This is a genomic window from Mucilaginibacter agri (genome assembly GCF_009928685.1).
GTDB classification, from domain to species: domain Bacteria; phylum Bacteroidota; class Bacteroidia; order Sphingobacteriales; family Sphingobacteriaceae; genus Mucilaginibacter; species Mucilaginibacter agri.
On the sequence record NZ_WWEO01000042.1, the window covers coordinates 115,344 to 346,029 of the forward strand.

A 230,686-nucleotide genomic window follows, 5' to 3' on the forward strand; every position below is an offset into this window, starting at 1 on the left:
CCCGTGGTATTACCAACCCAAACACCCACAACATATTTAGGGGTAATACCTATTGCCCAACCATCACGAAAGCCGAAACTGGTGCCGGTTTTCCAGGCAATGCGTTGTGTAGAACCAAACTGTTGCCACAGCATTTCCTCGCCTGGCCGCATCACTTCTTCCATAGCTTCCAGCGTGTAAAAAATAGACCCGGCATCCAATAGGCCTGTTTTCTGTAATTTAGGTTTTTCTGGCGAGCTAAGCGCATATACCGGCGAATGGTAATCTGCTGGGCTGTACAGGCCATTGTATTTTTTGTAGTGGTTAAGTATCCTTGCCATGTCTGCATAAGCGCCGGTAAGTTCCCAAAGCGAGTTTTCGCCGCCACCGAGGATGAGCGATAACCCGTAAAAATCAGCCGGCTGTTTTAGTGTAGTGATGCCTACTTTCTTCAGGAAATCGTAAAAACGTTCGTACTTATATTTCTGCAAAAGCTTTACCGCAGGCACGTTTAAGGAACGCGCAAGAGCCTTTGACGCAGGTACAGCGCCATCATACCCCAGATCAAAATTTTCGGGATGGTACCCTGCAATTTGCGTAGGTATGTCGGGGATTAATGTATGTGGAAGAATTAATCCATCGTGCAACATCGCCGCATATAATAATGGCTTTAAAGTACTCCCCGGACTACGCGGTGCGCCAATCACATCCACGCTGCTTTCCATCAACGGGTCGTTGGTATGGTAGATGTTACCGGCGTAGGCTAATGCTGCGCCGGTTTCTACATCGAGTACTATGGCAGCAATATTGTTGGTGTGATTAGCCTTTAGTACGGTGTGATGACGTTCAATAATGTCGCTTACCTGTTGTTGCAATGATGCTTTAATGGTGCTGGTAATGCGGGTATGACCGGCTGGATTATCCCGATGCTCTGCAACGAATCTGGCAAGTAAATGGGGGGTATATTCGGGTAGGGGAACGGGCTTATTGGGCATGGGCTCTAACTTGGCAAGCATAACCGTATTCTGATCAATAATGCCATTGGCACCAAGCTTGTCCAAAAGCAGGTTACGCTTTTTAAGCAAAGTCACACGGTTTTTGCCGGGATGAACCAATGAAGGCGAGTTAGGCAGAACCGCCATGGCCGCCATTTCGCCCCATGAGAGTTGATCTGGGCTTCGGCCAAAATACCGCCACGAGGCAGCATCGAGGCCGACCACGTTGCTGCCAAAGGGAGCATTACTTGCGTACAACGCCAATACCTCGCTTTTGCTGTGGGTTAGCTCCAGCCGTAAAGCCATTATCATTTCGAGTAGCTTATTCCAGTAGGTGCGTTTATGATGAGTAGCCAGGCGGATCACCTGCATAGTAATCGTACTACCACCGCTACTTACGCGCCCGGACTTTATATTTTGACGGATGGCGCGGCTAAACGCCAATAGATCCACACCCGGATGATGCTCAAAACGTTTATCCTCAAATGCGATAATACACTGTTTAAATTTCTCCGGAACCTTCGCGTCATACGGAAACCGCCATTGCCCGTCTTTAGCGATGGATGCGCCCAATAAGACACCGTCGCTATCGTCTATCACATAAGATGTTGGACTGTTGAAGAGCGGCGAGGGCAGGCAAAACCAAAACAAGAGCAGCAATACCGATATTATTAATAGTATTGCTGCCCTTGATTTAGTAATTTTTGGCTTTTTAATCATTTACAAATTCTGTCCCGCTGCCTACTTCACCACTTCTACCCATCTGCCTTTTTCTACTGCGTTGATAGAGGCATTATACATTGCCTCGCAATAAGTGGCCGGTAAATAGTAACGCCCCGTATAAGCCGCCGTAAGCATTACGTAATACGTATGTTCTTCGCGCTCGTCGAGTTTAAAATAGGTATAAACCCGGTCATCGCGAATGTCCTGGTAATCTGATAAAGATGATTTAAACACTTCATCGTTATTCAGCATGCGAGTGTTTAAAATTTCCCATCCAGAAGGGAAAATCTGCGACAGCGCCATATTATCGTACCGGCCCTTGTGCCCAGGATTCTTAATAGTGACTTTCGCGACAAAATCTGTACCCTGTTTCAGCGATGAAACATCAACAGTCTCGCCTTTAAGTGTGATATAACTTACGTTCATTTGCAGTACATCGCTGTTGTTTTCGGTCACTTGTTCTTGCCCCGGCGCTGGTTGCCCTCGCTGAATTAGTCGCAGATAAAGACGGTTATTGCCATTATTTTTCACCAGTGCCTGGCCGCCGGTAGGGGTAAGCGGCCCCTGCCATATAAATGCGGGCGAGGTAATGGTGCCTTTGGCGTTGCCATTTTGATAGCTAAACATCAGTTTATTGCCCGATTTATTTTGACCGCAATATTGCGCAACCGCTAGTAAACCATACGCAGTAGTTTGTGTGCTATACCAGCTATCCTGCGACAAGTGCGCTGCCACGCTTTGCAATACGTTATTAGCCCGCTGATGATCTCCCAAAAGGGTAAGCGTTTCCAGAATCATGGCTTCGTCGCGCAGGTCCGAGCCATAAGTGCCGTAAAGTTGGTTGTATGGTTGAATGGTTGTACTTAAACCTTTGATCATCTGCAAACCAATCTCTGGCTGCCCGGAAAGCTTGTAAGCCGCCGCGAGCCGCCATTTACTTTGTACGCTCAGGTATTTAGACTCCTTCAGTCTGTTCATAGCGCCAAGCTCAGGCGTGTGTGCCATAGCAAGCAGATATAAGCGATAGGCTTGAGTGAGATCGCCGTAAGGATCTTTATGCGGATCATAAACCCAATTTATAGCCCGTTGCTTTTGATAGCGTTTCCAGTTATCTAAAAAGCCTACAGGCAGGCTGTAACCTTTGGCCTGCACGGCCAGCATAAAGTGCCCGGCATAGTTGGTGCCCCAGTCGTCGGGTTCGCCAACACCCGGCCAGTAGCTAAGGCCCCCGCCCGGAAGCTGGAATCCGCCGAGCCTGTTGACAGTGGATTTAATATTGCGCTGAACCTCTGCCTGCTGTTGTTGTGAAAGTTGCACCAATTGATCTAAATACAACTGCGGGAAGCCCGATGAGGTAGTTTGCTCTACACAACCGTAAGGGTAGTGGATAAGGTACTCTAGCCTTTTAGCCAGGTTTAAGGCTGGTATAGCAGAAATTTCCAATGTGGCCTTGTTGGTACCAATCATACCGGCGGGAGTGTAGCTTGTGTTCCAGCTTTCGCCCGGGTTGAGCGTTTTTTCCAGTACGCGCGTCATCGGCGGGTTAGGGTTACGGATATTTAGTTCTACATCCTGAACCGCTGTTTCGCTGCCGCTTTTGGCTGTGATGCGCACCTTGCCAATGCCAACCATGCTCTTCACATCCAAATCGAAGGTTACTAACTGATCGCCGGGTTTAGCAAAGCTTACTATGCGCTGATTACCTGCATCGCTGTTAAACGCGTTAGACTGGATAGATACATTAACCGTTTTAATATTATTCTCCATTGCGAAAACGGTAACCGGCAACTGGAACTTTTCTGATGGACCTAGCACCCGTGGTAAGGTTGCCAATATCATTAATGGCTTTTTAACGGCTACAGCCTTCTCTGCAAAGCCATAGCCACCATCGTGCCCCGCTATCACCATCGCCCTTACAGAACCGATGTATTGCGGCAAGGTAAAATGCTGTGTCTGCCTTTCGCCTTTGCCTAAACGGAACGGCCCTAAAAATTTCACCACTGGTTTAAACCGGTTTACAGACACGTTCTTGTTGTTACCCAAAGATTGGTCGCCACCTATGCTGAGTATTCTTTCCAGATCACCGCCGTAGGCGCCAATTACATAGTCGAACAGATCCCAGGTCTTAACGCCGAGCGCCTCACGGGCATAAAATGCTTCATGCGGGTCGGGTGTTTTATAATTGGTGAGATCGAGTATGCCTTCATCAACAATGGCAATGCTATAAGTCATTTCCTTACCCGATGCTTCCGATACCGTAATGGCTGATGCTGTCTCCGGTCTGATCTTATCCGGCATACTGATCACCGGCTTTAATACCGTCGCCGGATTATCAACTTTAAGTGGTATAGCACCATACATGCGTATCGGTAAATCGTTTAAGGTTTGAGCATGCCGTTGCAGCAGGGTAACATTTACAAAAATGTTGGGTGCCATGGTTTCGTCAACCTTAAAGCGATATTGGGTTTGGCCTTTGCGGGTATCAATCCAGGCAGATTTCACCACCTTACTGCCGTTCTCGAAACTAATCAACGCACGGCCATCATTGGCGGTAGGGATAGTGAGTACGGCTTCTTCGCCAACTTTATAAGCTTTTTTATCTGATGTGAAAGATAGCATGGCTGCCTCAGTCGGATTGTCCTGCTGCAAGCGCTCTGCCCAGTTTGGCCAGTCTATATAAACAATTTTGCCGGTAGAGTGCCCGCTCTGGCGGTCTTTAACTTTAATAAGATAGCGACCCCAATCTGCTTGGTTAACCCGTAAGTCCCATTTGGCTTTGCCATTTTCTACCACTACGGTTTGGGTTTGCACCAGTTTGTTATATTGGTTTTGGGTAAAGTTGCTCATCTCGTCGCCGGTTTGATCCCACCACCAACGCCACTGTATTTTATAAAGTTCTACATCCACATACCTAACGCCGCGAAAAGGGTTGCCATTAACATCAACATCGGCAATATCTATGCTGTGCGTATTATCGGTAGTTAACATTCCGCTAAGTGAGCTGCCCTCGGGCACTTTGATGCCCACATAACCGTTGTAAACATTATAAGGCATCGAAACCTGTTGAATGCTGAAATTACCTCCTGGTTCAAAAACCTTAACCAGGAAATTTGCTTTCAGCTGACCGGGTGCCTGCTTTTCAATATCCACGTCGGCATTAACAGACGCGGTGCCTTCGGCGTTAAGCTTGCCATCAAAAATGGTTTGAGTTTGGGTTCCAAACGGTAGGGTGGGATCATCAAATACGTAGCCATTGTAATTTTTGAACCTGGTATTTTGTGGCGATAAAAAGGCATCGACCTTGGCTTTAAGGTTCTGAGCGATACCACCGAACAGCCATTTTGCTGTAAGTACACCGTTGCTGCTGGCGCCTTTAATCAATTCGTCCTTATCGCCGAATGAGAGGTTAAGCTTTAAGCGGTTAGGCATAATTGTTTCCACTTTTAAGCTTTTTTCAAATACAGCACCACCTACCTTTACCTTGGCCATCCAATTGCCGGTTGGCGATGAAGTGGTGGTTGCCGTATGGAAACTATAGAACCCATCTACCGAATTTGTTTTGGTAATACGTTTGTATAGCTGGCCTTGCGGATTATAAAACTCAAACTCTACTGGGTGATCTGGTGGCAGGGTCCTTAATTTATCTTCCAGAATGAAGGATACAAATATCGAATCACCCGGTCGCCACACGCCGCGCTCGCCGTAAATGAAGCCCTTTAATCCATTCTGAATTTGCTCGCCGCCCACATCAAAACGCGATAAAGGCAATGCGCTACCATCATCCAGTTTTAAATAACCACGCTCTTTGCCACTTTTAGCAACCAGTAGATATGGTTTGCGTTTAAGCATAAATTTAGCGAATCCGTCGCCGTCCGACGATCCTTTATAAATTACTTGCTTTTGAAAATCAAGTAATTCCAGATCAACATTGGCCATTGGTTGGGCAGTAAGAATATTGGTCACCGCTACCAGCATGCTATTATCATTCCCCCGTTTGGTAATAAGCCCTATGTTTGAAGCGATAACGTTGCGGGTTGCCCAGCGGTCTTTACTGTAATAAGAAGCAGTACAGGGATCGTCTTTTTCGTCCCAGCGATAACCTTCGGGGTAATAACTATCGTATCGTTGCCAAAACTGGTCATCGTCGTCGTGCACGCCACTGTCATAGCCGCCGTATCCTTCATCTCCATCTTCGTCTGTATTGTTATCGGCTTCTTTAGCGGTAGTTTTTTGAACCTTACAGTTATATAACGAATACGACTTACGGAAGCCAATCACCACCCGGTAAATCGCCCCCGGTTCGGTGCGCATTAGGTGGTCTATGTCCAGCATAAAGCGGTTCTTCTTGTTTAGGTTAAGACTCTTGTCTTCGTCCAACCTGATGGTTGTTTCCACCACCGGACGTCCAACCTGCCTTAGCTGTTCCGAACCGTCGAACCCATTATTCTGGAAGTATTGCGGTACGTTGTTCTCGTAAATTTTAATGATGCTTACATCAACGGCATTAAGGTTAACAGCTTCGAAAGGCATCATCAGCTTGCCCGAATCTGGTAAAATAACGCCTTTGCCGGGTATGGTTACTTCGGGTAAACGATTCTCGAAAAACAGGTTAGCGGTAAAGCTTTCGGTGAGTTTTTTGTGAGTAATATCTTCTATTCCTTCGCTTGCCGTGGCGGTATAATTTCCGTTTAGGCGGTCTGGTGCGTAGAGTTTTACCATACTGCCATCAATGGTATAGGCCAGGTCGGTTACATTACTCAGGCTTAGAAGTCCATTTAATTCCTGGCCGATTCTGATTGGATTAGAGAATTGGTAAAGCACATACTGATCTTGTTCCTGAATGGCCTTAATTGCCAGTAATTTAAATACGCCTACCGCCGGAATCTCAAAATCAGAGCGCCCTTTTTTGTCAATATCCAGCGCGCTGCCATCCCAGTTGATGGCGAGGCTGGCAGAACCCCCGTTTGGCCTCGGTACATTATTTACAGTAAACTCGTGAGTTTTAGTTGCAGGATGATGTACCCAGGTAATTTTAACGTTGGAAGTGTAACTAGAGCTAAGCAGTTTTTCAATCTTCGCGGGTTCTTCATTGTCGGCAGTTTGTACAACACCGGTCAGTTTCATCTTATCGAGCGATGTGGAAGTTGCTGTTTGTAACCCATCAAAATCAACAGTGAAATCGGGTTTGATCGTCTTAAAACCAAACACAAAATGCTCGTAATCATCGGGTACCTTAGTTACTTTCCCTAGGTTAAAATCTACCTCATAGTTCTTGTCCGGATCCAGTTTCTGTTCGGGTCGAAATTCCACCGTTTGGGCGTCTACCCAATAAGCTTTTCCTTTTACCGATGGCGAGAAATCGAAGGTGCCATCCTTTAAGGGTTCGTTTTGCGCATGAATGGTTTGCACCTCATTAGCCAACTTTATGCGGATGCTGCTTTCTTTAGAAATTACCCCCGCGGTATAAGATTGGATATACTTGCTAAAGGCACGGTCGACCTCAGTTTTGTGGCGATGTCTGAAAATTACAAATAAAGAAAAGGCTAAAATAAATACGGCTGCGCCTGCCCCAATCAAGCTGTTGCGACGAGTAAACCGGATGTTCTCGAGTGGCATATTTTAATAAGGTTGATAATCAAATATACCTGAATAACAATAAAATCAAATAATGGCTTTATATTCTTAAACTATTGCGTTAACCTTTTCTGGGAGGGTAGTGGAAGTGATTTTCGAACTTGTATGTGACAGCAGAATCAACCTGCCTAACGGACTGGTGCAATGGTTGAGCTTTGCTGACTTATTCGTTCCGAAAACATACTTAAAAGTATGCAGAAGTGGAACATTTTTTGAGTTCGAAATAAAGATATTTTTTTGTAATTATTTGATTTTTAGTTTACTGTAGCTTTAATAAGGTTGTGATACAGACTTATTAGTCCGCAAAGTGGAACACAGTGGTGCAGTTGGAACGCACCACTTAACTGTAGCTCTGTGAATTGATTTTTAATAGCCTCATCATAAATTTTAGCTAAACTGTGATCTTCCTAAATTTTAGTTTGGTTTAGATAACCAAACTAAAAATAGCTAATTTGCGATGCCAATTATTTTAGTAATTGGCGCATGCCAAGTGTATTTAAGCGGGGCAGGGAGAAAACATTAGTAACGGTAAATGACGAACGAAAATACACCTCAGGAGCTTATTTTAGACTTTATTAAATACACTAATCAGCCTATCTTTTTGACCGGGAAGGCGGGTACCGGTAAAACTACACTGCTCCGTAAAATTAAGAATGAGGTTACTAAAAATCTGGCCATTGTTGCGCCGACTGCGGTAGCCGCATTAAACGCAGGCGGGGTTACCATGCATTCCTTTTTTCAGATTCCGTTTGGCCCATTGCCGCCTGTACCTGCCAGCGAGGATGCCGGTAACACCAATTATGCCCCCGATAAAATAAAACTGCTGAAATGCCTCGAACTACTGATCATAGACGAGATCAGTATGGTGCGTGCCGATATCCTAGACTACGTTAACCGAGTGCTGCAAAATATAAACGGTTCTACTCAACCATTTGGCGGGGTGCAGGTTTTAATGATTGGTGATCTTTACCAACTGCCCCCGGTGGCTAACCAGGATTGGTCGCTTTTGAGTGCTTATTATGCAAGCCCGTATTTTTTTGAGAGTCAGGTATTCAAGGCGTCACCACTAGTTACGTTTGAGTTAACTAAGGTGTACCGCCAGTCAGATCCTGTGTTTATCGATATTTTGAATGGCATCCGTAACGCTGCGCTGGATGCAGATTTGCTTGATATCCTGAACCAACGTTACCAAAATGCATCGGATACGATAGATAGGGAAGACCATATTACCCTGACAACCCATAATCAATTAGTAGGAGAGATCAATCGTCAGCGATTGGAACAGTTGGACGGTGAGCTGCATCGCTTTAAAGCGATTGTTAGTGGCGATTTCCCTAAGGACGCTTACCCTGCGGATGAAGAACTCCAATTGAAAGTGGGGGCGCATGTGATGTTTACTAAGAACGATTCATCGGGCAAAAAACAGTATTACAATGGGCGTACGGCCAGTGTGGAGAGCATAAGTGGCGAAGCAATTACATTAAAGTTTTCGGACGATGGCTCGGAGTTTCTTGCAATACCCGAAGTATGGCAAAATATTAAATACGGGTTGGATCAAACCGATCAAAAAATAACGGAGAACAACTCCGGTTCGTTTTCGCAATATCCATTGAAACTGGCCTGGGCCATTACCATTCATAAAAGCCAGGGCCTAACTTTTGATAAGGCAATTGTAGATGTGAGTGCCGCATTTGCACATGGACAGGCCTATGTGGCCCTTAGCCGTTGCCGTAGCTTGGAGGGATTGATACTGAATGCCCCTGTGCAACAAAACAATATTATTACGGACCCTGCTGTGGTGCGTTTTATGAATGGTGCAGTTATTAGGCCACCGGATCAACAGCTTTTACAGCAATCTATCCATCTGTATGAACGTGGACTGGTTACCAACCTGATGGATTTCAAAGCCATTACCGCAAGCTGGAAACAACTAGGTCAGCTATTGAAACTGCTGCCATTGGGGCCAATTATAGACCTCTATAATCAAGCCGATCCTGTTTTGACGACTGACGTAGCCAAAGTTGCCGATCGCTTTGTACGGCAGGAAGTAAACGCTTTATCGGATGACGAAGGTGTAAGCAACCAGCCGATTTTTTTAGAAAGGCTAAAAAAGGCCGCGGGGTATTTTATCCCGAAGATAGCTGAAGTAACGGCTGCCATGCACAATATGGTATCAGCGCCCTGGGACAATATTCCCGATCAACATAGGTTTACAGGCCTGTTGGATAACTGTTTAAGCCTCTTGTTAACTAAACATGCTTTGTTTTTGGTAGCAAAAAGCAACTTCAATATAGATGCCCTGCTAACCGCTCGCCGTAAAACAGATGCAGCTTATAAGCCTATTCAAAAGAGTAAAGTGCCTGACGAGAAGCCGTTGACGCACCCGCGCTTGTACGACGATCTGTTGCTTTGGCGTAAAATGGTTGCCGCAGACAGAAAGATGCTGGAGCACGCTGTTTTACCAGAAAAAACCTTGAAATTGATTGCCGAAAAACTGCCCCGCTCTACTGATGAGGTTGCAGCGATCAAGGGGATTGGTAAAGGTAAGGCCTTAGATATTGGCGATAAGCTGGTAAGGCTAATCAATAACTACCTGGGAGCGCAATCGTTGTTTTAACCTTGAATTATATACGCACAAAAAAGCGGGAAGATCAATCTGATTTTCCCGCTTTTTTATATAGATCGTTTTAACTTATACGTTAAAACGGAAGTGCATAATGTCGCCATCCTGCACAATGTAAGTCTTGCCTTCTACGCCCATTTTACCAGCTTCTTTGCAAGCAGCTTCAGAACCGTATTTCACAAAATCGTCGTATTTGATTACCTCAGCGCGGATAAAGCCCTTCTCGAAGTCGGTATGAATAACACCTGCCGCTTGCGGTGCTGTGAAACCCTGGGTAATAGTCCATGCGCGAACTTCCTGTACACCTGCAGTAAAATAAGTGCTCAGGTTAAGTAATTGGTATGCTGCCTTAATCAGTTTGTTTACGCCTGATTCTTCCAGTCCTAGATCCTCTAAGAACATCTCGCGTTCTTCGTAAGTTTCCAGTTGAGCAATTTCAGATTCAATCTGGGCAGAAATGATCAGTACGCGGGCGTTTTCATCTTTAACAGCCTCTCTAACCTTCTCTACGTAAGCGTTACCGGTGTTAACAGATTTCTCCTCCACGTTGCAAACGTACATTACTGGTTTAGCGGTAAGTAACCAAAGGTCTTCAATTACATCCTGATCTTCAACAGCAACTGGGGCAGTACGGGCAGATTTACCTGCCAGTAAATGGTTTTTGTAAACGTTTAAGATTTCCTGAGCTCTTTTAGCGTCTTTGTCGCCAACTTTTGCAGATTTATCAACTTTTTGCAGTTTCTTCTCAACCGAATCCAAATCTTTCAATTGTAACTCGGTATCAATAATTTCTTTATCGCGGATAGGATCTACCGAGCCGTCTACGTGTATTACGTTATCATCATCAAAGCAACGCAAAACGTGAATTATTGCATTTGTAGCGCGGATATTACCTAAAAACTGGTTACCCAAACCTTCCCCTTTACTGGCACCTTTAACAAGGCCGGCAATGTCAACAATTTCGATAACGTTAGGCACTATCCGTTGCGGATTTACCAGCTCCGCCAGCTTGGTAATACGCTCATCGGGTACGGTAATTACGCCCACGTTTGGTTCAATGGTACAAAACGGAAAGTTTGCCGCTTGTGCCTTTGCATTTGATAAACAGTTAAAAAGTGTCGACTTACCCACGTTTGGCAAACCTACTATACCACATTGTAAACCCATTTTATTTCTTAGTTGATTGAGTTGTTTATGTTTATTGGGTTAAGTAGTTGAAAATTTAGACAGGCTTGAGTCAGAACTTAATCAACTCAATGAACCTAATCAACTCAATCAACCACCCCACAAAAATCCCGCAAAGATAACATAAAATTCATCGGGATAATTTGAAAAAATAAACGACTTTTGCCAGCGTTAGCAGTTTATTAAATATACCAATGTAAAAGGAGGCACCGATATGGAAGAAATGGTTGAGCAAGTAGAGGCATTGCTGGAACAAGGCGATCAAAACCAGTTGCAGGATTATTTGAACAACCTTAATATATCGGATGTCGAACAATTGATTGATGACCTACCAGAGCATGCTGCCATGTTTCTGGAAACGCTTTCTTTAAACCGCGCTGTTAACGTATTCAGAATCCTGGATTTCCCGACTCAGGAGCGCATTATCAAAAAACTTTCTGGGAAAAAGATTGCAGAGCTGATTAATGAGTTGCCGCCCGATGACCGCACCGCGTTATTTAGCGAACTGCATGGCGATGCCGTGAAAAGCCTGATACTGCACCTGCCGCCCGACGATCGTAAAGAAGCTCTATCCTTATTGGGTTACAAAGAAGATAGCGTTGGCCGTTTGATGACGCCAGACTACATTGCCGTTAAAAAAAGCTGGGATGTACAACGAGTGCTAAGCCACATTCGCCGGTTTGGTAAGAACTCCGAAACCATTGATGTGATCTACGTAGTTGATGACAAGGGTGTCCTGCTAGACGATATCCGTATCCGTGAAATATTGTTAGTAGCGCCCGAAACCAAGATCATTGATTTGATGGATAGCCGCTTAATTGCACTCAATGTAAATGAGCCGCAACAGGAAGCTATTAATACCTTTAGGATGAATAATCGTGTGGCTCTGCCAGTTACCGACGACGATAATATCTTGTTGGGTATAGTTACTGTTGATGATATCCTTTGGATCGCCAACGAAGAATATACTGAAGATATACAAAAAATAGGGGGAACCGAAGCCCTTGACGAACCTTATCTTGATATTCCTCTGCTTCGACTGGTTAAAAAGCGTGTAGGCTGGCTTATCATCTTATTTTTAAGTGAGATGCTAACCGCGACTGCTATGGGGTTCTTTGAAGGCGCTATAGAAAAGGCGGTGGTGCTGGCTCTATTTATCCCGTTAATCATATCGAGCGGTGGTAACAGCGGTTCGCAGGCTTCTACGTTGATTATCCAGGCCATGGCCTTGGGTGAGGTCACAGTGGCCGACTGGTGGCGGGTTATGCGTCGCGAGCTTTTATCGGGCTTTTTATTGGGGGCAACGTTGGGTACCATTGGCTTTTTCCGCATTTATGTATGGACGATGTTTAGTAACGTTTATGGGCCACATTGGATACTTGTAGGCCTTACAGTAGGAATAGCACTAATAGGTATCGTGCTTTGGGGATCACTGGCAGGTTCTATGCTGCCATTATTACTGAAGAAACTAGGCTTAGATCCTGCAACCTCATCCGCACCATTTGTGGCCACGTTAGTAGATGTTACCGGACTGATTATTTACTTCTCGATTGCCGTGTTAATTATGCGAATTTGAGGCAATTCCTTTAATCAAATAAGATATAATAAAAAAGCCCTGCTCGCTACCGAGCAGGGCTTTTTTATTGTAGTGATTGTTTTATATCTCGAAAGAAAAATCTTCGTCGGCTGTTTTGGCAACTTCTACGCCCTCGCCAAATTCGTAACGTTTTTCAACAACTTCCTGGTGGGATTTGATATAGTCAACAGTGCATTTAAGGCCTTCAGCAAATTTTTCAAAATCTTCTTTGTATAAAAAGATCTTGTGTTTTACAAAAACACCATCTTCTAGGCGTTTTTTACTTTCTGTTACCGTAATGTAGTAGTCGTTAGATCGTGTTGCCTTAACATCAAAAAAATAGGTCCGTTTACCGGCCCTTATCTTTTTTGAGAAAACCTCTTCCCGCTCTCTGTTGTCAAAATCTCCCATGTTTAAAAGTGTGTCTTAGTTTGATTGGCATAAATATAAATAAATTTTCAAACTGCAAGTAATATTTGAAATATAGTTTAACTTTTTTAAAACAATTTCAAAAAATCGTTTTCGGGTAACACAGGGCCTGAAAAAAGCAAGACTGGGCTAAAATTTTTGCCTATAAAAAATGCTGAATTATAAAATATTATTATTGCTTATAGTGATATTTAAAATTGTGTAAGCAAATCAGTTAAAGATTAATAGGAGATATAAATCCGGATATTATCCAACCCTGATAGTATCTGGTTGTTTATTTACGATATAGTCAAACACATCCGGGCGTGCGTAGTGGCCTATAACATCGAAATCAAGTTTGCTTTTTGCCAATACCGAAAAATCAAGTTCGGCGGTGAGTAGCCCCTCTTCATTCCAAAGCGGGCCAGCTAAAACCTCGCCCGTTGGCGAAATAATTACGCTACCCCCGGCGCTCATAATTTCCGGCTCATCGGTTAATTCTGATTGATACTGCTCGGGATAGTCAGATTTTCTTACAAATTGATTGCAGGCAAGTACAAAACAGCGACCCTCTAAAGCAATATGCTGCATGGTTGATTGCCATGATGGCCGGGCATCTGCAGTGGGAGCGAGGTAGATTTGTACGCCTTTGGTGTACATGCTCATGCGCGCCAGTGGCATGTAGTTCTCCCAGCAGATGAGTCCGCCAATAATGCCCAGATCGGTATCCAGTGTAGTTAGCGTTGTGCCGTCGCTTTCGCCCCAAATGTAGCGTTCTAAGCCTGTGGGTTTTAGTTTTCGGTGCCTACCCAGCAGGGTGCCGTCTTTATCAAAATAAAGTAGGCTGCAGTGCAACGTGCCGCCAATGGTTTCCTTTTCGGTAACACCCAAGGCCACCATTATCCCGGCTTTTTTAATGGCTTCGCTAATAGTTTTGATATGGGGCGAAGTGGTTTCGATGCTGTTATTCCAGTAATCCAGCCACATCTCGCGGCCGCGGTCGGTGCGCTTGCCAATTACCGCCTCAAAACTTAAACCACGTGGGTAGCATGGAATAAATGATTCGGGAAAAAGTAAAAGTTCGCAACCTTGCTGTGCGGCTTTATCTATCCAGTTGCAGACAATTTCAACAGTCCCGGCCATGTCGAACAGGGCGGGGGTTGCCTGTGCTACGCCAACTTTCACTTTTCTTAAATCCATAATTGTAGTTAGTGGATATTATGCGTTTTCTTGTTCATCCAGCAATTGCTTTTCATAAAGATCGAAGTACGCGCCCTTTTGTTGCATCAGGAAATCATGGTTGCCGCGTTCAATAATCTCCCCCTGATCTAGCACCAAAATCTGATCAGCATTTTTAATCGTCGATATACGGTGGGCAATGATAATGCTCGTTTTACCGTTCATAATCTGCCCCATATTGTTCAGAATTTCTTCCTCTGTACGTGTATCAACAGCCGAAAGGCAATCGTCAAAAATCAAGATTTGCGGCTGTTTAAATATGGCCCTTGCGATTGATACACGCTGCTTTTGTCCGCCGGATAAAGTAATACCTCGCTCGCCGATCATGGTGTCGAAGCCTTCTTCAAATTCAATGATATTGCCATATACAGCTGCGTCTTTAGCGGCCTGCTCAACCCGTGGCTGATCCATTACATCGGCACTAAAAGCAATATTTCGGCCAATAGTGTCCGAAAACAAGAATACCTCCTGGGGTACAAAACCAATTTGCGAACGATAGTTTTCCAGATCGATCTGATCCACGGCTTTGTTATCTATTAAAATGCTGCCGTTGTCCACGTCATACATTCGCATAATAAGGTTTGCAATAGTTGATTTTCCAGAGCCGGTACGGCCAATAATCGCTACCATTTCGCCTGGTTTAGCCCTGAACGAAACAGATTTTAATGCCTGTATACCGGTTTCTGGATAGGTGAAAGATACATTGTCAAACACAACCTGTCCGCTTACGAGGTGAGCTGGACCGGTCGAAATAATTTCCGATTTCTCATGCAAAAACTCATTGATCCGTTTTTGTGAGGCTGCAGCGCGCTGTATTAACGAAGTAACCCAGCCCAATGCAATAACCGGGAAGGTAAGCTGGTTAAGATATACAATGAACTCGGCAATGTTGCCCGGGGTAACTGTTCCCTTCATTACCTCAACGCCACCAACGTACATGATAATAATATTGCTTACACCAATAAGCAGCAGCATAAGCGGATAAAACATGGCCTGTACTTTAACCAGCGCCATAGAATGCGTCTTATAACTATTGCTTTCGGCAGTAAAGCTGTCACGTATAAAATCTTCGCGCACGTATGATTTGATAACCCTGATGCCCGAAAATGTAACCTGGACAAAGCTGGAAAGTGCAGACAGTCGTTCCTGTATCTTTTCGCTTCGGAAATTGATGATGCTGTTTACATAATAGATAATAAGCACCAATATTGGTAGCGGAAACACAGAAAATAAGGTTAGGCGTACATTAACGGTAAGCATCATACTCACTGTTAATACAAACACGGCAACGGTATTGGCAGTGTACATAATACCCGGGCCTAAGTACATCCGCACGCGGCTTACATCCTCGGTAGCGCGGTTCATCAGGTCGCCGGTGCTGTGACGGCGATAGAAGGCTAATGAAAGTTCCTGATAGTGCTGGTAGATCTTGTTTTTAAGGTCGTATTCAATATGCCGCGACATCAAGATTAATGTTTGCCGCATAAAGAATAGGAACATACCCCTAAGCAATGCAAGCACCAATACCAATACACCGAACAGCAGCAGGCTTGAACCAAATATGTCGTAAATAAGATTTTGTTTGTTAAAACCTGAATAAAGGCGATAGATGGCAATGTTTTCGGTAACAAGATCAAACGCCACGCGGATAACCTGCGCAGGCAGCACACCAAAAATATTGGATATAATTACGAATAAAATACCCGGACCAAAGTACCAGCGATATTTATAAAAGTATTTATTGAGGTAGGCAAGATCTTTCATTATAAATAGTCCGTATGTCTGGTAGACGGAAAGTCCCTAAACCGAACTTGCCGAAAGCTCAAAAGTACGCTATGCTGTTTGCAATTCAAAAGAAGAAGCGGTGAGGTTAAGTCCGAAAGTGTGTAAGATTGGATTGGAATGATTTTTTTAAGATAGCGCTTACTTATTTCAGGACTAATTAACTTTTGTCACAATGGAAAAAAACCGCTATTTTTGTACGCAAACTCATTCACCACCGAACGCAATGTTATCGACGGATACTTCTCCTAATACAATTTTTGACCTTCTAAGCGCGTTCGGTCATCAAAAGGTAGTTTTCTGTAATGACACCGATACCGGTTTAAAGGCAATTATCGCTATACACAATACTACGCTAGGGCCTGCGCTCGGTGGTACACGTATGTGGGCTTACAAAACAGAAACGGATGCTTTGAAAGATGTTTTGCGCCTGTCTAAAGCCATGACTTATAAAGCTGCCATGTCGGGTTTAAACCTGGGTGGTGGTAGTGCGGTTATCATTGGCGATCCGCGTAAGGATAAGTCAGAGGCGCTGATGCGCAGGTTCGGACGCTTTATAAAAAACTTAAACGGCGAATTTATTACAGCCGAAGATATGGGCACCAATCCAAAGGATATGGAATATATCCGCATGGAAACAGAACATGTGACGGGTGTGCCCGAAAGCATGGGCGGTAGCGGCGACCCAACGCCTATAGCAGCCAGAGGGGTGTTTATGGGTATTAAGGCTTCGGTAAGGGAGTTGCATGGAAGCGATAGCCTGGCAGGTAAATCTGTAATAGTGCAGGGGATAGGCAGCGTAGGCGAAAACCTGGTTAAACTGCTTCGCGAAGAGAATGCCAAGGTTTATGTAAGTGACATTAACGAAGAACGGGTAATACAGATAGCAAAAAAATATGGTGCCCAGCCGGTAGCTAATCACACCATTTTTGATTTGAGCGCTGATATTTACGCGCCATGCGCTTTAGGTGGCACGGTTAATACTAGTACTATAGGTAAACTTAAATGTGCGATTATTGCGGGTTCGGCAAATAATCAGCTCGAAGACGAAACCATTCATGGCAATATGTTGTTGGAAAAAGGGATTTTATACGCCCCCGACTACGTGATAAACGCCGGAGGATTGATCAATTGCTACTCGGAACTGGCTGGTTTCAGCAAAAAACGTAGCCTGCAGTTAACTGAGAATATTTACGACGCTACCCGCAACATACTAAAACTATCTAAAGCTGAGAACATAAGCACTATAGAAGCTGCTAACAAAATGGCCGAAAAGCGCATCACAGACATCAGAAGAATTAAATCATCATATTAATATAACACGGGCTTTGCCCAAAATCGTTCTTATTCAATGCTAAACAGAAGGCACCTTAGGGTAAAAGTATTACAAGCTTTATATGCTTATTACCAAACAGACAAAAAAGACCTAAAATTACACGAAAAAGGTTTGCTGCAGAGCATAGACAAGGTTTATGAAATGTACGTATGGATGCTATCGCTGATAGCTGAAGTGGCAAACCATGCCGTAACAGACGCCGAGGAGCGTGCCAACAAGTACCTGCCTACTGCCGACGATCTAAAACCCAACCTTAAGATCACAGAAAACCGCTTCTTAACATCACTACAGCAAAATGGCGATTATATCGCAGCCGTTAAGAGGTATAAAGTATCATGGAGTTTTGATCCGGAACTTTCAAAAGCGCTGTTCACTATCCTTAAAAACTCACCAGAGTATGCCGAATACCTGGAGTTTAAAGACGATACCATCCAAACGGATAAAGACATCATCAAATTTATTTTCAAAAAAGTAATCCTTAAATCGTCTCTTGCCGAGCAGGTTTTTGAGGATAAATTTATTGTATGGCCGGTTGATAAAGATGTATTGCAAGCGCTGATCGCCAAAACATTCAAAAACTTCTCATTCGATCAACCATCTAAAAACAAGCTGGCCGAAATTACCGGCAACTGGGAAGACGACCGCGATTTTATTGTTGAACTGTTTGAGCAAACAATTAGACATAACGACGAATACCAGGAACTTATAGGCGCCAAAACCCAAAATTGGGAGCCCGAGCGTATTGCCATGATGGATACTTTGTTAATGAAAATGGCCATTGCCGAATTTATTAACTTTACCTCGGTGCCGGTTAAAGTAACTATTAACGAATATCTGGAGATAGCCAAGGAATTTAGTACACCTAAAAGCAATTCGTTTATAAACGGTATATTGGACAAAATTTTATTTGAATTAAAAGCCGAAAACAGAATCCGTAAAACCGGCAGAGGATTAATTGAATAAGTACATGAAGAAAGTTTTTTTAGGCATTATTGCAGTCGGAATGTTGACTGCTTGTGACCCCGCTAAATCAACAACTAACACCGGTGATAGCACCGCAACGGCAAGTGTACCCGCAGGGCAGCTTCCGGTAATGAAGTTTGAGCGCGAAACGCACGACTTTGGCAAAATTAAAGCAGGTGACCTGGTGCACTATGATTTTAAGTTTACCAATACCGGTAAATCGCCATTAATTATCACCAACGCAACAGCCACCTGTGGCTGTACTAAACCCGAATTTCCTAAGGCACCAGTTGCCCCGGGAGCAAGTGGTGTAATCAAAGTGACTTTTAATAGCGCTGGCAAAATGGGCTTGCAAGACAAGCAAATAACGCTTACAGCTAATACAAACCCTGCCGAAACAAGGGTACACCTGATTGGTGATGTTACCAATCCAACAAGTAATTAATAAACAAAAATGATAGCAACAATTCTATTACAAGCTGCAGGCGGTTTTGGTAATTTAGGGTCATTGATCCCTATGGTACTGATCATCGTAGTATTTTACTTCTTTATGATCCGTCCGCAGATGAAAAAGCAAAAAGATCAAAAGAAATATGTTGACGAGCTGAAAAAAGGCGACAAAGTAGTTACCACAGCTGGTATACATGGTAAAATTGCAGAAATCGGCGAAACAACTTTTTCAGTAGAAGTTGATAATGGCGTTAAAATCAAATTCGATAAATCTTCTATATCATTAGATGCATCGAAAGCGTTAAATACTCCACCGGCTGTAAAGGCATAAAAGCAAGCTTTTTTATATAAAATGCCGTTCAGTTGTATTAATTGAGCGGCATTTTAATTTAAATAATACATCATCCAATGGCAATTGTAAAACTATCAACATCAGAGCGCAGGCGTGTTTCGGCATTTATTACCTGCCTGGTGTTAGCTACTTTAGCCTGGATGCTTACCACGCTTACCAATAACTATAATTACAAGGTTAAACGTTTGCTGGTTTACAATAACATGCCGCAAAAACGTGCTTTCAGAGCACTCCAATCAGACACCGTTGATGTGATGGTGCAGGGCACTGGATGGGATATGTTTTTTTCCAAATTTAAACCAGTTGATAAGCGCGTTAACATTGATCTGCATTCGTTAGAAAGCAAGAATTTTATTGCCCTTAACAGCCAGTTGGACCAAATTAACCGGCGTAAAGATCCCGATCAAAAGATCATTAGTTTTGATCCTGATACTCTATATTTTGACTTTACTAACCGCAGTACCAAACGTGTGCCTGTAAAGCTGATATTGGATGTTAATTATCAGCAACAGTTCGCGCTGTCTGACAATGTGATTATTAAACCTTCTTATGTTACTCTTAGCGGCCCCAGCAATGTCATCGATAAGATCAAGGTTTGGAATACCGACTCGTTGAAATTAAAAGGTATTAATGAAACTGTAAATACCAAAGTAAATCTTCAACCGGTGCATGAGGCCAATCTTAGTATTTATCCCAAAGCGGTACAGGTGCAAATTCCGGTTGACGAGTTTACCGAAAAGACATTGGATATACCCGTAAAGCTTATTGGTAATGTGCATTATTACGACGTAAAGATCTTTCCGGCGAAGGTCAAAGTTACTTTTACAACGTCGCTTACCAAGTATCCGGAGCTAGACGAAGATTTCTTTGAAGCGACTGCTGATCTCGCGCTTTGGAGTGATAGGAATTATACTGTATTACCTGTAAAGCTGGCACGCATACCGCCGTTTTGTAAAATAGTGAAGATAGAACCTCAGAACATAGATTTTATTGTTAAAAAGTAATGTTGAAGATAGGCCTCACCGGTAATATTGGCAGCGGTAAAACCACCGTGAGCAAGGTGTTTGAGATACTTGGTGTGCCGGTGTTTTCTGCCGATACGGCCGCGAAATCAGTAATGACCAATGACGCCCCGCTAATTGCGGGTATTAAAGAAACGTTTGGTAACGAAGCCTATTTTGAAGATGGCTCGCTTAACCGTAAATACATTGCGGGTAAGGTTTTTAATGATCCTGCCGAGTTGGCTAAGCTTAATGCATTGGTACATCCAGCCACATTCAGAGCTTTTGATAGCTGGGTAAAGGCATATGCAGATGTTCCGTATGTGATTAAGGAAGCTGCAATATTGTTTGAGAGCGGTTCTTACAAACTCTGCGATTACAGCCTGATTGTTACTGCCCCATTTGAGATAAGGATGCAGCGCGTAACAGAACGTGATCATATTACCATGGACGAAGCCAAAAGCCGCGATGCCCGTCAGATGTCAGAAGAAGAAAAGCTTAAACTGGCCGACTTCAGCATTAAAAATGACGATTCTGAATTAGTTATACCACAAGTGCTGGCGCTGCATCAACAATTTTTAGCGCTAGCCAATACCAAATGATACTCGACGATTTTATTTACCTTAACGATAAGGGTATTTATTGCCCTTACGGCGATTTCTATATAGACCCACAACACCCAGTGGCTGTGGCTGTAATATCACATGCCCATGCTGACCATGCCGTTAGCGGCAATGCCGAGGTGTATTGTACTGAACCCACAATGGCATTTATGCAATTGCGGTATGGTAAAAGTGCGGCCAAGGCATTTAACATAACTGGTTGGCATCAATCGTTTATGATAAAGGGGGTGAAGCTCACGTTCATGTCAGCAGGCCACATGCTGGGCTCGGCTATGATATTGATGGAGTACGATGGCACAAGTTACTTATACACGGGCGACTTTAAACTCCAGACGGACCCCACCTGCGAGCCTATAGAATGGCATAAATCCGATGTGTTGATAACCGAGAGTACCTTTGCTAATCCCGCCGTAACACACCCTGATCCAGTGGCCGAGATTAAAAAGCTGAACGATATTAAGATGAATATCATGCTGGGTGCCTATGGTTTGGGTAAAAGCCAGCGCCTGATAGCGATGATCAACGAATATACGCCGCAGAAGAAGATATTAGTACACCATAAGATAATGCCGCTCAATACAATTTATGAGCAAAGCGGGTATAAGTTAGGCCCTTATCAAATTTATGGTAGAAAATTAATGAAAAATCAGGAAGAGTTTGTTTACATTGTGCCGCCGTTTACCTTTAACAGTTATATCCGCGCAGATGGTGTGAAAAGGCTATTTGCTTCGGGGTGGAAAAATTTACAGGTAAACCTTCAGGATACATTATACATATCAGACCATGCTGACTGGAATGATATTTTAGAAGCCGTAAAACAGACTGATCCCCAACAGATCTGGACCTTACACGGCGATGGGAAGCATCTGAAAAATTACTTCGGGAATGCTATTTTTGTAAAAATTTTAAACTGATGTTACAACCCAATATTGATTATTATATCAACGAGGATGGTAATTTTGTATTCACCCGTGAGTATCATTTAAAAAGGGGATATTGTTGTAAAAATAAATGCCTGCACTGCCCTTGGGATTATGGACGAGAGAAGCCCGCCAAGCAGGAAAAAAATAAATAAACATATTGGGCAGTTTTTTTATTTTAGAGTAGAGTATGCAAATAGATGAAGAGATACAAGGTAAGTTTGAAGACGATTACCACCGTGCAGTCGTAAATCTTAATTATACCTATGGATGGCTTAATAATCTTTTACGCTATCATTTCGAGCAATACAATTTAACCAGCCAGCAATTTAACATTCTGCGCATCCTACGTGGTCAGCACCCTAAGCCGGCTACCATCAATTTGTTGAAGGAACGGATGATTGATAAGATGTCTGACGCATCGCGTATTGTAGATCGTTTGGTTCAAAAAGGTTTGGTTTCGCGCTGCACTAATAATAAAGATCGTCGCGCGGTAGATATCCTGATCAATGAAGAAGGCCTGGCCATCCTTTGCAAAATGGACAAAGAGGTTAAAACCAGCGATATGATCCAGGAAAACCTTACTGAAGATGAAGCCCGTACGTTAAGCGGCTTGCTTGATAAAATGAGGGGTTAACTATAACTCTGTCAGAAAGCCACCTAAAGCTATTCCTACGCCCAATAATACTGCTATTAGTTTGCGCCTGTTAAACTTATGATCGGGCCCTGCTTCAAATAGTATGGTGGTTGATATGTGCAAAAAGATACCGATAACCACACCCATAATTCGGTTGAAGTAATGCTGCAGGTTACCAATATTGCCATTGCTTAGCGCCTCGCTAAAAAAGAAGCCCGCTGGGGCCATTATAGCAAACAGTACAATAAAGAATATGGTGGAGTTTTTGCTTTGCTTATTGCTAAGCAAAACGGTACCTAACGCAAAGGCTGCTGGGATATGATGTAAGGCAATACCGAACACCAACTGGTTTTGCTGGCCTTGAGCCAGAGGCATGCCCTCTAAAAATGCGTGTAAGCAAAGGCTAACCATAATGCCGACCGGAAAGGCGGCTTCTTCATGCACATGCATGTGGCCGTGCTCAATCCCGTCAGAAAACTGCTCTAAAACAATCTGGAACAAAAATCCTCCCAGTATAAACACGCCCACGAGGTTATCATTACCATGATAGGCATCGGGAATGAGATGCAAAACGGTTATCGCAAACAAATAGGCCCCACTGAACGAGAGGATTAATCTCAACTGTTTGTGGTTATCGCCTTTAAAAAAGAAAACAGACATGCCCCCTAAAAAGGCAGCAAAGAACAATAAAAGCGATTTCCAGATCATGTTGTGTAAAATGCGGGTTGAAGCTTTTTGTGTAGTAATGCAAATCCAATACCTATCAACGAACCATAGATTGCTCCGGCGGTAACATCAATAGGATAGTGCACACCTACGTAAACCTGGGCAAAGCTAACAAGCCCCGCCCATAAAATAGCCCAAAACCAAATCCATCGCCATTTTTTACAATACACCAATATTAGAAAGAGTGCCATTGCAAAATGATCTGTTGCGTGAGTAGATGGAAAACTATAGCCTGTACCACAACCAACCGGGTTTATATCCGTTGGTTTAACGGCTGGATCGTTACAGGGGCGAACCCGTTTTACCACATTTTTAATCAGTGTGGCGCTGGTAAAATCAGCAACGCCAACAGTGGCAACGAGTAACAAAATGATAATTATACCTTGCTTTTTATATTTCCAGATGCTGAAACCTAAAATGAAGGCATACAGGGGGATCCAGAATTTAGGATTGCGCAACCAGGGCATTATCCAGTCGAAAAACGGATTACTCAGATCGTGATTTACAAAATGGAACAAAAACCGGTCGAGCTGTAACAAATGTTCGGGCATTGGATTTTAACAGGTTCGCAAATATAGCCATTATCGCCGGGGTGTAAAACAGTTGTTAACCTTACTTACTATCGCCCAATTGTTGTATTTTTGCCGTCAAATAAAAAAAGCGTTTTGACACTAATAAAATCGATTTCAGGAATACGCGGAACAATAGGCGGAAAGGTGGGAGAGGGCTTAACCCCTTTAGATATAGTAAAATTTACATCAGCGTTCGGATCGTGGGCTGTTAAACAGTCGGGTTTAGAAAAGATTGTTGTAGGCCGTGATGCCCGTATTTCGGGTAGCATGGTAAATAACTTGGTTATAGGTACGCTGCAAGGCTTAGGTATCGATGTTATCGACCTTGGCTTGAGCACCACACCAACCGTTGAAGTGGCGGTTCCGGGAGAACAGGCGGCCGGTGGTATTATTATCACGGCGAGTCACAACCCTAAACAATGGAATGCGTTAAAGTTATTAAACGCCGATGGTGAGTTTATTAGCGATGCCGACGGTAAAGAAGTGCTCGATATTGCAGAGAACAGTGATTTCGACTACGCAGATGTAAACGATCTGGGTACGGTTACTGTTGACGACACTTACCTGCAAAAGCATATCGACGCTGTATTGGCCTTGCCTTTGGTTGATAAGGTCGCAATTGCCAAAGCCGATTTTAAAATTGTTATTGATTGCGTTAACTCAACAGGAGGTATTTTTATACCGGCTTTGTTAAAAGCGTTGGGTGTAAAAACAGTGCACGAACTTTACTGCGAACCCGATGGTAAGTTTCCGCATAACCCGGAGCCATTACCCGAAAACCTGAGAACTTTATCGCAAGAGGTGATAAGCAAAAAGGCGGACTTAGGTATTGCTGTTGACCCTGATGTTGACCGTCTTTGCTTTGTATCTGAAGATGGTAACATGTTTGGCGAAGAGTATACCCTGGTTACTGTAGCTGATTATGTATTGAAGCATACTGTTGGCAATACCGTCTCAAATCTTTCGTCAACCCGTGCGCTGCGCGACGTTACCGAGAAAGCTGGTGGTGTATACGAAGCCGCTGCTGTAGGTGAGGTTAACGTAGTTAATAAAATGAAAGAAACCAATGCTGTAATTGGTGGCGAAGGCAATGGTGGGGTTATTTATCCGGAGTTGCACTACGGTCGAGATGCTTTGGTTGGTATAGCTTTATTCTTAACCCACTTGGCTAAGTTTGGCAAATCGGTGTCAGTTTTGCGCGGTACTTACCCAAGCTACTTCATCTCTAAAAACAAAATCACCTTAACACCAGAAATGGATATTGATGCCCTGTTGTTAAAAGTAGAAGAAAAATACAAAAAGCAGCCACATAGCACTATCGATGGGCTAAAAATTGAATTCGACAAAGAGTGGGTGCACTTAAGACGCTCCAACACCGAGCCCATTATCCGCATCTATTCTGAAGCAAGTTCAGAACAGGTAGCAAATAGCCTGGCTAACAAGATAATTGACGATATTAAAGAAATATTGCAAATCCGATAGGGTTCATAGTTCATAGCCGATAGTTCATAGTAGAACTCTTCGGCCATGAACTATGATCTATCAACTATGAACCATGAAGATTAACAAATCACTAAATTAAAATGCGCGTTTATTTAGACAATGCCGCTACTACTCCGATGGATCCGGAGGTGCTAAAAGAAATGTACAAAGTAATGGAAAGCCACTTTGGTAATCCTTCGTCGATACATGCACATGGCCGAGAGGCGCGCTCATTGTTAGAAAAAGCACGTCGTACTGTGGCTACATTGCTGCATACGTCGCCTGCTGAGATTTTCTTTACCTCTGGTGGCACCGAGGCCGATAATATGGCTATCCGTTGCGGAATTATGGATTATGGGCTAAAACACGCTATTACCAGCAAATTAGAGCACCATGCCGTGTTGCATACTTTAGAAGCAATGGAGAAGGCCGGATTAATTAAATTAAGCTTTGTTGATGTTGATCAGAGAGGTGAAGTTGATTACGCGCACCTCGAAAAATTATTGCAGGAGAACGAGCGCAGCCTGGTATCTATCATGCATGCCAATAACGAATTGGGTACGCTTAACGATATTGAACGTATAGGGGAGCTTTGCGAGCAGTATAATGCAATTTATCATTGCGATACTGTGCAGACTGCCGGACATTATCCACATGATCTGAGCAAGCTTAAAGTGCATTTTATGGTATGCTCTGCCCATAAGCTGCATGGCCCCAAAGGCGTAGGCTTTTTATATATCAGCCATAAGGTTAAAATCAACCCAATGATTTACGGTGGTGCGCAGGAGCGTAATATGCGTGGTGGTACCGAAAATATTTATGGCATTGCAGGATTAGCCAAAGCTTTGGATATGGCTTACGCAGATATGGCCGAACACCAGAACCACATACAAGGCCTTAAAACCTATATGATGGAAAGTTTGAAACAACAAGTACCAGGTATTCACTTTAATGGCGAAACAAACCCGGAAAAGAGTCTTTATACGGTACTGAATGTATCATTCCCAGAAATGGAAATGGCCGACATGTTGTTATTTAACCTTGATATTGCGGGCATTTCTGCCTCTGGTGGTAGTGCATGCAGTTCGGGTACCAACATTGGCTCACATGTGCTTAATGCTATTGGAGCTAACCCAGACAGGCCTGCAGTGCGTTTCTCTTTCTCTAAGAACACAACAAAAGAGGAGATCGATTATACTGTAAACAAAATACGCGAAATCTGCCTGGTGAACGCCTAAAGGATAGTTAAGTTATACCGCTATTATTAAAGCACAATTCTGCAAAGGGTTGTGCTTTTTTGTTGTTTTTCAAAAAACAATCCCGCAGCCCGAGAGGTTTATTATAAAAACCAAAACAACGAAGATTATGGCAGCTTTTAATGACACATTCCTTAATGAAAGGGATAATCAGTATAGAACTGACGAGATAAATTATGGACGTTTTCAAAGCGTAGCTACGCCTGATCCTGACGACGACGACGATCTGATTGATGATGACGACGATCTGGATGATGTAGATTTGGATGAGGATGATACCGAGTTTGATGATGAGGACCTGGATGATGTAGATTTGGATGAGGACGATGATCTGATCGAGGACTCCGGTGATAAAGACCAAATTGCCGCAGTAACGAACAGCGATGAGGATGACGTTGATTCACCGGAGCCCGACTTTCATCCGAACGAAACACCTGATGAGGAAGAGGCAAGTAAAGAGGATGCTTTGTATCCTGCCGAAGAGCCGACCCGCCCGGATCATGCCGAAAGCGATGCATCATACAGCGAGCAAAATGACGTAACGCCACCAGCACCGCATGAGTTTCCGTCTGTTGGTCATGCTAAAACCGACTTCGAAAGCCGTTCGCATGGCCGTACAACAGGACGCATGACTGGTCACGAGCCAGGCACAGAAGGTATATAAGTTCTTAGCCAAAGTCGTGAGATTTAGGCCTAAAGTAAAAAGGCTGTTATCGATTGATAACAGCCTTTTTGTGTTTTATTTCTCACCGCGTCATTGCGAGGTACGAAGCAATCCCCGATATGTAGAGCGGTTCTTCAAGCTTGGGATTGCTTTGTTCCTTGCGATGATGAAATGATGATACCTAATTTTTCATCATTTTCAGAAACGAAGCTAATTTCTCCTTCATTTCTCTGCGATCTACAATAAAATCTAGGAAACCATGTTCCTGCACAAACTCTGCAGTCTGGAAACCTTTAGGTAAGTCTTTTTTGATGGTTTCTTTAATAACCCTTGGGCCCGCAAAACCAATCAGAGAGCCAGGCTCGGCAATGTTAATATCACCCAACATTGCGTAAGATGCGGTTACACCGCCAGTTGTTGGGTCGGTTAGTAAAGAGATATAAGGTACACGTGCCTGAGACAGTAAAGCCAGCTTAGCCGATGTTTTAGCCATTTGCATCAGAGAGAAAGCAGCTTCCATCATACGCGCACCACCCGATTTTGAGATCATCAGAAAAGGCACTTTGTTTTGGATGCTGTAATCTATCGAGCGGGCTATCTTTTCGCCCACCACAGAACCCATAGAACCACCGATGAAGTTAAAATCCATACAGGCAATCATAATATCTTCACCACCGATTTTGCCATGCGCAGCGCGGATAGCATCTTTTAAACCGGTTTTTGCTTGGGTGTCTCTTAATCGGTCTGTGTACTTTTTAGTATCAACAAAGTGAAGTGGGTCGCCAGAACGCAGGTCGGCAAACAGCTCGGTAAACTCATTATTATCAAACAAAACAGAAAAATATTCGGCCGAACCAATACGTAAATGATAGCCGCAATAGTGGCATACATATTGATTTTCAACCTGTTCTGTATAGTGTAATGGTTTTTTGCAGTTCGGGCACTTATTCCAGATACCATCCGGAGCTTCCTTTTTTTCTTCGGTAGTAGTTATTATTCCTTTTGATTCACGTTTAAACCACGCCATTGATATTCCTTGTTTAGTAGTAAGTGCAAAGAAACAAAAAAATTAACTCACTTAATTGTTTGATATACTGTTGAATTTTAAAAATACTATAGCAAAAAGGTATACTTTATGCAACATAGTGTAGTTTGTACAGGATAATATCAAGATACATAATCGCTTAATCAATAAATTTTATAACTTCGGCGTCAAATAAAATTGTAATGGACTTAAAGAATTATAAAGGAGTACTGCACGGCGACCAGGTGCAGGAACTGTTCGAAGCAGCTAAAAAGCACCAGTTTGCATTGCCTGCTGTTAACGTAATCAGTACCAATTCTATTAACGCGGTTTTGGAAACGGCAAAAGCTGTTAACTCACCGGTTATCATTCAATTGTCAAATGGCGGCGCGCAGTTTTACGCCGGTAAATCATTAGATAATTCAAAACTGGAGGCTTGTATTTTAGGTGCCGTTTCTGCTGCAAAGCACGTGCATTTATTAGCAGAGCATTATGGTGTTGCCGTAATCTTACACACAGACCACGCTGCCATGAAGTTTTTACCATGGATAGATGGTTTGTTAACTTACGGAGAGAAACACTTTGCCGAAACCGGTAAACCATTGTTCTCATCACACATGTTAGATCTTTCTGAAGAACCTATCGAAGAGAATATAGAAATTTCATCTAAATTCTTCGAACGCATGTCTAAAATGGGCATGACAATCGAGATTGAACTAGGTGTAACCGGTGGTGAAGAAGACGGTGTTGATAACAGCGATGTTGATAGCTCTCGTTTATATACTCAGCCAGAAGAAGTTGCTTATGCTTATGAGCACTTATCAAAAGTAAGCCCTCGTTTTACTATTGCAGCTGCATTTGGTAACGTACATGGTGTTTACAAACCAGGCAACGTTAAGTTACAACCTGTAATTTTACATAACTCACAAGAGTTTTTGAAAAAGAAACACGGCTTGGCTGCTGATAAACCAATCAACTTCGTATTCCACGGTGGTTCTGGTTCATCTCAGGAAGAGATCCGCGAGGCTATTTCATACGGTGCTATCAAAATGAACATTGATACCGATATGCAATGGGCGTTCTGGGAAGGTATTAAAGATTATTACAAAGCTAAAGAAGGATACTTACAAAGCCAGATCGGTAGCCCTGATGGCGATGATTCTCCAAACAAAAAATACTATGATCCACGTGTTTGGTTACGTAAAGGCGAAGAAACTTTCGTAAAGCGTTTAACACAGGCATTTGCAGATCTTAACTGCTTAGACGTTAACAGTAAGCTGTAATTTTAAAGCGAATAATTATTAAAACGCCAGTGCATTTGCATTGGCGTTTTTTTTTATGCGTATTTTAGAACTCATATTCATCATAAGTGTTTAACCCCTATGTCTAAGAAACACAAAATTAAGAGAGTTACCCTTATAGAGCGTTTTGCAAACGCTGCTACGGTAGCCACCGGTAGCTCGGCCGCATTTATAATTGCTACCCTTGTAATCATCGTTTGGGCAGTAACCGGCCCGATATTTAAATACTCAGATACCTGGCAATTGGTGATCAATACAGGTACTACTATTATTACCTTTTTAATGGTATTCTTGATCCAAAAGGCGCAGAACAAGGATTCGAAAGCAGTGCACTTAAAATTGAACGAACTGATCGCTTCGCACGAGGGTGCCAGTAACCGCATGGTTAATATCGAAGATCTGAGTGAAGAAGAAATAGAACAAATTCACAAATACTACGTGCGCCTTTCTGATTTGGCTAAAAAAGAAGACGATTTAGGCTGTACGCATACCATAGACGCTGCCGAATTTAACCAGCGCAATAAAACAGCAAGAAGACATAAGAATTCAGGAACTAAGAATGACACCAGTAGTAACAGCCCAAAAAGTAATTGATCCGGCCGATTTAGAGAAAGCCTACGCCATAAGAAACGAAGTATTTGTAATAGGGCAAATGGTGCCATTGGAATTGGAGATGGAAAACAATGAAGTTTCCAATCATTTTTTGGCGACCGTTGATGGCGAACCTGCAGGAGCAGCCCGTTGGCGTAAAACAGAAAACGGTTACAAGCTGGAGCGTTTTGCCGTGCTTGATAGATATCGCGGCCTGGGTGTTGCACAGGCTATGGTAAAGGCTGTGTTGAACGATCTGCCCGAAGACGATGCAATAGTATACCTCAACTCACAAATTCTCGCTGTGGGCTTATATGAGAAATTTAACTTCGAGAAATCCGGACCGGAGTTTGAAGAGGCTGGAATAAAGCATTATAAGATGGTGCTTAGGAGATAGTTTTGAATGAGTGAATGATAGAATGAGCGAATCTTTGATGATAATTTTATTCTTTCATTCAAAACTCACTCATTCTCTGATTAAACCTTACCCGTCACTTTTCGGCATATTATCGAACTCGTGGGGTAGGGCCTCGCGTTCAAATCTGCGTAAAATTAAGCGCGTACCACCGTTGTAATTGATATAGTTCATTATCCAGTTCACAAATACCACAACTTTGTTCCTGAAGCCTAATAGCGATACCAGGTGAACAAACATCCAGATCAGCCAGGCGAAGAACCCCTGAAATTTGATCTTGCCCAAATCGGCTACTGCTTTATTGCGGCCAATGGTTGCTAATGATCCTTTGTCGTTGTATTTAAATGGTTCAGTAGGTTTGCCATTGATTATGCTGGCAATATTTTTACCTACGTTCTGGCCCATTTGTATAGCCACTTGGGCTACACCCGGATGCCCTTTAGGGGTTTCGTCGGTTATCATCGCAGCAACGTCGCCAATCGCAAATACGTTGGTTAGGCCATTAATCTGACAAATGTTATTAGTGCGGATGCGATTACCGCGTTCAATGGTGTCTTTAGAAATTCCCTCGGGCACAACCCCCATTACACCTGCCGACCAGATTACGTTTTTAGTGCGTATTTCGCGCCCGTCAGCGAATTTTATGATCTTGCCATCATAACTCTCCACCTTAACGTTTAACTCCACCTTAACGCCCATTTTTACCAGAAAATCTTTGGCTTTAGCTGAGGACTCCTCGGAAAAGGGGCCTAAAACTTTCGGTAGAAAGTCAACAAGGTAAACCTGCATCTGATCTTTGGTTAGTTCGGGATAATCTTTGGTGAGTACGTGGTTACGTAATTCGGCCAAAGCGCCTGCAAGTTCAACACCGGTAGGGCCGGCACCTACTAGTACGAAGTTTAGATACTCTTCGCGCTCTTCGTGAGTTTTAGCTAACACCGCTTCCTCCAGGTTCTGCAATATCAGGTAGCGCAGATTAAGCGCTTCCGGTATGCTTTTCATTGGCATAGCATAATGTTCTATGTCTTTATTGCCGAAGAAATTGGTGGTAGAGCCGGTTGCTACAACCAAATAGTCGTATGCCATTTCACCAATAGTGGTATCAATCGTATTTTTATCGGTATTTATGGAGGTAACTTCTGCAATACGGAAGGTGAAGTTTTTCTGATCGTCGAAGTTTTTGCGGATAGAGAACGCAATAGATTCAGACTCGAGGCTACCTGTTGCTACCTGATAAAGCAGTGGTTGAAAAACATGATAATTATGCTTATCAAGCATCAGTACCTCTACCGGCTCGTTGGCAAGCTTACGGGCAACCTCTATGCCGCCAAAGCCACCACCGATAATTACTACTTTTGGAAATTTTGATTGCTCTGTTGTAGCCATAACTTAATGTAAAGTTTTATAAAGTGATATAACAAAAAAGGCTCCAAATGTTCTTTGGAGCCTTTTTATTTACGTTGAAATTATTCTTATTTCAGGTGTTTTTTTCCAAAGTCCACGATAACTGGAGTAGCTACGCAAATCGACGAGTAAGTACCGAAGCACACACCGATCAATAATGCGAACGAGAAACCGCGGATAACGTCGCCACCGAATATAAACAATACAACCAACACAAATACTACCGTTAAAGCGGTGATAATGGTACGGCTTAATGTACTGTTGATAGCGCGGTTGATAACCACCTCTTGATCTTCGTTTTTGCCTTTATTTTGGTCTAAGAACTCGCGGATACGGTCAAATACAACCACCGTGTCGTTAATAGAGTAACCAATTACTGTCAGTATGGCAGCGATGAAGTTTTGATCGATATCTAACGAGAACGGTAAATAACCATAGAATAACGAGAAGAACGATAGTACCAGCAAGGCATCGTGAGCTGTTGCGATCATCGCACCTAAGCTGAACTGCCATCTGCGGAAACGGATCAGGATGTAAACCGAGATCACCAGGATAGCGAAGATAACGGTCCAGATAGCTGAAGTTTTGATACTGTTTGCTATGGTTGGACCAACCTTTTGCTGACTTACAATCTGGAAGCTAGGGTTAACCTTGGTTAACGAACTACGTAAGGTAGCCTCTACTTTACCGTCACCTGTAGTGGTGTTATCGTCAATCATGTAGTCGGTAGTAATACCAACCTGATTTTTGTTATCTACATAAGTTTTAAGGATAGTTTTACCTTCACCAAAAGTAGCAGTTAAGGCACTACGTACATTTTCTACATCAGTTTCTTTGTCAAAACGTACTACATAGGTACGGCCACCGCGGAAATCAACACCGTAGCTAAAACCACGTGTAAACATAGAGATAATACCCGCAAGGATGAAAATACCAGAGAAAGCGTAGAAACGGAAACGGTTTTTAACAAACGCGTAGTTAGCGCCTTTAAAGGTATGATTGCTCCATGGGTTTGAGAATTTGATATCCCAGCCTTTACCTAACATCCATTCGAAGATCAAACGAGAGATCAGTAATGAACAGAATAATGAAGTAACGATACCAATCATTAACGTAGTAGCAAAACCTTGTACAGGGCCGGTACCGAAAATGAATAGGATTAAACCAGTAATAAACGTACTGATGTTAGAGTCTAAGATTGAAGATAAAGCGTGTTTAAAACCATCTTCGATAGATAAACGTAACGATTTACCTAAAGCCATCTCTTCACGCACACGTTCGTAAATTAATACGTTCGCATCCACCGAGATACCTAATATCAACACGATACCCGCAACACCCGGAAGGGTTAATACAGCACCAATGTTGGTTAACACACCCATCAGGAAGAATACGTTGATGAATACCGCTACCACCGCAACAGTACCTGCACGGTTGTAGTAAGCAATCATAAACACCAATACCACGATTAAGCCGATCAGACATGACATCAAACCGTCGTGGATTGCTTCAACACCTAAAGAGGCACCTACTACGTCTTCTGCAACGATACGTGCAGGAGCAGGTAAACGGCCAGCTTTTAATATGTTGGCTAAATCTTTTGTTTCTTCTTGAGTAAAGTTACCAGAGATAGATGACCGGCCACCTGCAATCTCACCGTTTACACGTGGAGCAGATACTACGTTATCATCTAAAACGATGGCGATAGATCGGTTATCGTTAGGGTCTGTAGCGTTTCCGGCAGCAGCAGCGGTGATTTCTCTCCATTTGCTTGCGCCTTCAGAGCTCATATCCATAGTAACCTCAAAACCACCTTGCGATTGGTTTACATCTGCGTTTGCATCTGTAATAACCTCGCCTGTTAAAACCGGGCCATTGTTAGCACCAGAAAGTTTGATAGCATATAATTCAAATACCTTTGATTTTTCGATAGGCTTAACGCTCCATAAAAATTTAAGGTTCTGAGGAATGATTGATTTTACCTCCGGTAAACGCAGGAAACCGTCAATTTTAGCAGTGTCAAGTTGTGAGGCACGGCCAACAACAGGGCCTGGGCCATATTGAGCTTGTCCGTTAGGACCTTGGTAAATAGAAGGAGCTAAAACCGCAAATAATGGGTTTTGTGCAGCAGCCTGTGTTTTACCTAATGCGCTGGTATCTTTAGCAGTACTTTTCTGAACCTTGCTTAATAAAGAACCTTTGGTAGTATCTTTCTTAGCAGCAAGAGTAGTTGAATCTGTTGCTTTTGCAGTGTCTTTAGCCGGAGATTTGATTTTAGCGGCTAACAAACTGTTAATGTTGTTCAGCAATGGTGCTACTTCAGCATTTTCAGCAGTTTCGTAGAACTCCAGTTTTGCAGAACCTTGTAATAGCTTACGCACGCGGTCTTTTTCAGTTACACCTGGCAATTCAACCAAAATACGGTTGGTACCTTCCTGCAATTGAATGTTTGGTGCAGTTACACCAAATTTATCGATACGCGTAGTAAGGATGTTATAAGTTTGGGTAACGGCAGTGTTGGCTTGATCTTTCAGGTATTTTTCAACATCGCTATTGCTTGAGTTGAATTTAATGTGTTCCTGATTTTCTTTAGTAGCGAAAATTGGGGCCAGTTTACCATCGGGTGCAATCTTATTATACTCGTTAATGAAGAGTGTAATGTAGTTTTCAGGATTGGTGTGAGAGTCAATCTCTGCTTTAGATAGCGCCTGGTTAAAGGCAGGATCCGTGTTGTTGTCTGATAATTGCTTGATCAGATCGCCTAACGATACTTGCAGGGTAACGTTCATACCACCTTTAAGGTCGAGACCCAAAGCTAGTTCACGCTCTTTGCAATATTGGAAGGTGTGTTTTAGCAACGGGTAAACCGGTTGCGATGACATCGAATCTAAATACGCCTTTTCTTTTTCTGTGTTTCCTTTAGCATACTCTTTGGCGTCGCTTTCCACCTTGCGGGTAACCCACGTAAATGACAGCTGGTACAAGCATACAATTGCCAGCAATATGGCGAAAAACTTAATAACCCCTTTACCTTGCATTGTGTATTAAATATGTATAATTAATTAGTTTATAAGCATTTTAAACAAGACGGCAAATCTAATAATATTTTTTTACCGTAAAATTTTAATTGAAACAAAAAAACAGCTACCGTGTTATCGGCGCTCGAGGGTAATAAATGAGAAGGGGAGATTGTTTTTTTCATCCGGCTCAAAGTCCTCCTGTTCGGTTATTTTCCACTCTTTTTCATCAATAACCGGGAAAAAGCTATCGGCCTCAAAATCTTTTTTTACTATAGTTAAATAGATGCGATTAGTTAAATGCATAGCCTGACGATAAATTTCGGCGCCGCCAACGATGAACACTTCTTCTTCATCGGCACATAAAGCCAACGCGTTTTCGATAGAGCTCACCACTTCGCAACCCTCAATCGTGATACTTTGTCTGGTGATAATAATGTTGCGACGCTTAGGTAGCGGTTTACCCACAGACTCATACGTTTTGCGCCCCATAATCACGGTGTGTCCGGTAGTAATATCCTTAAAGTGTTTAAGGTCTTTAGGGAGATTCCATAGCAACTTATTGTCTTTGCCTATGGCGTGGTTTTGCGAAATCGCAACCACTATAGTAATGTATTGACTCATTAATTAAATCCTTAACGTCATTGCGAGGTATGAAGCAATCCCCGAACTTTACAAAACTGCTCTGCTAGTTAGAATTGCTTCGTATCTTGCAATGACGGTTGGCTAAGATAATACAATTAAATTAGCTTATACTGCTACCGCCCCCTTAATATGCGGCCACGGATCGTAATTCTCTAATTCAAAATCCTCGAACTTAAAGCTGAAGATGTCTTTAACCTCCGGATTGATCTTCATGGTTGGCAGCGGGCGTGGTTCGCGGCTTAGTTGTAGTTTAACCTGTTCGAGGTGGTTGTTGTAGATATGTGCATCGCCGAAGGTGTGGATAAAGTCGCCTAGCTGTAGGTCGCATACCTGGGCTATCATCATGGTAAGTAAGGCGTAAGAGGCGATATTAAAAGGTACACCCAAAAATATATCGGCGCTACGTTGATAAAGCTGGCACGATAGCTTTCCATCTAATACATAAAACTGAAACAGGCTATGGCATGGCGGCAGCGCCATTTGATTAACATCAGCCACGTTCCAGGCCGAAACAATAAGGCGGCGTGAATCCGGATTCTTTTTGATCATTTCGATCAGTTGGCTGATCTGATCTATGTGTCCGCCATCTGGTGTAGGCCACGAACGCCACTGGTATCCATAAACCGGACCAAGGTTGCCCTCGGCATCAGCCCACTCGTCCCAAATGCGCACGCCGTTATCTTTAAGGTATTTGATATTGGTGTCGCCGCTCAAAAACCAGATCAGTTCATGAATGATGGATTTGAGGTGGAGTTTCTTGGTGGTCACCAACGGAAAACCATCCTGCAGATTAAATCGCATCTGATAGCCAAACACGCTAATCGTCCCTGTTCCTGTCCTGTCGTGTTTTTGCGTGCCGTTATCCAGCACATGCTGCATCAGATCGAGATATTGCTTCATTTTTATTAGTTGATTAAGCGGGTAATTGATTGAGTTGATTCAGTTTATTAGTAGCAGATTAAAACTTAATCAACTCACTCAACTAATCAACTATTCAACAATCCCCCAAACGCAAAGAAAAATAATCTAAATTTGACATCCTACAGTTGTGCATAATATAGCACAACTGTTAATAAGTTTATGATCGTTTTTCCTAACGCCAAAATTAATATCGGGTTAAATATTGTTACCAAACGGCCAGATGGCTACCACAATTTGGAGACTATTTTTTACCCTGTAAAAATTAAAGACGCTTTAGAGGCTATTACAGCCCCTCAGTTAAGTTTTTCTTCTTCCGGGATAACTATACCGGGCGACAAGGAAAACAATCTCTGTATCAAAGCTTATGAGCTCGTTAATTCAGACTTCGAGCTTCCGCCGCTGAAAATTCATCTTCATAAGCACATTCCGATAGGGGCCGGCCTTGGCGGAGGTTCGGCCGATGCTGCTTTTTTTATCAAGCTGATCAATCATCAGTTTGATCTCAAACTTTCTGTTGAAGACATGCAGAACTACGCACGCAAGCTTGGTGCCGACTGTGCATTCTTCATTGAGAATGACCCGGTTTACGCTTTCGACAAAGGTGATCAGTTTGAACTATTGGAATTAGACCTGAGTAAATATGTAATTGTTTTGGTGATGCCTCCGGTGCATGTGTCTACTGCCGATGCTTACAGTGGAGTAAAAGCAGAGCCATCTGCCGAGTCGCTAAAAGAGTTGATCAAACTACCGGTCGCCCAATGGAGAGACAGAATTAAAAATGATTTCGAAAAAACGGTGATCCCGAAATATCCTTTGATAGGTGAGGTAAAGCAAGCGCTTTATGACGCAGGTGCTTTGTACGCAAGTATGAGTGGGAGCGGTGCTTCGGTGTTCGGGATATTTGAAACACTGCCCCCGCTTGAACATCTCGAAGCAAAGAGCAGTGTTTTCTATAATGTTTAGACTCCAGCGTCGTCCGTTACTCCTTTGCCGAAGGCCTCTGCCCAGTCGGCGCCGGTGCGGCCTTTTGCTATGGTAACCAGTAAGCGATTGTGAATAATATTGGCAAAGGGCATAGGAGTTTTACTTTGCTGCGAAAGTTTCAACACCAGGCTGGCATCTTTATATCCCAACTCGGTTGTAAAACCGACGGGTTCATATTTTTTCTCCGCGATAGCTTTTCCGTAGCTTTTAAATATCGGGGCATTAAATAAGGTGTTGCCAAAAAACTCGGCCACGATGCCGCGGTCTACTCCAAACTTCTCGGCCATAGTGTAGGCTTCGGCCATCATCTCCATTGATGCCTGGATCATGAAGTTACCGCTTATTTTAACCACGTTTGCCGAGCCAACTTTTTCGCCAAAGTCAATTACCTCCCTGCTTGTGCATTCGAGTATTGGCTTTGCTGCTTCTTTAACTTCCGCTTCTCCGGAGATGCATGTCCAAAGCATTTTTGCCGCCGCGGCATCAGGTCTGCCAAAAACCGGTGAAGCCAGGTAGCTGTTGCCCGCTTGCTTGTGTAGGTCGGCAAGTTCCTCGGCTGTGTCTGGAGCAATGGTGCTCATGGAAATATGAATGGCATTCAGGGGTAGTGTTTTTAAAATACCCTCATCGCCGACAACGGTTTGTCTCAACACGGCATCATTGGCCAAAACAGTTATAATAAAATTTACACTTTTGGCGGCTTCGGCCGGAGAACCGCATTTGGTTATCGATGTCTGATCGAGCTCGTCGATTTTTGAAAGTGTACGGTTGTAAACCTGAAGATGGTAACCAGCGGCTATCAGGTTTTTGGCAATAGGGGTACCTAGGTTACCGAGGCCGATAAATCCAATAGTAGTTTTCATAGTGTAGTGAATTGGGTAATGTAGCTATTAGCTGATGTAATCTCTGTCTTCGTCGCTCAGGGTGCCGGAAGGTGGGCGTATGTCCGAACCTTCGTCGTGTTCGTGGTCGTAATCAGAAAACCGTTTTACCTTGCGCGGTCTGCCAACCCATATTCCCAACAGGAATGAAACTATTGAAAAGCCGGCCAGTAAAACCACTTTGGGCAAAAACACATCTGTAAACAGAATTGTGAATTTTACGGGCTCGGTATTCTGCATAATAATAACGGTTAGCAGAACTGTAATAACGATGCCTATTATGGTAGATATTCTCATGGTATATTTTTACTTCTGATACTAAAGATGCACTTTTTTAACAACCTGTAAAAGCTGCTTTTGTTGCCAGGGTACGGGTTTAAAATTGCAACATAGGAAAGGGGAAAAGCGTATACAAAAGCAAAAGATTTACCGCTTTATTTCATTTAAGTTAAATATAGGTCGCTTAAGATTGCACAAAAATATTTGATCTGCGCAACTTTTTTACAACGTTAAACACTTTTAATATTTGCTTAAAGTGTTTGTTCATTACACCAACTCTTCGCTCCATTCCAAGAAACTCAAAAAATAAATTTACTTTAATTAAGTGTATTTAAAATATTGATATATAAGTATATATAATGTATTTTTTATTTAATAACAAACAAATGCTAAAAATATTAGATTTTGTTATTTGAGATAAGTTATTTTATTTAAAGTAATGGTTTTTTTAAATTAACTATATAATTGATTGTTAATTGTTTATAATAAAATTATCTATTTGAATTTATGAATATTTTGGTGTTTTAAAGTGCTGTTTCATAGATTCTGAGAGTAGTTTTTGAGAAATTTATTACGAACGTACTTATACACTAAGCCTTATTGGGGAAATTGGGTTTATTGACGCGAGATCGAACAATTCGATTGGGGACTACAAACGATGAGTTACAGGTTAAGCTGTAGATTAACGTGCAGTTAAATAAGAGAACGCCGGATTTGACGGGGAAATTATCGGGAACGATACTTGCTGATCTGCTTTTGGGCGAAGGGGAAAAGAAAAACGGTTGAGAGAATAATCATCGCGCCTACCCAAAAACCGGCCGTCATAAGTTTCATTTCACCAAAGAACAGGAATGACATAATGATGCCATACACCGGTTCGAGGTTGGTAATGAGGGCCACCTTGAAAGCCGAAAACTCGCGCATTACAGATACCCCGGCAACGTATGCAAGTGATGTGCACACCGTACCTAAGATGATTAAGTATCCAATATCTGACATGCTCGGAATGCCCAGAGTGGCGAAGCCTCCGGTTACTAAGAGAAACAAATTGATCCAAAAGAAGGCGCCGACTAATTCGTAAAAAGCAATAATAGGAGCTTCTAATTTCTTTACAAACTTAGAGTTGATGATGGAAAAGAGGCTCGCCGCCACCGCACTACATAAGCCCATGATGATACCCTTAGTGTAGCGCGACTCGAATTTAAAGATCAAAATGATGCCAATGATGATTAATATCCCGGCAGTAATCTCAAGTTTAGAGGTTTTCTTTTTGTTGAATATGGGCTCAAAAACAGCCGTAAATAAAGTGATGGAGGAGAGGCAAACGAGCGATACCGATATGGTAGAAGCCTTGATAGAACCGAAGAATAAGATCCAATGTCCTCCTACTAACGCGCCCGTACACAATAGCTTGACAAGTGTTTTTATATCTATCCTAAAGGCAGTTTTATTGAATTTGAAATATAGAAAAAGCGTGCAGAAGGCGATAAGAACGCGGTACCAGACCAGGTTAATTGCAGTGATTTCGATGAGTTTTCCGAGGATGCCGGTGAACCCCCATATGAAAACTGTAAAATGCAAAATAAGCAGGTTTTTGTTTAAACCCGCGCCTTGTTGATCTGGTAATGGCATTGTTATTTTGGTGCTTTACGCAACAGGTAGTACCCCAGGGCACCAAAAGTTACGTTAGGAATAAATACAGCAATTAACGGCGGCATACCCCCTTTGGTTGAAAATACGGTTGCAAAACGGTCGACAATAATATAGGCAAAACATAAGAATATGCCTATACCTAATGGTAACCCAATGCCCCCGCGAACCTTGCGTGAGGAGATAGAAACGCCTATTAATGTTAATACGTATGATGAAAGCGGGTACACAAAACGACGATATTTCTCAAACAACATGTCTGTTAAAGCGCCTGTGCCTCGGGTTTGCTCGCGAGCTATGTTCTTGTTAAGTTCATTCATAGACATCGCCCTGTAAACATTGTCGTGTATCTCGAAGTCGCTGGGGCGCATATCAAGCACTGTGTCTTTTCTTGGTGCATTAAGTAGCTTTTCGTGTATGCCATTAACAAAACGCACCGAGTAATCTTGTAAAGACCATACGTGTTTAACCGAATCAAATACAATACGGTTGGCAACCAGTTTTTCTTTCAGATCATCACCCTTAAACTTCTCTAAAACAAAGTTATAGCCGGTATGTACCGTGTTGTCGTACGATTGCAGATATACATAAGTTCCCTTATCCAGTTGCATGTGCAGGTCGCTTTTGGTGGGGTCAACCTCGTTAAAATAAACGTTTTCGAAGGTTACATCCAACTTATTAGTGTAAGGTATCAGGTATATATTTGCGAAGAAGAATACAATGAATATCAACGAGGCCGACACGAAATACGGTCTCAGGAAACGGTTAAAACTGGCCTTACCACTTAGTATCGGTACAATTTCTGTTTGATTGGCCATCTTAGCCGTGAAGAAAATTACCGCTAAAAAGTTAATAAGTGGCAGCAAGAGGTTAGTGTAGAAGGGCAGGTAGCCGGCGTAGTACTGAAATATGATAGCATGAAGCGGTGCATTGTGCTTTAAAAAGTTATCAAGGTGCTCAGAAACGTCAAAAACGACTATAATTACCATAAAAAGCACAATGGTAAATGTAAAAGTACCCAGGTATTTTTTAATAATATACCAGTCGATAACCTTCAAATAGCGATCCAATAAACCCTTCATGCAATATTATAATCTTTGTGCTAAACGCTTAACCATCATGTTTTTCCAGTCGTAAAACTCGCCCGAGATAATCTTTTCGCGAGCTTCGCTAACCAGCCATAAATAAAAATGCAAGTTATGTAAAGTGGCTATCTGTGCACCCAATATTTCTTTAGATGTTAATAAATGCCTTAAATAACCTTTACTATACTCCCTATCCGACCATAAATCGCTATCAGCTTCAATTGGCGAAAAATCGTTCTTCCATTTCTCGTTACGCATGTTCAGGATACCGTCTTTAGTAAATAACATGCCGTTTCTGGCATTGCGGGTGGGCATTACACAGTCAAACATGTCAACACCCAGGGCAATATTTTCCAGTATATTAACCGGTGTGCCCACGCCCATTAAATAACGTGGTTTTTCTGTCGGTAATATATTGCAAACCAATTCGGTCATGGCATACATTTCCTCGGCTGGTTCGCCTACAGATAGGCCGCCTATGGCATTGCCCTCGCGTTCGAAAGAAGCAATTACTTCTGCTGATTTTACGCGAAGATCCTTATAAACAGAGCCTTGTACAATAGGGAAAAAGGTTTGGCTGTAGCCGTATTTTGGTTCGGTAGTGTCAAAACGGTCGCAGCAGCGTTTAAGCCAGCGGTGCGTCATGTCGATAGATCGGCGCGCATAATTGTACTCGCAAGGGTAGGGAGTGCATTCATCAAAGGCCATAATAATATCGCCGCCAATGGTACGCTGTATATCTATCGCATTTTCGGGGGTAAACAAATGTTTAGAGCCATCGATATGGGAGCGGAAAGTAACGCCCTCCTCCTTAATCTTGCGTACTTCTGTAAGAGAATAGACTTGATAACCGCCGCTATCCGTTAATATTGGCCTATCCCAGCCAATAAATTTATGCAATCCGCCTGCCTTTTCGAGCGTGTTTAAACCTGGGCGGAGATATAAATGATAGGTATTGCCCAGTATGATCTGTGCTTTGATATCATTTTTTAATTCGTGCTGATGTACTGCTTTTACCGTGCCCGCAGTGCCCACAGGCATAAATATGGGCGTTTTTATGGTTCCGTGATCGGTTGTTATTTCGCCTGCACGGGCTTTTGATAACGGATCTTGAGCTTGTAAATTAAATTTCATTGTAAGAATGCAAAAATAACATTTTCAGTCTTTTAATCCCGAATCATTATTTTCATAGTTAAGATTTTAATTCACAGTTTTTTTAACATTTTTGCCGCATATTATTTTCTGAGATTGGATATACAAATACAAGCGGCTTTATTGGGGGTATTAGGCATCTGTTTTATTGTTCAGATGGCCTATCTTTTAGGCTGGCAAAACAAGCTAAATAGCTATAAATCTGCGGAAGAGCTACCACAGACCGCTATCCCGGTTTCTGTAATTATAAGCGCACGCAACGAGTTTGAAAATTTGGGCAAATATCTACCCGGTATTCTTGAACAAAAGCACCCCGAATTTGAGGTTGTTGTTATAAACGATTGTTCGCAAGACGGTACGGCGGATTTGCTGGAAGAATTTGAAACTAAATATCCTCATCTTAAAATTGTTAACGTTACCGAGAGTCGTAAATTTAAAACCGGCAAAAAATTCGCGTTAACAATGGGCATTAAGGCCGCAAAGTATCCCAATTTATTGTTTACTGATGCAGATTGCGAGCCTTTGTCAGAAAATTGGGTCAGCAGAATGGCTGCTCATTTCGAAAATACCGAGACTGAAATAATACTTGGATACTCGCCGTATTATAAAAAAAGGGGTCTTTTAAACTCGCTTATCAGATTCGAAACTATTAAAACGGCTATAAATTACTTGTCTTCAGCCCTAAAAGGCGATCCGTACATGGGAGTTGGCCGTAATATGGCTTATCGTAAGGAATTGTTTTTCAGTGCCAAAGGATTTGCGTCACATATGCACATCTTGTCGGGCGATGATGACCTGTTTGTTAATCAGAATGCTACAAAATATAATACCGTAGTAGAGGCAAGTCCCGAATCTTTTGTTTTTAGCGAACCTAAAACCAGCTTTGGAAGCTGGTTTCGCCAAAAAAAGCGCCATATGGGCGCTGGTAAGCTTTATAAGGGGAAACACAAACGCCGGTTAAGCCTTGATGCTATTACTGGCTTCCTATTCTACGCCCTGTTTTTTGCCTGTTTGGCATTTAAACCAGCGCTGTTCATTGCGTTCATTTTATTTGTTTTGCGTTGGGTGGCACAGATATTGGTTTATAGAAAACAATTTACTACTTTACGAGGTAAAGACTTTGTTTGGTACATGCCAATAGCCGACGCCTTATACTACTTGTACGTCAATGTTTTTGGCCTGGTTGGATCACTAATTAAAACTAACCAATGGAAGTAAATAATCATTTCACCGAGAATGCCAAGAACGATTTCCAGCTTGTGCTTAAAGCACGGGAGGGAGACCAGAAAGCCTATGCGAGTTTAATGCAGCGGTATAAAGATTCTATTTACTTTATGGCGCTTAAAATGGTTAATAATAAGGAAGATGCGATGGATCTCACCGTTGAAACCTTTGCCAAAGCATTTGACAAACTCGATAAATATCAACCCGATTTTGCTTTCAGTACCTGGCTGTTTAGAGTTGCCACCAATAATTGTATCGATTTTATCCGCAAAAAGAAACTGAATACCATGTCTTTACATGGTATGGTTGATGATGATGGAGACGAACGGCCAATGCAAATCGCAGCGGATGAACTGAACCCGGAAGAATTTTCGATCAAAAAACAACAAACTCAGGAACTTAAAGCGCTGGTAGACAGTTTGCCACCCCGATATCGCAACCTTATAACCCTGCGCTATTTTGACGAGCTGAGCTATGAAGAGATCTCTACACAGCTGAGTTTGCCCCTTGGTACGGTTAAAGCTCAACTTTTTAGGGCTAAATATCTGCTGGGTAATATCATAAACCGCCGAAACAAAAATGACCTCTGATCTGATTCTGCAATATTTTCCTGATCTGACACCGGCTCAACTGCAGCAATTTGCCCAATTACAAGGCCTGTACGAGCATTGGAATAGCCAAATTAACGTAATATCGCGTAAAGATATCGATCAGCTTTATGAGCGGCACGTACTGCATTCTTTAGGTATAGCTAAGGTAATGAGCTTTTTGCCTGGTGAAAGTGTGCTTGATGTTGGGACAGGAGGAGGCTTTCCTGGAATTCCGCTGGCCATCTTGTTTCCCGAAACACAGTTCTACCTGGTTGATTCTATTGGTAAAAAGATAAAGGTTGTTCAGGAGGTAGCCAAGGCCTTGGGGCTTACTAATCTGCGCGCTGCGCATTTGCGCGCGGAGCAGGTAGACGAGAGGTTTGACTTTGTGATTTCACGTGCTGTAACCCGTTTAAAGGAGTTTTATCCGTGGGTTAAGGATAAATTTAACAAGCAATCCAAAAATACTTTGGCTAATGGTATCTTATACCTTAAAGGGGGAGACTTGGTAGAAGAGATAGCGGAGTCGCGTTTACCGGTTAAGCGCTATGACCTGAAGAACTATTTTAAAAGTGAATTTTTTGATACCAAACAAGTAATCTACGTTAAAGTATAACCATCTTTATAGATAAATAGAATGAGAAAGCCTGACCAGTCACTGGTCGGGCTTTCTCATTTTTGTATGGTTTGTATCCTTGCGATAACCCGCAGTATGGGCGGGAATTATTTTTTTATTCAATTCTCAGGCGCTTAAATTTATTTCATAAAAATCTATTTTAAAATTGCTTATAAGCTTTATCTAATCTTATAGTTTAAATAGATAATGCGATTTTTAAAATTGCCTCGCTATTAATCTTTGTTATTTCTTCCCTCGTTCCGAAAGCAGGATCAGTTCTGCCAGATCGGTTATGTTCAGTTGCTTTTCTTTGGCAAGGTAGGAGATGAGCTCCTTTACCGAATCATTAAAGAAAGTCTTCAATAACTTATCAAAAGCCAGTTTCTTGTATTCATCAGCACCTATAAGGGGATGGTATACATGCGATGTTCCATAGGCCTTATGGCCAACAAATCCTTTCCCTTCTAATACCCTTACCACCGTGGAAACGGTTGTATAGGCCGGTTTTGGCTCCGGCATCTTCGCTAAAACGTCTTTAACGATGCCTTCTTTTAATTGCCACAGGATTTGCATTACCTGCTCTTCTGCTTTGGTTAACTCCTTCATTTTGCTCAAAAATAGCAACTATATCCATAGTTTAATGTAACTATAAGGATAGTTTTGTTACTATTTTTATAGTTTAGAATGAGTGTTTTGCTACTATTTCTATAGTTTGAGAACTATTAATGTAGTTTGTTGGTGCTTATATAATTGAAATACAGTTATTTAATCAAAATATTGCCTTTTAAACACCGAATCAGTACTTTGGGAATACTATGTCCCTTATCCACCAACTCGCCCTAACGTTTATTAAAAACATTGGCCCTGTACTGGCAAAATCTATGGTTGCCTACGCAGGAAATGAAGAAAATGTCTTCCTTATACACCCCTCTAAGCTTGGAAAAGTGCCTGGAATAGCTGCTAAAACCATTCAGCAAATAGACTTTAAATCGGCCCTTGAGCGGGCTCAGCAGGAGGCTGAATATGTTACTAAGCATAATATAGATGTGATCTTTTATACCGATCCACGGTATCCTAAGCGCCTAAAGGCATGTAACGACGCGCCTGTGCTATTATACGCACGCGGGGATATGGATCTTAATACACAACGCGTTATAAGCGTGGTGGGCACGCGTAAAGCTACTGCATATGGTAAAGACCTTTGCAGGGAGCTTGTTGAGGAGCTGCACAGCTATGGGGCTTTGGTGGTTAGTGGTTTGGCTTATGGTATCGACATTGCGGCCCATAAAGAGTGCCTTAAATTAAATGCACCTACTGTAGGCGTGCTTGGACATGGGCTCGATAGGTTATATCCTGCTGCACATCGCTCTATTGCCGACAAAATGATGCTCAATGGAGGGCTTTTAAGTGAGTATCCTTCTGGTACACTACCGGACAGGGAGAACTTTCCAGCGCGGAACAGGATTGTGGCAGGCATGGCTGATGCTACCATTGTTGTAGAGGCCGGTATTAAGGGCGGAGCGCTAATTACAGCTGAAATAGCTAATTCCTATAACCGCGATGTATTTGCATTCCCTGGGCGCGTTAATGATGAGTTTTCGGAAGGGTGTAATTACCTTATCAGGCATCATAAAGCAGGGCTGCTAACTAACGCTGCTGATTTGGCCTTTACATTAGGCTGGGAGAAGGGAGAGCAAGCTATTAAGAAACCCAACCAGCTAATGATGGCAATGGATCTAACGGCAGATGAGCGGCAAATTATGGAAGTGTTAGGGCAAAGCCCATCTATCGCTATAGACGAGCTTACCCTTAAAATAGGCATGCCGATCAGCTTGCTAAGCATGAACCTGCTAAACCTCGAAATGCAGGGCTTTATACGCTCCCTGCCGGGTAAGGCATATTGTATCAGCTAAGATCAATTTGGCTCGTTAAACCAGCTAATTTTGCCTGTATCGGCTGATATGGCATTCCAAATATCTGTATCGAATATAAGGAGCGCCGCAGCGCAGGTATCAAGGTTGCAATAATCTCCGGTGAGGTAAGTAATTATGTAGCTTAGACCCGGATTATGGCCCGAAAGGGCCACAAAATCATACTGGTTTGGAAATTGGTTGATCATCTTCAGTAAGGCGCTTTCTGAGGCTTCATATACTTCATCAATAAAACCCAATTCAGGTAAATCAAGATGTTTTGCAACGATCTCCGCAGTGGTTTTGGCCCGCAAAGCCGGGCTGGTAAACATTTTTTGTGGTATCAATCCCTCGGTTTCCAGCTTTTTGGCGAGTTGCTCGGCATCTTTAATGCCTGATTTTTTTAGCGGGCGATCAAAATCTTCGTAATCACTATCGTGAGAGGCCTTGGCGTGCCTGATTATTAGTAACTTTTTCATAGGCAAATAATTACTATTCAAATAAGTACCCTAAACTAACGGTTAATAAACGATTTTTGATGCTCGATGTTCCGGTATCAAGTGATGGTTGCGATGCGATATTTTTAAGCCCCAAAGCATACCGGATATCGAATAACAAATGATTGTTAAGCTCTAAACCGGTTGTGAAGTTAAGGCCTGCATCGTAGCGTTGCACGTCTTTATCTTTTCCAAACTCGAGTTTTTCTGATGATACGCTGTTAGGGGTTTCAAACTTATACTTGCCGCTTAACGCATAGGCAGCGTAAGGCCCTCCGCCTAAATAGATCATACCCAAACCCGGAAAATTGAACTTTTTGATGAGGTTAACGGGAAGATCAAGGTAGGTAATCTTAGGGGTAGTGGTAATGCCATCTTCGATAATTTCGGCCCCACGGTTATTGATGCCTAATGTTGTTTGGATATCAAACTGATGTGGCAGGCTGTATCTTACTATGCCGGCAAAGTTTAAAGTAATTATTGAATTAACAGATATAATATCTTTATTATTAATACCTTGATCTGCAATTCCTCCACCTGCTTTTACCCCCCAACTAAATTTCTGGCCGTAACAGTTAATAGTTAAAATGCTGAACAGACAGACTAGAATGTATTTCATGTTATATCTTAAAATCATTGATTGGCAAAATTTATTAAGGGTTGTTCTGGCATTTCGTTCATGCATTTAAAGTGGCCCAGCGGGCACTGCGACAAGCCGAATTTAGAGCATGGTCTGCAAGGTAATTCTATGCCCGCCACCAGCGCATCTTTAACCTGGTAGGGTTGTACACCCAATAGTTCCGGTACGGTACCTCCCCAAACGGAGGCTATAGGCCTGTCGAACGCCTCGGCGATGTGGGTTAAACCTGTATCGAAACCAATAATGTTGACAGCGTTGGCTACTAAAAAAACAGATTCATCCAGCGATGTAATACCACAGGCATTGTAAGCTTTATCTCCCAAGGCAGCAGCTACGATATCGCCATTGGCTTTTACATCGTTACCACCTAAAAGTAAAACAGGTTTTTGTATCTGTCTACAAATGTTGATGATCTTTTCATTAGGCATCCTTTTGGTAAAATGTGTAGCGCCGATAACAAAAGCAACATAGCCCGATTGGTGGCTTAGAGGCACCAGATCAGCTAACTGATGTTGCTTTTTGATATAATAGTCAATCGGCCGGCCATCATTGCTTATACCCAAAAACTTAACCGTTTTCAAATAACGATCCACCAGGTGAATCGGCTCAATCAACTTTAAATTGAATTTGAGGCTAAGCCATTTTCGAATGCGCTGCTTATCGTAAGTGGAAGATTTAATGCCGGTGCGCAACTTAATTAACGAAGTACGCAGGTTGCTATGCAGATCGATAATGTAATCGTATTTCTCTTGTCTAATTTCTTGAATGGTATCACTCAGCTTCTCTTTTAAAAGGAGTAACTTATCCAGATGCGGGTTGGCATCGTAAATGTATTTGAAGGCAGGCTTGGTTAAAAAGTGGATCTCAGAATCTGGCAATTGCTGCTTAAGGCAACGTACCACCGGAGTGGTATAAATAATGTCGCCCATTGAGCTAAACCGGATCACCAGTATCTTCATATGCTATCGCCTCAGGAAGTTTGGGTCCTGATTTTGTTGATTATTGAGGTAGATGAATACCCTTCGACAAAATTAATAGTTTTTACTTCACCGCCATTGGCCATTACTTCTTTAGCCCCAACAATATTTTCGATGGTGTAGTCGCCGCCCTTTACGAGTATATCTGGCATAATGGCGTTGATAAGATTGGCTGGGGTATCTTCCCCGAAAATAACAATGGCGTCAATAAAAAAGAAAGCGCTTAGCAGCAAAGCCCGGCTATCCTGATGGTTAACTGGTCGGCTTTCACCCTTTAATCTTTTAACCGAAGCATCGGAGTTAAGACCTATGATGAGCTTATCGCCCAGTTCGGCAGCCTGTGCCAGGTAGGTGATGTGTCCTGTATGTATCAAATCGAAAACCCCATTGGTAAACACGAGCTTTTGTCCATCCGCTTTCCATTGGGCTACTTTTTGAAGTAGAGCCGGAAGTGTGCATACCTTATTAACCAATGTAGTTTCTATACTGCTCACGTTAAATTAATAGTTTAATTAAATTGTATATTTATTTGAATACTAGTATTTTGACGTTTTATTTTTGCATATCAGCAATGATTTCTTCTACAGATGCTGTTGCGTTGCCTACATGTTTTATCACAATTGCTGCGGCGTGGTTGGCCACTTCACTGGCTTCCTCAATTTCTAAACCTTGTGCAATAAAGTAGGCAATGGTTGCCAGCACCGTATCACCGGCTCCGGTTACATCAAATACTTCAGTAGCTTTTACCGGGAGTAACTGATAGGCTAGTTCGCTTAAAATTACCATCCCTTCTTCGGATAAAGTAACGATCAAATAGTCGACGGCGGTTTCATCAAAAATGATCTTCGCTGCTTTTTGCAGATCTTCCAGGTTATGAATCTTTTCGGACTTTGCTGCTTCGGCCAATTCCTTACGGTTGGGTTTGATAATAAATGAACCCTTGTATTTAGAGTAATCCAATCCCTTCGGATCAACAATTACCTTTTTGCCATCGGCTTTAGCAGCAGTAATTAAACTTTGCGTTAGCGATGGGGTGAACAATCCTTTGTTGTAATCGGAAAACAAGACGATGTCGGCTTGCGCTATACTGTCTTTTAACGTTTCAGAAATCTGCTCTTCTAAATCAGCATTAACCGGATTGGTAACTTCTCTATCAATACGTACCAGTTGGTGATTGCCGGCTAATACCCTCGTTTTAACGGTGGTGGGGCGGGTGTTATCTGTAATTATCGCATGAGTATCGATCCCATCCCCCTGTAATATTGATAATAATTGTTCGCCATGCGTGTCATTACCAATAAGACCGCCAATAGTAACTTTAGCACCTAGTGCCAAAAGGTTTTTAGCAACATTAGCTGCACCGCCAAGGGTAACAGATTCGCGTTTCACGTTTACAATTGGTACCGGCGCCTCGGGCGAAAGCCGGGTAGCCTCGCCCCAGATATACTGGTCGATCATCAGATCACCAATTACCAATATGTTGGGCTGCTGCTGCTTTTGCCTTATGGTGTTAACTTTATCTAATAACATTGATATTTATTGAATACCGCTTAAACTATGCTTTCGGCTTTTTATTATTAAAAATTTCTGTTATTTGCTGTAGGTTCATAGCATTTAAACATTGTTCAGCGCTTAAACCGCCTTTGCGGGCCACCAATACACCATATTTCATGTCGTGGAACCCTTCATTTCGGTGTGCATCGGGGTTAATGGATAGCATCACACCTTTATTAAGTGCATACGATTGCCAGCGCCAATCGAGATCTAACCTAAGTGGATTGGAGTTGATCTCGATAACTACATTATTTGCCGCACAAGCGTCAATTACTTTTTTATAATCAATGTCGTACCCTTTACGGGTAAGCAATAGTCTGCCGGTGGGGTGCCCTAATATCGTAGTGTACGGATTTTCGATGGCTTTGATTAGGCGCTCGGTTGCCTTTTGTTCATCCATCTTAAGGTTGGAGTGAACTGAGGCAACAATAAAATCGAATGTTTTCAGGATCTCATCCTCATAATCCAAAGACCCATCATACAATATATCAGCTTCGATGCCTTTGAATATATGGAAGCCGTCTAACTTTTTATTGAGCTGATCTATTTCTTCGTGTTGCTGTAATACGCGTTCTATACTTAACCCCTTAGCGTAGAAAGCGCTTTTGCTATGATCACTGATACCCAAATACTCCAGTTTGAGTTGATCGCGACAATACAAGGCCATTTCCCCTAGCGTATTTACACCGTCGCTCCAGGTACTGTGATTATGGAGAGAACCTTTTAAGTCGCCTAAAGTGATGAGTTGTGGTTGTACAGGTCGATTTAAAATATCTTTTCCTTCGCGTAGCTCAGGATGAATCCACGGCAGTCCAGCTTTTTCGTAAATGATTTCCTCGCTTTCGGGTTGAAGTATATCATCAACAATCCGGGCCAGTACGGCTTCAACATGTTCTTCGGTACCCGTTTGTACAAAAAGCTCTTTAAAGTATTTGTGTTTCGGAACGCAGATAAGTTCTACTAATAGGCCATTCTCCAACTCCCCATTCAGTCGGCAGTCGTCAACAACCAGATTCTTTAATAGATCTGAACCCTTGAGTGCATCAATGCCTATTTCTGCATCGCGCGTGCCAATAACAATTGAGAGTTCGTTAATGATATCGTTGCGACGGCGGTACTGTCCCGAAAACTCGATCAGCGCACCCGGCATAAAAGCTTTGATCTGGTCCATCAGTTCTTCGGCCTCTGCCTCAACCTGCGCGTAAAGGAAGCTGCCATTGCTGGCCATGCGGAACTCTAATACCTTCCGAATTTCTTCCTGTGTTTTTAAACCGAAGCCTTTGGCTTCAATTAAACGGTTTTCGTTACAGGCGTATAGCAATTCACCAATATTTTCAATACCTAAGTCGTGCCATATTATGCCGATCTTTTTAGGGCCGATGCCTTTGATGCCCAGCATTTCTACAATGCCTTCTGGTGTTGCGGCCAATAGGTCGGTTAAGTCGGTTATGCTTCCATTTTCAAGTAGTTCTGCAATCTTAGCTGCCGTGCTTTTGCCCAGGCCATCTATCTTTTCCATTTCGGCTAAAGATTTACCAGCTATAGGAAAGGGCAGTTTATCAACTTTAAAAGCCGCATTGGCAATAGACTTAATCTTAAACGGATTTTCGTCATGCAATTCCATTAGTTGCGAAAGCAACCTAAGTGTACGCGCTATCGGTTTATTTTCCATATTGGTTTGCCGTAAAAATACAAAAGCCACCCAAATGAGTGGCTATAGTTAATAATTAATTATCGGCTGTTATTGTTTACGTTAACAGCCGATAATGTAAAATTGTTACTTTATGGTGATTACATAAGGCATACGGGCCTGCGGTGTACGCATCATATTTTGCAAACCCTTCACTTGCTCGTAGTACTTAAAGTTTTCGCCAAGCTCAGATTGTATCGCTCTTGTTTTCATTTCGGCACTAAAACCAGCGCCAAATTTATTGAAGATACTTTTTTGTTCGGGGTAGGTGACAACTTTATAGTCTGTTATTTTAGCTTTTCTGGCCGCAGACTCAATGGCGTCATTAATGTTCCCCAAACGGTCAACCAAACCTAACTTTAACGCTTGCGAACCTGTCCACACGCGGCCTTGACCAATACTGTCTATATAAGACTGCGTTTTATGACGCCCTTCGGCTACGGCTTTAGTAAAATCGTCATAACCGTGATTGATCTGCGTTTGCAGTATGGCGCGTTCTTCTGGCGTAAGCGGGCGGCTGATATCGCCAAGATCAGCAAACTTGCCGGTCTTTACGCCGTCGAAGGTTACACCTAATTTATCGTTGAAGAATTTTTGCATATTAGGCAGAATAGCGAAAATACCTATCGAACCCGTAACAGTGTTTGGCTCGGCGATAATTGAGTCGGCTGCGCAAGCAATATAATAGCCACCAGAAGCAGCATAATCGCCCATCGATACGATAACCGGCTTCACCTTGCGGGTAAGCACAATTTCGCGCCATATCACTGCCGATGCCAGTGAACTACCGCCCGGTGAGTTTACACGCAGTACTACAGCTTTAACTTTATTGTCTAAACGTACTTTACGGATAGCTGCAGATACTTTGTCAGAACCGATGCTGTTATCATCACCATCACCACCGTTGATTTCGCCCGAAGCGTATATCATCGCAATACGTCTGTCTGATGATCCTTCATCGTCTTTTTTGTCGCTGGCAGCTTTGGTATAGTCGTCAATACTGATGCTATTCAGATCTTTATTATGTTTAACACCGGTACGGTCTTTCAAATCGTCCAATACTTCATCTTTATATTTAAGGCCGTCAACCAGTTTGTATTTTAAAGCGTCTTCCGGATACTGGATTTTAAGATTGCTGGCAATACTTTTTAATGAATCAACATTTAAATGGCGGCTATTGCTTATACCTTGCAAAAAGTAATCATACAGCGAGCCCATATAAGAGGTAACCTGCTCGCGATTGGCATCGCTCATTTTGGTGAGCACAAAAGGCTCAACCGCGCTTTTGTAAGTGCCTACTTTAATAACCTGCACTTCTACCCCCAGTTTATCAAGCGTCCCTTTCAGAAAAGTAATTTGCGAACTAAAGCCGCTGAAATCGAAAATGCCCTTTGGGTTGATATAGACTTTATCGGCAACAGATGCCAGGTAATAAAAACTTTGTGTATAGATCTCAGCATAGGCTACAATAAATTTGCCCGATTTCTTGAAATCGATCAGCGCTTTGCGAATCTCTTCTGTAGTAGCCTGGCCCGAAAGCATGTAGCTTTGACTTAGATAAATACCTTTAATGTTATCGTCTGTCTTGGCCTTTTTAATATTGGCCAGAATATCATTTAAGCCGATGGTTTTATCGGTATCAAAACCTAAAAAGCTTAAACCGGCAAGCGGGTTATTAGGGGTGCGCTCTGTAATAGGGTGATCGATAGCAATACTTAGCACAGAGTTTGACTCCACTGTTTCGCTTTTATCACCGCTGGCCGAGGCCACAATACCTATCAGAACGAAGATCAGAATAATTGTTGCAAAAATTAGTCCGACGATGGTGGCTAATACAAATTTGAAAAATTGTTTCATTAAGTGGTATAAATCTTTTTATCTATGCAAACTTAGCAAATAAGCTATGTTAATGTTTAGAACCCGTTATATAATATTTGTTACAACATGATTAAGGTTTTTTTGTTATTGGGAAGTAACCTGGGCGATAGGCAACTTTTTCTGAAACAGGCCATTAACGGCATAAAAAATATTGCTGATGTGGTAAAAGTATCGTCGATATATGAAACCGAAGCGTGGGGAAAGGAGGGAGAGCCTGATTATTTAAATCAGGTAGTGATAGTAAAAACGGATATGTTGCCAAGGGCGATGCTAAAAAAAATACTCGACCTCGAACTTTCTTTGGGTAGGCAGCGGAATGAGAAGTGGGGATCGCGTACCATCGATATCGATATTTTGTTTTACGGCGAAATGGAGATCAATGACGACCCTGACCTAACTGTGCCTCATCCGAGATTGCATGAAAGAAGATTTACTTTAGAACCTTTAGCAGAATTGGCCCCTGATTTTGTGCACCCTTTATTAAAAAAGACTATCTTACAATTGAAAAGTGAGCTTACCGATAGCTTGATTGTGAAAAAGTTATAACTTTGAATATAATACTAATAATACCTCTTATGGCTGATAACCAAGACCTTGATCTGACCTTTTTATACGAGATAGCCGACGGCAGTAATGAGTTTATCGTGGAGTCGATAGATATGTTTATGCAACAATCACCTGAATTACTGCACCTTATAGATACTGCTATTACTGCAAACGATTGGCCGGCCGCCGCTGCTTCTGCTCATAAATTAAAACCTAATCTGGGTTTCTTCGGCATGCTGGAGAGCCAGACTGCTATGCAAGAAATAGAGCACCTGGCAAAAACCGGTGCACCCGATGTGCACCTGATTACCACTAAGTTTAACGAAGTAAGAAGCGTAATTACAGGTAACCTGCGTAAACTTCAACAAATAAAAACAGAGGCCGCAGCGCAGCTTTAAACAGCTTTTATTTCAAAAGTGTAACTTTCCATAATAAGGTTAGCTAACAGGCTTTTGCAGGCTTGTTCAACCTTAGCATGGGCTACCTCTGCACTTTCTGCATGGATCTCTAAAGAGATATGTTTACCGATACGGATATTATCGATTTCGGCCAAACCCAGGTTTTTCATACTTCCTGAAACTGCTTTTCCTTGTGGATCAAGAATTTCTTTTTTTGGCATTACGTCTATTTCGGCCTGGAATTTTGTCATTTGGCTATTCTTCTGAATTGGATTACTGATAGGGCGATATACATAAGTATAACGACCGGAACTGCGGCAAATTTAAAAAATAGAATCAAAATAGCCGAGAATAATAGCAGTAAATACCTGAATATATTTGTGTTGAAATCGCGGTTCTTAAACTTAAGCGACATAAGCGGCATTTCTGCTACCAGTAAAGCACACATTATCAATACAAAGCACGATAAAAAGTATGGATTGAGGATATAGTCTGTAAAGAATGAATTATGCTCACGCAGTATTAAAGGGAATGATGCAATGAGTATTGCATTGGCTGGAGTGGGTAAACCTATAAAGTTTTCTGCCTGACGGGTATCAATATTGAATTTAGCTAACCTTAACGCCGAAAATACCGGCAGTAAGAAAGCAATAAAATTAAGTATACTGCTAACGTGGTCTATCTGCGGAGCCTGTAAGAAAAGCTCATACAGTATTACAGAAGGCAAAACACCAAAGCTAACCATATCGGCCAACGAATCCAGATCTTTGCCTATGCCCGAAAATGATTGTAGTACACGGGAGGCTAGTCCGTCGAAAAAGTCAAATATAGCGGCCAAAAATATACAATAGGAGGCAACCACCAGGTTGTCCTGAAACGCAAATACTATGCCTACGCACCCACAAAACAAATTAGCGCAGGTAATTGCGTTAGGTAAGTGCTTTTTTACTCGTCTCTTCATCCGATTGTAAATATAGCAACCTATTATTAAGGTTTTATGAACTTAAGTGTTTTAATCTTAGTTCATAAAACCTTAATTTTTTTACGAATTCATTGAAATAAGGAATTCTTCGTTGGTTTTGGTGCCACGGATCTGCGCTTGTAAGAACTCCATAGATTCTTGAGAGTTCATGTCCGCCAGGTGGTTACGTAATATCCAGATGCGTTGAAGGGTCTCGCGATCCAATAATAAATCGTCGCGACGGGTGCTCGATGCGGTAAGATCAATAGCAGGGAATATACGTTTGTTAGATAATTTACGGTCTAACTGAAGCTCCATGTTACCGGTTCCTTTAAATTCTTCAAAGATAACCTCATCCATTTTAGAGCCGGTTTCTGTAAGCGCCGTAGCGATAATGGTTAACGAACCGCCATCCTCAATGTTACGGGCCGCTCCAAAAAAGCGTTTAGGCTTGTGTAACGCATTGGCATCAACACCACCCGATAATATTTTACCAGATGCAGGGGCTACTGTATTGTAGGCACGTGCCAAACGGGTAATTGAATCCAATAGGATAACCACATCGTGTCCGCACTCTACCATACGTTTTGCTTTCTCCAACACAATGTTGGCAATTTTTACGTGGCGTTCTGCAGGTTCGTCAAATGTTGATGAGATAACCTCAGCACGTACACTGCGCGCCATATCAGTCACCTCCTCTGGGCGCTCGTCTATTAGCAGGATGATTAGGTATACCTCGGGGTGGTTTTTAGCAATTGCATTGGCCACATCCTTTAATAACATGGTTTTACCTGTTTTAGGTTGAGCCACAATTAAACCACGCTGTCCTTTACCGATAGGTGAGAACAGGTCCATAATACGGGTTGATTGATTTCCCGGGTCAGTAAACAGGTTTAATCTTTCTTGCGGGAAAAGCGGCGTTAAGTGATCGAAAGGAACACGGTCGCGCACTTCAGCAGGTATACGGCCGTTAATGGCTTCTACACGTACTAATGGAAAATATTTTTCGCCTTCTTTTGGAGGACGGATGCTTCCGCGAACGGTATCACCTGTTTTTAAGCCAAACAATTTAATCTGCGACTGTGAAACGTAAATATCATCCGGAGATGTTAAATAGTTATAATCTGACGAACGTAAAAAGCCATAACCATCTGGCATGATCTCCAATACACCTTCGTTTACGATAACATTATCAAAATCAAGATTTATTGCAGGTTCCTGCTGTTTTGACTGATTGTTGTTGCCACCGTTTCCGTTACCGGTATTGCCATTGTTGGCAAAACGTTGTTGTTTTTCGAAACGTGGCTGGCGTACTTCGGGTGCAACAGGTGCATCAGTTTTAGGCGTAAATTCACGTTCGATGGTATCTTCTGTAGCTTTAGGCGCAGCTGTTGTTACAACAGTTCTTTGTCTTTTAGGGGCTTCAGGCGCAGGTTCGCCATCAAACAAGGTTGATTCTACCGCTGTGTTGTCCTGATTTTCTTTTTTTGTTTTAACACTGCGTGCTCTTTTGCTGCGCGGTTTATCGTCATCGCCTTCTGCATCGGCAGAGGTTACGTCTGTATCTTTAGTAATTTCTGCATAATTATCAGATAGCGCACTCTGCTGGGCGCGTGCTTGCTCTATGAGCGCATTTTGCTCGCTTATGCGGACAATAAGCTGAGGCTTACGTAGTTCGTCAGCTTCGGCAATGCCCATACTTTTAGCTATCTGGCGTAACTCAGACACGAGTTTGTCATTCAATTCAATTGTATCCGACATGGGAGGAATTATAGTTCAAAAAGGAATTTTAAATTAAGAAGTTCGCCTGCAATCTGCCTAGCAAAAACCAAGTGTTCGTATTATTGTAAATCTGTATAAACTGGGATATTGATCGTTTCTCAGATACAAGAAAACTTTGTCAGGAAAACAATGCAATTGTACTATTAATATTATTTATTTCAAAATTTTTGAAAAATATATACATTCAGACAACACTTCCGGTTATTTTTAGTTTTTTTGATCTCTGAAAAAACATAAATTCTTCTCTGCATGCTGTCCAGATCGCAACTTATAGAACAGATTAAACGAAAAAAAACGTTTTTATGTATCGGCCTCGATCCTGATGTTGAAAAAATTCCAGCTTTTCTACGTGATCACGCTGACCCGGTGTTAGAATTTAATAAACGCATCATCGACGCAACAAAGGATCTATGTGTGGCCTATAAGCCAAATTCGGCGTTTTACGAGAGCAGAGGCATAAAAGGGTTGCAAAGTTTAATAAGCACTTATAATTATTTGCCTAAGGATTGTTTAAGCATTATCGATGCCAAAAGAGGTGATATAGGTAATACATCAGATCAGTATGCGCAGGCATTTTTTAATGAAGAAGCATCTGGAATGGGGTTCGATGCTATTACCGTTACGCCTTATATGGGTAACGACAGCGTAACGCCCTACCTTAAATACGAGGGTAAATGGGTAATTATTTTAGCGCTTACCTCGTCGGCAGGCAGTAAGGATTTTCAATATTTGCCAACAGAAGGCGGTCATTTATACGAAGCGGTGATCCAAAAAGCCAATACCTGGGCCAGTGCCGACCGTTTAATGTACGTTGTAGGTGCCACCAAAAGGGAAGAATTTACCAATATCCGCAAATTTGCGCCTGATAACTTTTTGCTGGTACCCGGCGTAGGCGCACAGGGTGGCAGCCTGGAAGACGTATGTAAATATGGGATGACCAAAGATTGTGGCCTGTTAGTTAACTCATCGCGCGGTATCATTTACGCCTCTAATGGTGAAGATTTTGCAGAAGCTGCCCGTGCCGAAGCTTTGAAGCTGCAACAACAAATGCAGGCAGAGCTTGAGAAAGCGGAAGTTATTTAGTTGCAGGTTTTAAGTAGCAATCCTTTACATACGCCATTGCGAGGAACGAATAGTTCACGCCGGCTCAATAAACAACTGCTTGTAATGCGGATATTTCGCTTGAATATTCGTTCGCATTTCGTCTATTGCAGTCGTAATATCTTGACTTTTAACGTCTTGTTTGAAATTTACTTTAATGGCGATAATTACCTCTTCGGGTGCGAGGTATGACGCCATTTGCTTAACCACCCTATTCACCATAGCGTGGCTTTCTGTAATTTTAATTACGTCCTGTAGTTCGCTCGCATCGGGTGTTTCGCCCATTAATAAGCTGCGGCTTTCGCGAACCAGTATTATGGCCACAGCGGTAAGCAACAAGCCGATCAATATAGAGGAAATGCCATCAAAATAAGGGTTCTGCAGTAGCTGACCCAGAAAAATGCCGATAAAAGCAATGAGTATACCAATTACGTCGGCAGCATCTTCAAACAACACAACGAAGGTGGTGGGATCTTTGCTTTCTTTTACGGCCTGCCAAAATGGAGTACTGCCTCGTTGGCGATTAAATTCTTTCATGGCTGTAATAAAAGAGAGCCCATCAAAAGTAAAAGCGATGGATAGTACGATGTAGTTCCAGATAGGATTTTTCACCTGCTCAGGATTCATAAGGTGTTCGATACCCTCGTAGATAGAAAAGCCGCCGCCCATGGCAAAAAACAGTAACGACACCACAAACGACCAGAAATAAAGCTCCCTCCCGTATCCGAAAGGTCGTTTTTCATCCGCTGGCTTCTGGCTGCGGCTAATACCCAAGAGTAATAGAACTTCGTTGCTGGTGTCAACGAGAGAGTGAATACCTTCGGAAACCATAGCCGAGCTGCCGGTAAATACCGCGGCAGCCAGTTTTGTAATGGCAATACCAAGGTTAGCTGCTAAGGCAGTATAAATAGGTGTTTTAGATGCGGACATTATAAATGATTGAATCTGCTTAGGCGTAAGGGGATAGCTAAGCTTGTGATATTAGTGTTTAAGCAAATATAATAGTTGGTAGCTAATAGTTGACGGTTCGTAGAAATACAGAATGCTAATAACTAACTCAATCCTTCACCTATTCACAACTATCATAGGCCTGCATAGTAGTCGTAGCCATTTTCGGCCCAGTAATCTGGCGGGCGTTGGTTGCTAAAATAAAGTGTACCTATTCGTTTTAGATTTTTAATGCCATATTTTACCGGTATGATCAAGCGAAGAGGGTAGCCGTGATCTTGCGATAGCGGTTTGCCATTCATCTCGTAGCAAAGTAGGGTTTGAGGGTGCATGGCGCTGGCCATGTCTATACCGACATAGTACTTATTATCAGGGGTGTGCAAGCCAACGTATTCCATTGCAGCCTGTTTATCCAACTGATAATGCATCATAAAATCGCTGAATTTTACCCCGCCCCAATGCATAATCTGGTCCCAGCCTTCTACGCATTTAAAATCTATTACGTGTTCGGTTTTAGGGAGTGATTTTAAATCGTCCAGTGTGACTTTAAGAATATTCCCTGGCGACGTAATTACCTCTATCCAGTTGTTGGCATCAGTTCCCTTTAAACCAATATCGCCATTAACCCTTGGCACTTTGGCCGCCACCGAAAGAGGGTAAGTTTTAGCCATGTGGCCTGCAGGTAATGTTTTGTTAAACACCTGTTCGTTGGCGTTCAGTACATTTCGCAAGGCCTTGCGTGCACCACCTGTAATACCTTTAGGTTCAATGGGATCATTATAAAGTGCTTTCCATCCAAAAAAGGCGGCTACGCCAGATACCCCAAATGTCAGAAACGATAGAAAGGTGCGGCGGTTAATGGTTTTGTTATCAGCCAGTTCGCCCTCGGTAAAGCGTTTAGTATCGATTTTATTTGGCTTTGGCATCGGCTTCGGGAATTTGTGGCATTACAGGTGCAGAAGATTTAGGTCTGCTAATGGGTATGTTATCGTTTTTTATCTCAAAGCCGGTTATCATGGCTCTGAAATTATTCCACCCGGCCAGGATTACTTGCACAATGTGCAATAGGAAAAACAAACAATAACCTATGGTTAAGGTGAAATGGATGAGCCGTGCTGTACGATAACCTCCACATAAAAATACCAACCAGTTAAACTGGGTCGGCTTGTAAATAGATAGTCCGGTAATTAAAGAACCTAAGCCCATAATGATAATCCCGGTATAGACTATTCGTTGGGCTGCATTATATTTCAATTGTTCCGGCACTGTTTTACGGATATGCAGATCGTGCAGCACAACAAGCCATGCCTCTTTCCAGGAGCTTTTTTGTGGCAGTAGATACCGCCACTCACCGGAAAAAATAGTGTATAGCACATATAGCAAGCCATTTAACGCAAACAACCACATAAAAACAAAGTGGAATGCCATTCCCTCCGAAAGGCGGTGCACAACATTTAGTTTATGATAAAACCATTGAGGAAAAAACTTAAAAGCCGTGACGCCAAAGAGTTTTATTGCATAGGGGTCATAAGCCCAGTAAATGAGCAGCCCGCTCCAGATCATCACCGCGAGCAACGGAAAATTAATCCAATGAAACCAGCGGATTGCTAAAGGGTGCTTGTTGACAATGCGTTTCATTAATTTGGACCTTGAACGTTCGACGTTATACCCTTGATATACGTAAAGCTAGGTAAAAGGAGATTAGGTTTGGTATTTAGTTTAAGAGCTTTGACTTTTGTGTGGTAAATAATAAAAGGTGCTGTACATTTTGCCCAGCACCTTTATTTTCGAAGGAACGTTTGATATATTACGTCCCACGTTAGGCGTACATTACACTACCAGTTTTCCTTCAACAGAATCGTCGAGTGTTTTACCCAGAATAGCGCCAAGGGCCTGTTTGGCGAAAGCTACCATTGCGCCATGTTTATTGTCCCAATAATATCCTTCTGAAGGTTCCACTTTTACCACGCTAATGCGTGGATCATCTTCACCTTCGGTAAACCAGGTTTTTAAGATCGGCTTCCAAAGCTCTTTGATCTTAGTTTTATCCCGGCTTATTTCGGCAGTGCCATAAATATTTAAAAAGCCATCATACTTCGACCCTTGGAATAAAAGATGTACAAACGGATCGTGACCGATTTCCTCATTTTTGTGACTATCGTCCGCGCTCAAAAACCAGAAATTACCTTCATCGTCTATTTCCTGAATAGACATTGGCCGAACCGAAAGCGGTATGCCGGTTTTTATATTGGTGATGAAAAAGCACGATTCTGCGTTTTCCGCTAGTTCTTTTATTTTTCTATTAGCCTCCGTACCCTGCAGGTCTTTCAAGTTGTCCTCGGGCTGATTTTGATTAATGCTGTCCATAATATTTGTTTATACAGGTAAATGATATATATCAAAATAACCCCGCATAAACTATATTGTGTGGAAATAAAATTAATTTATTTGAAATAAACAGAATGGTTGTGGAAATTACAGCGCCATAGCATTAGCGCCAAACATTACTTTTTTATGCGGGTAGCGTTCGGCGTAACTGATTACCAGGTTGCGCATATAATCATTCCCAGGATAGGGCGTAAGGGTGTTTTTGAGCTGCTGAATATTATCGGTGTCGAAGTAGTGTGAAACATAGCCCATGCCATAAAAACGACCTTCTTCAATTAAAATACAGCTATGTTCTTCGTCGTTACGGCCTACATCGCGGATGGCGAAAGTTGGCAGTGCGTGCTTAAGTTGATTTATCGCTGCTTGTACTTTAGCATTATATTCGTCCGCAGGCTCATGACCCTCGCAGGCACAATTTAAACCATTGTTGCCGGTACAGACCTGATCGTTCTTCTGAATAAAACACAGCTTTGGGCAAAGATCAAATTGTTCTATTAATTCCAACAACAGGTTACGACCTTCAACCATCGATCCACAGGTATGTACCGGCGTGCTGTATTTGCGGCGTTTGTCAACAGCAAGGCGAATATACCCCCGCTGATCTTCATAAGAATATAAACCGAAAGCAAAATCGAGGTTCTTCTGCGACCGGTTGTAAGCAGGCCACAAGCGTTTAATTTCGATCGTTTCCTGAATGAAGGCCATCAGTTCGTTACCACATTCCTGAAAGGTAATGCGATGGATGTTGCGCATAAACTCCTGACGTTGGTAGCCCGAATTATTGCCCGTAAAGTGGCTACAAACACGCTTTTTGATGTTTACGGCTTTTCCTACGTAAATCACCTTGCCTTTGTGATCGTGAAAATAGTATACGCCTGCTGTATAAGGCAGGCTATCGATATCGCTTTTAGGCAGGTTGGCGGGCAATACTTGCTCTTTTGATTTTTGCTTAAGCGCTTGTGCAATGTGTTTATTGGTATCGCTTTGCAACAGCAACTCAAATAGGGTAGCAGTCGCCTGAGCGTCGCCGGCAGCACGGTGGCGTGCTTCGTTAGGGATACTTAAATGCGAGCAAAGTTTACCAAGGCTGTATGAAATTAACCCAGGAATAATTTTGCGGCTTAACCTTACCGTACAAAGCTTATTACATTGTAAATCGTATCCGGCCGTAGCCAGATGATATTTGAGGAATGAATAATCGAAATTAACGTTATGGGCAACAAAGATCTTGTTATGCAGCAGTTCGAAAATCTCATGGGCCACCGTTTTAAAATACGGAGCATTTTCCACCATTTCGTTATTAATGCCGGTTAAAGCCTGTATGTAGATCGGTATTTCGCGACCGGGGTTAACAAGCGTTTGGTAACGTTTAACTATCTCATTACCATCGTGTATGCAAATAGCTACCTCGGTAATACCATTTCCGCTGGCGTGTCCACCTGTAGTTTCTATATCGACTATTGCATACATATTCCCCGTACTCACTATGTACAAATGTAAGAAGTTTGCTAATAATATTAGTTAAGATAATTTGTTAATTTGATAATTTGTTGATTCTTTAATGCAGGTCGTCTACGATGAAAAATAAATGCCGAAGGCAACCTATTGGCAATAGTGGCAGTAATACCAATAAATAAGAATACAAAAACCACTATTACAAATGAAAAATCTATCGAGACTGATAAAAGTAACGTTTGCGGCCGCTGCTTTATTTTTGACGACGCAAAGCAAGGCGCAAACTACACCGGCAAACCATTTCACATTTAGTTTAGGTGCCGCGGTGGGCGTACCTACCGGGAATGCTCACAACTATTCGACATTTAATTTGGGCGGCACAGGCCGTTTACAATATGGTATTACCAATAATTTTGCGGTTTTATTTGAAACCGGTGGCGACCACTTCTTTAGCAAAAAAATTCCCGGAACGGACGTACGTTACAGCAGCTACGGCGTGATACCACTTAAAGGTGGTGTTAAAGGCTTCGTTGCTCCGCATATCTATCTGGCTGCCGAAGCGGGGGCTGGCTTTGAGGTTTTGGAACATGGCTTATTTCGCGACGGTCAAACTAAACTTATCCTGGCGCCATCTGCAGGCTGGGCTAATAACCACTGGGATGTTGGCGTACGGTACGATAGTTTTACCGGCGATAAAAATAACTACGGTACTGTGGGCTTAAGGGTAGCCTACGGGTTTCAATTGTAAAATAGAGTAGTGCCTATTTTAGTTGAGCAGGATGTTCCGATTTGGAGCATCCTGCTTTTTTTGATTTTATAATTTTTGTTTGTCATCTCGAACGATAGTGAGAGATCTTATCCAGTTAGTTTCTTAGCGTACAAGATTTCTCCTACGTCGAAATGGCAAATTGTTAATTGAGTCCGATACTTATCCCTTCAACGCTTCAATCTCTTTCAATGTCTTTGGCAAATATTTACCTAGCAAATGGCTGCCTGTATCGGTAATTAAAAAGTTATCCTCAATACGGATGCCGCCAAAATCGCGATAGGTGTTTAGCACATCATAGTTTATAAATTCAGTAAATTTCTTTTCAGCTTGCCAGCGATCTATCAATTCCGGGATGATATAGATGCCTGGTTCAACCGTCAATACAAATCCACTTTGAAGTTCGCGGCCCAGGCGAAGCGATTTTAGCCCGAATATTTCTGTTTCTTTTTTCAGTGCATCGGTATAACCAACATATTGTTCCCCCAAATCTTCCATATCATGCGTGTCCATACCCAGCATGTGGCCTAAACCGCATTGAAAGAACATGGCATGCGCGCCCGCAGCAACTATTTCTGCCGGGTCGCCTTTCATTAGGTTCACCTGCACTAAGCCTTCTGCCAGTTTTTGGCAGGCAGAAAGGTGAATATCTTTATATCTAACGCCGGGTTTAAGCATACTGATGGCATGATCCATCGCTGTTAACACTACCTCATAAAGTTCTTTTTGTCGGCTGGTGAAACTACGGCCAACGGGGAAAGTGCGGGTAAGGTCGCCTCCATAGTGCATGTTGTTTTCGGCACCGATGTCGCTGAGCACCATACGGCCCTCCTGTAAGGTGTTTCCGTAATAGTGGGTATGCAGCGTTTGTCCGTGAGTGGTTATAATGGCAGGATAGCCCAAACGCCCGTTGGCGGCCTGCGCAACCTCAAGCGCCTTGGCAACCAAATGATATTCTTTAATACTAGGGGCGGTATTTTTAATTACTGCGAGTTGCATATCAACACTGATAGAAACAGCTTTCTCCATTTCTTCAATCTCAAGTGCCGATTTGATTACGCGTTGTGCAATTACAGCCTTAATTAATTTTAGTGATACGTGCTCAGCTACATCATTTAAGCTAATGTTCAACCAGGATGCCAACTTAACTTTATTCTCCGGGCGATAGGGAGGCAAAATATGTACACGCCTGCCCGATGCTTGTGCTTTATGCACATAATGTATAATCTGGTCGGTAGGACTGGTTTTGGCAACGCCAACCATTGCCGCCATTTCGCTTACCGATGGAAGCGTGCCCGTCCAAACAATATCGTCTATCGTTAGCTCGTTACCGAAAATTACTTCCTCGCCGGTTTCGGTATCGATAATAGCTGCAATAGAAGGGGTGTCTAAACCAAAGTAATATAAAAAGCTACTGTCTTGCCTAAAGGGGTAGCAATTGTCTTTATAGCTCATGCTGCTATCCTCGTTGCCCAGCAACAGGATAATTCCGTCTGCACCGATGGTATTCTTTAATATATTTCTACGGTTGGTGTAAACCTGTTTATCAAATAAGTTAAGCTCCATGCTGCAAATATATGGGATGGGAGGGCGTAAAGAATGACAGATTTGTATCATTTGTTGAAGGCCCGCTAGTTTAAGCGCCCGGGCTGCCGTTGTTCTTAAGCGTGGACGCTTATTCCAAAAGCAAAGATCAAGCGTGGACACCTGATTTGGCGATACATAAAAAAAGCCTCCCGAAGTCATCAGGAGGCTTTTAGTATTAGAAGAATTTAATCAACTATTCAACACAGTCAACTTATTTCTTTTTAGTTTGATTTGCTTGCTGTTGCTGACGCATCATTTCTTCCATGCGCGCACCAAACCCGCTTTTCTTTTTCTTCGCGTCCTCTGGTTTCTTCTTATTTTCCTGTATCTGGCTGTGAATTTTCTTATCATCAACCATCTGACGGATCAGGTATTGTTGTAAGAAGGTCATCATGTTGGCAAGGAAATAATAGTAGTTCAAACCTGCTGGGTAGCTGTTCAGTACACCGAAGAAAATAAGCGGCGAAATATAGCCGATGTATTTCATCTGACCTGTAGCACCCGATACCTGGTTGTTAAAGTAGGTATAGATCAGGGTAGAAATAGTCATCAGCAAACACATGGCACTGATGTGAGTCCAACCTAATAAAGGCAACGCAGGGAAAGTAAGGATGGTATCGTAAGTTGATAAATCGTGCATCCACAGGAAGCTTTGGCCACGAAGCTCAAATAAGCTTGGGAAAAAGCGGAAGAAAGCAATTACGATAGGCATTTGCAGCAGTAAAGGCAAACAACCACCAAGCGGGTTAACACCGGCTTTGCGGTACAGCTTCAAATATTCCTGTTGTAGCAGGGTTGGGTTATCTTCGCCAACTTTAGCTTTAATCTCGTCCATCTCCGGCTTCAGCACACGCATTTTAGCCATTGAAAGGTATGATTTGTAGGTAAGCGGAGAAAGTACTAGCTTAAGCAACAGGGTAAGCACCAGGATAATGATACCGTAGTTCCAGTTAAATTGTTGCAGGAAATTAAATACCGGCAATACCGCAAAACGGTTAATGTATTTCAATGGACCCCAACCTAAGTCAATTTGTTTTTCCAGATCGTCGCCTTGCGCTTTCAATGTAGAGAAGCGGTTAGGGCCGAAATAGAATTGTAGGGGGTAAGTACCTGTTGCATCAGCGTTAATGCTTACATCGGTACGCATTTGCTTAATATCAGTACCGTTTACATCGGTAGTAGTAGCAAAATTAGTTTTAGCAAAACCTGCTTTTGAGAACAACACGCTTGAAAAGAAGTGTTGTTTAAAAGAGATCCAGTCAACTTTTTTCGCATCGGCTGCAATTTCTTTGGTTTCGTCTTTAGCAGGGCTCAGGTAATCAACATCACCATCTGTGTTATGATAGTAAACGGTAGAATACTGGCGCTCGGTTTTAATATCCTTTTCCAGTTTGTGTAAACTGGCCGACCAGCTCAGATTCAATGTATTACCATTATTGATAACTGCTTCTAAACCTACTGGCTTAACCGTTAAGTTTACTTTATACTCCGGGCCCATGGTGTATACATAATCAATGTACTGGGTTGGGCTGTAGCTTAAACGCATGGTTAAGGCACCATTTGCTGCTTGCGGAGTAGTAGGGGTGAAGTGCAACTCATCAGTATTGATAGGTTTGCCGCCTGCTGTAAATTTAAAACCGAAGTGGCTTTGAGCACCGTCAAATAAGATCAACGGTTTTTTGTCGAACGTTTGATAGTTCTTCAGTTCAACCGAGTAGATGCGACCACCAATGGTGCTCACTTTTAACTTAACTTCTTTATTTTCTAAAGTAATTAATTGCTCGGTACCTACAGTTGCAGCACCAAATGGCAGTTTTAATAGGGCAGAATCAACTACACCGGCTTTTGCAGCAGCGGCTGCAGAAGTATCGGCCTTGGTAGCTTTGGCATCAACTAATCCTGCGCGTTTAAGCGAATCCAGGTGCTGCTTTTGCTGCTCTTTCTTTACTTCGTCTGCTGATGGCTTTAGCAAAAAGAATGAGCCAACCATGATCAGCATGATCAGGAATAATCCCGTGAACGTGTTTTTATCCATTATCTATCTATAGTACAGTTATTTCTTGCGGGCAAAAGCCAGCGAAGCGGCGACAAAGTTAACAAAAAGTGGGTGAGGATTTGCTACTGTTGATTTTAATTCTGGGTGAAACTGTGCGCCTACAAAATATGGATGATTTTTAAGCTCAATTATCTCTACCAGATTGTTTTCAGGGTTAATACCAGATGGAATCATACCGGCCTCTTCGTAGCTTTTCAGATATTCGTTATTAAACTCATAACGATGGCGGTGACGCTCGCTGATACGTGTTTTTCCGTATATAGCTGCGGCTTTTGTACCTTTTTTAAGATCGCAATCCTGCGCTCCTAAACGCATAGTACCACCTTTAGCGGTGATGTTTTTCTGATCTTCCATCATACCAATAACCGGGAACTGAGTGTTCGGGTTCATCTCAGTACTGTTGGCTTCTTTTAAGCCTAATACATGGCGGCCGAATTCAACTACCGCACACTGCATACCTAAACAGATACCAAAGAATGGAATGTTGTTTTCACGTACATAACGGATGGCCTCAATCTTACCTTCGAAGCCGCGCTCGCCAAAGCCTGGTGCAACCAATACGCCGTGCAAACCTTTCAGTCGGTCTACCGCATTGCTGACAGTTAATTGTTCAGAGTGGATATATTCCACTTTAACCTTGCACTCGTTTTTGGCACCCGCGTGGATAAAGGCTTCTGTAATTGATTTATAAGCGTCCGGAAGTTCTACATATTTACCTACCAGGCCAATACGTACTTCAGCAGTAGGATTTTTTAAACGGCCCAAAAAGTCTTTCCAGCTTTCCAGATCCGGTTCGTTTTTGTTAGATAGCTTTAATTTGCTCAGTACGGTTTTGTCTAATTGCTCACGCAGCATCAACAAAGGCACATCGTAAATGGTTGAAGCGTCGATAGATTCGATAACCGCATTTACGTTTACGTTACAGAACAAAGCAATCTTTTTGCGTAGGTCTTGCGTTAAATGGTGCTCGGTGCGGCAAACCAGAATATCCGGTTGGATACCGTACTCTAAAAGCATTTTAACAGAATGCTGGGTCGGTTTGGTTTTTAATTCACCTGCAGCTGCCAGAAAAGGCACAAGGGTAAGGTGGATCACCAATGAATCGTGCGAACCTAGCTCCCAACGGAATTGGCGTACGGCTTCCACAAATGGCAAAGACTCGATATCGCCTACAGTACCACCAATCTCTGTAATAACAATATCATACTGGCCGCTTTCGCCGAGAATCTTGAAATTACGTTTGATCTCATCTGTAATGTGCGGAACAACCTGTACTGTTTTACCTAAAAATGCACCTTCGCGCTCGCGGTTGATTACATTTTGGTAGATACGACCTGTTGTAATGTTGTTTGCCTGAGAGGTGGGAGTGTTTAGGAAACGCTCATAGTGGCCTAAGTCAAGGTCGGTTTCGGCACCATCTTCGGTTACATAACATTCACCATGCTCGTACGGATTTAACGTACCCGGGTCGATGTTAATGTAAGGATCAAATTTTTGGATGGTTACGCGATACCCGCGCGACTGAAGGAGTTTGGCTAAAGAAGCGGATATAATACCCTTCCCTAACGACGAAGTAACGCCGCCCGTAACAAATATATATTTAGTCATGATTTCTTGTGTACGGGATACAAAAGTAAGAAAATTTACGGGGTTTGGGATACTTGTTGAGAAAATGACATAATGTGCATAGAAATTTATTGCAGCGATTTAAAAATTTGAAAATTTGGAGATTTGAGGTTGAGCAGGTTACGATTGTTTGCCCGGTGCTGTAAAAAAGAAGCAAAAGAATACGGCTTTAAGAGCGAGGTTGGTGAAGAAGATGCTTCACTATCATTTAGGATGGCGAGATAGGAGATGGCTAGTTCAATATCTGGTTATTCGAACTATATGACGCGATTTTTTTATACAACTCGTTGGGATTAAATGGCTTACTTATATAATCGTTCATCCCGACTGTAAACGCACGGTCTTTAATATCGAGCATAGCCGATGCTGTGAGCGCAATTATAGGAAGTTTCTGATATTTGGCATCGGGCAGGTTCCGGATGGCCTCTGTGGTTTGATAGCCGTCCATTTCGGGCATCTGCAAATCCATTAACACCATGTCATAATTGTTGGTTTGCACTAACAATAAGGCAATCTCCCCATTTTCTGCAATATCACAGTCTACCTGCCACTGTTTCATAAATTGCTTGGCAAGTATCACGTTAATTTGATTGTCTTCGGCAATTAAGATACGTGTGCCCCGCAAGCTTTTAGCTTTATAATTGTCGTCGTTATCAGATAGGCTGCTCTTTAATTTTAATGTGCTGTTTTTAAAGCTCAAACTAAAGCTAAATACCGAGCCTTTGCCAGGTTCACTTTTTAAATGAATATCGCTATCTAATAATAGCAATAAACGGCGGGTAATCGTTAAACCAAGGCCTGTACCGCCATATTTGCGTGTGGTATCTGAACTGGCCTGGGTAAAACTGTTAAATATATCAGTCTGTTTATCTTTAGCAATACCGATGCCTGTATCTGCCACTTCAAAATCAATCATCACATTATCTTTATCTGCGCGGGTCAACGTTGCCGATATCGTTACTCTACCTGTTTCGGTAAACTTAATGGCGTTGCTTATCAGGTTGGTTAATATCTGCCCTAAACGAACGGGATCACCAATTACGGCATCAGGCAAATCCTCGTCGGCCATTAGTTTAAGCTGGATATTTTTTTCGTTGGCTTTTTGAAGCAGGGAGAGCCGTATGTTCGAAATAAGGTCTTTCAGATTAAAGTCCACGTTTTCAAATTCCAGTTTCCCGGCCTCTATTTTGCTAAAATCGAGTATGTCGTTAATAAGCACTAACAGGTTTTCGGCAGAGAACTTCAACAGGTTCAAAAACTCCATTTGCGATGGCTTTGGATCTTGCTGAAGTAGCAGGTGGGTAAAACCTATTACTGCATTCATCGGAGTACGAATCTCATGGCTCATTACCGATAAGAATTGCGACTTTGCCATTGCCGCTTTCTCCGCAACATCCTTAGCATGGATCAACTCTAACTCCAGTTCTTTAGCATTCATGATCTTCTCTTGCAAAAAGGAGATAATATTGATCATGTCGTCACCGGTTTCCGAAAAATTTAGTGTGCTTTCGGGATCGAGGGCCTTAATGGCTTCTTTTAATTGCTGGATAGATTTGAGCTTTAGCTCATTCTGCTCGTGTAAGTCTGCTGTAACTTGTTGATACTCCTGCTCGCTGATATTAAACGCATGATCGGCGAGTTTTTTGGATTTATCGAAGTTATTGTACGAATTATTGATGGTGGTTAAAAATGCTTTTATTACCTCATCGTTCTGGTAATCAACCGGAAGCTGTTTTGATATTTGTTTATTTAGGAGGTAATGATAATCCATCTGTGCATTAATACGAAATTGAAACTCAATTAGTTCTCAGATAACGTCGTAATCGTCATCGTTTGGTTATGGAGTTCGCATTTAGAACTGCTGTTATAAGGCGATAATTCACCGTACGAATAAAAGCCCGTTATTTTAATGTGATCTCCAAGCGCTTCTTTGGCAATTAGAATTTCTTCGTCGGTACGTTCCTGTAATACGAGTTTGCGACCCACACAGCTCACCAAAATGGCTAATTGGGCGCTTTCAGTATCCGCATCGCCTGCAGCTTTTGCCGATGCGTCTATCAGTTTATCAAAATTAGCCTTCATTAATCTAACCTTACTTCCTTCGGGTAAATTGCCGGCAAAGGTCATAGATTTATTTTGTTCGTCGATATTTAAAATGGTACGCACTAGATTATCTGCCGAACCTGCGATGCGCAACGATATAGGGAATAGTAAGGCAGAGCCGGGAAGCTCTTTTACATAGTCGCCAAGATATTGTTTGTAAAGGTCGAGTGCATTTTTACCATCGATTTCATAAAGCACGTTTTTATCAGACTTTGTAATGGTGCGTTCGGGACCAAACTCATCCCAGCCACCTGATGACCCGTGTCCAATCTGCAACTCATCACCATAAAAAGCCGTCAGGATGATGTTATCCTCTGATGCTGGCTCGTTTAGGCCAGTATAGGTACGGCTAAAGCGATCGGCATCGCCCGCCAGGCCGCCTGTAACCCGAACGCCTTCCGGGAGCTGGCTATTTATTCCCGCAATCAGGTCGCTGCCATTAATGTGCATGCCATCTGAAATCACAAAAACAAAACGTAAACCTTTGGTATCTAATTTATTGACTAAAAAACTGCCAGCTGCATAGCTGCTCTCATGCTCCTTAACGGTGGTGACAACACTGCTTAACCGAGATTTTTCCAATTGAATAGCGCTTACCGCCACGCTATCATCAAAAACACTATCGTTAATAATTTCGCCCGCGGTGGATGCTAAAATGATATTGGCAGCAGGATAAGTGCTTTTCAGATGCGTAAATATCTCGGGTTTTTGCACATATTCTGCCGAGCCAAAAGCAAGTACCAATTGACATTGCTTTGAATCAAAATCGGGTGACAAGTAATCGAGCCATGTGCCGTTTAAATAGTGATGCTGCTGTATCTTCATGAAAACAAACGGATTGAAATTTAGTGGCTATTGGTTAATGTAATTTAATTATATCATACGAAACTTAGTTGTACAATGTTTAATTATTATACACTCGCAGGTTGTATAATACCCTAACATAATGCCACATAAATAAGTTTTTCGATTAATTTAAATACTGTTCATCTTATTCATTACTTGGACGAATGAATATTGATGGACAATGAAAGACGAATGCAGATTTTGTCCTTTATTGGAACAAGGAAAATATTTAACGTGGAAGTTTCAGCAGATCCTCCGGTGTATCAACGGCGTAGGTTTCCAGCTCGGTTTCGGCGGTTTTGATACGGTATCCATTTTCTATCCAACGCAGTTGCTCCAGACTTTCGGCTTTTTCTAATGATGAGATAGGCAATTTGGTGATCTGCTGTAAAATATCGGCACGATAACCATATACGCCTATATGCTTAAAATAGGTGAAGTGTTGCAGCCAATCTGCTGCTTGTTGCCCGCGGATATGCGGCAGGGGTGAGCGAGAAAAGTAAATTGCCTCAGCAAAACGATTAATGATCACTTTGGGTGAGTTGAAGTTATTTAACTCTTCTTCGGTTAAAATTTTCTTAATCAGGGTAGCGAGTTGAGTCTGAGGATCGGTAAAGCAAGCGGCTACCTTAGTTAGCTGTTCAGGGTCTATAAATGGTTCATCGCCCTGGATATTAATTATGACGTCGAATTCTGGATGGGTTAGGGCAACCTCGGCACAGCGGTCGGTACCGCTTTGATGCTCAGATGAAGTCATCACCGCTTTGCCGCCAAAGGCATGTACATGCTCAAAAATGCGGTCATCATCTGTAGCAACAATTACCTCGCTGATGGATGCACACTTCTTAGCCTGCTCATACACCCGCTGTATCATGCTTTTACCACCAATATCAACCAATGGCTTGCCTGGAAACCGAGTAGAAGCGTAACGTGCAGGAATAATGCCGAGGATTTGCATGTGAGGGATTGTTGTCGGTTGTCGGTTGTCGGTTGTCGGTCTGGTTGGAGCTTACTGACAACTCACAACTGACAACTGATAACTAAAACAACCCGTGTATTTCGCGTTCTATTTTGTCTATGATGCTGGCCAGGTCTTCGGTTTTGTTGGCGAAGTCGAGGTTGTCTTTGTCGATAATAAGCAGTTTGCCTAATTTATAACCATCTATCCATTTCTGGTACTTCTCGTTCAGTTTAGAAAGGTAATCCAAACGGATACCGATTTCATACTCGCGGCCACGGCGCTGAATATTGTTTACAAGTGTTGGCACAGATGCTTTAAGGTAGATCAGCAAATCTGGTGGTTTAATAAATGAAGTGATATTCTCAAAAATGTTGTTGTAATTCTCAAAATCACGACCGGCCATTAAACCCATATCGTGCAAATTTTCTGCAAAAATAAAGGCGTCTTCGTAAATAGTACGATCCTGTATAACATCCTTGCCACCGCTCTGTATGTCTACAATCTGACGGAAGCGGCTATTCAAGAAATAGATCTGTAGGTTAAAACTCCAGCGCTTCATGTCGCCGTAAAAATCTTCGAGGTAGGGGTTATTATCAACGGCTTCGTAAAGCGGTTCCCAACCATAATTTTTGGCCAGCAATTCGGTTAATGTGGTTTTTCCGGCTCCTATGTTTCCAACAACGGCAATGTGCATGTTTGTTTTAGTTAATAGTTCATGGTTGATAGTTCATAGCCATTTTTCAACCGCGCATATCAACTTCAGCTAATATACACCATGAACTATGATCTATCAACTATGAACTTCTTTTAAAAATTCCTGAACCCAATTAGTTCTCTTACCTCTTTAATGGTGCGTTGTGCGCTTTCGCGGGCTTTGTCGGCGCCATGTTGGGCTACTTTACGCAGGTAATCGCTATTGGCGGCAATGTCGTTTATTTTTTCGCGTATAGGGGTGGTTGCAATAACCATGTCTTCAGCCAGTTGCTTTTTCAGGTCGCCGTAACGGATCTGCATTTTATTGTACAGGTCGTTAAAATGATCGTGCGTGTCTGGCGTAGATACTACCTTCATCAGGTCGAACAGGTTTTGAATTTCCTGCGGCTTTTCCTGGTTCTCGCTAGTGGGGCCGCTATCAGTAACTGCGCGCATCACCTTTTTGCGGATAACTTCAGGTGAATCTGATAAGTAGACCGCGTTGGCTTCACCTTCGGATTTACCCATTTTCCCTTTACCATCAAGTCCTGGTATTTTAATCAAACTCTCGCCAAAGCTAAAAGCATAGGGCTCTGGAAAGTATTCGTTATTATATAAGCGGTTGAAGCGATTGCCAAATGTGCGCGCCATTTCCAGGTGTTGCTCCTGGTCTTTACCCACTGGCACTTTGATGGCTTTGTGAATTAAGATATCTGCCGCCATTAATACCGGGTAAGTAAGCAGGCCGGCGTTAACATTATCTGGGTTGGCGCGTACTTTATCTTTAAAAGATGTAGCACGTTCCAATTCGCCCAAATAGGCATTCATATTTAAATACAAGTATAGTTCAGATACCTCGGGTACGTCGCTTTGGATGTATATAGTAGATTGCTCTGGGTCAATCCCTGCCGCCAGATATTCAACTAAAACGTGCTTTACATTACCATGCAGGTCGCCTGGAGTAGGGTGCGTGGTTAATGAGTGCAGGTCGGCAATAAAAAAATAACAATTGTATTCGTGCTGCATTTTTACGAAGTTTTGGATAGCTCCGTAATAATTGCCCAGGTGTAATTTCCCGGTTGAACGAATACCGCTAACAACAGTTTCCATAGGGTGCGAAAGTAAGGAATTTTTCTATTTTTGGTGGTCATGAAATTGATATTGAAGAAAGCCCATACCTACTTTTACATCTGCTGCGTTGCGTTAATATTTTGGATTCTCTGGCCTTTCTTATACTTCTGTTCGCGTAAGCCCTCGCGCTACCGGGGAATGAATTTCTTTCGGAAAATATGGGGTTTTAGTTCATCATTTTTGTCGGGCTTTTTTTATCGCATTAAATATGAGCAACCTATAGACTGGAGTAAAACCTATATTATTTGCCCCAATCATACATCTAACCTGGATATTACAAGCGCCAGCCTGCTAACCAAAAGCAATTATTGCTTTATGGGGAAAGAGGAGCTGCTCGATAGCTTTGTAACCCGAATGTTTTTTAAAACTATTGATATACCTGTAAATCGCGAAAGCAAAATGTCGTCGTTCCGTGCGTTTAAGAGTGCCGCCGAACGTTTACAGCAAGGAACCAGCATTATTATTTTTGCCGAAGGAAAGATCCCAGACGTATATCCTCCATTTTTGCACGAGTTTAAAAACGGCCCTTTCAGACTGGCCATAGAGTTTAAAATCCCGATAATTCCCGTAACTTCGTTAAACACGTGGCGAAAGCTTTGGGACGACGGCTTGCGTTATGGCAGCCGCCCGGGTATTTGCGATGTGTATGTACATAAGCCGATAGAAACGGCGCATTTGACGCTGGATGACGCTGATAAGCTAAGAGATGAAGTGTTTGGGTTGATGCAGCAAAAATTTGAAAAGCATGAAAATTACTGAAGATACAGTTGATAAAATAGCCCACCTGGCCCGTTTAGAAGTAAATGCCAATGAGAAGGAACAGTTGATGGCCGATATGAGCCGGATACTTTCTTTTATGGAGAAACTGAACGAGATTGATACCTCTAACGTAGAGCCACTGGTGTATATGACTGAAGAGGTAAATACCTTTCGCGAAGATGTGGTTAAGGAGGTTATTACACACGAAGAAGCCCTGCAAAATGCACCTGAGCACGACGAGAATTACTTTTTAATACCGAAGGTTATAGAAACACGCGAGCATGCCGATGCTAAGACAGATAAAAATGCAGGCCGGGTGTAACATTTGGTAGATACCCGCAGTCAAAACCCGAAAAAACAACACCATATATGGAGCCACTAATTACAATTGATGATATCGGACGTAAATATGTAATCGGAGCGGAGGTAATTCACGCGCTGAAATCGGTATCATTAACAATTAATAAGGGCGAATTTGTGGCGTTAATGGGTCCGTCGGGCTCTGGTAAATCAACCCTCATGAATATTTTGGGGTGTTTGGATACACCAACCAAGGGCAAGTATGTGCTTAACAACATCGATGTAAGCCACATGACGGATAACGATCTGGCCGAAGTGCGGAACAAAGAGATCGGCTTCGTTTTTCAGACCTTTAACTTGTTACCACGTAATAGCGCGTTAGATAACGTGGCTTTGCCGCTGGTATACTCGGGGGTTAATAAAGAGAACCGCGAAAAACGCGCTAAGGCTGCGTTAGAAAACGTAGGTCTTGGCCATCGTATAGATCACAAACCCAACGAACTTTCAGGCGGCCAGCGCCAGCGTGTAGCCGTGGCGCGTGCCCTCATAAACAATCCTTCTATTATTCTGGCCGATGAACCTACAGGTAACCTGGATACCAAAACTTCGGTGGAAATTATGGGGCTGTTGGAAGATATCCATGCTAAAGGAAATACCATTATCCTCGTAACCCACGAGGAGGATATAGCCCTGCATGCCCACCGCATTGTACGTATGCGCGACGGCTTAATTGAAAAGGATTACGCCAACGAGAATATTGCGAAGGTTGAGAGAGAAGTGGTTTAAGATTTAGAAGCAAGAATCGAGAGTCAAGAATCAAGACCTTTCTATAAATCATTATATAAATTCCCAAGTCTCATAAGCACTTATTTCAGGACTAATCTTCCTCTATTTATAGGGATTTTTATATATTTTTGCAATCAACTACGTTAGTTATAGTATTGATTATAGGGAATTTATTGGTTCTTATGAATTTAAACCGGTTGAGGGATTTTTTGCTGTTGCTGCTACTATCTGTGTTGTTTGTTTCTTGTGCAAAAGTTGACGGTACAGACACCCCGACAACAACAGATGCTCAACTTATCGTTTCTTTCTCGAGCGCAGGGATACCATTGTCGAGCACCGACTCCATGATCACTTATTTTACCAGCAGTAAAGATACCATCCGCAGAAAGGCAGTAAGGGGAGGAAGTTTCTATAGCGTTTCATATACCGGTTTGCCAAGCGGTAGCTATCAGGCGCTATGTAAGGTTTATACCAATGCCGATACTACCAACACCCAATATATGTATCGCTATTCTACAAATATTACTACCACAGCAGGTACTACTTTAACAGGTCCAACCAACAAGGCCTATGATCAATGGGCGGCCAGTTTTTATTTTTATAACTCCACCTATAATCTTACTGCTGCCATTGCCAAAACACCAGGTGATCCTTACTATGAGATTAACGCATTAACCACACTGCCCTATAAATACATTTATTTAAGTCGCAACGTGTACGCAACTTCATCAGACAGTGTGCAGTATGTAGTGAAATACGGTAACTCTATTATCAAAACAGCGGGCTACAAAGGCTTTCATTCTAATCAAACCGATTTCGCCAGTTTTGCCAAAGCTTCTGTAACCAGCTATAATGCGGGTGATTGTTCCTTCGAGCTTTACAATGAGGTATCTGATCAGTACAAGGTGCTTTACAGCAAAGTATTCAAATTTTAATAACGGTAAGGCTGCATAGTAGCGCAAGAGCATACGCAGTTTGGATCAGACACTCCTAATTTTTTCAGGAAATATTGATAAAAACCAATGCGGTCATTCATGTTGTACATGTTTTCGCCGTGATTGCACTCTACTTCGCCATTTACAATATTAATGATCATACCGAAGCCTGGTTTACGGCCTTTTGCGGTATCGTTAGCATTTGGCTGCCATTTGCCGGCCATCACATCATGTGCCGATGGTTTCTTGGTTTGAGGAGTCATCCAGAAATAAATAGCTGTTTTGAAGGCTACTACCGGATCTGTTTCAACCAATGCCGGATTGTTCAATAACACTTTACGATCGCCGAAAATGCAATCAGAGGCGTAGCCGTAGTTACCATTATAGCTAATCTGCATCGGCCCGCGGCCATAATAAAGTTGTCCCTTTACAGGGGGATATTCGTCGCTATCGCCATTGTAGGGTAGGGTGGTATTGTTTTCGTGTATCAGCATTAAGCCATCATTGTAAGCCCCATTTTCGCCATGACGGGTTTCGTGAGCAATTTGAGCAAAAAATGCAGCCAGTTCCCTTTTATTACTAGCAACATCCTTTTCGGCGCAAAAGCCACTGTAGTCGATAGTATAAGTGCTGTCGGGTTTTACTTTGGCCCAGGCCTCGTTCCAATCAGGGTCCTGACGAACGATAGCAGTTTTGCCTGTTGACTTGTCTGTGCGTACCAGTTGATAAACAGACACCGCACGGCGTGTTACTTTAACTTTAATATTAGCCAGATCGTTAGCCGCTTTTATGAAAGCGGCATAAGTGTAAAACTTATCGCGCTGTGGAAAAAGATCATTAAACTGTTTTTCGTTAATCAACGTAGAAATAGACGGTCGTGCGGGGGGCTCGACTGCTTTTTCAGCAGGGGCTTTTTTTTCTGTGTAGCCACAGCTTACTGTTCCAATAAGCAATGCACCGAATAACAGGGAATTAAATTTTATGGTTAAAGCGGACAATTTCATAAGTAAGTGCTATTTTAATAGGATTATAATCCCTGCGTTTAGTTTAAAAATGTAAACATTTAAATAATTATTCACATCTGCTAAAAAACAGCGCAAAATTATTTAATTGCATTAACTATGAAGATATATACCAAAACCGGCGACAAAGGTTTGACCTCGTTAATAGGAGGTACCCGCGTGCCGAAGCACCATATCCGCATAGAGAGCTACGGAACTGTTGACGAACTCAATTCGTATATAGGTTTAATACGCGACCAGGAGATTAGCCAGTACGATAAAGGTCTGTTGAAAGAAATACAAGACAGGTTGTTTACTATTGGTGCCTCACTGGCTGCCGACCCGGAGCGGTCTAAAATGGTGATACCTGACCTTAATGATTCTGATATTGAGCTGTTGGAGCAGGAGATGGACAAAATGAATGAAATTTTGCCTGGGCTTAAACATTTTATACTGCCTGGTGGTAGTAATGCCATATCGTTTTGCCACGTAGCCCGTTGCGTTTGCAGGCGGGCAGAGCGGTTAAGTGTGCAGCTGGCTGCAGAAAGCACGGTTGACGAAAGGGTAATTATATATCTTAATCGTTTAAGCGACTACTTGTTTACACTGGCCCGAAAAATAGGCTATGAGCAACAGGTGCCTGAAAATCAATGGATACCACGGGCGTGAAAATTGTTGTAAAAAAAATTTGATAATCAAATTGAAATTATTATACTTTTGCGAAAAGTAAAAAATAGAACAAATAACTAAAACAGACAACTAAAATATAGCATATATGTATTGGACACTCGAACTCGCATCGCATTTAGAAGATGCACCATGGCCTGCAACTAAAGACGAATTAATTGACTATGCTATCCGTTCAGGAGCACCTGTGGAAGTTATTGAAAACTTACAGGCACTGGAAGACGATGGCGAGCCGTATGAAAATATTGAAGAAATTTGGCCGGATTATCCAACCAAAGATGATTTCTTTTTTAATGAAGACGAATATTAAATAAGTCTGAAGAAAAAACCTTGCAATAGCAAGGTTTTTTTATTTTGTGCCAACCTTTTTATTCGGTTTTGGTTATTGATACATAACATTTATCTATCAAACTAAAACTTTAACCCAATGAGAGGCTTACTTTACATCATCGCCGTTATCCTGATTATAGGATGGGCATTAGGCGTATTCGTTTATTCTGCAGGCAGCTTAATACACGTGCTGCTTGTAATTGCAATTATAGCATTATTGCTAGGCGTTATCCGCCGAGCATGATCCAACAATTTTAAGGAAAGTGATTAATAGTTTAAAGCTGCTTAGTACTAAGCGGCTTTTTTTGTATCACTTCGGCAATGGCAATATCCTCTGGGAAGGTGATCTTGATATTTGAGTGGCTACCCTCAATAAGGTTTATTTTTACTCCCGAACGCTCAACCACGCTTGCGTCATCAGTAAAGGTATTGTCGAAAGGTTGTTCGTAAGCGCGTTTAAGCAACGAAAATTGAAAAGTTTGCGGGGTTTGCACCAGGTAAATCTCGTCGCGGTGCAAATGTTGTGATATACAGTCTCTAAGCTGGCGAATAGAGTCGCGGCTTTTAACAGCTACTATGGCATTGCCGTGGGCCAGTGCATGGCTATAAGCGTCGTCGATGGTCGCCGTTGCGGTAAGTGGGCGTACTGCATCCTGAACGGCAACAAGGGCGTCAGTGTCTTCTATCATATCCAATCCATTTTTTACCGAATGAAAGCGCGTTTCACCTCCGTTAACTAAAGTATGCGGGGTAGTGAAATGATGCTCGGTACAAAGCTCAGCCCAGTACTCATGAAAGCTGGCATGTAGTACAACAATTATTTGGGGCTTATAACTGCTGTTATGAAAGGCTTCAATTGTATGCATCATTACAGGCTTACCGTTGAGTAACAAAAATTGCTTCGGTACGTTGCTTTGCATGCGCGTGCCCGTTCCTCCGGCTACTATTATGGCGTATGTATTTTGGATTGTCTGTTGTGAGTTGTCTGTTGTTGGCATTGGACGCTAATTTATCGAATCTATTTTGTTTGGTAACCAAAAAACGCCACTGCTGTAAGCAATGGCGTTTTGATGATGTAAGGATTCGCAAATCTCACATCTAATATCTCAAATCTGTGATTAGATGATTAGCATGGCATCGCCATAGCTATAGAAACGGTATTTCTCTTTAACCGCAATTTCATATGCATTCATTACGTTTTCGTAGCCGCCAAACGCCGAAACCATCATTAACAGCGTTGATTCTGGTGTGTGGAAGTTGGTGATCATCGAGTTAGCAATGCTGAATTCGTAAGGAGGGAAGATAAACTTGCTGGTCCAGTCGTTAGCAGCCTTCAGTGTTTTATTTGCCGATACTGCAGATTCGATAGTACGCATAGAAGTAGTACCAACAGCGCAAACACGGTGTTTATTTTCAATAGCCCGGTTTACAATGTTAGCTTGTTTTTCTTCAATAATAAATTGCTCCGAATCCATTTTATGCTTGGTTAAGTCTTCAACCTCAACCTGGCGGAAGGTGCCTAAACCAACGTGTAATGTAACTTCAGCAAATTCAACACCTTTTAATTCAAGACGTTTCATTAGCTCGCGGCTAAAGTGTAAGCCAGCAGTAGGGGCAGCAACCGCACCTTCGTTTTTAGCGAAAATGGTTTGATAGCGTTCTTTATCTTCTGCAGTTGCTTTACGTTTAATATATTTTGGAAGTGGTGTTTCGCCCAGGATCTCGATGTTACGACGGAATTCTTCGTCGGTACCATCGAACAGGAAACGGATAGTACGGCCGCGTGAAGTAGTGTTATCTACAACCTCGGCAACCAACAGGTCGTCATCACCAAAATAAAGTTTATTGCCCACGCGGATCTTACGAGCCGGATCAACCAACACATCCCATAATCTAAGCTCTTTGTTAAGCTCGCGTAGTAAAAACACTTCTATCGTAGCACCAGTTTTTTCCTTGTTACCATACATACGGGCAGGGAAAACCTTGGTATTGTTAAGGATCATTACGTCTTTATTGTCGAAGTAATCCAAAACGTCTTTAAATATTTTATGTTCAATTTTACCAGAATCGCGGTGTAAAACCATTAAGCGAGCCTCGTCGCGGGTTTGCGCCGGGTTGTGTGCAATTAATGATTCGGGTAAGTTGAATTTAAACTGGGATAATTTCATTTTATACGGGTATAAATTAAGCGCGCAAATTTACAAAAAAAATAGTAATATTAAAGGTCTAAAAATGGCATTGGTTTTCAAAGCTTTAGCAGCCCCGATATTATATTTTTAAAACACTGTAACCAAACAACAGCGATGCCGTCTAAATGTTGCAAAGTATGATATTTTTAAAACTATTTCGGGAAAGCTTTTTATTTGCCTTCGATGCGCTAAGGCAAAACAAGCTGCGTACCCTGCTATCATTGCTGGGTGTAACAATTGGTATTTTTACCATCATAGCCGTGTTTTCGGCGGTTGATACCCTGCGCAATAACCTGCAGGAGAGCGTTAACAAGCTCGGTAGTAATAGTATATACATACAAAAATGGCCCTGGATAGGCGGCGAAGATTTCCCATGGTGGAAATATATACAGCGCCCCGTACCAAATCTGCGCGATTTTGCCGAATTGCAGCGCCGTAGCCAAACCGCTTACGGTATATCATATGAAATAAGCGTTGATGGCCGTACTGTTAAATACGGTAGTAACACCATACAAGGTGTGAGTATCTGGGCGGCTTCGCAAGACCATGATAAAACCTGGAACTTTGATTTCTCAAGCGGTCGTTATTTTACCGATATGGAATCGAAAACAGGAGCGCCGGTTGCTGTTATAGGTGCCGATGTTGCCGATAATTTATTCCCCAATGGTGATGCTTTAGGCAAGCGTATTAAAATTATGGGCCGTTACGTAAACATCATTGGCGTGTACACCAAAGAGGGCGATGACATTCTGGGTATTTCTGACGATAAGGTGATCCAGATTCCTTTAAATTTTGCCCGCAACTTAATTGATGTGCAGAATGATAAGTACGGCCCGCAGATTGTTGTAAAGGGTAAAGAGGGCCTTACCGACGTGGAAGTAGAAAGTGAATTGCGCGGTTTAATGCGCTCTATCCACAGGCTTGGCCCACAAAAAGAAGACGATTTTTCGCTGAATAAAACCACCATCTTATCAAATCAATTGGATACGCTTTTCAACGTGGTAAACATTGCTGGTTTAATTATCGGTAGTTTCTCCATACTTGTTGGTGGTTTTGGTATTGCCAACATCATGTTCGTATCTGTTAAGGAGCGTACACCAATTATCGGGATCCAAAAATCATTGGGTGCTAAAAATTACTTTATATTACTTCAGTTTCTAATAGAAGCCATAGTGCTATGCTTGCTTGGAGGCGTGATAGGGCTGGGGTTTGTGTATCTCGGTACCCTCGCGGTGAAAGCCGTGGCAGGAATGAAAATTGTGCTGGATATGAAAAATATCATTGTTGGCCTAAGCACTTCTGTTATCATCGGAATTATTTCGGGGATAGTACCAGCATATTTTGCTTCGAGATTAGATCCAGTGGAAGCAATAAGGTCCAATTGATTTGTCACTTAGCTAATTCGATAATTTGCTAGTGCCTAAATCAATAAATTGTCGAATTGACAAATTATCTAATTCTATTTTCTTTGACAAATCAACAAATTGCCGAATTGGCAAATTGATTTTCTTCTTTTTGACGAAAAAATGTTCTTAAATACATAAACAATTTACAATCGCGCCTTACCTTAGCGGCTTGAAATACGCAGATTTAATTACATTTGCGGTAGACACAATTATACTTCTATATTTCTATGTCAGAAAACGCACAGCTTAAAATTGGTGATCAGGTTATTGATCTGCCTGTTATAGAGGGTACCGAGCACGAAAAGGGAATTGATATTTCGAAGCTTAGAGATCAAACCGGTTACGTTACCTTAGATATTGGTTATAAAAATACTGGCGCTACTAAAAGTGCCATCACTTTCTTAGACGGTGAACTTGGGATACTTAAATATCGCGGTTACCCGATTGAACAACTAGCCGAAAAATCGACTTTTATTGAAGTAGCTTATCTACTGATCTATGGCGAACTGCCAACCAAAGAACAGCTAACTGACTTTGAATATCAAATAAGCCGCCACACCTTGGTACACGAGGATATGAAGAAGTTTTTTGATGGTTTTCCGTCAAAATCACACCCTATGGGGCAGCTTTCTTCATTAATCGGCGCTTTAGCTGCATTTAACCCAGAATCGCTTAAACAAGGGCTAACCACTGAAGAAGTGAACCTGGAGATTATTAAGCTGATCGCAAAGATGAGTACCCTGGTTTCATGGATTCACAAGAAATCATTAGGGCATCCGGTAACTTATCCGCAAAATAAGCACGACTACGTAACCAACTTTATGCACATGACCTTTGGTGAAATTACCCAGGAGTATGTGGTAGATCCGGTTGTTGTTGATGCTATGAATAAGTTGCTGATCCTGCATGCTGATCACGAGCAAAACTGTTCTACATCAACCGTGCGTATCGTAGGTTCGTCTGACGCGAATTTATATGCTTCTATCTCTGCCGGTATTTCGGCTCTGTGGGGACCACTTCACGGTGGTGCTAACCAGGCTGTTATCGAGATGCTGGAGAAAATTAAAGCTGATGGCGGCGATACCGATAAATGGATTGCCAAAGCGAAAGATAAAAATGATCCGTTCCGTTTGATGGGATTTGGCCACCGTGTGTACAAAAACTTCGACCCACGTGCCAAGATCATTAAAAAGGCTTGCGACGATATCCTCGAAAAATTAGGTGTTAACGACGAAGTATTGGAAATTGCCAAGAAACTGGAAGAGGTGGCATTGAAAGATCCATACTTTGTTGAGCGTAAACTTTACCCTAACGTAGATTTTTACTCAGGTATCATCTACCGCGCTTTAGGTTTCCCTACCGAAATGTTTACCGTATTGTTCGCTTTAGGCCGTCTACCCGGTTGGATTGCACAGTGGAAAGAGATGAAGACCAACAAAGAGCCAATTGGCCGTCCTCGTCAAATTTACGTAGGCGTAAGCGATAGAGATTACAAAGACATCAGCAGCAGATAATTGCTGGAATGGTATAAACAAAAAGCCCGCTTTTATAGCGGGCTTTTTTTGTGACTTATCCCGTCATCGTTCGAAATAAACTCGGCTGCTTAAAGGCGGAATTTAATTCCACAAAAAAACCGCCCCTCTCACTGGGGCGGTTTTAAATCAATCAACAATTCTAATCAATATGTTATTGCTTAGTCAGGGTATAAGTTAAAGAGGCTTCGCTAAATGTAACCAGGTAGGTGCCATTTGCAGGTACCGGAATGTTGCCAGCCGACGTACTTGCTACACCATTAGAACCACCATAGCTGGTATCCCATGCATGGTTCAGTCTGAATTTAATTGAGCCTGAGCTTTTTAACGTAGCGGTCGCGCTCCAGGTTTGCGTTCCGTTGTTATATTTCATATCGATGTCGTTTCCGGCATCCCAACCCAACGCGCCATCACCGATGATGCTGATCTGGTAAGGTTTCATGGCTATAGTATTGGCATTTTCATCCAGTACAATCTGATAATTACCGCTGCCTGGTGCAGTTAGGTTACCGCCGCTTAAACTTACTTTACCTGCGCCTGCGTCGCCGTAGGCAGCGTTCCAGTTTTTACCTGTGGTAATCTTAAAGCCAGGATCTGATCCAACAAAGTTGATAATGCCGGTAAATATACCGTTACTAACAGGCGAAATAAGACTGTCTGCAACAGCTGGGTTCCAACCTTGATAAGCACCCGGTACATACACAAAAGATACTAATGCATAAGGAGTGACTGTCATGGTCACTACATTAGAATAGATAGCAATTGTTGGTGAAATAGCATATTTTACACGGGTTTGTACACTTGCTGCTGTGCCTGGCGTGGCGCCTAAGCTCAATAGTAATGCATTAAAATCTATGTTAGTATAAGCCAGGCTTCCGTTGGCAATTGCTACCTCTTTTGGTGCGGCAAATTTATCAGCAGCTAAATCTATCTGTAGTGTATTGGTAATAGCAGCGCTGTAACCAAAATTGGCTTTGGTGGCTGTAAACGTTACAGCTGTAGCAGATGCGTTTGCTTTGCTTAATGTTATGGTGGTTGCAGAAGCCGCTAAAGTGCCGGGAGTTCCGCTGGTGGCTACAACTTTTTCACCTTCTTTTTTGCACGAAGAAAGCATTAGCAATGCTGCCCCAGCCATTAAAAGTGATCTTGTAAACAATTTTTTCATATCGTTTTCTCTAATTGGTTTATGGCATAACCGGGCAAGGCTGGTTTAAACCTTACCCGGCATGATTTTAATATCCTGTGTTTTGTTTCAGATTAGGGTTATTGATCAAATCTGTTGATGGGATAGGCATAACATTTCTGTATGATTCTACGCCTTTACCAGCCATCACGCCGCCTTTCCAGGCCCATACGTAACTTGCATCGGTAAACTTGCCAAAACGGATTAAATCGGTTCTTCTGTGCATCTCAAACAATAACTCACGGCCACGCTCATCTAAAATGGTTTGCAGTGTTAACTGACCTGCATTGATGTTACCGGCCGTGCTGCCATCATAAGCACGTGTACGTACCAGGTTAAAATAGTTAAGCGCGGTTGCAGCGTCACCACCTGTACCGCCGCGCAATACTGCTTCAGCATACATTAAGTATACATCAGCCAGGCGGAACATCGGTAAATCGGTGTCAGGGAAGTTTCCTGTGTTATCAGAACCAGCCTTACCTGCCGAGGTTACGTTTTTGAATTTCGCAATGGCATAGCCATCTGTAAATGCATACTCGTCCTTAATTTCCAGATTTTGACCATCTGTGTAGAAAACGGCACGTTTGTCTGTATTACCAGTTATATCAGTAAACAAGCTTACATATTGCTTGGTGGTGCGTACACCTGCCCAGCCTCCGTTGATACCAAAATCAACCGGGTTCATAGTACCGCCAACTGCGGCGTGTACCAGGTAAGTCATACCTCCGTAACCGGTAGTATGTAAACCGTCAAATGTAATTGGGAAGATGATCTCCTTAGAGTTGTTGTTATCAGCCAAAAACAGGTTACGATAGTGTGGTTCTAGCGTGTAACCGGCAGCAATTACTTTATTACAGTACGTAATAGCGTCAGTGTTACGTTGAGTGCCAGTATATACTTGCGCGTTTAGGTATAATTTAGCCAATAACATATACACAGCAGCTTTATCAGCACGACCATATTCGTTAGCGCGGGCGTCAACCATATCGCCGTCGATAGCTTTTAACTCGCCCTCGATGTATGCAAAAATCTCAGCACGCGATTTTTGAGCAGGGAAAAATGTACCTACTACATCATTTTCGGTAACAAATGGTACGCTACCAAAAAGGTCGATAGCATGCCAGTAGCTCAACGCTCTTAAAAAGCGGGCCTCTGCACGGAAATGTTTAGCCTGAGTAAGGTTATCACCAGTAATGCCATTGCTGCTTAACTGACCATCGGTAGTTTGACGGATGAACTCGTTACAAGCTGCAATTTGATAATAAATACGATCGTACATCGCCTTGATGAACTCGTTTTGGCTGTTCCAAACCATATCGTGCAGATCGTGTACAGTACCGTCATTCCATGCTATGATAGATTCATCGGTAGTTAACTCCTGCATGTTATAATACTCACGGATGTAGTTAGAAAAACCCTCATCTATACCTGCAATATCCGGGTTACCTGCCGGGCCTTGCTGGCCGCTGATAGCGAAGCCAGCGTACAAACGGGCTAATACCGGTTTGTAATTAGCAAAGTCTTTATAAACGCTCGCGGTAGTCTGATCGTAATTAGGGGTAAGGTCCTTCTTACAAGATGATACCGTTACTGCCATACCAATAATTGCAATGGCTGCCAGTTTTTTGAAATATGTTGTTGTCATATAATTCTCTTTAAATAAGATTAAAAGCCCAGGTTAACACCTAATGAGAACACTCTTGGACGAGGGTAGAAGTTGTTATCTATACCACCCTGAACCTCAGGATCCAGACCTTTATACTTGGTTATCACAAACACGTTAGATACGTTACCGGTAACTCTTAGCGTAGCGGTTTTGGCTACTTTACCAAAATTGTAGCTCAGGTTGGCATTGTCCATACGCACGAAAGAAGCGTTTTGTACATAGTAATCTGAGAATAGCTGATAGTTGTTAAACTTGGTATCCAATACGCTTGAAGAAAGATTGCCCAGGTAGCCAGAGAATTTAAACCCTGCGTAGGCACCAGTGCTTGCCGCTACGTTATTGTAAACATAATTGCCAATGTTTGCACGTAAGCTGGTAGACGCAGTCCATTTTTTATAGGTTACGCTGGTATTGAAGCCCATAAAAACTTTAGGGTTTGGCTGTTGGTAAAGGTATTTGTCATCAGCTGTGCTGCCGCTTTGGTTGCGGTCAACATATACACCCTCAAGCGGGGTGCCGGTTGCACCGTAAACTTGTTGATATACGTAAAATGCGTAAGGAGTAGCACCCGCTTTTAACAGCTGGATAGTGTTACCCACGCCACCACCGATAGTACCTACCGGTACAATTTGATTTGGATCGCCGGTTAAAGAGATGTTGGTTACTTTAATTTTGTTGAATGATACGTTGTAACCGATATCCCAACGGAAATCTTTAGTGTTTACTGCATTGATGTTTACGTTAAAGTCAACACCTTTAGTGTTTAGGTCGCCAACGTTTGCGTACAAGTGGTTGGTTAAGTTGGTGCCATCAGGTATTGGTGTATCTACTAACAGATCTTTTGTTTTTCTGTAGTAATACTCTAAACTACCGCTGATGCGGCCATTTAAGAAACCGTAATCAATAGCCACGTTGCTGGTGCTGGTAGTTTCCCATTTCAAATCCTGGTTATAAGCTTCAGCACGCAGGGTGTTGATGTAGGTATTACCAAATTGGTAAGCTGCAGCACCATTGCTTGGGCTATAGCGTGCCAGGTAAGGGAAGTAGTAAGAGTTGTTGGTAGTGTTGTTGCTGGCAATATCTTGCTGACCGGTTACACCATAACCTACACGTAATTTTAAGTCAGATAAGAAATCAGCACCTTTCAAGAAATCTTCTTCTTTTAATCTCCACGCTAAAGCTACAGAAGGGAAGTAACCATTGCGGTGCAGATCAGAGAAACGTGAAGAACGGTCGTCTCTGATGGTTGCGGTTAACAAGTACCTGTCGTTAAATGAATAGTTTAAACGGCCAAAGAAACCATCTACATAATATTGCGGTTTAGTTGGGTTTGATGGCAAGCCAACAGTTGTAACACCATCAGCTGCATAACCTTGCTGTGCACGGGTGTAAAAAGAATAATACTGGTATGAGTAACCCGCAGTGAAATCTACATGGCTTTTAATATCTTTAAAGTCATGCGCATATTTCGCGTAGTAATCTGTTACGTAGTTGGTATTCTCTTGAAAGTAGTGGCTTAGCGTACCTTTTTGAGTATAAAAAGCAGCTGCTGTAGCAGGTACATAGGTTTGACCTGCTCCATCAGAAACGTCAAAACCTACGTTTGCATTTAACTGTACGTCTTTAAAGAAAGGCAAAGTATAGTTAAATGATGCATTACCAATGCCTCTTTTACCGGTACCTGTATCCTGGCGTTGCTCTAATAAACCAAGTGGGTTACGTGGCGCTAAAGTATTAGGATTGCCTGATGCATCTAACCATTCGTAGTAGCCACCGTATTTGCTGTTGCCGGAATAAACCGGTTGAGTAGGGTCGAAGGAGATAGCCGCGCCGATAGCGCCAGAACCTTGCGCAAATACGCTGTTAGTATAAGTACCTTTTAAGTTAACATCAACTTTTAAGCTGTTGCGCAAAAAGCCGTGGTTAAGATTTAAGGCAGCTGTAGTACGTTTAAAGTTGTCGGTTTTTAAGATACCATCCTGATCGAGGTAACCTACAGATAAGCGGTATGGCAAACCTTTAATGCCGCCGCTAAAGCTAATATTGTTATCAGTACCGAAAGCGGTTTGATAAATCTGATCTTGCCAGTTGGTGTTTGATTTACCTAATAAGGCAACTTGCGATGCACCACCGTTTGCTGTTACTAAATCGCGGAACTGATCTGCACTAAGTACGTCGACTTCCTTGGTTTTAACCGACAGCGAGTTTAACGAGCTGAAGTTAGCAGTGAAGGGCGCATTAGCACCACCTTTTTTGGTTGTGATAATTAACACGCCGTTTGATGCACGTGAACCGTAGATAGCGGTTGCGGAGGCATCTTTCAGGATGTTGAACGATTCGATGTCGTTAGGGTTGATCAGGCTTAAGGCATTAGCAACACCGTTGATAGAGGTGTTGCTAATAGGCACACCATCTATAACGATCAACGGATCGTTACTTGCATTTAAAGACGCACCACCGCGGATACGGATAGTACTACCAGAACCAGGTGAACCACTGTTTGAAGTGATCTGCACACCTGATACTTTACCCTGGATCAATTGCTCTGGCGTAGTAATAGGCCCCTGGTTAAAATCTTTAGAGGTAACCGCAACTACCGAACCAGTAAGATCTTTTTTGCGTTGGGTACCATAACCGATAACCACCACCTCACTTAATGATTTGTTACTTGGTAACATGTTTACCGGTAACGTTACCGGACCATTTACCGAAATAGATTTTACAACGTCGTCATAACCAACAAAGCGAGCCCTAACGGTATAGGTGCCCGGTTTTATGCCGGTAATTTTATAGTTACCATTGGCATCAGCAGCACCGCCGAGGGTTGTGCCGTCAATTGTTAGTGTTGCACCGGGTAGGGGCTGATTGTGCTCATCAACAATCTTACCGCTGATGCTTCCGGATTGCGCAAATGCCATGATGGAAAGCATCAGGAACGCAAAAAGAAGCACATACTTTTTTGAGTAGGTTTTTCCCATTTAATTTAGTTTTTCTGTTAATAAATTTAAGGCTATGGAAGGCCTAAATTGGTTTACTTTGTTTATGCTAAAACAGCATGCGACTAATTTACAGTTACAAGTAATATTTGCAAATTTTATATAAAAGATAATTTCGGATACTTTTTGTGTTGTTAATTTAACTTTTAGGAAACATTGAGCGAAGCGGAAGTTTTTGTGTTTGGGCTGGAATTTCCTGCTTAATTTGTAATAAATAAGGATTATAAAAAATTAAGGTGTCAAAATTACACATTCGTTAATTTAACAATTATGTAAACGTTACCGGGAACGTTCCCGGTAAAATAAATGTTCTTAATACAGTTAATCATGATAAAAAAAACTTTTTTCTGCGCGTTTTTGCTTTTTGGGCAAATTTTTTTGAGCAATGCACAGCCAAAAATCACCTTTAAAGTGCATGTAAATACTGCGCCAAAACAGGCTGCCGAAGAGCTTTATCTGGCAGGTAATTTCAACGATTGGAAACCCTCGGAAAACGTCTGGAAACTCGAGAAGAACGAGGGAGGCAATTACAGCCTCATAACTAGCATTAAGCCCGGTATTTACAGCTATAAAATTACCCATGGTAGTTGGGAAAAAGTAGAATGTGCCGCAGGCGGCAAGCAGATGGAGAATCGCTCACTAAATATACACGGTGATACCACCATTAATTTAACCGTTGAAGACTGGCAGGATAACTTTGCTGCTCCAGTGAAACAACATACTGCTACCTCGCAAGTACATCTTATAACCGAACATTTTGAAATGCCACAACTTGGTAGGCAAAGACGGATATGGGTATACCTGCCCAAAGATTATGCAACCAGCAAACGCCGCTACCCGGTAATTTATATGCATGATGGCCAAAATTTGTTCGATGAGTTTACTGCAAGTTATGGCGAATGGGGCATAGACGAACTGATGGAAAAGGTGCCTGGGAAAGATCAGTGTATTATAATTGGTGTAGATCATGGTGGAGAGTATCGCATGAGTGAATATAACCCTTATGATTTTAGAGACGATAAGGGAAGAGGAAGTGATTATGTAGATTTTCTGGCTAAAACGCTGAAGCCGTGTATTGATAAACATTATCGCACCCTAACCGATGCCAAACATACCGCAATAGCAGGCAGTTCGATGGGCGGGTTAATCTCTATGTATGCCGAAACAAAATATCCGGAAGTATTTGGTCAGGCAGGGATATTTTCGCCAGCCTTTTGGACAGCGTCACCGCAGATCTATGATTTTGTACAAAAGCAGAAATTCACTAATAAAGAGCGTTTCTACTTTGTATGCGGCGATGCCGAAAGCGACAGCATGGTATCCGATATGGAAAAAATGGCTGAAATGGTTCGTGCTAAAGGTGTGAGCGGAATTAATACTCCTGTTGTGGTTATAAAAGGAGCGCAACACAACGAAAAGCAATGGAATGGCGATTTCCCTGCGTTTTATAATTGGCTACTCGCAGGTTTCAGATAGAACCTGTAAATTACGATATTTGCCATCCGCCGAATGACGATACACGAAATTTTAAAGCAATACTGGAACCATCAACACTTTCGCCCGCTACAGGAGGAAATCATAACTGCTGTACTGGATGGTAAGGATGCCTTAGCCTTATTACCTACGGGCGGTGGTAAGTCGGTTTGTTTCCAGGTTCCGGCGATGGCCATGTCGGGTATTTGCCTGGTAATTTCGCCTTTGATTGCTTTGATGAAAGATCAGGTAGAAAATTTGCAGGCCAAAGGTATCAATGCTACGTCTATCGTTTCGGGTATGAGCAGGCGCGAAATCGATCTTGCTTTAGATAACTGCATTTATGGCGATGTGAAATTTCTTTACCTCTCGCCCGAGCGCTTACTGTCTGAACTGGTGCAGGAGCGTATCAAATATATGAAGGTGAACCTCATTGCAGTTGACGAGGCGCACTGTATCTCGCAATGGGGGTATGATTTCCGCCCCCCTTACTTACATATTGCAGAGTTGCGCAACCTTCATCCACAGGTACCAATACTGGCGCTTACCGCAACGGCAACAGCCGATGTTAAAGCTGATATTCTGGAGAAGTTGCAATTGAAAAATCCGGAAGTATTCCAGAAAAGCTTTGAACGGAAAAATATCAGCTACCTGGTAGAGTATGAAGAGAACAAGCTTCGGCGGATGTTACAGGTAGCACGGGGGGCAAAAGGTAGCGGCATTGTATATGTGCGCAGCCGCAAGGATACATTTGAGCTGGCCAAATTCTTTAACGAGAACGGATTGCGGGCTGAGTATTATCACGCCGGTTTGCCGGCCGACCTGCGATCAACCAAGCAGGAAAACTGGAAAAAGAATGTTACCAATATTATGGTAGCAACAAATGCCTTCGGCATGGGGATCGATAAATCGGATGTTCGGTTTGTGATTCACCGCGATTTGCCCGAGAGTCTGGAAGCTTACTATCAGGAAGCCGGCCGCGCGGGAAGGGATGAGCAGCGAGCCTACGCCGTACTGCTATACCATAGTGCCGACCGTGTAAAACAGGAGAAAAAATTTGAAGCCGGCTACCCTTCACTTGAGGAGATTAAACAGGCTTACCATTATCTGGCTAATTACTTTCAACTGGCTTACGGAGCAGGTGAGGGGCTGAGCTTTGATTTCGACCTTAAAGATTTTTGTAGCCGCTTTAAACTCGATCCGATAAAAACCCTTAACGCCCTTAAGTTTTTAGAGCAAGATGAATACTTGTCTATTAACGAAAGCGTCTTTCTGCCATCGCGTTTTCGATTTGAGGTTGGTAATGAAGAACTTTATAATTTCCAGATCCAAAACCAGGCATGGGATCCTTTCATTAAAGTGTTGCTACGATCGTATGGCGGGGCGTTTGATCATTACATTAATATACGCGAGTTTGATCTGGCCCGTCGCACTAATACCACGGTGCAGATGATCGTAGACAACCTGAAACAACTACAAGATTTCGGTGTACTCAATTATTTGCCTCAAACAGATAAACCGCAGATAACTTATTTAAAACCGCGGCAAAACGGTGCTAACATGCTTATCAGTATTAATTATATTAATGAGCGTAAAGAATTGAATCGCCGCAAAATGGAGGCGGTGTTTAACTACACGGAAGTAGAACATTGCCGCAGCCAGCAATTGCTTAATTACTTTGATGAGCACGATGCCCCCAAATGCGGCCTTTGCGATGTTTGTTTAAAAGAAAAGCGCCAGAATAACCAGCAAGATACATCGGAAAGGCTGACCAATGAGATCTTTCAGGTACTCAGTTCGGCGCCTTTAACCCTCGATCAGCTGATCTCATCCCTCAACGGAAATCATCAAAACGAAAAATTAGCAGCAATAAGGTTGCTTTTAGACGCTGGCAAGCTAAAAACCAACGGCGAAGTGTACTATTTATAGCGTTTTTCGCCGATAAAAACTTGGCGTTCGCCGAGTAAAACTACCTGTTTACATATTATACCCGGTATTGGCTATTGGGTCCTGTAACGTTTCTGAAATGGGGGCGTCTTATTATCGTAAATAGCACAGAAGCTATTACAATCAACAGATCATCAAAACATTACAGAATATGAAAACTCAAATTTTAACCATTGCAACATTGTTATCATTAGCATTAGCAAGCAGCACAGCAACCTTCGCAGCAAACAAAAATATCAGCAAAGTAAGCACCACCTTAACAGATGTAAAACACATCAACAAAATTGAGGTTCGTGGCAACGTAGAATTATATGTATCAAACGGTACAACAGATAATGTTAAAGTTTATGATAAATACTACAGCGAAAATGCTTTGGTTCAAAATCAAAACGGCGTGTTACGCATCTCATCATACAAAACCGAAAAACTGGTAGTTTGGGTAACCGCGGCAGAATTACAAAGCATCAGCGCTTACGATAATGCAACCGTTAAATCTTTCGGCGAATTATCTGGTATCAACTTAGATGTTAACCTTTATAACCACGCAGTTGCCAACTTAAAACTGGATGCTTATACTGCTAACATCACCGTAAACGACCAGGCTGCAGCCGATCTTACAGGTACTGTTACCAACTGTAACTTAAAACACAACCAATCTGCAAGTGTAAACAGCACCAACTTTGTAGCAGATAACCTAATACGTACTGTAAGCTTTGAAGGCTTTAACAAAGTAGAGCAGGTAGCCGGTTTGTAATACTACACCTTTTAAAGGTTCTATATAATATATGCCCAGCCATCAAAAAATGATGGCTTTTTTTATTTTTGGTGTAACTTACACTTTCAATCACTGGTCTAAACTCTTATAAAAACAATCAATCATGAAAAAGATAACAATCGTCCTTTCCGTTGCTGTATTAGCCTTATTATGCGTGTTTTCATCATGCCAATTCGGGTGCATTAAAGGTTCGGGCAACGCAAATACCGAAACCCGCAACCTGGGTAACTTTAAGCGTATAGAAATACAAGGCGGCTTTAAAGTGCATCTTAAACAGGATAGTTCTATGGATGTTAAAGTAACAGCAGACGACAATCTTATGAAATATATTCGCACCAGCATCAGTAACGGTACGCTGCACATTTACTCTAAAAAGAGCCTTTGCTCAAAAACTGATATGGCTATCAACATTGGCGTAGGTCAGTTGCAACTGATCAGGGCCGAAGGCGCAATAGAACTAACCGGCGAAGGCAAGCTGAACGTGCAGAACATTAAATTTGACTTGAGTGGTGCCAACCGTATTACACTTGATCTGGACGCAGCCAACATTAAAACCGACGCAAGCGGCGCTAACGAATTGCATTTAAGCGGTCAGGCTGCATCTCACACAATTGACATGAGTGGTAGCGGTAAAGTTTTTGCCTTTGATATGCCTACCGGCGATTATAGTATTGAAACTGCAGGTGCAAGCCACTGCGAAATCAACGTATTGAAAACCCTGAAAATTAATACAACTGGAGCTTCAGACGTTCAGTACAAGGGCAGCCCTTCAACTATACAGAACCAAAAATCTGGTGCTTCGAAGGTGACTAAGGTTGATTAATTTCGGATTTCGAATTTTCAACTTCGGATTTAGATAATAGAAACGGTGGATTTGACGATCCGCCGTTTTTTGTTTTGATTTGTTTTATCGTATCGCAATTTATTATCTGAATGAACTTTAATATTGACAGCCAAACACTATATCCCTTTTTAATCGGAGTCTCTTTTATTGTATTTGTTTTGATTCGAAGGATTAACGATGGTAAAGTTTTCAGAAATGCAATAGAAACAGATGGTGTAGTTATACACGAGGAATTAGAAGTTAGTAATACCGGTGATCGCTTGTATTCTGCAATCATTAAGTTTCAATTGAAAGATGGTGAATGGATTACTGCAAAGGATCGTAATAGCCACTATCCTAAAAAGTACTTAGACAATAACAATGTTAAGATTGAATATTCAGTCGATGACCATAGTCAAATTAGAGTTAAAGGAAGTGACAGGCAAATTAACTTAGTTTTTTTGGCTATCGGCGCAATCTTGACGGCGTATAGCTTTTATTTATACATTGCAGCCAGATAGTTTTTTTGATTATTGGTTTACCTTCATTGCGTCATTACTTCGAACCTCGTAATGACATTTTTTTTAACCTGAATTTTAAAAATATTCCTTATTTTTGCGCCTCGAAAAACTGACTGCGTTTGGCAGTCAATTATAAATTAAAAAACATAACTCCTTTAATAAGATGAACATCTCACAGGAAAAAACAGGTAAGCTTAATGCGGTTATCTCCATTAACCTTAATCCTGAAGATTACCAGCCACGTGTTGATAAAGCGATAAAAGAACAGGCAAAAAAGGCTAAAATTCCGGGATTTCGTCCGGGTATGGTGCCTGCTTCACACGTAAAAAGAATGTATGGTAAAAGCATTTTGCTTGATGAGATCAACAACCTGTTATCAGATACATTAAACAATTACCTTACCGAAGAGAAGCTGGAAGTATTAGGCCAGCCTTTACCTAAGGTTGATGATAAAGTTGAATACAACTGGGATTTTAACGACAAATTTGAGTTTAACTACGAAGTTGGTTTGGCTCCAGAATTTGATGTTAATTTTTCTAAAGAAGATAAATTAGACCAATACGTAATTAAGGTAGATGACGAAACGTTAGCGTCTCGTATCAAAAACCTGCGTCGCAGCTACGGAAAGATGACAAATCCTGACGTATCGGCAGATGGTGACGTGCTTTATGGCGAATTAGCGCAGCTTTCTCCAGATGGTTCTGTTTTTGAAGATGGTATTAAACTGAATGCTTCTGTTCGTATCGAGCAGATCCAGGACGACAAGATCAAAGCATCTTTTATCGGTGTTAAGAAAGAAGATGTTCTTGAGTTTGATATCCAGAAAGCATTTAACAATGATGCTGCAAAAATTGCTGGTTTATTAAAAATCGACGAAGAAGCGGCTGCTGATCTTAAATCAAACTTCCGTTTAACTGTTAAGAACGTTAACCGTTTAGACGAAAGCGACCTTGATCAGGCGTTCTTTGATAAAATATTTGGTGAAGGTACTGATGTAACCACCGAAGAGCAGTTCAAAGCTAAAATTACCGAAGAGCTGGAAAGCATGATGGTTCAGGATGCAGATCGCAAACTGCAGAATGATCTTTACAACTACAGCTTAGAGAAAATTAAATTCGAATTGCCTGACGAGTTTTTGAAACGTTGGTTAAAAGCAACAAATGAAAAACTGAGCGACGAAGAACTTGCGGGTGGTTACGATGATTTTGCTAAAAACTTAAAATGGACTTTGATCACCAATAAAGTTGTTACCAACAACGATTTGAAGATCGAGTACAAAGAGGTTTTTGAACAAGCAAAACGTCAGTTAGATGCTCAGTTCCGGATGTATAGCCCTCAGCCTTTGGCAGAAGAGCAATTAGCACAATATACTGTACAATTTTTACAGGATAAAGAGAACGCTAATCGCATGTTCGAAGAAGCAAAAGCAATTAAAGTGTTAGATTATCTGAAAGATATCATCACTTTAAACAAAAAAGAAATCACATTTAAAGAGTTTTCTGAGCTAGCTGCATAAGCGAACTTCTTAAAATACGACTAACACCATAAAAGCAACCGGATTCATCCGGTTGCTTTTATTTTTTATAAAAAACTTAGTTTTAAGCGCTGCGTTTAATGTTCGATTTAGCCTGCGTGGCACAAATACAAACAAGCGCTTAACAATTATGTAAAAAAAGGCAGGCGGTTATTAAACTGTCGGCCTAAAAAGTATATTTACCACTATTAACAGTAATTACTTAATCACAGATTTATGAATAATATTAATAAAGACGAGTTCAGAAAATATGCCGTTAAACACCACCGTATTAACAGCCTGTTTGTAGATAAATTTATATCGAGCGTTGAGCACAAAATGATGCCTACCGCTATTCACCGCCCGGTTGACATGACGCCTTACATTATCGAAGAGCGCCAGTTGAACGTAGCACAAATGGACGTTTTCTCTCGTTTAATGATGGATCGTATCATCTTTTTAGGTGATGCCATTTACGAAAACATTGCCAACATTATCCAGGCGCAATTACTGTTTTTACAGAGTGCAGATGCAAAACGCGATATTCAGATCTACATTAACTCACCAGGTGGCTCGGTTTATGCAGGCTTAGGTATTTATGACACTATGCAGTTTGTATCAAACGATGTGGCTACTATTTGTACCGGTATGGCTGCTTCTATGGCTGCTGTATTGTTATGTGCTGGTGCCGATGGCAAACGTGCCGCTTTACCACACTCACGCGTAATGATTCACCAACCGCTGGGTGGTGCGCAAGGTCAGGCTTCGGATATCGAGATCACTGCCCGCGAGATCCAGAAGTTAAAAGTTGAGTTGTACGAGATCATCTCTAAACATAGTGGTGCACCTTACCAGAAAGTTTGGGATGCATCAGACCGCGACCATTGGATGATTGCTGAAGAAGCAAAAGAATTCGGTATGGTCGACGAGATTCTGCGCGGCGCAACCAAAGAATAAAAAATTAAAAAAATGATAACATTAAGCTGCTTTCGCAGTTTAATGTTATTGTATAATAGTGAAGTTGCTATTGTGCGGTGGATTAATTATTTTTGATATAAAACCAATTTCAGATGAATAAGAACAGCAAGGAAATCAGGTGTTCATTTTGTGGCGCCGGTAAACAGGATTCCCTGATGCTGATAGCGGGGCTTGATGCACACATTTGTGATAAATGCGTAAACCAGGCCAACGAGATTTTGGCTGAAGAGCTTAAGGTACGCAAAGTAAAAGCATCTCCGGCTGCACCTACTATGCTTAAACCGGCCGAGATCAAATCGCACCTGGATGAGTATGTAATAGGGCAGGACGATGCCAAAAAGATATTGTCTGTAGCGGTCTATAACCACTACAAACGTCTTAACCAACGCATTGAAAAAGATGAAGTAGAGATTGAAAAATCAAACATCATTATGGTTGGTGAAACAGGTACAGGTAAAACCTTATTGGCTAAAACCATTGCTAAAGTACTTAACGTGCCGTTTTGTATTTGCGATGCTACCGTACTTACTGAGGCTGGTTATGTAGGCGAAGACGTAGAGAGTATCCTTACCCGTTTACTACAGGCTGCAGATTACGACGTTACAGCTGCCGAAAAAGGCATCGTATATATTGATGAGGTTGATAAAATTGCTCGCAAGAGCGATAATGCCTCTATTACCCGCGATGTATCTGGCGAGGGCGTACAACAGGCGCTGTTGAAGATACTAGAGGGTACCATGGTAAACGTACCACCTCAGGGTGGTCGTAAACACCCTGATCAGAAAATGATTACGGTAAACACCAGCAATATCCTGTTTATTTGCGGCGGTGCCTTTGACGGCATTGAGCGTAAGATTGCCAACCGTTTACGAACCCAAACAGTAGGATATAAATTGAAACACGATGATGGTGAGGTTGATTTGAAAAACCTTTACAAATACATCACCCCTCAGGATCTTAAATCTTTTGGTTTAATTCCTGAGCTCATCGGCCGTTTGCCAATTTTAACCTATCTGAACCCGCTTGACCGCGATGCATTGCACAACATTTTAACCGAGCCTAAAAACTCGCTGTTAAAGCAGTACAAAAAGCTGTTCGAATACGAAGGTGTAAAGCTGGAGTTTGAAACAGATGTGCTTGATTTTATTGTTGATAAAGCAATGGAATTTAAGTTAGGTGCGCGTGGTCTTCGCTCTATTTGCGAGGCTATTATGATCGATGCCATGTTCGAGTTCCCATCGCAAAAAGATGTGAAACGACTGAATGTGACCTTGGATTATGCGCACGAGAAGTTTGAGAAATCAGACCTTAAAAAGTTAAAAGTAGCTTAGGCTAACAAAAAGTGAATATATTTTAGTATATTTGCATGCGTTTTAAAAACAACCCTGGTACTCCAACAGTACCGGGGTTTGTTGTATAAAAAGCTTGTGTTTCACACAGGTTAACTTTTCAAACAAAGCCTTCTGGCTTCAAAAATAGAATTATCTTTATTGATAAAATCAGCCTTCTCTACCCGGAGAGGGCATTGTAGGTTAAAAAGTCCTCTCATGGTGAGAGGCAATGTTAAAAGAGGCAATATGAACGAAGAAATCGAAGTAAAAAAGGACCCAGCAATTGTTGAACAAGCTAAACAGGTTAAAGAGGTCCAATCTCCTGTTAAATCTGGACTAAAAACCAAAGAATCTATTGTAGCCAACTGGCTGCCGCGCTATACCGGCCGTACGCTGGATAACTTTGGTCAATACATCATCCTAACAAATTTTTCTAAATACCTGCAGCTGTTTTCCGAATGGAACGACAATGCGCCAATTATGGGTTTAGATAAGCCAATGCAAAGCGTTACCGCCAACGGCATTACCATCATCAACTTTGGTATGGGTAGCTCTGTGGCGGCAACTGTGATGGATTTGTTAACCGCCATTAAGCCTAAAGCAGTTATCTTTTTAGGTAAATGTGGTGGGTTAAAAAAGAAGAATAACGTGGGCGATCTGATACTACCTATCGCAGCCATTAGGGGCGAAGGTACATCAAACGATTACCTGCCTGCAGAAGTACCCGCACTGCCTGCATTCGCACTGCAAAAAGCAATATCAACCACCATGCGCGATTTTGGTAAAGACTACTGGACAGGTACCTGCTATACCACTAACCGCCGCGTTTGGGAACACGATAGAGAATTTAAAAAATACCTGAAAACCCTACGCGCTATGGCGGTGGACATGGAAACTGCTACCATATTTACCACCGGGTTTGCTAATAAGATCCCGACCGGTGCATTACTGTTGGTGTCAGACCAGCCGATGATCCCTGAAGGGGTTAAGACTGCCGAAAGCGATTCGAAGGTTACCGAAAGCTATGTGGAAACGCATTTGAAGATCGGTATCGAGTCTTTAAAGCAACTGATTAATAACGGGCTCACAGTAAAACACCTGAGGTTCTAAAATTAAAGTCTATCATTTTAATATACTTTTATAAGATAAGGCACTGAATATTCAGTGCCTTATTTGCATCTTTGCAGTAATATGTGGTACAATAATATACTCGAAACCATTGGCAACACGCCCATGGTTAAGCTTAATAAAATTACAAAAGATATACCGGCTACTGTTTTAGCTAAAATTGAAACAACCAATCCCGGTAACTCTATTAAGGACCGCATGGCCCTTAAAATGATTGAAGATGCCGAGCGCGATGGCCGCCTTAAACCAGGAGGTACCATTATTGAAGGTACATCTGGCAACACCGGTATGGGCTTGGCAATAGCGGCTGTAATTAAAGGCTACAAGTGTATTTTTACCAGTACTGATAAACAATCAAAAGAAAAATTTGATGCCCTACGGGCTTTCGGCGCCGAGGTTATCGTATGCCCAACCAACGTTGAGCCCGAAGATCCGCGGTCGTACTACTCCGTATCATCACGTTTAGAGCGTGAGGTGCCTAACTCATGGAAGCCTAATCAGTATGACAACCTTTCTAACTCGGCTGCTCATTATGAGCAAACCGGTCCGGAGATATGGGAACAAACAGAAGGTAAAATTACTCACCTGGTAGCAGGTGTAGGTACAGGAGGTACTATATCTGGCACAGCTAAGTATTTAAAAGAGAAGAACCCTAATATTAAAGTTTTGGGCATCGACACCTATGGTTCTGTATTTAAAAAATATAAAGAAACCGGTGAGTTCGATAAGAACGAGATCTACCCATATATTACAGAAGGCATTGGTGAAGACTTTTTACCTCAGAACGTTGATTTCAGCCTGATAGACCATTTTGAAAAAGTAACCGATAAAGATGCAGCCTTAACAACCCGCGAAGTTGCTTTGAAGGAAGGTATTTTTGTAGGTAACTCTACGGGTTCGGCAGTTGCAGGTGTTCTGCAAATGAAGGATATGTTTAAAGAAGGCGATGTGGTAGTGATCATTTTCCCCGATCATGGTACCCGTTACCTGGGCAAAATGTATAACGAAGACTGGCTGCGCGAACGCGGTTTCTTAACCGACGAAAAGCTTACTGCACGCGACATCATCAAGAAAAAAGAAAGCTCAGAAATAGTTACCATCGACTCAGAGAAAACCGTTCTGGAGGCTATAAATACTATTAAAACGTTAAATATCTCTCAAATACCGGTAACGCAACAAGGTATGGTAATAGGTAAAATTACTGAAAGCGATATATTAGATGCCCTGCTCGAAAGCCCGGCGCTGAAATCGGCTCCGATAAAAACCATTACTACTACGCCATTCCCGTTTGTTGATCTGAATACATCGATAGACAAGATTTCCTCAATGATCAACCGCGAGAATATTGCTGTGCTGGTAGAGGATGAGCAAGGTAAAATTGAAATTATTACACAATATGATATTCTGAACGCAATGGCGGGATAGGTACTGAATGTGCAGATGTGCAAATGAGAAGAAAAGGGTGTTAAGCGGAATGCTTAACACCCTTTTCTTTTTGTGTAATTTTTTTCTTTGTCATCCAGAGCACCGGCGAAGGATCTTCTTCATCATTCATTTCGTAAACTTAACATCGCAGAAGATTCTTCGCCGGTGCTCTGAATGACAACCGTGGTAGATCATTTACAAATGGACAAATCACCTCATTAAAATCATGTGCACATCTGCATATCCGCACATCCAATTACCATTTCTTAAATATCACAAACACAGCCAGCACAATCAGCCCGAAACCAACCAAATGGTTCCATCCCAAACGCTCGGTTTTGAAGAATACTGTTGTGAATATCATGAATACGGTAAGCGTAATAGCCTCCTGAATGGTTTTAAGTTGTACTAAGCTGTAAGGGCCGCCGTCGCCTTTAAAGCCTGTTTTGTTGGCTGGTACCTGAAAAAGATATTCAAAGAAGGCCAACCCCCAACTGATGAGGATTACGGCGAATAACCCCAGGTTTTTACCCCACGAGTAGTCTTTAAATTTTAAATGCCCGTACCAGGCAAAAGTCATGAAGGTGTTGGAGATGATAAGAAATATAATAGTTTTTAAGCCACGCATTGTCTTGAACCAAAATTTACAGAATTAAAGAGTTATTAAATGAGCAATTAACAAATCAACAAGTTATCTCATCAACAAATTATTTGCACATCCGCACATCTACTAATCTATTGGCTTAGCTTTTGTTTTAAATCGTTTTCATAAAGAGGCGTAATAGCCGGTTTTAAACCTTTTAAAAGGAAAATTCCTGTGCCATATTCGCGCGCAAGAGGGTTGGTAATCTCGTCCACCAATGTACTGCTCGTGGTAAGCGGAGTGAGGTCGCTCACATCTTTATCGTCACTTACATAGATAATGTTTTTAGGGGCGATGGTAGCGGGTGCCCACAGGGCAAAACTACTGTTAAGGCAAACAACTTGCGGTAATTTATACGCAGGGCCAAAGTGTTGGAAAGCGCCGCCTTCACCATAATTATCTGCCACGATGATGGTATGTGCTTGCTCCTCGGGTGTTAGGCTGTTATAGATTCTGGCTGTTTTAGCAACCATTTCTTCCCAACTTAACATATCGGCATAATCCTGGGTTAAGGGGTGCTGTTTCTTGTCTTCCCAGGTTACGATAAACTTAGAGAATGGCATTTTTTCGGTAACGAACTTAATATAGTCTAACGTTTGAGCTAAGGTAAGAAAGGGTAATACTACCGGGAACAATATCAAGTTGGGCAAACTGAGAAATAAAACTGTTAAGGTGCGTAAAAAGCGCCAGCTGGTTTTTATCCAGCCTTCAATCATATAAGCACCTGCAGCAAATAACATAGGGTAGGCGGGGAAAAGGTAGTAGGCCTTTCCATTCATCTTAAACAAAAACAAAAATACCACCAGATAAGCGATGCCTAAAAACATATAGCGCCGCATTTTGTACGATGCAAATAAGCAAACAAGACCGGTAACCCAGACAAATATGCCCACGCCATGCACCAAAAATTGCTGCACCACAAAATCCATGGGGTTATTATAATTAAGTTGTTGTTTTTGTAGTGTAGACATGTGGGTAAACACCGGCATATGGTGAGTAGCCTGCCAAATTAGGTTAGGCATTACAATAACGAAAGCTATACCCGCGCTTATCAGAAATGGTGTGGTCAAAAGCACCTTGCGCTGTTTACTAAGCAACAACCCAATAACCAGAGCTACTACAAAAAACAACATGGTGTACTTATTAAGTATTCCTAAACCTGCAGCCACGCCAAGCAAATACATATAGTTAGCATTTTGGGTATTGAGATACTTTACCAGCAGGCATACGGTTAGTAGCCACCAGAACTGATCGAATATTACAGGTTGAAAAAGATAGTCGCTGGCTGCAAAGGCAGGCGAAAATATCAATGTTAAACAGGCAATAGTAATAGCCAACCTGCGGCCGCCAAAACCGACAACCAGCTTACCTGTAAACCAAACCATACCCGCTGCAAATAGAGTTGGGAAAATGCGGGCGGCCGCTAAAGAACTGCCGAATATGTGGTTCACAATAGCTGCCAGAAAAGCAATAAACGGCGGTACTTCTTTATATCCCCAGGCTAAATGATCGCCCAGCGCTAAATGCAGCAATTCATCGCGGTGAAACCCAAAGTGCGAAATAGCTAAAAGGTTAAAGAGTATCTTGATCCCTACAAATATTAAAATGAAGTTTCCGTACGTAGGCTTGCGGTTTCTGTATGGCATTTTGGTTGTTTGGTTCTGCTAAAGTTAATTAAGAAATCGGTATTTAGATAATTGTAACTTTACGTTTATAAATTTATGAGTACGCTGCACATTAAAAACATGGTTTGTAAACGCTGTATTATGGCGGTTGACAATCTCTTAAAATCGGAAAGCTACCATGTTACCGACATACTATTGGGCGAAGTTGAAATATTGGAAAGCCCCAATAGCGAGCAATTAGCCGAATTGGATAAACAACTGCACCATTTGGGTTTTGAGCTTATTGACGACCGTACGGGGCGACTAGTAGAGAAGATCAAGAATATGATCGTCCAGTTGGTGCATTACAGTGCCAAACCATTGCAGGTGAACCTATCCGAGTACCTTACCCGCGATCTGCCTTATGAATATAATTACCTCAGTAACCTCTTTTCGGAAGTATCGGGCACCACGATAGAAAAATTCTACATCAGCCAAAAGATCGAAAAGATCAAAGAATTATTGATCTATGATGAACTTAGCTTGAACGAAATAGCTTATCAGATGGGGTATAGCAGTTCAGCTTATCTCTCAAGCCAGTTTAAAAAGGCTACGGGCTTAACGCCGGGTTATTTTAAAGCCATCCGATCAAACAAACGGCGTAATATCGAAGAACTGTAAATGTTGTAAATCAATCCACAAATTCTGTAATAATTGCTCAAGGCCTACGCTGTACATTTGTACAAACAAAATCTAAAATGGAACACACCTATAAAGTAACCGGGATGACCTGCACCGGTTGCCAATATAAAGTACAAACTCTACTCTCAAAAGTTACCGGCGTAAAGCATGTAGATATTGATTTAGCCGCCGGCGAGGCACACGTTGCAATGGACCAGCATGTGGCTACTTCAGCATTACAAGAGGCTTTAAAAGAATACCCAAAATATCAGTTGAGCGAAGCTCATGTGGCCATGCCTACTGCAACTTTTACAAATGAGGACCAACCTAAAAGCTGGTTACAAACTTATAAGCCCATTTTGTTAATCTTTGGCTACATCCTTACCATATCACTAATAGCGGGTTCGACAGTTCTGGGTTTCGATGAGTTACTGGCGATGCGGGTATTTATGGCAGGTTTCTTCCTTACATTCTCTTTCTTTAAGATGCTCGATCTGGATGGCTTTGCCGATAGTTACGCTATGTACGATGTTGTTGCCCGCCGCTTTAAAGGCTGGGGATATATCTATGCACTGCTTGAACTGGTTTTGGGCTTGGCTTTCGCACTAAATATTGAGCCGGTGATAACTAATATTGTAACACTCGTTGTAATGACCATTAGCATCGTTGGCGTACTACAAAGTGTACTTAATAAAAAGACCATCCGTTGTGCTTGTTTAGGTTCGGTATTTAACCTGCCCATGAGCACTGTAACCATTATTGAAGATGGACTAATGATCATAATGAGCGGTATTATGCTGGCCACCATGATGTAATCTGGAAGACAAGATTTAATAAAAAAGCCATCCCAACGTTAGTCGGGATGGCTTTTTTATTAGTCTATTTCGCTTGAAATCAGATGCGGGTAATATCGGCACCTAGTGCTTTTAAGCGGGTATCGATATGCTGGTAACCACGTTCTATTTGTTCGATGTTGTAAATGGTAGACTGGCCTTGTGCCGAAAGAGCGGCGATTAGCAAGGATACCCCGGCACGAATATCCGGTGAAGTCATTGAGATACCGCGAAGCTGAACTTGTTTGTCTAAACCGATAACCGTAGCACGGTGCGGATCGCAAAGGATGATCTGGGCACCCATATCTAAAAGCTTATCCACGAAGAATAAACGGCTCTCAAACATCTTTTGATGAATCAGTACCGAACCTTTAGCTTGAGTGGCAACAACCAACACTATGCTCAGCAGGTCGGGGGTGAAACCAGGCCATGGCGCATCAGCAATGGTCATAATAGAGCCGTCGATAAAGGTTTCAATTTCGTAATGATCTTGAGCAGGGATAAAAATGTCATCGCCGCGGCGCTCGAGCTTAATACCCAAACGTCTGAAAGTATTGGGGATAATGCCTAGCTCGTCGAAATGAACATCTTTAATGGTGATTTCAGAACCGGTCATCGCAGCCAGACCAATAAAAGAACCGATCTCTATCATATCCGGCAGCATGCGGTGCTCTGTACCACCAAGTTCGGTTACGCCTTCTATGGTTAATAAGTTTGAGCCTATGCCGCTTATCTTAGCACCCATACGGTTCAGCATTTTACAAAGCTGTTGCAGATATGGCTCGCATGCGGCATTATAAATAGTGGTAGTACCTTTAGCTAGCACAGCCGCCATTACAACATTAGCTGTACCGGTTACAGATGCTTCATCTAAAAGGATGTAAGTACCTTTTAAATCACTGGCATCAACATTATAAAAGCCGTTATCCGGATTGTAATCAAAACGGGCGCCCAGCTTTTCGAAACCAAGGAAGTGGGTGTCCAAACGGCGACGGCCAATTTTGTCGCCACCTGGTTTAGGAATAGCCGCTTTGCCAAAACGCGCCAGTAACGGACCAACTATCATGATAGATCCGCGCAGGCTGCCGCCTTTGGCTTTGAATTCGTCCGACGAGAAAAAGTCGGTATTGATATCTTTAGCCTCAAATTTGTAAGTATCGGGAGCGAGTTGGGTAACTATAACTCCCATGTCGCCAAGCAGCTCAATAAGCTTCTTAACGTCTACAATATCGGGTATGTTGCTGATGGTAATTGGCTCGCTGGTTAGCAGCACTGCAGAAAGGATCTGCAAAGCCTCATTTTTAGCGCCCTGTGGTATAATTTCTCCCTTAAGGGGTTTACCACCTTGTATAACAAATGCGTTCTTCATGTATCTTCTTTAACTTTAGGCTGCTCATACACTATCTATGCCAAAGCAGGCATAGCGCCCGCAAATACGTATAAATTATGCCGCATAAGCAGGGGGCTAAGTTACGTTAAAGATGCTTAAACTACCAAAAAGCCAATACCTAATTATTAGTATTTCTTGCCGCCGCCCATGTTGCGGTTACGGTTGTTATTTTGGTTATTATTACGCTGATTGTTGTTATTGCGGTTGTTTTGGTTGTTGTTGCGCGGGTTGTTGTTTTGGTTGCTGCGGCCGCGGTTGTTGTTATTATTGGCCGGTGGTGTGCGGTATTCAACGCGATTAAGGTTAACGTTCTCTTCGAGGCTCAGCTCACCGTTAGACATTGATTTCAAGTCGGAAATGATGCTTTCGTCGGCAACAGAATCTTTGTTCCACTGTACGTAGGCCATTTTCATGAAGTTGGCAATAGCTTGCACCATGTGCTGTTGGCGCGCCGGCTCATCAATGCTTTTGGCTTTGTCCATCATCAGTTCGATGGTTTTGCCGTAGTGTTTGTATTTAATCCGTTGGTTAGGGTATCTAAGCGGAGCTGGCTTAGCAGCTAATACTTCAGGCTCGGGCATTGGGTACGGCGAGTCAACATCAATCTTATAGTCGGATATAATGTGCAGGTGATCCCAAAGTTTATGTTTAAAGTCGGCCACATCGCGCAGGTGTGGGTTTAAAAAGCCCATCAGGTCTATTACTACCTGTGCGTAGCGGTTACGTTCTTCTTTAGTTGGCAGGTCGACAATGTATTTTACCATGTTCTGTACGTTACGACCGTATTCAGACAGGATCAATTTTTTTCTGGTCGAGTTGTAGTCAAACTCAGAAACAGGCTTTGTAAGTGTGGCCATTTAAAATATTAAAAGCTTATAATTTGTTGTCGTTTTTAATGCGCTTTATTGCGTTGGGCAACGGGCAATTAAAAATGAAAATGTAAATATTATCTTGTAGTAACGCAAATATAAATTAATTGTGTTAATGTACAAAGTATTATAAACTGTAAAATATAGCTACTTATTGTATTTTCGCCCTTACAGAGATACTTTAACAAAACATTGACATTGGCACAGGATAAAATTTTAATTACAGAGATAGATATATATCGTTTCAGCATCAAAATGGAGCCGTTCACCATTGCAACCGGTACTATGGAATATGCGCAGAATACCTTTATACGTGTGCACACTAACGGTGGCGTTTATGGTGTTGGCGAATGTTCGGCCTTCCCGATGATAGTTGGCGAAACCCAGGATACCTGCTTGATAATGGCACAAGAATTTGCCCGTTTGTGGAAGGGAAAGGATGCATTGGATATCCCCGCCCGTTTACAGCAGTTGCACGATTTTACCGCTGGAAACACGACGATAAAAAGTGCTTTCGATATAGCCTTATATGATATTGCTTCCAAAGCAGCTGGTTTACCGCTGTATAAATACCTTGGTGGCGAACGCCGACCCGTTGAGAGTGATATTACCATCGGCATTTCTACGCCAGAGATAATGGCTGCAAAGGCCACCGTATTTAAAAATAATGGTGCCACAATACTTAAAGTTAAGCTAGGTAAAGACGCGAAGGGCGATGTAGAACGCATCAGACAAATTCGCGAAGCTGTGGGACCGGAAATTAAAATTCGTATTGATGCTAACCAAGGCTGGAGTTTTGAAGATGCCGTATTTGCCCTGCAAGGTATGGCCGGCTATAATATCCAATTTTGCGAGCAGCCAATGCGTACCTGGCATGATGATAAACTGCCTGAACTAATGGACCTTTCGCCGGTGAAGATTATGGCGGATGAAAGTGTTTACAATCATCATGATGCCCGCAAGCAGATCAACAGCGGCTCTTGCGATTATGTGAACATAAAAATGGCAAAATCAGGGGGGATCTTTGAGGCTAAAAAGATCCATGACGAAGCTGCTTCGAAAGATGTTCCATGTATGATGGGTGGTATGCTCGAAAGCCGCATTGCGCTAAGCGCCAAGCTACATTTTGTGTATGCCAGCCCCAACATTAAGTTTTACGACATGGATACCTGCATGCTGGGCCACCTTGAAGACCCGTGCATTGGCGGTGTAAGCTATGATGGCTACCACCTGCATATTTCAGACGCGCCGGGCATTGGTGCCGATGCTGACGACGACTTTTTAGCTAAATGCGAGAAGTTTAGTGTATAGAAGGGAAAGAAATTCCTTTAATCTTCCTGTACATTTCTACTGCATAAATATCTGTCATTCCGGATACAAAGTCTAACACGCTTTGTATCTGGGAGTACAGGTCCTTTTTATCGTTAATAAATTGCGTAGGTATCAAGTTTACCAGTTTCTTGTGATACTTGGTATTGTTGTTAATCAATGCCGGGATAAACTCTTCTAACAGTCCGCCCATAACTTTATAGCCGGCCACCTCAATTTCCACTACCGAATTATAGTTGTAGATCTTTTCTACCGAAACCTTGTTAATAGCATTCCAGGCCGGATTAAGGTTATCGGGTAATACGTCGGTAAGGCCTTTGTTAAAGTCGCCGTTTAGGATTATTTCCTGATTGTTAAAAAAGATGTCAGAACAAGCCGTAACTAGCTTACCAATTGCAATCGCGCGCATAAAACCTACCCGTGCATCATTGTCGCCAAAATCATTCTTTAGTTTATCTGGCAAGGAGGCACTGTCGCAAAGCGGTAATAAAAGACTTTCTACCTGTTCGTACGAAAGTATTTTAAGGCGATGGGCATCTTCCAGATCTATAATGGTGTAACAAATATCGTCAGCCGCTTCTACTAAATAAACCAAAGGATGGCGCTTATAGATCATCGGGCTGGCTTGTGCCTCGGCTAAGCCCAGTTCTACTGCTATTTTCTCAAATGCCTCTTTTTCTGATTGAAAGAAACCATACTTTTTGGTGTAGATATGGCTCTTATCTCCACCCACAATAGCCTCGCAGGGATATTTGACTATGGCAGCTAGGGTAGAATAGGTGAGCGCAAATGCACCATTACCTTTACCGGTGAATGAGTGAGTTAAGATTCGCAAGGCGTTGGCATTACCTTCAAAGTTAATCAGATCGGCCCATTGGTAGTCGTTTAGCTGATCTTTATATTTTACGCCTTCGCCTTCAATAAAATAATTAGAAATGGCGCTTTCGCCCGAGTGACCAAAGGCTGGGTTGCCCATGTCGTGTGCAATACAAGCAGCGGCTACGATATTACCAACTTCGCTGATCAGTGATAGCTCGTCGTCGAGTTTGGGATTTTCTTTTTTGAGTTTATTGTAAAATATGCGGCCTAAAGATCGGCCTACGCTGGCCACTTCCAGGCTGTGTGTTAGGCGGTTATGAACAAACACGCTTCCCGGTAGGGGGAAAACCTGTGTTTTGTTTTGCAAGCGTCGGAAAGGCGAAGAAAAGATCAGCCGGTCGTAATCAACCTGAAATTGTGATCTCGCCTGGTCAGGATCTGAATAATTTTTGTGTTCATTGCCCCATCTTTTTGATGATAGCAGCTTATCCCATTGCATAACGCTCATATGGGCGATAAAGATAGACACAGAATGTGTAAAAACAAGAAAGCCCCCCGATGTTGCGGGAGGCTTTTCTTTTCTATGCGGTTATTTACCGCTTCTTTTTTTTGAACCGCTTGCCAGATTTTTAGCAGCTGCGCTCTTTTCTTCTTTCGATGTGTTCGGGCTCCTCATTTCTCTTGAAGCCTCACTTTTGTCTGACGCTGTTTTTCCTTTAGTAGTTGCCATAACTGTTATAATTTAGTTACTAATGCAACAGCCTGGTTACGTCTTTGTTTTAATAATTTAACCAGAAGTTATTTTATTTACTTAATTCGGCGTAATACTTATGGAATAAAGGCAGTGTTTCGATGCCCTTATAGTAGTTAAAGATATCGTACTTCTCATTAGGCGAGTGCAAAGCATCACTATCTAATCCAAAACCCATCAATACAGTTTTAATACCCAATTCGGCCTCAAACAGGGCCACAATAGGGATACTGCCGCCACCGCGGGTTGGGATAGGCTCTTTACCAAATGATTCGGCAATTGCCTTTTGGGCTGCACGGTAAGCTATGCTGTCGGTAGGAGTTACTACAGGTTCGCCGCCATGGTGCGGAGTAACAGTCACTTTAACAGATTTGGGTGCAATTTTCTCGAAATGTTCTGTAAACTTTTTAGTGATCTCGTCAGAAGTTTGATTTGGCACCAAACGCATCGAGATTTTGGCATTAGCTTTTGAAGGGAGTACTGTTTTAGCACCTTCGCCAATGTATCCACCCCAAATACCGTTTACCTCAAGCGTTGGGCGCGTGCCGGTACGCTCGAAAGTTGAGTAACCTTTTTCGCCCCAAAGTTCTTCCACATCAAGGTCTTTTTTGTATTCAGCCTCATCATAAGGAGCAGAGTTTAATGCTTTCTTCTCATCGTCGGTCAGTACCGAAACATTGTCATAAAAACCAGGGATAGTAATATGGTTGTTTTCGTTGTGCAATGAAGCGATCATTTTAGACAAGATGGTGATCGGGTTAGCAACTGCGCCACCATATACACCGGAGTGCAAATCTCGGTTTGGGCCAACAACTTCTACTTCAAGATATGATAAACCACGTAAACCAGTCTCTAACGACGGGTTTTCCATGCTAATCATCGAGGTGTCAGAAATCAATACCACATCGGCTTTCAGTCTTTCTTTATTGGCTTTTACATAAATGCCAAGGTTATTTGATCCAACTTCTTCCTCACCTTCAATCATAAACTTGATGTTGCAAGGCAGCGTATTGGTTTGCATCATCAGCTCGAAAGCCTTAATGTGCATGTAAAACTGGCCTTTATCGTCGCAAGCGCCACGGGCATAGATTTTACCGTCGCGTACGGTTGGCTCAAATGGAGGGGTTTTCCATAGCTCCAACGGATCTGGCGGTTGTACATCATAGTGGCCATAAACCAAAACTGTAGGTAATGATGCATCTATAATTTTTTCGCCATAAACAATCGGATAACCGGCGGTGGGGCATACCTCTACGTTGTCGGCACCGGCCTGTTTTAATTTCTCTGCAACATAGTCAGCTGTTTGCAGTACCGAATCTTTATACTTTGGGTCTGCACTAACCGATGGGAAACGCAGTAACTCGAAAAGCTCGTCCAAAAAGCGGTCACGGTGCTGATCGATATATTGTTTAATTTGTTCCATTACAAAAAGTTTGCAGCAAATATATTTATGCTGTAGAACATTTTGCGCTTTATTCCGCGCAAAATATATCCCTAATGTAAAATGTTAAACAAATACGTAATTTGTACAAGGCTTAACATTGATTTAATATGTTGCCAGTTAAGATATTATGTATATTGCGCCCCTAATTTAAACAGGTTGTTGAACTCTGGTATTTGGTTTGCCTGATAATTATACCTTATGGTAATGATTATCTGTTTCAAAGCATCATCATAGGTTATTAGAAGATACTGTAAAGTTAAAATAGGCAAATTAAAACAATGAACTTCAGGAAGATCGCATTCTTTCTTTTCTCCCTAATATGTATTTCTGAGGCATCGCATGCCCAGGTTCCAAGTTGCAGCGCAGCGTCTAAATTTTATAGTAAGGATAGTATTGTTGTTACTACGTTTGGTGCCAGCACGGTGCATGGCATCGGTAGTACTTTTCAGGCACCTTTACAGGCGGATTTTGAACATTGTTACACCGGGAAGGTAGTTGATATTACCAATAATGGTATTCCGGGCGAAACTACTACGCAGGGCTTAGCGCGTTTTCCGGGTGCTATCGCCGGGCGCACAGGATTTATGTTAATACTGATGGGGGTTAATGATGCATTTGACCTGGCCAATAAAAAAGCAAGGATTAGTACAACAGAGAAAAATATGCGGTATTATGTTCAGGAATCCTTGAAGAATAATTTGATTCCGATAATTGGTACGCTGCAGTTTATTAATGATAAAAACAACGATTTTAATAAGACGGTTAATTTATATATCAAACAAATTAACGCGCTTTACAAAAAGATTGCTGCCGACAACCATCTCTATGTGGCCGATATTAATAAGGCGCTGGGCAGGGATTTTACACTTTTTAATCCCGATGGATTACATCCCAATCCAGAGGGTAATAATTTGATTGCTTTTGTTTGGTTTGACGCTATCAATAAAGCAATTGAAGATAAGCTGTTATTAATTGGCTTAAACCAAAATTATCCTAACCCTGTAAAAGACAACACTAAAATCGGTTTCAGTTTATCTCAGGCCGGCAGGGTGCAGATCAAACTCTATAATATGAACGGGGCAATCGTGAAAGATGTTTATGACGATTACCAAAGTTCTGGTTATCACGAACTGACAACCTCTATGGCTGATCTTGTACCTGGCATATATATATATATGATGCAGGTAGGGGGGCAACGTATTAGTAAAAAGATGATCGTTACCCGATAGCTTATTTCTTAGTCTGCAGAAGAAAGATCGTTGCGTTGTGCTGCAAAACCTTTACTTGCAAAATCACTCTTTTCAATTTTTGGCAGTTCTGCCTGTTTTGTCATCGAACTTTTGCTGCTTACGGTTAAGCTTGTAAATACTACTGCTGCTACTAATGTGGTGGCTATAATTACTTTTTTCATTGTTTTGATGATTAGCGGGTTTCTGAATTAATTGATCGGAATATTAATCTGTAGTCTTAATTATGGTTTGCCGTCAGCTTGTCCAAGATCGTTTTTGTTGCCATCGCTAGCCAGTGTCTTAGCTGTTGCTGATGCTGGTTTCACGCTATTGTCTTTAGTGCAAGCGGTAAAAGATGCGGTTAAGATTACTGCTGCTGCTATGATTAGTTTTTTCATTGTTTTAATATTAAGGAGCTTCTGAATAAAAGTGTATCTATAAAAGGTTATATCACGGTTTGCCGTCAGCTTGTCCAAGATCGTTTTTGTTACCATCGTCGGCCAGCGTTTTAGCTGTTGCAGAAGTTGGTTTCACGCTATTGTCTTTAGTGCATGCAGTGAAAGATGCGGTTAAGATTACTGCTGCTGCTATGATTAATTTTTTCATGATGTAGTTCTTTAGTGTTTTTGGGGTTGGTTTGTATGTTGAAAGATTATTTACCGTCAGCTTGTCCTAAGTCGTTTTTGTTACCATCGTTGGCTAGCGTCTTAGCAGTTGATGAGGTTGGTTTTACGCTATTGTCTTTAGTACAAGCGGTGAAAGATGCGGTTAAGATTACTGCTGCTGCTATGATTAATTTTTTCATGATCTCGTTTTGTATATATGTTTTGGGGTTGTATTCTTTGTTAATTATTATTTACCGTCAGCCTGGCCCAAGTCGTTTTTGTTGCCATCAGCTTGTCCAAGATCATTTTTGTTACCATCGTCGGCTAATTTTTTTGCTGTTGCTGAAGTAGGTTGTACGCTGTTATCTTTAGTGCATGCAGTGAAAGATGCGGTTAAGATTACTGCTGCTGCTATGATTAATTTTTTCATGATGTTCGTTGTATATGTTTTTGGGGTTGTCCTTTTTGTTTAATTATTATTTACCGTCAGCTTGTCCTAAGTCGTTTTTGTTACCGTCAGCCTGTCCAAGATCATTTTTGTTACCGTCGTCGGCTAATTTTTTTGCTGTTGCTGAAGTAGGTTGTACGCTATTGTCTTTAGTGCATGCAGTGAAAGATGCGGTTAAGATTACTGCTGCTGCTATGATTAATTTTTTCATGATGTTGTTTGTATTTATGTTTTTGGGGTTGTTATTGTTGATATAGATTATTTACCGTCAGCTTGTCCTAAGTCGTTTTTGTTACCATCAGCTTGTCCAAGATCATTTTTGTTGCCATCGTCGGCCAGTTTTTTAGCTGTTGCTGAGGTAGGTTGTACGCTGTTGTCTTTAGTACAGGCGGTGAAAGATGCGGTTAAGATTACTGCTGCTGCTATGATTAGTTTTTTCATGATGTCGTTTGTTAAGAATTTGATGTTAATTTATTGTTAAGAGATTATTTGCCGTCAGCCTGACCTAGGTCGTTTTTGTTACCATCAGCTTGTCCAAGATCATTTTTGTTGCCATCGTCGGCCAGTTTTTTAGCTGTTGCTGAAGTAGGTTGTACGCTATTGTCTTTAGTGCATGCGTTTAAAGACGCAGTTAAAATAATTGCCGCTGCAAATAAAATTTTTCTCATAATTTTTCTGTCAAAAATATTTTGTAACTATTTGATTATTAAATGTTTAACACCACAAATGTAAAGATGTTTTTCAATTTACAAAGAATTTTTTTTTATTTTTTTGGTGTGAAGTTTTTTGTATCATATGAGTACTTTTGTAATTAAATTTTATAACTTTCATCAGCCTTACACGTAATAATGATTTAATGAAAAAAGTTACTGTAATTTTGTTGTTAATATTTATTAGTGTAAACGTTTACGGTAACCTGTTTAGCGATGTTGCGCCTGATACCGCGATTGTTAACAAATTGAACAGTGATGGTTATAAAATACGCCGTTCTGACGCTGAGCAAACCATCGCTTCTGCACAAAAAGCCTTAAAACTTGCCAAAAAAATATCCTACGCTTACGGCATAGCCGAGTCGTACCGTATAATGGGTGTTGGATATGATTATAATAATGAACTTGAAAAGGCGATCGAAAGCTATCTTAATGCGCTCTCGGCTTTTCAAATCGCAAAAAGTACAATTGGCGAAGCTAAAGTATATAATAATATCGGGAACCTTTATCGCGATAATGACTACGATAAAGCCTTAGAATATTTCAGAAAATCGCTTAAGATAGCAACCGATTTAACAGACGAAGATCTGATCGCTTCTATTTACCTCAACATCGGTAACGTTTATACCCGTCAGGGAGATTACTATGAGGCGCTTAAATATTACAATAAGAGCAATGATCTGTTTATTAAGCTAAATAATACGGAATATAGGATAACCTGTATGCAGGATATGGGCGTTGCTTATTTTAACTTAAACCAGTACGATAAGGCCGAACAATTGCTTTTGGCAGCCAATACAGAGGCTAAAAAATATAATAGGCTGCAGCAAATTGCCAGTATTGACCTTACGCTTTCTTCGATATACATAGCGAAAAAAGACTTTCCGCAGGCCGAAAAATTTGTTGATGAGGGTATAGCCTACTCTGAGATGGTTAAAAGCAAGCGTATGCTTAGCGATTTTAAATATACCTCTTATCAACTCGAAGTAAAGCGCAAAAACTTTGAAAAGGCTTTACATTACCTGCAGGAGATATATAAGAAAGACAGTACGGATTTTCAAAACTACGTGTCTGCACGTATAGCGTTGCTACAGGTAAAACACCGCCAGGAGGAAAAAGAAAAGGAAAATGCCCTAACCATACTTAAGCAAAAAAGCGATCGTAACTTCTTTTGGGGTATTACGGTGGTGGCGTTTTTATTGCTGATCGTAATCGTATTACTTATCGGCAATATTCGCCGTAAGGCTGAAAGCAATAAAAGGCTTACGGAGCTTAATGACGAGGTGTCCAAGCAAAAGGATAACCTTGATAGGGTTAATCATCACCTCGAAGAGATTATTGACGAGCGTACCAAAGATCTTCAGATCAAGAATAAAAAGCTTTCAGAATACTCGTCATACCTGTCGCACCAGATACGCGGGCCTATAGCCACCCTCAAAGGGCTTATTAACCTCGAAAAAGAAGGCTTGGTGAACAAAGAGGAGTGCTTTAATATGATGGATAAGTGCGTGTCTGAGATAGATAACAAAATTATGGACATGAGCGATATGCTGCATGATCCGGAACGCACCGGGATGTGATTTTGCTATCTATCCTTAAACTGAGATTATCTGCCGAACGGCAGCGACGAGTGGATCTGCGCCTCAAATAAGCCCAAATAGATACAATACCTGGATATCATGCTCAGTATAAGCAGATGTCGTTGTTTTTGGTAACCCTCGGTCTCAAATGCAAACGTATCTGGTCCGTTGGTTACAAAATATTGTACTTCTCCTTTACGGGGCTTAAAATTGGGTTTTAGCAAATCAAAAACCGTTACCTTAAGCTTGCTGCCAGGATCATGAATTGTGCCTTTTTTTGAAGCTTCCTGATCATCCGATATAGAGATTAAGTAGTTTGACATTGTTGCGGGTAGTTTTATAAAAGGTAGTTTTAATATGCGATAATTACAGTTTAGGTATGCCAAACCCTGTGCCGATTGTGTAGTTTTTTGTGTATCGGATCACATTTTGTGGCAATAAGAAATAATAAGAAACGGTATTTACTTTAGAGAAAGTAAATGTCATTAAGGTTATGGGTTTTGGTAGGGGAGAAACAAAATGTGTACTTAGAAGTGTAAGTTTTTGACAACACCACTAAGTACATTTTTTATTTACGAGGCAAAAGAAGTACGGTTGTGAAGCTCTTCATACAACTCAATTACTTTGCGTTGCAGATGGGCAATTTCCGACTCGCGGTCAACCAGTTTTTTCTGAACCGAATTTAGTTGAATAAGTTGCGGTTCGATAACATCTTCTTCGAGCGTTAACAAGCTTACAACGCTTATTTCATAAATTTTTGAAATTTGCTCTAACCTCGAAAGATTAATGTCGGTTACACCGGTTTCAATTTTTGAAAATGCAGGAATAGAGATGCCCAGTTTGTTGGCAATATCTTCTTGGCTCCACCCGCGTTTGTGCCGTAACGTACGAATGTTTTTCCCTACAGATTTGTTTGATTTAATTTTTGGATCGTTCATGTAGTAGTTCAGTTTAATTTTAGAGAAAAGGGTATTAATTGTTAGCCAATTAATGTGCCACACACTAAATATGTACGATACGCAGCGATAAGCGGTTTTTCGTATGTAGTAAGTGTGTATTTATTTCCCCAAAATAGGAAACTGGTAAACTAAATTCCCCAGTTAAACGATCCTCAGTTTCGCAAATTTTAAAAGCAGCTGTTTTTGACCAATCTCTTTAAAGAAAATGGTTGCCTTAATATCCGGAGCCTTGCCCTCCAGATTAATTACTTTACCATAACCAAAACGCTCGTGCTCTACCTCCATTCCGTTTTGCAGATTCGAGGTATCAGACGGTGCAAAATTTTCCGATGGCACATGTGCTTTCGCCAATATCGATGTTGTTTTTACTGGTGCTGCAGATGCGGGTTTTGGCTTCGAGAAGCTGTCTTCCTTACGATTCCAGGCTTTGCGCTCGTCCTCATAAAAAGGATTGCCTGTAGGTGCTGGTTTAGCCGTGAAGTCGAGTTCGAGGTATTGCGCATCAATCTCATCCAAAAAGCGGCTTGGTTCGCAGTTAATCAACGTGCCGAATTTAAAGCGTGACGTTGCGTAGCTAATGCTTAGTTTGTTTTCTGCACGGGTTACAGCCACATAAAACAGGCGGCGTTCTTCTTCCAGATCGCTGCGCGAGTTTAATGACATTTGCGAAGGGAACAGGTTCTCTTCCAAGCCAACTACGTTTACCTGCTTAAATTCCAAACCCTTGCTAGAGTGTATGGTCATTAACGATACCGTATCGGCGTCTTTGTTTTTATCGTTATCGTCGTTAGTTAATAAAGCCACATCCTGCATAAACACGTCGAGGCCTTTTTCTTCTATGTCCTCACGTTCTGCAAACTCTTTAATACCGTTCAATAACTCCTGGATATTCTCGTAGCGGTTGAGGCCTTCTACAGATTTATCTTCGTAAAGATCTTTTAACAAACCCGAGTGCTGCGCTATATGCAAGGCAGCATCATAAGCTGTCATGTTTTTGGCAATTACCTGGAAACTTTGGATCATGGTGCCGAAATTGCCTACAGAAGCAGATGTGCGGCCATCCATAAATTGCCCTGGGTTAACTACCACTTCAAAAGGTGTAATACCATGCTGATCTGCGGCCAGAATAATCCTGTCTACAGTAGTATCGCCAATTCCGCGTTTAGGATAATTGATCACACGTTTCAGTGCTTCTTCGTCGTTAGGATTAAACGTCAGCCTGAAATATGCGATTAGGTCTTTGATCTCTTTGCGTTGATAGAACGATAGTCCGCCGTAAATTTTATAAGGAATATTCAGCTTACGCAAAGCCTCCTCCATAGAGCGCGACTGGGCGTTAGTGCGGTACAGAATGGCAAAATCATTCCATTTCATGCCTTTGTTAGCACGATCCTGCAGTATGCCTTCGGCCACCATCTTACCTTCTTCATTATCGCTGAAAGCGCGCATCACCTTGATCTTGTCGCCGTGGTCTTTCTCAGAGAAAACATTCTTTTTAAGTTGCTCTTTATTATTGGCAATAATGCTGTTGGCAACTTTTACAATATTTTGGGTAGAGCGGTAGTTTTGCTCTAGTTTAAACACTTTCAGATCAGGGTAGTCTTTCTCGAAGTTGAGGATGTTTTGGATATTGGCACCGCGGAATGCGTAGATACTCTGTGCGTCATCGCCCACAACGCATAAATTCTCGTTAATGGCTGCCAGTTTCTTAACAATCAGGTATTGCGAAAAGTTGGTATCCTGGTACTCATCCACCATCAGGTATTTAAACTTGTTCTGGTATTTGTACAAGGTATCCGGGTGTTCGCGCAGCAGTTCGTTGGTTTTAAACAGCAAGTCGTCAAAGTCCATAGCGCCTGCGCGGAAGCAACGCGCCGCGTAGGTTTCATAGATCTTACCCAGTTGACCGCGGCCGGTAGAAAAGTCGTCCGCCTGGATCTGCTCGTTCGAATTATACTCACGCGGGCCGATCAGGTTATTCTTCGCTGCCGAAATACGGTTATATACAAAGTTGGCATTGTACAGCTTATCGTCCAGGTTCATTTCTTTTAAAATGGCCCTTAGTACGCTTTTGCTGTCGTCAGTATCGTAAATGGTGAAGTTGCTTGGGTAGCCAATCTTTTCGGCCTCTACTCTTAATATTTTGGCAAACACCGAGTGGAAAGTACCCATCCACAAATTTTTGGCCTCGGGGCCAACTACGTGTGTAATACGTTCGCGCATTTCGCGCGCCGCCTTATTGGTAAATGTAAGTACCAGTATGTTAAATGAATCTACACCCTGGCGTATTAAATGTGCCACGCGATAGGTAATAACACGTGTTTTACCAGATCCTGCGCCTGCTATAATCATTACGGGGCCTTTGGTTTGCAATACTGCAGCCCGCTGCTCCGGATTTAGTCCCTCTAAATAATCCAATTCTGCTCCTCTGTTTTGAGGCGTAAAATTAGTGTTTTACTCGGGAAGTAGAGGAAGGTGTTGATTAGTTTATTGGTGTTGAGTTGAGCGGTTGAATCGGAGAGTAGTTTATTGGTTTGTTAATGTAGTTTTTGTAATTATACATCTGTACTTACCTTTACTAAACCATTGTAGTTAATAATGCGACCAAATGGTTTGAAACTAATTTCGACATCGATAAGTACACTGTCACCAACATCCTTTCCGGTTGCATATACTGTGGGTGTAAAAAATGGAGGCATAGCAATCCCCATAATCGTCGCAGCGGCATCGTAAATTATTAGATCGCCAACTGTAGTTACTCGGGCAAGTAAATAGATATTTACAATTTTAAACCTCTCAACAAGCAAGCCCTCGGATAACCATTGTTTTGATACAACCTTTTTATCACCAAGCCTTCTACTCCAAATTTCTGTGTGCGATAAAGGATCTACGATCAGTTCTGCCTCGGCAGAATCTGAGTTATATGGCAGGTCTGCTATGTTGGCAAATATTTTGCCCATAAAGTTATTGCCCCTTGTTACTTTAAATGTTCCTTGAGCTTTCATTCTACCTTTCGACTGGTGAAATTGCTTTAAATTGGGTGATAAGTTATCATATGCTTCTCCGAGAAATTTTTGATATAAAGGCTTAGGATTATCAAAGGTTACTTTACTGTCATATTGTTGAGTTATTGCCTGGTAAATAACCCAACCAAACGGATACAACCAAATAATGTCATTAAAGATGTTTACGATAAAAAAAGAGGGAGTTAGTGTGCCCGAGACGATATAATAGACAGAGCCTATCGGACCAAGTACTTTACCAATAAACCCCACTAGAATTAAAGGCCAGTATTTATTCGGATTTCTTGAAGCAAAGTAATAAGCAATGCCATAAACTCCTACTAGCATGCCAACACATCTTAATATTATTAACAGGAAATCTGTAGACGGATTACCAAACAATATTACCTGTGGGAACAACGAAATTATACTTCCCCAGAAAATGTTATATATGCCGGCAATAAAAAGTATAAATTTTGCCCATTTAAGTTTCGTATTGTGATTCATAATTTAAGTAGGCCTAAATTATGAAAAGATTTGAAGGCAAGTATTGAAGAGTTTAATCTGTTTGAAATTGTATTAAATCGGCATACAAGCCCTTTCTTTACGCAGAAGATTTCTCCTATCGTCGATGACAACACGGATAATTCGAAATTAAACCAAAAGCTCCCTCTCCTCTGGAGAGGGCTGGGGAGAGGTTATTCACTCCTCAAACTCTTCACCGGATTTGTCAACGCAGCCTTAATGCTTTGATAACTAACTGTAAGTAGTGTAATCACAATAGCTCCAAATGCCGTTACCACAAATACCCACCATGATAACGCAGTATGATAAACATAGTGCTGCAACCAGCCGTGCATAAAATAGTATGCAACGGGAGTAGCAATCATCAAAGCGATGAGGATAAGCATTATAAAATCGTTAGACAGCAAACGCCACAGGCTGAAAACCGTAGCGCCAAGTACTTTGCGTACACCGATTTCTTTGGTGCGTTGCTCGGCCATATAGGATGCCATGCCAAACAAACCCAGGCAGCTGATAAAAATAGCCAGTCCTGCAAACCAACTGGCTAGTTTGCCAACGCGCTCTTCGTCCTCAAATTTTTGGGCATACTCATCATCGGCAAAACGGTACGAGAATGGTGCCGTAGGGGAGTATCTGCTGCAAATGTTTTCTACCTTGCCCAAAGCCTCGTGCACACCCAGTTTGGGATTGATCTTGATGTTTATAAAATAGGCGTCGTCTTCCTTTTTGTTAAAGTAAAAAACGGTTTGCTTGGCCGGCTCGTAGGGCGAATCCATTACCATGTCTTTTACCACGCCAATAACGCGGTGGTCTTTATCCCAAAATCGAACGCGCTGGCCAATCGGATTTTTAAGGTTCATAAATCTGGCAGCGGTTTCGTTAATTACAATGCCCGACGAATCTGTTGCAAACTCCGGCGAAAAATCGCGTCCATCGGTAAATTGCCACCCTACGGTTTTACCGAAGCCCTGCGTTACACCTACCACAGCAAAATCATCTACCAGGCCCGGATCTTTACCCTGCCATTGAAAGCCGCTAGTGTTGTTGCTAACGTGGGTAGTTGAACTGGTAGACTCTGCCACTTCTACAGCTGCGCCCGATTGAATAAGGTCAGTACGCACGGCTTCGAAATGGGTGTGCAGGTCTTTTACCGGCATTGGTATGGCAATTAAACCTTCGCGGTTATAGCCAACAGGACGATTTTTGGCAAACTGGATCTGCTTGAAAACAACGATAGTGCCAATGATTAAAATTACCGAAACCGAAAATTGAAGTACTACCAGCACCTGGCGTGGTACTGCTGCTAACCGTCCCCCTTTAAAGGTTCCTTTTAATACCTTCACCGGCCTGAAAGATGAAAGATACAGAGCCGGGTAGCTGCCCGCCACTAATCCCGTAAACAAACTGAAGCCCAAACCCATCAGCCAAAATGTTGGACTACCCCACAAAATCACAATGTTCTTATCCGCCAGTTGATTAAACATCGGGAGGATTAAAGAAACAAGAACAAGCGCAACTCCAAAGGCAATAATGGCTATTAACACCGATTCGCAATAAAACTGACCGATTAGCTGGCTGCGCAACGAACCCACTGCCTTTCGGATACCGACCTCTTTGGCCCGTTTCTCGCTGCGGGCGGTGCTAAGGTTCATAAAATTAATGCAGGCCAGTAGCAATACAAATAAGCCCACAATGCCAAACATCCATACATATTGTATTTTTCCGCCAACTATAACCCCATTCTTAAATTCAGAATATAAGTGCCATTTGCTCATAGGGTGTAAAAAGATCTGAGGCTTATAGCGGGCGTCTTCCTTACTTAAATGGTTGATCTTAATATCGCGGATCTTTCTCGACACCTTGTCGATATCAGCATTATCTCCCAGCTGCACGTACACACGATACGAGTTGTCGCCCCAATCGGTTGAAGCGCCTTTGCGGATTAAATTATTCATATAATAATCCCATGGGCCAATAAAACTTACATCGATATAATGAAGCGTGGTGTTCTGCGGAAAATCTTCATAAACACCGGCTACTTTAAAGGCCGCTTTATCAATCAACACGGTTTTATCCATCGGATCGGCATCGCCAAACAGCGCCTTGGCTGATGCCTGCGAAAGCAGGATAGAGGTAAGGTCTTTTAATCCATCGCGGTTACCCCTAAGCATTTTAAGAGAAAATATTTCGGTTGCGCTCGGTTGCATAAAACCGCCCGATATGGCCAATTTTTTATCCCCTACATTTAAAATATGCGGCCACACCTGCGATATAATGGCGATACTTTTAAAATCGCTGCTGTAATTTTTTTCGAGCTCGTAACCAAACGGTATGGGTAAGGATCTACTGGTATTAACATCGCCATTATAGGTTTGGTTCTGCATAACCTGGGCAACGCGGTTATAATTATCGTGGTATTTATCAAACGAAAGCTCGTCCCACATCCAAAGGCCAATTAACATGGCTACAGCCATACCAACAGCCAGGCCGCCAATGTTTATCAGAGCCGCAAATTTATTCTTACTGAGGCTTCTCCAGGCAATTTTTAAATAGTTCTTAATCATAACGTTCAGTATATCAGTCCGCGAATATGACAATGCTAAAATAGAAGCTGAAAATATTGTGCCGATGTTTTAAGTTATTGATTATTAGTTTATTATAATGTTTGCATGCAGCCAGGTGTATCAAAAGCGAACGTACATGCGTTCGCTTTTGCAAGGAAGTCGTCGACATCTACTTAGCTTATATTAACAACCAAACCTAATCCTCTCTGTTTATCATGTAAAATAAATTCGAAATCGAACATCCAAATCCCGAAATCAATAGCTTTGCCCCATGAACCGTTTAGCCAATTCTGCATCACCATATTTACTGCAACATGCTAATAATCCCGTCGACTGGTATCCCTGGGGTGCCGAAGCCTTGCAGAAGGCCCGCGACGAAAATAAACTGATTATTGTGAGCATTGGCTACTCGGCCTGCCACTGGTGCCATGTAATGGAACATGAAAGTTTTGAGGATGCGCAGGTGGCGGCTGTAATGAACGATAATTTTGTTTGTATTAAGGTAGACCGCGAAGAACGCCCCGATATAGACCAGATCTATATGAGTGCCGTGCAGTTAATGACCGGCCGTGGAGGCTGGCCGCTTAACTGCATTTGCTTGCCAGATCAACGCCCTATTTATGGAGGTACTTATTTTCGTAAGAGTGACTGGGTGAGCCTGTTGCTTAACCTGGCAGAGTTTTTCCGCGAAAAGCCCGCCGAAGCCGAAGAATATGCCGTGAAACTTACCCAAGGTATTCAGCAATACGAGTCGGTTGATTTTATTACCGAGCAAGCGGAATATACCAAGGCCGATCCGGAGGCTATTGTTACCGCCTGGCGCAAGCACTTTGACCCGAAGGAGGGGGGGATGAACTACGCACCGAAATTCCCGATGCCCAATAACTGGCAGTTTTTAATGCGTTACGCCCACCTGATGGAAGACGAAGGTGTTGCCAATGCCGTTAAACTTACGTTGAAGAAAATGGCTTACGGTGGTATCTATGATCATATTGGTGGCGGCTTTGCCCGTTACTCGGTTGATGCCCGCTGGCATGTGCCGCATTTCGAAAAGATGCTTTATGATAATGGCCAGCTCATCAGCCTTTACGCCGAAGCCTATACCTGGAATCCTGACCCTCTTTACAAACAGATAGTTGATGAAACCATCGCCTTTGTTCAGGGCGAACTTACGTCACCAGATAACGGCTATTATTCAGCACTTGACGCTGATAGCGAAGGGGTGGAGGGTAAATTCTATACGTTTACAAAAGCCGAGATAGATGATCTATTGGATGAGGATGCTACGCTATTTTGCATCTACTACAATATAACAGAAGATGGCAACTGGGAGGAAGAAGAAACAAATGTGTTTTTCCGCAAGGATGACGACGCAGAGCTTGCCGGCAAGTTGGGTATGAGTGAAGCCGAGCTGAAAGAGAAAATTGCCACCCTCCGTACCAAAGTATTCGAATCACGCAGCCAACGCATCAGACCGGGACTCGATTATAAAATCATCGCTTCATGGAATGGATTGATGCTGAAAGGGCTTTGCGATGCTTATCGCGCGTTTAATAATCCAGCGTATTTAGATCTGGCTATTAAGAATGCCGGGTTTATTCTGAACAACCTGGTTGATGATAAAGGCAAGTTGATCCGTATCCATCAATCAACTAACCCGATCGCCTTTTTAGATGACTATGCTAACGTGATCGATGCATTGATAGCGTTATACGAGGTAACATTCGACATCAAATGGTTGCAACAAGCCCATGAGTTTACAGGCCTGGCAATTGAGCTTTATTACGACGAGGCGGAAGGCATGTTCTTTTACACGGCCGCGGATAACGAACAACTAATTGCCCGCAAAAGCGAAATTATGGATGGAGTGATACCTGCATCTAACTCAGTAATGGCGCGGGACCTTAAAAAGCTGGGATTATTGTTTGAAGAGGAGCAGTATAACGCCATTGCCGCCCAACTGCTGCGCAACCTGATGCCTTACATGGCCAAGTACGGTTCTGTATATTCTAACTGGGCTATGCTTTTGCTGGAAGAGGTGTTTGGGACTTACGAGGTTGCCATAACGGGTGTTAATGCAGATAAAACCCGCATCGAATTCGAAGAAAATTACATACCTAACAAAATTATGTTGGGAGGTAGCGAGGAAAACCTACCTTTGTTACAAGGCAGAATTGGTGATACCACCCGCATATTTATCTGTAAAGATAAAACCTGTGGTTTACCTGCCGAAGATGTTATGCAGGCACTAAAACAAATTACTGCGTAAAAAGCTTATTCAATAAAATATTTAACTAATGAAAATCGAGCCTCAACACGTCGTATCATTAACGTATAATTTATATGTTGATCAGGATGGCACTGAAAACCTTGTAGAAAAAACAACCGAAGAGCAACCATTAACATTTTTGTTTGGTGCAGGTCAAATGCTGCCACGCTTCGAAGAAAACTTGTCGACCTTATCAACCGGCGACGCGTTCGACTTTCGTTTGCCTGCCGGCGATGCTTACGGCGAATATGACGACGAAGCTGTTGCAAACCTGCCAAAAGAAATGTTTGCAGGCCAGGACATGCCAGAGGTAGGCAGCATTCTGCCGTTGCAAGATAACCAGGGCAACCGTTTCCAGGGACAGGTTGTATCTGTAGTAGAAGATGCAGTTATTGTTGACCTTAACCACCCAATGGCTGGGCAGGAATTGCACTTTACCGGTAACATATTAAATGTACGCCCGGCTACCCCAGAAGAGCTGTCGCACGGACATGCCCACGGACCAGACGGACATCACCATCATTAATAAAAAGAAAGCCCTCGCAAAACGAGGGCTCTTTTTATATCATAATTTGTCTCAATATAAATTCAATTCGCCCCGTACATCTAAAAAGCAACGGATAAATATCTGACAGGCTATCGGCTGCCCGTTAACCGTTGCCGGGATAAAAGTTTTGTCCTCTTCACTTAGCAAATCAATATTAAGCCGCACTTTACGGTCGTAATTATTAACCGGGGCACGAAAGTGTACCACATAATCAGCTAATCGTCCACCCGGGCTAACCAGTAGTTCCATTGTTACAATAACGGCTTCGTTATCAATGCCCTGCATGTCTTTCGGTAGCCTGAAAAGGCCGGCATAATTAAGAAATCCATAGAAGCGGTCGCCGATAATTACGGGCTTGGTAGTATGGTCGGTGTCGGTGAGCAATTTGTCCACAATATACTTGCAATTGGAGGTGCTGTCTTCCGGCGCTTCGTAGGTTAAAGTTTGGGTGGTATAGTTGTAGCGCTGCAGCAAATGATTGGCAGTGTCATAGAAGTTCCAATAGCCGGTTTTTTTGTTGTTGCTGTATCTGCCAATTGCCAGTGCGGTTTTATTGTCTATAAGCGCCTGGTAAAGGCCTTCGCGTATGCTGTTGTCACTTTTTAAAACAGTGATACGTTCTTTTACACCGCTGGGGAGTTTGCTTTTAATAACAACAGTTTCTTGTGCTGAACAGAATAGTGGCAAAGAAAAGGCGAACAGGTAAATAAAAATATGCTTCACAATTACGGGATGTTAGTAGGCCAAAATTAACATACTATACTTCACTAACAATAGCGGGGTTAATTTGCTTAAGGGTTTCTATAAAATCTTCTTTATTTTTTGGAGAGATGATTACGCTATCGTAAGTGTTATAAAATATCTCAATACGATCAAACGATAAGGCAGGCGCACTCAGGATACTATGGTTGGGTTCTATCGACTTAATTTTGGCGATTTCGATGTTCTTATTAATTATAAACCCGCTTCTTACATTTAGTATAGTGTCTGTTATGCGGTAGCGGGTGATAAATATCATCGGTATAATTAAAAATACCGAAACCGTGCCCACCACAATCACACCGGCCCATTGTCCTTCTATTACTGCTCTGCTTATAAAATAAGTGATGAAAGCTATCAGCGGTAGATATACCCAATAGTTAATTTTAGATGGATACGTTTTGGTCATAGTGTAAATATATGTTTTTAGCAATATCCTTTAATTTGAAACCAGCTTTTATCTGTTAAATTTGATTATGCAAGATACTCCGGAATTTAGAACCATTAAGTTTTCGCAAACTACCCTAACCGAACTGATGATACCTTCGTACGCCAATTTTGGCGGCAAAATACACGGGGGAATCTTATTATCACTAATGGACAAAGTTGCTTACGTATGCGCTGCCAAGCATGCGGGTAATTATTGCGTAACGGCATCTATTGATGGTGTTGATTTTCTGGAGCCGGTAGAAGTAGGAGAGATCGTATCCTTAATGGCCTCGGTAAATTACACCGGTAATACCTCGCTTGTGGTAGGCATACGTGTAATTTCGGAAAACGTAAAAACCAACGTAGTTAAGCATACCAACACCAGCTATTTTACCATGGTGGCCAAAGATGAGCATAACCGCCCCGCCCAGGTACCCGGTTTAATTGTCGAGAACCGCGAACAGGTGAGGCGTTTTATAGAAGCCATCCAAAGAAAAAAGTTGAAACAAAACTACAAACATGAGTCTCGCCATATTAAAGTGCCTAACGATCCCGAAAAGCTACTCAATCTGCTCAAAGGCGAGCGCTGCGTACTGGAACGAAAGGCTATTATTAAGCACTAGGTATTGCTGCGTTTTTTACTGCCTGTTATATATTTTTACCAGTTTAAGCAAGTTGGCCACTGTATCATCCTCAACCAATTTGGGCAGCAATCGCCATAGCCAGTTGTTTTCTGCATGGGCCGGGTTGTTCATCCGTGATTTTTCATCCAGGCCCAACACATCCTGCATTGGGATTATAGCTACTTTAGCTGTTGAAGCATAGGCCATTTTAGTTAATATCTTATGGATATTCTTCGATTTCACAGGTTTGTCGGTGTAAGCCTTTAACCGCTCAATAGTTTGTTTATCTATATTGGTATTGTACCAGCCAACGGTGGTATTATTATCATGGGTGCCTGTGTATACCAGGAAGTTTGTATCGTAATTATGGGGAATATATATCGATTGCTCCATGCCCTCACCAAATGCAAATTGCAGCACCTTCATACCCGGCATTTCGAACTCATCGCGCAGTTCGAAAACCGGGGCATCAACATCGCCCAGATCTTCGGCTACAAATGGTAAACTGCCAAGTGCTTGCTGCATTCTTTTAAAGAAATCCGGCCCCGGACCTTGCATCCAACGCCCGTTTCTGGCGGTTTTTTCTCCCGCGGGGACCTCCCAATACGCTGAGAATGCGCGAAAGTGATCAAGCCTTAGCAGATCAAACAGTTCCATGTTTTTACGTAAGCGATTTATCCACCATTGGAAGCCATCTTGTTTAAGCGCCTTCCACCGATAGACAGGCATGCCCCAAAGCTGGCCATCGGCGTTGAAATAATCGGGTGGTACGCCTGCAATACCAGCCATGCCGCCTTGTTTATCCAAAGCAAAAAACTGCTGATTAGCCCAAACATCGGCCGAATCATAACTCACATAAAAAGGCAGATCGCCCAAAAGCTTAATGTTGAGGGTATGGCAATAATCTTTAAGCTGATACCATTGCCTGTAAAATATGAATTGAAGCCATTTAATTTTGTTGATGGCCTGGGTATGCCGCCCGGCAAAGCGGGTTAACGCTGGTGTATGCCTTGTTTTGAATGATTTGTTCCATTGATACCAGGGTTGCCCGTCGTGGTTTTCTCTTAACGCTGCGTATAATGCAAAATCATCTAACCAGTAACTTTGTTTGACGGAGAAGTCTGCAAACTCCTTTTTCAGCACTTTGAAATCGTTGCGATAAAAATTTTCATAGGCCCTTTCAAATAGCTCGTGTTTAAGGTCTTCTACATTTTGGTACTCAACCTTATCCGTTTGGGGTAGATGAAAATTATGCAGTTCATCCTCGTCCAATAAACCATCTTTAGCCAATAAAACCGGACTAATTAACAACACATTACCCGCCATGCTGCTTAGCGAACTATATGGCGAGTAATTCTGATCTGCCCCTATCGGGTTCAGCGGTAGTAGCTGCCAATACTTTTGCCCGCTCTCACTTAGAAAATTAGCGAAGGTTCTCGCGCCCGGTCCCATGTCGCCAATGCCAAATGCCGATGGCAGGGAGGTAATATGCATTAAAATGCCCGCTCCACGATCATTGTCTGCTTGTTCAGCGTGCAGTATCGCAAAAGGCATTTCGCCGAAGATTTCGGCCAGCAATACACCATCCTGCTCAATCTTTCCTTTCAGGTTTAACCATTGATGCTGCCATTTTGCAGGAGCTTCGTCAGGTAATACAATCCGGGTATCACGCCAATCGAGGCCTGTAATGTCTTTCTGTTGCGCTTTGCAAATGCCCGCGGTATATAGGGGAGCCGCAACAATTAGCCACTGATTTTGGTATCTGCGTGCAAATGCCAGCACATTATCTTTATAAACACCTTTTACTTTTAAAGGTAGATATTCGCCCTTGGAAAATAGATCTGCATAGGTCTTCCGCACAGTAAACAGTTTTTGGGTAAGCCAAAGTTTAATGTGCCCACTATACCGATCGGCCCATAACTGGCTAAGCGCTTCTACCACATCTTCAGGAAGTTTTTTATTCAGTAATCTGTTCCGAAGCTGATAATCAACTGGTCGGCGGTTGTCGGGGTCTACCAAACTTAAGTCCCACAATTCACAACCCTGATAAACATCGGGTACACCCGGGCAGGTAAATTTAAGTAGTAGCTGTGCTAGCGAATTGATGATGCCCTGGTCAGCAATATCTTGATGAAATTGTTGAAAGGTTTGCCAGAAATCGCTTTGTTTATCTAATAGCGCGGCTGCGAAATCGATCGTTGCTTTTTCATATTCTTCATTAGGTTGCGCCCAGTTAGAGTTTACCTTGCCTTCGCGCAAAGCCTTGACCAAATATTCGCTCAGGCGATTGCCAAAGTTATCCTCATCAGCACCGGGCATAGGGTAGGCGCCCGCGATTGTTTGATAAATAAAGTATCTATCGTTGGCCGTAGGTATAGCTGTTGCTGCTTCCTGATAAGGTTTTTCCCAGTGTTTAACGGCGTCTATCCATTCTTGGGGCAACGCGGTGAGCACGTTAAGCCTGGCCCGTACATCTTCGCCGCGTTTAGTATCATGGGTAGATGTGGCATTGATAGAAAGCAGCCATTGTTTTTGCCGCTGCTTCATTAATTTATGAAACGTTTTTGCCGGTAAGCCAAACGCATCCGGAGCGTCGCCCACCTCGTTATGGCCGGCAAAGCGATTGTAGGTATACATCAGCGTATCTTCAACCCCCTTAGCCATCAGCGGACCGGAAAATTGCATTAGCCGCTGATAAAATCTTAACACACGCTGATTGTAGCCAGCCCGGTTCTCGTAAGGCTTTTGCAACAACACGTTATCAAGTAATTCGCAGGCTGGTTTCAGCTCCTTATTTTCCTTAACAACTGCGTTTAAAATGGCTTGTATGTTTTCTGCCTCAATTGATTTAAGTGGCAGACGGTTGCCGTAATAGCGATAAACCGGGCAGTGGATTAATAATTGGGCAATAACCTGCCTTAAATTATTTCTACCAACTGCTTTCAGCGTCCGTTCGTCGGTTAATTTTAGTTTGATAAAATAGTTAACCAGGTTAGTTAATTCGCCTTGCATGTTGGCCGAAAGGATATTGGCCTTTTTTACTTCAATTTGTTTATGTACAGGTTGTTGGTCGCCGCTTAGTTCTTCATAAAAGCTGTTGAATTTTTTAAGCGAAGAGCCGTCGGACAAAAGGTTATTTACCTGGGCTAAAAAGTCGTAACCGGTGTTGCCTTGTAAAGGCCACTGCGATGGCATCGTTTCACCCTGTTCCAATATCTTTTCGGCGACAATGTAGGTGTCATCCCCGGCTAACTCGCGCAGGTTATTCAAGTAGCCCTCGGGATCGTAAAGACCATCGATATGATCTATTCTCAAGCCATGAAAAACGCCTTCGTCCACCAGTTGTTTAATCATGCGGTGGTAGTGCTCAAATACATCCGGCTTTTGAATGTTGAGGCACATAAGGCTATTCACTGTAAAAAAGCGTCGGTAGTTAATATTGGAATCTGTTTCCTGCCAGCTGCAAAGGCGATAGTTTTGCTGGGCTGCAAATTGGCCAAGCAAGTCTAAGTTGTTATTGATGGAATCGAGAGAGTCATTCAAATAATCTTTAGCCTCGGCCTGTTTAAGCACATTGTTAAACTTAACCAACCATGCCGACCATTTTAAGGCGAAGCGCTTATCGTCGCGGCTTCTTAAAGTTGCGTTTATCTCCGCTACGAGTGGTTTTAAGTTTGCAGGTAATTCGTCATCATCATTATGTAATATTGCGGTGTAGCTCTGCAGGCTCAAAGGCCAGCTATTGTCGAAGTATTGGAATACCAGTTGTTTGTTTTTATAAGCAATTTTAAGTTCGCCGTTTTCAATTATCTCTGCTAGCGGGTTCCCTAAAAACGGCATCATAATTTGCGCATCAGGAAAGAGTTCGCTGGCTAATCCGGTATCAAAAAAGTTAGCGTAAAGTGATCGTTTGCCTTTCTCCAATACATCCATTAACCACGGGTTATGGGCATGCACCCCCATATGATTAGGAACGATGTCTTGTAGCCAGCCTATTTGTTGATCCTGAAGTTTCTTACTGATGGTTCTCAACTGTTTTTCTGTACCAATTTCGGGATCGATGCGATTGGGGTTAACGCCATCATATCCATGTGCACTACCGGGAGTTGATTCAAAAATAGGCGAAGCATAAATAGTGCTTACACCTAATTTTTGCAAATAGGCTATGATCTTTTCAAAATCAGCGAAAGAGAATTGTTGATGGAATTGGAGTCGATATGTGGCAATAGGATTATACATGATGATGTTAGGCTGTTATATTGAATAAATCAAATTGGAGGATGGGTGGTGTGATGGGGGAGATTCCTGGCGTAGACGACCCACCCCAATGAACTCAGCCATCATCCAATACAATAAATTAGTGCCGATTGTGGCTGCATGCTTACTGTTGAATTTGAATCTGCAATTTCCGGGCTCTTTGCCGGCCCGTTCCAATCGGGGTCGGCGGAATCCAGTTGTTTTACCCATTTTCTGTCGGTTGCGGGTAGTGAAACTTGTTGAATTTCGTTCGAAAAGTTCATCAACGCTACCATGTATTCGCCCTGAAACCAACGTTGTACCGTTAGTACTTGGATAGTTTTATCTGCCGATGCTTTAACCTGGTTTCGATGAAGATTTGACATTACCGAAAGGTATTTACGCAGGCTGATGAGCTTTTTATAATAAGCCAGCATAGTTTTATGCGGCTCTTCATCTATCAATTGCCATTGTAGTTTCGAATGCGTAAAAGTTTCTTCGCTCATCGGGTCGGGTGCTTCACCCTCGGCATGGAAGGCTGCAAATTCAGCTTTGCGGCCTTTGCGTACAGCCTCGGCCAATTCTGGATCGGTATGGCTTACAAAATATTGGAACGGGTTTGATTCTGCCCACTCTTCGCCCATAAAGAGCATCGGTACAAAAGGAGAAACGAATACGGCAGTTGCCATTAGCTTCTGCATTTCGAAACTAAATAGTTGGCTGCTCCGCTCGCCCGGCATACGGTTACCTACTTGGTCGTGGTTTTGTGAGAATACAATAAACTGCTCACCCGGATTATCCGTTTTTACCCCAAAGTTTTTGTGCCGGTGGTCGGAGAATTGGCCGTTATAAACATAGGCGTCATTATAGGCCTTAGCTAAATGTTCAATGCCGTTAAAATCTGCGTAATAACCGCTGATCTCACCGCCTGCAGTAACGCGTAAAGCATGGTGAAACTCATCAATCCATTGGGCATCCATCCCAAATCCACCTTTATCAAGCGGGTTGATAAACCGGGTATCGTTTAGGTCGCACTCTGCAATAAGATTAAAGTGACGACCAGTTTGCCTACTCAGTTGTTCAGTATATTGTTTAATGTCGGCCAACAAATGCTGTGGACTAAAATCTTTAATGGCATGTACTGCATCTAACCGCAAGGCATCGATATGGAAATCCCGGAACCACATCAGAGCGTTTTCTATAAAATACCGGCGCACGGCATCGCACCAGGCATCATCGTAGTTAATGGCATTACCCCAGGGGGTATGATATTTATCGGTAAAATAGGCGCCATACTCGCCGAAGTAATTACCCTCCGGGCCGATGTGATTGTAAACTACATCAAGTACAACAGCGATGCCTTTTTTATGACAGGCGTTAACCAAATGCTGTAAGGCTTTTGCACCTCCATAACTGTTTTGAACCGCAAAAGGATATACACCATCATACCCCCAATTGCGTTCACCTGCGAATTGAGCCACCGGCATAATCTCAATAGCATTAATGCCCAATTGTTTCAGATAGTCGAGCTTGCTTTCTATACCCTCAAAAGTTCCTTCGGGAGTAAATGTACCGGTATGGAGCTCATATATAATGTAGTTGCTCATGGCCGTATTATGCCAATGCTCATCCGTCCAACTAAAAGCACTCAGGTCGATAACTTGTGAGGCCTCGTGCACACCCTTAGGCTGGCTCAACGATGCAGGGTCGGGCAAAAATTTCTCCCTGTCGAGTACAAAGCGATACAGATCGCCCTCTTTAAGCTGATCTGTTTGTAACGACCAGTAGCCATGCGCTTCCGCTTGCATAGGTAAGTCTACACGTCCTTCGCAAATGCGAAGGCTAACCTGCTGGGCTTTAGGTGCCCAAACCAGCGCATCAACACCTTTGTTATTAATGTTAACGCCAATTGTCCTTCTTGCCGTTTCCATGGTTATGTATGAATTAAGGGGTGGTGCAACAGTATTATGGAGCGTCCATCTACCTTAATTGTTTGTTCTGCAGTATACTTGTCGGCGTCTTCTACAAAATCTTTACTGGTGTCTAATGCTACAATCCAGTCTTTTGCATACTCATTTGCAGGAAGCTTGTAATCCAACGGCTGATCGTGAGCATTAAAGATCACGTAGAAATTATCGTCGATAATCTGTTCGCCTTTAGCGTTGCGCCAACGAAGCGCCTTGCCGTTCATAAACACAGCCAGTGATTTAGCAAAGTCGTGATTCCAGTGCTCATCATTCATTTGCTCTCCCGATGGCAAGAACCAGGCTATATCATCCAGCCCGCCTTCTTTAACAGGTGCTCCCCTAAACCATCTGCGGCGACCGAACGCGGGGTGTTTGTGTCGTAAATGAATCAGTTTTTGAGTAAAGGCCAGCAGATCTTTGTCGGCTTTCTCCCAGTTTAACCATGAGATTTCGTTATCCTGGCAGTAAGCATTGTTATTACCCTGCTGGGTTCGGCTTATCTCATCGCCGGCCACCAGCATAGGTACCCCTTGCGATAAGAATAGCGTGGTTAAGAAATTTCGTTTCTGACGCTCGCGTAATTGGTTAATAGCTTCGTCTTCAGTTTCGCCCTCGGCACCACAGTTCCATGATCTGTTGTGGCTTTCGCCATCGTTATTTTCTTCGCCGTTGGCCTCGTTATGCTTGTCGTTATAACTTACCAGATCATTAAGGGTGAAACCGTCGTGTGCAGTAATAAAGTTGATGCTTGCTGTAGGTCGCCGGAATTCGTCGCGGTAAAGATCAGAGCTACCTGTAAAGCGTTCGGCAAACTCAGCCAGCTGGCTATCTGCTCCACGCCAGTAATCGCGGATACAGTCGCGGTATTTGCCATTCCACTCGCCCCAGCCAGCCGGAAACTTACCTACCTGGTAACCGCCTTCGCCAATATCCCAGGGTTCAGCAATAAGCTTAACCTGCGATATAATAGGATCCTGGTGGATAATATCGAAGAATGCGCTTAAGCGGTTAACCTCATGCAGCTCACGAGCCAGCGTAGCAGCCAGATCAAACCTAAACCCATCCACATGCATTTCGGTTATCCAGTAGCGTAGGCTATCCATAATTAAACGCAACACGCCCGGCAGGTTGGCATTAAGGGTGTTGCCCGTGCCGGTGTAATCCATGTAGAAACGTTTGTTATCGTCGACCAGGCGGTAGTAGCTTTCATTATCAACGCCTCTGAAAGAGATGGTCGGCCCCATTTGGTTGCCCTCCGCGGTATGATTGTAAACCACATCCAGTATCACTTCGATACCCGCCTTATGCAGTTCCTTTACCATGTTTTTAAACTCGGTAACCTGCTCGCCTGCAATGCCATTACAGCAATACAAAACTTCGGGGGCAAAGTATCCTATAGTATTATATCCCCAGTAATTTGTAAGTCCTTTTTCTTTCAAATGCCGGTCTGCTAAAAAGTGGTGAACCGGCATCAGCTCCAGGGTGGTTATGCCCAGGTCTTTCAAATATTTTATGGTAGAGGGATGCCCTATAGCAGCATAGCTACCCCGCATGTGTTCGGGTATGTCGGGATTAAGTTTGGTGAAACCGCGTACATGTGCTTCATATATTACGGTATCGGTATAAGGGATTTTTAATTGTTTATCGCCCTCCCAGTCGAAAGCGGGATCAACAACTACACTTTTGGGCAGATAAGGTGCACTGTCTGTTTTGCTGAAACTCAGGTCCTCGTCCGGGCTGCCCAATTCGTATCCAAATAGCGAGTCGTGCCATTCTATTGGTCCGGCAATGGCTTTAGCGTAGGGGTCTATCAGCAATTTATTAGCATTAAAACGCTGACCATTCTCGGGTTCGTAGGGTCCATCTACCCGGAAGCCGTATAACTGCCCGGGTTTAAGATCGGGTATGAAAACATGCCATATCTGGTGTGTGCGTTCAATCATGTCCACCTTGGCATATTCAATTTCGTCATTAGGGGTTTTAAACAGGCAGACTTCCACTTTAGTGGCCTTGTCGGCATATAAGGCAAAATTTACACCATTGCCTTTCCAGGTTGCGCCAAGCGGGAAGGGTTCTCCAGGGTAGTTGGTTATCGTCATATATCCATCAATAAATAATGACTGAAAAAGTTTGAACGAAACCGTAATTGCTGACAAAATAGTACACTAAATTAATAGGAATGAGGTATTTGATTGTATGCCGGAATTTTTAACTTAGGCGCAATCAATTACGAGCATACCTAAATTTCAAATTTTTATGAGCAAATCCCTGCGCTGCCTTGTGGCGGGCTTAATGGTTACTGCTGCATGTCAGCTTTCTGCTTATGCACAGAGCGGCCCCGGAATATTTGACGGACAAACCGATGTAGGCCGGGTTAAACATGCCGGAAGTGCTGTTTACAACGCCGCCCTGCAGCAGTATAATATCAAAGGATCGGGTACCAACATTTGGGCAAACCATGACGAATTTCATTTTGTGTGGAAGAAAATGAAAGGCGATTTCCTGCTTCGCACCAACGCCGCTTTTATTGGCAAAGGGGTAGAGCAGCACCGCAAATGGGGCTGGATGGTGCGAACCAGTCTGGATACTGCTTCGGCACATGTTAACGCGGTTGAACATGGCGATGGCTTAACCTCGCTGCAATACCGCCGCACTACAGGTGCTACCACAGAAGAAATTAAATCTAAAATAACGGGTGCTGATGTAATTCAACTGGAACGCCACGGCAATACCTATACCATGTCTGTAGCGCGCAAGGGCAACACTTTTGTAAGCGAAGAGATAAAAGACGTTGACTTGGGCGACGATGTATACGTAGGCTTATTTGTATGCTCGCACAATCCGGATGTTACAGAAGAAGCAGTTTTTAACAATGTGCGCGTTGTTGTTCCTGCCGATAAGACGATGAACGGTTATCAGAAATATATTGGCAGCGCGATAGAAATATTAGATGTGGCTACGCAAAACAGCCGTATCATTTATCAAACGCCAAAATCTCTGCAGGCACCAAATTGGACTAACGATAACAAATCGTTGATCTACAATAAGGAAGGCCTGTTATATAAATATGATCTGAAAACCAACACGCCTGCTGTGCTTAATACAGGTGCTGTTAATCAGAATAATAATGATCACGTGCTTTCTTTCGATGGCAAAATGCTGGCTATTAGTAGCTCTACAACAGGCAGTAATGGTTCTATTGGTTGGGTAGTGCCTGTAACGGGTGGCGAGCCTCGCCGTATGAACGAAGTTGGCCCAAGCTACATGCATGGCTGGTCGCCGGACGGCAAATATTTGGTGTTTACCGGTCAGCGTAATAATGAGTTTGATATTTACCGCATCCCGTCTAAAGGTGGCGAAGAAGTGCGTATGACCACCGCGCCCGGCCTCGACGACGGTCCGGAATATACGCCTGATGGTAAATACATCTACTTTAACTCTGTGCGTAGCGGGCTGATGCAGATCTGGCGCATGAAGCCCGACGGCTCTGAACAAACACAGATCACTCATGATGATTTTAATAACTGGTTTCCGCATATTTCGCCAGATGGCAAATGGATCGTATTTATTACTTTCCTGAAAGATGAAGTTGCAGCCGGAGATCATCCGTTTTACAAACATGTTTACCTGCGCATGTTGCCAATAGAAGGCGGTAGCGAACCTAAAGTGGTTGCTTATTTATATGGTGGCCAGGGTACTATTAATACGCCATCCTGGGCACCAGATAGTAAGCACCTGGCGTTTGTAAGCAACTCACAGTTATTATTTCCAACTTTTCCAATCGAAAAATAATTACCTAATGAATTCATCACGCAGAACATTTATAAAAACCGGTGCGTTGGCTATTGCCGGCACAGCGTTATTAAAAGATAGCCTGTTTGCTTCGGCAGCAGGGAAAGAATTGGTTGGCTTACAACTATACTCGGTACGCGAAGCCATGAAGGCCGACCCGGCCGGAACGCTTAAACAATTGGCCGATGGTGGCTATCGCTATATAGAACATGCTGGCTATGCCGATGGCAAGTTCTATGGCTATACCCCGGCAGAGTTTAAAAAACTGATGGAAGGCCTTGGTTTAAAAATGCCAAGCGGCCACAGCCGCATGGGGGCCGAAGATTGGGACACCGTTAAGAATGACTTTACTGATACCTGGAAAAAGACAATAGCCGACAGCGCTGAAGTAGGCCAGCATTTTGTGCTAAGCCCCTGGCTGGATGAAAATCTGCGCAGCGACACAGAAGGCCTTAAGCGGCTGATGCAACAGTTTAATAAATGCGGCGAGCTATGCAAAACATACGGTATGAAGTTTGGATACCATAACCACAACTTTGAGTTTACCACTAAGATGGGCGACGGCAACCTTTACGATTTTATTCTACAGAATACCGACCCGGCATTGGTTGCACAACAAATGGATTTTGGAAACATGATAGGCGCAGGTGCTAAACCGATTTACTATTTAAAAAAATATCCCGGAAGATTTGAATTATTGCACGTAAAAGACGAGATTAGGAGCAGCGGAAAGGGCGACCTTGGTGATGGGTACGACAGTTGTTTGCTTGGAGAAGGTATAATGCCTATGCAAGAGATACTTACGCTGGCGCGCAAATCGGGAGGGACCACACATTTCATGATAGAACAGGAATCGTACCAGGGAAAAGACCCGGTTGATTGTGTAAAAAAAGATTTACAAATCATGAAAAAGTGGGGTTACGTTTAAGTCCTTTTAAAATAAATGTAACTTGCACATGTATAACCTAGGTGCATTTTAGCGTTAGCTAAGAAGTTAATTATTAATACCAATTATAACTATTGATTTGATGGACAGGCGTACTGTTATAAAAAATCTGGCTCTTGTTATTGGCGGTGCTGCACTGTTGCCATCTTGTTTGCACGAAACAGGTAAAGCATCTATCGCCCTTAAAAAAATTAATGTAAGTGCCGATCAGGAGAAATTTTTGGCTGATGTTGCCGAAACCATTATCCCTAAAACCACAACCCCGGGGGCTAAAGATCTGAGCCTGCATTTGTTTGTTTTGAAAATGGTTGACGATTGCTTTAGCAAAAACGATCAGGATGCATTTATGTCTGGTTTAGATAAGCTAAAGGCTGATGCCGAAACCCGCTTTGGTAAATCATTTGGCGAAGCAAGCCAGGCGCAGCGCGAAAGCTTGCTGAACGAACTCGAGAAAAAACAGGCCGAAAATCAAAAAGCCCAAGGTAAAAACGCAAAAAAACCGGCTGATGCAGATGACAGGCTTACGTTTTACGGCATTACCAAAGGCGAAACCATTTACGGTTATACCAATTCTAAATATTTTATGACCAAGGAAATCGTATACGAGCTGGTTCCTGGCCGTTACAATCCCGATTATCCTGCTAAAAACTTTAAAGCTACTTTAAAACATGGCTTATCTTAATACTGACAGCGCCAAGCAAAACACCTTTGATGCTATTATCATAGGTTCGGGAATGAGCGGTGGATGGGCTGCCAAAGAATTTACCGAGAAAGGCCTGAACACTCTGATGTTAGAGCGTGGCCGCGATGTAAAGCATCTCAAAGATTACCCCACTACTAATATGTATCCCTGGGAGTTTGAGCATCGGGGCGAAGTACCTTACGATATTCAACAAGCTAACCCGGTTATAAGCCGTTGCTATGCTTACCGTGAGGATGCAATGCACTTTTTTGTGAAAGATACGGAGCATCCTTATGTACAGGATAAACCCTTCGACTGGATTCGCGGATACCAGGTTGGTGGTAAATCACTAATGTGGGCACGCCAAACCCAACGTTGGAGCGAATACGATTTTGAAGGCCCGGCGCGCGATGGTTTCGCCGTAGACTGGCCAATTCGTTACAAAGACCTTGCACCCTGGTATAGTTATGTAGAGAAATTTGCGGGTATATCTGGCAATAAAGATGGTTTAGACAACCTGCCCGATGGCGAGTTTCTACCAGCTTTTCCGTTGAACAGTGTCGAAAGGCATTTCAGCAAAGTGGTGAGTGGTAATTATACCGGCAGAAATGTGATCAGCGCACGGTGCGCCCATTTATCTGTGCCGCAGCCAATCCATACCGAACAGGGTAGAGTGATGTGTCAGAAGAGAATTCTTTGTCAGCGTGGTTGCCCGTTTGGTGGTTATTTCAGTGCCAACTCAACCGTTATTCCCTGGGCGTTAAAAACAGGTAAACTTACGTTGAGACCGCACTCTGTGGTACAAGAGGTAATCTTCGATGATAAAAAAGGCAAAGCTACCGGCGTGCGTATTATGGATACCGAAACAAAACAGGTTATGGAGTACTATGCCAAAGTTATATTTGTTAACGCTGCGGCTATTAATACTAACCTGGTATTGCTTAACTCTAAATCGCAGCGTTTCCCTAACGGATTGGGTAATGATAGCGGCGTTTTGGGTAAATACGTAGCTTTCCATAATTATAGTGCCCGCATCTCGGCCGAGTACGATGGTGACATGGACCTGATGACCGATGGCCGCAACCCGGCGGGAGGTGGCTATATTCCGAGGTTCCGTAACGTTAAAAAGCAAGAAACGAACTTTTTACGTGGTTATGCAGCAGGTTTCAGCGCATCACGTTGGGCCCACAGCGACGAAAGTGGCGTAGGCAAATCTTTAAAAGATAATCTTAGTAACCCTTCGTTAACTAACTGGAAAGTTGGCTCACACATGATGGGCGAGACTATACCTAAAAAATCGAACACGGTTACTTTAGATCCGAATCAAAAGGATGCCTGGGGCGTACCGTTGTTAAAGTTCAATATCTCTTACGATGATAACGATGCTAAAATGAAGCAGGATTATTTTGAACAGATGACAGAGATGTTCACCAAAGCCGGTTTCAAAAACATCCAAACCTATGATAGCAAACAGGCTCCTGGTCTCGACATACACGAAATGGGTGGGGTGCGCATGGGTAACGATCCAAAAACATCTATGTTGAACAAATGGAACCAGATGCATGCCTGTAATAACGTATTTGTTACAGACGGTGCCTGTATGACATCAACATCGACGCAAAACCCTTCGCTAACTTATATGGCACTTACCGCAAGGGCGGTAGACTATGCCGTAAGCGAAATGAAAAAGGGTAATATTACATAGTTTAAATATAAATAGCTTCATTGTGTGAGAAAAACACAATGAAGTATTTATATGAAATAAAAAATTTCATACATTAGGCGGGGCTAACCAAATTGGTGGCCTTAATAACCAAATTATACCTCTCTTTTTATGTCAGCTAACAATACTTATGATGCAATAGTTGTTGGATCGGGAATCTCCGGCGGATGGGCAGCTAAAGAACTTACCGAAAAGGGCTTAAAAACGCTGATGCTTGAGCGCGGACGCAATATTGAGCACATTAAGGATTATGTAAACGCCAACAAGGCACCGTGGGAGTTTGAACACCGCGGCGGGCGTACCCAAAAAATGATCGAAGACCACCCGGTTTTAAAACGCGACTACGTGTTAACCGAGGTTAACGAAGATTATTGGGTTAACGAGAAGGAAAGCCCTTACGTTGAAGAAAAACCTTTCGACTGGTTCCGTGGATACCACGTGGGCGGCCGCTCACTAATGTGGGGCAGGCAATCATACCGCTGGCACGACAGCGATTTTGAAGCCAACTTAAAAGATGGCGTAGCTGTTGACTGGCCAATCCGTTATGCCGACCTGGCACCATGGTATAGCTATGTAGAGAAATTTGCTGGTATCTCTGGTAACCGTGATGGGGTGCCTATCCTTCCAGATGGCGACTTTATGCCGGCTATGGATATGAACATAGTAGAGAAAGATGTATCTGCACGTTTAAAAGCATACTACAAAGGTAACCGCCATATGATCATTGGTCGTACGGCTAACATTACCGTTCCGCACGAAGGTCGTACTAATTGCCAATACCGCAACAAATGCTGGTTAGGTTGTCCGTTCGGCGCATACTTCAGCACGCAATCTGCTACTTTACCTGCCGCTACCAAAACCGGTAACCTTACATTACGTCCGTGGAGCATTGTAACCAAGGTATTGTACGATAAAGACACTAAAAAAGCTAAAGGGGTAGAGGTACTGGATGCCGAAACCAACAAAACTTACGAATACTATGCTAAGGTTATTTTCCTTAACGCATCAACAATAAATACTGCCTGGATTCTGCAAAACTCAGCTACCGACATTTGGCCGGATGGTTTGGGCAGCAGCAGCGGTCAGTTAGGCCACAACCTGATGGACCACCACTTAGGTGTTGGCGCATCTGGTATTGTTGAGGGTTATGAAGATAAATATACTTTCGGGCGCCGTGCAAACGGTATCTATATACCACGTTACCGCAACCTGGATGGCGATAAACGCGATTACATCCGTGGATTTGGTTACCAGGGTGGTGCAGGCCGCGAAAGATGGAGCCGCGATATCCCTGAATTAAACTTAGGTGGCGAATTTAAAGATGCCTTGGGCGAACCAGGCGGCTGGACAATGGGTATCGGTGGCTTCGGCGAAACGTTGCCTTACCACGATAACCGCGTTTACCTGGATAAAACCAAAAAAGATAAATGGGGCTTACCTGTACCGGTTATTAACGCCGTTATTAAAGATAACGAAACCAAAATGCGTATCGATATGGCTAACGATGCCAAAGAGATGCTTGAGGCTGCAGGTGTTAAAAACGTGAACATCTACAATACGGAAGCCGTTCTTGGTAAAGGTATCCACGAAATGGGTACTGCGCGCATGGGCCGCGATCCTAAATCATCTGTACTAAACGGATGGAATCAGGTTTGGGATGCGCAAAACGTATTCGTAACCGACGGTGCTGCCATGACATCGGCTGCTTGCCAAAACCCATCGCTTACTTATATGGCATTAACAGCCCGCGCTGCTAATCATGCTGTTGAAGAATTAAAGAAAGGTAACATTTAATAGCTACTTAAAATTCATCCAACCAATGGACAATAAACCCGAAGAGAAGCAACAAAATACATCCTCTCGTCGCGATTTTCTTAAAACCGGTGCGCTAGCCGCAGCCGGTTTCATGATAGTTCCGCGCTATGTACTGGGTGGTAAAGGATTCACTGCACCAAGCGATCGTTTGGTAATTGCCAGTGTAGGTGTGGGTGGAAAAGGTGAGAGCGATATTGCAAACTTTTACAAAAGCGGAAAAGCCGAGATCGCTTTCCTGTGCGATGTGGACGACCGCCGCGCAGCAAAAACGGTGTCTAATTTCCCTAAAGCGAAATACTATAAAGACTGGCGCGAAATGTACGACAAAGAGCACAAGAACTTTGATGCTGTGTCTGTTTCAACTCCTGATCATAACCATGCCATCATAACTTATCATGCCATGCAGCTGGGTAAGCACGTTTACGTGCAAAAACCGCTAACTCACGATATTTATGAAGCCCGTATGCTTACCGAGGCTGCTAAAAAATATAAGGTAGTTACTCAAATGGGTAACCAGGGTGCATCTAACGATGGTACCCGCCAGCTATCCGAGTGGTACGATGCAGGCGAAATTGGTGATGTACATACCATTTACTGCTGGACAAACCGACCTGTTTGGCCGCAAGGTATCCAATGGCCTACCACTAAATCGGATGTGCCTAAGGAATTAAACTGGGACTTGTGGTTAGGAACTGCACCATACAAAGATTATGTAGATAAACTGGTTCCGTTTAACTGGCGAGGCTGGTGGGATTACGGTACCGGCGCATTAGGCGATATGGGCTGCCACTTAGTTGAGGCGCCATTCCGTGTGCTTGATTTAAAGTATGTTAAAAGTGTGCAGGCCAGCGTTGGTAGCGTATATGTAGACGAATTTAAAAAAGGCGTTTTCCCTGAAAGCTGCCCGCCATCGAGCCATATTACCTTAACTTTCCCTAAAACCGCAAAAACCCAGGGCGATGTAACCATGCACTGGATGGATGGTGGTATACAACCCGAAAGACCAGATGAACTTGGCCCTAACGAAAAATGGGGTGGTGAAGACGGTAACGGAACATTGTTTATCGGCACCAAGGGTAAAATGTTTGCAAGTACTTATTCGCAAGCAGCAACGCTGTTACCAAAATCGCGTACTGCAGAAGCTAAGGCACCACAAAAATGGGCTCGCGTACCCGGACAGGCTGACGGCCACTATGCACAGTGGGTTGAGGCTTCAATCGCTGGTTATGGTAAAAAAGAATTAAGTTCTTCATTTGAAGTTGCCGGTCCGCTTACCGAGGCATTGTTGATGGCAAATCTTGCCGTTCGCGGTCACGATCTGCCAGGCGGTCAGCTCAAGTACGAGTGGGATAATACTGCTATGAAAGTGAGCAACTTTGATGCGGTGAACAAATATGTAAAACGCGAATACCGCCAGGGCTGGAACCTGGGTGCGTAATTAATTAAAAAAACTCAATAACCAAATAACATAGTAACCAAATAAAACTATGAACAGAAGAGAAGCTATTGAAAGAGTGGCATGGATACTGGGAGGAACAGTTATCGGTGCAGAATTCTTTTTGTCGGGTTGTAAACCTTCAGCCGGTAAGGTTGAAGACCTTTTTGATAAAGATCACGTAGCCTTTTTAAACGAGGTTGCAGATACTATTTTACCTAAAACCAACACCCCTGGTGCTAAAGAAGCTAAGGTTGGCGAGTTTATGGGTGTAATGGTACGCGACTGCTATACTGCCGATGACCAGAAAATATTCTTAGATGGTCTGGGTAAAATAGATGAGGCTGCTGACAAAAAATTCAGTGTCAAATTTATGCAGGCAGATGTTAAACAGCGTACCGCTGTGTTGGCTGATCTGGATAAAGAGCAGGCTGCTTACACCAAAACCAAAAAGAAAGAAGATCCAAACCATTTTTACTATATGATTAAGCAGTTAACGCTGTTGGGCTACTTTACTTCCGAGGTAGGTTGTACCCAGGCATTGCGTTATCTGCCTGTACCGGGTAAATTTGACGGTAACTATCCTTACAAAAAAGGCGACAAGGCCTGGGCGTTAGCATAGTAGCCGGATCAATATTTCGTCATTGCGAGGAACGAAGCAATCCCCTATAAACAGAGCCGCTCTGTATAGTTTGGGATTGCTTCGTTCCTCGCAATGACGGGGTTGTAATAATTGCTACCTTGCAAATAAGGTATGCGACCAAACAAATAGGAACTTTAACTTTACGAATGAAACTAAGATTAGGAATGATCGGCGGCGGACAAGGGGCTTTTATAGGCGCCGTACACCGCATTGCCGCACGTATAGATGGTGAATATGAATTGGTTTGCGGCGCTTTCAGCAGCGACCCGTTAAAAGGGAAAGCTAGTGGTGTAGCCTTAGGGTTAGACGAAAGCCGCATCTACGGTTCATATAAAGAACTGATCGAAAAGGAAAAACAACTGCCGGAAGATCAGCGTGTGCAGGTGATCAGCATCGTTACGCCGAATCACGTACACTTCGAGCCATCTAAAATGGCTTTAGAGAATGGTTTCCATGTGGTTTTAGATAAACCGATGACCTTTTCGCTCGATGAAGCCAAACAGCTGAAAACTGTAGTAGAAAGCACAGGCAAACTGTTTTGCCTTACTCATACTTACACCGGCTATCCGATGGTGAAAGAAGCTAAACAGCTGATCAAATCGGGTAAACTCGGTAAGATCCGCAAAGTTTATGTTTCTTACCCTCAAGGCTGGTTAAGTGAATTTTTAGAAGGCGCTGATAACAAACAAGCATCTTGGCGTACAGATCCGGGTAAAAGCGGAATAGCAGGTGCTATGGGCGATATCGGTACCCATGCCTTTAACCTTGCCGAATATGTTACGGGGTTAAGCGTATCGCACATGTGTGCTGATATAAACGTTGTGGTACCAGGCCGCAAACTGGACGACGACGGTGCTGTATTATTGAAGTTTGACGGCGGCGCAAGCGGTGTGTTAATAGCCACCCAAATTGCAGCCGGTGAAGAAAATAACGTACGCATCAGCGTATCAGGCGAAAAAGGCAGCTTAGAATGGCAGCAGGTTGATTGCAACTCGCTTATCGTTCGCTGGCCTGATAAACCTGCCGAAATTTATCGCACGGGCGGCGGCTACACTAGTAGCTACGCTCAGCACAATACCCGCACTCCGGCTGGTCATCCTGAAGGCTACCTCGAAGCATTTGCCAACTTGTACCGAAACTTTGCGCTTACCGTTAAGGCAGGTTTGGAAGGTACAGAAGCACAGCCCGAGTGGCTCGACTATCCGGGCGTTGAAGAAGGCGTACGTGGCATGGCGTTTACAGAAAATGTAATTGCCTCGGGTAAATCAGATCAGAAGTGGACACCCTTTACAATTTAAAATACCAATATACCTATGGTAACCATAAAAGGACCTGCATTATTTATAGCACAATTTATAGGCGACAAAGCGCCTTTTAACGATCTTAAATCAATTGCCGAATGGGCAGGCAGTTTAGGATATAAAGGTTTACAGTTGCCAACCGGCGACGCCCGTTTCATCGATCTGCAAAAAGCTGCTGAAAGCAAAACTTATGCGGATGAGATCAAAGGCATTGTAAACGCAGCCGGTTTAGAAATTACCGAACTATCTACCCACATTCAAGGTCAGTTGGTGGCGGTTAATCCGGTTTATGACGATCTGTTTGATGGTTTTGCACCAGAAGCTTATCGTAAAAATCCGAAGGCACGCCAGGAGTGGGCCGTTCAGCAGGTAAAATACGCTGCTAAAGCTTCGCAAAATTTAGGTTTGGCAGCAAGCGTAACTTTCAGCGGTGCATTTGCATGGCCATTTATGTACCCATGGCCACAACGCCCTGCGGGTATGGTTGATGCGGCTTTTACCGAATTGGCAAAACGCTGGACACCAATCTTGAACTATTACGATGAACAGGGCATAGACCTTTGCTACGAGATACACGCAGGTGAAGACCTGCACGATGGTGTCACGTACGAAATGTTCCTCGAAAAGGTAAACAATCACTCAAGAGCTAACTTATTATATGATCCATCGCACTTTGTGTTGCAATGCCTGGATTACCTGGAATATATCGATATCTATCACGAACGTATTAAAATGATGCACGTTAAAGATGCCGAGTTTAACCCAACGGGTCGCCAGGGTGTGTACGGTGGCTACCAGAACTGGATAGACCGTGCAGGCCGTTTCCGCTCTTTGGGCGACGGACAAGTTGACTTTAAATCTATTTTCAGTAAATTGGCTCAGTACGATTTTCCGGGATGGGCTGTATTGGAGTGGGAGTGCGCTCTAAAACACCCCGAAGATGGCGCCCGCGAAGGAGCACAGTTTATAAAAGACCACATCATACACGTAACTGATCGTGTTTTTGATGATTTTGCTGCATCGGGAATCGATGCTTCGTTAAACAATAAAATATTAGGAATCTAACTCAACAAACTAACAATCAAAAATGAAGAAGACATTTAGCATTTTAACATTAGCTGCATTTTGTACAATAATGGCTGCCTGCGGTGGTGGCTCTCAATCAGATAAAGTTAGCGCCGATTCTACTGTTGCAACTGACCAGGCTGCAGTAGCTCAAAGCTCTAGCGCAGCACAAGATACCGCTGGTAGCACAGGTGCCGAAAAAACTGGAGGAGGCGTAGCCTCATCATCAAAAGGTGCTGAGCTGATCTCTAAATCAGATTGCTTAAGCTGCCACAAAGAGCACGACAAATTGGTTGGCCCTGCTTATGCAGACGTTGCTAAAAAATATACATCGGCTGATATTGATAAACTGGCTGATAAAGTAATTAAAGGTGGTTCTGGCAGTTTTGGCGATGTGCCAATGAGCGCACACCCTTCATTATCTGTTGATGATGCTAAAGAAATGGTTTCGTACATACTTACCATTAAATAAACCAAACTAACCGATTAAACCTATTTTATGAACCTGAATGTTAAACTGAGACTTTCCGTCATGATGTTCCTGGAGTTTTTTATCTGGGGCGCATGGTTCGTGACGTTAGGTACTTATTTGCTTACAAATCTTAAAACCTCTGCTACAGAAGTTGGAGTAGCCTTTTTAACCCAATCTATTGGTGCTATCGTAGCTCCATTTATCATTGGATTAATTGCAGACAAATTCTTTTCGGCACAAAAAATATTAGGTGTATTGCACATTATTGGTGCAATATTGCTTTGGATGGCTTCAAGCGCTCCAAACTTTGCAGCCTTTTATCCTTATGTGTTGATTTACATGATTGTTTATATGCCTACGCTGGCACTGGTTAACTCTATTTCGTTCCGTCAGATGACCAACCCGAGCAAAGAGTTTCCGCCGATTCGTGTACTGGGTACTTTAGGTTGGATTATCGCGGGTTTTACTATCGGCTGGTTAGGCTGGGAGAAAAACGGCACGCTCGATCTAACTTTCAAAACTGCGGCAGTAGCTTCTTTAATTTTAGGTTTGTTCAGCTTTACTTTACCTAAAACTCCTCCGGTTAAAAAGGATAGTGCCACTACTATCAGCGATATTTTAGGTTTGGATGCAATTAAGTTATTAAAGAACCGCTCTTATCTGGTGTTCTTTTTAGCTTCAGTTGCCATCTGTATCCCATTGGCGTTTTATTACAATTTCACAAACCCTTTCTTAAACGAAGTTGGTATGCAAGGCGCTGCCGGTAAACAAGCTTTCGGACAGGTTTCTGAATTGTTGTTTATGGTGCTGATGCCTTTCTTCTTTGTAAGGTTAGGTGTTAAGAAAATGCTGGCGTTTGGTATGGCTGCGTGGGTACTACGTTATGTATTCTTTGCCTACGGTAATATCGACAGTAACTATTGGATGCTGATTGCCGGTATCGTTATGCACGGAATCTGCTACGATTTCTTCTTCGTAACTGGCCAGATTTATACTGATAACCTGGCTGGTGAGCGCTTTAAAAGTGCCGCACAAGGCTTCATCACACTGGCAACTTATGGCGTAGGTATGTTGATTGGTTTCCTGATCTCAGGCCCGATTGTGGATTCTTACAAAACAGGCGACAATGCACACAACTGGTTCCATGTTTGGTTAATTCCTGCAGGTATCGCAGGTGTGGTGTTAGTGTTTTTCCTGCTACTATTCCGCGATAGAACAAATATGGCTACCAATCCGAAGCTTGATCTGGACGAACCCAAAGACATGACATTGGAAGTTTAATTAAACCAATTGTTAATAAACCATTCTATAATTAAAAATACAATGCAACACGACCGCAGATCGGCTATTAAAAATATATTGGCAGGCACCGCAGCTTTGTCGGCTGCCGGGATGTTGGCCCCATTTACCTCAGAAGCCGAAGCTATGGAACACGATGCACCATTAAAAGGAAACATTAACCATTCGGCTTGTTGGTGGGTTTACCAGAGTTTCGGATTGGAGAAACTTTGTGTGGAGTTTAAAAAGATCGGTATAAAAGGTATCGACCTGTTGAACCCAACGCAATGGCCAATTATCCAGAAATATGGTATCGACTCGCCGATGTGTAACGGTGCCGAAATAAGCTTGACCGAAGGTTTCAACGATAAAAAATATCACGAAACGCTGATCAAAAATTATTCGGAAATGATACCGTTGGTAGGCAAGGCCGGCTATAAAAACCTCATCTGCTTTAGCGGCAGTCGCCGCGGTATGAGCGATGAGGAAGGCTGGAACAACTGTGTTACCGGCTTAAAGCAACTGATACCACTAGCAGAGAAACACAAAGTAACGTTGGTAATGGAATTGCTGAATAGCAAAAAAGACCATAAGGATTACCAATGCGACCGTACCTGGTGGGGTGCAGAACTGGCTGAAAAGCTTGGTTCAGACAACTTTAAACTGTTGTACGATATTTACCACATGCAAATAGATGAAGGCGATATCATCACCAACATTAACCAGTATCATAAATACATTGCGCATTATCATACCGGTGGCGTACCGGGCCGTAATGAGATAGATGACACACAGGAGTTATATTATCCGGCTATTATGAAGGCTATTGTGGCTACCGGCTATAAAGGGTATGTAGCACAGGAGTTTACACCGAAGAACCCGGATAAGTTAGCTGCTTTGCGCAAATGCGTTCAGATTTGCGACGTGTAATCTACAACCCAATTGAACTCGAGTATAAACTAAAATTATAAATACCAATGACTACCAGAAGAGCATTTTTAACCCAGGCGGGCTTGTTTACAGCGGGCGCGCTATTGCTACCCAGATTATCATCCGCCAAAATTAATGGCAAAGCAGGCTTACAGCTGTATAGCCTTCGCGAGCAATTGCCAAAAGATCCTAAAGCGGTGATAGCTAAAATAGCTGAAGCGGGTTATAAAGAAGTTGAAACTTATGGTTACAGCAAAGAGCACGGCTTCTTTGGCCTTAGCGCGAAAGAGTTTAGCGATGTTTTAAAAGCTAATGGCTTAACTACACCAAGTGGCCACTACGGCATGGACAGACTATTTGTTGACGGAACGTTTGGCGAACTGGATGAAGCTATCGAAGCGGCACGCATAACCGGTCAGGAATATGTGACCATCCCTTATCTGAACGAAAAATTCAGAAAAACCAAGGCAGATTTGAAAAATGTTGCAGCCAAAATTAATTTAGCTGCTGCACGCGCTAAAAAAGCAGGCATCAAATTAGCTTACCACAACCACAATTTCGAATTTGATAACATAGAAGGTACTTGTTTATACGAAGTGCTGGCCAAAGAAACTACCATTGCCCTAGAAATGGACTTGTACTGGGCCGTTCGCTCTAAACAGGACCCTATAGAATGGTTTGAGAAATATCCTGGCCGTTTTACGATGGTGCACGTAAAGGATATGGACAAAGCCGAGCCTGAGTTAAATACCGAAGTTGGCAAGGGGTCTATCGATTTTAAAAAGATCTTCGCAAAATCAAAAACTGCAGGCATAAAGCACTTTATTGTTGAGCAAGAGAACTTCAAGATCGATCCTTATGTAAGTATCGCAGAAAGTAGTAAATATCTGAAAACCGTATTATTTGCTTAATTAAGCTGTTATGAGAAAAGTAAAATTTATTTTCACCGCATTATTAGCCGGAGGGTTTTATATGGCACAAGCACAGCAAAACGCCAAGCCCGAAGACACCGAAATTTATGAACCCGTGCCACCAAAGGTAACACCGGGTAAAATAGAGTATAAAAGCGCGCCGTCTGACGCCATTATTTTGTTCGATGGTAAAAACCTGGATGCATGGACCTCTGTAGACAATGGCGGCCCAGCGCAATGGACCGTTGGCGGCGGTATCCTTACTGTTAAAAAAGGTACAGGTAACATAGAAACCAAGCAAAAATTTAATAACTACCAGTTACACATCGAGTGGCGCGTACCTGCAAACATTACAGGCACAGGTCAGGCACGTGGTAACAGCGGTGTATTCTTAGCATCAATTGGTAAAGGCGATGCAGGTTACGAATTGCAGGTATTGGATAACTACGAGAATAAGACCTACACTAATGGTATGGCTGGTAGTATCTACAAGCAATTTGTACCATTGGCTAATCCAAGCCTTAAGCCAGGCGAGTGGCAAACCTACGACGTGATCTGGACAGCACCTACTTTTAATGAAGATGGTTCTGTAAAAACCCCTGCACGTGCTACCGTAATATTTAACGGTGTATTGGTTGAAAACAACGTTACACTGTTAGGCCCAACCCAATATATCGGTAAGCCATCATATAGCATTAAGCATGGTGCATCTCCAATTAAATTGCAAGCCCACGGCGACAAAAGCGAGCCAATCAGCTTCCGAAATATTTGGATAAGAGAAGTACGGTAATTAGAATCAAGAGACAAGAATTAAGATTTAGCTAACAAAAAAAGGCCCCGATTTAATCGGGGCCTTTTTTTGTTAGCTCCCTCTCCTCCGGAGAGGGCTGGGGTGAGGCTTCTCGACTCTTTTCGCCAAAAGCAACAATTCTAATACCTTAACCTCAAAATCAGAATTCCTTCATAACTATTTCGTTTATTTGAAGCGTTTTAGTATTCACTCCCCTTTATGAAGTATTGCTTATCCCTAATCTGTGGTTTGTTATTGAGCAGTTTGGCTTACAGCCAGGCCGATACTACACAGAAGTTTGACCCTTCCACACGCAACAGTGCCGTTCAAGAGAAGAAACCCTATGTGATCATGATCTCAATAGATGGTTTCAGATATGATTATGCCGAACGCCACAATGCCGAACATCTAAAAGCGTTGGGCGAAGCTGGCGTTCACGCCACGTCAATGATCCCTTCGTACCCGTCAATTACATTTCCCAATCATTACACGCTGGTAACAGGGTTGTATCCTGCTCATCATGGATTAGTACAGAATTACTTTTACGATCGTAATTTCAAGGCATCCTACTCCTACAAATCAAAAACCGCCACCGAGGGTAAATGGTATGGCGGTATACCACTCTGGGTACTTGCAGAACGTCAGCAAATGCTTTCGGCCAGCTCTTATTGGGTGGGTTCGGAGGCTGATGTTCAAGGGCAGTATCCTACTTATTATTACAAATACAATGAGCAGATTGGTATAAACGATCGAATCCAAACCGTTGTAAATTGGCTTAAACAGCCTGCAGAACGCCGCCCACATTTGATTACCTTTTACTTCCCCGAAGTTGATCATCAGGGGCATAAATATGGTCCAGATGCACCGGAGACAGATAAGGCAGTTCACTTTGTTGACTCTGCCATTTATGAGCTAACCAAAGCGGTTAAGACTACCGGTTTAGATGTGAATTTTGTAGTTGTATCAGATCATGGGATGACAAATGTTAACCGCGAGCATACGCCGGTAACACCTTCAATTGCCTTGGATACCACTAAGTTTATCCGTGCCGATGAAGGTGAGCTGATTCATCTTTATGCCAAGAAACCGGAGTATATCCAACCCGCTTACGATGAAATAAAGGCTCAGGCTAAAGGCTATCAGGTTTATCTGCGTTCGGATATACCTGCTGCATGGCATTACGGAGCCAAAGACGACTGGCACAATCGTATAGGCGATATTTTGCTAGTAGCCAACTGGCCCACAGCTTTTAATAATTATAAAGGAAAATTAAACCCTGGGGCACATGGTTACGACCCAGCTGTTGTTAAAGATATGCACGCCATTTTCTACGCATGGGGGCCAAACTTTAAAAAGAACCTTACGATCCCTGCATTTAAAAACGTAGATATTTATCCAATGATAGTAGCGCTGCTTGGACTTGAAAATAAGGACAAGATAGACGGTACCAACGAATTAGCCGACAAGGTGCTGGCTAACAAGAAATAAAAACTGCTTGTAAAAGAAACGCCCCGACCATACGGTCGGGGCGTTTCTTTTTGGGTCTATAGCGTATCGGCAATTATTTTGCTGTTTTGTTGTAGAGCTCGTTAAAGAGCATTTTGAAGGTGCCGTGGGCTTGTCCACGGAAGGTGATCTCCGGCCCGAAAGCGTATAGCGTACCCTTACCTACAGGTGCGGTGAAGGCGGCCACACCATCTTTCAGGTATTTTTGGCCCCAGGCCCAACCGCTGCGCAGTGGTTTATCTGTGGCGTACCAGGCTAAAGGTTTAACACCTTTGGTGGCAGCATCTGCATCTAACTTAAATACCGGGCTGCTGTCGAAATCAACATCGGCTTCGTTAAACATACCCCAGTTGGCAGGTTGTGTGGTATCTAATGATACGCGCAGCACACTACCTGGGATAAAGAACTTATCACCCGATAACGGTTTTTCATCGCCAGCTGCCCCCGGTTCAACCAAGGCATTTTTAACGGGCAGGCCTAACTGATAAGCCAGGTTGGTGCTGGTGCCGATGGTAACAATGTTACCGCCTGCTTCTAAGAATTCTTTAAGCTGAGGAATAGATTTCTCTGGAGTGATACGTCCAACCATTCCGCGGAATTCTTCTGGCAGGTCTTCCGGTTTAGGCATGCGACCAAAGAATTCGCCGCCACCATTGCCGGCTGTACCGCCGCCGCGACGGCTTGGGGCTGGTATAGCGCCGCCTACAAACACAATTACATCGTATTTAGATTTCAGGTTGCCTCCATCAATTTCCTGCGGATAAACCAGTTTGAATGGGAAATGGTATTGCTCCATCATCCAACGGATCCAACCTGAGGGGATAGAACCGCCGTAAGTATCCCACAAAGCGATACGAGCGGGGGTTATCTTAACCACATCTTTCGGCTTTTTATTGGCTGCAACTACGGTAACACCATATTGCGGCGCTGACTTAGCAAGTACAGAGTTAGCGCCTTTTTCTGAAGATGGTACATAGAAAGTGCCTGCGGTTGCATCGGTTGTGCCTTTAAGGTCGCCTTTAACACGATAAACCTGTATACCTGCATTTAACAGATCGTTAACCACAACAAAGGAGTTGTTCACGTTGCCGCTTAACAAATAGCCATTTTTGGCAACTGCTGGTATTGTTGTAGTAGGCGGATTTTGAATCTGGCCATACGGGATACGTTCAAACGGGCCGCTAAAGCCATCCAGTATGCGATCAAAAGTTACACCCATCTGGAAGGCTAGTGTCCAGCCTGCAATGTCATAAGGGCGGATAGGAGGGCCACCAGGGTATTGGAAATCGTTCGGGTGATCCTGCGGCTCAAACATATCTATTACGTGCGCACGGAACGCCTGATCTGTTTTTACCACATACGAACCTGCAGGGTATTGTTTACCGGCAACAGTGAAAGCAGATGTTGCTTTTTGTACCGAAATGCCCGATTTGACCAGCGCATTAATAAACTTAACCGTAGTAGGGAAATCGGGTTGATTTGAGGTGATGATATAACCACGTGGATCGCGAAGGGTTGGGTTGCGTAATACCGAATCGAAGTATTTTACAGGGATGTTATTACCCCTGCCTTCGTTACCAAAAGAAACTGCCGCGCCACGATTAGCATTGTTGGTTGTTGCAGGTTTATCTTTTTGATACAAGGCAGTAATAGCCTCGGCGCGTTTAGGCGACAATGTCCAATAATCGGCGCTGCCATGCTCTATCGAATTTTTACCCATACGGTAAGAGTTGTAGAGCAGCTCATCGCGGTTGCGCACAGCGTAATCAAGCACCGCAAAGTTAAGCGACACCGAGTAGTCTATAGACTGTTTATAGTGCCAAGGTTGCGGGGTAATTGGGTTTGGTGTATTACTGCTTGGTATTAAACGCTCGGGTACCACCGGGATTTCCGATGGCGTAGGGCTACCGATAATCTCTGTCAATAAACCTACCATGTTGTGGAAGTAAGCGGTTGTGCGTAAACCCCCGTTCCACCAGGTAGAAAAACTGGTGCCGTTACGTTCGGTATAACCTGGTTTGTTTTCGGCATTCAGGCGGCTTACCATCGCGGCACCAACGCCATCAATGCTCGTCATCAACAGCGGGTCAAAAACGTAGTTAAACGGATCGCGGTAAGGTGGGCCTGCCACTACCGAGCCCGCAGGGCCTGTTTGGTGATGGTTATAAATAATTTCGGGCATCCACTCCAGGTATTGCTGGCGGGCAATGTTCTGGCTTTCTTTCATGTTCATGATAAAAAAGTCGCGGTTGTTATCGTGGCCAATGTATTTTTCCCAAAGGCGAGGCACGTTCATGTTGCGTTTTTTAGGATCCTTTTCGCCCATGTACCAGTTAGCAACCAACTCTTGTCCGTCGGGGTTGGCATGCACAAAAAGAATAATGGTTTTATCCAGTATCTCCATCACTTGAGGATCGGTACGGGTAACCATCTCGTAAGCGGTTTCTAATAATTGGTGCGAACCTACGGTTTCGCTGGCGTGCAAACCACCATCAATCCAAACAATAGCTTTGCCCTCGTTTGCCATTTTATGAGCCTGCTCATCGGTCAGGTTCTCGGCACGGGCCAGCTTTTGGGCTATGGTTTTATATTTATCAAGGTGCTTAATATTTTCCGGCGACGAAACGATTAGCATAAACTGATGTCTGCCTTCTTCGGTCAGCCCGATATCAACATATTTAGCTCTGGAGGATGTGGCTAGCTTTTTAATAAAAGCCTCACTTTGAGTGTAATTTGCCAATTGATAATCATCGCCAATGTTGAAACCAAAATGTTCTTTGGGCGAGGGGATGGATTGTGCAGCTGCCATTGAGGCCGACAGCAGAAGGCACGAGACGTAGCCGGTAAATTTGCGCATCATATTAGTTTAGAGTAATTAATGCCCAATTTATGTAATTGAGCCTTAATTGTGTTGTAACTTTTTTGAGGCATATTTTAAGCAGTCCATGAACTTATTATTAATTAAAAGTTATATTTATCAAATAGTATGATTGCTTATTAGGTAGGTCTGCATCCTAATAGTAAGTAATTACGTATAAACAAATATTACCTCTTACATAACCAATTATAATGATTAGCCGCCGCCTTGTTTTTAAAGGTATACGCGTATTAATACCCCTGTTATTAGTAATGCCGTTGTATTGTTATGCGCAGCCGCAAACCCTAAAAGTTGAGCATATCAGCACACAACAAGGTTTATCGCAGGTAAACGTAAGCGCCATTTTGCAAGATAGCAGGGGCTTTATGTGGATAGGCACGCGAGACGGCCTTAACCGCTACGACGGTTACCAGTTTATTATATACCGTAATGACCCTAACGATAAAAATAGCCTGAGTGGTAACTTTGTGCAGGATATTGTTGAGGATAAAAACGGCAATTTGTGGATAGCTACCCAAAGCAGCGGTATTAATATGTATGATAGGAAAACCGACAGGTTTTATCGCTATACGCATAATAACCGCGATCCGCATAGCCTTTCGAGCAACATTGTTAACAAACTGGCTTTGGACAATAAAGGCAATTTATGGGTGGCAACTCAAAAGGGAGGGCTCGACTGCTTTAATATCAAGACAAAAAAGTTCAGCCACTTTATACATACCGAATTTGACGTAAACAGCATTAGCGACAATAACGTTCGCTGTGTGTTTATTGATAGTCAGCATAGATTATGGGCTGGCACCAATGCGGGTTTAAACCTTTTCGACCCCCAAACCTTCAGTTTTAAAAAATACCAACATAAGGATGGCGATCCGAAGAGCCTGTCGAGCAATTTTGTAAATATTATTTTCGAAGATAAAGCACATCAATTTTGGATAGGCACGCGCGATAGGGGCGTTTGCCATTTTGATCCGGAGAAGGGTACGTTTGAATCCTTCGTACATAGCGATAACCCTAACAGTATTTCTGCCAACACCATCATGACCCTTAACGAAGATAATGATGGCAATTTGTGGATAGGGACTGAAAACGGAGGAATCAGTATTTATAATAAATCCGAAAAGCGCTTTTATACCTACCTGCACGATGATATTGACGAAACCAGTTTAAAAGGCAACTCTTTTTACGCTATTTGCCGCGATAAGGTAGGCAATATGTGGCTTGGCGCGTTTAGCGGTGGCATAAACCTATTTAAACGCAGTACGCTTAGTTTTAAACTTTATAAACATACATCGCGACCCAATAGCCTCTCGAACGATTTTGTACTGGATATTGAAGGCGATAAGGCCGGAGACATCTGGATAGGAACCGACGGCGGCGGCGTAAATAAGCTGAACCCGAAAACGGGCGAGATAACGGTTTACAAACACAGTGATAAGGACAAAAACAGCATTTCGGGAAATTACGTGCTGAAGATAGTGCAGGATGCCGATGGCGATATGTGGATAGGTACCTGGGGCGATGGCATAAGTTTAATTGATCATGCCACTAAAAAGATAACAGTATTTAGGCACGAAGAGAATAATGCCAACAGCCTATCGTCAAACAATGTTTACGCCATCTTGCAAACAAGGGATAAAAAGATTTGGATTGGAACTTACGACGGCGGGCTCGACCAGTACGACAAGGAAACCCATACCTTTAAGCACTATTATTTTGATGAAGACAATCCGCAGAGCCTGAGCAGCACCCGGGTTTACTCGCTATTTGAAGATAGCCACGATAATCTTTGGGTAGGTACATACGATGGCGGCGTAGATCTGCTCGATCGAAAAACCAACACTTTTACACGCTTTATGCATGATGAAAAGCATAACAGCATTAGCAATAACACCGTTGCCGATATTTTTGAAGACAGCAAGCATAATTTATGGCTATCCACCTATTCGGGTTTCGATAAGTTTGATTACCCAAACCGTAAGTTTACGGTTATAAACCAAAAAGACGGCTTGCCGAGTGCTGCCGTTTACGCAGCAAGGGAAGATAAACACGGCTATATATGGATGAGTACCAACAATGGTATTGCTAAATACGATCCAGTAAATAAAACATTTGATAATTATACTACAGAGGATGGCTTACAGGGCGATGAATTTAAACCGCATTCGGCGTATTTAGCCCCTGATGGAACAACTTATTTTGGTGGTCTTAACGGGTTTAATGTTTTTAACCCCGATCACATTTTAAAGCCTGCAGGGTTCTCTCCATTGGTTATTACGCACTTTGAGATTTTTAATAAAACAGTACGTATTGCCAGAGGTGTAAATGATCCATCGCCACTTAAAGAAGACATTACTGATACCGAACGGCTGACACTATCTTATAAGCAATCTGTGGTAACATTTCATTTTGCGGCCCTTGACTACAGCTCGCCGCGCCGGAAACAATATGCTTATATTTTGGAGGGATTTGATAAGGTGTGGAATTATGTAGGCGAGCGTAATACTGCTACCTACACCAATATCCCTGCTGGCGACTATACCCTGATAATAAAATACCGTGACAGCAAAGGCAGATGGTCGCCGGAGAGCAAGGGGTTGAAGATCACCATTATTCCGCCTTGGTGGCGTACCTGGTGGTTTGAAATTTTGGCCGGGATGTTGGTAGCTGTTGGCATTTACACGGTTTTCAGAATACGTATTGCCAGTATCAATGCCCAAAAGGAAATGCTCGAAACGCAGGTGCGCGAACGTACCGATAGGCTGGCCCATATGTCGGCCAACGAGCGGAAGTTACGTGAAGAGGCCGAGGCTGCCCGTGAAGAAGCGGAGAAAGCCAACAAAGCTAAAAGCACATTTCTAGCCACCATGAGCCATGAGATTCGCACGCCAATGAATGGGGTGATCGGTATGGCAACGCTGCTATCGTCTACCGAACTAACATCGGAGCAGGATGAATATGTGGAGACTATTAAAACCTGTGGCGACTCGTTGCTGATGGTGATTAATGATATTCTCGATTTCTCTAAAATAGAATCGGGTAACATGGAGATAGAACAGCACGACTTCGACCTGCGCGATTGTATTGAAAACGTGCTCGATGTTTTTGCTACGAAGGCAGCTAAACTCGATCTCGACCTGGTTTATCAGATCGACCACGATGTACCTTCGCAAATAGAGGGCGATAGCCAACGCTTGCGCCAAGTGCTTATAAATTTGATTGGTAACGCCATGAAATTTACCACCAAGGGCGAAGTGTTTTTGGATGTTAAGAAGAGGGGCGATGATAATACTTATTTTGATCTTTGTTTTAGCATTCGTGATACAGGTATAGGCATACCGGCCGATAAGCTCGACAAGCTGTTTAAACCATTCTCGCAGGTAGACTCGAGCACCACTCGTAAATATGGAGGTACGGGGCTTGGTTTGGCTATTAGTACTAAACTGGTGGAGTTGATGGGCGGTACAATAAGCGCGGAGAGCCAAGTAGGTGTGGGTTCTACATTCTCGTTCACCATAAAAACAAAGGCGGGTATTAACGCCCAGCGCACTTATGTAAACCTTAACACTTCGGGGCTGCTTAACAAACAGATATTGGTTGTGGATGATAACCCAACCAACCGCAGCATCCTCGAAACTCAATTAAAACAGTGGCAGCACATACCGTTAATGGCTGCCTCGGGAGAAGAGGGGCTAAAACTATTGGCACTGCACCCAGATGTTGACATGGTGATAACCGACATGAGTATGCCCGGAATGGACGGGGCGCAATTTGCCGATACTGTTAGAGGTACTCATCCTAAGGTGCCAATTATTTTACTAAGCTCGGTAGGGAATGAACAAAGCAGGCAAATGCCCCACCTATTTAATGTAGTGCTAAGCAAACCTACCAAGCATCATGTATTGGAGAAGCAGATCATCGATCAGCTGAAAAGCAACGGAAACGTATTTAAGGAGCAAAAATCAGTAAGGGCACATTTCGGCGAAGATTTGGCGAAGCGTTACCCGATGGATATTTTAATTGCGGAGGATAATGAAGTTAACCAAAAACTTACGCTGCAGGTACTTGCCAAAATGGGTTACCATGCCGATTTGGCAACCAACGGCCATGATGCGGTAAACGCCGTTGAGAATAAGCCGTATCACATTGTGTTTATGGATGTACAGATGCCTCAGATGGATGGGCTGGAGGCTACGCAGTTTATCAGGCAAAACCTTACACATCAGCCTGTTATTATCGCCATGACTGCTAATGCCCTTTCAGAAGATAGGGAAGCCTGCCTAAAAGCAGGTATGGACGATTACCTGAGCAAACCCATGAAGTTAGACGAGATTGTTGCCGTATTGGAGAAATGGGGTAGGAAGTTGGTTAGTTATTAGGTTTTTAGTTATTGATTAGCAAATGTGCACATGTGGTGCATGGTGCAATGTTCCATATGCACCACTGTGTTCCTACTTAAAAGTCATTTTGTGTTTACTTTATTTGTATTGTGTTGATAATTAGTATTTTGTGTTATTTGTTCTACATTGAAAAACAATAGCATGCACCACTTTAATGACTTAAAAGTCTTCTTTTGTATCAAGGCTGCGCTTTGAGGGTTCCACTTAATCATGTTCGGGATCGCCTTTGTTCGCCGCAGTTTGTCATTTTTCCATCTTTTTAACCTGTAGAACTTAATTACTCAAACAACTTAGTTAATTTAATCGCCTCAAGTTATAGTCATAAGTCATTAGTCAACGGTCATTAATCGTTGATCTTTGTTTATTTAAAACAAATTGTCGCCGGTAGATTCACTAATGACTAATGACCAACCATAAAAGTCAATGAACGAAAAACACCAGCTCGAGCGCGGCTTATCGCTCACCCAGGCTACAGCCATTAATATGATCGATATGGTGGGGATAGGGCCGTTTATTACCATCCCGTTTATTGTGGGCGCCATGAAAGGGCCTCAATGTATCATTGCCTGGTTGGTAGGCGCGCTACTAGCATTTATGGATGGATCTATCTGGGCCGAAATGGGGGCAAAATGGCCTGCAGCAGGTGGTAGCTACGTTTTTTTACAGAATCTTTATGGCAAGTGGGGCAAAATGTTTGCCTTTTTATTTATCTGGCAAACCACTATACAGGCACCTTTGGTTATAGCCAGCGGGGCCATTGGCTTTTCGCAATACCTTACTTACCTGGTGCATTTAACCGGTTGGGAACAAAAGCTGGTAAGCGGTGCATTGGTTATTTTGCTGGTGCTACTGTTGTATCGCAATATTAAAACCGTGGGTAAGATCTCTGTAATCCTTTGGATCATTACTGGCGGTACCTTTATCTGGCTTATCGCCTCGGGCTTTAATGCATTTAACAGCCAGCAGGCATTTACGGTTAGCAAAGACGCCTGGGATTTTACTCCTTTATTTTTTGTTGGATTAGGGCAGGCTTCGTTAAAAACGGCTTATTCATTTTTAGGCTATTACAATGTTTGCCATCTTGGTGCAGAGATCAAGGAGCCGGAGGTTAATATCCCTAAAAGTATTTTTATTTCAATAGCAGGTATTGCGGTGTTGTACCTCGGTATGCAAATCATGATCCTTGGTGTTTTGCCTTGGCAGGATGTGGCCAAATCGCAGTTCCCGGTGAGCCTTTATTTCGAGCATATTTACAATAGCGGGGTGGCCCGATTTGCAACTGGCTTAATCCTCATTATAGCCTTATCATCGCTGTTTTCGGTAACGCTAGGCTATTCGCGCGTGCCTTATGCGGCGGCCATTGATGGTAATTTCTTTCCGATCTTCGGAAAAATCCACTCTACCAAAAAGTTTCCGCATGTGTCGTTATTAATATTGGGTGCATTTGCATTTGTGTTCAGCCTGCTTTTTAAAATGAAGGAGATCATTACTGCAATTGTTACCATGCGTATTATAATCCAGTTTTTGGGTCAGGCGTTTGGTGTTATCCTATGGCATTACAATAAACCCAAAGATGTGCGGCCTTATAAAATGTGGCTGTTCCCTGTGCCTGCTATTATTGCCATTATTGTGTGGCTGTTTATTCTGCTCACTAGCCCCCTGGTGTACATTGTTACGGCTGGCGGTATCATCTTAACAGGGCTGATCATTTACTTCTTCTGGCAGCGAAGGGCAGGTAAAATGGAGCCGGTACTTAGCGACGCACCAGAATTAGAATAAATAGATTTATGCCTCATCCGGGGGACCGGTCAGGACATCAACCTTGACGAAACCAATATTAATGTATGGCCGAATTTCCAGATAACAACCAAGCGACAGCCGATTTAAAGACAATAGACAAGATTGCGTTTGTTTATATTAAAGACAGAAAAATTTTGAGCACACGCTCAAACGGAAAATCAGTGTGGTACATACCGGGAGGAAAGCGGGAGCCGGGCGAAAATGATATGGAAACGCTCTCGCGCGAGCTAAAAGAAGAATTAAATATAGAGGTATCATTTCCGGAGGTAAGGTACATAGGTGTTTTTAAAGCTCAGGCCCACGGACATCCCGATGGTACTGTTGTTAAGATGACTTGTTATACCGGGGCTTACACGGGCGAACTGAAGGCCTCGGCGGAGATTGATGAGTTCGACTTTTTTACCCTCGAGGATCAGTATAAAAGCGCAGCGGTAGATCGCCTGATCTTACAGTTTTTACACGAAGCAGGTATGATCGACTAGCCGGTTGAACCATCGGTTTAAGCAATCTTTTTTCGTTATCGGATAAAAATTGGTATTGTACTAATAAGTTACCATAATGCTAAAACATTATGCCCATAAGTGTGCTTTAGCATCATAACGTTTTTAATACTTTCTGATATACACCAATGTTACGCCTCTTTACCCGGACTTTATTTTTTATGCTGATTTGCATAATGGTGGGTATAAAAAAGGCAAACGCTTATGCTATACTTGCCCACGAAGCTATCGTTGATGCCTGCTGGACAAAAGAAATTAAACCCTTATTGCTTAAGCGTTTCCCGATGACAACAGATTCGGCTATGCTGGTAGCACATTCTTATGTTTATGGGGGTGCTATGGTGGCCGATATGGGCTATCTTCCCATGGGTAGTGCTCAATTCAGCGATTTGATGCATTACGTCCGCAGCGGCGACATGATAGAAAACCTAATTAAAGAAGCCCAAAACCTTAACGAGTACGCATTTGCCCTGGGCGCTCTTTCGCACTACCGAGCCGACGAATTTGGGCACTCGCAAGCTACCAACCATACCGTACCACTGGTTTATAAAGATCTGCAAAAGAAATATGGCAACACAGTTACTTATGGTGATGATAATGTTTCGCACAGTAGGGTAGAGTTCTCTTACGATGTATTGCAGATTGCACGGGGAAATTATAACTCACAATCATACCACGATTTTATTGGGTTTAACGTGGCCAAAGGTGCGTTATCAAGGGCCTTTATGAAAACATACGGACTGTCGCTCGATGAATTGTTCGGCAACTTCGAAAGCAGCGTATCTACTTTTAGGTGGGGTGTAAAAAACCTTATGCCTACATTGGTTAAACGCACCTGGAAATCAAAAAAAGATACCATACTGGCGCGCGATCCAGGTATGACGGCCAAGCAGTTTAAGTATAAAATGAAAAAGCGGGAGTATCACCAGGAGTTTGGAAAAGGTGAGGAGAAACCCGGTTTTTGGGCCAACTTTCTGGCATGGATGATTAATGGGCTGCCAAAGATCGGCCCGTTGAAAACGCTTAAATACGTAGATCCTGGCAGGGACGGCGAGCGATACTTTGTACAAAGTTTCGATACCATATTGGTACACTATAAGCAAGATCTTATTTTGGTACAAAACCAAAGTTTATCGTTGGCCAACATTGACTTTGATACCGGCCGGCCAACTGCTATCGGCGAATACGATCTTACCGATCAAACCTATGCCAACCTGCTAATAAGCCTGCAGAAGACCAATTTTAAATATGTTAGCCCAGCGTTAAAGCAGAATTTAATCGCCTTTTATAAAGATCCGAGCAATATCCCTGCATCCAAAAAATACCCTATCAAATGTGATGATCTTGGATTTGCATTGGCTGCTTTAAGAAATGCTTCACCTGTTGATGAAGTTCAATTGAAGGGAAAGTAAATCCCTCCCTAGCGCTCGTCCAAGGGGACAACTTGTATGCCGTGTTTACAACACCCTCCATAAATTCCGAATCAGTCTTCCGATATCCGGAATCAATCCTTACTTTTGCAGCCAAATGAAGAACCGGTTTCTCTGTATCTTACTGCTATTTGGGTTGTTTAGCGCCCAATTTTCGCAGTACTTTGTAGTGGCGGGTTTTGATCTGAACCAGAAGTACATAGCCGAAAAGTTTTGCGTAAACAAAGCGCGGCCATGGATGCACTGTAACGGAAGATGTTATCTGATGAAAAAGCTGAAGCAAAGCGCCGATAAGGAAAAAGCTGCTGAACGCGAAAATCAGAAAAACAGTTTCCAGGTTGCCATCATCACCCAGCCAGATCATTTTTCGTTGAAAGAGCAGGACTGTACAACACTCATTGTACGCGAAGCTCCGTTTGCTCTTCTGAAAAATCAAACCTCCATCTTTCAGCCTCCACGGGCTTAACGTTTCCCACTCTTTTATTAATTCAAATTTGATCGTGTAAGGCATTGCTATGCCCTCGCTAAACCCTTTTTTGTGGTTTGGGCCGATCTGTATTTTACCAACTGGTACTGTATCCATCAATCGGATAGAGCACCTCATCTATTAATAATGAAACGTTATTACCTTATTTTTATATTTTTTATAGGGCTTATAAACACGGCATTTAGTCAACATATTAATGGCACCGTAGTAGACGCCATTACGCACGAAGCCCTGCCCGGCGTAGCCGTTTGCATTAACGATACCTCCGCAAACGTTCGCTTAAACATAGCGGTTACGGATAGTAAAGGCCGCTTTGCATTAAGCGCCAGTCGCCCGCTTAAAGTAAGCATGATAGGTTATGTGACGCAGATCATTAATCCGCATGATAAGATGCAGATTATGCTGCAGCCGTCATCTTTAGATTTGCAGCCTGTTGTGGTAACCGCCAGTCGCGAAAAGCAAGCGCGTCAGGATGCACCGATCGCCATTAGCAAAATTAATTCTGTACAGATACAAGATACCAAAGCCACCGCGCTTTACCAGTTGTTAAACAAAGTGCCGGGTGTATATATGGTTAATTTAGGCAACGAACAACACACCATGGCCATCCGCCAACCGATAACATATAACGCACTGTATCTGTATATGGAAGACGGGCTGCCTATACGTCCAACCGGTATTTTTAACCATAATTCGTTGTACGAGATCAACATGTCGGGAGTGAAAGATATAGAGGTTATCAAAGGGCCGGCATCATCATTATACGGTAGCAACTCTGTAGGCGGAGCTATTAACTTCATAACGCAGGGCCCGCCTTCGGGTTATGCTGGCAATATTTCGATCCAGGGCGATAATTATAATTACCGCCGGATTGATGCCGATGGAGGTTTTACATCGGGTAAGTTTGGCTTTTACGCAGGCGGTTACGTCGCTCACCAGAAAGATAGCTGGCAAGACTATTCAGATTTTGATAAGTACTCAGCCAACATAAAAACCACTTACGATTTCGATAACAATACCAAGTTGACAGCGGCTGCATCTTACAATTACCTTAATACCCAGACGCCGGGAAGCTTGGATAGCGCCCATTTCTATAACCGCAGCTATGGTAGCAACCAGCGTTTTACCTACAGAAAGGTAGAGGCGTTCAGAGCTAATGTTCGCTTAGACCATAGCTGGAGCGAGAAGAGCAATACGTTTGTTACGGCCTTTTTTCGCGATAATTCAACAGCACAGTTACCAAGTTATTACATAGCCGATGTACGTAATAGCAGCGGCCAGTATGTAAGCTCTAACGGACAGGTAAATGATCAAAAATTCCGCAGCTATGGCTTGCTTGCACAGCATCGTACCGACTTTGATTTTCTGCATTCGCGCATTATAGTAGGCGCTTATATGGATGACAGCCCGAGTTCATACTATGCTCAATACCTGAATATTCAGAAAGATCAGGTTAATAACTACTATACGGGCTTTACTAATACAGGTGTTTATATTGACGACTATCGTATTAAGTTATTCAATACAGCTGCTTATGCGCAATACGAAATAAAGCCTTTTGAAGCTTTGCGTATTGTGGCCGGCTTGCGTTACGATAGGGTGCATTATGATTTTGATAATGGCCTGCCGCCATCTAATACCAAATACAAGCAGCAGGAAAGCAACAACTTTAACATTGTTGCGCCAAAGCTGGGCTTTACTTATAATCTGGGTGCCAACAAGGGCTTCTACGGAAACTTTAGCGTAGGTTTTCAACCGCCAGAGACCGGCGACTTATACAGTTCGCGCCAGCTAACGCCTTTGAAACAAGCGACGTTTGATAACTATGAATTAGGGGGATGGTTCTCGGCACTTGACAAAAAAATGTACTTCGAACTAAGCCTGTTCGATTTGGAAGGGCATAACGAGATCATTAGTCAACTTTTGCCCGATAATACTACCCAAAACCAGAACGCAGGTGCAACGCGCCATCGTGGGGTAGAGTATTCGGTAACTTACGCACCGGTGCAGGATCTTACCTTCCGTTTCAGCGGTACTAATGCCCGCCATACCTATGTTAATTATAGCGAAGTGCGTACTAATTACACCACCGGCCAGAGCTATAGCCTGGTGTACGATGGTAACCGCATGAGCAATGCCCCGGCATGGATTGCAAACAGCGAGCTTACTTATAAGCCGCACTACTTACCCGGTTTCAGGATAACCCCGGAGTGGCAGCATATCAATCATTATTTCACTGACCCGGCCAATACCAAAACTTACAGCGGTTATGATATTTATAACCTGCGTTTTGGCTATGAGTGTAAGCAAACGGGTTTGAAGGGATTGGGCATTTGGTTTAACGTATTAAATCTTACCAACAAGCTTTACGCAACAACGGTAACCAGTAACCAATACGGCGATACCTATAATGCTGCGCCACCGCGCACCTATACTTTGGGTATCAGTTACTCATTTTCAAAATATTAAATGATGGAAAGCTCGTTAAAAAATAAACTGCGCCGAAACTTTTATCAACTGCATCGTATTGTGGGGTTGATTGCGCTCGTACCAGTAATCTGCTGGACGTTGAGCGGACTTTCACACCCATTTATGTCTAATTGGTTTCGCCCGTTTATTCCGCAGGAGGTATTTAAACCGCTTTCTCAGGATAAAATGCAGCCGGAATTGACTGTTCAGCAAGTGCTGGATCAGAACCATTTGACACAAATTCGCAATTTTAGTCTGGTTAATTTTAATAACAACACCTGGTACCAGGTGTTGTTAACCGACAGTACATACCAATATTATTCAGCAACAGATGGTAAGTTACTCGCTAAAGGTGATGAGGCTTACGCAGTCTACTTAACCCGCTATTTTACGCAGGATTCTGTTTCGCCTGTAAAACGTATCACACTGCAAACTAAATTCGACAGCGAATATCAGCCCATAAATCACCTGTTGCCGGTATGGAAAGTGCAATTGAACCGCCCCGATGCTATGACCATTTATGTAGAAACAGGGCAAAGCCGTTTAGGAACTTTCAATAACAATACCCGGAAAGTAATGCTCGGCTTGTTCGAAGAGTTTCATACCTGGCAATTTTTGGGCGATGCCGCGGGCGAAAAAGCCCGAATAGTTGTATTGGTTTGTGTAATTGGTTTGCTATTTATTTCGTTACTGACTGGTGTTATCGTTTATGGATTATTTTGGAACCGGTTTAAAGAAATCAGTCAAAAGCGTAAAGCAAAAGGAGGGGAAGATAGGCGCTTTGTGCATCGTTTTCACCGCCAGCTGGGGCTGATTGTGTCTTTTGTTATGCTTACGTTTGTGATAAGCGCAGCCTTTCACCTGTTAGTAAAACTGCATAATATGAAGGCCGAAGGTAAACCCTTTGAGCAGGTAATTAACCGAGATCTGCTCATCCAATCTAATCTTAACTTGCCTGTTGCCGATAGCCTAATCAAAAAAGTCTCAGTTGTTAAATTCAATAACCGGGTTTACTACCAGGTATTGGAGAAGAGCAAGCAAATGGCCTATTTCGATACCCAAAGCGGCGAAGAGCTTAAGAATGGCGATCAACAGTTGGCAACTTATCTGGCTAATTATTATCGAATAACCGACGATAAGGGCGGGAAGTCAGAGAGCGGAGCCCCGGTCTCGAACCTCGGAACTCAGACACCAGATTCCATAACCCTCATTAAGCAATTTAACAACGACTACGGTTTTAACAATAAGCGTTTGCCGGTTGAGCAGGTAAGCTTTAAAAGCGAGAACTGGTATATAGAAACTGCGACGGCCAAGCTATCAACCAAAACTGCCGGGATTGACAGGGCCGAGGGCCTTTCGTTTATCTTCCTGCACAAATACTTCGGCATGACCTGGGCCGGCAAAGATATCCGCGACATTGTTACTATGCTGGCTGCATTAGGAATACTGGTGGCATCGTTATTTGGCTTTGCAGCCTTTATTAAAAATAAATAATTATGAAAAAATTGATAATCATAATGGTGGTGTTTGCTTTCTCGGCATGCTCACAACCAACTAAGAAAGCTACACCCGGTAACCCGAAACAGGCTGCCGTTAAATGTAAATATACCTGCGTAATGGACACCTCGGTTTGTGAAGAAAAACCAGGTGTATGCCCCAAGTGCGGAATGAAATTGGTGGAGAAGGATTGAAAAGAATTAAGAATTAAGAGCTAAGACAGAACTCCGCAGGTTGAAGCGTGGACACTTTAATTCATAAACAGAAAAGCCCCCAATAATTGGGGGCTTTCTTCATTTAAGCAGGGGGATTGTTTATTAATATTGTGTTAGCGTAAGCTTTATAGTATCGGCTTGCATGGCGGTAAAAATTCCTAATCCGTTGTTTACGTTGGTTGGGATGTTAGTGAGGTTCTGCGATGATGATCCCGACTGTGCATTAAGCAGATCAATGTATTCTTTATTTACACCGTATAATATTGCCCGGTAGGTGCCTATGTAATTAAATGAACGGTAATAGATTTGATACTCCGAAGTCTTGTTTACGTTAACGGTAAAGTTTACCAACGGCGTGCCACGTCCGCTTACCTGGAAGGGGGCTGTCTCATCATTTTTAAACACCAAAACATGATATAACGAGTCCGGGTTGTTCCAGCGGAAGGTATCGGCTACAGAATCTACACTATTAGGCGATCCTGTACCCGTTGGCAGGTTAATAAGCGTTTTGGTTGCGGTATAATTAACAGGTTTGGCAGGCAAGACAGTTTGTGCCGAAACCAGAGCGTTTTGATAGGTAAATTGTAGAGTGTACGTTTTGCCGGTAGTTAAAAAGGCGTCGCTGTAGGTATACGTACCTTTTGCGCTCTCGGTAAGTGTAACGGTTTGTGACCCGTCCGACAGTTTCAAACTGAGGCCAGTTATGACAGCCCCATAGGTTGCCGTATCATCGAGCGCTTTTTGCTGGTATACTTTTACACTAATAGGTTGGCCAGGTATTAGATAGCCAACCACAACCGGTTTATTGGGTATCGATATATCTGCGGAGTTTTTCTGGCAGGATGCAAATGCCAGCATACCAAATAGGAGGCAGAAAAACAGGTGTTTTATTTTTATTTCCATCTTAAGCTTAGGGTAATGTTAGGGGTTAGGCCGAGGTAATTTACGTTTGAGGTTACCACCTGATTGTTCTGTATGGTGTACTCTTTGTACCAGGTGTTAATGTGGTTGTAAGCATTAAATAAGCTGAAACCTATACTGCCTATTTTGCGTCCGTCAACCTTCAGCAAGTCGTAAGTGGCGGATAGGTCGAGGCGATGGTAGGCTGGTAAGCGCTCAGCGTTTTTATCACTGATGGTAAGGTAAGTAACCTTGTTGCCATCAACCGTGTTAATAGTGTAACTGCCAAGCGGGGCAGTATAAGGGTGCCCGGTGCTGAAGATCCAGGTGGCGGCAAAACTCCAGCGTTGCAGGTGATACATGTTTATCCACTTAAACTCGTTGCGCACGTCCTGATCAGATGGGAAATAATCGTTGCCATAAGCGGCGAACTTGCTTTTAGATTGCGCCAGCGTGTAAGCAATCCAACCGGTATAAACACCAACCTTTTTCTGCAGTAAAACTTCGATACCTTTTGCCCAACCGTTGCCTGTGTAATAGTTCTCGGTAATGGTAGATGTGGTGCTGGCATTAAATGGCCCACCACCTTGCTGGCGAATGGAGTATTCTGTTAGGCCATTCAATTGTTTGTAGTAACCTTCTATGTCAATTAAAAAATCTTTGGTTTCGTAATTAAAACCGGCGATGTAATGATTGGCACTGCTTACAGGCATATTATTTTTATCTGCCAACACCCAAAAATTGCGATCTCCATTTAGGATGTCTTCACGGGTTACGCGATTGGTAAACTGGTAGAAACGCCCTGTGGCCATCTTCAGATTAAAGCGATCTGTAAAATGGTAGGTTGCCGAGAGCCGGGGCTCAGTGTATATTTTACCGGTTGGCGAATAATAAGTTTCGCGTATACCTGGTTGAATATGAAGATCGCTGTTAGGATCATATTGCAACTCGGTGTAGCCCCCTGTAATCGCTCCGTTATTGTGCTGGTTAATAAGCGAAGTGGTATCGTTTTGGGTGTACCGGTACTTGATATCAAGATAAGATCCATAACCACCAAATAATACTTTATACTTAGAACCGGCCTGCCATTCCCAGTCCGATTTTAGGCTGAGGTCTTTTAAGCGGTTATACTCATATGTGCCGTTGTTAATGTTGGTGGTAGTGCCGCTGTCGGTCACCGTACCGGTTGTACCACGGTCGCGGTCGCTGTTAAATTGCGAGTAGCTGATAACTGTATTAGAGAACAACTTTTTGCCCCAGGTGCTCACCCATTTGCCACTAGTACCGATATTGCCAGATTTGGTGTAGTCATTAACTTTTAAATCGCTGCTATAGCTGCTTACAAATGATGGAAAATTCAAATCCCGGCTATTATCCAAATGGTCTGTACCCGAGTAATAAGTCCAGCTGAAGGTGTTTTTATCCGAAGGTGAATAGGTATACTTGGCGTTAAAATCATAGAAGTAGGACGATGGCGTAGTTTGGTTCATAAAACCGCGACCGCCGCCCGGTCCACCACCACCCGGACCAGTTGTTGTAGTGCTCTTGTTAAATTGACCAAAGATCTTATCATACAAAGGCCCCTGATACGAGCGACGAAATGCCACCAGAAACGATGAGTTTTTATTCAATGGTGTTTCACCATAAAGATTGATACTTAGCAAACTCAAGTCGCCGCCGAAGTTGGTTTCGTTCTTGTTGCCGTCTTTACCACGAATCTCTGTTACCGCCGACAACCTGCCGCCATATTTAGAGGAGAAGCCTCCTTTGTACATTTCTACATCGCGCACGGCGTTGGGGTTAAAGGCACTATAGAAACCATATAAGTGGTCTACCTGATAAACGGTAAAACCGTCGAAGGTCACCAAATTCTGATCGGGTGTACCACCACGAACGTAGGCTCCTGACGATGATTCGTTAGTACCGCTAACACCCGGCATTAATTGAAATGAACGCAAAATGTCGCGTTCGCCAATATTTGGTAGTTTATCCAGTGCGGCGGGTGTTAATTGTAGTACACTAACCTTTTTGCTGTCGGTATTAATAACGCCGTGTTTTTTATCGGTAATTACAACCTCGTTCAATGCGTTCATGGAAGGGAACAGCGGCAGCACCATCGAGCCTTTGATCTTTTCGTCGTCAAGCCTGAATTTATCGGGCTGATAACCCATGTACGATACTTCCAGCACGCAGGTATCGGCAGGTACGTTAAGCAGGGTAAAGTTACCACTGGTGTTGGTAGCCGTGTTTACATCGCTATTGCGTACCGAAACAATGGCTCCGGGTAAAGCTTCGCCCGTGTTCTGGTCAACGACGCGGCCCGATATCGAAAACATAAAACGAGTAGGAGGGCCTTTGGGTGGTTCGAGCATTTTGGGTTTAACTGCCGACAGGCTTTTATTCATGGCGTTCAATTGCTTTAGCCTGTCCAGATCATCGGGTTGTTGCAGAATATAAATAGTGCCGTCGTTTTCGATCCAATACTGAAGGTCGTTTTGCTTACATACCAGTTTCAACGCGTCTATCAATGGTTCGTTAAAAAAGTGTTCTACCACATCCATGCCGTGTATCGGCTCACGTTCGAAAATGAAACGCACCTTGTATTGGAGCGACAGGGTATCGAGCATTTCGTCTAACGGACAGGAGAAAAAATGATCGACAATAGATTTTTTGAGAATTTTTTGTGTCTGTTGTGCCTGCGCGTGGGTACAGGCAATAGTTAGAAATAGTAACAGGGGTACGGAAAGTCTTTTCATCCAGATCAGTTAGTGTAAGTTTTATGTTGAGGCTTTACGGGCGCATGCCTTTTAAAAACCGTTACATTGACGTTAAAACTCAACTTACAGTATGAGAGTATGGTGAAGTATCGATAAAGAGCATATATGTGCCGACGAACAGGCCGTAATCATATACCGCGGAAATCTGAAAACACGGTTTTTGGAAAGAAACGGGGCTTTTTGGCTATATTTAATCTCAACAAAAAACTTATGATCTGGATACGATCTTTCCTCATTTTTATATTGGCCGGTCTATGCGAAATTGGTGGCGGATACCTCATATGGCTATGGCTTAAAGAGGGTAAGCCTTTATGGTACGCTATTGTAGGAGGTTTAATCCTTGCGTTATACGGTGTGGTAGCAACCTGGCAAACTGCCAGCTTCGGCCGGGTATATGCAGCTTACGGGGGGATATTTATTGTACTGGCGCTGCTTTGGGCCTGGAAGATAGACGGTTTCCGGCCCGATAAATATGATATTATCGGTGCCGCCGTGGCATTGCTGGGTGCCTGCATTATTATTTATACACCGAGGGGATCAGTTGGGTAACTGAATGGATATAAAGTTATAGATAAATACTAACGGTTTAATTCTTAAGTCGTTTTGGTATCAGGGTTGGTTCGCCAAAGGTCTTATATATCAGTAAATTAACAGAAGGTTAAGCGTTCGTAATTAATACGATAATTCAATGTTTTTTAGTCCTGTATTCGGGCGTGCTAGATGTAACGAGTTCGATTTAAGTTAATTTAATAGAAACTTAAAAGAGAAGAACATGAAAAGGATTAAGATCGAACTTTTTACCGGCGTGTTTTGCAGCCTGTTTGCGATGGGCCTTGGCGTTTGGTTGTTCAACTATGTTTTAAACCTGAACAGAAATGCTGAGGTAAGCGCCTTTTCTAGCCACGCTACATTGTATATCATGTCGTTTACTTGCATGATTATTGGCTTAGGCGTTTTGTTGGTTACAGAAGTTCCTCGTGAGCGGGCCAGCTAATTAGCATCTGTTAAACTTTGTTAAAGCCCGCGTTAAACTTTGTTAAAGGCTAATGAGGGTAAGGCGTCGATGGCTACATTTAGCGTGCGCAGTGCAAATGTTTTGCGCATCCAAGCCATGCCGATACATAAATGCCTTATCTTATTACCTTTAATTATAAGCTGTTTTGGAGCCAAAGCGCAACTCATCAGCGGAAAAGTTGTGGACCTGGTTACCCGCCAGCCTATACCAGGAGTAATGTTGGTGAGTAGTGTAGATCGGCGCAACACTAACGAAAATGGCGAGTTTGAAATTAAAACTTCGGGATTGGGCGATACCATCAAAATGATAGCCCTCGGCTATAAGCATTATATTTTACCTGTAAAACAAGCCATGACCGATGGCAACATCGTTTCGTTGCAACGTATTTCTATCGTACTTAACCAGGTAAACATTACAGCCAGCCGCAACCGCCGCCAGGATTCTATTAACAACCGCCTGGCCTTTGCCCAAGTGTTTAACCATCATGCACCCCGCATTACGGATGTGTTTGTACCGCCTCCGCAAAACGTGCCCTTCGCCTGGGTAAGTATAGATTTACTGCAAGTACTAGGCTATCTTACCCGCAACAGCAATCATGTCACAAAGCTGCAAAAGACTTTGTTGAAGGATGAGCAGGCCAACTATATTCAATCGCGATATAATAAGAATATGATCAGCCATGTTACCAATTTGCAAGGCGATTCACTCCAAACCTTTACCGACAAGTATTTCCCCACTGCCGACTGGTTACGCAAAGCTACAGACTATGAACTGATTCAGTATGTTAGAACCAAAGCCGTCGAATTCAGAACCGCGCGACAGAATTAAACATTGAAAGATCTTTTTAGATGGGAGTTCATAACGTGTTTCCTTAATTGACGAATACCGTTTTGGACAGTAATGCGGAATGAAACTTTAGGAAAGTTGCCGGCGTATAACTGTCTAACTATAAACCAATTATTTCAATAGGATGAGAAAGATTTCTAACCAATTTACGCTTGGCGCAATGATGCTGGGCTTAACTTTTTGCTTAAGCTGTAAAAAAGACGCTAACAAGGCAGCATCGGCAGATGCGCCTCCGGCCACTGTGCCACGTGCAGCAGTGCCACAAAGTGCATTTAATTTGTGGGTACTTGCAATGGCACACCTTATTTAATTTCTGGTACAAATGGTATCTGTGTGCCTGTGGGTAACTGCAGTTCTGACATTGATGCAGCACAACAAAGCTCCGGACAAAATTCAACCGGTTTCCAGTTTAATGGCTGCTTTAAAGGTGGCACCAGTGCAAGCAGTTCGGCTAGTGAACAAGCGGTATTTTTGTGCGACAACGTAACCCAATGGAATGGTAACGAAATGGGTTTTGTAAAAACGCTGAATGATAATGCTTTAAAGGGTTACCTGCAAGGTGGTGGCAGCTACATTACCCAGGTAATTTCTGTGGGCGATAATGGTTATCATACTTTTAAAGTACAGGCACAAAGTGGCAACGTACATAAGGTTGATTTTTACGTTGATGGTACGTACAAATTTACCCTCACCAATAACAATGGCCACTACTGGAACAACTATAATTACTTTGTAGGCACCAACCACTGGTATGGCGGCAGCAGCAATACCGGCCACAGATTGAGATGTACAATATGACCACCTATTAACTTACTGATTAAACACAAGAACGGGCCGTTTCCTGAAAAGGAGCGGCCTTTTTTATTTGATGCCGAGGGTTTATTATTATTTACGCAAAAGCATTATAATTGTATCATCACAATTATAATAATGACCATTTATCGAGAGCGAGCTGTATTTATCAATGAGAAATTTTTTCAATCGCTCATACTTTATATAGGGCAGATTTTATGCCAGGACATTTATAACGCCGTTGTACGACACAGCTTTACCAACATATTCTCAATAATTTTTCAGGTCATTTTATTAGTCTTTATTTTTGATAGGGGGAAGTATACCAAGCCAATGATTAAGTTATATTGCGTTTTAACAATTGCTGCATATGGCTGGGCTATATGGGGAGGGTTGAGCGACTACAATAATAGGTTTAGCAATGTAAATATTTACGCTATGATTATGGCTATTATCGAAGTGGCATTCGCAATTCTTATTCTCGATTTTACGAATAGAACTGTAGTTTTAAAAAGGCCTGAATATTTAATGAGCGAAGAAAAAGAAGCGTCTTAGCTTATTTGAAGGCTTAATTTCATTTACCTAAAACCTTTAAAGGGTAATTGCCTTATTGTATATATTACCAATACCAACAGTATGCCCACTCACTTATTTAACGCTTATATCGATGCCCTGGATGGAGCCACACTTGCCGGACCGGTTACCATGAATGGCGACGAATATCTGTTTGTAAATAAAAACACAGCCGACGACATTTATTTCAACCTCAAAAAAGCAGAAGACGGTTGGCATTACTCAGGTGGGCCAACAACCCATGATGTCCCTAAAGAATATATTGATTCTGTTGGCGCGCAAATAGATGCCTATCACGAAGGCAAATTACAACCGCCGGCTATTTAGTCATTAGTCATTAGTCGATTGACCATGGTCCATCGTCTATGGTCAAGATGTCTATCTCGCTATAACAGTGCATTGCAAAACGGTTGTAGCATCGCCGAAGTTGGGGCCTTTCCAGTCGGTTTCGTCACCGTTTAGGATGCGGATGGGTTTAAATACCCCATTTTGATACCTGCCTTCTTCAACCTTTAGATATTGCCATGCCTTGCCTGCATTGGATCCGGCGGGTGCGAAGCTAATGTGGCTGTGCGTGCCCAGGATTACAAACTTGTTATCACCCAGTTTAACAATCATGGCTTTACCTTTGGCTTCGGTATTGGGCGTTGTGCCGCCACGGCCCGAACCGAATGTTACGGTAGCATCCCAATTACCCAGGTGGATAGTCTGTTCGGCGTGGTCTTCGCGCTCAACAACGGCTTGGATTTTCCCTTCAGAGCCCCATTGTGCGAGTTGTGGTATCATTGGCGCCATCGTAGCGTAGGTTTGTGCATAAGGGAAATAGCGCTCTTTGCTTTCGGGCGAAGTCAGGTCGTCATCAATACGGTCTATGCCGAATGGTGAAAACCCGATGCCACCGCGGGCAATAACTTCGTACATGTATTTGGCATTATCTTTATTAAAACCTGCTTCGGGTACAAACAGGGCATTATCCGGTCTGTCGTAAAGGTCTATTACTTTGAGTATGCGTTCGCTGCCCGAAAGGTAAATGTCAGGAGCGAGCAGATCGATGGCGGGTGCTGCGGCTTTCCAAATTGGGATCACATTGTCGGTCGGCCCGCCGCTTTCGTAGCTGTTGGCCATAGGGTTAGTGAGGGGGTCGCGCAGGGCTGCGTTAACATATAAAGGTAATGGGTATACAGCCTTACCAGCCGCAGCAACTTTACCAATGTAGCGGGCTATTGACCAGGCCTGAAAGTACTCATCGGCACGATCGCCAAAAACATCCTTCCATGCTCCATCTGTAACAACCTTTACATTAAGGGCTTTAAGGATGTCGGCCTTTAACAGTTCGGCAGGTACTTGCCCTTCAAATAGCTTTTGCCCTACGACCGAATAATCACGGATTGTATCCCAGCTTCCCGGCTCATTTTCTACCTGCACCATAATTACGGTATGCAGTGGATCGGCCTTTTTGAGATGAGCCATTACCTGTGTAAAAGCGTTAACATCTGCATCTAAAGTAGCCTGCACATGCGGCGAAGGCGAATCGATATGTTTGCCGTTTTTACCCTCAATGTTCGGATATTTTGCTGCATTTTGTTTCATCCAGGCAGGTATGTAATGGTTGCTGCCGTTTTTCCAGGTGGCAAACCAGAGCAGTACCAGTCTTACTTTGTTTACACGGGCTTGGGCTAGCAACGTATCTACTATCGAAAAATCAAATTTGCCCTGCTGAGCTTCAATTTGTTCCCAATAAATCGGTACTTCAAGGGTATTTAAATGCATTTGCTTTGCCGCCGCCCATACGCCTGGCAACATGGCAGGCCATGCGCTCGAGTTATGCGCTTGCCCGCCGAGGATTAAGAACGGTTTGCCGTCGACAAGGAAAGCATGGCGGTCATTGTTGTTGATAATGCGGGGAAGTTGCGAGGTGGTTTGTGCGCGTGCACTTAGTTGTGTAAAAGTTAACGCTAAAAATAAAACAGCTATCTTCTTCATTTTGGGTTTATTAGGCAAGGCTAATTTAAAATAAAGATTGATGTTTATTGTATATAAAGTGTTTTTTGTACAGTTATTAGTGATTTTGGGGATAGCATTAGGTTGGCAAAGTATCGAATTGTTAAGATTGGAATTTTCGAGAAGCAATGCCTGTGCTTTTCTGTTTCAAGCAGCACGTGTCAGCTTATACGACACGAATCTTAGTCACGGGGCTTGTATCCGCTTCATTAGGTTTAGGTGAGGGGGAGTTATTTTAAAATTTTAGTTCTATTTTTATAAATCACTGTGTTCCCAATTAATTACTTTATTAATGAGATATCTCCTTTTTGCTGACAATAATAAAGAATTCTTCAAAGGCGGATTAGACGCTATATTTTTAGAAGATATTAAAGATATTAATATAATAATTGGATCAAATAACACGAGAAAAAGTCGTTTTTTAAGAAATATCATAAATCAGGATTTTAAAGTAATTATCGACGGACCAGAAAATTTAAATTTGGCCTATCATGACAGCCAAACTTTATTTGATGATATAGCTGAGCCTATCTTATCTTCAAAATTAATTCAGCTTCAATTTCATTCTGTTTCAAACCCGCTGAAAAGATTTGAATATATAAAGCAATATTTTGGTCAAAATAGCCAAGTAGATTTTTTCGAATTAAGGAGCAGCTTAACACAAATTAATAAAGCCCTAATAGCTACAGCTACAGAAGAACAGTTTGCTAAATTGTTAGATATGATCGCTCAAATGTATTATACAGTTGACTTATTATATACGATTTATCATTCAACTGTTTCTAATAATTGTGTGAGCATTTCTGAAAATACATTTACGCCGACTGATATATTCGGCATATCGTATATACTTGGAGTAGAATTTTCATATTACAGGATTCCCGACTGTGAAAGCAAATGCAATAAACTAAAACAGATAAAAGACTATCTATATACATTATTAGATATAAAATTTGAGTCTTGTTTTAAATCCATAATATATATCCCTGTGCTAAGAACTTCGAGAGTTCTTCTAGGCACAAAAAGTGATATCTTTTTAGATACTATCGTATCTCAACATTTTCCTAATCCTAGCAGCAAATTAAGTATAGAAACAGGACTGACATTGTATGAAAAAATAGTGTTCGCGAGAAGCGGACCCGGATCAGCACGAAAGGCATTTGTTGCATTTGAGAAATTTATTGGGAGGACTTTTTTCCAATCAGAAGAAATAGAAATAGTTTCCAAACAGTCTAAAGGGGAAAATGACCAGAATATTATTGTCAGTCTACCTAACGAGTTGGAAGATATATCTATTCAAAATCTTGGAGATGGAATTCAAAGCATTATAAACTTATTTTTCCCAATATTTACTGCTGAAGATGGAGCTTGGCTCTTTATTGATGAACCCGAGAATCACTTGCATCCAGGCTTTCAAAATATTTTCATGGCAGCGATTTCGGAAAATGAATATATACGTCAGAAGAAATTAAGGTTCTTTATAAATACTCATTCAAATCATATCCTTTCCAAAGCTCTTTTAGGACCAGCGGATTGCGAAATTTTTGTTTTCAGCAGGAGGGATGAAAGATCGTCAAACATTGCATCCTTTACAGGAAATGAATATAACACATTAGAAGCGTTGGGCGTATTTAATACATCCGTGTTGATAAGTAATTGTACAGTGTGGGTCGAAGGTATAACCGATAGGTTTTATTTACAATGCTTTCTATATGCCTATTGTGATAGTCAAAATGTTAATGCATTTAGACCGGAAGAAGGTTTGCACTTTTCATTTATAGAATATGGAGGCAAAAACTTAATTCATTACAATTTTGAAAATCAATTAAAATATAAAAGATCGGATAATGATTTAGAAGCTCCTATTATATCAAACGATAAGATAGAAGCATATTTTATTAATTCAAATGTATTCTTATTAGCTGACTCTGATTTTAACGGAGAAAAACACGAGAGGTATAGTAAAATAGATAAAAATAATTTTAAGTATGTTCAAACTGAGGTGCCAGAAATTGAAAACATGACACCTGATAGGATATTAAGAGATTATTTAATTGATGAGGTGAAATGTAATGTTGAGGACGTGGACAAGTGCTTCCCAATTAGAAACCATAAACAAAAGCTTGGCAGATATTTTAAAAATAAATTCAAGTTAGGTAATGGGTTTAGAAAATTCGAAGCACCATCGGGTGGGGGAACATTGAATTATAGTTATAAAAAAGGACTAGCAAATTTTGTGCATGCTAGAATAATGGAAAGAGAATATAAATGGGAAGATTTATTAGTCTCCCCCCCATTAAAAAATGCAATTGAAGAATTGTATGATTTTATCAAATCGAAAAACTCTCGTTGATTCTCTCTAACCGGGAAACTGAGTGGAGAGTTACTGCTCAAATGTTCACGACACGGGTTGCCGAAACAAGTTCTGCCTGATAGTTGAGAGCAGGGAGTAATAGCACTAACGTGCTACTACAACTTGCCACTGCCATTACTTAACCCTAACTTCGTCACCAATTATGATATTTTCTCAAGAAGCCACACTTAACAAACTGGCCATCCATCATATTGGTAATAAAGCTCAGGACGAGCGTTTTGTACTATCCGAACAACCCGTTGAACTGCACGACGAGTTGCTGAGCCGTTTGCTGATGCAGTATTTTCTGAGCCCGTACGAGAAAGTGCCGGATGTTTACCGCTTTTTTCATGGTAATGATGATTTGAACCTGAACGAGGTTTACCATTTTGCAACCGCCATATTTGACGATCCGGAAACGTTTCAAGAGAATAGCCGCCAATTGGCTAAGCACTTGTATGAAGTAAGCAATCACCCGAAAATTAAAGCAGGGGAGTTGTATGTGGCTTATTTTAGCCAGGTGCAAATAGAAGGGGCGCAGCATGATGCCATTGGGATCTTTAAGTCGGAAACTAAGGAAACTTATTTGAAAGTATACCCGCAAGACGAAGGTTTCGGCGTAAGTTACGAGGAGCAGGCCATCAACATTAATAAGCTGGATAAAGGTTGCTTGATCTTTAATATAGATAAAGAGGAGGGTTACAAGGTTGCCGTGATCGACAAAACTAACGGCGCCGAGCAGGCCGTGTACTGGAAAGATGAGTTTCTGAAACTCCGCGTGCGTAACGATAATTACAACCAAACCGCCAATGTAATGGGCGTTTATAAAACTTTCGTCACCGAAAAACTCGACGATGAGTTTGAAATGAGCAAAGCCGACAAAATTGACCTGCTAAACCGCTCTATGAAATATTTTAAAGAGAAGGATAGCTTCGATATGAAGGAGTTTGGCGAAGAGGTGATCGGTAATGACGAAGGCGTGGCGTCTTTCCTGAATTTTAAAAAGGAATACGAAAACGAATTTGAAACCCCGATACCCGATAGTTTCGAGATTAACGATGCGGCTGTGAAAAAACAGGCCCGTGTTTATAAAAGTGTATTAAAGCTGGACAAAAACTTCCACATCTATATCCACGGTAATAAAGATCTGATAGAAAAAGGCTTCGACGATGGTAAAGCCATGAATTACTACAAAGTTTTCTTTAAAGAAGAAGCCTAGGGAAGAGAGTCAAGAATCGAGAGTCAAGAATCAAGACAGGGTAGCGCAGTCGGGTGTCATGCTGGCTTAGTTGATAGAATCAAGAATCGAGGGACAAGAATCAAGATAGCGCAAATCATTGGTAATGGGAGTGTATCCCGATTACTGATTCTCGATTCTTGACTCAAAAAAAACGGCCCGAGGTATTTACCGCGGGCCGTTTGAGTATTTGATGGCTGTATTAAAATTATACGCCTGCTGATTTAACAGTTTTGATGATACGGGCAGCAACTTTGTATGGATCTGCAGCCGAGTTAGGGCGACGATCTTCTAAGTAACCTTTCCAGCCTTTTTGTACGGTGTAAAGCGGGATGCGGATAGAAGCACCACGGTCAGATACACCATAGCTATAATCGTGGATAGAAGCAGTTTCGTGTTTACCGGTTAAACGCTGATCGTTATCAGCACCATAAACTTCGATGTGTTCTTTAACTACCGGGCGGAAAGCCTCAAGGATTTTTTTGTAAACATCTTCGCTGCCAGCTGTACGTAAGGTAGTGTTAGAGAAGTTAGCGTGCATGCCAGAACCGTTCCAGTCTAAAGTACCTAACGGTTTGCAATGCCAGTTGATAGCTACATTATATTCTTCGCCAATACGCTCTAATAAATAACGTGCAACCCAAATTTGGTCACCAGCTTCTTTTGCACCTTTAGCAAAGATCTGGAATTCCCATTGTCCGGCAGCAACCTCAGCGTTGATACCTTCAACGTTTAAGCCAGCTTCTAAACATACGTCTAGGTGCTCTTCAACAATTTTACGTCCGAAAGCATTGTTTGCGCCAACTGAACAGTAGTAAGGGCCTTGCGGGCCTGGGTATCCACCGTCAGGGAAGCCAAGTGGTTTGTTGGTTTCAGGGTTCCATAAGAAATATTCTTGCTCAAAACCGAACCAGAAATCGTTATCGTCATCCTCGATGTGCGCACGACCGTTTGACTCATGCGGGTTACCGTGCGAATCTAATACCTCACACATTACCAGGTAACCTTCTTTACGTTGAGGGTCTGGACAAATAAATACTGGTTTCAGGATACAGTCCGATGAACCGCCTGGTGCTTGTTCGGTTGAAGAACCATCAAAGCTCCAGTTTGGACAATCTTCCAATTTTCCACTGAAATCTGCTTCGATTTTAGTTTTACTTCTTAAACTCTGTGTTGGTTTGTAACCATCAAGCCAAATGTACTCAAGTTTAGCTGCCATGCTTTTTTAAAATTATAAAATTAGGGTTAAGCGATTAATATATTTTAATTAAAACGTGTGAATTTATGCAGTTTATGTTAAATTTTATAAAAATAACGACCAAAAATATAGTTTATTATCTATTTTTTTTAAAAGTAAATAAAATTGGGGTATTAATTGAATAATTCGCAATTGTCGATGTTTTTAGAAGTTTAAAAATGTGAAAATATCAAAATGGGTTATTTTATTAGCGAATAATCAGTGATTTGATGCTTATTATGTATATATATAAGTATTGTTACAGGCAAATGCACACAATTAAGTGCATATATCTAAATAAGTTAACCGTAATTATTGAAATATGTCGCTTAGGTAAATAAAGTTAAGTTATATATATAGTAACAAGAAATAATTGCCTGATTTTTGAAATTCTCTCCATCAAAAGACGGTTTTCTCCATCTTTTTAGTAGTGTTTTGTACAAAACATTATTCCTTTTTAGCAGAATGTTCGAATTTTTATATGGGTGAACCAGTATTTTTCGAATTAAAATTGTTTTAAAACAAATATTTTATTGAAAAATTAATAATTACGTAACATAAACAGGTTTTATTTTTGATGATTTAATAAAAATATCATTTGTGGGTAAAAAATATATGATTTTGATGTTTTTTATTTCTAATTTCATAAAAACAATCAAAGTTGCGACGGTTTGATTGGATTATTCATAATGAAATTAGCAAGAACTCAAATTTTCACTAAATAATAACTGGTTTTTAAACACTCTTAAACAATTTAAACAAATTAATGTATGGAATCCACATCGCGACAAAGTAAATTCTACAGTTCGTTGCTTGAAATGGGCAAAAACAACTGGCGTATCGGTCTTGCAATCTTTTTTGGCAAAATTATTGGCACATTTATCGTAATTGCTGCCATGATGATCCTTCCAGGCATGATCGCAACACCTGCTCATGCTGCCGAAACTTACACTGCTCACGAAACAGCGCTCATTAACACAGCCAATACCATCTGGACATTGGTTGCAGCATTCCTGGTATTTGGTATGCAGGCAGGTTTTGTGATGCTGGAGGCTGGCTTCGCCCGCAAAAAAGAAACTGTTAACGTATTAATGGAATGTATTTTTGATACATGCCTTTGCGGTATCCTGTTCTGGGCTATAGGTTATGCCTTTATGTTTAGCGAGGGTAACGGTTTCATAGGTTATCATTGGTTCTTCTTATCTGGTGCTCCGGCTACTTACCTCGCTACAGGTATTCCGGTACTGGCTCACTGGGTATTTCAATATGCCTTTGCTGATACTTGCTCTACAATTGTATCTGGCGCTATGATTGGCCGTACCAGTTTCCGTGGCGATATATTATATAGTATCGGTATCACTGGTTTCATTTATCCAATCATTGGTCACTGGGCCTGGGGACCAGGCGGTTTCTTATCTGCTATGGGCTTCCTTGATTTTGCAGGCTCAACTGTGGTACACACCATTGGCGGTGTTGCATCATTAGCAGGTGCTATCGTATTAGGCCCACGTTTAGGTCGTATATTTTTGCGTGATGATAAAGAAAAAGGTGGTTTACCACCAGCACACAACTTAACCATTGCGGCAGTTGGTGCATTTATATTATGGTTTGGCTGGTATGGCTTTAACCCAGGTAGTACCTTATCTGCAATGGATATGCAAGGTATTGGCCGCGTTGCTGCAAACACTACTTTGGCAGCTTGTGCGGGCGGTATGGTTGCTATGTACCTGGCTTTATGGTTTGGCCCAACTAAAGGAAAATTTGATGTTGGTTTCACCGTTAACGGCTTATTAGGTGGTTTGGTTGCTATTACCTGCCCTTGTTACTGGGTTGATCCGCTTGGCGCTATCTTATTAGGTGGTGTTGCTGGTTTGGTAATTTACGCTGGTACTTATGCCTTAGAATACTTACGTATCGACGATCCAGTTGGTGCAGTTCCGGTACACGGCCTTTGCGGTATCTGGGGTACACTTTCTTTAGGTCTGTTTGCATCTGGCCAATATGGTTTTACCGGCCCAACCGGTGCCGATAACTCAGCTCCCGTAACAGGTTTATTTTACGGTGGTGGTTTTAACCTTTTAAAGCTGCAAGCTATTGGTAGCGGTACTACTGTTGCTGCAACATTTGTAGTATGTTTTGCCATGATGTGGTTGATCCGCAAATTACCTAACCCATGGAACCTGCGTGTTGAAGAGCATGGCGAACTTGCTAAAGGCGGTTTGGATGTATTTGAACACGGTGCATCTGCTTACAACGAGGATGAAGATGATATCGATATCCAAGGTTTATTTGAGGGTGGTTCTGTTAAGAATCCCGTTTCAGCATAAATATTAGAAAAAGGCGTATGGTTGTTGGTCCATACGCCTTTTTAATAAACTACCTAACTAACAACACTAGCTTCGAGGTGTGTATATTTTTTCGAAGCAACAAATAGCCGGTTTGTGCAGCCCCCCATACTATCGAACCAGATTTAACCGGCATTTCTACCTAATACTGTTTTAAAATTTCGTAAGCGTTTTTTCATGCCTTAAATGGCGTGCAGCTATTCTTATGCCCAAACTGTAACTAATGGAAATTTGATAAATACTTGACTTTCAATCTAAAACAAACAATCCTTTAAACAATTCAATATGAAAAAATCATTACTGTTTCTATCACTTCTAACTTCTGTTTCATTGCTTTCCCAGGCGCAGGACACGAAGGACACAACCAAGGTTGCTGCCCCGGCCGAAGTTCCGCCGATTACCGTTTTTGGTTCTGTTGACGCTTATTATAAATACGATTTTTCTGGCCTTAAATCGCGTGTAAACATACCTACCAGTTTTGCCAATGAGCAAAACTCCATATCATTAGGTATGATAGACGTGGGCTTGAAGAAAAAAGTAGGCAAGGCTTCATTTCTGGGCGAGTTATCGTTCGGTCCACGTGGTCAGGCACAGTCTTTACCTACCGCAGCCGGTACTTATGATGAGGTTAACAACAGTTTCCATATCCAGAATTTGTATGTTTCGTACGATCTGACTGATAAGTTAAACATGACCGCTGGTTACATGTCGACCTTTGTTGGCTATGAAGTAATCTCTCCGGTTGGTAACTTCAACTATTCAACTTCTTACCTGTTCACTAACGGTCCGTTCCAAAATGCGGGTTTAAAGGCTACTTACACATTCTCGGATAAGGTGAGCTTAATGGCCGGTATATTTAACGATAAGTGGAACTACTACCAGTCGGCCAAGAAAGTAAACACCTTTGGAGCACAGTTGATGGTAGTGCCTGTTACCGGTTGGACTGCCTATCTTAACTTCATTGGTGGAGCAGAATCGGGCACCGAAGTAGACTTAACTACCAACTATCAGATTACTACAGCATTTAAGTTAGGCTTAAACGCAGCTACGTTTTCAGCACCTAGCGGTACAAGCGGTGGTTTTAGCGGTGTAGCTTTATACCCTCAATTGGCTGTATCTCCAATAGTAACCTTAGGTTTACGAGGTGAGTACTTTAAAACCAAAAGCGGCGATTATTTAACTGTAGGCCCTGCGCCAGGCAGATCGGTTACAGGTTTAACTGCTACTGCAAATATCCACGCAGGTCCGTTAACCGTAATCCCGGAAGTAAGGTTAGATCATAACCAGGATAAGGTGTTTACTGCAAGCGACCATAGCCTTACCCAATCAGCTTCGCAATTTCTGATTGCAGCTGTTTACGCTTTCTAAAAACAACATCTCTTTATAATAGAAAAAGCAGCACATTTTGTGCTGCTTTTTCTATTAAGGCCAACGCGTTTGTCCATCGCCTTTTACGATCCATTTATAGCTGGTTAATTCTTTTAGCCCCATTGGACCGCGAGCATGCAGTTTTTGTGTGCTGATACCAATTTCGGCACCCAGACCAAACTGGGCACCATCGGTAAAGGCCGTCGAAGCGTTTACATAAACGGCAGCGGCATCAACCTTATTTAAAAAGTCTTCAATATGCTGCGGCGTTTGCGAAATTATGGCTTCACTATGCTTTGAGCTATGATGGGCAATATGATCCAATGCCTGGTTGAAAGTATCTACTGTTTTAATTGCCATTTTCATCGACAGAAACTCTGTGCCGAAATGCTCTTCATTCGCTTTTTGCAATAAATTGGTAGGGTAGTGGCCTGTTAAGGCTTTGTAAGATGCTTCATCAGCGAAGATTTCTACAGAGGCTTCACCCAATGTTCTGGTTAGTTCAGGAAGATCGGTTAAGCGACTGCTGGCAATAATAAGACAATCCAGCGCATTACATACGCTTACTCTGCGTGTTTTAGCGTTGAAGATAATGTCCCGGCCTTTCTCCAGATCGGCATCAGCGTCAAAATAAGTATGTACAATACCGGCACCGGTTTCTATAACGGGTATTTTGCTATGCTGACGAACAAAGTTAATTAGGCTTTGGCTACCACGTGGGATCAGCACATCTACAAAGCCAACAGCACTTAATAAAGCTTCGGTTGCGCTACGATCAGCTGGTAATAGGGTAGCAGCATTGACGTCGATATTGTGCTTTTGAAGTACGCCGTGTATAATGGAGATAATAGCCTGGTTAGAGAAGTCGGCATCGCTGCCACCTTTCAGAACGCTAACATTTCCTGTTTTAAAGCAAAGTGCAAATACATCGAAAGTAACGTTTGGGCGGGCCTCGTAAATTACGCCCACAACACCAAGCGGTACCCGAACCTTCGATAGGTCTAACCCATTGGGTAAAATATCATTCGATAATACTTCGCCCAGCGGATTTTCCATTGCTGCAACATTGCGCATCTCGTTAGCTATGCCTTCAATACGTTCGGCAGTCAATTTTAAACGATCGTATTTCGGATCGTTTTTGTCCATGCGATTGAGGTCTTTCTGATTTTCAGCCAATAAAAATTCAGTCCGCCCAACCGCTGCGTCTGCCACATCAACCAAGACCTGATTGATGACAGTAGGCGCAAGGCCTGCAATAGCGCGGCCTGCTATAACCGCATTTTCAAAATATTGGGAGTAACTCATGCTTTAAGCTTGTAAATAAAGGTAGTCGTAATGCACCAGCGGCTTTTCGTGCTTCTTGCCGATGCGTTCGCGGGCTTTATCGGCGCCGTATTCGGCTATGCCCTGGCCGATGATCTTTTGTTGCTCGTCAACCAGTTTAATAATGTCACCCTTTTTAAAATCTTCCATAATATCTATGATACCCACAGGCAGTAAACTTGTGGCCCGGTTTGATGTCAGGGCAGTCTTCGCCCCATCATTTACTCTAACAACACCGGTAGCGTAATTAGCCGAATGCGCAATCCATTTCTTTTTGCCCGATGCCTTTTTATTAGGGATAAAGCGGGTATGTTTTACATCTTTATCTAAAAGGTCTGTCAGTATATCATCTTTAGTGCCGTTGGCAATGTGTACTGCAATACCCAAAGCTGCCACTTTTTGCGACATAGTTGATTTGGTGATCATTCCCCCACGACCAAACTGCGATTTGCTCGAGCTGATAAAAGACGAGAAATCCATATCCGATTTGCTGATCTCTTCCAGTAAGGCCGAGCCGGGAATTTTAGGATCACCGTCATAAATACCATCCACATTACTCAGGATGATCAATGCCTGAGCGTTCAGCATAGAAGCGATAAGGCCGGCCAGTTCGTCGTTATCGGTAAACATTAACTCGGTTACCGAAACCACATCGTTCTCATTAACAATAGGCAATACCTTGTGCTGCAGCAATATCTCCAGGCAATTTTTCATGTTGAGGTAATGCGTGCGGTCGCGGAAATCTTCTTTGGTAACAAGTACTTGTGAGCAAAGGATCTGGTATTGTTCTAATAATTGCGCGTAGGTATTAATAAGCTTTACCTGCCCAACGGAAGCCAATAACTGGCGTGCAGCAATATTATCTACCTTCTCCGGCAAAGTAATTAAACTCCGGCCCGAAGCCACAGCACCCGACGATACCAGAATAACTTCTTTACCTGAGGCATGGATGGCCGCAATTTGTTTCACCAGGTTGCTGATACGGTTGACATCGGGCAGGCCATCTTTTTGGGTTAAAACATTAGAGCCAATTTTAATAACGATACGTTGATAATTAAAAGCCATGGATAGGAGGAAGTGTTGAATGGCAATATTAGCAATATGTACTTAGTTTTAAGCTCCATAAACACAATAAATTATATTTTTTGACAAAAATATTTGATACTAAATATAAATTAATATTTTTGTCTACTTATTCTATAGACAATGTATATTAATCGGAGCTTTTTCGACGTACTCGTTTACCCCATTTGCCTAAATGGCTGCTGTTGTTGCTGACCTGATCTTCCACGTCCGTATAACAATAATCATTAACTAAATCCTCAACAATACATACCCCCACTTCATGAAAATTTCTACGTATTTACGTTTGCTTGGGCTACTTATGGTTTTACTGCCCACTTTTGCGTCGGCGCAACTCAATGGTACTTATGTACTTAGTGGTAAAGTAGACGACGATCAGCATCAGCCGCTTGCCGGTGTAACTATCCGGATCAAAAGTACCAACACCGCTACCGTGAGCGATAAAGACGGTAAATTTAGCCTGACTACCAACGTTAAATTTCCATATACCCTGGTGTTTACCTATGTAGGTTTTCAACCTCAGGAATTCGAGATAAAAAACGTTAACAGCCAGCTCAACATCCAGCTCATTACCCAAAACTTGTTAGCCAACGAGGTGGTAGTAACCGCATCCCGAAGGGAAGAAAAGCTGCTTAAATCTCCGGTAGCGATAGAAAAATTGACTATCAACGCTTTGAAGCAATCGCCCGGTGCTAGTTTTTACGACGCCTTAGAGAACGTTAAAGGCGTGCAGATGACCACTACCAGTATTACGCTTAAAGTGCCTAATACCCGCGGTTTTAACAGCCCCAATAACTTTAGGTTTATGCAACTGGCAGATGGTGTAGATCTGCAATCGGCTACTTTGGGTGTACCGCTTGGTAATGCCATTGGCCCAACCGAACTGGATATTGCCAGTGTAGAAATTACGCCGGGTGCGGCATCTGCATTATATGGTACTAATGCCATCAACGGTTTGTCGAACTTATTCACTAAAGATCCTTTTACGTACCAGGGGCTTAGCTTTTACCACCGTACTGGTTTAAACCACGTAGGTAATGATAATCTTGGGGCGAGTCTTTTAACAGAGGATGCTTTCCGCTTTGCGAAAGCGTTTAACAATAAATTTGCTTTTAAAGTTAACTTCAGCTATATGCAGGGTAAAGATTGGCAGTCTGACACCCGTAAAGACCAAAACCCTGGCAACCTTTTAACAGCTAACCCGGCTTACCCCGAGCTTACCGGCAAAAATAATGCTGCCTATGACGGGTGGAACAAATATGGTGATGATGCATTGGCCGGCAGTAATACAGTATCTATAAAAGGTATTGTGGTTGATGGTGTTGCCCGCCCAAATCTTACGGTTGCCCGTACTGGTTATAACGAAGTTGATTTGGTTGACCCACAGGTACATAACTTAAAAGTTGATGGAACCTTGGCATATAAATTCACCCCAAGTTTACAATTGTCTTATACTTACCGGTATGGTAACCTCGATGGCGTATTTCAGCGGGGTAACAAGATCTCGTTAAATGGCGCAAGTGTACAAAACCATAAGGTGGAGTTAAAAGGTAAGGACTTTTTGGTGCGTGCTTATGAGTCTATCGAAAATACAGGCAACTCTTACAACGTAAAACCCCTTGCCGATAACCTCGACCTTAACCACGCCAGTAATGCAACCTGGGGCACTACTTATAAAAACGCATTAACTGCTTATGGAAACACCCACGGTGGCTTAACATCTGCCAACCTAGCCGATGCAAATGCTGTTGCACGTGCCGCTGCTGATGCTGGCAGGGTAGAACCTGGTACGCCTGCCTTTGATGCTTTAAAACAGACTATAATTGGTATTAATAACTGGGATATTAAATCGAGCTTGTTGCCTAATGCACCAGTTACCGGTGGTGCCGCTCTGTGGCAGCGCAGTCATTTTTACAATGCAGAAGCGCAATGGGATTTAACCAGCAAAGTAAAGGTTGTTGATCTTTTGGTGGGTGGCGATGTGCGCATTTACCAGATCATCCCCGATGGTAATAACTTTGTTGACTTTAGCCGCCCGATAAACGACCGCAATACACCACTGGCCGACGGTACTTTTGGTAATGATGTTTACTATAAAAAGTACGGCGGCTTTGTACAGATCACCAAAACGTTTTTTGATGATAAGCTGAAATTATTCGGTTCTATCCGTGGTGACTATAACCCGTACTTCGACCCGAAATTTACACCGCGTTTAGCTGCAGTTTATTCGGCAAATGAGAATCATAATTTCAGGTTTACATTTCAGAACGGTTACCGCTTCCCGTCGTTGTTTGAAGCATTATCTTACGTAAACAATGGGCGTGTTAAACGTGTAGGTAGCTTGCCGTTTATTAATGATGGCTTAGGCTATTTAGGCAACAGTTATACCCAGGCTTCGGTTGCTGCATTTAATGCAGCTGTGAAAGCCGCGCCAGGAGCGGCTAGTGGTACTGATGCCACGGCCCTGGCCAACAGAAACCTATTAGAAGTGGCTGATCTGCCGAAAGCACGCCCTGAAAAGATTACTTCATTTGAGGTAGGCTATAAGGGGATTTTTGCGGACAGTAAGGTGTTTTTGGATATAGATGCCTATGCCAACCGCTACGACGGCTTTTTAGGTCAGATACAGGTTTACGTACCTAACGGAACGACCGTAGGAACCGATGCAGCCGTATTAGCCATGCTCGACATTAACCGCGACCCTACAACCGCCACGGCAACAAACGCTGCAAGCCAGGGACAAAGCCGCTACCGCGTATACACCAATGCTAAAAACATTTATAATAACTACGGATCGTCGGCTGCGCTTAGCTACAACTTTTATAGAAGGTATACAATTTCGGGCAACGTGAGCTTTAATAAATTGAAGGCTCAAACTAGTTCGGATATATTCCTTACAGGGTTTAATACGCCAGAGTGGTCGAGCAATATATCATTCGGTAACCGCGAGGTATTTAAAAACGTAGGCTTTAACGTAGTATACAAATGGCAGGAAGCTTTTCTGTGGGAAAGCCCACTGGTTACAGGCAACGTGCCTGCCATTGGTACGCTTGATGCCCAGGTTACCCTGCGTGTGCCAAGATACTATGCCAGCTTTAAGTTTGGCGCTACCGATTTGCTAAATAAACGCTACATACAATATGCCGGTGGCCCAACCATTGGCGGCATGTATTACGCATCAATTACATTGGATGGGTTGTTGAGTAAGTAATCCTCTCCCGGTCTCCCCGAAGGAGGAGGAAAGTGGACATTCGCAAAGAGTAAAATAACCGGCGTCCTTACGAGGAACAGCCCGTCCCGATAGCAATCGGGAAAGCAATCCCCGATAAGCAGAGCCGCTCTGTATAGTTTGGGGCTTCGAGAGCCTCAGCCTGACAAAGCTTCGTACCGCAATGACGTTTTAGTTTTGCTCCCTCTCTTCTGGAGAGGGCTGGGGAGAGGTTCCAACAAAAAGACCGCTCGATATTTATCGGCGGTCTTTTTGTTTTAGAGTGATGGATTGTGATTTAGAAAAACTCTTATGTTTCTTCTCTTTCGAAGATGGTTAGGGAGAGGTCTTAATCTACCGCGGCACGCAGCATCAAAGCTCCCACAGTTACATTGCTGCGGCTATCTATAATAATAGCGCCGCCGCTGTTTTTATTGTTTTGATACAAATCGAATACCAATGGTTCAGCAGTTTTAATGATAATGCGGCCGATGTCATTTAGTTTAAATTCTTCTTCGTACTCTTTGTCGAGGGTATTGATGTTTACTTTGTACAATACCTCTTGTATGCGGCACTTGGTAACCTTACTGTTATGCTGAATTAGATAAGTAAGCGAGGTATCCAAAGCACGGGTATCCATCCAGCACAGGTCTGCCTCTATCAATTGCGATACCTGAGGTTTCAGGGCGCTGCTAACTAATATATCTCCGCGACTAATGTCGATATCATCCTTTAGTCTAACGGTTACAGAAAGGCCTGCACCCGCTTCTTCAAATTGCTGATCTAATAAATCGATGTGTTCTACAGTAGAGGTAAAGCCCGATGGCAAAACAGTTACCTTATCGTTTACCCGCAACGATCCGCTTAAAATACGACCGGCATAGCCACGATAATCGTGCAGTTCATCCGTTTGCGGGCGAACCACCCATTGTACCGGTAAATAGGCATGCGTTGCGGCCGCGTCAATAGCTATTTCGACAGTTTCCAAATGGTCTAAAAGGCTTTTACCACTATACCATCCCATATTTTGCGATGGATTAACAATGTTATCGCCTTTAAGCGCACTAACCGGAATGTAGGTTACATTTTGCAAGCCAACCTTTGCTGCCAGTTGCTGATAATCTTTAACAATGGTATTAAATCGCTCTTCGCTAAAATCAACCATGTCCATCTTATTTACAGCCACCACTACCTGGGGCAGGCCCAGCAATGATACCAAAAACGAATGGCGAATGGTTTGCTCAATAACGCCTTTGCGGGCATCTATAAGGATAATAGCCAGGTTGGAGTTAGATGCGCCGGTAACCATGTTACGGGTATACTGGATATGGCCTGGGGCATCGGCAATAATAAACTTGCGTTTCTCCGTTTGAAAGTATTTGTAAGCAACATCTATGGTGATACCCTGCTCGCGTTCGGCCTTGAGGCCATCGGTTAAGATCGCCAGGTCAATGGTGCCGTCGTCGTTTTTACGGTTCGATGCCTGTAGGGCTTCCAGTTGGTCGGCCAGGATAGACTCGCTATCATAAAGCAATCGGCCAATTAGTGTGCTCTTGCCATCGTCGACACTGCCTGCGGTTATAAATTTTAGTATTTCCATTAAAAATAGCCTCCTTTCTTGCGGTCTTCCATGGCAGCTTCAGATACCTTGTCGTCCATGCGTGCGCCACGTTCGCTTATTTTAGAGGCACTTATTTCGTTAATAATATCGTCAATTTCAAATGCGTATGATTCTACAGCGGCGGTACAGGTCATGTCGCCTACGGTGCGGAAACGCACGTTGCGGTTTTCAATTACATCATCGCTATCCATGTTCAAAAACTCAGATGCAGCCATTAGCTGGCCATTGCGGGTAATGCAATCGCGTTGGTGCGCGAAGTAAATAGTAGGTAACGGGATATTTTCGCGGCGTATATAATTCCATACGTCCAGCTCTGTCCAGTTACTGATCGGGAATACACGTACGTTTTCGCCTTTGTGAATTTTACCATTGAAGATGTTCCAAAGCTCCGGGCGTTGGCGTTTGGGATCCCATTGACCAAACTCATCGCGTACCGAAAAAATCCGCTCCTTAGCACGTGCTTTTTCTTCGTCTCTACGGGCACCACCGATGCAAGCATCAAACTGGTGTTTAGCAATGGTATTTAAAAGCGTAACGGTTTGCAATGCATTGCGGCTTGCGTTTTTACCCTTTTGTTCAATCACATTACCGTTATCGATATCTTCCTGCACATAACCAACTATCAGCTTTTCACCAATACGTTTAATCATATCGTCACGGTAGTCTATCGTTTCCTGAAAGTTATGGCCGGTATCGATATGCACCAGTGGAAAAGGAAATTTTCCCGGGCGAAATGCTTTCATGGCCAGGTGTACCAGTGTTATAGAATCTTTACCTCCTGAAAATAACAGCGCAGGTTTTTCAAACTGGCCTGCAACCTCACGTAAAATATAGATTGCCTCTGCCTCAAGCTCGTCCAGGTAATCCAGGTTGTACTTACTCATTTGTTATTAAATTATTATCATGGCCTACATGCAGGCCGCATTCTTTTTTCGATTGATCTTCCCACCACCAGCGTCCGGCGCGAAAATCTTCGCCGGGTTGTACAGCACGCGTACATGGCGCGCAGCCAATGCTCGGGAAACCCCGATCATGTAGTACGTTATATGGGATATTATTTACGTTGATGTATTCCTTTACGTCATCCAATGTCCAATTATAAATAGGATGGAATTTGACGATCTGGTTCGATTCGTCCCACTCCATAGGTTCCATAAACTGGCGGTTGGCAGATTGTTCGGCACGGATGCCAGTGATCCACAGCTTATTACCAGTCAATGCACGTTTTAATGGCTCTATCTTGCGGATGTTACAGCATTCCTTACGATTGTCAACAGATTCGTAGAATGAGTTTGGCCCTTTAGCATCTACCATGCGCTGCAGCGCTTCATGCTGCGGATAGTAAGCGTGGATGGGTTTGCCATACATTTCGAGCGTACGGTTCCAAACGTAATAAGTTTCGGGGAACAGCCTGCCGGTTTCTAAAGTGAATACCTTAATAGGCAGGTTGTTTTTGAAGATCATGTGTGTAATGGCCTGATCTTCCCAGCCAAAACTTGTAGAAAAGATGATCTCACCTGGAAAGAGTTCAGCCAATTTGGCTAAGGCTTCCACAGGGCTAAGACCTTCGGTATGTTGTTTTATATGTTCGAGAACTTTGCTCATTTCCTTAAAATACCTTTAATACGAAATTGACGATGCTGCGGATACTGATCAATATTACAATGATAGATACCGACATCATAATGGCTTTGGTTGAAATCTTATTAGAAATTCTTGCAGCGATAGGAGAGGCCAATGCAGCACCCAATACCAACCCAAGAACCGCTGCCCAGCGCGTGCCGCTTAACAAACTCATAAAAGTAAGCGAACCCGTTAAGGCGATAAAAAACCTCGATAATTTTACCGTACCCAATGAAAAGCGGGGACTACGGCCACCGGCTATCAACGATGACAACACAATGGAGCCCCAACCGCCGCCTCCAACGGCATCAATAAAACCGCCACCCAGACCCAGGAACCGGATGTTTTTGATCTTACCTGATGTTCTTTTAGCTTTTAAATCTAAAGCCTTGCGGAAGATGACAACACCTAAAATGAGCGTATATACCGATACCACTGGCTTGGTATATTGTGCATAATGCTCTAACGATGAAATGAGGTACGCTCCTGTAACTGCACCAACGATACCTGGGAAAAGCAATAGCCAGAATAGTTTCCAGTTAATATTGTTCATGCGATAGTGCATCCAGCCTGCAATACCGTTACTCATAATCTCCGATAAATGCACACCCATGCTGGCGGTAGCTGGAGGGATGCCCATTGATAAGGAAAAGGTAGTTGAAGTAACGCCGTACGACATGCCGATGGCGCCATCTATAAATGCGAATAAGAATCCGGCACCTAAAAAATAATAAAATATAGGGTCTATACCTTGCACATAATCCTTAAACTCGGGGTCTCTGAACCATAAAATGGAAACTACTATTGCAATAGATATTACAATTGTACCCCAGATAAACCAGCGGAACAGGTTTTTGAATTCCGACTGTGGTTTTACAAGTACGGAGGTTACCTCGTTCAGCTTTTTTACTTTCTCCGTAAAATCGCCTTTAAGCGAATCGCGAAGGGTGCTTAGCTGTTGCAGGGTAGTATCAATTTCTTCGGGAAGTCCTTCGTTTAAAACTTCTTTAAGACGTTTAGCAACAGTTGGCGATTTGCCGTTGGTTGATATGGCGATTTTTAAGTCGCCCTTTTGTACGATAGAACCAAGGTAGAAATCGCATAGCGAAGGTTTATCGGCCACGTTGATCAATAACTTACGCTCATGTGCAGCCTGGCGGATATAATTGTTTAACACGCTATCATCCGTAGCGGCTATAACCAGATCGGCACCGTCAAGGTCTTGTTCCTCAAATTGCTTTTCGCGGATGGTAACCGTGGTGTTTTCAATAGCCAATTGGTATACCTCTGTCGAAACCTTAAGGGCAATAACAGTTACCTTTGCAGCCGGGCTGTTGTTAAGCAGGGCAGTTAGTTTTTCTAAACCAACGTTTCCGGCGCCAACCAGTACGGTATGCAATTCATTCAGCTTTAAAAAAACAGGGAATAGCTGATTACCGGTCTCTGTTTTTTCTTCGCTCAATGTGCTCGAGTTATTATTCCTGGGCAACGATGTCATAAAACTCCCTTATCGGTTGAAACTTAGGATGCAGCGATACTACATCGCCCAAAACTATTAAAGCTGGCGAGCTGATCTTATTTTCTTCGGCAACCTCAACTATGGTGTTTACAACGCCAATAGCTACCTTTTCTTCTTTGGTCGACCCGCTTTGTATTACCGCAACAGGTAATTTGCCTTTGCCTTCTTTTTTGTAGATCTCTGTAATTTCGGCCAGTTTGTGGATGCCCATCAATACAACTACAGTTGCTTTAGTTCGGGCTGCCTCATACAGATCGTTGGAGATGCGGCCATCGGCGGTAGTACCTGTAACCACCCAAAAGCTTTCGCTTAAACCACGGTGTGTAACGGGAATCTGCTGCAGACCCGGTACCGAGATAGAACTCGAAATACCCGGAATAACCTGCGCCGGGATGCTGTACGACGCGGCATGATCCAACTCCTCATAACCACGGCCGAATACAAATGGATCGCCGCCTTTTAGGCGCACCACGTGCCCGTAGTTAATGGCGTAGTCTACCATCAGTTTATTAACAGCATCTTGAGAGTAAGAGTGGTCGCCAGAGCGTTTGCCTACATATATTTTTTGTGCGTGAGCAGGAGCGAAATCCAAAAGCTCGTCGTTTACCAAGGCATCATATAATACCACATCGGCAGTTTGCAGGGCTTTAATACCTTTTACTGTTATCAGGTCTGCATCGCCCGGGCCAGCGCCCACCAGTGTAATACGTGGTTCTTTAACGGTGGTTTTAATTTGTGTTTGTATCATGATTATACTAATGCCTCTCTTTTTAATTTTACGCCTTCTAAAAATGCAGTTGCCTCTGCTAAGTAGCGGGTTGCAAATTCTTCAGATGGTTCGTTTTGATTGATCTGTAATACCAGCTCGTTAAAGCTGCTGCTTAATTCTATTTCTTTAGTGTCAACATAATTAGCGTCGAACTCTTTGATTATACCGGTTTGCGTACTGCTGTTAACGTTTTTTTGAAGCAGTAAAGCCTTGGCTGCACTTATCATGGTGTTGTAGCTATGATAAATAGCATCGGCCCAACGGCCTTCATTATAGGCTTCGTTTGCCCAGCCTAATTTTTCGTCTGTTTCGAAAAGCAGGGTAGCCACTAAATCTATAACCACACCGGCACATTCGCCTACGCCAATGGCGGTTGCAAAAGTTTCTACGTGGCCCCAGTCTACAAACTCATCGTCGGTAAGGGTGGTTAAGTCGGCCAACGGTTTTAATAACTGGTAGAAATAGTCTTTACCGAAACGATCGTAGTAAGCGTGGAAGGTTTCGTCTGCAATAGAGTTCTGTTTGTAATCATCCAAAACCGCTCTTAAAACATGCGTAGCACGTTTGGCGGGTACTTTAATTACTTTATCTGCTGCGCGACCGTAGCCATCGCCAACTGTGCCACCGCCTAATAACACCTGCACTGACGGCAACACGCTTTTGCCCGCTTTTAGTGAACTGCCATGAAAACCAATATGCGCCAAACCATGCTGACCGCATGAGTTCATACAACCGCTGATCTTAATCTTAATTTCGCGGTTATAGATCAGGTCTTCATATTCGTTGTAGATCACGTCTTCCAGCACCTTAGATAAGGTCATACTGTTGGAGATGCCCAGGTTACAGGTGTCGGTACCAGGGCAAGTGGTAACATCCGCAACGCTATCGAAGCCTGGCGCGGCCAGTTCTATGCTTTCCAATGCTTCATACAAGGTAGGCAGAGATTCTTTACGGGCATATTTTAATAACAAGCCTTGATTCTGCGTAACCCTGATCTCATCGGCCACATAAGGGCGGATAGCATCTACAAACTTGCGTGCCACATCCGAATGGATATCGCCTACAGGTACTTTTACAAATACGCCGTAAAAACCTGTTTGTTTTTGTTCAAAAACGTTGGTAGCTAACCATTGCTCGTAACGAAGCGGATTTTTCAGGTCTTCTACCGCTAACGGGTTTTCAACTGGTTGAGGTGCTTCCGGCTGAGCGATCGCATCGCGGTTTACCTTAAAGCTTTTTACTTTGTTGGCTGTCTTTTCGATAGCCGCTAATCGCAATAATTCATCCAATCCGATCTTTTGCACCAGGAATTTCATCCGGGCTTTATTACGGTTATTGCGCTCGCCGTTACGATCAAACACTCGGATGATAGCTTCGATATAAGGGATCAGTTCATCTTCTGGCAAAAATTCTTCTACCGCATTTGCAATAGCAGGCTGGGCACCAAGGCCGCCGCCTAATAATACTTTGAAACCGCGGCTGCCGTCTTCTTTCAGTTTCGGAATAAAGCCAAGATCGTGGATATAAGAGAAAGCCGTATCGGCTTCGCTCGACGAAAATGAGATCTTAAACTTACGGCCCATATCCTGACAGATTGGGTTACGCAAAAAGTATTCGAATGTAGCATGTGCGTAAGGCGATACATCGAAAGGCTCCTGCGGGTCGATTCCTGAATTAGCCGATGCCGTTACGTTGCGTACGGTGTTACCGCAGGCTTCGCGCAGGGTGATATCGTCTTGCTCTAACTCAGCCCAAAGTTGCGGGGTACGGTCGAGACTAACATAGTGGATCTGGATATCCTGGCGGGTGGTTAAGTGCAGGTTGCTGCTGCCATACTCGTCAGATATATCGGCAATACGCAGCAATTGCTTAAAGGTAACCTTACCAAATGGCAGCTTAATACGCACCATTTGCACACCCGGCTGACGCTGGCCATAAACACCGCGTGCCAACCGCAGGCTGCGGAATTTTTCGTCATGTATCTTACCCTCACGGAAGGCACGGATCTTCCGTTCCAGATCTATAATATCTTTCTCTACTATCGGGTTTTCCAGCTCTGTTCTAAAACTTTGCATGTTTGCAAATTATGTTGTTATAAAAATGCCCCTTCGGCTGCGGCTGAAGGGGCGTGTATTTTCTAAATTATACAGCAACAGCCTGTGTTATCGCTTGTTAATACAGCAATAAATCATGGCGCACATTATTGTATAGTTATTTGTCATCGTTGTTGTACCCCAAATATATATATACTATACGGAATAAGTAGTATTTATTTGAAAATTTTACGAAATGGTTTTGAGATGACTTTTTTTATTGGATGAGGGAAAGCCCGCTTTCGCGTGCTATGATATCAGCAATACTGGTTTCCGAAAGAATTTTCAGCGTGGCGTCCCTAACCTCGATAAATACATCCCTGATACCACAAGTGGTTTCCTGATGGCACTCGTCGCAACGATGGTAGAAATTTAAACTGGCACAGGGCACCATGGCAATAGGGCCATCGGTAATCCGCATAATGCTTACCAGGTAAATGTCTTTAGGATCTTTGTTGAGGCTGTAGCCGCCGCCTGCACCTTTTTTGCTGTACAGGAAGCCCGAGTTGCGCAACTCCAGGAGTATTTGTTCCAGGAATTTTTTGGGTATTCGTTCAAGCTCTGCAATCTTAGAGATCTGCATAGGGGGCTGATCTGCATTTTTACCCAGAATTACCAGCGCTTTAATAGCGTATTTGGTTTTTTTCGACAGCATTAGTATTTATAACAACGTGCAAATGTAAAGAAAGAAATATAGGTATAATAATTTGTATTTTGATTTAAAGTTCAAACATCAATGTTTAAAAATAACATGCTTATGCTTCGAAGCTTTTTTTAATCTTTGTAATTAAATTATTTAACGCTCTATGTACCGTCACATTCAGGATTTTCTCAACGATTGGAAAAATGAGGAAAGTAACACTGTCAAAATTTTTTCTGAGATAACTGAAGAAACCAAGTCGCAAAAAATAAACGAGGGTGTTCGCTCGCTCGAACGTCTGGCCTGGCACATTACCCAAACTATTACCGAAATGGGTACCCGCGCCGGCCTGTTTGACAGCGACCCACTGGAACATCAGCCTATACCCGCCACCCTTGCCGAGGTTATAGAAGCTTACAAACGCAACAGTGCTTTATTGGCCCAAACCGTCCCCGGTAAATGGACCGACTCATCATTAGAAGAAGAGGTGCCGATGTATAACGAGAACTGGAAGAAGGGTAATATCCTATCCATCCTCATCGCCCACGAAGCACATCACCGCAGCCAGATGACCATTATTATGCGAATGGTTGGTTTGCCTGTGCCTGGTTTATACGGCCCATCAAAAGAAGAATGGATTGCCTATGGTATGCCGGCTATGGATTAGGCTATAGCTCCTAAGTTGATTAATATTCTTTTACAACAACAAAATATCTATACGGTGCGCATGCACCGTTTTTAGTTTATTGCTCCAGGCAAATATGGTAAAGTTGCCATCCTGTGAAGCTACAAGTGCTATGGCATCGTGCTGATCGTGTACAAATTGGGCTGCTGCCAAATGGCGGGTGCCTCCGTTCTGCGCTGGATGCATGCGGCATGGTGTTGAGTCGATCGTTGGTTCGGTAACCACAATCTCCTCAACGGGTACGCTGCCATCTGCCCGGGTAATTTTAGCGCCAAAGGCTAGCAGTTCGTGATTTTGGGTTAAAACAGTGGCGCCATCTACAGCTGTAAAGCCGCCTATAATGTCAATGGCTTGTAACAGGCGTTCCTGCCATTCCAGTGTTTTTCTGAAAATAGAATCCTGCGCAATTAATTCGCTTATTACTGTATAGGCCGGTATTACCGGATAACCAATAGGTTGCACAATGGATTTGCGCCACTCGTCGGAATTTGAAGGCACCAGGAGCACGATACCTCCACGGTGATGCTTTTGCATGGATGCGGCCAGTTCTACCCAAACATTTACTGAGTTAGATAAGAAGGATGGAAGCGGCATCCCTAATAGCGAAGCCAGCAGATCCGGGCAATCGGACATGCCCGAGTTGGTTTCATCTACTATTTTAATCTTGTCGCCTTTTAATATGGCTATGTTTACAAACTTACCAAAACCATCAATGCGGCTGTGTTTAATAACTACCAGCCCCGGTTCGATAACTTCGATCACAAAGCAAATATGTGGTATGCCGTGTGTAGTACCCCATATATAAGCGTCGTCGCCGTCGTTCCAAACGGCTAAATGGATCCCCGGGTTTTCTACCGCGGGCGAAAGTTTGTTGAGGTTATGCGGTGTTAATCTCAACTTACGGCCAAAGTTCAGCGGTCGGTCCGCCTGCTCGGGACTTAAATAAGCTATAGAAACTTTAGGCGAATGCCCTTCCTCGCGCTGTAAACTTGCCCAAAATGCAGTATCGATAATTGCTTCGATGATATATACTGGTGGGTCGCTGGCCAGATTTGTTTTACCCATTTTGCGCGCCTCGGTAAGGTGCATTGCAAAGTGCGATTCTATAGTAGAAGCCACCATGCGGGCGGCCAAATATGAGGGTTCAGATAACATGTATTTTCGAGGGTATGATTACAAAGCTATAATATATATTCTTTAATAAAATATTGCAATAGCAACTCTGTTTAATTTGACCTGTTGGCAACATACAGGTATAAAAAAGCCTCTCAGTAATAACTGAAAGGCTTAGTTGAGAGAGATTGAGATTTAATTGATTATGATATTAGTTGATAGTAATATTTGCGGTTTGTTTAATATCCCGTGATGAAGTACCGGCCAGTAATTTGTATTTGCCGGGTTCTACAATCCATTTTTTTGTAGAGTCATCAAAATAAGCAAGATTCTTTACCGGAATCTTGAGTTTGATGGTTACAGCCTGACCCGCTGCTACGTAAACTTTCTTGAATGCTTTAAGCTCTTTTTCGGCGCGCTCAACTTTAGAACCAGATTTGTTGACATACAGTTGAACGGTTTCTTTACCATTAACTTTGCCGGCATTTTTTACCTCGATGCTTGCGGTAATGTTGTCATCAGCGGTATAAACGGTTTTATCGGTATGCAAATCATCATATTTATAATTGGTGTATGATAAGCCATAGCCGAAGCAATATAAGGGCTCGATCTTTTTGGTATCGAACCAGCGATAACCAACTAAAATACCTTCTTTATACTCAACTTGCAGGTTTTGGCCAGGATAGGCACCCAATGCATGTGCAGGCGACTGGCTTAATGAAGCCGGGAAGGTAAATGGCAACTTGCCAGATGGGTTGATTTTACCAGTTAAAACGTCGGCCAGTGCGTTACCGTTTTCGGAGCCGTTATACCACGACCATACAATGGTATGGTTATTCTTCTTGATCTCGCCAATGTCATAAGGTGCACCACCAACTACCACTACAATGGTGTTAGGGTTGGCGGCAGTAACGGCGTCGATAAGGGTTTGCTCGCCAAATGGCAGGCTCAGGTCTTTACGGTCGCGGCCTTCGCTTTCGTAGTCGCGGTTAGCGCCTACAAAAAGGATAGCCATGTCGGTAGACTTTGCTGCAGCTACAGCTTCGTCCACCAAGGCAGGGTCTGATTTGTTAAAATCGTCGCCGTTGTGGTTAGCAGGCGAAGGTTCGGCATATTTACCCCAATAACCTTGCGCAAATTTAATGTTAACGATGCCACCCAAACGATTCTTTAAACCAGCCAGGGCGTTTATCTCATATTTAGCTTTTACACCAGCGCCAAAGCCACCCAGGTGAAATGTATGGGTAGCGTTATCGCCAATTACGGCAATGCTTTTTATGTTCGATGTATTTAGCGGCAACAGGTGTTTGTCGTTCTTTAATAATACAATTGATTCTGATGCGATATCGTAGGCAGTTTTGCCATGCTCCGGAGTAGCAATGCTACCTTTAGGTTGGTTGCTGCTTAAAGAAGTTTTATACATTACCCATAAAACACGGCGTACTTTTTCGTCTATCACTTTTACGCTAACTTTTCCAGCTTTTACAGAATCCAGTAATGGTTTGGCAAAGTAGTAAGTATCATATTTTTCGCCGGAGCCCATTTCCAGGTCGAGGCCATTGTTGGCTGCGGCTACCGTGCTGTGCGTACCGCCCCAGTCGCTCATTACCAGGCCTTTAAATTCCCATTCACCTTTTAAGATCTGATTAAGCAGGTAATCATTTTCTGAGCAGTAAACACCGCGCAGTTTGTTATAGGCCGACATGATGGTCCATGCCTCCCCCTCTGTAATAGAAGCCTTAAAAGCTGGCAGGTAAATTTCGCGCAATGCACGTTCGTCAACCTCAACGTTAACGCGGCCACGCTCAACCTCCTGGTTGTTTACAGCGTAGTGCTTTACGCAGGCTGCCACATGCTGGCTTTGGATGCCTTTGACAGATGCAACGGCTAAGCGTGCGTTCAGGAAAGGGTCTTCAGAATAATATTCGTAAGTGCGGCCACATAAAGGAGTACGTGCAATGTTAAACGCCGGGGCCAACATTACTTGTTTATTACGGGCGCGGGCTTCTTCGCCCATATCATGTCCATAACGATAAGCCAGATCGGGGTTCCAGGTTGCAGCCAGGGCCGATCCGTTAGGAAAAAATGTAGCAGAGTCGGTTTTCAAATTAGCTGATCCCCATCCTGGTTTAACCTCTTCGCGAACACCCAGCGGGCCATCATCGCTCACCAAATTAGGAATGCCCAGGCGTTTTACCCCGGCAGATGAAAACAGGCCGTTGGCATGCACCATCGCAATTTTTTCTTCGAGTGTGAGTTTCTTAATAATGGCCGAGATTTTGGCATCGGTATTAACAGGTTTGGTTTGGGCATATACGCCGTTTAACGACGAGCCTGCCAAAACAGCGCAGAGCATTATGCCCGGGATTTTAATTTTCATGATGATAACGGTACAATTGGTTGCCTGCTAAAAATTAAACAGGTATACAAACTTTTGACCCTAAAAGTAGGCATGTAAAATCTGTTTGCTTATATAATAAACAAACAAATTGTTGTACTATTTTAACACATGAAAGGGGAGGATGGAGATAGAAAATAAAATCCAATAGTTAACCGGATTGGGTATACTATTGGATTTTTATGGGAAGATAAATGCTATTTATCTGTTGTGTTGTTGGTTTTGGTATCGGGTGGAGTTGATACAATTTCGCCGAATTCATTAACATAAGCCATCATGCTATCCAGATCTCCTCCTGAAGCGTTTTCCTTCCGTTGTTGTTTACGGTACTCTTTATCCTCTTTCTTTTTCTGACGATTTTTTTCGAGTTGCTTTTTCATGAAGGTTGCCTGGGATTTTGCCATATTTTACTGTAAGGGTTTTAATTATTAAAAAACAAAAAGCACCTGCTTTAAAGGCAGGTGCTCACGATTAAATTTATAGTATTTCTTAGATTACTTTAACATTTACCGCATTTGGTCCTTTTCTGCCTTCTTCGATATCGAAAGATACTTTGTCGTTTTCACGGATCTCGTCGATTAAGCCAGTTGAATGAACAAAAACATCATTTCTGTTTTCGCTTTGTGAAATAAAGCCGAAACCTTTAGTGGTATCGTAGAACTTTACTGTTCCTTCTTTTTGCATTGTATTGTATTTAATAAGTATGCAAGGTACATATTTAAATCGGCTTAATGTCGTTGATTTTACTACTAGTGAAATTATTTAACGTTATTTTAAGTTTTTTTAGGGGTAGGGGACCTGGTAGTCTGTAAGTTAGCACTGATGTGGTTGGAATGTAAAATTGAAATTAATTAGTTTGAAATCAAACTATCAATTATTTAACTTTGTTTTATACTTCCTGATATTAAATGCAAGCCCAATCTTTAGTTGAATATGGCCCGCGGCGGATCATCATCACCATAACAGCCGTTTTTTGTGCCCTTTTAGAAATTATCGATACCACTATTGTTAACGTAGCACTTAATGATATGAGGGGTAACCTTGGTGCAACACTTAACGAAATTAGTTGGGTAATTACCGCATATTCGCTTGCCAATGTGATCATTGTGCCCATGACGAGCTGGTTATCGCAGCAATTTGGCAGGCGTAATTATTTTGCAGCTTCGGTTGTAATATTTACAATTTGTTCGTTTCTATGCGGTAACGCACATAATATCTGGGAGTTAGTAATCTTTCGCTTTATACAGGGCATGGGAGGCGGCGCATTGCTGGTAACCTCGCAAACGATTATTACCGAAAGCTGGCCTACCGAAAAACGTGCAATGGCGCAGGCTATTTACACACTCGGGGTTATTGTTGGCCCAACGCTAGGGCCCCCACTGGGTGGATATATCGTAGATAATTTCTCCTGGCCATTTATATTCTACATTAACATCCCCGTAGGCATTATTGCTACGCTGTTAACCTTACAGTATGTTCGCAGCCCGCAGTATGAAGAGAAGCGACCTGCCAGTCAGGTTGATTGGTGGGGTATTGGTTTATTAACTGTAGGCATATCGTCACTTCAATATGTTTTAGAAAAAGGCCAGGAAGACGATTGGTTTAGCAGCACCGCTATCATTGTTTTGTGCGTCGCCGCATTTTTAGGTTTGTTTTTATTTATCTGGCGCGAGCTATCTTATAAATATCCAATTGTAAACCTGCGGGTGCTTAAAAATGGGAACCTACGTATTGGGGTTTTACTATCATTTATAATGGGCCTGGGTTTGTTTGGTTCTACTTTTGTAATTCCGCTTTATACCCAATCCCTCCTGGGTTGGACGGCCCAGCAATCGGGTATGCTGCAACTACCGAGTACTTTGTTTGTAGCGGTAATGATGCCGGTAGTTGCGATATTGATTCAAAAAGGGATCCCGCAGAAATATTTAATTGCGGTGGGGATGGTTATCTTCTTTATTTATAGCTACCTCTCATACACCATACTAACCCCACACACCAGCAGCGGCGATTTTTTCTGGATCCTAATTATCCGCGGTTTTGGTTTAGGCTTGCTTTCTGTGCCGGTAAGTACTATGTCGCTGTCTACCCTAAAAGGGCCGGAGATTGGCCAGGGAGCAGCATTTTCGGGTATGATGCGGCAATTAGGCGGCTCGTTCGGGGTGGCGCTCATCTCTACCTTTGTATCGCGGCAAACGCAGGTGCATCGCAGCACTTTGGTTTCGCATCTAAACGTTAACGATATCAATGTACAACAACGGGTAGCCTCAATGGCCGCCGGTATGCGTCATAACGGTCTGGACAGCCTTACCTCGCGGCAAACTGCCTACGCTATGCTCGATGGCGCGGTGAATAAGCAAGCCACCCTATTGTCATATATGGATGTATTTTTATGGGTAGGCGTAATGTTTTTGGTTTGTGTGCCTATTGTTCTGATATTTATTAAAACAAGCAAAGCCAAAGTAAACCTTGCAGATGCGGCTCATTAAAACTTGTTGTAAGTATGGCGGAGTTAAGTAAAGCAGATATGGCGATGGAGCTTGCACGGGCAATGATGGAAATGCGAAATAAATCGCGGCAAAACATACAGCTGCGCATGAAAGAGCATAACATTAACCTCACGTTTGAGATGCTGGAAGTATTATCATGCCTGTGGCGCAAGGACGGAATTAATCAGCAGGAGATTGCCGACATTACGCTGAAAGATAAATCGAGCATGACCTATCTTATTGATAACCTGGTGAAGCGCAACATGGTGAAAAGGGTAGAGGATGGCAACGACCGCCGTAACAAACTGATTCATTTAACCGACGATGCTAACGCGCTGAAAGCGCAAATTTTTCCCTGGGCTACCGAAATGTATACTGTAGCCACGCAGGATATTGATACTAAAGATCTTACCACTTGTTTGCAATTAATAAACAAGATGGTTGGCAACCTCCCATAGTTTTGGCCGGCTACTAACTGTCTGTAAACTATATATACTATGAAAACTGTTTTAATACCTGTCGATTCATCCGCTACTACGCTGAATGTAATCGATTATGCTGCCGAATTCTGCAAATACGCACCGGTTGACCGTATTATTTTACTGTCTACTTATTACACCTCCGTTTACACGCAATTCCTTCCCTCTGCCGATTATGTGCAGCTATGCCAGGAGGATATGGATCGCGAACGCGCGCGCATAAAAGCTGTGGTCGACGGGCTTTGCGATACCTTGACCGCCCGGCTTGATAATAAGGTTAAGGTGCAGGTTGCTATTACCGAAGATCCATTGGTACGTTCTGTTAAACAGATTAACGAGCAGGAAAAACCCAACCTGATCATAGCGGGCAGCGATGGCAATACCTACGTAGAGCATAGCAGCATCAGCAAGCTGTTGATTAATATAGCCCGCACCAGTACCGTGTCGGTGCTCATTGTGCCGGTTAATTATAAACACCAGCCGGTTAAGAAAGTGGTACTGGCTGTAGACTTTAAAACTGTATTAAACACGGAGTTGCTTAGCGCTATCGAAAGCCGCTACAACTGGTTTCATCCCGAAATGCTGGTGCTTAATGTTGATGCCTCTAAAAACCCTTTCGAAACGGACGAAGAACGGGCTATTGTGGAAGAGAAGCTAGGGCAGATCCTTAAAAACTTCGACCACAAAGTTTACTACGAGCAAGACCGGGATATTTTGCACGGTATAACTACTTTTGCAAATGAGAATAATGCTAACATGATCATCGCCTTGCCTGGCAAGCATAGTTTCTTTTATAACCTAACGCATAATAGTATTACGGAAGGTTTGTATAACGATGCAGCGCAGCCGGTGTTGGTATTGAAATAAAGTCATTAACCCCCAATTTGTCATTGCGAGCGATAGCGTGGCAATCTCGTCGCCAATGTATATTCGACTTGAATAGCTACGAGATTGCTTCGTCCCTCGCAATGACAAATTTATTAAATCGCTCTATTCAATCGGCCTCAAAATCCTGCTCCAACGTACTTTATTAAAAATATTCTCGGTGCTGTCAATGCTCATCCAGGTGATCATTGCTTTGCCTACTATGTTTTGCTCCGGTACGTAACCCCATACGCGCGAGTCTTCTGAATTGTGGCGGTTGTCGCCCATCATCCAATAGTAGTTTTCTTTAAAAGTATAGGTGTCGGCTTTGGCTCCGTTAACGAAGTAGTTATTCCCAACGTGCGTAAGCTTGTTGCCTTCGTAGTTTTGGATCGCACGGCTATATAATGCCACGGTTGAATCATTAAGCCTGATCTTCCAACCCTTTTTAGGGAGCTTTAGCGGGCCAAAATTATCATTGTTCCATTTATACAAGGCATTGTGCGGAAATATTCCGGGGTCAAATTGACCAGTCGGATCTAAGTATGGCTTTATGGATTTGATAGCCGAGTAGCTTTTAAAACTATTATAGCTATCAACCGGGATAATCATAATAAAATCGGTGTTGGTTAACTGCTGGTACACTTCTATATGCAGATCGTGAATAACCTGCGGATTTAGCTCCTGTCCATCTGTAGAAACTACGTATGATGTTTGCGCCTTAGGTGCATTTTTAGCAGCTTTTCCGTTTACATAAACCTGCGAGTTTACTATGGTTAATACATCGCCGGGCTCGGCCTGGCAGCGTTTAATGTAATTGGTTTTCATATCAACCGGTCCGTTCAAGCTGTCGGAGGGGAGATTGAAAACAACTACATCGCCTTTTTTTAATGATGATAAACCGGGGAGGCGATAGTATGGCAATTGCAGGCCATCCCAGTAAGTTTTAAAGCCGCCGATGCGTGCCTCTAAAAACGGAACTGATACCGGGGTAATAGGCATCCGCGGGCCATAGTTAAACTTGCTTACAAACAAGTAATCGCCCGTTAAAAGCGTACCCTCCATAGAACCCGAAGGTATAGCGTAGGCAGAAAATAATAAACCCCTGATAATGGTTGAAGCCACTACAGCAAATAAAATGGCATCAAACCATTCGCGGGTTTTGCTTTTCTTAGGCTTGTTTTGGTCGGCTTTTCGCTTAAAGTTTAAGTTCCATTTCATATCGGCCAGTTTATTGGTTTAACAATGTGTTATTGTTGGATGCGTAGCGTGGCTATTTGTTACAACATCAGTTTAAAATCAGCCAGATAGCTTTGGAAAAACGTTGTCGTTAATTTTCGGCACAATTTGCAATGAAAGTTGTTAATTTGACCTTACGTATGATTGGCGGACACCTTATTTTTGGCCAACATTGCGGAAAACAATCACAGCCTACAAAAACAAATGACCAAATCCTTTACCCAAAACATATTGCCTATAACTATCGTCGCTGGTATCGCAATAGGTATTAGTGCGTTTACTATTCATCCGCCTAAAACGCCTGCGCGCAAAACCATCGAGCAGCGTATAGATAGCGTGATAGCTAAAATGACCATCGACGATAAGATTGGGCAAACCGCGCAGCGCGGGGCATCAAGCAGGGTTAAAGGGCCATTGCCGGAGGCGTTAAAAAATGCTGTGCGCGAGGGTAGGGCGGGTTCGGTAATTAATGTGGTTGATATAGAAAAAGTGAACGAATTGCAGCGTATTGCTGTAGAAGAAAGCCCGCGCCATATCCCCTTAATATTTGCCCGCGATGTGATCCACGGGTTTAAAACGATATTCCCCATACCGTTGGGGCAAGCTGCCACCTGGGATCCGGAGATTGTAGAACAGGGATCGCGCATTGCAGCAACAGAAGCATCATCCAATGGTATACGGTGGACTTTTGCGCCCATGCTGGATATTGCCCGTGATGCCCGTTGGGGCCGCATAGCCGAGTCGCCGGGCGAAGATCCTTATTTGGCTTCGTTATTGGCTAAGGCTTATGTTAAAGGTTTTCAGGGCGATAACTTGTCGGCGCCAAATAGTATTGCAGCATGCGCCAAGCATTTTGCAGGTTATGGGGCGGCCGAGGGCGGCAGGGACTATAACTCGGCAAATATCCCGGAGCAATTATTACGCGATGTTTATCTTAAGCCCTTTGCCGCCGCCAAAGATGCCGGTATAGGTACATTTATGGCCGCTTTTAATGATCTTAACGGCGTACCATCAACCGGTAACCAGTTTTTGCTGAAAGGTATTTTGCGCAACGAGTGGAAATACGACGGTATGCTGGTAAGCGACTGGAACGGCGTTGTAGAAATGACCACCCACGGCTTCGCCCGGGACAGCAGCGACGCCGCCGCAAAAGCAGCCAATGCGGGTGTGGATATGGAAATGGCCAGCAATACCTACGAAAAGAATTTGAAGGAACTTGTGGCGAGCGGTAAGGTATCTATAACCCAATTAAATACGCTCGTGAGGGATATATTGAGGTTGAAATTCCGTCTCGGCTTGTTCGATAACCCGTATACAGAAACTCCAGACGGCAAGGTTATACTTACCGATGCCAACCTTGCAGCTGCAAAGAAAGCAGTTATAGAAAGCACCGTGTTATTAAAAAATGACAATATAACCTTACCATTTGCCAAAAATGTAAAGAAAATAGCTGTAATTGGTCCGCTGGCAGATGCGCCCCACGAGCAGTTAGGTACCTGGACTTTTGATGGCGATGCTAAAGACACACACACGCCACTTACGGCTATGCAGCAACTGTATGGTAAAGACAATATTTTTTATGCACCCGGATTAAATTTTAGCCGCGACCGTGGTACTGATGGTTTCTCTAAAGCCGTGAAAGCCACACACGATGCAGACGCTATTGTATTTTTCGGTGGGGAGGAAGCGATCCTCTCCGGCGAAGCGCATAGCCGGGCCGATATTGGCCTGCCTGGCGCACAAGATAGTTTAATCAGCGCTTTGCACCAGGAAGGTAAACCAATAGTGCTCGTAATTATGGCCGGTAGGCCGATAACACTGGGCAATATCTTAAACAAAGTTGACGCTGTGTTGATGGCCTGGCACCCGGGCACCATGGGCGGCCCGGCCATTGCTGATATGCTTGCCGGCATTTACACTCCCGAAGGCCGTTTGCCCGTTACCTGGCCTAAAACAGGTGCGCAGGAACCTTTATATTATAACCATACCAATACCGGTCGGCCTGCAACAAAACAGGCTTATGTAGCATTAGATAGCATCCCCGTAGGGGCATGGCAAAGTTCGTTAGGTAATACTTCTCATTATTTAGATGCCGGCTACCTGCCACAGTATCCTTTTGGCTATGGTTTAAGCTACACTATGTTCGATTATTATCACTTAGTTCAGGATAAGACGGTGATAAATCCAGGCGAAACCATCCAGATCTCGGCCGAAATCGTAAACGTGGGCGAAAGAGCAGGAACCGACATTGTGCAGCTCTATGTGCAACAAATGGTTGGTGATGTGGTGCGGCCGGTTAGAGAACTAAAAGGCTTTAAAAAGATAAGCCTCAGCCCACGCCAAAAACAAATGATAACGTTTAAACTCACCGCCGCTGATTTGGCCTACCACAACCAGCAAATGAAACTGGTTACCGATCCAGGTATCTATAAAGTTTGGATTGGCCGAAACTCCGCCGAAGGTTTGCAGGGAAGTTTTGAGATTAAGGAGGCGCCAGTGGTGAAGGAGAAAGGAAGAAAGATTAAAAGAATTGTGGGCGGTAAAACGTCCACTAATTGAAACCTTAAACATTGCAGCCTGCGGTTGGTGTCGTCACCAATCACTTTATAATCTATACAAGCCCTAATTAGGTGCTTCATTAATCGCCATTTAACAACATAAAGCTCTAATTGTCGGCAGAAAAACATTACAAGCGTAACGATTGTAATTCAATTACATCGCGGTGCATAAATGTTGAATATCAAAGATATAGCCTCCAATAAGCAACTGGTTTACCAATCACTTTTGGCAAATCGCAGGTTGTTTGGGTATTCACTTATTTCTTGTTTATTGCTGTCGCTAGTCTGTTATGCGTTAAGTGCCAATCATTATAGAATTTCTATTGCGATACCTGTTAAAGGCGTAAACTCCTCAAATAAAGACTCGATAGAGGGCATTGTGGTGCACGAAGACTCGGTTTTAACAACGGAAAGCCAGGCGCGGCACATATCTTTATTAACATCGAAAGTACCGCTCGCCAATACGGTAGAGGCATTAGACTTGGATGTTAAATATTACAGACAAGGCTTTTTTCGTAATACAGAGCTTTCCAAGGTGAATTTGCCTATAGAACTTCATTTGTTAAAAAGATCGGCCGCAGGCAAACAGTTTACTATAAGTGTATTAAACGACAGCATATTCCTGGTATCTGGAAAAGGGGGCCAATCAAAACATGCTTTTGGCAGCAGGGTAGTGTATGATGATATTGCGTTTGCGATCAGAAAAGAAACGGATTTTCTTCGACCTGAACCAGCTTTGCTTGTCAAAATTACTCCTTTAAACGCTGTTGTAGCCGATCTTTCCGAATCTGTAAAATTGATACCATTAAACATGAATGATATCGACTTTACTTTATACATGGAGGATAAAAATCCGGAGCAAGCCGAGCGTATCTTGCGACAGCTTAGCTTTTTGTATGGGCAAAGTGATAGAAATATTAAACAGGTTAAAGCAATTATAAGATACACAGATCAACAACTCGACAGCTTAAATCAACGGCTTTTGGTTAATGGGAAAAACGACGTAAGCATCGAAAACGATAATTCGCCCACGCCCAGAATAAACGAAACGGAGAAAGAACGGTATCGAAAGCAAATGGCTATACTGCAAGTTTTGGCCTCCTATATCAATGTTCCTGAAACGCAATTTTCTATCGCACCTAACACTTTTAACCTGGCGAATAAGGAACTATCATCACTAATCGAGCGCTTAAATACGATACGCATACGTAAACAACAGCTATTAACGGAGAGACATCCTAATGGAACCTTGCTCAGCCAGGTTACAATGAAAGAGATGAACGTTAAAGACTCAATTCTGGACGAAATTGTGACCGAGAAAAAGAAGATAGACAACCTTTTAAATGAAAATGCATCTGCGAAAAACGATTCGGAAGTTTCTGCCAGGGATAGTGATTCGGGGATTTCTGGAAAGGACTATCAAAGAGAAAAGCAGGTTACGGTAAAGCGTTACCTGTCTACCCTCGAAAAACGAGAGCACTTTAAAACTTTATTACGACGTTTAAATTCGTCAAATAAGCCACAAACCGTTACCGTTATCAAGATCGATAAAGGTTTCTGGCTTTATATTCTCGCAGGAACGATAACAGGCCTGTTAGTTCCCTCGTTGTGGCTAATCTCTATCGGCCACGATAATATACTTGCTAAGTATGTACAAAGATTAAAAGCTTATTTAAACACTAACGGAGTACGATAGTGTAAGATTATGGGGTGCGGTGATATAGGTTGATGATTGTTGTATTATTTAATTTTATTGAGTAATACTATAATTAAACCAATTATTATCCATCACACCATTAAACAAAATTGCTATGAAATCTATTGCGAAAAAAGTCGGGTTGCTGGTTATAGCGGCCTGCACAGTAACCATCGGGTATGCCGCTAAGGTAGTAACTGGTGCCTCTGCAAGTAAATCAAACAAAAGTAATTTAAGTGCCGCCAGAAAATCGGTAGCGAGTAAGAAGAACCTGGGGTTCGGAAATATCGAGTTTGATTTTAACAAGTCGTCCATAAAAAAGAGCTACTATGCCGAACTCGATAAAGTAGTCAGCGCATTGCAGGAAAATAAATCGGCAGTTAAAGTATCTGGCCATGCAGATAATGTAGGTGCATACGTGTATAACTGGAATTTGTCGAAAGCCCGCGCCCAGGCAGTGAAAGATTATTTAACTGAAAAGGGTTACGATCAATCTAAAATAGCTGCAACCGAGTTTGGTGATACCAAGCCGATAGCCTCTAACAAAACCCCCGAAGGAAGGCAAAAAAATCGTAGGGTAGAACTGGAGTTTTATTAATCCAGATTAAGCAGCATTATAATTGAGAGGTACTTATAGTCATGTTGTAAAAAACTCAGGCTAGGCGCATGCCTAGCCTGAGTTTTTTACAACGTATTTCTAATCAACCTTTACTTGCTCTTCATTACCTATAAAGGTAAAACTGATTTGTACATGAAATTACGCTGAGCATATGTCTTCATAATGGCTCATTTTCCCAAGGGATGCTTTTCGAGCCAGCCTGTTGCGAGCGATTTTTGTTTTCAATCTGGCTAAGTATATGATATTGTACGGGTGCTTTCACAAATGGATTGCTATCTACATAGTTCCAGTTTTTGTGTCTTGTTCTCTCAAATAGAATCCCAATGCAAAAATGTCACTATCTAATTCACTTCTTGTCCTACATCAAGTGTAAGGCTTGCAAGGGGCCGTACTTTTGCTATGTAATCAAACACGAAACATCACTTTAAAAAGAGGAACATAAACAATGGAAAATTCAATAAACGGCATCCACCACATCACTGCAATTGCAGGCAACGCCAAACGTAATTTCGATTTCTATACCAAAACATTGGGTTTGCACATGGTTAAAAAAACCGTGAATTTTGACGACCCCGAAACATATCACTTTTACTATGGCGATAAAGTTGGTACCCCCGGTACTATCTTAACTTTCTTCCCTTGGGAAAATATACAAACCGGTCGCAGGGGCGCACGCCAGGCTACCGAGATTGGTTATTCTGTACCCGAAAATAGTTTCGATTTCTGGTTGAAACGTTTTGAAGACCACAACGTAACCTACAACAAAGTAGCAGAGAAATTTGGTGAAAAGTACTTAACCTTCTTAGATCCAGATGGCCTGAAATTAGAATTAATTGCTTCTAAAACACCAGATAACCGTTTGCCCTGGGAAACTGATGAAGTTAAGGCTGAGAACGCTACCAAAGGTTTTCACAGTATCACTATTACCACTAATAAAATGCAGCCAACTGCCGATATTTTAACCGGCGTATTTGGTTATAAATTGTTGGAGCAGCATGTAAACCGCTACCGTTTTGTTACCGATGCGGTTGATAATGCCGCTATTGTTGACTTAGTTGAGGTAGCCGGCGAAGTGGCTGGCCACGTTGCTGGTGGTTCTGTTCACCACGTTGCATTTAGGGTTAAAAACGAAGAAGTATTGATGCAGTATCGCGAAAAGATTGTTGCCTTAGGCTTGCACATTACCGAGAAAATCGACCGTAATTACTTCTACTCACTGTACTTCCGCGAACCGGGAGGCGTACTGTTCGAGATAGCTACCGACAACCCTGGCTTTGCAGTTGACGAGCGTTTAGAAGAATTAGGCTTAAACCTGAAACTGCCTGCACAGTATGAACAACACCGCAGCGCGTTAGAAAAAGTATTACCAAAGTTAGATTAATAAATCATGTACACCCACGAATATAAAATTATAACCGCCGGTGTTAAGCCACAGGAAGCCAAAGGAGCATTAATACTGCTCCACGGCCGTGGCAGCACCGCCCATAATATGGTTGGCCTCGCCAACGAGTTAGATGTTGCCGATTTTGCGATATATGCACCACAGGCTACTAACCATAGCTGGTATCCTTATAGCTTTTTAGCGCCCGTTCAGGATAACGAACCCGCGCTAAGTTCGGCGCTGGGCGTAATTACCCAATTGGTTAAACAGATTGAAGCAGATGGTATCCCTACAGATAGGATCTATTTTATGGGCTTTTCGCAAGGAGCCTGTTTAACGCTGGAATATATTACCCGTAATGCCCAGCAATATGGCGGCGCGGTTGCCTTTACCGGCGGGTTGATTGGCGAAGAATTAAATCTGGCAAACTACACCGGCAGTTTCAAGGCGACTCCCGTGTTAATCACCACCGGCGACCCTGATCCGCATGTGCCTGTAAGTAGGGTGCAACAGAGCGTTAAACAATTAACCGCTATGGATGCCAACGTGATACTAAAGATTTACAAAGGCCGCCCGCATACCATTACGCAGGAAGAAATTGATCTGGCGAATCAATTGGTGTTCGACAAATAATTAATAACTTTATCTATGAGCTACGAGGATATCCAACTGATCAATAACGAAGCTATCCATAACTTCGAGTTATTTGTAGAAGGGCACCGCGCCTTTATAGATTACAAGATCAAAAATGGTAAGGCTTACCTCATCCATACAGATGTGCCCATCGAACTGGAAGGCAAAGGCGTTGCAGCCGCCATTGTTACCAAAACATTGGAGTATCTCGAAGCTCATGATCTTAAGTTAGTTCCACTATGCTTATACGTGCAGGCCTACCTAAAACGCCATCCCGAATGGAACAGGTTACTGGCCAGCCAACAGCCCGAATAAATAGGTTTACAAATGGTTTCTGTATATTGTGCAGCAATATTCAGGAACCATTTTTTGTATGTCTACCGATCTCATTCTGCACAACATCGCTAAATTCATTAATCTAACGGGGGAGGAGAAAACTTTTTTCGTATCTCTATTGCAAGAGAAATCCCTCAAGCGTAAAGAATTTTTATTGGAGGATGGCGAAATCTGCAAATACTCTGCCTTCACCATTTCGGGAGTTTTAAGAGGTTTCACGGTAGACCACAATGGTTTTGAACATGTACTCAGCTTTGCACCCGAAGGCTGGTGGATGGCAGATATGTACAGCCTGATCAGCCAAAAGCCTGGCACCCTCAATATCGAAGCTATCGAGAAAACGGAACTCCTATTATTGTCCAAAGCAAACCAGGAAATCCTTTATCAGAAAGTCCCCAAGTTCGAACGTTTCTTTCGAATTATTACCGAAAACTCGCTGGTATCGTACCAACAACGCCTGATGGACAATCTCAGTCTTACGGCGGAAGACCGTTACAACAATTTCTGCAAGCGCTACCCAACTTTGATCAACACACTTCCCAAAAAAGACATCGCTACCTATATTGGAGTTACGCCTGAATTTTTGAGCAGAATGCAGAGTAAGTTGTTGAAGAGAAAGTAATGGTTGTAGCGTAGGAATTTTATCAACCTTCCGTCATGCTGAACTTGTTTCAGCACCCCACACGCTAATTACCCGGCATAGCCGTTTTTCATTAGGAATGGCAGTGTGCGTTTATGAACGTCAGTGGATGTCACTTTTCTTTGACCGCCAAAGAAAAGTAACCAAAAGAAAGCTCGCAGCCGGGTTCTGTTGCTATGAAGTTTAATGGTTCGGCAGAAACAGTGGTTGCCGCAACATTACCAATGCTGCCGTAAGACGGTGATGTTAAAACGGTGATAGATCGGGGTGACTTATAAGACCATCACAAAGCGGTGGCCTGACAGAAAAGCGGGCCATGCGTAGGCCTCGCGCGGAGAAGCTTTTTTCTGTCTTGATTTTTGGTTGCTTTTTATCAAGAAAAAGTAACTAGGCCCCCGCGGCTATGAGCGGACTGCCGTCAATTACAGCATTAAAACAACCTAATTTAGTTTACAATCTTCCACCTTTCTTGATCCAGGTCAAGTTCCTTTCATGCATTGCGTGGTACCTTTGAGTATCAATTTAGAGCAATGGAAAACTTCGTAATACATAAAGCAGCAACACGTGGGGCAGCAGATCATGGCTGGTTAAAAAGCCATCACAGCTTTAGCTTCGCTAACTATTATAACCCCGATCGCATGAATTTTGGTGTGCTAAGGGTATTAAATGATGATACCGTTGATGGAGGCCGCGGGTTCGGTGATCACCCGCATGATAACATGGAGATTATCTCTATACCGCTTGAAGGCGATTTAGTGCACAAGGACAGTATGGGTAACGAGGCCGTGATTAACAGGGGCGAAATACAGGCCATGAGTGCCGGCACCGGTATTTATCACAGCGAGTACAACAAGAATGGAACTGCACCGGTTAAATTTTTGCAGATATGGTTATATCCTAACAAACGCAATGTTAAGCCACGTTACGATCAGGTGAAAATCGACTTGACAGAGAAGAATGTGTTTCACCAAATCCTCTCACCAAATGCAGAAGATGCCGGTGTTTGGATTCATCAAAATGCCTGGTTTAACATGGGCAAATTTGATAAGGGCGCTGAGACTACCTATCAGTTGAACGACAAAACTAATGGCGTATATGCATTCATTCTAAGCGGCAGCGTAACCATTAACGGTCAGCTTTTGGACGCACGCGATGGCATGGGCATCCTAGCCGACAGCCTTAATGTTAAAGCCGAAACTGATGCGGAGATATTGTTAATGGAAGTTCCGATGGAACTTTAAGAAGCACAGCTACTTATGAAAAAGATTGAAATATTTGCTGTATGTGGTCACGATGGCATTCTCCAAACCATACAGCGATTAATAAATAATAACGAACAATGGAATGCAACCTGCGCGGCAAACGCCGCACAGGTTGCGGCCTTGTTGGCCCAAAGCAACTACAATTTGCTTTTAATAGGCAGTGCGTTGAGCGAAGGCGAGGAAGCTGAATTGGAGCAAATGGCTGCAAATAAAAATATCCCTGTAATTAAACATTATGGCGGTGGCAGTGGTTTATTGTTTGGTGAGATACATGAGGCCCTTCGAAACGGTTAACATTGGAGGGCTGATTATTTAATGTCTTGCTGATATTTAGTTAACACGTTTGTTGTGATCTTAGGCAAATGTTAAACTATAACCCTAGCCGCAGCTAATGAAAGTATTATACGCCATACAAGGAACCGGAAATGGACATCTAAGCCGCTCGATGGATATTGTGCCACTGCTTAAAAACATGGCAGAAGTAGATGTATTGGTTAGCGGCATACAAGGCGACCTTTCGTTGCCATTTCCCGTGAAATATAAATGTCATGGCATGGGTTTTATCTTCGGCAAAAAGGGTGGGGTAGATCTTTGGAAAACTTTCTATAAGTCGAGTTTTCGTAAGTTTTTAAAAGAGGTTAACAGTCTGCCGGTTCACGATTATGATCTCATTATTACAGATTTTGAACCGGTATCTGCATGGGCCTGTTACCTGCACGATAAGCCTTGCATCGGGCTTAGTCACCAGGCGGCTGTACTGGCCCGTCAAGCGCCCAAAACAGAATCTTCCGATATGGTGGGCCGGTTAATTTTAAAACAGTACGCGCCCGTTACCGAGCAGTATGGTTTTCACTTTAAATCTTTTAACGATAATATCTATACACCCGTTATTCGTCAGCAGGTTCGTAATATCGAGGTGATTAACGACGGTCACTATACCGTTTACCTGCCTGCTTATGACGATGCCCGGTTAATTAAGGAGTTGTCTAATTATAAAGATGTAAAGTGGGAAGTATTCTCCAAGCATAACAAAAAGTCACTGAAGCACCGTAACATCACCATACAGCCCATTAATAACGAAAAGTTTATTAATAGCATGGCTTCGTCTAAAGGTGTGCTGTGTGGTGCGGGTTTCGAAACCCCGGCTGAGGCCCTGTTTATGAAAAAGAAGCTGTTGGTAATACCCATGAAAAACCAATACGAACAACAGCTAAACGCGGCCGCGCTAAAATCAATGGGCGTACCGGTTATTAAAAGTCTAAAATCCAAACACGAGGAAATCATTACCAACTGGCTTAACGACGATACAATAGTAGAAGTAAATTACCCCAACGAAACCCAGGAAATTCTCGATCGTATATTTAAACAGCATGTTATCGAATTGATGCCACAGCTGTAAAATTACCTAAGATTTAATATTGACCTTACATTAACAAAACAAGCCTGCAGCATATTTGCATCAAGTTTTTTTACATGCAAGGGTAAATAGTTTAGTTAATATAAATAAGGAGTAGGCGAGCTACTCCTTATTTATTTAAGGACGTTTTTACCGTTATTAACCGCAACATATATCTTACGTCATTGAGGTATGAAGTAATCCCCGACCGAGTAGCACTAACTTAGATAATACGCAATCCGTTTTCCATTAGGAAGGGTAGTGCGAATTATGAATCGTCAGTGGATGTTCTTTTTCTTTTCTCTCAAAAGAAAAAGAACCAAAAAGAAAAGTCGCAGCCGGGCTCTGTTGCTATGAACCTGCGGTGGTTGGGCAATACTTGTGGTTGCCGCAACATTGCCAATGCTGCCTTAGGGCGGTTATGTCAATGTATTGATGGGTTCGGCATGAAATTTTCGTGAGCGGTGGCCCAGACAGAAAAGCGGAGCCGAGGGTAAGATTGTGCGGTGGAGCTTTTTTCTGTCTTGATTTTTTGGTTACTTTTGGATCAAGCCAAAAGTAACTAAGCCCCCCGCGGCTATGAGCGGGCTGACATTAATCAATGATATTGGCGCGCTTAAAATCATCAGAAACCCTCTCCTTAGAGAGCGTTGTGAGGCAAAAAAGCCCGAAGTATTTAAACTTCGGGCTTTCTATATTACTAACAGGTCTTAATTCCTGATTCTTGTCTCTTGATTGTAAAACTATTCAAAGTATTCCTTCATCCGTTCGAAAAAGCTTTTTTCGTTTTTACCCGGATTAGGTTTGAAGTTTGGTGAGCCTTGTAGTTTTTCTAAGGTTTCGCGTTCTTCGCGGCTTAGGGCTTTAGGGGTCCAAATATTGATATGAACTAACTGATCGCCGCGGTGGTAAGAGTTTACCTCTGGCACACCTTTGCCTTTTAATCTTAATATTTTACCACCCTGGGTACCCGGATCAATTTTGATCTTGGCTTTACCATCAATGGTAGGTACTTCAACGCTCGACCCTAATGCGGCATCAACAAAGTTAATGTGCAGGTCGTAAATAATGTTGTTACCATCGCGTTTCAACGTTTCGTGCGGGATTTCTTCAATCAGGATGATCAGATCGCCCGGCACGCCACCGCGAGGGGCTGCATTACCTTTGCCGCTCATGCTTAACTGCATACCTTCGCTTACCCCGGCCGGAATGTTAATGCTAATGGTTTCTTCGCCGCGTACAACGCCGTCGCCATGGCAAACGTTACATTTAGAAGTGATCACGTTACCTTCACCATTACAAGTAGGGCAGGTGCTGGTAGTTTGCATCTGACCTAAAATGGTGTTAGTTACCCTGCGCACCGCGCCCGAACCACCACAGGTAGAACAGGTTTGGAAAGCAGATTTATCTTTAGCACCGGTGCCATCGCAGGTTTTACAACTAACTTGCTTGTTAACTTTGATTTTCTTTTCGGCACCGTTGGCAATTTCTTCAAGGGTTAGCTTTACTTTAATGCGCAGGTTGCTACCGCGTGCTACACGACGGCCACCACCGCCCTGGCGACCACCGCCACCACCGAAGAAACCTTCGAACGGGCTGCCACCGCCAAAAATATCACCAAACTGACTGAATATGTCGTTCATATCCATGCCGCCACCACCGTAGCCACCGCCGGCAGAACCTGCATTAGCTGCATGGCCAAACTGGTCGTAACGCTGGCGTTTTTCCGGGTTGCTTAATACCTCGTAAGCTTCGGCAGCCTCTTTAAAGTTGTCTTCCGCCTGCTTATCGCCCGGGTTTTTATCCGGGTGGTATTTAATGGCCATTTTGCGGTAGGCCTTTTTAACCTCATCCGCACTGGCGCCTTTAGCTACACCCAGTATATCGTAATAATCTCTTTTTGCCATAATATTTTGAGCTATTAGGTTACTGAGTTATTTAGTTACTACTCTTAGGCAATCACTAAAACTCAATACCCCAATAACTTAATAAACTTAATAACTAAACTTATGCTCCTACAACCACTTTAGCAAAGCGTACAACTTTATCGTTAAGCAGGTAGCCTTTTTCAAGCTCGTCAACTACTTTGCCTTTCAGATCATCTGTTGGGGCAGGTATGCTGGTGATAGCTTCGTGAATATCGGCATCGAATGGGGTGCCTTTGGTGTCCATTTCTTTCAGGCCTTTTGAGGTCAGGATGCTTTTTAGTTTGTTTTGTATCAGCGCTACACCTTCTTTAACAGGGATAACATCTGTAGCGGTTTCCATAGCTTTAATAGCGCGTTCAAAATCATCAAGCACGGGTAGTAAAGCAGCAATAGTGTCTTTACCAGCGGTTTGGCGTTCTTCTGCACGCTCTTTGTTGGTACGGCGACGGAAGTTATCAAACTCTGCATAAAGACGCAGATATTTGTCGTTAGCGCTTACCAGGTCGGCTTTCAATTTTTCTTCTGGAGATAACTGGGGTGCTTCAGCTGCTGGAGCTTCCTCAGTTTCGCCTTGCGGATTAACATTCAGTTCGTCCGCAAGCGGGTTTTCGTTTTGTTCGGTGTTTTCTGTAGTCACGTTATTTATATTTTCAGATGCCTCGGCAGCTTTTTTCTTCCTCAGCATGTTCTTAAAAATCATATTCAATCAGTCCAAATCAAGTATCCTGCCACAGCCGTATGTCAGCCAGCTTGGCAGTATTTGTTTAAGTAGTACCCACAATGTGGCAGATGGGATGTTGTAGTGGCAGTTTTAGAGTGGCAGTAGCAGTTAGATCATGGTTCATGACCGATAGTTCATAGATATCGTTTGGCTATGAACTATTGGCCATAATCTATGAACTATTACGCAATCTGCGCGTCTTCCAAAACCTTGCCGTTTTCGCATTTGATAATGCGCGACGGGAAAGCCCGAATGATATGATAATCGTGTGTCGCAACCAGCACCGCAGTGCCCGATTGGCTGATCTGTTTCAACAGCATTACAATTTCTTCAGAAGTATCGGGGTCGAGGTTACCGGTTGGTTCATCGGCCAGTATCAATTCGGGGTCATTGATCAACGCACGGGCAATAACCACGCGTTGCTGCTCGCCGCCGGATAACTCGTGCGGCATTTTTTTAACTTTCGAACGTAGGCCTACTTTCTCCAACACGTCCATGGTTTTATCGGCAATCAGTTTTTTGTCGGTCCAGCCGGTTGCCTTCATTACAAAATGCAGGTTTTGCTCAATGGTGCGGTCGGTCAATAACTGAAAATCCTGAAATACGATGCCCAATTTGCGGCGTAAAAAAGGTACGTCTTTAGAAGCCAGGCCATTTAACTGGTAACCGCCCGCATGGCCGCTACCCGATGATATATTAATATCGCCGTAAATTACCTTAAGCAAGCTACTTTTACCCGAACCCGTTTGCCCAATAAGCCAAACAAAGTCGCCTTTATCAATGTGTAGGTCGACATTTGACAGCACTAAGTGCTTTTGCTGAAAAATATCAACGTTTTGAAGCTTTATAATGGAGTTTCCAATCATCTTAATTAGAGTTCGAGTTTTAAAATCTGACCAAAAGGCAATTCTTTCACCAGGTTCATAATGTAGTCGGCTTTGTCGGCCAAGCCAACCTTGTCCAGCGATTTTTCGGGCCTGTCAACCCTGAAATAAGCCAGCAGCGTAAACTTTTCGTCGCGCAGCTGTACATAGTCGGGTATTTTGGCAACGCCTTTTACTTTTATAATGTACATCCTTAGTTCATAGTTTGTGGTTCATGGATCATAGTAAAAAAATGTAATCTTTAACTATTGCTGGCCACTTATCAAAGGTATCGTTATTTTAAAGATTTGACAAGTAAAGCCGGCCATGAACTACGAACTATCGACTATGAACTTTTAAAGATTTGACAAGAATTGCATTGTATCAATCCCATCGGCGTAATCCCATAACTGTGGGTGCTGGCTCTGTCCAAATGGCACTACCTGGTTGCCGGTTTCCAGTTGCATTTGACTTACTACAACCTGGATATCTTCGCTGCGATTTTTTAAGGTATCAACTGCCGAATCCAGCGTGTCATAATATTGATAAAACACTACAGCCAGGGGCGAGGCTAACCGCTCGTCTTCTTTAATCAGCAGAAATCCATTGTCGAGGTGCTTATCACGGTTTACCAAGTAAATGGCCTTGTTGTAATCGTAATTGTTATGATATTTATGGTGATCGCCGATAGGATAGTACTCTTCTATGGCTTCAAAAAATGGAATGAAATCGTATTCTAGCGGCACCATCAGGCTCGACACGTTGCGGCAACCTAAGCCGAAATAATCGAAAATGTCGTAACCCAGCTTATTAAGTTCTTCTTTGCTTTCATAACCGCTGATTACAGCCACACTGTTACGGTTTTTGCGAATAATGTTAGGCACTTTGCCAAAATAATAATCGAAGTAACGCGAAGTGTTATTACTGCCGGTAGCAATTACGGCGTCGAAGTTTTCTAAGCGCTCGGTAAACACGATCTGTTCGGCTAATGCTGGCTCAATATCAATCAACATTTGCATTACGTGGCGTATCAAACGCGAGTCTTGCGACGATAGTTTGATCAATGCAATATTACCGGTTGCCAACACACAGATAATATCATGAAAACCCACCATAGGGATGTTGCCGGCCAATATTAACCCAATTTTTTTTGGGCTGTGTGGCAGGTGATTATATTTGTTTAGCCAGGTAGTAAGATCGTCTTCATTCAGCATTTTCCCTGCTGCTTTAACAGCCTGCATTACACTGACCTGCGTGAACCAGGCGTTGTGATAATGTTCGTTGTTGATAACGGCTGAAAGTGTTTCATCTGGCAATGACAAACGCTGCCCAAGGGTAGTAAATACTTTTATTATGTAATTTTTGTCTGTTAGCATCATATAGGGTAAGGTTTTTTAAACCCCCGAAAGTCTTTTTTGTTATATTTGCAGGGTATACCGCAATACAAAGGTAACTCAGATATATAAGACTTTAATAATTATGGCGATCAAAATCACCGACGAATGTATAAACTGCGGGGCATGTGAACCGGAATGCCCGAATAACGCTATTTATGACGCTGGCGCTGCGTGGCGCTTTTCGGATGGTACAGGTTTGCGCGGGGTTATTGATTTTGGCGATGGCAACACGCTAAATGCCGAAGAAACCCAGGCAGCTCTGTCTGACGATATATATTACATTGTACCCGATAAATGCACCGAGTGTGTAGGTTTCCACGACGAGCCACAGTGCGCAGCCGTTTGCCCGGTTGATTGTTGTGTTGACGACGAAGATATCCGCGAAAGCGAAGAGGAATTATTAGCTAAAAAAGACTGGCTTCATATGAATGAATAGGCTTTCGCTTATTTAGCTTAAAAAGGGTTCCGGAGTTTTCGGAACCCTTTTTTGTTTTTAATCACGCCTTTTTGAGGAATTAAGTCGTTGACCTGTTAATACTAACTTACATAAAGTAGCAATCCGTTTTTCATTAGTGAGGGCGGTGTGATTTATGATCGTCAGTGGATGTCACTTTTTCTTTCCGCAAGAAAAAGTAATCAAAAAGAACTCGTGGTTGCTTTATTTTCGGTTAAAGGCGGTGCTTAGGTAGGGAAAGTGTTATCCGAAAATCAAGAGGCCACATTGATTAGGTTACGAAGGGTTCGTCTGCTTAAATTGACAATTTAAGAAAGTATGAGGCCATTCTACGGTCTTGATTCTTGTCTCTTGATTCTCGACTCTATTTTTTAATTATCTTCGCCTTTACTATGGAATACGGTATCAGTAATCTGGCAATTGTCCCCATGCGTAAAGAAGCGCGGGAGCAGAGTGAAATGGTTTCGCAATTGCTGTTTGGTGAGGTGTACGAGATAATGGAGCGCACCGAGAAATGGGCGCGTATTATAGCCGCGCACGATGGCTACGAAGGCTGGATCAGCTTTAATCAGATTACAATCATAGGTGAAGACGAATACCGTAGTTTTAGCGAAGAAAATAAGCTTACTGGCAGTGCTATTAATACGATTATAAAAGAGTCTGATGGTTCTTCACTTTATGTTCCGTTTGGTAGTTCACTGCCGGGAATAGCGGATAATGTGCTGACGATAGCTGAGGAACAGTATAAGCTCGAAAATAATAAACCCGACAATAACGATATTATTGCCTTGGCAAAAACCTTTTTAAACACGCCTTACCTTTGGGGCGGTCGTACCCATTTTGGAATCGATTGCTCAGGATTTGTGCAGGCAGTGTTTCGTCAGCATGGCTTGACTTTAAAACGCGATGCTTATCTACAGGCAGAGCAAGGCGAAGTGGTAGATTTTTTACCTGAAGCAAAAGCCGGCGACGTTGCTTTTTTTGATAATGACGAAGGCCGTATTGTACACGTAGGCATCATGTTAAACAGCGAGCAGATTATTCACGCTTCTGGAAAGGTGAAGATTGAACGCATTGACGGACAGGGTATTTACTCGGAAGAATTTAAGCGCTATACGCACAAACTGCGCATTATTAAGCGATACTTTTAAAATTCGATATCCCAGCCTAATACACGCTTATCGTCGCTCACAGAGATTAATTGATCGCCATCCCAGGCCAGTTTGTTGATGGATAGGAGGTGATTGGCATAACCTTTTTCGCGACTGATGATCTTGTAGAGTTTAAAATCATCGGCCCCCCAAATCTTAATGCTTTTATCCATACTTGCCGAGGCAAAATAAGGCCGCGTAGGGTGGCTTAAAATATGATTAACCGCAAATAAATGCGCCGGTATATTTTTAACCAATTCGAATGAGGCAGCATCCCATACTTTGATCTGGGCGTCTCGCGCGCCTGACAGCATATAGCGGCCATCATTAGCATAGGCAGTAGTAAACACAGCCATCGTATGATCGGACAGGGTTGTTACAGGCGAATAATCTTCGGTATTGTAAACCCTTACGTGATTATCCCGACATCCTAAAGCCATTTGCTGCTGATTGGGCGATATAGCTATAGAACGTACGGTATCTGCCGATACACGGATAATGTGCAGCAATGTTAGGTCCTGTAAATTCCATACCGAAACAGAACCATCTTCTGAAGCAACCAACAGCTCCTGCTTGTTGGGGATGGATTTAATATCGAAGATTGGCTTTAGATGTTGTTTAAGAGTAGTAATGATCTTTTGCTGAATAAAGTCGAATACCAAAACATCGCCATTGCGCAAGCCTGCAAACATTAACGGAAAACCAACAGGGCAATGAATTGCATATACCGAACCAGCGACAGGGAACATCACCTTGATAAATTCCTGCCGTGTAAGGCTCCATTCTACCAACCCTTTATCGTTTCCGGCCGTAAACAATAAGCCCGGTTTCTGCGACAACTCTGCCGCAAATATCGGGTTCTGGTGGCCCGTTAATTCAAATGCTTGTTCTGCTTTCATATGCCCCCCGACCCCCTAAAGGGGGAGACCAGGATTAAATTTTTTTGTGTAGAGTTATTATTCAACTCCCCCTTTAGGGGGCTGGGGGGCATGTCTGCCTTCCAGATTTTTTGCGATAGTTTCTAGGGATAAGCCTTTTTCGCGAAGTAACACCAATAAGTGAAAAACGAGGTCCGACGATTCGTTGATCATGTCGGTTTCGGTTTCGGCTAAGGCTGCAATTACAGTTTCAACGGCTTCTTCACCTACTTTTTGGGCTATTTTGTTAAGCCCCTTTTTGCGTAGCTTGTTTACGTATGATCCTTCCTGCGGCTCTTCGTAACGGTTGCGAATGATGTTTTCCAGCTCCAGTATGAAGTTTTGGTTATAAGCGGTATCAAAGCAGCTACGGCTACCCGTATGGCATGTAGCGCCTTGAGGGCGAACCATGATCAGAATCGTATCCTTATCGCAATCGATGTGGACGCTTTGCACATGCAGAAAATTACCGCTGGTTTCGCCCTTGGTCCACAAACGGTTTTTAGAGCGGGAGAAAAACGTAACTATGTTTTCTTTAATGGTTTTCTGATAGGCTTCGGCATTCATATACCCCAGCATCAGCACCTCTAAAGTTTGTGCATCCTGTATTACAACCGGAACCAGTCCGTCGGTTTTATCGAAATCTATTTCCATTTTAGTATTATTTAATCGCCCGGGCGACTAATCAGGCAACTTACTCAAGCTGCAAATATCGTATTATCTAACGTTAATCTGTTGTTCGCGTAAGGCGGATTTCAGGTCGGGGATTAATATCTGACCGTAGTGAAACACCGAAGCCGCCAATGCGGCATCAACATTGGTTTTCTGAAATACATCAACAAAGTGTTCCACACTGCCAGCACCGCCCGAAGCTATAACCGGGATGTTTACAGCGTCATTAACCACCTTCAATAAATTATTATCAAACCCGGCTTTAGTGCCGTCGTGGTCCATTGAGGTTAGCAGGATTTCGCCCGCGCCGCGGCTTTCAGCTTCTTTGATCCAGTCCAGTGTTTCTTTTTCCGTAGGGATACGGCCACCATTGAGGTGAACAATGTTGGCGTTACCATCATGACGGGTATCCACCGCAACCACAACAAACTGCACTCCGAAAGCCTTAGCCAGTTCGTCGATAAAGCCGGGGTTACGTACGGCAGCAGAATTGATGGAGATCTTGTCTGCACCTGCATTCAACAGTGCGTCGGCATCGGCAATTTCGTTAATACCACCGCCTATGGTAAAAGGGATGTTGATTTGCCTGGCCACAGCCTTTACCATCTCAAT

General features: G+C 42.8%; 204 protein-coding genes (2 of these 204 only partly in view). 104 read left to right on the forward strand and 100 right to left on the reverse strand.

Annotated features, from left to right (window positions below):
* Together pbpC and GSY63_RS10510 are read right to left on the reverse strand one after the other, a co-directional pair.
* On the reverse strand, positions 1-1,694 hold the 5' portion of the coding sequence (gene pbpC / locus GSY63_RS10505; RefSeq protein ID WP_166585763.1) for a penicillin-binding protein 1C. 685 nt of this gene lie to the left of the window's left edge; the window shows 1,694 of its 2,379 coding nt (coding positions 1-1,694); its start codon is at positions 1,692-1,694; its stop codon lies off the left edge, out of view.
* Between the two features lie 21 nt (positions 1,695-1,715).
* Positions 1,716-7,313, reverse strand: a complete 5,598-nt coding sequence (locus GSY63_RS10510; protein WP_166585764.1) for an alpha-2-macroglobulin family protein — start codon at positions 7,311-7,313, stop codon at positions 1,716-1,718.
* A gap of 550 nt (positions 7,314-7,863) precedes the next feature.
* Here GSY63_RS10510 and GSY63_RS10515 point away from each other — a divergent pair.
* Complete coding sequence (locus GSY63_RS10515; RefSeq protein ID WP_166585765.1) at positions 7,864-9,948, forward strand: HRDC domain-containing protein; 2,085 nt, start codon at positions 7,864-7,866, stop codon at positions 9,946-9,948.
* Between the two features lie 75 nt (positions 9,949-10,023).
* On the opposite strand, the gene ychF is transcribed toward GSY63_RS10515, so the two are convergent.
* Complete coding sequence (gene ychF, locus GSY63_RS10520; protein WP_166585766.1) at positions 10,024-11,121, reverse strand: redox-regulated ATPase YchF; 1,098 nt, start codon at positions 11,119-11,121, stop codon at positions 10,024-10,026.
* Between the two features lie 232 nt (positions 11,122-11,353).
* Between ychF and mgtE the strand changes: the two genes are divergently transcribed.
* A complete protein-coding gene (mgtE, locus tag GSY63_RS10525; RefSeq protein ID WP_166585767.1) occupies positions 11,354-12,715 on the forward strand; it encodes a magnesium transporter in 1,362 nt (453 codons plus the stop codon).
* Between the two features lie 81 nt (positions 12,716-12,796).
* Here the strand turns inward: mgtE and GSY63_RS10530 are convergent, their stop codons facing one another.
* The 3 genes from GSY63_RS10530 to GSY63_RS10540 all read right to left on the reverse strand — a co-directional run bounded on the left by GSY63_RS10530 (position 12,797) and on the right by GSY63_RS10540 (position 16,126).
* Positions 12,797-13,126, reverse strand: a complete 330-nt coding sequence (locus GSY63_RS10530) for a DUF3276 family protein (RefSeq protein WP_166585768.1) — start codon at positions 13,124-13,126, stop codon at positions 12,797-12,799.
* 264 nt (positions 13,127-13,390) lie between these two features.
* The gene (locus tag GSY63_RS10535; protein WP_166585769.1) at positions 13,391-14,323 is read right to left on the reverse strand and encodes a carbon-nitrogen hydrolase family protein; all 933 of its coding nucleotides are present in this window, start codon (positions 14,321-14,323) and stop codon (positions 13,391-13,393) included.
* Between the two features lie 18 nt (positions 14,324-14,341).
* Positions 14,342-16,126 carry an ABC transporter ATP-binding protein gene (locus tag GSY63_RS10540; RefSeq protein ID WP_166585770.1) on the reverse strand — a complete coding sequence of 595 codons (1,785 nt, stop codon included), beginning with the start codon at positions 16,124-16,126 and terminating at the stop codon, positions 14,342-14,344.
* Between the two features lie 244 nt (positions 16,127-16,370).
* Between GSY63_RS10540 and GSY63_RS10545 the strand changes: the two genes are divergently transcribed.
* From GSY63_RS10545 to GSY63_RS10585, 9 genes are all read left to right on the forward strand, one after another.
* Positions 16,371-17,459, forward strand: coding sequence for a Glu/Leu/Phe/Val family dehydrogenase (locus GSY63_RS10545; RefSeq protein ID WP_166586210.1), 1,089 nt, complete (start codon positions 16,371-16,373; stop codon positions 17,457-17,459).
* 36 nt (positions 17,460-17,495) lie between these two features.
* Positions 17,496-18,443 (forward strand): transcription antitermination factor NusB, encoded by a 948-nt coding sequence (gene nusB, locus GSY63_RS10550; protein ID WP_166585771.1) that lies wholly within the window; start codon positions 17,496-17,498, stop codon positions 18,441-18,443.
* Between the two features lie 4 nt (positions 18,444-18,447).
* On the forward strand, positions 18,448-18,888 hold the full coding sequence (locus tag GSY63_RS10555) for a DUF1573 domain-containing protein (RefSeq protein WP_166585772.1): 441 nt from the start codon (positions 18,448-18,450) through the stop codon (positions 18,886-18,888).
* A gap of 9 nt (positions 18,889-18,897) precedes the next feature.
* On the forward strand, positions 18,898-19,224 hold the full coding sequence (gene yajC / locus GSY63_RS10560; RefSeq protein WP_166585773.1) for a preprotein translocase subunit YajC: 327 nt from the start codon (positions 18,898-18,900) through the stop codon (positions 19,222-19,224).
* A gap of 77 nt (positions 19,225-19,301) precedes the next feature.
* A complete protein-coding gene (locus GSY63_RS10565; RefSeq protein ID WP_166585774.1) occupies positions 19,302-20,249 on the forward strand; it encodes a CdaR family protein in 948 nt (315 codons plus the stop codon).
* A complete protein-coding gene (gene coaE / locus GSY63_RS10570) occupies positions 20,249-20,848 on the forward strand; it encodes a dephospho-CoA kinase (RefSeq protein ID WP_166585775.1) in 600 nt (199 codons plus the stop codon). Before GSY63_RS10565 ends, coaE begins: the two co-directional genes overlap by 1 nt.
* Positions 20,845-21,783: an MBL fold metallo-hydrolase gene (locus GSY63_RS10575; RefSeq protein WP_166585776.1), complete on the forward strand. Its 939-nt coding sequence runs from the start codon at positions 20,845-20,847 to the stop codon at positions 21,781-21,783. The genes coaE and GSY63_RS10575 overlap by 4 nt, the downstream gene beginning before the upstream one ends.
* Positions 21,783-21,944, forward strand: a complete 162-nt coding sequence (locus GSY63_RS10580) for a DUF5522 domain-containing protein (protein WP_166585777.1) — start codon at positions 21,783-21,785, stop codon at positions 21,942-21,944. Before GSY63_RS10575 ends, GSY63_RS10580 begins: the two co-directional genes overlap by 1 nt.
* Positions 21,945-21,979: 35 nt before the next feature.
* Positions 21,980-22,426, forward strand: coding sequence for a MarR family winged helix-turn-helix transcriptional regulator (locus GSY63_RS10585; RefSeq protein WP_166585778.1), 447 nt, complete (start codon positions 21,980-21,982; stop codon positions 22,424-22,426).
* On the opposite strand, the gene GSY63_RS10590 is transcribed toward GSY63_RS10585, so the two are convergent.
* Both GSY63_RS10590 and GSY63_RS10595 read right to left on the reverse strand, forming a co-directional pair.
* Positions 22,427-23,134 carry a ZIP family metal transporter gene (locus tag GSY63_RS10590; protein WP_166585779.1) on the reverse strand — a complete coding sequence of 236 codons (708 nt, stop codon included), beginning with the start codon at positions 23,132-23,134 and terminating at the stop codon, positions 22,427-22,429.
* A complete protein-coding gene (locus tag GSY63_RS10595; protein ID WP_166585780.1) occupies positions 23,131-23,703 on the reverse strand; it encodes a phosphatase PAP2 family protein in 573 nt (190 codons plus the stop codon). Before GSY63_RS10595 ends, GSY63_RS10590 begins: the two co-directional genes overlap by 4 nt.
* A 114-nt stretch (positions 23,704-23,817) precedes the next feature.
* Here GSY63_RS10595 and glmM point away from each other — a divergent pair, with 114 nt between their 5' ends.
* The 3 genes from glmM (at position 23,818) to GSY63_RS10610 (ending at position 27,126) form a co-directional block, all read left to right on the forward strand.
* The gene (gene glmM / locus GSY63_RS10600) at positions 23,818-25,206 is read left to right on the forward strand and encodes a phosphoglucosamine mutase (RefSeq protein ID WP_166585781.1); all 1,389 of its coding nucleotides are present in this window, start codon (positions 23,818-23,820) and stop codon (positions 25,204-25,206) included.
* A 101-nt stretch (positions 25,207-25,307) separates the two neighbouring features.
* A complete protein-coding gene (locus GSY63_RS10605) occupies positions 25,308-26,444 on the forward strand; it encodes a cysteine desulfurase family protein (RefSeq protein WP_166585782.1) in 1,137 nt (378 codons plus the stop codon).
* A 127-nt stretch (positions 26,445-26,571) separates the two neighbouring features.
* Positions 26,572-27,126, forward strand: a complete 555-nt coding sequence (locus tag GSY63_RS10610) for a hypothetical protein (protein ID WP_166585783.1) — start codon at positions 26,572-26,574, stop codon at positions 27,124-27,126.
* 181 nt (positions 27,127-27,307) lie between these two features.
* Here the strand turns inward: GSY63_RS10610 and accD are convergent, their stop codons facing one another.
* The gene (gene accD, locus GSY63_RS10615) at positions 27,308-28,153 is read right to left on the reverse strand and encodes an acetyl-CoA carboxylase, carboxyltransferase subunit beta (protein WP_166585784.1); all 846 of its coding nucleotides are present in this window, start codon (positions 28,151-28,153) and stop codon (positions 27,308-27,310) included.
* Between the two features lie 200 nt (positions 28,154-28,353).
* Here accD and fbaA point away from each other — a divergent pair, with 200 nt between their 5' ends.
* The 3 genes from fbaA to GSY63_RS10630 all read left to right on the forward strand — a co-directional run bounded on the left by fbaA (position 28,354) and on the right by GSY63_RS10630 (position 30,439).
* Positions 28,354-29,433, forward strand: a complete 1,080-nt coding sequence (fbaA, locus tag GSY63_RS10620) for a class II fructose-bisphosphate aldolase (protein ID WP_166585785.1) — start codon at positions 28,354-28,356, stop codon at positions 29,431-29,433.
* Between the two features lie 99 nt (positions 29,434-29,532).
* Positions 29,533-30,045, forward strand: coding sequence for a low affinity iron permease family protein (locus tag GSY63_RS10625; RefSeq protein WP_166585786.1), 513 nt, complete (start codon positions 29,533-29,535; stop codon positions 30,043-30,045).
* Positions 30,011-30,439, forward strand: a complete 429-nt coding sequence (locus GSY63_RS10630) for a GNAT family N-acetyltransferase (protein WP_166585787.1) — start codon at positions 30,011-30,013, stop codon at positions 30,437-30,439. The genes GSY63_RS10625 and GSY63_RS10630 overlap by 35 nt, the downstream gene beginning before the upstream one ends.
* An 87-nt stretch (positions 30,440-30,526) precedes the next feature.
* Here GSY63_RS10630 and GSY63_RS10635 read toward each other — a convergent pair whose 3' ends face one another.
* The 4 genes from GSY63_RS10635 to GSY63_RS10650 form a co-directional block, all read right to left on the reverse strand.
* A complete protein-coding gene (locus GSY63_RS10635) occupies positions 30,527-31,843 on the reverse strand; it encodes an NAD(P)/FAD-dependent oxidoreductase (RefSeq protein WP_166585788.1) in 1,317 nt (438 codons plus the stop codon).
* Between the two features lie 86 nt (positions 31,844-31,929).
* Positions 31,930-34,899 carry a protein translocase subunit SecDF gene (gene secDF / locus GSY63_RS10640; protein WP_166585789.1) on the reverse strand — a complete coding sequence of 990 codons (2,970 nt, stop codon included), beginning with the start codon at positions 34,897-34,899 and terminating at the stop codon, positions 31,930-31,932.
* Positions 34,900-35,013: 114 nt separating this feature from the next.
* Positions 35,014-35,502, reverse strand: a complete 489-nt coding sequence (locus tag GSY63_RS10645; RefSeq protein WP_166585790.1) for a dihydrofolate reductase — start codon at positions 35,500-35,502, stop codon at positions 35,014-35,016.
* A gap of 126 nt (positions 35,503-35,628) precedes the next feature.
* Entirely contained in the window at positions 35,629-36,423 is a 795-nt protein-coding gene (locus GSY63_RS10650; RefSeq protein WP_166585791.1) for a thymidylate synthase, read from the reverse strand.
* Positions 36,424-36,603: 180 nt separating this feature from the next.
* Between GSY63_RS10650 and ispE the strand changes: the two genes are divergently transcribed.
* Positions 36,604-37,407, forward strand: coding sequence for a 4-(cytidine 5'-diphospho)-2-C-methyl-D-erythritol kinase (gene ispE / locus GSY63_RS10655; protein WP_166585792.1), 804 nt, complete (start codon positions 36,604-36,606; stop codon positions 37,405-37,407).
* Here ispE and GSY63_RS10660 read toward each other — a convergent pair.
* The 5 genes from GSY63_RS10660 to tgt form a co-directional block, all read right to left on the reverse strand.
* Complete coding sequence (locus tag GSY63_RS10660; RefSeq protein WP_166585793.1) at positions 37,404-38,291, reverse strand: NAD(P)-dependent oxidoreductase; 888 nt, start codon at positions 38,289-38,291, stop codon at positions 37,404-37,406. The two genes, ispE and GSY63_RS10660, sit on opposite strands and share 4 nt — an antisense overlap.
* Before the next feature lie 27 nt (positions 38,292-38,318).
* A complete protein-coding gene (locus GSY63_RS10665; RefSeq protein WP_166585794.1) occupies positions 38,319-38,606 on the reverse strand; it encodes a LapA family protein in 288 nt (95 codons plus the stop codon).
* Positions 38,607-39,314: 708 nt separating this feature from the next.
* Complete coding sequence (locus GSY63_RS10670) at positions 39,315-40,220, reverse strand: DMT family transporter (RefSeq protein WP_166585795.1); 906 nt, start codon at positions 40,218-40,220, stop codon at positions 39,315-39,317.
* Positions 40,221-40,222: 2 nt separating this feature from the next.
* Entirely contained in the window at positions 40,223-41,320 is a 1,098-nt protein-coding gene (locus GSY63_RS10675) for an LptF/LptG family permease (RefSeq protein WP_208094519.1), read from the reverse strand.
* Positions 41,321-41,326: 6 nt separating this feature from the next.
* Positions 41,327-42,457: a tRNA guanosine(34) transglycosylase Tgt gene (tgt, locus tag GSY63_RS10680; RefSeq protein WP_166585796.1), complete on the reverse strand. Its 1,131-nt coding sequence runs from the start codon at positions 42,455-42,457 to the stop codon at positions 41,327-41,329.
* 174 nt (positions 42,458-42,631) lie between these two features.
* Here tgt and GSY63_RS10685 point away from each other — a divergent pair, with 174 nt between their 5' ends.
* The 3 genes from GSY63_RS10685 to rsmG are packed head-to-tail and all read left to right on the forward strand — an operon-like array spanning position 42,632 to position 44,905.
* Positions 42,632-43,693: a glycosyltransferase gene (locus GSY63_RS10685; protein WP_166585797.1), complete on the forward strand. Its 1,062-nt coding sequence runs from the start codon at positions 42,632-42,634 to the stop codon at positions 43,691-43,693.
* Positions 43,684-44,289: an RNA polymerase sigma factor gene (locus tag GSY63_RS10690; protein WP_166585798.1), complete on the forward strand. Its 606-nt coding sequence runs from the start codon at positions 43,684-43,686 to the stop codon at positions 44,287-44,289. Before GSY63_RS10685 ends, GSY63_RS10690 begins: the two co-directional genes overlap by 10 nt.
* Positions 44,279-44,905 carry a 16S rRNA (guanine(527)-N(7))-methyltransferase RsmG gene (gene rsmG / locus GSY63_RS10695; RefSeq protein WP_166585799.1) on the forward strand — a complete coding sequence of 209 codons (627 nt, stop codon included), beginning with the start codon at positions 44,279-44,281 and terminating at the stop codon, positions 44,903-44,905. The genes GSY63_RS10690 and rsmG overlap by 11 nt, the downstream gene beginning before the upstream one ends.
* A gap of 243 nt (positions 44,906-45,148) precedes the next feature.
* Here rsmG and GSY63_RS10700 read toward each other — a convergent pair whose 3' ends face one another.
* On the reverse strand, positions 45,149-45,511 hold the full coding sequence (locus tag GSY63_RS10700) for a BlaI/MecI/CopY family transcriptional regulator (protein ID WP_166585800.1): 363 nt from the start codon (positions 45,509-45,511) through the stop codon (positions 45,149-45,151).
* Between the two features lie 209 nt (positions 45,512-45,720).
* On the opposite strand from GSY63_RS10700, the gene dprA reads away from it, so the two are divergent.
* Positions 45,721-46,818, forward strand: a complete 1,098-nt coding sequence (gene dprA, locus GSY63_RS10705; protein WP_166585801.1) for a DNA-processing protein DprA — start codon at positions 45,721-45,723, stop codon at positions 46,816-46,818.
* Between the two features lie 2 nt (positions 46,819-46,820).
* Here dprA and GSY63_RS10710 read toward each other — a convergent pair whose 3' ends face one another.
* The 7 genes from GSY63_RS10710 to sppA all read right to left on the reverse strand — a co-directional run bounded on the left by GSY63_RS10710 (position 46,821) and on the right by sppA (position 54,030).
* A complete protein-coding gene (locus GSY63_RS10710; protein ID WP_166585802.1) occupies positions 46,821-47,294 on the reverse strand; it encodes a SixA phosphatase family protein in 474 nt (157 codons plus the stop codon).
* A gap of 13 nt (positions 47,295-47,307) precedes the next feature.
* Positions 47,308-47,931, reverse strand: a complete 624-nt coding sequence (locus tag GSY63_RS10715; RefSeq protein ID WP_166585803.1) for a porin family protein — start codon at positions 47,929-47,931, stop codon at positions 47,308-47,310.
* 14 nt (positions 47,932-47,945) lie between these two features.
* Entirely contained in the window at positions 47,946-48,911 is a 966-nt protein-coding gene (locus tag GSY63_RS10720) for a glycosyltransferase family 9 protein (protein WP_166585804.1), read from the reverse strand.
* Between the two features lie 11 nt (positions 48,912-48,922).
* Positions 48,923-49,423 carry a D-glycero-beta-D-manno-heptose 1-phosphate adenylyltransferase gene (gene rfaE2 / locus GSY63_RS10725; protein ID WP_317168560.1) on the reverse strand — a complete coding sequence of 167 codons (501 nt, stop codon included), beginning with the start codon at positions 49,421-49,423 and terminating at the stop codon, positions 48,923-48,925.
* 58 nt (positions 49,424-49,481) lie between these two features.
* Positions 49,482-50,459 carry a D-glycero-beta-D-manno-heptose-7-phosphate kinase gene (rfaE1, locus tag GSY63_RS10730; protein ID WP_166585805.1) on the reverse strand — a complete coding sequence of 326 codons (978 nt, stop codon included), beginning with the start codon at positions 50,457-50,459 and terminating at the stop codon, positions 49,482-49,484.
* Between the two features lie 25 nt (positions 50,460-50,484).
* Entirely contained in the window at positions 50,485-52,155 is a 1,671-nt protein-coding gene (locus tag GSY63_RS10735) for a DNA polymerase/3'-5' exonuclease PolX (protein WP_166585806.1), read from the reverse strand.
* 105 nt (positions 52,156-52,260) lie between these two features.
* Positions 52,261-54,030: a signal peptide peptidase SppA gene (gene sppA / locus GSY63_RS10740; protein WP_166585807.1), complete on the reverse strand. Its 1,770-nt coding sequence runs from the start codon at positions 54,028-54,030 to the stop codon at positions 52,261-52,263.
* Between the two features lie 87 nt (positions 54,031-54,117).
* Between sppA and folK the strand changes: the two genes are divergently transcribed.
* Together folK and GSY63_RS10750 are read left to right on the forward strand one after the other, a co-directional pair.
* Positions 54,118-54,597 carry a 2-amino-4-hydroxy-6-hydroxymethyldihydropteridine diphosphokinase gene (gene folK, locus GSY63_RS10745; protein ID WP_166585808.1) on the forward strand — a complete coding sequence of 160 codons (480 nt, stop codon included), beginning with the start codon at positions 54,118-54,120 and terminating at the stop codon, positions 54,595-54,597.
* A gap of 29 nt (positions 54,598-54,626) precedes the next feature.
* Positions 54,627-54,995 (forward strand): Hpt domain-containing protein, encoded by a 369-nt coding sequence (locus GSY63_RS10750; protein ID WP_166585809.1) that lies wholly within the window; start codon positions 54,627-54,629, stop codon positions 54,993-54,995.
* Here GSY63_RS10750 and purS read toward each other — a convergent pair.
* From purS to rho, 3 genes are all read right to left on the reverse strand, one after another.
* Positions 54,992-55,246: a phosphoribosylformylglycinamidine synthase subunit PurS gene (purS, locus tag GSY63_RS10755; RefSeq protein ID WP_166585810.1), complete on the reverse strand. Its 255-nt coding sequence runs from the start codon at positions 55,244-55,246 to the stop codon at positions 54,992-54,994. The genes GSY63_RS10750 and purS overlap by 4 nt on opposite strands.
* Positions 55,243-55,956 (reverse strand): CDP-diacylglycerol--serine O-phosphatidyltransferase, encoded by a 714-nt coding sequence (gene pssA / locus GSY63_RS10760; protein WP_166585811.1) that lies wholly within the window; start codon positions 55,954-55,956, stop codon positions 55,243-55,245. Before pssA ends, purS begins: the two co-directional genes overlap by 4 nt.
* An 81-nt stretch (positions 55,957-56,037) precedes the next feature.
* Positions 56,038-57,717 (reverse strand): transcription termination factor Rho, encoded by a 1,680-nt coding sequence (gene rho, locus GSY63_RS10765; protein ID WP_166585812.1) that lies wholly within the window; start codon positions 57,715-57,717, stop codon positions 56,038-56,040.
* 273 nt (positions 57,718-57,990) lie between these two features.
* Between rho and pyrF the strand changes: the two genes are divergently transcribed.
* Positions 57,991-58,821, forward strand: coding sequence for an orotidine-5'-phosphate decarboxylase (gene pyrF / locus GSY63_RS10770; protein ID WP_166586213.1), 831 nt, complete (start codon positions 57,991-57,993; stop codon positions 58,819-58,821).
* A 54-nt stretch (positions 58,822-58,875) separates the two neighbouring features.
* Here the strand turns inward: pyrF and GSY63_RS10775 are convergent, their stop codons facing one another.
* From GSY63_RS10775 to GSY63_RS10795, 5 genes are all read right to left on the reverse strand, one after another.
* Positions 58,876-59,769 (reverse strand): cation diffusion facilitator family transporter, encoded by an 894-nt coding sequence (locus GSY63_RS10775; protein WP_166585813.1) that lies wholly within the window; start codon positions 59,767-59,769, stop codon positions 58,876-58,878.
* A gap of 152 nt (positions 59,770-59,921) precedes the next feature.
* A complete protein-coding gene (locus GSY63_RS10780) occupies positions 59,922-60,713 on the reverse strand; it encodes a molybdopterin-dependent oxidoreductase (RefSeq protein ID WP_166585814.1) in 792 nt (263 codons plus the stop codon).
* The gene (locus tag GSY63_RS10785) at positions 60,697-61,425 is read right to left on the reverse strand and encodes a cytochrome b/b6 domain-containing protein (RefSeq protein ID WP_166585815.1); all 729 of its coding nucleotides are present in this window, start codon (positions 61,423-61,425) and stop codon (positions 60,697-60,699) included. Before GSY63_RS10785 ends, GSY63_RS10780 begins: the two co-directional genes overlap by 17 nt.
* Positions 61,426-61,617: 192 nt before the next feature.
* Entirely contained in the window at positions 61,618-62,154 is a 537-nt protein-coding gene (locus GSY63_RS10790; protein ID WP_166585816.1) for a pyridoxamine 5'-phosphate oxidase family protein, read from the reverse strand.
* A gap of 108 nt (positions 62,155-62,262) precedes the next feature.
* Positions 62,263-63,645 carry an exonuclease domain-containing protein gene (locus GSY63_RS10795; protein WP_166585817.1) on the reverse strand — a complete coding sequence of 461 codons (1,383 nt, stop codon included), beginning with the start codon at positions 63,643-63,645 and terminating at the stop codon, positions 62,263-62,265.
* 190 nt (positions 63,646-63,835) lie between these two features.
* Here GSY63_RS10795 and GSY63_RS10800 point away from each other — a divergent pair, with 190 nt between their 5' ends.
* Positions 63,836-64,378 carry a hypothetical protein gene (locus GSY63_RS10800; RefSeq protein ID WP_166585818.1) on the forward strand — a complete coding sequence of 181 codons (543 nt, stop codon included), beginning with the start codon at positions 63,836-63,838 and terminating at the stop codon, positions 64,376-64,378.
* Between the two features lie 180 nt (positions 64,379-64,558).
* Here GSY63_RS10800 and GSY63_RS10805 read toward each other — a convergent pair whose 3' ends face one another.
* From GSY63_RS10805 to trpS, 8 genes are all read right to left on the reverse strand, one after another.
* Positions 64,559-65,962, reverse strand: coding sequence for an aminopeptidase P family protein (locus GSY63_RS10805; protein WP_166585819.1), 1,404 nt, complete (start codon positions 65,960-65,962; stop codon positions 64,559-64,561).
* 232 nt (positions 65,963-66,194) lie between these two features.
* Positions 66,195-68,018, reverse strand: coding sequence for a membrane protein insertase YidC (yidC, locus tag GSY63_RS10810; protein ID WP_166585820.1), 1,824 nt, complete (start codon positions 68,016-68,018; stop codon positions 66,195-66,197).
* A gap of 18 nt (positions 68,019-68,036) precedes the next feature.
* On the reverse strand, positions 68,037-69,647 hold the full coding sequence (locus GSY63_RS10815; RefSeq protein WP_166585821.1) for a CTP synthase: 1,611 nt from the start codon (positions 69,645-69,647) through the stop codon (positions 68,037-68,039).
* Between the two features lie 250 nt (positions 69,648-69,897).
* Positions 69,898-71,436: a response regulator gene (locus GSY63_RS10820; RefSeq protein WP_166585822.1), complete on the reverse strand. Its 1,539-nt coding sequence runs from the start codon at positions 71,434-71,436 to the stop codon at positions 69,898-69,900.
* Between the two features lie 29 nt (positions 71,437-71,465).
* A complete protein-coding gene (locus GSY63_RS10825) occupies positions 71,466-72,593 on the reverse strand; it encodes an FIST signal transduction protein (RefSeq protein ID WP_166585823.1) in 1,128 nt (375 codons plus the stop codon).
* Between the two features lie 250 nt (positions 72,594-72,843).
* A complete protein-coding gene (gene kdsB / locus GSY63_RS10830; protein WP_166585824.1) occupies positions 72,844-73,572 on the reverse strand; it encodes a 3-deoxy-manno-octulosonate cytidylyltransferase in 729 nt (242 codons plus the stop codon).
* Between the two features lie 82 nt (positions 73,573-73,654).
* The gene (locus GSY63_RS10835; RefSeq protein WP_166585825.1) at positions 73,655-74,269 is read right to left on the reverse strand and encodes a deoxynucleoside kinase; all 615 of its coding nucleotides are present in this window, start codon (positions 74,267-74,269) and stop codon (positions 73,655-73,657) included.
* Positions 74,270-74,382: 113 nt separating this feature from the next.
* The gene (trpS, locus tag GSY63_RS10840; protein WP_166585826.1) at positions 74,383-75,378 is read right to left on the reverse strand and encodes a tryptophan--tRNA ligase; all 996 of its coding nucleotides are present in this window, start codon (positions 75,376-75,378) and stop codon (positions 74,383-74,385) included.
* Between the two features lie 39 nt (positions 75,379-75,417).
* Between trpS and GSY63_RS10845 the strand changes: the two genes are divergently transcribed.
* The 4 genes from GSY63_RS10845 (at position 75,418) to GSY63_RS10860 (ending at position 78,179) form a co-directional block, all read left to right on the forward strand.
* Positions 75,418-76,158 carry a lysophospholipid acyltransferase family protein gene (locus tag GSY63_RS10845; protein ID WP_166585827.1) on the forward strand — a complete coding sequence of 247 codons (741 nt, stop codon included), beginning with the start codon at positions 75,418-75,420 and terminating at the stop codon, positions 76,156-76,158.
* The gene (gatC, locus tag GSY63_RS10850; RefSeq protein WP_166585828.1) at positions 76,145-76,480 is read left to right on the forward strand and encodes an Asp-tRNA(Asn)/Glu-tRNA(Gln) amidotransferase subunit GatC; all 336 of its coding nucleotides are present in this window, start codon (positions 76,145-76,147) and stop codon (positions 76,478-76,480) included. The genes GSY63_RS10845 and gatC overlap by 14 nt, the downstream gene beginning before the upstream one ends.
* Before the next feature lie 47 nt (positions 76,481-76,527).
* On the forward strand, positions 76,528-77,244 hold the full coding sequence (locus GSY63_RS10855) for an ABC transporter ATP-binding protein (protein ID WP_166585829.1): 717 nt from the start codon (positions 76,528-76,530) through the stop codon (positions 77,242-77,244).
* Between the two features lie 182 nt (positions 77,245-77,426).
* Entirely contained in the window at positions 77,427-78,179 is a 753-nt protein-coding gene (locus tag GSY63_RS10860; protein ID WP_166585830.1) for a hypothetical protein, read from the forward strand.
* Here GSY63_RS10860 and GSY63_RS10865 read toward each other — a convergent pair.
* Positions 78,176-79,183: a chitinase gene (locus GSY63_RS10865; RefSeq protein ID WP_166585831.1), complete on the reverse strand. Its 1,008-nt coding sequence runs from the start codon at positions 79,181-79,183 to the stop codon at positions 78,176-78,178. The genes GSY63_RS10860 and GSY63_RS10865 overlap by 4 nt on opposite strands.
* Positions 79,184-79,300: 117 nt before the next feature.
* Between GSY63_RS10865 and GSY63_RS10870 the strand changes: the two genes are divergently transcribed.
* From GSY63_RS10870 to GSY63_RS10880, 3 genes are all read left to right on the forward strand, one after another.
* On the forward strand, positions 79,301-79,849 hold the full coding sequence (locus GSY63_RS10870; protein WP_166585832.1) for a cob(I)yrinic acid a,c-diamide adenosyltransferase: 549 nt from the start codon (positions 79,301-79,303) through the stop codon (positions 79,847-79,849).
* 106 nt (positions 79,850-79,955) lie between these two features.
* Complete coding sequence (locus tag GSY63_RS10875) at positions 79,956-80,177, forward strand: DUF2795 domain-containing protein (protein WP_002996718.1); 222 nt, start codon at positions 79,956-79,958, stop codon at positions 80,175-80,177.
* 117 nt (positions 80,178-80,294) lie between these two features.
* A complete protein-coding gene (locus GSY63_RS10880) occupies positions 80,295-80,441 on the forward strand; it encodes a lmo0937 family membrane protein (RefSeq protein WP_166585833.1) in 147 nt (48 codons plus the stop codon).
* Positions 80,442-80,472: 31 nt separating this feature from the next.
* Here GSY63_RS10880 and GSY63_RS10885 read toward each other — a convergent pair whose 3' ends face one another.
* Positions 80,473-81,195, reverse strand: a complete 723-nt coding sequence (locus GSY63_RS10885; RefSeq protein ID WP_166585834.1) for a 2-C-methyl-D-erythritol 4-phosphate cytidylyltransferase — start codon at positions 81,193-81,195, stop codon at positions 80,473-80,475.
* A 120-nt stretch (positions 81,196-81,315) separates the two neighbouring features.
* On the reverse strand, positions 81,316-82,365 hold the full coding sequence (queA, locus tag GSY63_RS10890) for a tRNA preQ1(34) S-adenosylmethionine ribosyltransferase-isomerase QueA (protein ID WP_166585835.1): 1,050 nt from the start codon (positions 82,363-82,365) through the stop codon (positions 81,316-81,318).
* 158 nt (positions 82,366-82,523) lie between these two features.
* On the opposite strand from queA, the gene GSY63_RS10895 reads away from it, so the two are divergent.
* Both GSY63_RS10895 and GSY63_RS10900 read left to right on the forward strand, forming a co-directional pair.
* Positions 82,524-83,771: an ABC transporter permease gene (locus tag GSY63_RS10895; RefSeq protein ID WP_166585836.1), complete on the forward strand. Its 1,248-nt coding sequence runs from the start codon at positions 82,524-82,526 to the stop codon at positions 83,769-83,771.
* A gap of 248 nt (positions 83,772-84,019) precedes the next feature.
* Entirely contained in the window at positions 84,020-85,306 is a 1,287-nt protein-coding gene (locus GSY63_RS10900; protein ID WP_166585837.1) for a citrate synthase, read from the forward strand.
* A gap of 172 nt (positions 85,307-85,478) precedes the next feature.
* Here the strand turns inward: GSY63_RS10900 and GSY63_RS10905 are convergent, their stop codons facing one another.
* From GSY63_RS10905 to GSY63_RS10915, 3 genes are all read right to left on the reverse strand, one after another.
* Positions 85,479-86,489 carry a SusE domain-containing protein gene (locus GSY63_RS10905; protein WP_166585838.1) on the reverse strand — a complete coding sequence of 337 codons (1,011 nt, stop codon included), beginning with the start codon at positions 86,487-86,489 and terminating at the stop codon, positions 85,479-85,481.
* A 67-nt stretch (positions 86,490-86,556) separates the two neighbouring features.
* Complete coding sequence (locus tag GSY63_RS10910; protein ID WP_166585839.1) at positions 86,557-88,152, reverse strand: RagB/SusD family nutrient uptake outer membrane protein; 1,596 nt, start codon at positions 88,150-88,152, stop codon at positions 86,557-86,559.
* A gap of 20 nt (positions 88,153-88,172) precedes the next feature.
* Positions 88,173-91,151 (reverse strand): SusC/RagA family TonB-linked outer membrane protein, encoded by a 2,979-nt coding sequence (locus GSY63_RS10915; RefSeq protein WP_166585840.1) that lies wholly within the window; start codon positions 91,149-91,151, stop codon positions 88,173-88,175.
* 345 nt (positions 91,152-91,496) lie between these two features.
* Between GSY63_RS10915 and GSY63_RS10920 the strand changes: the two genes are divergently transcribed.
* The 10 genes from GSY63_RS10920 to GSY63_RS10965 all read left to right on the forward strand — a co-directional run bounded on the left by GSY63_RS10920 (position 91,497) and on the right by GSY63_RS10965 (position 103,083).
* Positions 91,497-92,645: an alpha/beta hydrolase gene (locus GSY63_RS10920; RefSeq protein WP_166585841.1), complete on the forward strand. Its 1,149-nt coding sequence runs from the start codon at positions 91,497-91,499 to the stop codon at positions 92,643-92,645.
* A gap of 33 nt (positions 92,646-92,678) precedes the next feature.
* Positions 92,679-94,571 (forward strand): RecQ family ATP-dependent DNA helicase, encoded by a 1,893-nt coding sequence (locus tag GSY63_RS10925; RefSeq protein ID WP_166585842.1) that lies wholly within the window; start codon positions 92,679-92,681, stop codon positions 94,569-94,571.
* A 169-nt stretch (positions 94,572-94,740) separates the two neighbouring features.
* Positions 94,741-95,343 carry a GIN domain-containing protein gene (locus tag GSY63_RS10930; RefSeq protein WP_166585843.1) on the forward strand — a complete coding sequence of 201 codons (603 nt, stop codon included), beginning with the start codon at positions 94,741-94,743 and terminating at the stop codon, positions 95,341-95,343.
* 124 nt (positions 95,344-95,467) lie between these two features.
* Positions 95,468-96,187 carry a head GIN domain-containing protein gene (locus tag GSY63_RS10935; RefSeq protein WP_166585844.1) on the forward strand — a complete coding sequence of 240 codons (720 nt, stop codon included), beginning with the start codon at positions 95,468-95,470 and terminating at the stop codon, positions 96,185-96,187.
* 110 nt (positions 96,188-96,297) lie between these two features.
* Entirely contained in the window at positions 96,298-96,708 is a 411-nt protein-coding gene (locus tag GSY63_RS10940; RefSeq protein ID WP_166585845.1) for a DUF3592 domain-containing protein, read from the forward strand.
* A 163-nt stretch (positions 96,709-96,871) separates the two neighbouring features.
* Positions 96,872-98,224 (forward strand): trigger factor, encoded by a 1,353-nt coding sequence (gene tig / locus GSY63_RS10945; protein WP_166585846.1) that lies wholly within the window; start codon positions 96,872-96,874, stop codon positions 98,222-98,224.
* A 234-nt stretch (positions 98,225-98,458) separates the two neighbouring features.
* A complete protein-coding gene (gene clpP / locus GSY63_RS10950; protein WP_166585847.1) occupies positions 98,459-99,178 on the forward strand; it encodes an ATP-dependent Clp endopeptidase proteolytic subunit ClpP in 720 nt (239 codons plus the stop codon).
* A 113-nt stretch (positions 99,179-99,291) separates the two neighbouring features.
* Entirely contained in the window at positions 99,292-100,530 is a 1,239-nt protein-coding gene (gene clpX / locus GSY63_RS10955) for an ATP-dependent Clp protease ATP-binding subunit ClpX (protein WP_166585848.1), read from the forward strand.
* A gap of 246 nt (positions 100,531-100,776) precedes the next feature.
* Complete coding sequence (locus GSY63_RS10960) at positions 100,777-101,640, forward strand: AMP nucleosidase (RefSeq protein WP_166585849.1); 864 nt, start codon at positions 100,777-100,779, stop codon at positions 101,638-101,640.
* Positions 101,641-101,721: 81 nt separating this feature from the next.
* Positions 101,722-103,083, forward strand: coding sequence for a pyridoxal-phosphate dependent enzyme (locus tag GSY63_RS10965; protein ID WP_166585850.1), 1,362 nt, complete (start codon positions 101,722-101,724; stop codon positions 103,081-103,083).
* Positions 103,084-103,339: 256 nt separating this feature from the next.
* Here GSY63_RS10965 and GSY63_RS10970 read toward each other — a convergent pair whose 3' ends face one another.
* On the reverse strand, positions 103,340-103,711 hold the full coding sequence (locus GSY63_RS10970; RefSeq protein WP_166585851.1) for a DMT family protein: 372 nt from the start codon (positions 103,709-103,711) through the stop codon (positions 103,340-103,342).
* A 107-nt stretch (positions 103,712-103,818) separates the two neighbouring features.
* Positions 103,819-105,372, reverse strand: a complete 1,554-nt coding sequence (locus GSY63_RS10975) for an ArnT family glycosyltransferase (protein WP_166585852.1) — start codon at positions 105,370-105,372, stop codon at positions 103,819-103,821.
* Between the two features lie 75 nt (positions 105,373-105,447).
* On the opposite strand from GSY63_RS10975, the gene GSY63_RS10980 reads away from it, so the two are divergent.
* Entirely contained in the window at positions 105,448-106,011 is a 564-nt protein-coding gene (locus GSY63_RS10980) for a helix-turn-helix domain-containing protein (RefSeq protein WP_166585853.1), read from the forward strand.
* 77 nt (positions 106,012-106,088) lie between these two features.
* Positions 106,089-106,826, forward strand: a complete 738-nt coding sequence (locus tag GSY63_RS10985; RefSeq protein ID WP_166585854.1) for a heavy-metal-associated domain-containing protein — start codon at positions 106,089-106,091, stop codon at positions 106,824-106,826.
* A 79-nt stretch (positions 106,827-106,905) separates the two neighbouring features.
* Here GSY63_RS10985 and murA read toward each other — a convergent pair whose 3' ends face one another.
* Together murA and GSY63_RS10995 are read right to left on the reverse strand one after the other, a co-directional pair.
* Positions 106,906-108,213, reverse strand: coding sequence for a UDP-N-acetylglucosamine 1-carboxyvinyltransferase (gene murA, locus GSY63_RS10990; RefSeq protein ID WP_166585855.1), 1,308 nt, complete (start codon positions 108,211-108,213; stop codon positions 106,906-106,908).
* Between the two features lie 146 nt (positions 108,214-108,359).
* Positions 108,360-109,091, reverse strand: a complete 732-nt coding sequence (locus tag GSY63_RS10995) for a DUF4290 domain-containing protein (RefSeq protein WP_166585856.1) — start codon at positions 109,089-109,091, stop codon at positions 108,360-108,362.
* A 225-nt stretch (positions 109,092-109,316) separates the two neighbouring features.
* On the opposite strand from GSY63_RS10995, the gene GSY63_RS11000 reads away from it, so the two are divergent.
* Positions 109,317-110,414: a mandelate racemase/muconate lactonizing enzyme family protein gene (locus GSY63_RS11000; RefSeq protein ID WP_166586214.1), complete on the forward strand. Its 1,098-nt coding sequence runs from the start codon at positions 109,317-109,319 to the stop codon at positions 110,412-110,414.
* Here GSY63_RS11000 and GSY63_RS11005 read toward each other — a convergent pair.
* The 3 genes from GSY63_RS11005 to GSY63_RS11015 form a co-directional block, all read right to left on the reverse strand.
* On the reverse strand, positions 110,404-111,750 hold the full coding sequence (locus GSY63_RS11005; protein WP_166586215.1) for a deoxyguanosinetriphosphate triphosphohydrolase: 1,347 nt from the start codon (positions 111,748-111,750) through the stop codon (positions 110,404-110,406). The genes GSY63_RS11000 and GSY63_RS11005 overlap by 11 nt on opposite strands.
* Before the next feature lie 90 nt (positions 111,751-111,840).
* A complete protein-coding gene (locus GSY63_RS11010; RefSeq protein WP_166585857.1) occupies positions 111,841-111,981 on the reverse strand; it encodes a hypothetical protein in 141 nt (46 codons plus the stop codon).
* Between the two features lie 73 nt (positions 111,982-112,054).
* Positions 112,055-113,425, reverse strand: coding sequence for a dipeptidase (locus GSY63_RS11015; RefSeq protein ID WP_166585858.1), 1,371 nt, complete (start codon positions 113,423-113,425; stop codon positions 112,055-112,057).
* A gap of 299 nt (positions 113,426-113,724) precedes the next feature.
* Here GSY63_RS11015 and GSY63_RS11020 point away from each other — a divergent pair, with 299 nt between their 5' ends.
* On the forward strand, positions 113,725-114,675 hold the full coding sequence (locus GSY63_RS11020; RefSeq protein WP_166585859.1) for an SGNH/GDSL hydrolase family protein: 951 nt from the start codon (positions 113,725-113,727) through the stop codon (positions 114,673-114,675).
* Between the two features lie 8 nt (positions 114,676-114,683).
* Here the strand turns inward: GSY63_RS11020 and GSY63_RS11025 are convergent, their stop codons facing one another.
* From GSY63_RS11025 to GSY63_RS11060, 8 genes are read right to left on the reverse strand one after another with little or no spacing between them, the layout of a single operon-like run.
* Positions 114,684-114,857: a hypothetical protein gene (locus tag GSY63_RS11025; RefSeq protein ID WP_166585860.1), complete on the reverse strand. Its 174-nt coding sequence runs from the start codon at positions 114,855-114,857 to the stop codon at positions 114,684-114,686.
* A gap of 60 nt (positions 114,858-114,917) precedes the next feature.
* Positions 114,918-115,073, reverse strand: coding sequence for a hypothetical protein (locus tag GSY63_RS11030; protein WP_166585861.1), 156 nt, complete (start codon positions 115,071-115,073; stop codon positions 114,918-114,920).
* 52 nt (positions 115,074-115,125) lie between these two features.
* Positions 115,126-115,281 carry a hypothetical protein gene (locus tag GSY63_RS11035; protein WP_166585862.1) on the reverse strand — a complete coding sequence of 52 codons (156 nt, stop codon included), beginning with the start codon at positions 115,279-115,281 and terminating at the stop codon, positions 115,126-115,128.
* A gap of 46 nt (positions 115,282-115,327) precedes the next feature.
* Complete coding sequence (locus GSY63_RS11040; RefSeq protein ID WP_166585863.1) at positions 115,328-115,480, reverse strand: hypothetical protein; 153 nt, start codon at positions 115,478-115,480, stop codon at positions 115,328-115,330.
* Positions 115,481-115,527: 47 nt separating this feature from the next.
* Positions 115,528-115,710, reverse strand: coding sequence for a hypothetical protein (locus tag GSY63_RS11045; protein ID WP_166585864.1), 183 nt, complete (start codon positions 115,708-115,710; stop codon positions 115,528-115,530).
* Between the two features lie 46 nt (positions 115,711-115,756).
* Entirely contained in the window at positions 115,757-115,939 is a 183-nt protein-coding gene (locus GSY63_RS11050) for a hypothetical protein (RefSeq protein ID WP_166585864.1), read from the reverse strand.
* A 47-nt stretch (positions 115,940-115,986) separates the two neighbouring features.
* Complete coding sequence (locus GSY63_RS11055; protein WP_166585864.1) at positions 115,987-116,169, reverse strand: hypothetical protein; 183 nt, start codon at positions 116,167-116,169, stop codon at positions 115,987-115,989.
* A 44-nt stretch (positions 116,170-116,213) separates the two neighbouring features.
* Positions 116,214-116,396 (reverse strand): hypothetical protein, encoded by a 183-nt coding sequence (locus tag GSY63_RS11060; protein ID WP_166585865.1) that lies wholly within the window; start codon positions 116,394-116,396, stop codon positions 116,214-116,216.
* A gap of 188 nt (positions 116,397-116,584) precedes the next feature.
* Here GSY63_RS11060 and GSY63_RS11065 point away from each other — a divergent pair, with 188 nt between their 5' ends.
* The gene (locus GSY63_RS11065) at positions 116,585-118,018 is read left to right on the forward strand and encodes a tetratricopeptide repeat protein (RefSeq protein ID WP_166585866.1); all 1,434 of its coding nucleotides are present in this window, start codon (positions 116,585-116,587) and stop codon (positions 118,016-118,018) included.
* Between the two features lie 26 nt (positions 118,019-118,044).
* Here GSY63_RS11065 and GSY63_RS11070 read toward each other — a convergent pair whose 3' ends face one another.
* From GSY63_RS11070 to GSY63_RS11090, 5 genes are all read right to left on the reverse strand, one after another.
* The gene (locus tag GSY63_RS11070; RefSeq protein WP_166585867.1) at positions 118,045-118,341 is read right to left on the reverse strand and encodes a hypothetical protein; all 297 of its coding nucleotides are present in this window, start codon (positions 118,339-118,341) and stop codon (positions 118,045-118,047) included.
* Positions 118,342-118,590: 249 nt separating this feature from the next.
* Positions 118,591-118,956 carry a helix-turn-helix domain-containing protein gene (locus GSY63_RS11075; protein ID WP_166585868.1) on the reverse strand — a complete coding sequence of 122 codons (366 nt, stop codon included), beginning with the start codon at positions 118,954-118,956 and terminating at the stop codon, positions 118,591-118,593.
* A gap of 162 nt (positions 118,957-119,118) precedes the next feature.
* On the reverse strand, positions 119,119-121,395 hold the full coding sequence (locus tag GSY63_RS11080; RefSeq protein ID WP_166585869.1) for an ATP-dependent helicase: 2,277 nt from the start codon (positions 121,393-121,395) through the stop codon (positions 119,119-119,121).
* A 137-nt stretch (positions 121,396-121,532) separates the two neighbouring features.
* On the reverse strand, positions 121,533-122,486 hold the full coding sequence (locus GSY63_RS11085) for a DUF4166 domain-containing protein (RefSeq protein ID WP_166585870.1): 954 nt from the start codon (positions 122,484-122,486) through the stop codon (positions 121,533-121,535).
* 191 nt (positions 122,487-122,677) lie between these two features.
* Positions 122,678-125,068 (reverse strand): ABC transporter permease, encoded by a 2,391-nt coding sequence (locus GSY63_RS11090; RefSeq protein ID WP_166585871.1) that lies wholly within the window; start codon positions 125,066-125,068, stop codon positions 122,678-122,680.
* Between the two features lie 271 nt (positions 125,069-125,339).
* On the opposite strand from GSY63_RS11090, the gene GSY63_RS11095 reads away from it, so the two are divergent.
* Together GSY63_RS11095 and GSY63_RS11100 are read left to right on the forward strand one after the other, a co-directional pair.
* Positions 125,340-127,337, forward strand: a complete 1,998-nt coding sequence (locus GSY63_RS11095; RefSeq protein WP_166585872.1) for a thioredoxin domain-containing protein — start codon at positions 125,340-125,342, stop codon at positions 127,335-127,337.
* A gap of 28 nt (positions 127,338-127,365) precedes the next feature.
* Entirely contained in the window at positions 127,366-127,863 is a 498-nt protein-coding gene (locus GSY63_RS11100) for an FKBP-type peptidyl-prolyl cis-trans isomerase (protein ID WP_166585873.1), read from the forward strand.
* Between the two features lie 51 nt (positions 127,864-127,914).
* Here GSY63_RS11100 and GSY63_RS11105 read toward each other — a convergent pair whose 3' ends face one another.
* Entirely contained in the window at positions 127,915-128,607 is a 693-nt protein-coding gene (locus GSY63_RS11105) for a toxin-antitoxin system YwqK family antitoxin (RefSeq protein ID WP_166585874.1), read from the reverse strand.
* 34 nt (positions 128,608-128,641) lie between these two features.
* Positions 128,642-129,052, reverse strand: coding sequence for a PH domain-containing protein (locus GSY63_RS11110; RefSeq protein WP_166585875.1), 411 nt, complete (start codon positions 129,050-129,052; stop codon positions 128,642-128,644).
* 67 nt (positions 129,053-129,119) lie between these two features.
* Here GSY63_RS11110 and GSY63_RS11115 point away from each other — a divergent pair, with 67 nt between their 5' ends.
* Positions 129,120-129,695, forward strand: a complete 576-nt coding sequence (locus tag GSY63_RS11115) for an acyl-CoA thioesterase (protein WP_166585876.1) — start codon at positions 129,120-129,122, stop codon at positions 129,693-129,695.
* Between the two features lie 15 nt (positions 129,696-129,710).
* Here the strand turns inward: GSY63_RS11115 and treY are convergent, their stop codons facing one another.
* The 3 genes from treY to glgX all read right to left on the reverse strand — a co-directional run bounded on the left by treY (position 129,711) and on the right by glgX (position 138,054).
* A complete protein-coding gene (gene treY, locus GSY63_RS11120) occupies positions 129,711-133,934 on the reverse strand; it encodes a malto-oligosyltrehalose synthase (RefSeq protein WP_166585877.1) in 4,224 nt (1,407 codons plus the stop codon).
* 101 nt (positions 133,935-134,035) lie between these two features.
* A complete protein-coding gene (gene treZ, locus GSY63_RS11125) occupies positions 134,036-135,862 on the reverse strand; it encodes a malto-oligosyltrehalose trehalohydrolase (RefSeq protein ID WP_166585878.1) in 1,827 nt (608 codons plus the stop codon).
* A gap of 2 nt (positions 135,863-135,864) precedes the next feature.
* Complete coding sequence (gene glgX / locus GSY63_RS11130; RefSeq protein ID WP_243749209.1) at positions 135,865-138,054, reverse strand: glycogen debranching protein GlgX; 2,190 nt, start codon at positions 138,052-138,054, stop codon at positions 135,865-135,867.
* A gap of 100 nt (positions 138,055-138,154) precedes the next feature.
* Here glgX and GSY63_RS11135 point away from each other — a divergent pair, with 100 nt between their 5' ends.
* The 15 genes from GSY63_RS11135 (at position 138,155) to GSY63_RS11205 (ending at position 155,169) form a co-directional block, all read left to right on the forward strand.
* Positions 138,155-139,690 carry a TolB family protein gene (locus tag GSY63_RS11135; RefSeq protein ID WP_208094520.1) on the forward strand — a complete coding sequence of 512 codons (1,536 nt, stop codon included), beginning with the start codon at positions 138,155-138,157 and terminating at the stop codon, positions 139,688-139,690.
* 7 nt (positions 139,691-139,697) lie between these two features.
* Positions 139,698-140,618 carry a sugar phosphate isomerase/epimerase family protein gene (locus GSY63_RS11140; protein ID WP_166585879.1) on the forward strand — a complete coding sequence of 307 codons (921 nt, stop codon included), beginning with the start codon at positions 139,698-139,700 and terminating at the stop codon, positions 140,616-140,618.
* 100 nt (positions 140,619-140,718) lie between these two features.
* Positions 140,719-141,318 carry a gluconate 2-dehydrogenase subunit 3 family protein gene (locus GSY63_RS11145; RefSeq protein ID WP_166585880.1) on the forward strand — a complete coding sequence of 200 codons (600 nt, stop codon included), beginning with the start codon at positions 140,719-140,721 and terminating at the stop codon, positions 141,316-141,318.
* Positions 141,305-143,023 (forward strand): GMC oxidoreductase, encoded by a 1,719-nt coding sequence (locus tag GSY63_RS11150; RefSeq protein ID WP_166585881.1) that lies wholly within the window; start codon positions 141,305-141,307, stop codon positions 143,021-143,023. Before GSY63_RS11145 ends, GSY63_RS11150 begins: the two co-directional genes overlap by 14 nt.
* Positions 143,024-143,152: 129 nt before the next feature.
* The gene (locus tag GSY63_RS11155) at positions 143,153-144,835 is read left to right on the forward strand and encodes a GMC oxidoreductase (RefSeq protein WP_166585882.1); all 1,683 of its coding nucleotides are present in this window, start codon (positions 143,153-143,155) and stop codon (positions 144,833-144,835) included.
* Between the two features lie 25 nt (positions 144,836-144,860).
* Positions 144,861-146,294, forward strand: coding sequence for a Gfo/Idh/MocA family oxidoreductase (locus GSY63_RS11160; RefSeq protein ID WP_166585883.1), 1,434 nt, complete (start codon positions 144,861-144,863; stop codon positions 146,292-146,294).
* Positions 146,295-146,343: 49 nt separating this feature from the next.
* Positions 146,344-146,913, forward strand: coding sequence for a gluconate 2-dehydrogenase subunit 3 family protein (locus GSY63_RS11165; protein ID WP_166585884.1), 570 nt, complete (start codon positions 146,344-146,346; stop codon positions 146,911-146,913).
* 167 nt (positions 146,914-147,080) lie between these two features.
* Complete coding sequence (locus GSY63_RS11170; protein WP_243749210.1) at positions 147,081-148,232, forward strand: Gfo/Idh/MocA family protein; 1,152 nt, start codon at positions 147,081-147,083, stop codon at positions 148,230-148,232.
* A gap of 15 nt (positions 148,233-148,247) precedes the next feature.
* Positions 148,248-149,300, forward strand: coding sequence for a sugar phosphate isomerase/epimerase family protein (locus GSY63_RS11175; RefSeq protein ID WP_166585885.1), 1,053 nt, complete (start codon positions 148,248-148,250; stop codon positions 149,298-149,300).
* A 22-nt stretch (positions 149,301-149,322) separates the two neighbouring features.
* The gene (locus tag GSY63_RS11180; protein WP_166585886.1) at positions 149,323-149,772 is read left to right on the forward strand and encodes a c-type cytochrome; all 450 of its coding nucleotides are present in this window, start codon (positions 149,323-149,325) and stop codon (positions 149,770-149,772) included.
* Positions 149,773-149,799: 27 nt separating this feature from the next.
* Complete coding sequence (locus GSY63_RS11185) at positions 149,800-151,053, forward strand: nucleoside permease (protein WP_166585887.1); 1,254 nt, start codon at positions 149,800-149,802, stop codon at positions 151,051-151,053.
* Positions 151,054-151,095: 42 nt separating this feature from the next.
* Positions 151,096-151,980, forward strand: coding sequence for a hydroxypyruvate isomerase family protein (locus GSY63_RS11190; RefSeq protein ID WP_166585888.1), 885 nt, complete (start codon positions 151,096-151,098; stop codon positions 151,978-151,980).
* Between the two features lie 47 nt (positions 151,981-152,027).
* Positions 152,028-152,891 (forward strand): sugar phosphate isomerase/epimerase family protein, encoded by an 864-nt coding sequence (locus GSY63_RS11195; RefSeq protein ID WP_166585889.1) that lies wholly within the window; start codon positions 152,028-152,030, stop codon positions 152,889-152,891.
* A 10-nt stretch (positions 152,892-152,901) separates the two neighbouring features.
* Positions 152,902-153,681, forward strand: a complete 780-nt coding sequence (locus GSY63_RS11200) for a 3-keto-disaccharide hydrolase (protein WP_166585890.1) — start codon at positions 152,902-152,904, stop codon at positions 153,679-153,681.
* A gap of 219 nt (positions 153,682-153,900) precedes the next feature.
* Positions 153,901-155,169, forward strand: coding sequence for an alkaline phosphatase family protein (locus GSY63_RS11205; protein WP_166585891.1), 1,269 nt, complete (start codon positions 153,901-153,903; stop codon positions 155,167-155,169).
* A gap of 73 nt (positions 155,170-155,242) precedes the next feature.
* Here GSY63_RS11205 and GSY63_RS11210 read toward each other — a convergent pair whose 3' ends face one another.
* Positions 155,243-158,047, reverse strand: a complete 2,805-nt coding sequence (locus GSY63_RS11210; protein ID WP_166585892.1) for a M14 family metallopeptidase — start codon at positions 158,045-158,047, stop codon at positions 155,243-155,245.
* Between the two features lie 209 nt (positions 158,048-158,256).
* Here GSY63_RS11210 and GSY63_RS11215 point away from each other — a divergent pair, with 209 nt between their 5' ends.
* The 8 genes from GSY63_RS11215 (at position 158,257) to GSY63_RS11250 (ending at position 170,842) form a co-directional block, all read left to right on the forward strand.
* On the forward strand, positions 158,257-162,444 hold the full coding sequence (locus GSY63_RS11215; protein ID WP_166585893.1) for a hybrid sensor histidine kinase/response regulator: 4,188 nt from the start codon (positions 158,257-158,259) through the stop codon (positions 162,442-162,444).
* Between the two features lie 444 nt (positions 162,445-162,888).
* Positions 162,889-164,244: an APC family permease gene (locus tag GSY63_RS11220; protein WP_166585894.1), complete on the forward strand. Its 1,356-nt coding sequence runs from the start codon at positions 162,889-162,891 to the stop codon at positions 164,242-164,244.
* Between the two features lie 65 nt (positions 164,245-164,309).
* Positions 164,310-164,747, forward strand: a complete 438-nt coding sequence (locus GSY63_RS11225; protein ID WP_166585895.1) for an NUDIX hydrolase — start codon at positions 164,310-164,312, stop codon at positions 164,745-164,747.
* A 146-nt stretch (positions 164,748-164,893) separates the two neighbouring features.
* Positions 164,894-166,177: a zinc dependent phospholipase C family protein gene (locus GSY63_RS11230; RefSeq protein ID WP_166585896.1), complete on the forward strand. Its 1,284-nt coding sequence runs from the start codon at positions 164,894-164,896 to the stop codon at positions 166,175-166,177.
* A 115-nt stretch (positions 166,178-166,292) separates the two neighbouring features.
* A complete protein-coding gene (locus GSY63_RS11235; protein WP_166585897.1) occupies positions 166,293-166,661 on the forward strand; it encodes a hypothetical protein in 369 nt (122 codons plus the stop codon).
* A gap of 147 nt (positions 166,662-166,808) precedes the next feature.
* Positions 166,809-169,151 carry a TonB-dependent receptor gene (locus tag GSY63_RS11240; RefSeq protein ID WP_166585898.1) on the forward strand — a complete coding sequence of 781 codons (2,343 nt, stop codon included), beginning with the start codon at positions 166,809-166,811 and terminating at the stop codon, positions 169,149-169,151.
* Positions 169,152-169,274: 123 nt separating this feature from the next.
* Positions 169,275-170,645 (forward strand): PepSY-associated TM helix domain-containing protein, encoded by a 1,371-nt coding sequence (locus tag GSY63_RS11245; protein ID WP_166585899.1) that lies wholly within the window; start codon positions 169,275-169,277, stop codon positions 170,643-170,645.
* 2 nt (positions 170,646-170,647) lie between these two features.
* Complete coding sequence (locus tag GSY63_RS11250) at positions 170,648-170,842, forward strand: heavy metal-binding domain-containing protein (protein WP_166585900.1); 195 nt, start codon at positions 170,648-170,650, stop codon at positions 170,840-170,842.
* Positions 170,843-170,965: 123 nt separating this feature from the next.
* Here GSY63_RS11250 and GSY63_RS11255 read toward each other — a convergent pair whose 3' ends face one another.
* Both GSY63_RS11255 and GSY63_RS11260 read right to left on the reverse strand, forming a co-directional pair.
* Positions 170,966-171,766: a DUF4249 family protein gene (locus tag GSY63_RS11255; protein ID WP_166585901.1), complete on the reverse strand. Its 801-nt coding sequence runs from the start codon at positions 171,764-171,766 to the stop codon at positions 170,966-170,968.
* Positions 171,757-174,519 carry a TonB-dependent receptor gene (locus tag GSY63_RS11260; protein ID WP_166585902.1) on the reverse strand — a complete coding sequence of 921 codons (2,763 nt, stop codon included), beginning with the start codon at positions 174,517-174,519 and terminating at the stop codon, positions 171,757-171,759. The genes GSY63_RS11255 and GSY63_RS11260 overlap by 10 nt, the downstream gene beginning before the upstream one ends.
* A gap of 231 nt (positions 174,520-174,750) precedes the next feature.
* Here GSY63_RS11260 and GSY63_RS11265 point away from each other — a divergent pair, with 231 nt between their 5' ends.
* From GSY63_RS11265 to GSY63_RS11295, 7 genes are all read left to right on the forward strand, one after another.
* Positions 174,751-175,089, forward strand: a complete 339-nt coding sequence (locus GSY63_RS11265) for a YnfA family protein (RefSeq protein ID WP_166585903.1) — start codon at positions 174,751-174,753, stop codon at positions 175,087-175,089.
* A 223-nt stretch (positions 175,090-175,312) separates the two neighbouring features.
* The gene (locus tag GSY63_RS11270) at positions 175,313-175,534 is read left to right on the forward strand and encodes a hypothetical protein (RefSeq protein ID WP_166585904.1); all 222 of its coding nucleotides are present in this window, start codon (positions 175,313-175,315) and stop codon (positions 175,532-175,534) included.
* A gap of 39 nt (positions 175,535-175,573) precedes the next feature.
* Positions 175,574-176,383 (forward strand): carboxypeptidase-like regulatory domain-containing protein, encoded by an 810-nt coding sequence (locus GSY63_RS11275; RefSeq protein ID WP_166585905.1) that lies wholly within the window; start codon positions 175,574-175,576, stop codon positions 176,381-176,383.
* A 142-nt stretch (positions 176,384-176,525) separates the two neighbouring features.
* Positions 176,526-176,711, forward strand: a complete 186-nt coding sequence (locus GSY63_RS11280) for a hypothetical protein (protein ID WP_166585906.1) — start codon at positions 176,526-176,528, stop codon at positions 176,709-176,711.
* Entirely contained in the window at positions 176,681-177,199 is a 519-nt protein-coding gene (locus tag GSY63_RS11285) for a hypothetical protein (protein WP_166585907.1), read from the forward strand. Before GSY63_RS11280 ends, GSY63_RS11285 begins: the two co-directional genes overlap by 31 nt.
* A gap of 132 nt (positions 177,200-177,331) precedes the next feature.
* Positions 177,332-177,748, forward strand: a complete 417-nt coding sequence (locus tag GSY63_RS11290) for a hypothetical protein (protein ID WP_166585908.1) — start codon at positions 177,332-177,334, stop codon at positions 177,746-177,748.
* A gap of 81 nt (positions 177,749-177,829) precedes the next feature.
* Complete coding sequence (locus tag GSY63_RS11295; RefSeq protein ID WP_166585909.1) at positions 177,830-178,093, forward strand: hypothetical protein; 264 nt, start codon at positions 177,830-177,832, stop codon at positions 178,091-178,093.
* 51 nt (positions 178,094-178,144) lie between these two features.
* Here the strand turns inward: GSY63_RS11295 and GSY63_RS11300 are convergent, their stop codons facing one another.
* Positions 178,145-179,749 carry a GH35 family beta-galactosidase gene (locus tag GSY63_RS11300; protein ID WP_166585910.1) on the reverse strand — a complete coding sequence of 535 codons (1,605 nt, stop codon included), beginning with the start codon at positions 179,747-179,749 and terminating at the stop codon, positions 178,145-178,147.
* A gap of 310 nt (positions 179,750-180,059) precedes the next feature.
* Between GSY63_RS11300 and GSY63_RS11305 the strand changes: the two genes are divergently transcribed.
* Complete coding sequence (locus GSY63_RS11305) at positions 180,060-182,120, forward strand: AAA family ATPase (RefSeq protein WP_166585911.1); 2,061 nt, start codon at positions 180,060-180,062, stop codon at positions 182,118-182,120.
* A 163-nt stretch (positions 182,121-182,283) separates the two neighbouring features.
* A complete protein-coding gene (locus GSY63_RS11310) occupies positions 182,284-183,339 on the forward strand; it encodes a nucleoid-associated protein (protein ID WP_166585912.1) in 1,056 nt (351 codons plus the stop codon).
* A 226-nt stretch (positions 183,340-183,565) separates the two neighbouring features.
* Here the strand turns inward: GSY63_RS11310 and GSY63_RS11315 are convergent, their stop codons facing one another.
* Positions 183,566-184,576, reverse strand: a complete 1,011-nt coding sequence (locus GSY63_RS11315) for a glutamine synthetase beta-grasp domain-containing protein (RefSeq protein ID WP_166585913.1) — start codon at positions 184,574-184,576, stop codon at positions 183,566-183,568.
* Between the two features lie 788 nt (positions 184,577-185,364).
* Between GSY63_RS11315 and GSY63_RS11320 the strand changes: the two genes are divergently transcribed.
* Both GSY63_RS11320 and GSY63_RS11325 read left to right on the forward strand, forming a co-directional pair.
* Entirely contained in the window at positions 185,365-186,921 is a 1,557-nt protein-coding gene (locus tag GSY63_RS11320) for an ammonium transporter (protein ID WP_166585914.1), read from the forward strand.
* Positions 186,922-187,224: 303 nt separating this feature from the next.
* Positions 187,225-188,307 (forward strand): porin, encoded by a 1,083-nt coding sequence (locus GSY63_RS11325; RefSeq protein WP_166585915.1) that lies wholly within the window; start codon positions 187,225-187,227, stop codon positions 188,305-188,307.
* A gap of 54 nt (positions 188,308-188,361) precedes the next feature.
* On the opposite strand, the gene GSY63_RS11330 is transcribed toward GSY63_RS11325, so the two are convergent.
* Positions 188,362-189,612, reverse strand: a complete 1,251-nt coding sequence (locus GSY63_RS11330) for a glutamate-5-semialdehyde dehydrogenase (protein WP_166585916.1) — start codon at positions 189,610-189,612, stop codon at positions 188,362-188,364.
* A 3-nt stretch (positions 189,613-189,615) separates the two neighbouring features.
* Positions 189,616-190,695, reverse strand: coding sequence for a glutamate 5-kinase (gene proB / locus GSY63_RS11335; protein WP_166585917.1), 1,080 nt, complete (start codon positions 190,693-190,695; stop codon positions 189,616-189,618).
* Positions 190,696-190,975: 280 nt separating this feature from the next.
* Here proB and GSY63_RS11340 point away from each other — a divergent pair, with 280 nt between their 5' ends.
* Positions 190,976-193,924 carry a TonB-dependent receptor gene (locus GSY63_RS11340; protein WP_166585918.1) on the forward strand — a complete coding sequence of 983 codons (2,949 nt, stop codon included), beginning with the start codon at positions 190,976-190,978 and terminating at the stop codon, positions 193,922-193,924.
* Between the two features lie 346 nt (positions 193,925-194,270).
* Here GSY63_RS11340 and GSY63_RS11345 read toward each other — a convergent pair whose 3' ends face one another.
* The 7 genes from GSY63_RS11345 to GSY63_RS11375 form a co-directional block, all read right to left on the reverse strand.
* Positions 194,271-195,521 (reverse strand): sulfate adenylyltransferase subunit 1, encoded by a 1,251-nt coding sequence (locus GSY63_RS11345; RefSeq protein WP_166585919.1) that lies wholly within the window; start codon positions 195,519-195,521, stop codon positions 194,271-194,273.
* Complete coding sequence (cysD, locus tag GSY63_RS11350; RefSeq protein ID WP_208094521.1) at positions 195,521-196,426, reverse strand: sulfate adenylyltransferase subunit CysD; 906 nt, start codon at positions 196,424-196,426, stop codon at positions 195,521-195,523. The genes GSY63_RS11345 and cysD overlap by 1 nt, the downstream gene beginning before the upstream one ends.
* On the reverse strand, positions 196,419-197,147 hold the full coding sequence (locus GSY63_RS11355) for a phosphoadenylyl-sulfate reductase (protein WP_166585920.1): 729 nt from the start codon (positions 197,145-197,147) through the stop codon (positions 196,419-196,421). Before GSY63_RS11355 ends, cysD begins: the two co-directional genes overlap by 8 nt.
* Before the next feature lie 4 nt (positions 197,148-197,151).
* Entirely contained in the window at positions 197,152-198,663 is a 1,512-nt protein-coding gene (locus tag GSY63_RS11360) for a TSUP family transporter (RefSeq protein WP_166585921.1), read from the reverse strand.
* Positions 198,641-199,432, reverse strand: a complete 792-nt coding sequence (gene cobA / locus GSY63_RS11365; protein WP_166585922.1) for a uroporphyrinogen-III C-methyltransferase — start codon at positions 199,430-199,432, stop codon at positions 198,641-198,643. The genes GSY63_RS11360 and cobA overlap by 23 nt, the downstream gene beginning before the upstream one ends.
* A 2-nt stretch (positions 199,433-199,434) precedes the next feature.
* Positions 199,435-201,528 carry a HEPN domain-containing protein gene (locus GSY63_RS11370; protein WP_166585923.1) on the reverse strand — a complete coding sequence of 698 codons (2,094 nt, stop codon included), beginning with the start codon at positions 201,526-201,528 and terminating at the stop codon, positions 199,435-199,437.
* A 235-nt stretch (positions 201,529-201,763) separates the two neighbouring features.
* The gene (locus GSY63_RS11375) at positions 201,764-202,201 is read right to left on the reverse strand and encodes an RrF2 family transcriptional regulator (RefSeq protein WP_166585924.1); all 438 of its coding nucleotides are present in this window, start codon (positions 202,199-202,201) and stop codon (positions 201,764-201,766) included.
* Between the two features lie 151 nt (positions 202,202-202,352).
* On the opposite strand from GSY63_RS11375, the gene GSY63_RS11380 reads away from it, so the two are divergent.
* Complete coding sequence (locus tag GSY63_RS11380) at positions 202,353-202,853, forward strand: DinB family protein (protein ID WP_166585925.1); 501 nt, start codon at positions 202,353-202,355, stop codon at positions 202,851-202,853.
* A 30-nt stretch (positions 202,854-202,883) separates the two neighbouring features.
* On the opposite strand, the gene GSY63_RS11385 is transcribed toward GSY63_RS11380, so the two are convergent.
* From GSY63_RS11385 to GSY63_RS11400, 4 genes are all read right to left on the reverse strand, one after another.
* Positions 202,884-204,026, reverse strand: a complete 1,143-nt coding sequence (locus GSY63_RS11385) for a putative sensor domain DACNV-containing protein (protein ID WP_166585926.1) — start codon at positions 204,024-204,026, stop codon at positions 202,884-202,886.
* Positions 204,027-204,195: 169 nt separating this feature from the next.
* Positions 204,196-206,364, reverse strand: coding sequence for a beta-glucosidase (locus GSY63_RS11390; protein ID WP_166585927.1), 2,169 nt, complete (start codon positions 206,362-206,364; stop codon positions 204,196-204,198).
* A 215-nt stretch (positions 206,365-206,579) separates the two neighbouring features.
* Complete coding sequence (locus GSY63_RS11395; RefSeq protein WP_166585928.1) at positions 206,580-206,786, reverse strand: hypothetical protein; 207 nt, start codon at positions 206,784-206,786, stop codon at positions 206,580-206,582.
* Between the two features lie 85 nt (positions 206,787-206,871).
* Positions 206,872-207,066, reverse strand: a complete 195-nt coding sequence (locus tag GSY63_RS11400) for a cold-shock protein (RefSeq protein ID WP_166585929.1) — start codon at positions 207,064-207,066, stop codon at positions 206,872-206,874.
* Positions 207,067-207,290: 224 nt separating this feature from the next.
* Here GSY63_RS11400 and GSY63_RS11405 point away from each other — a divergent pair, with 224 nt between their 5' ends.
* The 3 genes from GSY63_RS11405 to GSY63_RS11415 are packed head-to-tail and all read left to right on the forward strand — an operon-like array spanning position 207,291 to position 210,214.
* Positions 207,291-208,868: a DHA2 family efflux MFS transporter permease subunit gene (locus tag GSY63_RS11405; RefSeq protein ID WP_166585930.1), complete on the forward strand. Its 1,578-nt coding sequence runs from the start codon at positions 207,291-207,293 to the stop codon at positions 208,866-208,868.
* Positions 208,869-208,882: 14 nt separating this feature from the next.
* Positions 208,883-209,326 carry a MarR family winged helix-turn-helix transcriptional regulator gene (locus tag GSY63_RS11410; RefSeq protein WP_166585931.1) on the forward strand — a complete coding sequence of 148 codons (444 nt, stop codon included), beginning with the start codon at positions 208,883-208,885 and terminating at the stop codon, positions 209,324-209,326.
* 39 nt (positions 209,327-209,365) lie between these two features.
* Positions 209,366-210,214: a universal stress protein gene (locus GSY63_RS11415; RefSeq protein ID WP_166585932.1), complete on the forward strand. Its 849-nt coding sequence runs from the start codon at positions 209,366-209,368 to the stop codon at positions 210,212-210,214.
* 123 nt (positions 210,215-210,337) lie between these two features.
* Here GSY63_RS11415 and lepB read toward each other — a convergent pair whose 3' ends face one another.
* On the reverse strand, positions 210,338-211,432 hold the full coding sequence (lepB, locus tag GSY63_RS11420) for a signal peptidase I (RefSeq protein WP_166585933.1): 1,095 nt from the start codon (positions 211,430-211,432) through the stop codon (positions 210,338-210,340).
* Between the two features lie 222 nt (positions 211,433-211,654).
* Here lepB and GSY63_RS11425 point away from each other — a divergent pair, with 222 nt between their 5' ends.
* The 10 genes from GSY63_RS11425 to GSY63_RS11470 all read left to right on the forward strand — a co-directional run bounded on the left by GSY63_RS11425 (position 211,655) and on the right by GSY63_RS11470 (position 221,974).
* A complete protein-coding gene (locus GSY63_RS11425) occupies positions 211,655-214,009 on the forward strand; it encodes a glycoside hydrolase family 3 N-terminal domain-containing protein (RefSeq protein WP_208094522.1) in 2,355 nt (784 codons plus the stop codon).
* A gap of 171 nt (positions 214,010-214,180) precedes the next feature.
* Positions 214,181-215,704, forward strand: coding sequence for a GumC domain-containing protein (locus GSY63_RS11430; RefSeq protein ID WP_166585934.1), 1,524 nt, complete (start codon positions 214,181-214,183; stop codon positions 215,702-215,704).
* Between the two features lie 115 nt (positions 215,705-215,819).
* On the forward strand, positions 215,820-216,302 hold the full coding sequence (locus GSY63_RS11435; RefSeq protein ID WP_166585935.1) for an OmpA family protein: 483 nt from the start codon (positions 215,820-215,822) through the stop codon (positions 216,300-216,302).
* A gap of 466 nt (positions 216,303-216,768) precedes the next feature.
* The gene (locus GSY63_RS11440) at positions 216,769-217,704 is read left to right on the forward strand and encodes a ring-cleaving dioxygenase (RefSeq protein WP_166585936.1); all 936 of its coding nucleotides are present in this window, start codon (positions 216,769-216,771) and stop codon (positions 217,702-217,704) included.
* Between the two features lie 6 nt (positions 217,705-217,710).
* Positions 217,711-218,337, forward strand: a complete 627-nt coding sequence (locus tag GSY63_RS11445) for an alpha/beta hydrolase (RefSeq protein ID WP_166585937.1) — start codon at positions 217,711-217,713, stop codon at positions 218,335-218,337.
* 15 nt (positions 218,338-218,352) lie between these two features.
* Positions 218,353-218,652: a GNAT family N-acetyltransferase gene (locus GSY63_RS11450; RefSeq protein WP_166585938.1), complete on the forward strand. Its 300-nt coding sequence runs from the start codon at positions 218,353-218,355 to the stop codon at positions 218,650-218,652.
* A gap of 58 nt (positions 218,653-218,710) precedes the next feature.
* Complete coding sequence (locus GSY63_RS11455; RefSeq protein WP_166585939.1) at positions 218,711-219,295, forward strand: Crp/Fnr family transcriptional regulator; 585 nt, start codon at positions 218,711-218,713, stop codon at positions 219,293-219,295.
* Between the two features lie 548 nt (positions 219,296-219,843).
* A complete protein-coding gene (locus tag GSY63_RS11460; protein ID WP_166585940.1) occupies positions 219,844-220,554 on the forward strand; it encodes a pirin family protein in 711 nt (236 codons plus the stop codon).
* A gap of 15 nt (positions 220,555-220,569) precedes the next feature.
* Positions 220,570-220,869 carry a response regulator receiver protein gene (locus GSY63_RS11465; protein WP_166585941.1) on the forward strand — a complete coding sequence of 100 codons (300 nt, stop codon included), beginning with the start codon at positions 220,570-220,572 and terminating at the stop codon, positions 220,867-220,869.
* A gap of 97 nt (positions 220,870-220,966) precedes the next feature.
* Entirely contained in the window at positions 220,967-221,974 is a 1,008-nt protein-coding gene (locus GSY63_RS11470) for a glycosyltransferase family protein (protein ID WP_166585942.1), read from the forward strand.
* A 740-nt stretch (positions 221,975-222,714) separates the two neighbouring features.
* Here the strand turns inward: GSY63_RS11470 and dnaJ are convergent.
* From dnaJ to GSY63_RS11495, 5 genes are all read right to left on the reverse strand, one after another.
* Positions 222,715-223,878 carry a molecular chaperone DnaJ gene (dnaJ, locus tag GSY63_RS11475; protein WP_166585943.1) on the reverse strand — a complete coding sequence of 388 codons (1,164 nt, stop codon included), beginning with the start codon at positions 223,876-223,878 and terminating at the stop codon, positions 222,715-222,717.
* 100 nt (positions 223,879-223,978) lie between these two features.
* Positions 223,979-224,584, reverse strand: coding sequence for a nucleotide exchange factor GrpE (locus tag GSY63_RS11480; RefSeq protein WP_166585944.1), 606 nt, complete (start codon positions 224,582-224,584; stop codon positions 223,979-223,981).
* 218 nt (positions 224,585-224,802) lie between these two features.
* A complete protein-coding gene (locus tag GSY63_RS11485; protein WP_166585945.1) occupies positions 224,803-225,486 on the reverse strand; it encodes a cell division ATP-binding protein FtsE in 684 nt (227 codons plus the stop codon).
* A gap of 5 nt (positions 225,487-225,491) precedes the next feature.
* Complete coding sequence (locus tag GSY63_RS11490) at positions 225,492-225,695, reverse strand: fructose-6-phosphate aldolase (RefSeq protein WP_166585946.1); 204 nt, start codon at positions 225,693-225,695, stop codon at positions 225,492-225,494.
* A gap of 144 nt (positions 225,696-225,839) precedes the next feature.
* The gene (locus tag GSY63_RS11495) at positions 225,840-226,862 is read right to left on the reverse strand and encodes an acyl-CoA reductase (RefSeq protein WP_166585947.1); all 1,023 of its coding nucleotides are present in this window, start codon (positions 226,860-226,862) and stop codon (positions 225,840-225,842) included.
* A 100-nt stretch (positions 226,863-226,962) separates the two neighbouring features.
* Here GSY63_RS11495 and GSY63_RS11500 point away from each other — a divergent pair, with 100 nt between their 5' ends.
* Both GSY63_RS11500 and GSY63_RS11505 read left to right on the forward strand, forming a co-directional pair.
* Positions 226,963-227,316 carry a 4Fe-4S dicluster domain-containing protein gene (locus GSY63_RS11500; protein WP_166585948.1) on the forward strand — a complete coding sequence of 118 codons (354 nt, stop codon included), beginning with the start codon at positions 226,963-226,965 and terminating at the stop codon, positions 227,314-227,316.
* A gap of 410 nt (positions 227,317-227,726) precedes the next feature.
* The gene (locus GSY63_RS11505; RefSeq protein WP_166585949.1) at positions 227,727-228,485 is read left to right on the forward strand and encodes a C40 family peptidase; all 759 of its coding nucleotides are present in this window, start codon (positions 227,727-227,729) and stop codon (positions 228,483-228,485) included.
* On the opposite strand, the gene GSY63_RS11510 is transcribed toward GSY63_RS11505, so the two are convergent.
* From GSY63_RS11510 to hisF, 3 genes are all read right to left on the reverse strand, one after another.
* Complete coding sequence (locus tag GSY63_RS11510) at positions 228,482-229,384, reverse strand: WD40 repeat domain-containing protein (RefSeq protein ID WP_166585950.1); 903 nt, start codon at positions 229,382-229,384, stop codon at positions 228,482-228,484. The two genes, GSY63_RS11505 and GSY63_RS11510, sit on opposite strands and share 4 nt — an antisense overlap.
* Before the next feature lie 57 nt (positions 229,385-229,441).
* The gene (hisIE, locus tag GSY63_RS11515; protein WP_166585951.1) at positions 229,442-230,056 is read right to left on the reverse strand and encodes a bifunctional phosphoribosyl-AMP cyclohydrolase/phosphoribosyl-ATP diphosphatase HisIE; all 615 of its coding nucleotides are present in this window, start codon (positions 230,054-230,056) and stop codon (positions 229,442-229,444) included.
* Positions 230,057-230,119: 63 nt separating this feature from the next.
* A protein-coding gene (gene hisF / locus GSY63_RS11520; RefSeq protein ID WP_317168566.1) for an imidazole glycerol phosphate synthase subunit HisF crosses the window boundary here: on the reverse strand, positions 230,120-230,686 show its 3' portion. The gene runs 225 nt beyond the window's last position; the window shows 567 of its 792 coding nt (coding positions 226-792); its start codon lies beyond the right edge, outside the window; it ends in the stop codon at positions 230,120-230,122.

What these genes read in the sequence shown, in the direction of transcription:
- GSY63_RS10510 (WP_166585764.1), bottom strand. Translation starts at nt 7,313, where the DNA reads ATGCCACTCGAGAACATCCGGTTTACTCGTCGCAACAGCTTGATTGGG.
- GSY63_RS10515 (WP_166585765.1), top strand. Translation starts at nt 7,864, where the DNA reads ATGACGAACGAAAATACACCTCAGGAGCTTATTTTAGACTTTATTAAA.
- ychF (WP_166585766.1), bottom strand. Translation starts at nt 11,121, where the DNA reads ATGGGTTTACAATGTGGTATAGTAGGTTTGCCAAACGTGGGTAAGTCG.
- mgtE (WP_166585767.1), top strand. Translation starts at nt 11,354, where the DNA reads ATGGAAGAAATGGTTGAGCAAGTAGAGGCATTGCTGGAACAAGGCGAT.
- GSY63_RS10530 (WP_166585768.1), bottom strand. Translation starts at nt 13,126, where the DNA reads ATGGGAGATTTTGACAACAGAGAGCGGGAAGAGGTTTTCTCAAAAAAG.
- GSY63_RS10535 (WP_166585769.1), bottom strand. Translation starts at nt 14,323, where the DNA reads ATGGATTTAAGAAAAGTGAAAGTTGGCGTAGCACAGGCAACCCCCGCC.
- GSY63_RS10540 (WP_166585770.1), bottom strand. Translation starts at nt 16,126, where the DNA reads ATGAAAGATCTTGCCTACCTCAATAAATACTTTTATAAATATCGCTGG.
- GSY63_RS10545 (WP_166586210.1), top strand. Translation starts at nt 16,371, where the DNA reads ATGTTATCGACGGATACTTCTCCTAATACAATTTTTGACCTTCTAAGC.
- nusB (WP_166585771.1), top strand. Translation starts at nt 17,496, where the DNA reads ATGCTAAACAGAAGGCACCTTAGGGTAAAAGTATTACAAGCTTTATAT.
- GSY63_RS10555 (WP_166585772.1), top strand. Translation starts at nt 18,448, where the DNA reads ATGAAGAAAGTTTTTTTAGGCATTATTGCAGTCGGAATGTTGACTGCT.
- yajC (WP_166585773.1), top strand. Translation starts at nt 18,898, where the DNA reads ATGATAGCAACAATTCTATTACAAGCTGCAGGCGGTTTTGGTAATTTA.
- GSY63_RS10565 (WP_166585774.1), top strand. Translation starts at nt 19,302, where the DNA reads ATGGCAATTGTAAAACTATCAACATCAGAGCGCAGGCGTGTTTCGGCA.
- coaE (WP_166585775.1), top strand. Translation starts at nt 20,249, where the DNA reads ATGTTGAAGATAGGCCTCACCGGTAATATTGGCAGCGGTAAAACCACC.
- GSY63_RS10575 (WP_166585776.1), top strand. Translation starts at nt 20,845, where the DNA reads ATGATACTCGACGATTTTATTTACCTTAACGATAAGGGTATTTATTGC.
- GSY63_RS10580 (WP_166585777.1), top strand. Translation starts at nt 21,783, where the DNA reads ATGTTACAACCCAATATTGATTATTATATCAACGAGGATGGTAATTTT.
- GSY63_RS10585 (WP_166585778.1), top strand. Translation starts at nt 21,980, where the DNA reads ATGCAAATAGATGAAGAGATACAAGGTAAGTTTGAAGACGATTACCAC.
- GSY63_RS10590 (WP_166585779.1), bottom strand. Translation starts at nt 23,134, where the DNA reads ATGATCTGGAAATCGCTTTTATTGTTCTTTGCTGCCTTTTTAGGGGGC.
- GSY63_RS10595 (WP_166585780.1), bottom strand. Translation starts at nt 23,703, where the DNA reads ATGCCCGAACATTTGTTACAGCTCGACCGGTTTTTGTTCCATTTTGTA.
- GSY63_RS10605 (WP_166585782.1), top strand. Translation starts at nt 25,308, where the DNA reads ATGCGCGTTTATTTAGACAATGCCGCTACTACTCCGATGGATCCGGAG.
- GSY63_RS10610 (WP_166585783.1), top strand. Translation starts at nt 26,572, where the DNA reads ATGGCAGCTTTTAATGACACATTCCTTAATGAAAGGGATAATCAGTAT.
- accD (WP_166585784.1), bottom strand. Translation starts at nt 28,153, where the DNA reads ATGGCGTGGTTTAAACGTGAATCAAAAGGAATAATAACTACTACCGAA.
- fbaA (WP_166585785.1), top strand. Translation starts at nt 28,354, where the DNA reads ATGGACTTAAAGAATTATAAAGGAGTACTGCACGGCGACCAGGTGCAG.
- GSY63_RS10625 (WP_166585786.1), top strand. Translation starts at nt 29,533, where the DNA reads ATGTCTAAGAAACACAAAATTAAGAGAGTTACCCTTATAGAGCGTTTT.
- GSY63_RS10630 (WP_166585787.1), top strand. Translation starts at nt 30,011, where the DNA reads ATGACACCAGTAGTAACAGCCCAAAAAGTAATTGATCCGGCCGATTTA.
- GSY63_RS10635 (WP_166585788.1), bottom strand. Translation starts at nt 31,843, where the DNA reads ATGGCTACAACAGAGCAATCAAAATTTCCAAAAGTAGTAATTATCGGT.
- secDF (WP_166585789.1), bottom strand. Translation starts at nt 34,899, where the DNA reads ATGCAAGGTAAAGGGGTTATTAAGTTTTTCGCCATATTGCTGGCAATT.
- GSY63_RS10645 (WP_166585790.1), bottom strand. Translation starts at nt 35,502, where the DNA reads ATGAGTCAATACATTACTATAGTGGTTGCGATTTCGCAAAACCACGCC.
- GSY63_RS10650 (WP_166585791.1), bottom strand. Translation starts at nt 36,423, where the DNA reads ATGAAGCAATATCTCGATCTGATGCAGCATGTGCTGGATAACGGCACG.
- ispE (WP_166585792.1), top strand. Translation starts at nt 36,604, where the DNA reads ATGATCGTTTTTCCTAACGCCAAAATTAATATCGGGTTAAATATTGTT.
- GSY63_RS10660 (WP_166585793.1), bottom strand. Translation starts at nt 38,291, where the DNA reads ATGAAAACTACTATTGGATTTATCGGCCTCGGTAACCTAGGTACCCCT.
- GSY63_RS10665 (WP_166585794.1), bottom strand. Translation starts at nt 38,606, where the DNA reads ATGAGAATATCTACCATAATAGGCATCGTTATTACAGTTCTGCTAACC.
- GSY63_RS10670 (WP_166585795.1), bottom strand. Translation starts at nt 40,220, where the DNA reads ATGCCATTACCAGATCAACAAGGCGCGGGTTTAAACAAAAACCTGCTT.
- GSY63_RS10675 (WP_208094519.1), bottom strand. Translation starts at nt 41,320, where the DNA reads ATGAAGGGTTTATTGGATCGCTATTTGAAGGTTATCGACTGGTATATT.
- tgt (WP_166585796.1), bottom strand. Translation starts at nt 42,457, where the DNA reads ATGAAATTTAATTTACAAGCTCAAGATCCGTTATCAAAAGCCCGTGCA.
- GSY63_RS10685 (WP_166585797.1), top strand. Translation starts at nt 42,632, where the DNA reads ATGGCCTATCTTTTAGGCTGGCAAAACAAGCTAAATAGCTATAAATCT.
- GSY63_RS10690 (WP_166585798.1), top strand. Translation starts at nt 43,684, where the DNA reads ATGGAAGTAAATAATCATTTCACCGAGAATGCCAAGAACGATTTCCAG.
- rsmG (WP_166585799.1), top strand. Translation starts at nt 44,279, where the DNA reads ATGACCTCTGATCTGATTCTGCAATATTTTCCTGATCTGACACCGGCT.
- GSY63_RS10700 (WP_166585800.1), bottom strand. Translation starts at nt 45,511, where the DNA reads ATGAAGGAGTTAACCAAAGCAGAAGAGCAGGTAATGCAAATCCTGTGG.
- dprA (WP_166585801.1), top strand. Translation starts at nt 45,721, where the DNA reads ATGTCCCTTATCCACCAACTCGCCCTAACGTTTATTAAAAACATTGGC.
- GSY63_RS10710 (WP_166585802.1), bottom strand. Translation starts at nt 47,294, where the DNA reads ATGAAAAAGTTACTAATAATCAGGCACGCCAAGGCCTCTCACGATAGT.
- GSY63_RS10715 (WP_166585803.1), bottom strand. Translation starts at nt 47,931, where the DNA reads ATGAAATACATTCTAGTCTGTCTGTTCAGCATTTTAACTATTAACTGT.
- GSY63_RS10720 (WP_166585804.1), bottom strand. Translation starts at nt 48,911, where the DNA reads ATGAAGATACTGGTGATCCGGTTTAGCTCAATGGGCGACATTATTTAT.
- rfaE1 (WP_166585805.1), bottom strand. Translation starts at nt 50,459, where the DNA reads ATGTTATTAGATAAAGTTAACACCATAAGGCAAAAGCAGCAGCAGCCC.
- GSY63_RS10735 (WP_166585806.1), bottom strand. Translation starts at nt 52,155, where the DNA reads ATGGAAAATAAACCGATAGCGCGTACACTTAGGTTGCTTTCGCAACTA.
- sppA (WP_166585807.1), bottom strand. Translation starts at nt 54,030, where the DNA reads ATGAAACAATTTTTCAAATTTGTATTAGCCACCATCGTCGGACTAATT.
- folK (WP_166585808.1), top strand. Translation starts at nt 54,118, where the DNA reads ATGATTAAGGTTTTTTTGTTATTGGGAAGTAACCTGGGCGATAGGCAA.
- GSY63_RS10750 (WP_166585809.1), top strand. Translation starts at nt 54,627, where the DNA reads ATGGCTGATAACCAAGACCTTGATCTGACCTTTTTATACGAGATAGCC.
- purS (WP_166585810.1), bottom strand. Translation starts at nt 55,246, where the DNA reads ATGACAAAATTCCAGGCCGAAATAGACGTAATGCCAAAAAAAGAAATT.
- pssA (WP_166585811.1), bottom strand. Translation starts at nt 55,956, where the DNA reads ATGAAGAGACGAGTAAAAAAGCACTTACCTAACGCAATTACCTGCGCT.
- rho (WP_166585812.1), bottom strand. Translation starts at nt 57,717, where the DNA reads ATGTCGGATACAATTGAATTGAATGACAAACTCGTGTCTGAGTTACGC.
- GSY63_RS10775 (WP_166585813.1), bottom strand. Translation starts at nt 59,769, where the DNA reads ATGTCCGCATCTAAAACACCTATTTATACTGCCTTAGCAGCTAACCTT.
- GSY63_RS10780 (WP_166585814.1), bottom strand. Translation starts at nt 60,713, where the DNA reads ATGCCAAAGCCAAATAAAATCGATACTAAACGCTTTACCGAGGGCGAA.
- GSY63_RS10785 (WP_166585815.1), bottom strand. Translation starts at nt 61,425, where the DNA reads ATGAAACGCATTGTCAACAAGCACCCTTTAGCAATCCGCTGGTTTCAT.
- GSY63_RS10790 (WP_166585816.1), bottom strand. Translation starts at nt 62,154, where the DNA reads ATGGACAGCATTAATCAAAATCAGCCCGAGGACAACTTGAAAGACCTG.
- GSY63_RS10795 (WP_166585817.1), bottom strand. Translation starts at nt 63,645, where the DNA reads ATGTATGCAATAGTCGATATAGAAACTACAGGTGGACACGCCAGCGGA.
- GSY63_RS10800 (WP_166585818.1), top strand. Translation starts at nt 63,836, where the DNA reads ATGAAAAATCTATCGAGACTGATAAAAGTAACGTTTGCGGCCGCTGCT.
- GSY63_RS10805 (WP_166585819.1), bottom strand. Translation starts at nt 65,962, where the DNA reads ATGGAGCTTAACTTATTTGATAAACAGGTTTACACCAACCGTAGAAAT.
- yidC (WP_166585820.1), bottom strand. Translation starts at nt 68,018, where the DNA reads ATGGATAAAAACACGTTCACGGGATTATTCCTGATCATGCTGATCATG.
- GSY63_RS10815 (WP_166585821.1), bottom strand. Translation starts at nt 69,647, where the DNA reads ATGACTAAATATATATTTGTTACGGGCGGCGTTACTTCGTCGTTAGGG.
- GSY63_RS10820 (WP_166585822.1), bottom strand. Translation starts at nt 71,436, where the DNA reads ATGGATTATCATTACCTCCTAAATAAACAAATATCAAAACAGCTTCCG.
- GSY63_RS10825 (WP_166585823.1), bottom strand. Translation starts at nt 72,593, where the DNA reads ATGAAGATACAGCAGCATCACTATTTAAACGGCACATGGCTCGATTAC.
- kdsB (WP_166585824.1), bottom strand. Translation starts at nt 73,572, where the DNA reads ATGCAAATCCTCGGCATTATTCCTGCACGTTACGCTTCTACTCGGTTT.
- GSY63_RS10835 (WP_166585825.1), bottom strand. Translation starts at nt 74,269, where the DNA reads ATGCACATTGCCGTTGTTGGAAACATAGGAGCCGGAAAAACCACATTA.
- trpS (WP_166585826.1), bottom strand. Translation starts at nt 75,378, where the DNA reads ATGGAAACTGTTGTTAGCGGTATTCGTTCAACCGGGAAATTACACCTG.
- GSY63_RS10845 (WP_166585827.1), top strand. Translation starts at nt 75,418, where the DNA reads ATGAAATTGATATTGAAGAAAGCCCATACCTACTTTTACATCTGCTGC.
- gatC (WP_166585828.1), top strand. Translation starts at nt 76,145, where the DNA reads ATGAAAATTACTGAAGATACAGTTGATAAAATAGCCCACCTGGCCCGT.
- GSY63_RS10855 (WP_166585829.1), top strand. Translation starts at nt 76,528, where the DNA reads ATGGAGCCACTAATTACAATTGATGATATCGGACGTAAATATGTAATC.
- GSY63_RS10860 (WP_166585830.1), top strand. Translation starts at nt 77,427, where the DNA reads ATGAATTTAAACCGGTTGAGGGATTTTTTGCTGTTGCTGCTACTATCT.
- GSY63_RS10865 (WP_166585831.1), bottom strand. Translation starts at nt 79,183, where the DNA reads ATGAAATTGTCCGCTTTAACCATAAAATTTAATTCCCTGTTATTCGGT.
- GSY63_RS10870 (WP_166585832.1), top strand. Translation starts at nt 79,301, where the DNA reads ATGAAGATATATACCAAAACCGGCGACAAAGGTTTGACCTCGTTAATA.
- GSY63_RS10875 (WP_002996718.1), top strand. Translation starts at nt 79,956, where the DNA reads ATGTATTGGACACTCGAACTCGCATCGCATTTAGAAGATGCACCATGG.
- GSY63_RS10880 (WP_166585833.1), top strand. Translation starts at nt 80,295, where the DNA reads ATGAGAGGCTTACTTTACATCATCGCCGTTATCCTGATTATAGGATGG.
- GSY63_RS10885 (WP_166585834.1), bottom strand. Translation starts at nt 81,195, where the DNA reads ATGCCAACAACAGACAACTCACAACAGACAATCCAAAATACATACGCC.
- queA (WP_166585835.1), bottom strand. Translation starts at nt 82,365, where the DNA reads ATGAAATTATCCCAGTTTAAATTCAACTTACCCGAATCATTAATTGCA.
- GSY63_RS10895 (WP_166585836.1), top strand. Translation starts at nt 82,524, where the DNA reads ATGATATTTTTAAAACTATTTCGGGAAAGCTTTTTATTTGCCTTCGAT.
- GSY63_RS10900 (WP_166585837.1), top strand. Translation starts at nt 84,020, where the DNA reads ATGTCAGAAAACGCACAGCTTAAAATTGGTGATCAGGTTATTGATCTG.
- GSY63_RS10905 (WP_166585838.1), bottom strand. Translation starts at nt 86,489, where the DNA reads ATGAAAAAATTGTTTACAAGATCACTTTTAATGGCTGGGGCAGCATTG.
- GSY63_RS10910 (WP_166585839.1), bottom strand. Translation starts at nt 88,152, where the DNA reads ATGACAACAACATATTTCAAAAAACTGGCAGCCATTGCAATTATTGGT.
- GSY63_RS10915 (WP_166585840.1), bottom strand. Translation starts at nt 91,151, where the DNA reads ATGGGAAAAACCTACTCAAAAAAGTATGTGCTTCTTTTTGCGTTCCTG.
- GSY63_RS10920 (WP_166585841.1), top strand. Translation starts at nt 91,497, where the DNA reads ATGATAAAAAAAACTTTTTTCTGCGCGTTTTTGCTTTTTGGGCAAATT.
- GSY63_RS10925 (WP_166585842.1), top strand. Translation starts at nt 92,679, where the DNA reads ATGACGATACACGAAATTTTAAAGCAATACTGGAACCATCAACACTTT.
- GSY63_RS10930 (WP_166585843.1), top strand. Translation starts at nt 94,741, where the DNA reads ATGAAAACTCAAATTTTAACCATTGCAACATTGTTATCATTAGCATTA.
- GSY63_RS10935 (WP_166585844.1), top strand. Translation starts at nt 95,468, where the DNA reads ATGAAAAAGATAACAATCGTCCTTTCCGTTGCTGTATTAGCCTTATTA.
- GSY63_RS10940 (WP_166585845.1), top strand. Translation starts at nt 96,298, where the DNA reads ATGAACTTTAATATTGACAGCCAAACACTATATCCCTTTTTAATCGGA.
- tig (WP_166585846.1), top strand. Translation starts at nt 96,872, where the DNA reads ATGAACATCTCACAGGAAAAAACAGGTAAGCTTAATGCGGTTATCTCC.
- clpP (WP_166585847.1), top strand. Translation starts at nt 98,459, where the DNA reads ATGAATAATATTAATAAAGACGAGTTCAGAAAATATGCCGTTAAACAC.
- clpX (WP_166585848.1), top strand. Translation starts at nt 99,292, where the DNA reads ATGAATAAGAACAGCAAGGAAATCAGGTGTTCATTTTGTGGCGCCGGT.
- GSY63_RS10960 (WP_166585849.1), top strand. Translation starts at nt 100,777, where the DNA reads ATGAACGAAGAAATCGAAGTAAAAAAGGACCCAGCAATTGTTGAACAA.
- GSY63_RS10965 (WP_166585850.1), top strand. Translation starts at nt 101,722, where the DNA reads ATGTGGTACAATAATATACTCGAAACCATTGGCAACACGCCCATGGTT.
- GSY63_RS10970 (WP_166585851.1), bottom strand. Translation starts at nt 103,711, where the DNA reads ATGCGTGGCTTAAAAACTATTATATTTCTTATCATCTCCAACACCTTC.
- GSY63_RS10975 (WP_166585852.1), bottom strand. Translation starts at nt 105,372, where the DNA reads ATGCCATACAGAAACCGCAAGCCTACGTACGGAAACTTCATTTTAATA.
- GSY63_RS10980 (WP_166585853.1), top strand. Translation starts at nt 105,448, where the DNA reads ATGAGTACGCTGCACATTAAAAACATGGTTTGTAAACGCTGTATTATG.
- GSY63_RS10985 (WP_166585854.1), top strand. Translation starts at nt 106,089, where the DNA reads ATGGAACACACCTATAAAGTAACCGGGATGACCTGCACCGGTTGCCAA.
- murA (WP_166585855.1), bottom strand. Translation starts at nt 108,213, where the DNA reads ATGAAGAACGCATTTGTTATACAAGGTGGTAAACCCCTTAAGGGAGAA.
- GSY63_RS10995 (WP_166585856.1), bottom strand. Translation starts at nt 109,091, where the DNA reads ATGGCCACACTTACAAAGCCTGTTTCTGAGTTTGACTACAACTCGACC.
- GSY63_RS11005 (WP_166586215.1), bottom strand. Translation starts at nt 111,750, where the DNA reads ATGCAATGGGATAAGCTGCTATCATCAAAAAGATGGGGCAATGAACAC.
- GSY63_RS11010 (WP_166585857.1), bottom strand. Translation starts at nt 111,981, where the DNA reads ATGGCAACTACTAAAGGAAAAACAGCGTCAGACAAAAGTGAGGCTTCA.
- GSY63_RS11015 (WP_166585858.1), bottom strand. Translation starts at nt 113,425, where the DNA reads ATGGAACAAATTAAACAATATATCGATCAGCACCGTGACCGCTTTTTG.
- GSY63_RS11020 (WP_166585859.1), top strand. Translation starts at nt 113,725, where the DNA reads ATGAACTTCAGGAAGATCGCATTCTTTCTTTTCTCCCTAATATGTATT.
- GSY63_RS11025 (WP_166585860.1), bottom strand. Translation starts at nt 114,857, where the DNA reads ATGAAAAAAGTAATTATAGCCACCACATTAGTAGCAGCAGTAGTATTT.
- GSY63_RS11030 (WP_166585861.1), bottom strand. Translation starts at nt 115,073, where the DNA reads ATGAAAAAACTAATCATAGCAGCAGCAGTAATCTTAACCGCATCTTTT.
- GSY63_RS11035 (WP_166585862.1), bottom strand. Translation starts at nt 115,281, where the DNA reads ATGAAAAAATTAATCATAGCAGCAGCAGTAATCTTAACCGCATCTTTC.
- GSY63_RS11040 (WP_166585863.1), bottom strand. Translation starts at nt 115,480, where the DNA reads ATGAAAAAATTAATCATAGCAGCAGCAGTAATCTTAACCGCATCTTTC.
- GSY63_RS11045 (WP_166585864.1), bottom strand. Translation starts at nt 115,710, where the DNA reads ATGAAAAAATTAATCATAGCAGCAGCAGTAATCTTAACCGCATCTTTC.
- GSY63_RS11050 (WP_166585864.1), bottom strand. Translation starts at nt 115,939, where the DNA reads ATGAAAAAATTAATCATAGCAGCAGCAGTAATCTTAACCGCATCTTTC.
- GSY63_RS11055 (WP_166585864.1), bottom strand. Translation starts at nt 116,169, where the DNA reads ATGAAAAAACTAATCATAGCAGCAGCAGTAATCTTAACCGCATCTTTC.
- GSY63_RS11060 (WP_166585865.1), bottom strand. Translation starts at nt 116,396, where the DNA reads ATGAGAAAAATTTTATTTGCAGCGGCAATTATTTTAACTGCGTCTTTA.
- GSY63_RS11065 (WP_166585866.1), top strand. Translation starts at nt 116,585, where the DNA reads ATGAAAAAAGTTACTGTAATTTTGTTGTTAATATTTATTAGTGTAAAC.
- GSY63_RS11070 (WP_166585867.1), bottom strand. Translation starts at nt 118,341, where the DNA reads ATGTCAAACTACTTAATCTCTATATCGGATGATCAGGAAGCTTCAAAA.
- GSY63_RS11075 (WP_166585868.1), bottom strand. Translation starts at nt 118,956, where the DNA reads ATGAACGATCCAAAAATTAAATCAAACAAATCTGTAGGGAAAAACATT.
- GSY63_RS11085 (WP_166585870.1), bottom strand. Translation starts at nt 122,486, where the DNA reads ATGAATCACAATACGAAACTTAAATGGGCAAAATTTATACTTTTTATT.
- GSY63_RS11090 (WP_166585871.1), bottom strand. Translation starts at nt 125,068, where the DNA reads ATGATTAAGAACTATTTAAAAATTGCCTGGAGAAGCCTCAGTAAGAAT.
- GSY63_RS11095 (WP_166585872.1), top strand. Translation starts at nt 125,340, where the DNA reads ATGAACCGTTTAGCCAATTCTGCATCACCATATTTACTGCAACATGCT.
- GSY63_RS11100 (WP_166585873.1), top strand. Translation starts at nt 127,366, where the DNA reads ATGAAAATCGAGCCTCAACACGTCGTATCATTAACGTATAATTTATAT.
- GSY63_RS11110 (WP_166585875.1), bottom strand. Translation starts at nt 129,052, where the DNA reads ATGACCAAAACGTATCCATCTAAAATTAACTATTGGGTATATCTACCG.
- GSY63_RS11115 (WP_166585876.1), top strand. Translation starts at nt 129,120, where the DNA reads ATGCAAGATACTCCGGAATTTAGAACCATTAAGTTTTCGCAAACTACC.
- treY (WP_166585877.1), bottom strand. Translation starts at nt 133,934, where the DNA reads ATGTATAATCCTATTGCCACATATCGACTCCAATTCCATCAACAATTC.
- treZ (WP_166585878.1), bottom strand. Translation starts at nt 135,862, where the DNA reads ATGGAAACGGCAAGAAGGACAATTGGCGTTAACATTAATAACAAAGGT.
- GSY63_RS11135 (WP_208094520.1), top strand. Translation starts at nt 138,155, where the DNA reads ATGAGCAAATCCCTGCGCTGCCTTGTGGCGGGCTTAATGGTTACTGCT.
- GSY63_RS11140 (WP_166585879.1), top strand. Translation starts at nt 139,698, where the DNA reads ATGAATTCATCACGCAGAACATTTATAAAAACCGGTGCGTTGGCTATT.
- GSY63_RS11145 (WP_166585880.1), top strand. Translation starts at nt 140,719, where the DNA reads ATGGACAGGCGTACTGTTATAAAAAATCTGGCTCTTGTTATTGGCGGT.
- GSY63_RS11150 (WP_166585881.1), top strand. Translation starts at nt 141,305, where the DNA reads ATGGCTTATCTTAATACTGACAGCGCCAAGCAAAACACCTTTGATGCT.
- GSY63_RS11155 (WP_166585882.1), top strand. Translation starts at nt 143,153, where the DNA reads ATGTCAGCTAACAATACTTATGATGCAATAGTTGTTGGATCGGGAATC.
- GSY63_RS11160 (WP_166585883.1), top strand. Translation starts at nt 144,861, where the DNA reads ATGGACAATAAACCCGAAGAGAAGCAACAAAATACATCCTCTCGTCGC.
- GSY63_RS11165 (WP_166585884.1), top strand. Translation starts at nt 146,344, where the DNA reads ATGAACAGAAGAGAAGCTATTGAAAGAGTGGCATGGATACTGGGAGGA.
- GSY63_RS11170 (WP_243749210.1), top strand. Translation starts at nt 147,081, where the DNA reads ATGAAACTAAGATTAGGAATGATCGGCGGCGGACAAGGGGCTTTTATA.
- GSY63_RS11175 (WP_166585885.1), top strand. Translation starts at nt 148,248, where the DNA reads ATGGTAACCATAAAAGGACCTGCATTATTTATAGCACAATTTATAGGC.
- GSY63_RS11180 (WP_166585886.1), top strand. Translation starts at nt 149,323, where the DNA reads ATGAAGAAGACATTTAGCATTTTAACATTAGCTGCATTTTGTACAATA.
- GSY63_RS11185 (WP_166585887.1), top strand. Translation starts at nt 149,800, where the DNA reads ATGAACCTGAATGTTAAACTGAGACTTTCCGTCATGATGTTCCTGGAG.
- GSY63_RS11190 (WP_166585888.1), top strand. Translation starts at nt 151,096, where the DNA reads ATGCAACACGACCGCAGATCGGCTATTAAAAATATATTGGCAGGCACC.
- GSY63_RS11195 (WP_166585889.1), top strand. Translation starts at nt 152,028, where the DNA reads ATGACTACCAGAAGAGCATTTTTAACCCAGGCGGGCTTGTTTACAGCG.
- GSY63_RS11200 (WP_166585890.1), top strand. Translation starts at nt 152,902, where the DNA reads ATGAGAAAAGTAAAATTTATTTTCACCGCATTATTAGCCGGAGGGTTT.
- GSY63_RS11205 (WP_166585891.1), top strand. Translation starts at nt 153,901, where the DNA reads ATGAAGTATTGCTTATCCCTAATCTGTGGTTTGTTATTGAGCAGTTTG.
- GSY63_RS11210 (WP_166585892.1), bottom strand. Translation starts at nt 158,047, where the DNA reads ATGATGCGCAAATTTACCGGCTACGTCTCGTGCCTTCTGCTGTCGGCC.
- GSY63_RS11215 (WP_166585893.1), top strand. Translation starts at nt 158,257, where the DNA reads ATGATTAGCCGCCGCCTTGTTTTTAAAGGTATACGCGTATTAATACCC.
- GSY63_RS11220 (WP_166585894.1), top strand. Translation starts at nt 162,889, where the DNA reads ATGAACGAAAAACACCAGCTCGAGCGCGGCTTATCGCTCACCCAGGCT.
- GSY63_RS11225 (WP_166585895.1), top strand. Translation starts at nt 164,310, where the DNA reads ATGGCCGAATTTCCAGATAACAACCAAGCGACAGCCGATTTAAAGACA.
- GSY63_RS11230 (WP_166585896.1), top strand. Translation starts at nt 164,894, where the DNA reads ATGTTACGCCTCTTTACCCGGACTTTATTTTTTATGCTGATTTGCATA.
- GSY63_RS11235 (WP_166585897.1), top strand. Translation starts at nt 166,293, where the DNA reads ATGAAGAACCGGTTTCTCTGTATCTTACTGCTATTTGGGTTGTTTAGC.
- GSY63_RS11240 (WP_166585898.1), top strand. Translation starts at nt 166,809, where the DNA reads ATGAAACGTTATTACCTTATTTTTATATTTTTTATAGGGCTTATAAAC.
- GSY63_RS11245 (WP_166585899.1), top strand. Translation starts at nt 169,275, where the DNA reads ATGTCTAATTGGTTTCGCCCGTTTATTCCGCAGGAGGTATTTAAACCG.
- GSY63_RS11250 (WP_166585900.1), top strand. Translation starts at nt 170,648, where the DNA reads ATGAAAAAATTGATAATCATAATGGTGGTGTTTGCTTTCTCGGCATGC.
- GSY63_RS11255 (WP_166585901.1), bottom strand. Translation starts at nt 171,766, where the DNA reads ATGGAAATAAAAATAAAACACCTGTTTTTCTGCCTCCTATTTGGTATG.
- GSY63_RS11260 (WP_166585902.1), bottom strand. Translation starts at nt 174,519, where the DNA reads ATGAAAAGACTTTCCGTACCCCTGTTACTATTTCTAACTATTGCCTGT.
- GSY63_RS11265 (WP_166585903.1), top strand. Translation starts at nt 174,751, where the DNA reads ATGATCTGGATACGATCTTTCCTCATTTTTATATTGGCCGGTCTATGC.
- GSY63_RS11270 (WP_166585904.1), top strand. Translation starts at nt 175,313, where the DNA reads ATGAAAAGGATTAAGATCGAACTTTTTACCGGCGTGTTTTGCAGCCTG.
- GSY63_RS11280 (WP_166585906.1), top strand. Translation starts at nt 176,526, where the DNA reads ATGAGAAAGATTTCTAACCAATTTACGCTTGGCGCAATGATGCTGGGC.
- GSY63_RS11290 (WP_166585908.1), top strand. Translation starts at nt 177,332, where the DNA reads ATGACCATTTATCGAGAGCGAGCTGTATTTATCAATGAGAAATTTTTT.
- GSY63_RS11295 (WP_166585909.1), top strand. Translation starts at nt 177,830, where the DNA reads ATGCCCACTCACTTATTTAACGCTTATATCGATGCCCTGGATGGAGCC.
- GSY63_RS11300 (WP_166585910.1), bottom strand. Translation starts at nt 179,749, where the DNA reads ATGAAGAAGATAGCTGTTTTATTTTTAGCGTTAACTTTTACACAACTA.
- GSY63_RS11305 (WP_166585911.1), top strand. Translation starts at nt 180,060, where the DNA reads ATGAGATATCTCCTTTTTGCTGACAATAATAAAGAATTCTTCAAAGGC.
- GSY63_RS11310 (WP_166585912.1), top strand. Translation starts at nt 182,284, where the DNA reads ATGATATTTTCTCAAGAAGCCACACTTAACAAACTGGCCATCCATCAT.
- GSY63_RS11315 (WP_166585913.1), bottom strand. Translation starts at nt 184,576, where the DNA reads ATGGCAGCTAAACTTGAGTACATTTGGCTTGATGGTTACAAACCAACA.
- GSY63_RS11320 (WP_166585914.1), top strand. Translation starts at nt 185,365, where the DNA reads ATGGAATCCACATCGCGACAAAGTAAATTCTACAGTTCGTTGCTTGAA.
- GSY63_RS11325 (WP_166585915.1), top strand. Translation starts at nt 187,225, where the DNA reads ATGAAAAAATCATTACTGTTTCTATCACTTCTAACTTCTGTTTCATTG.
- GSY63_RS11330 (WP_166585916.1), bottom strand. Translation starts at nt 189,612, where the DNA reads ATGAGTTACTCCCAATATTTTGAAAATGCGGTTATAGCAGGCCGCGCT.
- proB (WP_166585917.1), bottom strand. Translation starts at nt 190,695, where the DNA reads ATGGCTTTTAATTATCAACGTATCGTTATTAAAATTGGCTCTAATGTT.
- GSY63_RS11340 (WP_166585918.1), top strand. Translation starts at nt 190,976, where the DNA reads ATGAAAATTTCTACGTATTTACGTTTGCTTGGGCTACTTATGGTTTTA.
- GSY63_RS11345 (WP_166585919.1), bottom strand. Translation starts at nt 195,521, where the DNA reads ATGGAAATACTAAAATTTATAACCGCAGGCAGTGTCGACGATGGCAAG.
- cysD (WP_208094521.1), bottom strand. Translation starts at nt 196,426, where the DNA reads ATGAGTAAGTACAACCTGGATTACCTGGACGAGCTTGAGGCAGAGGCA.
- GSY63_RS11355 (WP_166585920.1), bottom strand. Translation starts at nt 197,147, where the DNA reads ATGAGCAAAGTTCTCGAACATATAAAACAACATACCGAAGGTCTTAGC.
- GSY63_RS11360 (WP_166585921.1), bottom strand. Translation starts at nt 198,663, where the DNA reads ATGACATCGTTGCCCAGGAATAATAACTCGAGCACATTGAGCGAAGAA.
- cobA (WP_166585922.1), bottom strand. Translation starts at nt 199,432, where the DNA reads ATGATACAAACACAAATTAAAACCACCGTTAAAGAACCACGTATTACA.
- GSY63_RS11370 (WP_166585923.1), bottom strand. Translation starts at nt 201,528, where the DNA reads ATGCAAAGTTTTAGAACAGAGCTGGAAAACCCGATAGTAGAGAAAGAT.
- GSY63_RS11375 (WP_166585924.1), bottom strand. Translation starts at nt 202,201, where the DNA reads ATGCTGTCGAAAAAAACCAAATACGCTATTAAAGCGCTGGTAATTCTG.
- GSY63_RS11380 (WP_166585925.1), top strand. Translation starts at nt 202,353, where the DNA reads ATGTACCGTCACATTCAGGATTTTCTCAACGATTGGAAAAATGAGGAA.
- GSY63_RS11385 (WP_166585926.1), bottom strand. Translation starts at nt 204,026, where the DNA reads ATGTTATCTGAACCCTCATATTTGGCCGCCCGCATGGTGGCTTCTACT.
- GSY63_RS11390 (WP_166585927.1), bottom strand. Translation starts at nt 206,364, where the DNA reads ATGAAAATTAAAATCCCGGGCATAATGCTCTGCGCTGTTTTGGCAGGC.
- GSY63_RS11395 (WP_166585928.1), bottom strand. Translation starts at nt 206,786, where the DNA reads ATGGCAAAATCCCAGGCAACCTTCATGAAAAAGCAACTCGAAAAAAAT.
- GSY63_RS11400 (WP_166585929.1), bottom strand. Translation starts at nt 207,066, where the DNA reads ATGCAAAAAGAAGGAACAGTAAAGTTCTACGATACCACTAAAGGTTTC.
- GSY63_RS11405 (WP_166585930.1), top strand. Translation starts at nt 207,291, where the DNA reads ATGCAAGCCCAATCTTTAGTTGAATATGGCCCGCGGCGGATCATCATC.
- GSY63_RS11410 (WP_166585931.1), top strand. Translation starts at nt 208,883, where the DNA reads ATGGCGGAGTTAAGTAAAGCAGATATGGCGATGGAGCTTGCACGGGCA.
- GSY63_RS11415 (WP_166585932.1), top strand. Translation starts at nt 209,366, where the DNA reads ATGAAAACTGTTTTAATACCTGTCGATTCATCCGCTACTACGCTGAAT.
- lepB (WP_166585933.1), bottom strand. Translation starts at nt 211,432, where the DNA reads ATGAAATGGAACTTAAACTTTAAGCGAAAAGCCGACCAAAACAAGCCT.
- GSY63_RS11425 (WP_208094522.1), top strand. Translation starts at nt 211,655, where the DNA reads ATGACCAAATCCTTTACCCAAAACATATTGCCTATAACTATCGTCGCT.
- GSY63_RS11430 (WP_166585934.1), top strand. Translation starts at nt 214,181, where the DNA reads ATGTTGAATATCAAAGATATAGCCTCCAATAAGCAACTGGTTTACCAA.
- GSY63_RS11435 (WP_166585935.1), top strand. Translation starts at nt 215,820, where the DNA reads ATGAAATCTATTGCGAAAAAAGTCGGGTTGCTGGTTATAGCGGCCTGC.
- GSY63_RS11440 (WP_166585936.1), top strand. Translation starts at nt 216,769, where the DNA reads ATGGAAAATTCAATAAACGGCATCCACCACATCACTGCAATTGCAGGC.
- GSY63_RS11445 (WP_166585937.1), top strand. Translation starts at nt 217,711, where the DNA reads ATGTACACCCACGAATATAAAATTATAACCGCCGGTGTTAAGCCACAG.
- GSY63_RS11450 (WP_166585938.1), top strand. Translation starts at nt 218,353, where the DNA reads ATGAGCTACGAGGATATCCAACTGATCAATAACGAAGCTATCCATAAC.
- GSY63_RS11455 (WP_166585939.1), top strand. Translation starts at nt 218,711, where the DNA reads ATGTCTACCGATCTCATTCTGCACAACATCGCTAAATTCATTAATCTA.
- GSY63_RS11460 (WP_166585940.1), top strand. Translation starts at nt 219,844, where the DNA reads ATGGAAAACTTCGTAATACATAAAGCAGCAACACGTGGGGCAGCAGAT.
- GSY63_RS11465 (WP_166585941.1), top strand. Translation starts at nt 220,570, where the DNA reads ATGAAAAAGATTGAAATATTTGCTGTATGTGGTCACGATGGCATTCTC.
- GSY63_RS11470 (WP_166585942.1), top strand. Translation starts at nt 220,967, where the DNA reads ATGAAAGTATTATACGCCATACAAGGAACCGGAAATGGACATCTAAGC.
- dnaJ (WP_166585943.1), bottom strand. Translation starts at nt 223,878, where the DNA reads ATGGCAAAAAGAGATTATTACGATATACTGGGTGTAGCTAAAGGCGCC.
- GSY63_RS11480 (WP_166585944.1), bottom strand. Translation starts at nt 224,584, where the DNA reads ATGCTGAGGAAGAAAAAAGCTGCCGAGGCATCTGAAAATATAAATAAC.
- GSY63_RS11485 (WP_166585945.1), bottom strand. Translation starts at nt 225,486, where the DNA reads ATGATTGGAAACTCCATTATAAAGCTTCAAAACGTTGATATTTTTCAG.
- GSY63_RS11490 (WP_166585946.1), bottom strand. Translation starts at nt 225,695, where the DNA reads ATGTACATTATAAAAGTAAAAGGCGTTGCCAAAATACCCGACTATGTA.
- GSY63_RS11495 (WP_166585947.1), bottom strand. Translation starts at nt 226,862, where the DNA reads ATGATGCTAACAGACAAAAATTACATAATAAAAGTATTTACTACCCTT.
- GSY63_RS11500 (WP_166585948.1), top strand. Translation starts at nt 226,963, where the DNA reads ATGGCGATCAAAATCACCGACGAATGTATAAACTGCGGGGCATGTGAA.
- GSY63_RS11505 (WP_166585949.1), top strand. Translation starts at nt 227,727, where the DNA reads ATGGAATACGGTATCAGTAATCTGGCAATTGTCCCCATGCGTAAAGAA.
- GSY63_RS11510 (WP_166585950.1), bottom strand. Translation starts at nt 229,384, where the DNA reads ATGAAAGCAGAACAAGCATTTGAATTAACGGGCCACCAGAACCCGATA.
- hisIE (WP_166585951.1), bottom strand. Translation starts at nt 230,056, where the DNA reads ATGGAAATAGATTTCGATAAAACCGACGGACTGGTTCCGGTTGTAATA.